The organism is Pseudarthrobacter phenanthrenivorans Sphe3, assembly GCF_000189535.1.
Lineage (GTDB): Bacteria > Actinomycetota > Actinomycetes > Actinomycetales > Micrococcaceae > Arthrobacter > Arthrobacter phenanthrenivorans.
Genome location: NC_015145.1, coordinates 956338 through 1180401, shown reverse-complemented (window position 1 = coordinate 1180401; position 224064 = coordinate 956338). Strand labels below are relative to the sequence as shown.

The 224064-nt window shown below is 65.3% G+C and carries 211 protein-coding genes and 2 pseudogenes (2 of these 213 cut by a window edge); 108 read left to right on the top strand and 105 right to left on the bottom strand.

What is annotated here, in order from left to right:
• Positions 1-1311, bottom strand: partial view of a cell division protein PerM gene (locus ASPHE3_RS05530; RefSeq protein ID WP_013600246.1) — the 5' portion only. Its footprint begins 3 nt before the window's first position; the window shows 1311 of its 1314 coding nt (coding positions 1-1311); it begins with the start codon at positions 1309-1311; the stop codon falls past the left edge of the window.
• A gap of 155 nt (positions 1312-1466) precedes the next feature.
• Between ASPHE3_RS05530 and ASPHE3_RS05525 the strand changes: the two genes are divergently transcribed.
• The gene (locus tag ASPHE3_RS05525; protein ID WP_013600245.1) at positions 1467-1928 is read left to right on the top strand and encodes a DUF4383 domain-containing protein; all 462 of its coding nucleotides are present in this window, start codon (positions 1467-1469) and stop codon (positions 1926-1928) included.
• Between the two features lie 247 nt (positions 1929-2175).
• On the opposite strand, the gene ASPHE3_RS05520 is transcribed toward ASPHE3_RS05525, so the two are convergent.
• Positions 2176-3027, bottom strand: a complete 852-nt coding sequence (locus tag ASPHE3_RS05520) for a DUF2382 domain-containing protein (RefSeq protein ID WP_013600244.1) — start codon at positions 3025-3027, stop codon at positions 2176-2178.
• Positions 3028-3289: 262 nt separating this feature from the next.
• On the opposite strand from ASPHE3_RS05520, the gene ASPHE3_RS05515 reads away from it, so the two are divergent.
• Positions 3290-4447, top strand: a complete 1158-nt coding sequence (locus tag ASPHE3_RS05515) for a glycosyltransferase family 4 protein (protein ID WP_013600243.1) — start codon at positions 3290-3292, stop codon at positions 4445-4447.
• A complete protein-coding gene (locus ASPHE3_RS05510) occupies positions 4444-5823 on the top strand; it encodes a UDP-glucose dehydrogenase family protein (protein ID WP_013600242.1) in 1380 nt (459 codons plus the stop codon). Before ASPHE3_RS05515 ends, ASPHE3_RS05510 begins: the two co-directional genes overlap by 4 nt.
• A gap of 7 nt (positions 5824-5830) precedes the next feature.
• On the opposite strand, the gene ASPHE3_RS05505 is transcribed toward ASPHE3_RS05510, so the two are convergent.
• The gene (locus ASPHE3_RS05505) at positions 5831-6697 is read right to left on the bottom strand and encodes an HAD hydrolase family protein (RefSeq protein WP_013600241.1); all 867 of its coding nucleotides are present in this window, start codon (positions 6695-6697) and stop codon (positions 5831-5833) included.
• A gap of 163 nt (positions 6698-6860) precedes the next feature.
• On the opposite strand from ASPHE3_RS05505, the gene ASPHE3_RS05500 reads away from it, so the two are divergent.
• Together ASPHE3_RS05500 and ASPHE3_RS05495 are read left to right on the top strand one after the other, a co-directional pair.
• Positions 6861-7130 carry a GlsB/YeaQ/YmgE family stress response membrane protein gene (locus tag ASPHE3_RS05500; protein WP_013600240.1) on the top strand — a complete coding sequence of 90 codons (270 nt, stop codon included), beginning with the start codon at positions 6861-6863 and terminating at the stop codon, positions 7128-7130.
• 184 nt (positions 7131-7314) lie between these two features.
• Positions 7315-9492: a putative bifunctional diguanylate cyclase/phosphodiesterase gene (locus ASPHE3_RS05495; protein WP_013600239.1), complete on the top strand. Its 2178-nt coding sequence runs from the start codon at positions 7315-7317 to the stop codon at positions 9490-9492.
• Positions 9493-9512: 20 nt separating this feature from the next.
• Here ASPHE3_RS05495 and ASPHE3_RS05490 read toward each other — a convergent pair whose 3' ends face one another.
• Positions 9513-9905, bottom strand: coding sequence for a hypothetical protein (locus tag ASPHE3_RS05490; RefSeq protein WP_013600238.1), 393 nt, complete (start codon positions 9903-9905; stop codon positions 9513-9515).
• 209 nt (positions 9906-10114) lie between these two features.
• On the opposite strand from ASPHE3_RS05490, the gene ASPHE3_RS05485 reads away from it, so the two are divergent.
• Positions 10115-10666, top strand: a complete 552-nt coding sequence (locus tag ASPHE3_RS05485) for a dihydrofolate reductase family protein (RefSeq protein ID WP_013600237.1) — start codon at positions 10115-10117, stop codon at positions 10664-10666.
• 49 nt (positions 10667-10715) lie between these two features.
• Here the strand turns inward: ASPHE3_RS05485 and mmuM are convergent, their stop codons facing one another.
• Complete coding sequence (gene mmuM / locus ASPHE3_RS05480; protein WP_041652611.1) at positions 10716-11669, bottom strand: homocysteine S-methyltransferase; 954 nt, start codon at positions 11667-11669, stop codon at positions 10716-10718.
• A gap of 55 nt (positions 11670-11724) precedes the next feature.
• Here mmuM and ASPHE3_RS05475 point away from each other — a divergent pair, with 55 nt between their 5' ends.
• From ASPHE3_RS05475 to ASPHE3_RS05465, 3 genes are read left to right on the top strand one after another with little or no spacing between them, the layout of a single operon-like run.
• Positions 11725-12213, top strand: coding sequence for a hypothetical protein (locus ASPHE3_RS05475; RefSeq protein WP_013600235.1), 489 nt, complete (start codon positions 11725-11727; stop codon positions 12211-12213).
• Entirely contained in the window at positions 12210-12965 is a 756-nt protein-coding gene (locus ASPHE3_RS05470; protein ID WP_013600234.1) for a cyclase family protein, read from the top strand. Before ASPHE3_RS05475 ends, ASPHE3_RS05470 begins: the two co-directional genes overlap by 4 nt.
• Positions 12966-13005: 40 nt before the next feature.
• A complete protein-coding gene (locus ASPHE3_RS05465) occupies positions 13006-13773 on the top strand; it encodes an IclR family transcriptional regulator (protein ID WP_013600233.1) in 768 nt (255 codons plus the stop codon).
• Here ASPHE3_RS05465 and ASPHE3_RS05460 read toward each other — a convergent pair.
• The 3 genes from ASPHE3_RS05460 to ASPHE3_RS05450 all read right to left on the bottom strand — a co-directional run bounded on the left by ASPHE3_RS05460 (position 13770) and on the right by ASPHE3_RS05450 (position 17882).
• Positions 13770-14531, bottom strand: coding sequence for an IclR family transcriptional regulator (locus tag ASPHE3_RS05460; RefSeq protein ID WP_041652607.1), 762 nt, complete (start codon positions 14529-14531; stop codon positions 13770-13772). The genes ASPHE3_RS05465 and ASPHE3_RS05460 overlap by 4 nt on opposite strands.
• Positions 14532-14700: 169 nt before the next feature.
• Positions 14701-16155: an amino acid permease gene (locus ASPHE3_RS05455; protein ID WP_013600231.1), complete on the bottom strand. Its 1455-nt coding sequence runs from the start codon at positions 16153-16155 to the stop codon at positions 14701-14703.
• 314 nt (positions 16156-16469) lie between these two features.
• Positions 16470-17882, bottom strand: coding sequence for an aminotransferase-like domain-containing protein (locus ASPHE3_RS05450; RefSeq protein WP_041651990.1), 1413 nt, complete (start codon positions 17880-17882; stop codon positions 16470-16472).
• Between ASPHE3_RS05450 and ASPHE3_RS05445 the strand changes: the two genes are divergently transcribed.
• Positions 17881-18858 (top strand): DMT family transporter, encoded by a 978-nt coding sequence (locus tag ASPHE3_RS05445; RefSeq protein ID WP_049786043.1) that lies wholly within the window; start codon positions 17881-17883, stop codon positions 18856-18858. The two genes, ASPHE3_RS05450 and ASPHE3_RS05445, sit on opposite strands and share 2 nt — an antisense overlap.
• Before the next feature lie 2 nt (positions 18859-18860).
• On the top strand, positions 18861-19478 hold the full coding sequence (locus ASPHE3_RS05440) for an FMN-binding negative transcriptional regulator (RefSeq protein ID WP_013600228.1): 618 nt from the start codon (positions 18861-18863) through the stop codon (positions 19476-19478).
• Between the two features lie 116 nt (positions 19479-19594).
• On the opposite strand, the gene ASPHE3_RS05435 is transcribed toward ASPHE3_RS05440, so the two are convergent.
• Complete coding sequence (locus ASPHE3_RS05435; RefSeq protein WP_013600227.1) at positions 19595-20416, bottom strand: SDR family NAD(P)-dependent oxidoreductase; 822 nt, start codon at positions 20414-20416, stop codon at positions 19595-19597.
• A gap of 144 nt (positions 20417-20560) precedes the next feature.
• Between ASPHE3_RS05435 and ASPHE3_RS05430 the strand changes: the two genes are divergently transcribed.
• Positions 20561-20941, top strand: coding sequence for a TfoX/Sxy family protein (locus tag ASPHE3_RS05430; protein WP_013600226.1), 381 nt, complete (start codon positions 20561-20563; stop codon positions 20939-20941).
• 87 nt (positions 20942-21028) lie between these two features.
• Positions 21029-22612: an alkaline phosphatase D family protein gene (locus ASPHE3_RS05425; RefSeq protein ID WP_013600225.1), complete on the top strand. Its 1584-nt coding sequence runs from the start codon at positions 21029-21031 to the stop codon at positions 22610-22612.
• A gap of 90 nt (positions 22613-22702) precedes the next feature.
• Here the strand turns inward: ASPHE3_RS05425 and ASPHE3_RS05420 are convergent, their stop codons facing one another.
• Positions 22703-24106 (bottom strand): GntP family permease, encoded by a 1404-nt coding sequence (locus ASPHE3_RS05420; RefSeq protein ID WP_013600224.1) that lies wholly within the window; start codon positions 24104-24106, stop codon positions 22703-22705.
• Positions 24107-24149: 43 nt separating this feature from the next.
• Entirely contained in the window at positions 24150-24695 is a 546-nt protein-coding gene (locus tag ASPHE3_RS05415) for a gluconokinase (RefSeq protein ID WP_013600223.1), read from the bottom strand.
• A 188-nt stretch (positions 24696-24883) separates the two neighbouring features.
• Between ASPHE3_RS05415 and ASPHE3_RS05410 the strand changes: the two genes are divergently transcribed.
• Positions 24884-25618, top strand: coding sequence for a FadR/GntR family transcriptional regulator (locus tag ASPHE3_RS05410; protein WP_013600222.1), 735 nt, complete (start codon positions 24884-24886; stop codon positions 25616-25618).
• Positions 25619-25718: 100 nt separating this feature from the next.
• Here ASPHE3_RS05410 and ASPHE3_RS05405 read toward each other — a convergent pair whose 3' ends face one another.
• Together ASPHE3_RS05405 and ASPHE3_RS05400 are read right to left on the bottom strand one after the other, a co-directional pair.
• Complete coding sequence (locus tag ASPHE3_RS05405) at positions 25719-26567, bottom strand: esterase/lipase family protein (protein ID WP_013600221.1); 849 nt, start codon at positions 26565-26567, stop codon at positions 25719-25721.
• A gap of 416 nt (positions 26568-26983) precedes the next feature.
• Positions 26984-27187 carry a cold-shock protein gene (locus ASPHE3_RS05400; RefSeq protein ID WP_009372930.1) on the bottom strand — a complete coding sequence of 68 codons (204 nt, stop codon included), beginning with the start codon at positions 27185-27187 and terminating at the stop codon, positions 26984-26986.
• A 337-nt stretch (positions 27188-27524) separates the two neighbouring features.
• Between ASPHE3_RS05400 and ASPHE3_RS22615 the strand changes: the two genes are divergently transcribed.
• The 3 genes from ASPHE3_RS22615 to ASPHE3_RS05385 all read left to right on the top strand — a co-directional run bounded on the left by ASPHE3_RS22615 (position 27525) and on the right by ASPHE3_RS05385 (position 29884).
• Positions 27525-27794 carry a PIN domain-containing protein gene (locus ASPHE3_RS22615; RefSeq protein WP_013600220.1) on the top strand — a complete coding sequence of 90 codons (270 nt, stop codon included), beginning with the start codon at positions 27525-27527 and terminating at the stop codon, positions 27792-27794.
• A gap of 285 nt (positions 27795-28079) precedes the next feature.
• A complete protein-coding gene (locus ASPHE3_RS05390) occupies positions 28080-29255 on the top strand; it encodes a hypothetical protein (RefSeq protein ID WP_013600219.1) in 1176 nt (391 codons plus the stop codon).
• A gap of 176 nt (positions 29256-29431) precedes the next feature.
• Positions 29432-29884 carry a DUF4383 domain-containing protein gene (locus ASPHE3_RS05385; RefSeq protein WP_013600218.1) on the top strand — a complete coding sequence of 151 codons (453 nt, stop codon included), beginning with the start codon at positions 29432-29434 and terminating at the stop codon, positions 29882-29884.
• Between the two features lie 101 nt (positions 29885-29985).
• Here ASPHE3_RS05385 and ASPHE3_RS05380 read toward each other — a convergent pair whose 3' ends face one another.
• The 4 genes from ASPHE3_RS05380 to ASPHE3_RS05365 all read right to left on the bottom strand — a co-directional run bounded on the left by ASPHE3_RS05380 (position 29986) and on the right by ASPHE3_RS05365 (position 34748).
• On the bottom strand, positions 29986-31812 hold the full coding sequence (locus ASPHE3_RS05380) for a gamma-glutamyltransferase family protein (RefSeq protein WP_013600217.1): 1827 nt from the start codon (positions 31810-31812) through the stop codon (positions 29986-29988).
• A 77-nt stretch (positions 31813-31889) separates the two neighbouring features.
• Complete coding sequence (locus ASPHE3_RS22240; RefSeq protein ID WP_041651989.1) at positions 31890-32561, bottom strand: hypothetical protein; 672 nt, start codon at positions 32559-32561, stop codon at positions 31890-31892.
• Positions 32562-32690: 129 nt separating this feature from the next.
• The gene (locus tag ASPHE3_RS05370) at positions 32691-33374 is read right to left on the bottom strand and encodes a hypothetical protein (RefSeq protein ID WP_013600216.1); all 684 of its coding nucleotides are present in this window, start codon (positions 33372-33374) and stop codon (positions 32691-32693) included.
• Positions 33375-33506: 132 nt separating this feature from the next.
• Positions 33507-34748, bottom strand: a complete 1242-nt coding sequence (locus tag ASPHE3_RS05365) for a S8 family serine peptidase (protein ID WP_013600215.1) — start codon at positions 34746-34748, stop codon at positions 33507-33509.
• A 213-nt stretch (positions 34749-34961) separates the two neighbouring features.
• Between ASPHE3_RS05365 and ASPHE3_RS05360 the strand changes: the two genes are divergently transcribed.
• On the top strand, positions 34962-35687 hold the full coding sequence (locus ASPHE3_RS05360) for a hemerythrin domain-containing protein (RefSeq protein ID WP_013600214.1): 726 nt from the start codon (positions 34962-34964) through the stop codon (positions 35685-35687).
• A 53-nt stretch (positions 35688-35740) separates the two neighbouring features.
• On the opposite strand, the gene ASPHE3_RS05355 is transcribed toward ASPHE3_RS05360, so the two are convergent.
• From ASPHE3_RS05355 to ASPHE3_RS05305, 11 genes are all read right to left on the bottom strand, one after another.
• Positions 35741-36076, bottom strand: a complete 336-nt coding sequence (locus tag ASPHE3_RS05355) for a hypothetical protein (protein WP_148258084.1) — start codon at positions 36074-36076, stop codon at positions 35741-35743.
• A gap of 141 nt (positions 36077-36217) precedes the next feature.
• Positions 36218-37081, bottom strand: coding sequence for a LysM peptidoglycan-binding domain-containing protein (locus ASPHE3_RS05350; RefSeq protein ID WP_013600212.1), 864 nt, complete (start codon positions 37079-37081; stop codon positions 36218-36220).
• A gap of 350 nt (positions 37082-37431) precedes the next feature.
• Complete coding sequence (locus tag ASPHE3_RS05345; protein ID WP_013600211.1) at positions 37432-38127, bottom strand: SDR family NAD(P)-dependent oxidoreductase; 696 nt, start codon at positions 38125-38127, stop codon at positions 37432-37434.
• Positions 38120-39379 (bottom strand): sialidase family protein, encoded by a 1260-nt coding sequence (locus ASPHE3_RS05340; RefSeq protein ID WP_013600210.1) that lies wholly within the window; start codon positions 39377-39379, stop codon positions 38120-38122. Before ASPHE3_RS05340 ends, ASPHE3_RS05345 begins: the two co-directional genes overlap by 8 nt.
• A gap of 5 nt (positions 39380-39384) precedes the next feature.
• Positions 39385-40161 carry an HpcH/HpaI aldolase family protein gene (locus ASPHE3_RS05335; RefSeq protein ID WP_013600209.1) on the bottom strand — a complete coding sequence of 259 codons (777 nt, stop codon included), beginning with the start codon at positions 40159-40161 and terminating at the stop codon, positions 39385-39387.
• Between the two features lie 44 nt (positions 40162-40205).
• Positions 40206-41195 (bottom strand): aldo/keto reductase, encoded by a 990-nt coding sequence (locus ASPHE3_RS05330; RefSeq protein ID WP_013600208.1) that lies wholly within the window; start codon positions 41193-41195, stop codon positions 40206-40208.
• Positions 41196-41247: 52 nt separating this feature from the next.
• Positions 41248-42075 (bottom strand): ATP-binding cassette domain-containing protein, encoded by an 828-nt coding sequence (locus ASPHE3_RS05325; RefSeq protein ID WP_013600207.1) that lies wholly within the window; start codon positions 42073-42075, stop codon positions 41248-41250.
• Positions 42072-42992, bottom strand: a complete 921-nt coding sequence (locus ASPHE3_RS05320; RefSeq protein WP_013600206.1) for an ABC transporter ATP-binding protein — start codon at positions 42990-42992, stop codon at positions 42072-42074. Before ASPHE3_RS05320 ends, ASPHE3_RS05325 begins: the two co-directional genes overlap by 4 nt.
• 1 nt (position 42993) lies before the next feature.
• Positions 42994-43914 (bottom strand): ABC transporter permease, encoded by a 921-nt coding sequence (locus tag ASPHE3_RS05315; protein ID WP_013600205.1) that lies wholly within the window; start codon positions 43912-43914, stop codon positions 42994-42996.
• A complete protein-coding gene (locus ASPHE3_RS05310; protein ID WP_013600204.1) occupies positions 43911-44846 on the bottom strand; it encodes an ABC transporter permease in 936 nt (311 codons plus the stop codon). The genes ASPHE3_RS05315 and ASPHE3_RS05310 overlap by 4 nt, the downstream gene beginning before the upstream one ends.
• Before the next feature lie 3 nt (positions 44847-44849).
• Positions 44850-46424, bottom strand: a complete 1575-nt coding sequence (locus tag ASPHE3_RS05305; protein WP_013600203.1) for an ABC transporter substrate-binding protein — start codon at positions 46422-46424, stop codon at positions 44850-44852.
• A gap of 190 nt (positions 46425-46614) precedes the next feature.
• Between ASPHE3_RS05305 and pdxA the strand changes: the two genes are divergently transcribed.
• From pdxA to ASPHE3_RS05290, 3 genes are all read left to right on the top strand, one after another.
• Positions 46615-49011: a 4-hydroxythreonine-4-phosphate dehydrogenase PdxA gene (gene pdxA / locus ASPHE3_RS05300; protein ID WP_013600202.1), complete on the top strand. Its 2397-nt coding sequence runs from the start codon at positions 46615-46617 to the stop codon at positions 49009-49011.
• 75 nt (positions 49012-49086) lie between these two features.
• On the top strand, positions 49087-49860 hold the full coding sequence (locus ASPHE3_RS05295) for a DeoR/GlpR family DNA-binding transcription regulator (RefSeq protein WP_013600201.1): 774 nt from the start codon (positions 49087-49089) through the stop codon (positions 49858-49860).
• Between the two features lie 90 nt (positions 49861-49950).
• Positions 49951-50730, top strand: coding sequence for an alpha/beta fold hydrolase (locus tag ASPHE3_RS05290; RefSeq protein ID WP_013600200.1), 780 nt, complete (start codon positions 49951-49953; stop codon positions 50728-50730).
• Between the two features lie 19 nt (positions 50731-50749).
• Here the strand turns inward: ASPHE3_RS05290 and ASPHE3_RS05285 are convergent, their stop codons facing one another.
• A complete protein-coding gene (locus ASPHE3_RS05285; RefSeq protein WP_013600199.1) occupies positions 50750-51127 on the bottom strand; it encodes a VOC family protein in 378 nt (125 codons plus the stop codon).
• Between the two features lie 59 nt (positions 51128-51186).
• On the bottom strand, positions 51187-52692 hold the full coding sequence (locus ASPHE3_RS05280) for a hypothetical protein (RefSeq protein ID WP_148258083.1): 1506 nt from the start codon (positions 52690-52692) through the stop codon (positions 51187-51189).
• Positions 52693-52881: 189 nt separating this feature from the next.
• Here ASPHE3_RS05280 and ASPHE3_RS05275 point away from each other — a divergent pair, with 189 nt between their 5' ends.
• Positions 52882-53664 (top strand): GntR family transcriptional regulator, encoded by a 783-nt coding sequence (locus ASPHE3_RS05275; protein ID WP_013600197.1) that lies wholly within the window; start codon positions 52882-52884, stop codon positions 53662-53664.
• 69 nt (positions 53665-53733) lie between these two features.
• On the opposite strand, the gene ASPHE3_RS05270 is transcribed toward ASPHE3_RS05275, so the two are convergent.
• The 6 genes from ASPHE3_RS05270 to ASPHE3_RS05245 form a co-directional block, all read right to left on the bottom strand.
• Entirely contained in the window at positions 53734-54906 is a 1173-nt protein-coding gene (locus ASPHE3_RS05270) for a levoglucosan dehydrogenase (protein WP_013600196.1), read from the bottom strand.
• Between the two features lie 68 nt (positions 54907-54974).
• Complete coding sequence (locus ASPHE3_RS05265; protein WP_013600195.1) at positions 54975-55790, bottom strand: sugar phosphate isomerase/epimerase family protein; 816 nt, start codon at positions 55788-55790, stop codon at positions 54975-54977.
• A 46-nt stretch (positions 55791-55836) separates the two neighbouring features.
• Positions 55837-56820 carry an ABC transporter permease gene (locus ASPHE3_RS05260; protein WP_013600194.1) on the bottom strand — a complete coding sequence of 328 codons (984 nt, stop codon included), beginning with the start codon at positions 56818-56820 and terminating at the stop codon, positions 55837-55839.
• Positions 56821-56823: 3 nt separating this feature from the next.
• Positions 56824-58332, bottom strand: a complete 1509-nt coding sequence (locus ASPHE3_RS05255; protein WP_013600193.1) for a sugar ABC transporter ATP-binding protein — start codon at positions 58330-58332, stop codon at positions 56824-56826.
• Positions 58333-58387: 55 nt separating this feature from the next.
• Positions 58388-59548 (bottom strand): substrate-binding domain-containing protein, encoded by a 1161-nt coding sequence (locus tag ASPHE3_RS05250; RefSeq protein ID WP_041651988.1) that lies wholly within the window; start codon positions 59546-59548, stop codon positions 58388-58390.
• A 50-nt stretch (positions 59549-59598) separates the two neighbouring features.
• Positions 59599-60081, bottom strand: coding sequence for a hypothetical protein (locus ASPHE3_RS05245; protein WP_013600191.1), 483 nt, complete (start codon positions 60079-60081; stop codon positions 59599-59601).
• Positions 60082-60301: 220 nt separating this feature from the next.
• On the opposite strand from ASPHE3_RS05245, the gene ASPHE3_RS05240 reads away from it, so the two are divergent.
• The 9 genes from ASPHE3_RS05240 (at position 60302) to ASPHE3_RS05200 (ending at position 70267) form a co-directional block, all read left to right on the top strand.
• On the top strand, positions 60302-61375 hold the full coding sequence (locus tag ASPHE3_RS05240; protein WP_013600190.1) for a LacI family DNA-binding transcriptional regulator: 1074 nt from the start codon (positions 60302-60304) through the stop codon (positions 61373-61375).
• Between the two features lie 171 nt (positions 61376-61546).
• Positions 61547-62617 (top strand): LacI family DNA-binding transcriptional regulator, encoded by a 1071-nt coding sequence (locus tag ASPHE3_RS05235; protein ID WP_041651986.1) that lies wholly within the window; start codon positions 61547-61549, stop codon positions 62615-62617.
• Positions 62618-62737: 120 nt separating this feature from the next.
• Entirely contained in the window at positions 62738-62923 is a 186-nt protein-coding gene (locus ASPHE3_RS22235; protein WP_013600188.1) for a hypothetical protein, read from the top strand.
• A gap of 206 nt (positions 62924-63129) precedes the next feature.
• Positions 63130-64284: a substrate-binding domain-containing protein gene (locus ASPHE3_RS05225; protein WP_013600187.1), complete on the top strand. Its 1155-nt coding sequence runs from the start codon at positions 63130-63132 to the stop codon at positions 64282-64284.
• Between the two features lie 47 nt (positions 64285-64331).
• The gene (locus ASPHE3_RS05220) at positions 64332-65213 is read left to right on the top strand and encodes an alpha/beta fold hydrolase (protein WP_013600186.1); all 882 of its coding nucleotides are present in this window, start codon (positions 64332-64334) and stop codon (positions 65211-65213) included.
• 161 nt (positions 65214-65374) lie between these two features.
• On the top strand, positions 65375-66535 hold the full coding sequence (locus tag ASPHE3_RS05215) for a substrate-binding domain-containing protein (RefSeq protein ID WP_013600185.1): 1161 nt from the start codon (positions 65375-65377) through the stop codon (positions 66533-66535).
• A gap of 1 nt (position 66536) precedes the next feature.
• On the top strand, positions 66537-68162 hold the full coding sequence (locus ASPHE3_RS05210) for a sugar ABC transporter ATP-binding protein (protein ID WP_049786042.1): 1626 nt from the start codon (positions 66537-66539) through the stop codon (positions 68160-68162).
• On the top strand, positions 68137-69111 hold the full coding sequence (locus tag ASPHE3_RS05205; RefSeq protein WP_013600183.1) for an ABC transporter permease: 975 nt from the start codon (positions 68137-68139) through the stop codon (positions 69109-69111). The genes ASPHE3_RS05210 and ASPHE3_RS05205 overlap by 26 nt, the downstream gene beginning before the upstream one ends.
• Before the next feature lie 25 nt (positions 69112-69136).
• Entirely contained in the window at positions 69137-70267 is a 1131-nt protein-coding gene (locus tag ASPHE3_RS05200) for a glycoside hydrolase 5 family protein (RefSeq protein WP_013600182.1), read from the top strand.
• A gap of 194 nt (positions 70268-70461) precedes the next feature.
• On the opposite strand, the gene ASPHE3_RS22885 is transcribed toward ASPHE3_RS05200, so the two are convergent.
• The 3 genes from ASPHE3_RS22885 to ASPHE3_RS05190 all read right to left on the bottom strand — a co-directional run bounded on the left by ASPHE3_RS22885 (position 70462) and on the right by ASPHE3_RS05190 (position 72243).
• Complete coding sequence (locus ASPHE3_RS22885) at positions 70462-70635, bottom strand: hypothetical protein (RefSeq protein WP_322786507.1); 174 nt, start codon at positions 70633-70635, stop codon at positions 70462-70464.
• Positions 70636-70967: 332 nt separating this feature from the next.
• Positions 70968-71468: an SRPBCC family protein gene (locus ASPHE3_RS05195; protein WP_013600181.1), complete on the bottom strand. Its 501-nt coding sequence runs from the start codon at positions 71466-71468 to the stop codon at positions 70968-70970.
• 37 nt (positions 71469-71505) lie between these two features.
• Positions 71506-72243, bottom strand: coding sequence for a mycothiol-dependent nitroreductase Rv2466c family protein (locus tag ASPHE3_RS05190; RefSeq protein WP_013600180.1), 738 nt, complete (start codon positions 72241-72243; stop codon positions 71506-71508).
• 71 nt (positions 72244-72314) lie between these two features.
• On the opposite strand from ASPHE3_RS05190, the gene ASPHE3_RS05185 reads away from it, so the two are divergent.
• The 4 genes from ASPHE3_RS05185 (at position 72315) to ASPHE3_RS05170 (ending at position 74479) form a co-directional block, all read left to right on the top strand.
• Positions 72315-72863 (top strand): HNH endonuclease, encoded by a 549-nt coding sequence (locus ASPHE3_RS05185; protein ID WP_013600179.1) that lies wholly within the window; start codon positions 72315-72317, stop codon positions 72861-72863.
• 57 nt (positions 72864-72920) lie between these two features.
• Positions 72921-73688, top strand: a complete 768-nt coding sequence (locus tag ASPHE3_RS05180; protein WP_013600178.1) for a hypothetical protein — start codon at positions 72921-72923, stop codon at positions 73686-73688.
• A 34-nt stretch (positions 73689-73722) separates the two neighbouring features.
• Positions 73723-74112, top strand: a complete 390-nt coding sequence (locus ASPHE3_RS05175) for a GntR family transcriptional regulator (RefSeq protein ID WP_013600177.1) — start codon at positions 73723-73725, stop codon at positions 74110-74112.
• A 64-nt stretch (positions 74113-74176) separates the two neighbouring features.
• A complete protein-coding gene (locus ASPHE3_RS05170) occupies positions 74177-74479 on the top strand; it encodes a YciI-like protein (protein ID WP_013600176.1) in 303 nt (100 codons plus the stop codon).
• A gap of 66 nt (positions 74480-74545) precedes the next feature.
• Here the strand turns inward: ASPHE3_RS05170 and ASPHE3_RS05165 are convergent, their stop codons facing one another.
• Complete coding sequence (locus ASPHE3_RS05165) at positions 74546-75934, bottom strand: amidase (protein ID WP_013600175.1); 1389 nt, start codon at positions 75932-75934, stop codon at positions 74546-74548.
• Between the two features lie 190 nt (positions 75935-76124).
• On the opposite strand from ASPHE3_RS05165, the gene ASPHE3_RS05160 reads away from it, so the two are divergent.
• Positions 76125-77342: an MFS transporter gene (locus ASPHE3_RS05160; protein WP_013600174.1), complete on the top strand. Its 1218-nt coding sequence runs from the start codon at positions 76125-76127 to the stop codon at positions 77340-77342.
• Positions 77343-77500: 158 nt separating this feature from the next.
• Here the strand turns inward: ASPHE3_RS05160 and ASPHE3_RS05155 are convergent, their stop codons facing one another.
• Complete coding sequence (locus tag ASPHE3_RS05155) at positions 77501-78286, bottom strand: IclR family transcriptional regulator (RefSeq protein WP_013600173.1); 786 nt, start codon at positions 78284-78286, stop codon at positions 77501-77503.
• 169 nt (positions 78287-78455) lie between these two features.
• Here ASPHE3_RS05155 and ASPHE3_RS05150 point away from each other — a divergent pair, with 169 nt between their 5' ends.
• Together ASPHE3_RS05150 and ASPHE3_RS05145 are read left to right on the top strand one after the other, a co-directional pair.
• A complete protein-coding gene (locus tag ASPHE3_RS05150) occupies positions 78456-79274 on the top strand; it encodes a maleate cis-trans isomerase family protein (RefSeq protein ID WP_013600172.1) in 819 nt (272 codons plus the stop codon).
• A gap of 9 nt (positions 79275-79283) precedes the next feature.
• The gene (locus ASPHE3_RS05145; RefSeq protein ID WP_013600171.1) at positions 79284-80669 is read left to right on the top strand and encodes an SLC13 family permease; all 1386 of its coding nucleotides are present in this window, start codon (positions 79284-79286) and stop codon (positions 80667-80669) included.
• Between the two features lie 97 nt (positions 80670-80766).
• On the opposite strand, the gene ASPHE3_RS05140 is transcribed toward ASPHE3_RS05145, so the two are convergent.
• Complete coding sequence (locus ASPHE3_RS05140; protein ID WP_013600170.1) at positions 80767-81387, bottom strand: flavin reductase family protein; 621 nt, start codon at positions 81385-81387, stop codon at positions 80767-80769.
• 42 nt (positions 81388-81429) lie between these two features.
• Here ASPHE3_RS05140 and ASPHE3_RS05135 point away from each other — a divergent pair, with 42 nt between their 5' ends.
• Complete coding sequence (locus ASPHE3_RS05135; RefSeq protein WP_013600169.1) at positions 81430-82176, top strand: haloacid dehalogenase type II; 747 nt, start codon at positions 81430-81432, stop codon at positions 82174-82176.
• Between the two features lie 13 nt (positions 82177-82189).
• On the opposite strand, the gene ASPHE3_RS05130 is transcribed toward ASPHE3_RS05135, so the two are convergent.
• Complete coding sequence (locus ASPHE3_RS05130; protein ID WP_013600168.1) at positions 82190-83692, bottom strand: AAA-type ATPase lid domain-containing protein; 1503 nt, start codon at positions 83690-83692, stop codon at positions 82190-82192.
• Positions 83693-83853: 161 nt separating this feature from the next.
• On the opposite strand from ASPHE3_RS05130, the gene ASPHE3_RS05125 reads away from it, so the two are divergent.
• The 4 genes from ASPHE3_RS05125 (at position 83854) to ASPHE3_RS05110 (ending at position 87124) form a co-directional block, all read left to right on the top strand.
• Entirely contained in the window at positions 83854-84900 is a 1047-nt protein-coding gene (locus ASPHE3_RS05125) for an amidohydrolase family protein (RefSeq protein WP_013600167.1), read from the top strand.
• Entirely contained in the window at positions 84897-85712 is an 816-nt protein-coding gene (locus tag ASPHE3_RS05120; RefSeq protein ID WP_049786041.1) for an iron-sulfur cluster assembly protein, read from the top strand. Before ASPHE3_RS05125 ends, ASPHE3_RS05120 begins: the two co-directional genes overlap by 4 nt.
• A complete protein-coding gene (locus ASPHE3_RS05115; protein ID WP_013600165.1) occupies positions 85709-86743 on the top strand; it encodes an NAD(P)-dependent alcohol dehydrogenase in 1035 nt (344 codons plus the stop codon). Before ASPHE3_RS05120 ends, ASPHE3_RS05115 begins: the two co-directional genes overlap by 4 nt.
• 63 nt (positions 86744-86806) lie before the next feature.
• Positions 86807-87124, top strand: coding sequence for a putative quinol monooxygenase (locus ASPHE3_RS05110; RefSeq protein ID WP_013600164.1), 318 nt, complete (start codon positions 86807-86809; stop codon positions 87122-87124).
• Positions 87125-87178: 54 nt separating this feature from the next.
• On the opposite strand, the gene ASPHE3_RS05105 is transcribed toward ASPHE3_RS05110, so the two are convergent.
• Together ASPHE3_RS05105 and ASPHE3_RS05100 are read right to left on the bottom strand one after the other, a co-directional pair.
• Complete coding sequence (locus tag ASPHE3_RS05105; protein WP_013600163.1) at positions 87179-87685, bottom strand: SRPBCC family protein; 507 nt, start codon at positions 87683-87685, stop codon at positions 87179-87181.
• Between the two features lie 20 nt (positions 87686-87705).
• Positions 87706-88443, bottom strand: coding sequence for a mycothiol-dependent nitroreductase Rv2466c family protein (locus ASPHE3_RS05100; RefSeq protein WP_013600162.1), 738 nt, complete (start codon positions 88441-88443; stop codon positions 87706-87708).
• Positions 88444-88681: 238 nt separating this feature from the next.
• Here ASPHE3_RS05100 and ASPHE3_RS05095 point away from each other — a divergent pair, with 238 nt between their 5' ends.
• Positions 88682-89257, top strand: a complete 576-nt coding sequence (locus tag ASPHE3_RS05095) for an HNH endonuclease (RefSeq protein WP_013600161.1) — start codon at positions 88682-88684, stop codon at positions 89255-89257.
• A 20-nt stretch (positions 89258-89277) separates the two neighbouring features.
• On the opposite strand, the gene ASPHE3_RS05090 is transcribed toward ASPHE3_RS05095, so the two are convergent.
• Positions 89278-90333, bottom strand: a complete 1056-nt coding sequence (locus tag ASPHE3_RS05090) for a 2,3-butanediol dehydrogenase (RefSeq protein WP_013600160.1) — start codon at positions 90331-90333, stop codon at positions 89278-89280.
• A gap of 12 nt (positions 90334-90345) precedes the next feature.
• Positions 90346-92145, bottom strand: a complete 1800-nt coding sequence (locus tag ASPHE3_RS05085; protein ID WP_013600159.1) for an NAD(P)/FAD-dependent oxidoreductase — start codon at positions 92143-92145, stop codon at positions 90346-90348.
• Between the two features lie 171 nt (positions 92146-92316).
• Here ASPHE3_RS05085 and ASPHE3_RS05080 point away from each other — a divergent pair, with 171 nt between their 5' ends.
• From ASPHE3_RS05080 to ASPHE3_RS22600, 5 genes are all read left to right on the top strand, one after another.
• On the top strand, positions 92317-93606 hold the full coding sequence (locus ASPHE3_RS05080; RefSeq protein ID WP_013600158.1) for a GAF domain-containing protein: 1290 nt from the start codon (positions 92317-92319) through the stop codon (positions 93604-93606).
• A 327-nt stretch (positions 93607-93933) separates the two neighbouring features.
• On the top strand, positions 93934-94668 hold the full coding sequence (locus tag ASPHE3_RS05075) for a DUF4386 domain-containing protein (RefSeq protein ID WP_013600157.1): 735 nt from the start codon (positions 93934-93936) through the stop codon (positions 94666-94668).
• Between the two features lie 46 nt (positions 94669-94714).
• Positions 94715-95482, top strand: coding sequence for a hypothetical protein (locus ASPHE3_RS05070; RefSeq protein ID WP_013600156.1), 768 nt, complete (start codon positions 94715-94717; stop codon positions 95480-95482).
• A 124-nt stretch (positions 95483-95606) separates the two neighbouring features.
• Positions 95607-95849 carry a winged helix-turn-helix domain-containing protein gene (locus ASPHE3_RS22605; protein WP_013600155.1) on the top strand — a complete coding sequence of 81 codons (243 nt, stop codon included), beginning with the start codon at positions 95607-95609 and terminating at the stop codon, positions 95847-95849.
• 25 nt (positions 95850-95874) lie between these two features.
• Positions 95875-96108 carry a hypothetical protein gene (locus ASPHE3_RS22600; protein WP_013600154.1) on the top strand — a complete coding sequence of 78 codons (234 nt, stop codon included), beginning with the start codon at positions 95875-95877 and terminating at the stop codon, positions 96106-96108.
• 41 nt (positions 96109-96149) lie between these two features.
• On the opposite strand, the gene ASPHE3_RS05060 is transcribed toward ASPHE3_RS22600, so the two are convergent.
• From ASPHE3_RS05060 to ASPHE3_RS05040, 5 genes are read right to left on the bottom strand one after another with little or no spacing between them, the layout of a single operon-like run.
• Positions 96150-97622, bottom strand: a complete 1473-nt coding sequence (locus ASPHE3_RS05060) for a mannitol dehydrogenase family protein (protein WP_013600153.1) — start codon at positions 97620-97622, stop codon at positions 96150-96152.
• A gap of 25 nt (positions 97623-97647) precedes the next feature.
• On the bottom strand, positions 97648-98709 hold the full coding sequence (locus tag ASPHE3_RS05055) for an NAD(P)-dependent alcohol dehydrogenase (RefSeq protein WP_013600152.1): 1062 nt from the start codon (positions 98707-98709) through the stop codon (positions 97648-97650).
• A gap of 52 nt (positions 98710-98761) precedes the next feature.
• On the bottom strand, positions 98762-99697 hold the full coding sequence (locus ASPHE3_RS05050) for a carbohydrate ABC transporter permease (protein ID WP_013600151.1): 936 nt from the start codon (positions 99695-99697) through the stop codon (positions 98762-98764).
• On the bottom strand, positions 99694-100662 hold the full coding sequence (locus ASPHE3_RS05045) for a carbohydrate ABC transporter permease (protein WP_013600150.1): 969 nt from the start codon (positions 100660-100662) through the stop codon (positions 99694-99696). The genes ASPHE3_RS05050 and ASPHE3_RS05045 overlap by 4 nt, the downstream gene beginning before the upstream one ends.
• A gap of 20 nt (positions 100663-100682) precedes the next feature.
• The gene (locus ASPHE3_RS05040; RefSeq protein WP_013600149.1) at positions 100683-102035 is read right to left on the bottom strand and encodes an ABC transporter substrate-binding protein; all 1353 of its coding nucleotides are present in this window, start codon (positions 102033-102035) and stop codon (positions 100683-100685) included.
• 147 nt (positions 102036-102182) lie between these two features.
• Here ASPHE3_RS05040 and ASPHE3_RS05035 point away from each other — a divergent pair, with 147 nt between their 5' ends.
• A complete protein-coding gene (locus ASPHE3_RS05035) occupies positions 102183-103136 on the top strand; it encodes a sugar-binding transcriptional regulator (RefSeq protein ID WP_013600148.1) in 954 nt (317 codons plus the stop codon).
• Positions 103133-104533 (top strand): xylulokinase, encoded by a 1401-nt coding sequence (gene xylB, locus ASPHE3_RS05030; RefSeq protein WP_013600147.1) that lies wholly within the window; start codon positions 103133-103135, stop codon positions 104531-104533. Before ASPHE3_RS05035 ends, xylB begins: the two co-directional genes overlap by 4 nt.
• A 92-nt stretch (positions 104534-104625) precedes the next feature.
• On the opposite strand, the gene ASPHE3_RS05025 is transcribed toward xylB, so the two are convergent.
• Both ASPHE3_RS05025 and ASPHE3_RS05020 read right to left on the bottom strand, forming a co-directional pair.
• Positions 104626-105621 (bottom strand): nucleoside hydrolase, encoded by a 996-nt coding sequence (locus ASPHE3_RS05025; protein WP_013600146.1) that lies wholly within the window; start codon positions 105619-105621, stop codon positions 104626-104628.
• Positions 105622-105650: 29 nt separating this feature from the next.
• The gene (locus ASPHE3_RS05020) at positions 105651-107096 is read right to left on the bottom strand and encodes an MFS transporter (protein ID WP_013600145.1); all 1446 of its coding nucleotides are present in this window, start codon (positions 107094-107096) and stop codon (positions 105651-105653) included.
• A 148-nt stretch (positions 107097-107244) separates the two neighbouring features.
• Between ASPHE3_RS05020 and ASPHE3_RS05015 the strand changes: the two genes are divergently transcribed.
• From ASPHE3_RS05015 to ASPHE3_RS21420, 4 genes and pseudogenes are all read left to right on the top strand, one after another.
• Positions 107245-108114 carry a ribokinase gene (locus ASPHE3_RS05015; protein ID WP_013600144.1) on the top strand — a complete coding sequence of 290 codons (870 nt, stop codon included), beginning with the start codon at positions 107245-107247 and terminating at the stop codon, positions 108112-108114.
• 19 nt (positions 108115-108133) lie between these two features.
• Positions 108134-108604 (top strand): GNAT family N-acetyltransferase, encoded by a 471-nt coding sequence (locus ASPHE3_RS05010; RefSeq protein ID WP_013600143.1) that lies wholly within the window; start codon positions 108134-108136, stop codon positions 108602-108604.
• A 240-nt stretch (positions 108605-108844) separates the two neighbouring features.
• Positions 108845-109196: pseudogene (locus ASPHE3_RS22595) on the top strand (DeoR/GlpR family DNA-binding transcription regulator); the annotation flags it as partial.
• Positions 109197-109321: 125 nt separating this feature from the next.
• The gene (locus tag ASPHE3_RS21420; protein WP_013600142.1) at positions 109322-111430 is read left to right on the top strand and encodes a KAP family P-loop NTPase fold protein; all 2109 of its coding nucleotides are present in this window, start codon (positions 109322-109324) and stop codon (positions 111428-111430) included.
• 738 nt (positions 111431-112168) lie between these two features.
• On the opposite strand, the gene ASPHE3_RS21985 is transcribed toward ASPHE3_RS21420, so the two are convergent.
• From ASPHE3_RS21985 to ASPHE3_RS04990, 4 genes are all read right to left on the bottom strand, one after another.
• Positions 112169-114196, bottom strand: coding sequence for a hypothetical protein (locus ASPHE3_RS21985; RefSeq protein WP_013600141.1), 2028 nt, complete (start codon positions 114194-114196; stop codon positions 112169-112171).
• A 172-nt stretch (positions 114197-114368) separates the two neighbouring features.
• Positions 114369-114764: a very short patch repair endonuclease gene (locus ASPHE3_RS21415; RefSeq protein ID WP_322786515.1), complete on the bottom strand. Its 396-nt coding sequence runs from the start codon at positions 114762-114764 to the stop codon at positions 114369-114371.
• Positions 114765-114811: 47 nt separating this feature from the next.
• The gene (locus ASPHE3_RS04995) at positions 114812-116176 is read right to left on the bottom strand and encodes a DNA cytosine methyltransferase (protein ID WP_013600140.1); all 1365 of its coding nucleotides are present in this window, start codon (positions 116174-116176) and stop codon (positions 114812-114814) included.
• Between the two features lie 117 nt (positions 116177-116293).
• The gene (locus ASPHE3_RS04990) at positions 116294-120937 is read right to left on the bottom strand and encodes an ATP-binding protein (protein ID WP_148258080.1); all 4644 of its coding nucleotides are present in this window, start codon (positions 120935-120937) and stop codon (positions 116294-116296) included.
• 1 nt (position 120938) lies between these two features.
• Here ASPHE3_RS04990 and istA point away from each other — a divergent pair, with 1 nt between their 5' ends.
• Both istA and istB read left to right on the top strand, forming a co-directional pair.
• Complete coding sequence (istA, locus tag ASPHE3_RS04985) at positions 120939-122147, top strand: IS21 family transposase (RefSeq protein WP_041652583.1); 1209 nt, start codon at positions 120939-120941, stop codon at positions 122145-122147.
• Positions 122147-122935: an IS21-like element helper ATPase IstB gene (gene istB / locus ASPHE3_RS04980; RefSeq protein ID WP_013600137.1), complete on the top strand. Its 789-nt coding sequence runs from the start codon at positions 122147-122149 to the stop codon at positions 122933-122935. The genes istA and istB overlap by 1 nt, the downstream gene beginning before the upstream one ends.
• Before the next feature lie 23 nt (positions 122936-122958).
• On the opposite strand, the gene ASPHE3_RS04975 is transcribed toward istB, so the two are convergent.
• From ASPHE3_RS04975 to ASPHE3_RS04965, 3 genes are read right to left on the bottom strand one after another with little or no spacing between them, the layout of a single operon-like run.
• On the bottom strand, positions 122959-124008 hold the full coding sequence (locus ASPHE3_RS04975; RefSeq protein ID WP_013600136.1) for a hypothetical protein: 1050 nt from the start codon (positions 124006-124008) through the stop codon (positions 122959-122961).
• Positions 124009-124016: 8 nt separating this feature from the next.
• Positions 124017-125441 carry a hypothetical protein gene (locus tag ASPHE3_RS04970; protein WP_013600135.1) on the bottom strand — a complete coding sequence of 475 codons (1425 nt, stop codon included), beginning with the start codon at positions 125439-125441 and terminating at the stop codon, positions 124017-124019.
• Entirely contained in the window at positions 125441-127861 is a 2421-nt protein-coding gene (locus ASPHE3_RS04965) for a hypothetical protein (RefSeq protein WP_148258078.1), read from the bottom strand. The genes ASPHE3_RS04970 and ASPHE3_RS04965 overlap by 1 nt, the downstream gene beginning before the upstream one ends.
• A gap of 334 nt (positions 127862-128195) precedes the next feature.
• Here ASPHE3_RS04965 and ASPHE3_RS22465 point away from each other — a divergent pair, with 334 nt between their 5' ends.
• Positions 128196-128450, top strand: coding sequence for an ADP-ribosylglycohydrolase family protein (locus ASPHE3_RS22465; RefSeq protein ID WP_041651980.1), 255 nt, complete (start codon positions 128196-128198; stop codon positions 128448-128450).
• A 470-nt stretch (positions 128451-128920) separates the two neighbouring features.
• On the top strand, positions 128921-129868 hold the full coding sequence (locus ASPHE3_RS04950) for a hypothetical protein (protein ID WP_217259046.1): 948 nt from the start codon (positions 128921-128923) through the stop codon (positions 129866-129868).
• 629 nt (positions 129869-130497) lie between these two features.
• On the opposite strand, the gene ASPHE3_RS04945 is transcribed toward ASPHE3_RS04950, so the two are convergent.
• Genes ASPHE3_RS04945 through ASPHE3_RS04935 form a run of 3 tightly spaced genes read right to left on the bottom strand, consistent with a single transcriptional unit; the run spans position 130498 to position 133563 of the window.
• Positions 130498-131277, bottom strand: a complete 780-nt coding sequence (locus ASPHE3_RS04945) for a carbon-nitrogen hydrolase family protein (protein ID WP_013600132.1) — start codon at positions 131275-131277, stop codon at positions 130498-130500.
• 48 nt (positions 131278-131325) lie between these two features.
• The gene (locus ASPHE3_RS04940; protein ID WP_013600131.1) at positions 131326-132675 is read right to left on the bottom strand and encodes an APC family permease; all 1350 of its coding nucleotides are present in this window, start codon (positions 132673-132675) and stop codon (positions 131326-131328) included.
• Positions 132676-132690: 15 nt separating this feature from the next.
• Positions 132691-133563 (bottom strand): carbon-nitrogen hydrolase family protein, encoded by an 873-nt coding sequence (locus ASPHE3_RS04935; RefSeq protein WP_013600130.1) that lies wholly within the window; start codon positions 133561-133563, stop codon positions 132691-132693.
• A 95-nt stretch (positions 133564-133658) separates the two neighbouring features.
• Here ASPHE3_RS04935 and ASPHE3_RS04930 point away from each other — a divergent pair, with 95 nt between their 5' ends.
• The 3 genes from ASPHE3_RS04930 to ASPHE3_RS21410 all read left to right on the top strand — a co-directional run bounded on the left by ASPHE3_RS04930 (position 133659) and on the right by ASPHE3_RS21410 (position 136177).
• Complete coding sequence (locus tag ASPHE3_RS04930; protein WP_013600129.1) at positions 133659-134423, top strand: FadR/GntR family transcriptional regulator; 765 nt, start codon at positions 133659-133661, stop codon at positions 134421-134423.
• Positions 134424-134592: 169 nt separating this feature from the next.
• On the top strand, positions 134593-135138 hold the full coding sequence (locus tag ASPHE3_RS21975; protein WP_148258077.1) for a hypothetical protein: 546 nt from the start codon (positions 134593-134595) through the stop codon (positions 135136-135138).
• 265 nt (positions 135139-135403) lie between these two features.
• On the top strand, positions 135404-136177 hold the full coding sequence (locus ASPHE3_RS21410) for a DUF4839 domain-containing protein (protein ID WP_081459819.1): 774 nt from the start codon (positions 135404-135406) through the stop codon (positions 136175-136177).
• Positions 136178-136382: 205 nt separating this feature from the next.
• On the opposite strand, the gene ASPHE3_RS22460 is transcribed toward ASPHE3_RS21410, so the two are convergent.
• The 3 genes from ASPHE3_RS22460 to hisC form a co-directional block, all read right to left on the bottom strand.
• Entirely contained in the window at positions 136383-136835 is a 453-nt protein-coding gene (locus ASPHE3_RS22460) for an Ltp family lipoprotein (RefSeq protein WP_049786040.1), read from the bottom strand.
• Positions 136836-137444: 609 nt separating this feature from the next.
• Positions 137445-138857 carry an amino acid permease gene (locus tag ASPHE3_RS04920; protein WP_013600127.1) on the bottom strand — a complete coding sequence of 471 codons (1413 nt, stop codon included), beginning with the start codon at positions 138855-138857 and terminating at the stop codon, positions 137445-137447.
• A gap of 42 nt (positions 138858-138899) precedes the next feature.
• A complete protein-coding gene (gene hisC / locus ASPHE3_RS04915) occupies positions 138900-139997 on the bottom strand; it encodes a histidinol-phosphate transaminase (RefSeq protein WP_013600126.1) in 1098 nt (365 codons plus the stop codon).
• A gap of 93 nt (positions 139998-140090) precedes the next feature.
• On the opposite strand from hisC, the gene ASPHE3_RS04910 reads away from it, so the two are divergent.
• From ASPHE3_RS04910 to ASPHE3_RS04895, 4 genes are all read left to right on the top strand, one after another.
• The gene (locus ASPHE3_RS04910) at positions 140091-140594 is read left to right on the top strand and encodes an Lrp/AsnC family transcriptional regulator (protein ID WP_013600125.1); all 504 of its coding nucleotides are present in this window, start codon (positions 140091-140093) and stop codon (positions 140592-140594) included.
• A gap of 127 nt (positions 140595-140721) precedes the next feature.
• Positions 140722-141216 (top strand): hypothetical protein, encoded by a 495-nt coding sequence (locus ASPHE3_RS04905; protein ID WP_013600124.1) that lies wholly within the window; start codon positions 140722-140724, stop codon positions 141214-141216.
• A gap of 326 nt (positions 141217-141542) precedes the next feature.
• Positions 141543-143201: a thiamine pyrophosphate-binding protein gene (locus ASPHE3_RS04900; RefSeq protein WP_013600123.1), complete on the top strand. Its 1659-nt coding sequence runs from the start codon at positions 141543-141545 to the stop codon at positions 143199-143201.
• A gap of 129 nt (positions 143202-143330) precedes the next feature.
• Positions 143331-144260, top strand: coding sequence for an NADP-dependent oxidoreductase (locus tag ASPHE3_RS04895; RefSeq protein ID WP_041651979.1), 930 nt, complete (start codon positions 143331-143333; stop codon positions 144258-144260).
• 99 nt (positions 144261-144359) lie between these two features.
• Here the strand turns inward: ASPHE3_RS04895 and ASPHE3_RS04890 are convergent, their stop codons facing one another.
• On the bottom strand, positions 144360-145529 hold the full coding sequence (locus tag ASPHE3_RS04890; RefSeq protein ID WP_013600121.1) for an MFS transporter: 1170 nt from the start codon (positions 145527-145529) through the stop codon (positions 144360-144362).
• Between the two features lie 156 nt (positions 145530-145685).
• On the opposite strand from ASPHE3_RS04890, the gene ASPHE3_RS04885 reads away from it, so the two are divergent.
• Positions 145686-146345, top strand: coding sequence for a TetR/AcrR family transcriptional regulator (locus ASPHE3_RS04885; RefSeq protein ID WP_013600120.1), 660 nt, complete (start codon positions 145686-145688; stop codon positions 146343-146345).
• A gap of 4 nt (positions 146346-146349) precedes the next feature.
• Here the strand turns inward: ASPHE3_RS04885 and ASPHE3_RS04880 are convergent, their stop codons facing one another.
• The 4 genes from ASPHE3_RS04880 to ASPHE3_RS04865 form a co-directional block, all read right to left on the bottom strand.
• Positions 146350-147012 carry a dihydrofolate reductase family protein gene (locus ASPHE3_RS04880; RefSeq protein WP_013600119.1) on the bottom strand — a complete coding sequence of 221 codons (663 nt, stop codon included), beginning with the start codon at positions 147010-147012 and terminating at the stop codon, positions 146350-146352.
• An 82-nt stretch (positions 147013-147094) separates the two neighbouring features.
• Positions 147095-148609, bottom strand: a complete 1515-nt coding sequence (locus ASPHE3_RS04875; protein WP_013600118.1) for an MFS transporter — start codon at positions 148607-148609, stop codon at positions 147095-147097.
• Positions 148610-148880: 271 nt separating this feature from the next.
• Positions 148881-149651, bottom strand: coding sequence for a type 1 glutamine amidotransferase domain-containing protein (locus ASPHE3_RS04870; RefSeq protein ID WP_013600117.1), 771 nt, complete (start codon positions 149649-149651; stop codon positions 148881-148883).
• A gap of 97 nt (positions 149652-149748) precedes the next feature.
• Entirely contained in the window at positions 149749-150069 is a 321-nt protein-coding gene (locus tag ASPHE3_RS04865) for a GYD domain-containing protein (protein WP_013600116.1), read from the bottom strand.
• 441 nt (positions 150070-150510) lie between these two features.
• Between ASPHE3_RS04865 and ASPHE3_RS04860 the strand changes: the two genes are divergently transcribed.
• The 5 genes from ASPHE3_RS04860 (at position 150511) to ASPHE3_RS04840 (ending at position 154521) form a co-directional block, all read left to right on the top strand.
• Entirely contained in the window at positions 150511-151689 is a 1179-nt protein-coding gene (locus ASPHE3_RS04860) for an ROK family protein (protein WP_013600115.1), read from the top strand.
• Between the two features lie 136 nt (positions 151690-151825).
• Entirely contained in the window at positions 151826-152287 is a 462-nt protein-coding gene (locus ASPHE3_RS04855) for a PTS sugar transporter subunit IIA (RefSeq protein WP_013600114.1), read from the top strand.
• A 40-nt stretch (positions 152288-152327) separates the two neighbouring features.
• Positions 152328-152600 (top strand): PTS sugar transporter subunit IIB, encoded by a 273-nt coding sequence (locus ASPHE3_RS04850; RefSeq protein WP_013600113.1) that lies wholly within the window; start codon positions 152328-152330, stop codon positions 152598-152600.
• Positions 152601-152690: 90 nt separating this feature from the next.
• Positions 152691-154184 carry a PTS ascorbate transporter subunit IIC gene (locus ASPHE3_RS04845; RefSeq protein WP_013600112.1) on the top strand — a complete coding sequence of 498 codons (1494 nt, stop codon included), beginning with the start codon at positions 152691-152693 and terminating at the stop codon, positions 154182-154184.
• Positions 154185-154239: 55 nt separating this feature from the next.
• Entirely contained in the window at positions 154240-154521 is a 282-nt protein-coding gene (locus ASPHE3_RS04840; RefSeq protein ID WP_013600111.1) for an HPr family phosphocarrier protein, read from the top strand.
• A 132-nt stretch (positions 154522-154653) separates the two neighbouring features.
• Here the strand turns inward: ASPHE3_RS04840 and ASPHE3_RS04835 are convergent, their stop codons facing one another.
• Positions 154654-155475, bottom strand: coding sequence for an alpha/beta fold hydrolase (locus tag ASPHE3_RS04835; RefSeq protein WP_013600110.1), 822 nt, complete (start codon positions 155473-155475; stop codon positions 154654-154656).
• A gap of 146 nt (positions 155476-155621) precedes the next feature.
• On the opposite strand from ASPHE3_RS04835, the pseudogene ASPHE3_RS22915 reads away from it, so the two are divergent.
• The 5 genes and pseudogenes from ASPHE3_RS22915 to ASPHE3_RS04810 all read left to right on the top strand — a co-directional run.
• A pseudogene (locus ASPHE3_RS22915) lies at positions 155622-156371 on the top strand (alpha/beta fold hydrolase); the annotation flags it as partial.
• A 27-nt stretch (positions 156372-156398) separates the two neighbouring features.
• On the top strand, positions 156399-156827 hold the full coding sequence (gene arr, locus ASPHE3_RS22910) for an NAD(+)--rifampin ADP-ribosyltransferase (RefSeq protein ID WP_409372052.1): 429 nt from the start codon (positions 156399-156401) through the stop codon (positions 156825-156827).
• A 177-nt stretch (positions 156828-157004) separates the two neighbouring features.
• On the top strand, positions 157005-157685 hold the full coding sequence (locus ASPHE3_RS04820; protein ID WP_013600108.1) for a DUF998 domain-containing protein: 681 nt from the start codon (positions 157005-157007) through the stop codon (positions 157683-157685).
• 27 nt (positions 157686-157712) lie between these two features.
• On the top strand, positions 157713-159317 hold the full coding sequence (locus ASPHE3_RS04815) for a serine hydrolase domain-containing protein (protein ID WP_013600107.1): 1605 nt from the start codon (positions 157713-157715) through the stop codon (positions 159315-159317).
• 4 nt (positions 159318-159321) lie between these two features.
• Positions 159322-159834, top strand: a complete 513-nt coding sequence (locus tag ASPHE3_RS04810; RefSeq protein ID WP_013600106.1) for a methyltransferase family protein — start codon at positions 159322-159324, stop codon at positions 159832-159834.
• Positions 159835-159897: 63 nt separating this feature from the next.
• Here ASPHE3_RS04810 and ASPHE3_RS04805 read toward each other — a convergent pair whose 3' ends face one another.
• Both ASPHE3_RS04805 and ASPHE3_RS04800 read right to left on the bottom strand, forming a co-directional pair.
• Complete coding sequence (locus ASPHE3_RS04805) at positions 159898-160665, bottom strand: DUF2182 domain-containing protein (RefSeq protein ID WP_049786039.1); 768 nt, start codon at positions 160663-160665, stop codon at positions 159898-159900.
• Between the two features lie 47 nt (positions 160666-160712).
• Positions 160713-161330 (bottom strand): DUF1326 domain-containing protein, encoded by a 618-nt coding sequence (locus ASPHE3_RS04800; RefSeq protein ID WP_041651978.1) that lies wholly within the window; start codon positions 161328-161330, stop codon positions 160713-160715.
• A gap of 310 nt (positions 161331-161640) precedes the next feature.
• Here ASPHE3_RS04800 and ASPHE3_RS04795 point away from each other — a divergent pair, with 310 nt between their 5' ends.
• On the top strand, positions 161641-162141 hold the full coding sequence (locus tag ASPHE3_RS04795) for a hypothetical protein (protein WP_013600103.1): 501 nt from the start codon (positions 161641-161643) through the stop codon (positions 162139-162141).
• 25 nt (positions 162142-162166) lie between these two features.
• Here ASPHE3_RS04795 and ASPHE3_RS04790 read toward each other — a convergent pair whose 3' ends face one another.
• The 3 genes from ASPHE3_RS04790 to ASPHE3_RS04785 are packed head-to-tail and all read right to left on the bottom strand — an operon-like array spanning position 162167 to position 164027.
• The gene (locus ASPHE3_RS04790; protein ID WP_013600102.1) at positions 162167-162433 is read right to left on the bottom strand and encodes a hypothetical protein; all 267 of its coding nucleotides are present in this window, start codon (positions 162431-162433) and stop codon (positions 162167-162169) included.
• 54 nt (positions 162434-162487) lie between these two features.
• Entirely contained in the window at positions 162488-162631 is a 144-nt protein-coding gene (locus ASPHE3_RS22225; RefSeq protein WP_013600101.1) for an MFS transporter small subunit, read from the bottom strand.
• A gap of 1 nt (position 162632) precedes the next feature.
• Positions 162633-164027 (bottom strand): OFA family MFS transporter, encoded by a 1395-nt coding sequence (locus tag ASPHE3_RS04785; protein ID WP_013600100.1) that lies wholly within the window; start codon positions 164025-164027, stop codon positions 162633-162635.
• Positions 164028-164408: 381 nt separating this feature from the next.
• On the opposite strand from ASPHE3_RS04785, the gene ASPHE3_RS04780 reads away from it, so the two are divergent.
• A complete protein-coding gene (locus ASPHE3_RS04780) occupies positions 164409-165950 on the top strand; it encodes an alanine/glycine:cation symporter family protein (RefSeq protein ID WP_013600099.1) in 1542 nt (513 codons plus the stop codon).
• Positions 165951-166060: 110 nt separating this feature from the next.
• On the top strand, positions 166061-167065 hold the full coding sequence (locus tag ASPHE3_RS04775) for a bile acid:sodium symporter family protein (RefSeq protein ID WP_013600098.1): 1005 nt from the start codon (positions 166061-166063) through the stop codon (positions 167063-167065).
• Between the two features lie 48 nt (positions 167066-167113).
• On the opposite strand, the gene ASPHE3_RS04770 is transcribed toward ASPHE3_RS04775, so the two are convergent.
• The 3 genes from ASPHE3_RS04770 to ASPHE3_RS04760 form a co-directional block, all read right to left on the bottom strand.
• The gene (locus ASPHE3_RS04770) at positions 167114-167944 is read right to left on the bottom strand and encodes a GmrSD restriction endonuclease domain-containing protein (protein WP_322786506.1); all 831 of its coding nucleotides are present in this window, start codon (positions 167942-167944) and stop codon (positions 167114-167116) included.
• A 966-nt stretch (positions 167945-168910) separates the two neighbouring features.
• A complete protein-coding gene (locus ASPHE3_RS04765) occupies positions 168911-169246 on the bottom strand; it encodes a cupin domain-containing protein (protein WP_013600096.1) in 336 nt (111 codons plus the stop codon).
• A 43-nt stretch (positions 169247-169289) separates the two neighbouring features.
• Positions 169290-170156, bottom strand: coding sequence for a DUF1295 domain-containing protein (locus tag ASPHE3_RS04760; RefSeq protein WP_013600095.1), 867 nt, complete (start codon positions 170154-170156; stop codon positions 169290-169292).
• A gap of 135 nt (positions 170157-170291) precedes the next feature.
• Between ASPHE3_RS04760 and ASPHE3_RS04755 the strand changes: the two genes are divergently transcribed.
• Both ASPHE3_RS04755 and ASPHE3_RS04750 read left to right on the top strand, forming a co-directional pair.
• On the top strand, positions 170292-170753 hold the full coding sequence (locus ASPHE3_RS04755; protein WP_013600094.1) for a MarR family winged helix-turn-helix transcriptional regulator: 462 nt from the start codon (positions 170292-170294) through the stop codon (positions 170751-170753).
• 88 nt (positions 170754-170841) lie between these two features.
• On the top strand, positions 170842-171264 hold the full coding sequence (locus ASPHE3_RS04750) for a DUF2177 family protein (protein ID WP_013600093.1): 423 nt from the start codon (positions 170842-170844) through the stop codon (positions 171262-171264).
• A gap of 57 nt (positions 171265-171321) precedes the next feature.
• Here the strand turns inward: ASPHE3_RS04750 and ASPHE3_RS04745 are convergent, their stop codons facing one another.
• On the bottom strand, positions 171322-171918 hold the full coding sequence (locus ASPHE3_RS04745; RefSeq protein WP_013600092.1) for an SOUL family heme-binding protein: 597 nt from the start codon (positions 171916-171918) through the stop codon (positions 171322-171324).
• A 72-nt stretch (positions 171919-171990) separates the two neighbouring features.
• On the opposite strand from ASPHE3_RS04745, the gene ASPHE3_RS04740 reads away from it, so the two are divergent.
• A complete protein-coding gene (locus ASPHE3_RS04740; RefSeq protein ID WP_013600091.1) occupies positions 171991-173310 on the top strand; it encodes a hemolysin family protein in 1320 nt (439 codons plus the stop codon).
• 5 nt (positions 173311-173315) lie between these two features.
• On the opposite strand, the gene ASPHE3_RS04735 is transcribed toward ASPHE3_RS04740, so the two are convergent.
• The 5 genes from ASPHE3_RS04735 to ASPHE3_RS04720 are packed head-to-tail and all read right to left on the bottom strand — an operon-like array spanning position 173316 to position 178555.
• Entirely contained in the window at positions 173316-174722 is a 1407-nt protein-coding gene (locus tag ASPHE3_RS04735; RefSeq protein WP_041651977.1) for a TrkH family potassium uptake protein, read from the bottom strand.
• A 24-nt stretch (positions 174723-174746) separates the two neighbouring features.
• The gene (locus ASPHE3_RS22590) at positions 174747-175382 is read right to left on the bottom strand and encodes a glycosyltransferase (protein WP_254362985.1); all 636 of its coding nucleotides are present in this window, start codon (positions 175380-175382) and stop codon (positions 174747-174749) included.
• The gene (locus ASPHE3_RS22585) at positions 175379-175942 is read right to left on the bottom strand and encodes a glycosyltransferase (protein ID WP_254362983.1); all 564 of its coding nucleotides are present in this window, start codon (positions 175940-175942) and stop codon (positions 175379-175381) included. The genes ASPHE3_RS22590 and ASPHE3_RS22585 overlap by 4 nt, the downstream gene beginning before the upstream one ends.
• Before the next feature lie 28 nt (positions 175943-175970).
• On the bottom strand, positions 175971-177590 hold the full coding sequence (locus tag ASPHE3_RS04725) for an ABC transporter permease (RefSeq protein ID WP_013600089.1): 1620 nt from the start codon (positions 177588-177590) through the stop codon (positions 175971-175973).
• Positions 177590-178555 (bottom strand): ABC transporter ATP-binding protein, encoded by a 966-nt coding sequence (locus ASPHE3_RS04720; RefSeq protein WP_013600088.1) that lies wholly within the window; start codon positions 178553-178555, stop codon positions 177590-177592. Before ASPHE3_RS04720 ends, ASPHE3_RS04725 begins: the two co-directional genes overlap by 1 nt.
• Before the next feature lie 196 nt (positions 178556-178751).
• Between ASPHE3_RS04720 and ASPHE3_RS04715 the strand changes: the two genes are divergently transcribed.
• Entirely contained in the window at positions 178752-179489 is a 738-nt protein-coding gene (locus tag ASPHE3_RS04715; RefSeq protein ID WP_013600087.1) for a hypothetical protein, read from the top strand.
• Positions 179490-179542: 53 nt separating this feature from the next.
• On the opposite strand, the gene ASPHE3_RS04710 is transcribed toward ASPHE3_RS04715, so the two are convergent.
• Positions 179543-180595 (bottom strand): helix-turn-helix transcriptional regulator, encoded by a 1053-nt coding sequence (locus tag ASPHE3_RS04710; RefSeq protein ID WP_013600086.1) that lies wholly within the window; start codon positions 180593-180595, stop codon positions 179543-179545.
• A 120-nt stretch (positions 180596-180715) separates the two neighbouring features.
• Here ASPHE3_RS04710 and ASPHE3_RS04705 point away from each other — a divergent pair, with 120 nt between their 5' ends.
• The gene (locus tag ASPHE3_RS04705) at positions 180716-181114 is read left to right on the top strand and encodes a DUF1304 family protein (RefSeq protein ID WP_013600085.1); all 399 of its coding nucleotides are present in this window, start codon (positions 180716-180718) and stop codon (positions 181112-181114) included.
• Positions 181115-181245: 131 nt separating this feature from the next.
• Positions 181246-181680 (top strand): ester cyclase, encoded by a 435-nt coding sequence (locus ASPHE3_RS04700; protein ID WP_013600084.1) that lies wholly within the window; start codon positions 181246-181248, stop codon positions 181678-181680.
• Between the two features lie 237 nt (positions 181681-181917).
• Here ASPHE3_RS04700 and ASPHE3_RS22580 read toward each other — a convergent pair whose 3' ends face one another.
• From ASPHE3_RS22580 to ASPHE3_RS04685, 3 genes are all read right to left on the bottom strand, one after another.
• A complete protein-coding gene (locus ASPHE3_RS22580; RefSeq protein ID WP_049786038.1) occupies positions 181918-182286 on the bottom strand; it encodes an HNH endonuclease family protein in 369 nt (122 codons plus the stop codon).
• A 291-nt stretch (positions 182287-182577) separates the two neighbouring features.
• Positions 182578-182958 carry a VOC family protein gene (locus ASPHE3_RS04690; protein WP_013600083.1) on the bottom strand — a complete coding sequence of 127 codons (381 nt, stop codon included), beginning with the start codon at positions 182956-182958 and terminating at the stop codon, positions 182578-182580.
• Between the two features lie 226 nt (positions 182959-183184).
• The gene (locus ASPHE3_RS04685; RefSeq protein WP_013600082.1) at positions 183185-183697 is read right to left on the bottom strand and encodes a mycothiol transferase; all 513 of its coding nucleotides are present in this window, start codon (positions 183695-183697) and stop codon (positions 183185-183187) included.
• A gap of 189 nt (positions 183698-183886) precedes the next feature.
• Here ASPHE3_RS04685 and ASPHE3_RS04680 point away from each other — a divergent pair, with 189 nt between their 5' ends.
• Positions 183887-185056 (top strand): metallophosphoesterase family protein, encoded by a 1170-nt coding sequence (locus ASPHE3_RS04680; protein WP_013600081.1) that lies wholly within the window; start codon positions 183887-183889, stop codon positions 185054-185056.
• 18 nt (positions 185057-185074) lie between these two features.
• On the opposite strand, the gene ASPHE3_RS04675 is transcribed toward ASPHE3_RS04680, so the two are convergent.
• Positions 185075-185419: an iron chaperone gene (locus ASPHE3_RS04675; RefSeq protein ID WP_013600080.1), complete on the bottom strand. Its 345-nt coding sequence runs from the start codon at positions 185417-185419 to the stop codon at positions 185075-185077.
• Positions 185420-185526: 107 nt separating this feature from the next.
• Positions 185527-185850: a hypothetical protein gene (locus ASPHE3_RS04670; RefSeq protein ID WP_013600079.1), complete on the bottom strand. Its 324-nt coding sequence runs from the start codon at positions 185848-185850 to the stop codon at positions 185527-185529.
• A 144-nt stretch (positions 185851-185994) separates the two neighbouring features.
• On the opposite strand from ASPHE3_RS04670, the gene ASPHE3_RS04665 reads away from it, so the two are divergent.
• Entirely contained in the window at positions 185995-186453 is a 459-nt protein-coding gene (locus tag ASPHE3_RS04665; protein WP_013600078.1) for a MarR family winged helix-turn-helix transcriptional regulator, read from the top strand.
• The gene (locus tag ASPHE3_RS04660; protein WP_013600077.1) at positions 186450-187709 is read left to right on the top strand and encodes an MFS transporter; all 1260 of its coding nucleotides are present in this window, start codon (positions 186450-186452) and stop codon (positions 187707-187709) included. The genes ASPHE3_RS04665 and ASPHE3_RS04660 overlap by 4 nt, the downstream gene beginning before the upstream one ends.
• Positions 187710-187745: 36 nt before the next feature.
• Here ASPHE3_RS04660 and ASPHE3_RS04655 read toward each other — a convergent pair whose 3' ends face one another.
• The 3 genes from ASPHE3_RS04655 to ASPHE3_RS04645 all read right to left on the bottom strand — a co-directional run bounded on the left by ASPHE3_RS04655 (position 187746) and on the right by ASPHE3_RS04645 (position 190670).
• A complete protein-coding gene (locus tag ASPHE3_RS04655; protein WP_013600076.1) occupies positions 187746-188678 on the bottom strand; it encodes a 2-hydroxyacid dehydrogenase in 933 nt (310 codons plus the stop codon).
• A complete protein-coding gene (locus ASPHE3_RS04650; RefSeq protein ID WP_013600075.1) occupies positions 188675-189457 on the bottom strand; it encodes a DeoR/GlpR family DNA-binding transcription regulator in 783 nt (260 codons plus the stop codon). The genes ASPHE3_RS04655 and ASPHE3_RS04650 overlap by 4 nt, the downstream gene beginning before the upstream one ends.
• A 70-nt stretch (positions 189458-189527) precedes the next feature.
• Positions 189528-190670: a Gfo/Idh/MocA family protein gene (locus tag ASPHE3_RS04645; protein WP_013600074.1), complete on the bottom strand. Its 1143-nt coding sequence runs from the start codon at positions 190668-190670 to the stop codon at positions 189528-189530.
• Between the two features lie 141 nt (positions 190671-190811).
• On the opposite strand from ASPHE3_RS04645, the gene ASPHE3_RS04640 reads away from it, so the two are divergent.
• The 13 genes from ASPHE3_RS04640 (at position 190812) to ASPHE3_RS04580 (ending at position 204346) form a co-directional block, all read left to right on the top strand.
• The gene (locus ASPHE3_RS04640; RefSeq protein WP_013600073.1) at positions 190812-191711 is read left to right on the top strand and encodes a carbohydrate kinase family protein; all 900 of its coding nucleotides are present in this window, start codon (positions 190812-190814) and stop codon (positions 191709-191711) included.
• A gap of 41 nt (positions 191712-191752) precedes the next feature.
• The gene (locus tag ASPHE3_RS04635) at positions 191753-192637 is read left to right on the top strand and encodes an aldolase (protein ID WP_013600072.1); all 885 of its coding nucleotides are present in this window, start codon (positions 191753-191755) and stop codon (positions 192635-192637) included.
• A gap of 89 nt (positions 192638-192726) precedes the next feature.
• The gene (locus ASPHE3_RS04630) at positions 192727-194013 is read left to right on the top strand and encodes an ABC transporter substrate-binding protein (RefSeq protein ID WP_013600071.1); all 1287 of its coding nucleotides are present in this window, start codon (positions 192727-192729) and stop codon (positions 194011-194013) included.
• Positions 194010-194972, top strand: coding sequence for a carbohydrate ABC transporter permease (locus ASPHE3_RS04625; protein WP_013600070.1), 963 nt, complete (start codon positions 194010-194012; stop codon positions 194970-194972). The genes ASPHE3_RS04630 and ASPHE3_RS04625 overlap by 4 nt, the downstream gene beginning before the upstream one ends.
• A 4-nt stretch (positions 194973-194976) precedes the next feature.
• On the top strand, positions 194977-195792 hold the full coding sequence (locus tag ASPHE3_RS04620) for a carbohydrate ABC transporter permease (RefSeq protein WP_013600069.1): 816 nt from the start codon (positions 194977-194979) through the stop codon (positions 195790-195792).
• Between the two features lie 73 nt (positions 195793-195865).
• Entirely contained in the window at positions 195866-197305 is a 1440-nt protein-coding gene (locus tag ASPHE3_RS04615; RefSeq protein ID WP_013600068.1) for an NAD-dependent succinate-semialdehyde dehydrogenase, read from the top strand.
• Positions 197306-198049: a sulfite exporter TauE/SafE family protein gene (locus ASPHE3_RS04610; RefSeq protein ID WP_013600067.1), complete on the top strand. Its 744-nt coding sequence runs from the start codon at positions 197306-197308 to the stop codon at positions 198047-198049.
• 42 nt (positions 198050-198091) lie between these two features.
• The gene (locus tag ASPHE3_RS04605) at positions 198092-199351 is read left to right on the top strand and encodes an AGE family epimerase/isomerase (RefSeq protein WP_013600066.1); all 1260 of its coding nucleotides are present in this window, start codon (positions 198092-198094) and stop codon (positions 199349-199351) included.
• A gap of 49 nt (positions 199352-199400) precedes the next feature.
• On the top strand, positions 199401-199589 hold the full coding sequence (locus tag ASPHE3_RS04600; RefSeq protein WP_013600065.1) for a hypothetical protein: 189 nt from the start codon (positions 199401-199403) through the stop codon (positions 199587-199589).
• Between the two features lie 202 nt (positions 199590-199791).
• Positions 199792-201057 carry an MFS transporter gene (locus tag ASPHE3_RS04595; RefSeq protein WP_013600064.1) on the top strand — a complete coding sequence of 422 codons (1266 nt, stop codon included), beginning with the start codon at positions 199792-199794 and terminating at the stop codon, positions 201055-201057.
• A 122-nt stretch (positions 201058-201179) separates the two neighbouring features.
• Positions 201180-202253 (top strand): glycerophosphodiester phosphodiesterase family protein, encoded by a 1074-nt coding sequence (locus tag ASPHE3_RS04590; RefSeq protein WP_013600063.1) that lies wholly within the window; start codon positions 201180-201182, stop codon positions 202251-202253.
• A gap of 63 nt (positions 202254-202316) precedes the next feature.
• Positions 202317-203552, top strand: coding sequence for a mechanosensitive ion channel family protein (locus tag ASPHE3_RS04585; RefSeq protein ID WP_254362981.1), 1236 nt, complete (start codon positions 202317-202319; stop codon positions 203550-203552).
• 41 nt (positions 203553-203593) lie between these two features.
• Positions 203594-204346, top strand: coding sequence for an ArsR/SmtB family transcription factor (locus ASPHE3_RS04580; RefSeq protein WP_041651976.1), 753 nt, complete (start codon positions 203594-203596; stop codon positions 204344-204346).
• On the opposite strand, the gene ASPHE3_RS04575 is transcribed toward ASPHE3_RS04580, so the two are convergent.
• The 4 genes from ASPHE3_RS04575 to fdhA form a co-directional block, all read right to left on the bottom strand.
• Positions 204343-204561 carry a hypothetical protein gene (locus tag ASPHE3_RS04575; protein ID WP_013600060.1) on the bottom strand — a complete coding sequence of 73 codons (219 nt, stop codon included), beginning with the start codon at positions 204559-204561 and terminating at the stop codon, positions 204343-204345. The two genes, ASPHE3_RS04580 and ASPHE3_RS04575, sit on opposite strands and share 4 nt — an antisense overlap.
• Before the next feature lie 34 nt (positions 204562-204595).
• Positions 204596-205957 carry an MFS transporter gene (locus ASPHE3_RS04570; protein ID WP_013600059.1) on the bottom strand — a complete coding sequence of 454 codons (1362 nt, stop codon included), beginning with the start codon at positions 205955-205957 and terminating at the stop codon, positions 204596-204598.
• A 59-nt stretch (positions 205958-206016) separates the two neighbouring features.
• On the bottom strand, positions 206017-206361 hold the full coding sequence (locus ASPHE3_RS04565; RefSeq protein ID WP_013600058.1) for a GNAT family N-acetyltransferase: 345 nt from the start codon (positions 206359-206361) through the stop codon (positions 206017-206019).
• Positions 206362-206476: 115 nt separating this feature from the next.
• On the bottom strand, positions 206477-207691 hold the full coding sequence (gene fdhA / locus ASPHE3_RS04560) for a formaldehyde dehydrogenase, glutathione-independent (RefSeq protein ID WP_013600057.1): 1215 nt from the start codon (positions 207689-207691) through the stop codon (positions 206477-206479).
• A gap of 308 nt (positions 207692-207999) precedes the next feature.
• On the opposite strand from fdhA, the gene ASPHE3_RS04555 reads away from it, so the two are divergent.
• The gene (locus ASPHE3_RS04555; RefSeq protein ID WP_013600056.1) at positions 208000-208329 is read left to right on the top strand and encodes a DUF6457 domain-containing protein; all 330 of its coding nucleotides are present in this window, start codon (positions 208000-208002) and stop codon (positions 208327-208329) included.
• A 25-nt stretch (positions 208330-208354) separates the two neighbouring features.
• Here ASPHE3_RS04555 and ASPHE3_RS04550 read toward each other — a convergent pair whose 3' ends face one another.
• Complete coding sequence (locus ASPHE3_RS04550; protein WP_013600055.1) at positions 208355-210682, bottom strand: FdhF/YdeP family oxidoreductase; 2328 nt, start codon at positions 210680-210682, stop codon at positions 208355-208357.
• Between the two features lie 250 nt (positions 210683-210932).
• Between ASPHE3_RS04550 and ASPHE3_RS04545 the strand changes: the two genes are divergently transcribed.
• The 3 genes from ASPHE3_RS04545 to ASPHE3_RS04535 all read left to right on the top strand — a co-directional run bounded on the left by ASPHE3_RS04545 (position 210933) and on the right by ASPHE3_RS04535 (position 217659).
• Positions 210933-212609 carry a RecQ family ATP-dependent DNA helicase gene (locus ASPHE3_RS04545; protein WP_013600054.1) on the top strand — a complete coding sequence of 559 codons (1677 nt, stop codon included), beginning with the start codon at positions 210933-210935 and terminating at the stop codon, positions 212607-212609.
• Positions 212610-212650: 41 nt separating this feature from the next.
• Positions 212651-213850 (top strand): TerC family protein, encoded by a 1200-nt coding sequence (locus tag ASPHE3_RS04540; RefSeq protein ID WP_013600053.1) that lies wholly within the window; start codon positions 212651-212653, stop codon positions 213848-213850.
• A gap of 179 nt (positions 213851-214029) precedes the next feature.
• Positions 214030-217659, top strand: a complete 3630-nt coding sequence (locus tag ASPHE3_RS04535; RefSeq protein ID WP_013600052.1) for a TM0106 family RecB-like putative nuclease — start codon at positions 214030-214032, stop codon at positions 217657-217659.
• Positions 217660-217682: 23 nt separating this feature from the next.
• Here ASPHE3_RS04535 and ASPHE3_RS04530 read toward each other — a convergent pair whose 3' ends face one another.
• The 3 genes from ASPHE3_RS04530 to ASPHE3_RS04520 all read right to left on the bottom strand — a co-directional run bounded on the left by ASPHE3_RS04530 (position 217683) and on the right by ASPHE3_RS04520 (position 220389).
• A complete protein-coding gene (locus ASPHE3_RS04530; protein WP_013600051.1) occupies positions 217683-218003 on the bottom strand; it encodes an acylphosphatase in 321 nt (106 codons plus the stop codon).
• A gap of 111 nt (positions 218004-218114) precedes the next feature.
• Positions 218115-219047: a pullulanase X25 domain-containing protein gene (locus ASPHE3_RS04525; protein ID WP_013600050.1), complete on the bottom strand. Its 933-nt coding sequence runs from the start codon at positions 219045-219047 to the stop codon at positions 218115-218117.
• A gap of 277 nt (positions 219048-219324) precedes the next feature.
• Positions 219325-220389, bottom strand: coding sequence for an adenosine deaminase (locus ASPHE3_RS04520; RefSeq protein WP_013600049.1), 1065 nt, complete (start codon positions 220387-220389; stop codon positions 219325-219327).
• Positions 220390-220437: 48 nt separating this feature from the next.
• On the opposite strand from ASPHE3_RS04520, the gene ASPHE3_RS04515 reads away from it, so the two are divergent.
• Together ASPHE3_RS04515 and ASPHE3_RS04510 are read left to right on the top strand one after the other, a co-directional pair.
• A complete protein-coding gene (locus ASPHE3_RS04515) occupies positions 220438-223056 on the top strand; it encodes an excinuclease ABC subunit UvrA (RefSeq protein ID WP_013600048.1) in 2619 nt (872 codons plus the stop codon).
• 172 nt (positions 223057-223228) lie between these two features.
• Positions 223229-223867, top strand: a complete 639-nt coding sequence (locus ASPHE3_RS04510; RefSeq protein ID WP_041652558.1) for a LysM peptidoglycan-binding domain-containing protein — start codon at positions 223229-223231, stop codon at positions 223865-223867.
• A gap of 159 nt (positions 223868-224026) precedes the next feature.
• On the opposite strand, the gene ASPHE3_RS04505 is transcribed toward ASPHE3_RS04510, so the two are convergent.
• Positions 224027-224064 carry the 3' end of a hypothetical protein gene (locus ASPHE3_RS04505; RefSeq protein ID WP_013600046.1) on the bottom strand. Its footprint extends 553 nt past the window's final position, so the window shows 38 of its 591 coding nt (coding positions 554-591); the start codon falls outside the window, past its right edge; its stop codon occupies positions 224027-224029.

Here is a 224064-nt window from a genome sequence, read left to right as displayed (position 1 = left end):
GGACACCAGCTGGGCTTCCGCTTCCTTTTCCGCGTGTTCGCGTTCCAGCCACGGTCCGGCCGCGTAACCGATCACGACGCCGGCACCCACCTCCGCGGCCAGCCAGACTCCCGTCCAGAACGGGTCAGGCCCAATCTCCGTCAGCCGCCCGATCCCGGCCGAGCCACGGGCCAGCCAGGCCAGCGCATAGGCCAGCAGTCCGGCCGCCAGGCCGGTCAGCGCCCCCAGCACCAGTGTGGAGACGGAGGCTGTGAACCAGCGTGCGCGGATCTTGATCGAGAGCCATTCGTCAAAGTGGTTTTCACCTTCGCGCAGGAACCACCAGCCTGCCAGGACCCCGGCAAGCACGGGGACCACCAGTGCAACGAAGGCGTAATCAAGCGGACCGGAGGGAATGGCGGCCAGCACCGGAATGGAGGGCAGCGGCCCCACGGCGGTGCCGAGCGGCCCCACCTGCGAACCGACGCCCATGGAAAAACCTGCGCCGGAGGTCCACGCCAGGGCGAAGACGGCCAGGTTGGGCAGGAACCCAAGCTGCGCGATGGTGAGGGCCGCGCCTCCCACAGCACCGGCGTCGAGCGCCTCATAGACGGCGACCACCAGGTTCCAGTGGATGAAGAGGTCCACAGCCAGCAGCACCGCCGCCAGGGCCAGTGCCGACACGGCCGCCACGAACCCGGCCTTCGCGGCTGACCCAAGGTAGGAGCCGGCCCAGCGGGAGTGCTGGCTGGTACGGGAAATCCAGTCGACGGCGTCCACGCCGATAAGCCGGCTCCAGGAACCGGCCTCCCGCCGCGCACCCACCACCATGCCCAGAGCGTAGGGAATAAGCGGGATGAACATGGCATGCCAGGGGTTGATGCCCACATCCGGGGTACGGCACACAAACCCCGTGGCCGTTCCGAAGGCGGCGTAGACAACCCAGGAGCCCAGCAGCGCCTGCCACAGCTGGTCCGTATAGGAGGCCCGCGCCAGCCGGCGGCCGGCGCGCCAGGCCAGGAGGAACGGCAGCAGGGTCAGGCCCAGCGGAATGAGGGACAGCGCGCCGGAGCCGCCATGGGCTGCCGCAGTGGACCCTGTGGCGGCCAGTTGCAACGGCACACCGTGCACCAGCAGCCACGCCTGCCCCGCCAGGCGGGCCAGGACGTCGAAGGCACTGTCATGGAAGCCGGCGGTCGCCCACACGGCCACAATCGGGGCGATCACAACCAGTGCCGAAATGATGGCAGCCTGCGCTGTTTCAACGGCGCCCTGCAGCCACAAGGGCATGGGAAGGCCGCGGTCTCCGGTCTGATCAGCACGCAGTTTCATCGTGCACCATGGTGTCACGGCCATCCCCGCGGGCCCGGGACCGACAGGCTTGACTCCCCCATTCAGGGAAAGTTTGCGGGCTTTCCCACCGGCGCTTTTCCGGGGCCTCCGCCGTAAAATTTAACTGTCCACACGGTGTGGATAGGAGGGAAAGAATGACTACTGCATCCCCACATGCCCACGGCGTCCATTTTGGCCGGGCAGATGTCCAGAACGTGGGCATCGGAGTGGGAATTGTTCTAATGCTGGTGGGCCTGCTGGGCTTCATCCCGGGCGTCACCATCGAATACAGCGAACTGAGGTTCTTCGGACCGGATTCGCAAGCCATGCTCTTTGGCGTGTTCCAGGTGTCCATGCTGCTGAACATCGTGCAGGTGGCCATCGGCGCGACCGGATGGGCGATGTCGCGCAGCGAGCATGGGGCGCGTAATTTCCTGCTGGGCGCAGGTGCGCTGTATATCGTCCTCGCCATTTTCGGGCTCAGTGTCGGAGTCGATTCGGCGGCCAACTTCCTGGCCCTGAATATGCTGGACAACTGGACCCATCTTGGCCTGGGCATCGTCATGATCCTGGCCGGCTGGCTGTTCTCGAGGAATATGGCCTCCGACAGGACCTAGCCCGGAATCCGTAAACCGGGAAACAGGAGCCGCGAATGAAAGATGAACACTAAGTTCTGAAGATATTCGTCCTACTGGCTGGTGCAGCCACCGCTTGACCGGAGGCTGCACCAGCACTGTAAGGAAGTTCCGCAAGCACAACGATGCCGGGAGCCCCCACAGGGGACTCCCGGCATCGTTTATCCTGCGGCCGCATGAAGCACCGGTCCGTTCAACAGTGCTTCACGCAGCGCGTCAGCGGGCGGGCCTAGCGGCGCGCGTCGCGGTCCACGCCGTCCGCGTCGATGTGCTCCTTGCGGACTTCCTCGTTGACCGTGACGTCGTCCTGCACCACATCCTTGTCCAGCCGGACCCGTTCCACCGGAACGGCTTCCTTCTCCACCACCGGCCGCTCCTCGTGGAGGGTGACCTCGTGCTCCTCTTCGCTGATGGCCGGACCGGACATTGCGGCACCGCGGTTGGCGTCGGTGATGGGCTCGCGCTCCACCCGGACTTCCTCACGCTGCACGGGAACGGTCGTGGTGACGTTCTCGGTGGTGACGTACTTGCGGAGCCTGGCGCGGCTGGTGGCCTCGCGCTCGGTGCCGACGTGGAGCTGCTCCTCGGACCGCGTCATGGCGTCGTCGGTGTTGGGGCCGGAGGTATCGTGGCCCACGGCGCCGCGGCTGGTGTCGCGGTCGCGGTCAATTCCCGCCGTAGGAGTACCGGCGTTCAGGTCCGCGTCACCCTGGAAGTCCACATCGTTCCGGGTTTCATCGGTGCGGGCGTCAGAGTAGGTCCGGGCGCCGCGGTCGTAGTGCGTGTACAGCCGGTCCTCTTCCTCCGGGGTGAGGTGGCCGTCCACGTCCACCCGCGGGGCGTCCTTGACGTGTTCCTTGGTGTAAGGGACCACCAGGTCATCGCCCTGCGTGTGGGCGCCTTCCACCGGCACAAAAGACTGTGAGGTGCCGAACAGGCCCGTCTTGACGGTGACCCAGGTGGGCTCGCCGGTGTCGTCGTCTGCGTAAAGCTGGCCGATGGAGCCTATCTTCTCGCCGTCGGATCCCACGACGTTGCCGCCCTTGGTGAGCAGGTTTTCAATGTTTTCCCTGTTGAGCATGACGTCTCCTTGGATGTGTCGTTGCGCTGGGCTTAGCCAACTGTGCGTACCGGCCCGGGCGTTCCCCCCAGGCCCCGTCCGTCACCCCGGCTGCTTGAGGCATTGGCGTTGGCTGCCCCCATACCGTAAGCATGCTTAGCATCAAAAGGGAAGTCTACTTAGTAATTTTTTTCCAAAGACGGGGCCTTCTGTTCACCCAGCCTTCTCCTCCGGGTAACGCTTTCTCCCCCGCCATTTCAGGGCGGGCGCCCACCGTGGAGGGGTGAGGATCGCAATTGTTGCTGAATCATTCCTGCCACTGATGAACGGTGTCACGCACTCCATCCTGCGGGTGCTGGACCACCTCCAGGACCGGGGCGACGACGTCCTGGTCATTGCGCCCTCGACGCAGGACGGCGACGGGGGCGCCACCGTCAAGGGCGCCGAAGTGCACCGGTTGCCGGCAGTTCCGCTGGCCGGGTATGCCAACGTGCGGGTGGCGATGGGCGGTGTGTACCGGGTCAAGAGAATCCTTGCCGATTACGCGCCGGATGTAGTCCATCTTGCTTCGCCGTTCGTGCTGGGCTGGCGGGCGGCCCAGGCGGCGCACCAGCTGGGCATCCCCACCGTGGCCATCTACCAGACCGAAGTGCCCGGCTACGCGGCCCGCTACGGTGTCCCGTTCCTGGAAAACTGGGCCTGGAACCGGGTGGAGAACATCCATCTCCTCGCCTCGCGCACCCTTGCGCCCTCCACGTTCGCGCTGAACCAGTTGCGCGGCCGCGGCATTCCCCGGGTGCAGATGTGGCGGCGCGGCGTGGACACGGCCCGCTTTTCGCCGGAGAGGCGCGACGACGGGTGGCGGGCTGCCGTTGCCCCCGGCGGTCGGCGCATCATCGGCTACGTGGGCCGGCTGGCGATGGAGAAGCAGGTGGAGGACCTGGCCGCCCTGGCCGCGGTGCCCAACAGCAGGCTGGTGATCATCGGCGACGGACCGCAGCGGGCAGCCCTGGAGGAGGCCCTGCCGGATGCCGTGTTCACCGGGTTCCTGGGCGGTGAGGAGCTGGCACGCGCGGTGGCGTCCTTCGACCTCTTTGTCCATCCCGGAGAGTTCGAAACCTTCTGCCAGACCATCCAGGAGGCCATGGCCTCGGGGGTCCCGGTGGTGGCAACAGGCCGCGGCGGGCCGCTGGACCTGGTGGAGAACTCCAGGACGGGCTGGCTTTACGAGCCCGGGGACCTGTCCGCCATGCGCGCCCACGTGCTGGACCTCATGGGCGACGACGCCAAGCGCCGGGCGTTTGCCGCCGCGGCCCACGCTTCCGTACAGGACAGGACATGGCCGGCGCTGTGCCGGGAACTTGTGCAGCACTACCACGACGTCATTGCCGGCACGCCGGCGTCCATGGGCTCAAGCAACACCGAAGGAGCAGCACTGTGAGAATCTCCGTAATCGGCTGCGGCTACCTGGGCGCGGTGCACGCGGCCACCCTCGCTTCCATGGGCCACACCGTGGTGGGCATCGACGTCGACCCAGGCAAAGTGGCACAGCTTGCCTGCGGCACGGCCCCGTTCCACGAGCCCGGGCTGGACGAGCTCCTGAGGGACGGGCACAGGACGGGCAGGCTCACGTTCTCCACTGATGCCGCTGAGGCGAAGGGCGCGCAGGTGCACTTCCTCTGTGTGGGCACCCCGCAGGAGAAAACGTCCGACGCCGCCGACCTTACCTTCCTGGTCTCCGCCCTGGAAACCTTGCTGCCGCACCTGGCCGCGGGCGCCGTCGTCGTGGGCAAATCCACTGTCCCCGTGGGCACGGTGCAGATGCTCCACCACCTGCTGGCCGGCAGGCCGGATGTCCTGCTGGGGTGGAATCCGGAGTTCCTCCGGCAGGGGACGGCGGTGAAGGACTCGCTGGTGCCGGACCGCCTGGTGTACGGCGTGGAGGGCGGGCGGCCGGCGGCATTCAACCGGCGCACCGGTGCGCCGCTCGGAGTGACGGCAGCACTGGATGCCGTTTACGAGCCGCTGCTCCGGGGCGGGATCCCCCGCCTGGTCTGCAGCTTCTCCACGGCGGAACTGATCAAGTCGGCGGCCAACGCGTACCTGGCCACCAAAATCAGCTTCATCAACGCCATGGCTGAACTGTGCGACGCCTCGGGCGCGGACGTGTCCGAGCTGGGCGAGGCAATGGGCATGGACCCGCGCATCGGCGGACGGTACCTGCATGCCGGACTGGGCTTCGGCGGCGGCTGCCTGCCCAAGGACATCCGCAGTTTCCGGGCCCAGGCCCGTGACCTGGGCGTTGCGGCGGTGGACGACTGGATGCACCTGGTGGATTCTGTGAACCTGCGCCAACGTGAGCGGACCGTCAGCCTGGCCGCCGAACTCTGCGGCGGCAGCGTTGCGGGCCGCGCGGTCACAGTGCTGGGCGCGTCCTTCAAACCCGACACCGATGACATCCGCGACTCACCCGCCCTGGACGTGGCCGACCGGCTCGCCGCGGCCGGGGCCCACGTCACGGTCACGGATCCCAAAGCAGTCAACAATGCCTGGCGGCGCTACCCCCGCCTGCGCTTCGAGTCCTGCACGGAACGGGCCCTGGAAGGGGCCGAACTGGTCCTGCTGCTCACTGAGTGGGATGAATACCGCCGCCTCTCCCCCGCAACGGCAGGCGATGCAGTACGACGGCGGATGGTGCTGGACGCGCGAAACGTGCTGGACGCGGCGGACTGGCAAAGCCACGGCTGGGTGGTGCGCGGGCTGGGGGTCTGGGGCTCCGACGTGCGGGCGGCCCAGGGCGCCCTCCCCCTGGCCTAGCTGTCTGCTAGCCCAGGAGTCCCAGCTCAGCGAAAGCGCGTGCCACACCATTGCCGGCGGGCCCCGGAGTGGTCCGGTCCGCAACGGCCAGCACGGCGGGATGCCCGCCCTCCACGGCGATCCCCACGCCGGCGTATTCCAGCATTTCGATGTCGTTGGCGCTGTCACCGATGGCCACAATGTCCGCCCGGTCCAGCCCAAGGTGTTCCTGGACCGCCTGGATGCCCACCGCCTTGTGGGTGCCGGCCATGAAGATTTCGCCGGCGCGGTCGCCGAGCGCGGAGAGGGAACTGGGGATCAGCCCGACCTCCGGCCCCAGGCCGTCCACCAGCTTCCCCAGCGGGACCGGCGAATCGAAGCAGGAGATTTTTGCGTAGGACGTGCCGCGGAGGTCGTCGCTGTACTGCATGGGGCCAAGAATGTCCTCGAGCGGATCCACGTCGGTGCTGAGGACGCCGTCGTGCTGCGGGCGCCCTGCGAAGATGGGGCCCAGTACTTCCCTCAGCCGCTGGTCCACCCCGGTCCTGCCGTGGAGCGCCTCCGGGGCTTCCAGGATGTAGGCGGCGCCATGGGCGTCGAGGGTCTCCACGATCCGGGCGGCGAGGTCCTGGCGGAAGCGCGTGTCCTTGAGGACCTTGCCGTTGAGTTCCACCCGGGCGCCGGCACCGGTAATGGTGCCGTCGAAACCGGCGTCCAGGATGTGGCCCGGAACCATGGACAGCGGCCGGCCCGTGCACACAAAAACAAGGTGCCCCAGCCTGCGGGCGGTCCGGACCGCCTCCACGTGGGCCTCCGGGGCAAGCCCGTGGTCAGCGTAGGTGCCGTCGATATCGAGGAAGATGGCACGCGGCCGGACGGTCTGCTGGCTGGACATGCCGGAGCTCCTTGGGTTGTGGCGGAGACCAATCCTATCGAAAGCGGGAAAACTGACAGTCATCCCGTGATATTCAAACTCTTGCAGAGCAGTAAGCACGCTGATTGAATTATGGAACCGGAAATGGGGGCCCGGCACAACTTACTGATTAAGGAGTGACAACATGGGTATTCTCGGATTTCTCATTTTGGGCCTGATCGCCGGAGCCATCGCCAAGGCCATCCTGCCGGGCCGCCAGGGCGGAGGCTGGGTGGTCACCCTGGTCCTCGGCGTTGTCGGCGCCATTTTGGGTGGCTGGATCGGCTCCTTGGTGTTCGGCGGCGGGCTGGCGGAATTCTTTGATATCCGCACCTGGCTGCTGGCAATTCTCGGTTCAGTAATCGTGCTGCTGGTTTACGGCGCGATCACCAACCGCAGCCATCGCCGGGTATAGCGGCACCACAAATCCGCACTAGACCAAAGCGCCGTCCTCCCAGCGGGGGGCGGTGCTTTTGCGTTCCCATGCACACTCCTTCCAGCGCGGCAGCAAAAAGAGTATGGCCCGGGCATTGGAAAGCGGTTCCTGGCCGCCCACATTTCCGCGTTTGCGCTTTATGATGTGCGAGGGGGGTGGTGCAATGACTGATTCCTGGAGCCACAACAAAAGTCCGGCAGCACAAATTTTCGGCACATTACTGGACGCCAGTCCGGATGCCCTCCTGGCCATTGCGGCTGACGGCAGCATTACCGCGGCCAACGCTGCGGCCGCAAACCTGTTCGGCTACAGCACCGGGGACCTGGCCGGGCGGGACCACAGGACGCTCCTTGCCGAGGGCTTCCGGGGCGAGGTGGACCAGCTTGCCGCCCGGCTCCTTGCCCGGCCGCAGGAGCAGCTTCCGCCACGCGAAATCTACGGGCTGCACAGCGACGGCACGGAGTTCCCCGCCGAAGCGGCCGGGTCCCTGATCCGCCCCGGGGCAGAGCCTGGAACGCCAGGGACCCAGCCGGAATACGACGACGGCGTCCCCACCCCGCCGCAGCTGCTCCTCTCGGTCCGGGGTACTGCACACCGCCAGGCCGCCGACGCGGACCTTCGCGAGGCGATGTCGCTGCTCAGTGCCACGCTGGAGTCCACTGCCGACGGCATCCTGGTGATGAGTTCCGAGGGCAGGGTGGCAGGATTCAACGACCAGTTCCTCACAATGTGGAGTATCCCGCCGGAGCTGATGGAAGGCGACAGCGAGGAGCCCATCCTGCGGCTCGTCATCAGCCAGATGGCCGAACCCATCGGCTTCGTGGAGCGCATCAACCAGCTTGAGGAGGACCCCGCAGCAGAAAGCCACGACGTCCTGGACCTCACGGATGGCCGGACCTTCGAACGGTACTCACGGCCCCAGCGGGTGGGCCAGAAAATCGTTGGCAGGGTCTGGAGCTTCCGGGATGTGACGCCCCGGCGGAAAGCACAGGAGCAGGCCCACCAGGCCATGCTCGACCTCGCGGCCCAGGCCGAGAAACTCCGCGCCATGGCGTTCCAGGACCCGCTCACCGGACTGGCCAACAGGGCGGTATTCAACGACGCACTCGCTGCTGCACTGCGTGAACCACGGCTCAAAACCGTGGACGTCCTGCTTTTGGACCTGGACGACTTCAAGGAAGTCAACGACATCCTTGGCCACCAGGCCGGCGACGACATGCTGGTCGAGGTGGCGCGCCGGCTGCGCGGCTGCGCCCCCACTGCCGACGTGGTGGCCCGGCTGGGCGGGGACGAATTCGTGGTGCTCCTGACTGCCTGCCCGGACCCCGGCGCGATCGCCGCGTGCATCGTCCGCTGCCTCCACGTCCCAGTCACCATCCAGGGGACGGTACTCCGTCCCAGCCTGAGCCTGGGGCTCGCGTCACTTGGGCCTGACAACGTGGGCGCCTCGGAGCTCCTGCGCCAAGCGGACATCGCGATGTACGCGGCAAAGGCCGCCGGCAAGAACCGGTTCCTGCCGTTCCATCCGGACATGATGACAGCCCTCGTGCAGCGGACCAACATGGAAAGCGGGCTGCAGCTGGCTGTGGCACGGAACGAGATCACAGTTGATTTCCAGCCCATCGTGTCCCACCGAATGGGACAGGTGGTCACCTTTGAGGCGCTCGCCCGGTGGGACAGGGACGCCGGACGCGTCCCGCCGTCGGTATTCATCCCCCTGGCCGAACGCACGGGGCTGATCAACGAGATCGGCACGGAGGTGATGGCGCTCGGCATGGTGCAGCTGGCGCCCTGGCTGAGCGAGGACCCGTCCCGGTCGCTCGCCGTGAACGTCTCCGGCAGGCAGCTGCAGGACCCGCACTTCGCCGATACCGTGCTGGGGCTGGCGGAGGCCAGCGGCGTGGCCGCGTACCAGCTGGTCCTGGAGGTCACGGAAAGCGTCTTCTTCGACGCCGACTGCGGCCTGATCAGGCAGCTCAGCGCCCTGCGGGACATGGGTGCACGGGTTGCCCTTGACGATTTCGGCACGGGCTATTCCTCGCTGGGAAGGCTGCAGGACCTGCCGGTGGATACGGTGAAGATCGACAAGACTTTCGTGTCCATGGTGCGGACCGGCAACGAGCGGCTGCCCATCCTCAGCTCCATGATCAACATGGCCCACAGCCTTGGCCTGACGGTAACGGCCGAGGGCGTCGAGACCGCCGAGCAGGCAGACTACCTGACGGCGCTGGAATGCGACACGCTGCAGGGCTACCTGTTCTCGCTACCCCAGCCCGGCCGGCGGCTGGACCGCGCGCTGCAGCACGCGGAGATGGCGCTCGATGCGCTGAAAGGGCGGTAGAGCGCCCGACGGCGGTACGGCTAGGCAGCCTGTTTGCGTCCGGGCTGCTTGTGGTTCTTCTTGGGCTGGGGCGCCTGCGGCGCTTGGGCGGCGGGAGGCAGCGCGGCGGAAGGCTCGCTGTAGGCTTCCCCGCCTGCCGGCTCGCTATTGGCCTCGGCAGGCGCTGCTTCGGCGGCACGGTTGCGGCGCCAGCGGCGGACCAGGTCCACGGCGGCCGCGATGCCCGCCAGCGGGGTGAGCACTGCCGCCATGTAGACGAACAGCATCCACGTGAGGGTGGTCAGCGGCGGCTGGTTGTTGTGCAGGAGGGACAGTCCGCCCAGCAGTCCCACGGCCCAGAACAGCAGCACGGCACCGAGGACGGCGCCGGCCGGGAAATACTGGTTGCTCACGATTTTTTTCAGGATTTCCATGCACTTCCTCCTGCCTGGCCGGGGGCGCGGTAACAGCCGCTCACCACAAGTATGGGGCTCCCTTCGGGCGAAACCGCGCAAGACGTTGCGGCGAGTGATGAACATAACTGACGCGGGCGCCGTCGTGCGTTTAACTGCCCACCTTCCGCTCGGCAGGAAGCGGCACTAGCCTGATGCGTGTCCGCTCGAAAGTCCTCCAGGAGGTCCCCATGCGCAAAGTCACTGCAGGCCTGTTCCACTCGGTGGACGGGGTGGTATCCGATCCCTACAAATTCCAGTTCGACAGCTTCGACGACGAACTTGGCGAGGGCCTGACCAGGATGATGGAAACCGTGGACACGGTGGTGCTGGGCCGGGTCAGCTATCAGGAATGGTCTGCTTACTGGCCCAACGCGTCGGTGGATGAGGACTTTGCCGCCTTCATCAACCCGGTGGAGAAGTTCGTGGCGTCCCGGACCCTGGCGGAGCCGCTGGAATGGCAGAACTCGCAGCTGATGGACGCACCCCTGGAGGAGTTCGTGGCCAGACTTAAGGAGCGCGACGGCGGCGAGATCGCGGTGTGCGGCAGCATCTCCGTGACCCGGCAGCTGCTGTTCGCCGGGCTGCTCGATTCGCTGACCCTGATGACCCACCCGGTGATTGCCGGAACCGGCCGCCGGCTCTTCGAGGACGGCGACCCCACCACCCGGCTGGTCCTGCAGGACCAGTCCCGCACCAGCAAAGGAAACGTGATCAGCACCTACGGACGGCTTGAGGGGTAGGCGCACCTTGCACGCCGGAGAGCCCGAGGACTAGGGAGAGCCTGCCGCCTTAGGAAAGAACGTCGACGACGGCGGCGATGTCCCGCGGCGTGGTGCGGCAGCAGCCCCCAATGATCCGGGCGCCCAGGTCCCGCCACGTTACAGCTCCATCCGCGGGGGTGGCAGGAGTCCCGTCCCGGCCGCGTCCCGATGCGGCCGCCTGCCCCCACGTCTTGGTGGCCGGATCGTAAGTTTCGCCGGAGTTCGGGTAGGCCACGAGGGGTTTGTCCGTTTCCCGGTGCAGGGCGGCGAGCGCGGGAGTGACCAGGTGCAGCGGCACGCAGTTCACGCCGATCGCTGCCACCAGGGGTTCCGCGCCGAGGACTGCTGCCACCGTGGTCAGCGGCGTGCCGTCGCTGATGTGCCCGCCGTCCCGCAGTGAGAAGGAGAACCATGATTCGACGTCGAACTCTTTTGTGAGTGCCAGCAGCGCCTGGGCCTCGGGAAAGGATGGCAGCGTTTCGCAGGCGAGGAAATCTGCGCCTGCTTCTACCAGCGCCGTGATGCGGGGACGGTGGAAGTCCTGGAACTCAGTGGTGCTCAGGACGTAGTCCCCGCTGTACTCGGAGCCGTCCGCCAGGTACGCCCCATACGGCCCCACGGACCCTGCCACCAGCAGTGGACCCGCTCCGGGGTTGGCAGCCAGGTGTTCGCGCCGTGCCTCGTCCGCCAGCCGGACAGACAACGCCACCAGTTCCAACGCCTCCTGCTCACTTATCCCCCTCGGCGCGAACCCCTGCGGTGTGGCTTGGTAACTCGCCGTCGTCGCAATCCTGGCACCCGCCCGGAAGTAATCGCGGTGCACTTCCTTGATCAGGTGTGGCTGTTCCAGCAGCACCTTGGCCGACCACAGGGGATCGTCCAGGTTGCAGCCCCGCGCCTCAAGCTCTGTGGCCAGGGCGCCATCAGCGGGAAGGATGCCGACGGATTCCAGCAGGGACGGGAGTGGCGCGGAAGAAGACATGGTAATCACAATACGCATTTTCTTATGCTTGTAATGATTATTTCTTTCTGTCACGATGGCAGGCAACCGCCAGCCGGGCGGGAGGAAAGAGGACAGGTTCTTGGACGTTCAACTGCACCCGGTACGCAAGCTGCGCGTTCACTGGCCCATCAGCGGCAGCACCTTTGCGCAGCTGGCCACGGGAAAAGCAACTGCCTTCCGGGATGACCCGGGCATTGCCCGGCTGCTCCAGGCCCTGGCACAGTTCCGGGAACTGGGCGACTTTGGCAACTACAAGCACGTGTTCGAATCCGGACTCGGCTTTGAAGGCTTCACTACCGCCGAGGGCGCCAACCCCACACTTGGAAGCGTGGGAGAGCAGACCCTCTCGCCGACCTTCGTTTTCACCACCTACTTCGACGCCTCGCTGGAAGACGCCGCCGTGGAGCGCTTCATGCGCCAGATCGTGGAAATCCATCCATGGGAAGTTCCGGTCATTGAAGTGACCGGCCCCATCAGCGTCTCCAGCACGGCACTTGCACCCCAAGGAGTTGCTGCATCATGACGGACACCAATGTCACTACTTCCCTTTGGCAAGCCCTTCAGTCCGTGCTTGCCGGGAGGAAGTTCGTTGACCTGACGCACGCCTTCCACCCGGGCCAGCCGCACTTCGCCGCCTTCCCGGATGAGGAACGCGAAGCACTCTTCGACCTGGAGAAGGGCGACGGGTTCACCGCACACCGGTATTCAATCGTGGGCCAGTGGGGCACCCATGTGGACCCGCCCTCCCACTTCATCCGGAGCGGCAGGACGCTGGACCAACTCCCGGTGGAGGAGATGATCCTTCCCCTCGTGGTCCTGGACATCACCTCCCGGGTGCCCGGCAACCCGGACGCGACCCCTACCCTGCAGGACGTGCACGGCTGGGAAAGCCGGAACGGCACCATCCCGGCCGGCGCCTTCGTGGCCCTGCGCACGGGCTGGAGCAGCCGCTGGCCCGATCCGGATGCCATGGCAAACCGGGACAGCGAGGGCATGAGCCACACGCCCGGCTGGTCCCGGGAAGTGCTCTCTTTCCTGATCGGGCAGCGGGCCGCGGCCGCCGTCGGCCACGAGCAGACGGACACAGATCCCGGTCTCGCCACCTCCCGCCAGGACTTCAGCCTGGAAACCTATGTCCTGGAACAGGACCGCTGGCAGATTGAACTGCTGGCCAACCTGGACGGACTGCCGGAAGCAGGTGCCGCCGTCGTGGCAACCTGGGCCAAGCCGCTGGGCGGCAGCGGTTTCCCGGCGCGGGTTTTTGCCATCTGCTGAACCCGGCTGCCGGGGAAAGCCCTCCACTAGACTCGACTCCATGCCTAAAACCTCCAGCATGGGCCGCGGAATCGCGGCAGTCTTTGCTGTTGGCGCCCGCCACGCGGGGGGTCATCCCGGCGGAACGGTGGCCGATATCGCTGCGGACCTGGGCAAGGACCGCAGCCAGGTGTCACGCAACCTGCGCAGCGGCGAGCAGGAGGGCTTCCTTGCCCGGACCAGCCAGCGCACCTACACGCTGGACTGGTCCATCCTTACGGACGCCCAGCTGCTCACGGAACGCCGTCTACAGTCCGACGGCGGCACCGCCTTGGACGCGCTGGCCCGCGAAACCGATGAGGCCTGTTTCCTCGGGGTCCTCCATGGCGACAGCACGGTCACCATCGGCGAAAGCGTCCCGGCCAGCAGCAACCTGGTGGGCTCCTGGCTGGGCCGGCCCTATCCCGCCTACTGCAGCGACGCCGGGCAGGCAGTGCTGTGGGAGGCGTCGGAGGCAGAGGTCAGGACCGTGTTCGCCGTGGTGGACTTCGTGCGCCACGGACCCAACACACCTGCGGACGTCAACGACTTCCTGGCGCGCCGCGAAGCCGCCCGGGCCCGGGGTTACACCATCGTGGATGAGGAGGCCGAACCCGGCCTCTTCTCGCTGGCCGTCCCCATCCGCGATTTCAAGGGCGATGTGGTGGCCGCGCTGCAGATCGTGGGCATCAAGGACCGGCTGGAACCGCGGCGGGAAGAGTGCGCAGCCGCGCTGGTGGCGCAGGGCAGATGGCTTGAGCAGAGGCTCGGCCACCAGCCGCAGGGTTAAGCCCGGTAAGCTCCGAGCCGTTCCGCGGCCTCTCTAAGCACAGCCGCGAAAGAGCCCGCATCGGGTTGGATCTCAGCCCGGCTTCCCAGCACGCTGAGCGAGGCAAGGATGCCGCCGCCGGCATCGCGCACGGGCACCGCGAGTTCCACCACGTCGTGCTCGAATTCCTCGACGGCGGCGACGTATCCCGTGGCAGTGTCACGGGCCATCAGGTCCCACACTTCTTTGGTGGAGTGGGCAGCACCGGGCCCTCCGATGCCGATGTAGTTCACATCGGCCAGCAGGGTATCGAGGGCGGACCGGTCGTGGTCCCACAGCAGGGCCCGGCCGGCGCCCGTGCACCACACCGGCGTCACCATGCCCGGCTTCACGAAGCTTCCGGCAACGGCGTCGTTGCTGGAGCTTCGGACCAGGATGACCCTGTAGCCGTCCCGGACGGAGAGCCGTGCGCGCAGCCCCAGGGAGGCCACCAGCGCCTCCAGCTCAGTCTTGGCCTCCCGGACCCAGCCGGTATTCAGCGAGGCCGCGAGGCTGAAAAACCGCTGGCCGATCCGGAACGGGCCCCGGTCCACGCGCTCCAGCAGCCCGAGATCGCACAGTTCCTGCGTGAGCCGGGAAACACGGCTTTGGTCCATGTCCAGCTCGGCGGCCAGCTGCGAAACACCCAGCAGCTGGCGGCCCCGCTTCTCCCGGTCGGCCACCAGCCGCACAATGCGCAGCCCCTGCGCCATCGACGACGCCTCACCGGACGAATCCACGCTCATCTGCCCCTCCCGGCCGGAAACCTCGCCCCATTCTTCCACGGCCTCCCGCCCAGCAGAGGTGCGGCAGGAACCGGCGGAAAGAACGACGGCGACCGTCCGGAAAGGCACCCAACGCACCTGCCGGGCTGCCGCCGTCGTCCGCTTCCGTTTACTTGGCGGACAGCTACTTGGCGGCCAGTTCCTTGGCAGGCAGTGCCTTGCGCCCGTGCCGGAAGTGGAACCAGATGTAGCAGGCAGCCACGAAGGGGATGCCGAAGTAGAGCGCGGCGGCCTGGGTGGGGTCCAGGGCGATGCCGATCAGGGAGACCACGCAGAGCGTGAACGCCAGGATGGGCACCAGCGGGAACAGCGGGGCCTTGTAGGCCAGGGTGCTGATGTCCCCGCCGTTGCGGATGAAGGCGCGGCGGTGGAAGAAGTGCGAGGCGGTGATGGACATCCACACCCCCACCACGGCGAAACCGGCGACGGATACCAGGACAAGGTAGACCGTTTCCGGGGCAACCACGCTGCTGATCAGGGACGCGACGCCGCCCGCCATGCTGACGGAGAGAGCAATCAGCGGGATGCCGCGGCGGGTCAGCTTCTTGAAGGCGCGGGGTGCGTGGCCTTCGTCCGCAAGGGAGTAGAGCATGCGGGCGCAGGAGAAGAGGCCGCTGTTGCCGGCGGACAGGAGGGCGGTGATGATGACGAAGTTCATGATGTCGGCGGCGAAAGGCAGGCCGATGGCGGAGAAAACCGTCACGAATGGGCTCTCGTCCAGGCCCACCTCGGTGTACGGGATGGTGGCGGCAATGACGGCGATTGCTCCGACGAAGAAGATGAGCAGCCGGATCACGGTGGTGCGCAGGGCCTTGGGGATGCTGGTGGCGGGGTCCTTGGTTTCGCCCGCTGCCACGCCAATCAGTTCCGAGCCGGAGAAGGCGTAGAAGACGGCGAGGACGGTGACCAGGACGCCGGTGAAGCCGTTGGGAAAAAGGCCCGCCTCGGTGGCGAAGTTCTCGAACAGGAACGGGTGCTCGCCCCCGCCGCTGAGCGGGCGGAAGCCGAAGAGGGCCGCGCCGCCCAGGACGATGAGGCCGATGATTGCGGCCACCTTCACGATGGCGAACCAGAACTCGGACTCGCCGAAGAACTTGGAGGAGACGGCGTTGAAGCCGAAGAGGATGGCAGCGAAGACGAGGCACCAGACCCAGACGTCTACATCCGGGAACCAGCGCTGCATGAGCAAACCGGAGGCTGTGAATTCCGAGCCGATGGCCACGGCCCAGCACAGCCAGTACAGCCAGGCGGTAGCGAAGCCGGTGGCCGGGCCTATGGACCGGGCGGCGTAGATGTGGAACGCGCCGGACACCGGGTAGGCGATGGCCAGCTCACCCAGGCAGGCCATGACCAGATAGACCACGAAGGCGCCTACCAGGTAGGCGATCACGGCGCCGAGCGGGCCGGCCTGGGAGATGGTGTAGCCGGAGCTGAGGAACAGGCCGGAGCCGATGACGCCGCCCATGGCGATCATCACCAGATGGCGCGGGCCCATCGCCCGGCGCAGGCCGGACTCTGCTTGTTGGGCTGCCGCGCCGGTTGGCTGCTCATCCAGCGTGAGCGGTGCTGAGGGTTCCACGGGCGTCTCCAATGTGGGGTCGATCGGTGCGATGGGGGCGCGCGCAGTCCCCCCTGGTTCCCGCTGCCGGGAAGCGAAGAAATGCACGTCGACAGTGCTGAAAGTAGCACGTGAACCGAATTTGCGGTCATCAAAGACATAACTGCATGCTTATATTGCATGCTGTTACGGCTTCAATCGACCCCACTGGTTCGCGGAGGTCAGGACCAGGGCGCCGGATCCAGACGCTCGACCGTAAGGGCAAGGAAGTAGGGGGCATGTTCTCGGGTAGCGGCACAGTCACTGACGTGTGCGCCGAGCTGGCGAACTGACTGCTAGCCCAGGTTCCGTTCCAACATCTCCCCGATAATCCGGGCGCCTTCAGGGAAGGCGCCCGGATTCATCCCTGAGTAGTTGAGCCGGATGAAGGGGCCGGCAGGTTCGGCCGGGAACCACTCGTTGCCACCGGCAATAATCACCCCTGCAGCCTCACAGTCCCTGACCAGCCGCTCCAGGTCGGTTCCATCCGGCAGCCGGACCCACACGTGCAGGCCGCCCTTGGGCACCTGCTCGATGTGCGCCTGGGGAGCGTGTGCACGCAAGCTGGTGACCAGCAGGTCGCGGCGGGATTCGAGCTGGTGGCGGAGGCTGCGGAGGTGGGTTTGCCACCCCGGCTGCGTGACGACGTCGAGCGCGGCGGCCTGCAGCAGCCCGCTGACGTACATCGACTCGGCGGCGCGGTCCGCAAGGATGCGCTCCCTCGCGGGACCGCGGGCAATGACGGCAGCCACCCGGATGGACGTTGAGACACTCTTGGTCAGCGAGCGCAGGTAGACGACGTGCCCGGAATCGTCGCGTGATGCAACCGGCACCGGGTTGGATGTGATGCCAAAGTCGTGCGCCCAATCGTCCTCCACCAGGAAGGCGCCCTGGGCACGCACCACGTCCAGCACCTGGTCCCGCCGTCCGGCCGACCACTGCGCACCGGTGGGGTTTGCGTAATTGGGCTGGGCATAGAACACCCTGGCCCCGGACTCCTCAAAGGCGCGGGTCAGGACAGCCGGGTCCGGACCGTCGGGACCAACGGGGACGGGGACCACGCGGACCCCCGCCTGCGCCGCGGCCAGGATGGCTCCCCAGTACGTGGGCGATTCCAGCAGCAGCGGCTGGCCCCTGCCCACCAGTGCGCTGAAGATTGAGCTCAGTCCACTTTGGCTTCCGGGAAGGACGACGACGTCGCTCGGGTTGGGCGGCGCGGTTCCGGCCGGCGTGGAGGCAGCAAGTTCATGGGCGAACCATGACTGCAGTTCCGGCAGTCCGGCCGCAGGCGGACGGGACAGCGCCGCGTCGCCCCTGGCGGCCCGGGTGAGCGCCGCGCGGACCAGCCGCTCGGGCAGGAGTTCGCGTGCCGGATAGCCGGAGTGGAAGGAAATGGCATCCAGGGGCACATCGCGCATGGTGGATGATGCCGGAGGCAGCGCTGCCAGCGGCGACTTCAGGGCCGCTGTCTGCCAGCCGTAGTCGGAAGGCTTGGCGGTCCTGGCGGCCCGGATGAACGTTCCCACGCCGGGCCGGCTCTCGATCAGCCCTTCTGCTGTGAGCGTCTGGAGGGCTTTCTGCACGGTCACGGGGCTGGCCTGGTAGTCGGCCACGAGCGAACGGGTGGACGGCAGCTTGGCTCCAGGCGCGGCCGCGGCCATCCACGTTTTCAAGTGCGCCACGATCCGGGAGCTGCTATCGTTGTTCATGAAAGACAATAGTAGCGCTACTGTCCCGGCGCGCACAGTGATACTGCCGCAGGCCTCCGGAATCTGGCTCGGGCTGGTGGGAGTCGCAGCATTCTCCTTCACGGTTCCCTTTACGAAAGTCGCCTTGGCCGGCCTGTCGCCGCTCTTCATCGGATCCGGTCGCGCGGTGGTTGCCGCTGCGCTGGCCGGTGCTGCATTGGCGCTGACCCGGCAGCGGCTCCCCCGCGGATTGCAGTGGGGACGCCTCGCCGTAGCCGCCGCCGGCGTCGTCATTGGCTTTCCGCTGCTGACCTCCTTTGCCCTGACCGCGACCCCCGCCAGCCACGGTGCGGTAGTGATCGCCCTCCTTCCTGCTGCTACTGCAGCCGCAGCCGTCCTCCGCGGGAGAGAGCGTCCGCCCCGCGCCTTCTGGCTGGTCACGGCATTGGGGGCCCTTGCCGCACTCGCCTTCGCCGGGGTGCACTCCGGCGGATTCGGGCAGCTTCACTGGGCGGACCTGCTGTTCCTCGGCTCCGTGGCCGCGGCCGCCGTCGGCTACGCAGAGGGCGGCCTGCTGGCCCGGGAGCTGGGCGCCTGGCAGACCGTTTCCTGGGCGCTGGTGCTCGCGTCGCCGCTGATGGTGTTCCTGGCGGCGCTCTCCGTGGTTCAGGAACCGCCCTCCGCAGGGCTGGCGCAGTGGCTGGCATTCGCTTACCTGGGCGTGGTGAGCATGTTCCTGGGGTTCTTTGCCTGGTACCGGGGACTGGCCATCGGCCCCATCGCACAGGTCAGCCAGATCCAGCTCATCCAGCCGGTGCTCACCATCGGGTGGGCGGCCCTCCTGCTGGGCGAGGCGGTGACCCTGCCCACCGTTCTCGGCGGCCTGGCCGTCATCCTGTGCGCCGGGGCAGCCGTCCGGGTCCGGCTCAGGCCTGCAACCGTGGGGCCGGCGGCCACAGTTCTCCCCATCCAGGACCTTGAGCCGGTAAAGGACTAGTCATGTACATTCCAGCCCATTTTTCCGCCACCCCCGAGACGGTCCAGCAGCTCCTAGCCCGCCCCGGGGCCGCGAACCTGGTCACGATGACCGCAGTCGGCCTGCTGGCTACCCTGGTGCCGTTTGCCTACAATCCCGACATCGGTGATCACGGCGCGCTGCAGGGGCACCTCGCGCGGAACAACAGCCAATGGTCTGAGCCCGCCATCGGGGAGGCGCTGGCCATCATCCAGTCGGCGGACGCCTATGTGTCGCCGTCCTGGTACGCCTCGAAGGCCGAGCATGGCCGGGTTGTCCCCACCTGGAACTACACCACCGTCCACGTCTACGGGCGGCTGGTGGTGCATGACCATCCGGAATGGTTGTCGAGTCAGGTGCGGCGGCTGACCGGACTGCACGAGGCGGACTTCAGCCACCCCTGGAGCGTGGACGACGCGCCGGAACGCTTTATTGCCGGCCAGTTACGGGCCATTGTGGGCATCGAACTGGTGATCACCAGGATCGAGGCCAAGGCCAAGCTGAGCCAGAACCGCCCGGCTGCCGACATCGATGGCGTGGTGGCCGGGCTGTCCGGTGCCGGACACGCGGCGGCCGCGGCGGATGTAGAGCGCGCCCGCTGACGCGAATGCGTGACTTTTGGACTTCCCGAGAAGCCCAGGCCCCGACAATCCGCGGGCTCCGCCTGCGGCAGGCCCCAAAAGTCACGCATTTCGGTCCCATCGGACCGGCAGTGGACCTAGGCGCCCTTGACCAGTTCCTCGCTGGCTTCCCACAGGCCCTGCGCCAGCCCGGCGTCGTAGGCCTGGGGGTTGGCCTTGGCCAGGGCGCGCTTGTAGTAGTACGCGCCGGAGATCCAGTCCTTGCCGGCCGTGCCGTTGATGAGCCAGAGCATGGTGTCGGCGCCCTGGTCGGGGGTGAGCATGAAGCGGTTCAGCAGGGTCTTGTAGGCGTGCCGCCACGGCGTTGTGGACTCTGCCGCGAAGTTGGTGCGGACCACGCCGGGGTGGAAGGCCGCCGTCGTAATTCCCTCCCCGCCATAGCGGCGGTGCAGTTCGGAGGTGAAGAGGATGTTGGCGAGCTTGCCGGTGCCGTAGGCGCGGTTGGTGGAGTAGCGGTGTTCAGCCGTGAGGTCGAACAGGTCCAGTTTGCCGAAGCTGTTGGCGCCGCTGGAGGTGTTGATGACCTTGGCGTTGCTCGCGGTGAGGGTGTCCATGAGCAGCGTGGTTAGCAGGAAGGGCGCCAGGTGGTTGATCTGGAAAGTGGCCTCGTTGCCGTCCACGGTGAGGGTGCGCTTGCCCATGATGCCGCCGGCGTTGTTGGCCAGGACGTCGATCCGGGGGTAGTCGGACTTCAGTTGGGCTGCGAGGGTGCGGACCTGGTCCAATTCCGCAAAATCGCTGACGAAGTAGTCTGTGTCCAGTTCTTTGGCAATGGCACGGGTCTTCTCCGCAGACCGCCCGATGATGACCACCTGCTCCCCCGCGCGGGCCAGCGTCCGCGCTGCTGCTGCGCCGATCCCGTCGCTGGCGCCGGTGATCACAATGGTGCGAGGAGTCAAGGGGTGTCCTTTGATCGGGGGAAAGTCCGGCGCCCGGCTTGGGCGCGCTGCCTAACGGCACAACGACGGCGGGCACCAGGGTGTTCCCCGGCGCGCGTGGGAGGCATATCCTGCAGACAGTCGCGCGATCGAAGGGGAGCGACCATGGACATGCCCAAAGCCTCCGAAGGGGACAAGGAACGGTTCCGGTCCCTCGTTCCGGACGGACCGGAGGTGGTGGTCAAGCCCATGTTCGGCAACCTTGGCGCGTTCGTGAACGGCAACATGTTTGCTGGGCTCTTCGGCCCAACGATCGGCGTCAAGCTCTCGCCCGAGGATCGGGCGGAACTTGAGGGCGCTGAACGGACTCTTCCCTTCGGGCCCGCGGAACGATCCATGGGCGGCTACACCGGGCTGCCCGAGATGTGGAACGAGGAGGGCGACGGTGACGACGCCCGTGCCAAGGCCTGGATCCGCAAGGCCTTCGAGTACGTGGCGGGGCTGCCGCCGAAGGAGCCAAAACGCGCGCGTAATGCGAAGCCGTAGCCCGGCACAACAGCTCTTGTCACACAGTTAACCACCCATTCATATCCTCCTCAGCCCGTGTCCAACCTCGCTCCATATGTTGGAGCCATGGACAACATCTCACGCAGATCCCTGATTTCCGCCGGCCTCGGGGCCGGCCTTGTGGCCGCCCTGCCCAGTGCCGCCGCTGCCGCTTCAACCGCTGACGACGCCGGCCTCCGCACCGATCCCTTCATGCTCGGCATCGCGTCGGGCGAACCGTGGCCGGATGGCTTCGTGATCTGGACGCGCCTCGCGCTGGACCCCCTGGCCGGGGACGGCCTGGGCGGCATGCCGTCCCGCAACGTCGCCGTTGCCTGGGAAGTGGCCGAAGACCCGAACATGCGCTCTGTAGTAGCCCGCGGCGTCGAAACCGCCCGGATCGAAACCGCGCACTCCGTACACGTGGAACTCAAGGGCCTGAAGCCGGGCCGGGAGTACTTTTACCGGTTCCGCAGCGGCCGCCACATCAGCAAGGTGGGCCGCACGCTCACCGCGCCCGCCCCGCACGAGACGCCCGCCGCGCTGGCGATGGCCTTCGCCAGCTGCTCACAGTACGAGCACGGCTACTTCACCGCCTACACCCGCCTGGCCGAGGACCACCCGGACCTGGTGCTGCACCTGGGCGACTACCTTTACGAATACAAGAAGGACAGCTACGTGATCGGCGGCGGGAACCCGCGCGACCACCAGGGCCCGGAGACCGTCACGCTGGAGGGCTACCGGCAGCGGCACGCACAGTACAAGTCCGACGCCGACCTGCAGGCAGCGCACGCGATCGCACCTTGGCTGGTGGTCTGGGACGACCACGAGGTGGACAACAACTGGGCCGACGAGATCCCGGAAAACCGGGACGCCAACCAGCGCAACGACACCACCGAGCGGTTCCGGCAGCGCCGCGCCGCTGCGTTCCAGGCGTACTACGAGAACATGCCGCTGCGCCGGTCCTCGGTGCCGGCCGGGTTCGACATGAAGATCTACCGCACCATCCAGTGGGGCCAGTTGGCCAACTTCCATATGATGGACACCCGGCAGTACCGCGACGACCAGCTCGCCGGGGACGGCTGGAAGAAGAACGTGGCCGAGCGCCTCGCCGAAAACCGGACCATCACCGGCGCCGAGCAGGAGAAGTGGCTGCTGGACGGCTTCCGGAACTCCACGCAGCGCTGGGACATCCTGGGCCAGCAGGTGTTCTTCGCCGAGCGGGACCGCGCCCAGGCACTGGAGGTGGACGACGTCTCCATGGACGGCTGGGACGGGTACGCCTCCTCCCGCCGCCGGATCACCCAGGGCTGGCTGGACGCGAACGTGCGCAACGCCGTCGTCCTGACCGGAGATGTGCACCGCAACTGGGCGAACGACCTCAAGGTGGACTACAAGGATCCCGCCTCGCCTGTGGTGGGTTCGGAGCTGGTGTGCACGTCCATCACCTCCACCGGCAACGGCACGGGCTCCACCACCGACCCCGTCATGGCCTGGAACCCGCACCTGAAGTTCTACAACGACAACCGCGGCTACGTGAACACCAAAATCACCAGGGACGCGATGACGGCGGACTTCCGGACGCTGGACTACGTCACGACGCCGGGCTCCCCCGTGAGCACGAAGGCATCCTTCAGGATCCAGGACGGCGTTCCGGGCCTCCAGGCCTAAACCCGGACAAAGCAAGTAGCGCCAAGTGTCGTTTTGGGGTTCCAAAACGACACTTGGCGCTACTTAGTTGGGAGGGGGAAGAGAGGAAAGCTAACCCGCGAGGCCTGCCAGCAGGAAGATCACGGCGGCAATGGCGAAGCCCATCACGCCGATGAGGGTTTCCATCACGGTCCAGGTCTTCAGGGTGGTCTTGACGTCCATCCCGAAGAACCGGCCCACCAGCCAGAAGCCGGAGTCGTTGACGTGGGAGACCACTACGGAACCGGCGGCCACGGCGATCACCATGGCGGCCACCTGCATGCCGTTCAGTCCGGCCGCAGCCACACCCGGCGCGATCAGGCCGGCCGTGGTGGTCAGTGCCACGGTGGCGGAGCCCTGGGCGATGCGCAGGATGGAGGAGATCAGGAAGCCGGCAAGGATCAGCGGAATGCCCACGTTGCCCAGGACGTCAGCCAGGGCCTGGCCGATGCCGGAGGTCCGCAGGACGCCGCCGAACATGCCGCCGGCACCGGTGATCAGGATGACGGAGCAGACCGGGCCGAGGGAGGACTCGAGCAGCTTCTCCAGGGCACCGGCGTCCTTGCCGCGCTTGGCGCCCAGGACGAACAGGGCAACGAGCACGGCGATCAGCAGGGCAACCGGGGTTTCACCGAGGGTGCGCAGGACCTGGTACCACTGCTCGTCCTTGACGCCTTCGGGCAGCACGCCGGAGGACGCCAGCGTGTTCAGGCCGGTGTTCATGAAGATCAGGACCAGCGGCAGGAGCAGCAGTCCCACGATGGTGCGGAAGCGCGGCGGGTGGGATTCGGCCTCGGCGGTGGCGTGGCCCAGGAGTTCGGGCACGGGCAGGACCAGCTTCTTGCCGGTGTAGAGGCCATAGAGGTAGGCGGTGACGTACCAGGTGGGGATGGCCACGATCAGGCCGGCGATGGTCACCAGTCCCACGTTGGCGTCGAAGAACGCGGAGGCGGAGACCGGGCCCGGGTGCGGCGGCAGGAAGATGTGCATCACGGAGAACGCGCCGGCGGCCGGCAGGCCGTAGCGGAGCACTCCCCCGCCCAGGCGGTGGGCGACGGCGAAGACCACGGGCAGCATGACCACCAGGCCGGCGTCGAAGAAGATGGGGAAGCCGAAGATCAGCGAGGCGAGGCCCAGTGCGAACGGGGCTCGCTTTTCACCGAAGAGGTTGATGAGGTAGTCGGCCAGCACCTTGGCGCCGCCGCTGGTTTCCACGATGCGGCCCAGCATGGCGCCGAGGCCCACCAGGAGGGCCACCGTTCCGAGCGTGGTACCGAAGCCGTTGATCAGCACCGGGACCACCTGGTTGGCGGGGATGCCGGTGGCGAAGGCCGTGGCGAGGCTGATCAGGATCAGCGCGATCAGGGCGTGCATGCGCAGCTTGATGATCAGGAACAGCAGGCCGAGGATTGCTGCCGCGGCGATCAGCAGCAGCGGGCCTGCGCCCAGTGTTTGGGTCCATCCTTCGATGGTCATGGTTCTCCTTTGAAACAGGATTTGTTGGGGATTGTGGTGGTGGTCAGGGCGCGGAGGGCGCCTGGCCGGAAGGAAGACTAAGGGCGTGCACGACGGCGGCGACCAGTTGTTCGGGTGACTGCGAGATGTCCAGGCGGAGGCTGCCGGCGTCGAGCTCTTCCTGCGTCAGCGCCTCGAGGGTGGCCAGCTGGCTGGGCAGCAGGGTGGGCGGCATGAAGTGGCCTTCGCGCCCCTGCATGCGCTGGCTGATCAGGTCCGCGCCGCCGTCGAGGTGGAGGAAGAGGACGCGACCCTCGGCTTCGGACAGCAGCTGGCGGTAGCTTTTCTTGAGGGCGGAGCACGTGAGGACAGTGCTCTTCCCGGCCCGGGCCTGCGCCGTCATCCAGTCGCGGATTTCCCGGAGCCAGGGCCAGCGGTCCTCGTCCTGCAGCGGAATGCCCTGGGTCATCTTGGCGATGTTGGCGTCCGGGTGGAACTCGTCCGCTTCAGCGCACACCCAGCCCAGCCGGCCGGACAGGGCCGCCGCCACGGTGGATTTGCCGGACCCGGCTACGCCCATCACCACAAGATGCGTGGGGGGATACTGCATGTCATACCTCCGGAGAAGACGTCTTTGGCTTTCGAAGAAGCTCGCTGCGTGCCCGTGGAGAAGTGGGCTACGCCATAAGGTATCACCTTTTGTCGCGATTGATAACACCTTTCAGTGTCACAGGTCATACCTTTGTAGTTATTTTGGGTATTCTGGAAGGGCGCTGCGGCGCGAGAGAGGCGGACAGAATGTCGACGGCGACAGTTGATGGTGCGGATGAAGCGCACGACGGCGGGGCCTCCCCCGCGATGCATGAGCGCGTCCTGGAGGCGGTCGGCGTCGCCATTGCCTCCGGCGAACTGCCTCCCGGCAGCCGGCTGACCCTTGAGGGGATCCAGCAGGACTACGGCATTTCCCGGACCGTGGCCAGGGACACCATGAAGGTCCTCGAATCCATGAACCTGGTGTACTCGCGGCGACGCGTGGGCATTGTGGTGCAGGAACGCCGCCTCTGGAATGTCTTCGACCCCAAGCTGGTGCGCTGGCGGCTGGCCTCGGACCGGCGCGAGATCCAGTACAGCAGCCTTACGGAGCTGCGCATCGCCGTCGAACCCATTGCCGCTGCCGGTGCCGCCCGGCGGGCAAGTGCCGCCGAACGCTCGCAGCTTGTCGCGCTGGCGGCCGACCTGCGCCGGCTGGGTGAGGCCGGTGATCTGCAGGGCTTCCTGGCGGCGGACATCGCCTTTCACCAGTTGCTGCTGCGCAGCTGCGGAAATGAAATGTTCCAGGCGCTCGAAGGCATGGTGGCGGAGGTCCTGACCAGCCGCACGCGGCAGGGGCTGATGCCGTTCAAGCCAAGGAGCGAGGCCCTGCAGGCGCACGAGGATGTGGCGGCAGCCGTTGCCAGCGGTGATACGGCCGTGGCCGAGCAGGCGATGCACCACATCCTGGACGAGGTTCGGAACGCGATGGGGCTGCACTGACAGTCTGCGTTCACTCGCTGTCAGTGCGGTACGAACCTGTGCGGACAGAAAAGGGCCGCCCCGGTTTCCCGGAGCGGCCCGTTATGGGAGCAGTTGGCTGCTAGATGCAGCGGGGCTGGTAGGCAGGATCAGCCGGACCGGACGTCCGGCTTAGGGCATGCGCCACGATCTGGTGGACCACGGGATCATTGGGAGTCTGGTCGTGCTCGAAGACATCCGCGGGGCACTTGTCCTGGATGGTGATGTTGGTGACCTGCTTGGCCGGGCCTGCAAGGAACTGGCTGTTATAAGGGATCACCACTTCGTCGTGGACCGTGGAAATCACAGTGTAGGACGGTCCGGCAACAGTGTCCCCGATCGAGTTCAGTTCCTGCATGAAGGCTGATCCTGCCTGTTGGTCGGCGCAGGCGGCGCAGCCCGCGGCGGTGAAGTCAGGATCCTCCAGCGCCTCCGGCGGGGGAACGATCAGGCCTTCGGTGCCGTGGTTGGAGGGAGCGATGCCAATGAGCTGGTTGACGTTCTTGGCCCCGCCGAGGAAGCCCATATAGTAGCGGGGCATCATGCCGCCCTGGCTGTGGCCCACCAGGTTGACCTTCTTCGCGCCCGTGGCGGAACGGACGGCATCGACGAACGGGGCGAGTTCGGCTGCCGATTCGGCCACCGGGCCTGTGGCGTAGACCCCGTTCGTTTCACCGTAGTTGAGGGCGAAAACGCAGTATCCCTGGCTCTTGAGGTAGGGCGAGAGTGTGGACCAGTTCTTCACCATGCTCTCGAACGTTCCGGGGACCAGGATAACCGGATATGAGTGCTCGGCGGTGGGCTTGCAGGACCAGTCATTGGCGCCGGGCGGGGAGATTTCGACGACGTTGGCCTGGGCGGGTGCCGCGGTCAGGGACCCGGCAAGGAGGGCGGTTGCGGCCAGGGAAACGGCCTTGGTCAGCAGTGACATAGAAACCTCTTCGTTTGCGAGTCAGCGGTGGTCCGGTGGCGCCGGCATTGCGGGCCGGTCAACCGTGGGGTCCTAACCGCCGGGTCCTTCACATGCTAGGCCGGACCGGCGGGCCTGCGGGGCGGAACTGCACGAACGTGCGGGCAAAAAAGAGGCCAGCGAACGGTGGCTCCGGTGCGAGTGCAGCAGCGCCGATCCGGCGTTGTTACTGGTGAGTAGCGTTCTGGTGGCCGGAGACCCTCTGAAGTGCCGTTCACAGCCTGTGCACATCCGTTCACAAGAACCAGGGATCCCGGATCCGGACGGCGAAGTCTGTTTACTGGCACGCGCAGGTTAAGAAAAAGCAGGGCCGGTCAGGTGAACTGACCGGCCCTGCTCAAAATTCGAAACCCATAGGCCTCGGATTCCCTAATGAATTAGAGAGCCTGGATGTTGGTGGCCTGGGGACCCTTGGGGCCCTGCTCGGTGTCGAAGGAAACCTTCTGGTTCTCTTCGAGGGAGCGGAAGCCGTTGGAGTTGATCGCAGAGTAGTGTGCGAAAACGTCCTGTGAAGAGTCATCGGGGGAAATGAAGCCGAAGCCCTTTTCAGCGTTAAACCATTTGACGGTACCAGTAGCCATTATTTTTGTCCTTCGTGAAGGTGGAGGGAAAATCCCGACTTTCGGGCCCTCCGGCGTGAGATGTTCAAACCGCTACTTCAGAAGAACGCGGACTTTCGACCGCGCGTACTGCCTGAACTACCAACTGCATAAACACAACAACAGGATCAACACTACAGGAGATTCCGGGCACCAATTACCAAGGGCCGTTGCGGCAGCCCCAAGGCGGTTATAAAGCTGCCTGCCTTCATGTGGACACCTCCGCTGCCCTTAAGCTGGTGATCGCCGAAGACGAATCAGCGCAGACCGCGGACTACCTGACAACGGCGGCCTCGCAGGGGGTGCACTCGCCGCCTCCATGCTCCTCTACACTGAGCTTCATTGCGCGGGGCGGCGCAGTGGAATACCGGGCGAACTCATCAACACAGCACTCAGTGGAATCAACCTTGTGGACGTTTCACGTCCCGACCTCATGTACGCGGCAGCACTGCCCGGCAAGCTGCGGAGTGCCGACGCCATCCACTTGGCCACCGCAATCCGGCTGCAGGCGGATGTCCTGGTTGCCTACGATGCGGAACTGCTCGCAGCAGCGGTGGAGGCCGGCCTCGCCGTCCAATCACCTGCGTAAGGCACTTGCGCTTCATCCGAATGGTATTCCTGGCGGCGCCGCCGCATATTGCCGGAGGCAGGGCCATGGATTTCTACGCCATCAACAACCTGCGTGAAAAACAACGCGGGGTGATCCCTGCTCCGCGCGCAGGACTGGCCGGACCACCCATGAAGAGGCTAAGCCCGAGAGGCCCGGGACTTGCGGCCGGACCGGGTGGCCGGTGAAGATGACGTAGCGCACATTGGCGCGACCGGCTCGGGGTGGGGGTCCCCTGGGCTGGACCAGCGCCCCAGAAAGCCTTCGTTGCTCCATTTTCCTTCCGCCAACTCGGCGGCGCACCGGCCGTCCCCCCGCGATGTCACCAGGCTGGATGAAGTGCTCGACGACGACATCTGGGCCTTCAGCAATTGCCGTGTGGACGCGCCTGGGTATCCCGTGGCGGAGGTCGACTGGTTCTTCTACAACATCCGGCACGGGACGCTGATGATCAGCGAGTGGAAGGGCTTTTCCCACCGGGTGGCCGTGGCCACCGATACCGGAACACGGTGGCAGCTCGAAGGCGGGCTGTTGGTGCCAAACCCCATCGAGCAGGTCTCGCGGCAGCTCGATGCCGTGCGGGCGGTGCTGCGGACTGCGATCCTCCCGAAGCACTTCCCTGAGTTCGACCCCTTGGCGGTGCGGCTCATGCAGAGCGTCTACTCCCCGCAGGTGGACGGCGGCACGGTCATAGAGCGGATCCGGTGGGGCAAGGTTTATGGCAACCTGGCGGACCTGGCCTCCGTCATTTCACACGCCAGCAGCCCGGTCCCCCTCCTCCTGGCGCATGACGAAGCCCGGTTTGGACTCGCAAAGGCGCTGTGCGCACTGTTCCGCACCAGCATGCCTGCTGACGTGAAAGCGAAGCTGCGCGTTTCGAAGCCTCACCCCGGCGCCGCCGTCGTACTCCGGATCAGCGAAATCCACCGCCACATGGCGGCACTTCATGCCGAACTCGCCGAGCTGACAGCGGCTGCCGCGCTCGCCAGTGCAGGGCAGCCGGAACCGGTGCCGCAGTCCCTGCCCCAGCCCCAGCCCGCCAAGCAGCCCGCGCCGTCGGTAAAGACACCCAAGCCTGCCAAGGCAACTGCCGCAAAGCCCGCAGCCGCGAAACCCGCCAAACCGGCGTTGACGGACCAGCAGCGGATGCAGGCGCACCTGGCGCGCAGCTTCAAAGGCGTCAACGGGAGCGTCGACGCCGCCGCCAAAGCACTCGAACAGGCGTGGGCCGCAGTGCTCATCGACCCCCTGCTCCACGGGAAGACGGGAATCAGCGTCGGCTTGTTCGGCTCCGTGGGGACACCGCTGGTAAAGGACAAGCACGGTTCCCTGTCCAAGGTGCTCGGCATGCAGTTGCGGAAATGGTGTGTCCTGCAAGCTGAGGAGGCGGGCATGAAGCCGCGGGATGTCGCCGGCCAGCCGTCCAACATCCGCGTGCGCTGACAGGGCCCCTGCGCCGCTGATGCCCCCGTTCAACCCTTTCTTCCGGTTTGTTGGGGCCGAAATGTTTTACAGATAAACCCATCCGAAATGCGATAGCAGCCGAATAGCCGGCATAACCCTTTGAATTAGCCGGACAACGGGAAATCCATAAATTCCTATCGCATAAGGAGATCATCATGGCAACACACACCAGTGCCGGAATGGCCACCCGCACCAACATCCAGAAGGCATCGCTTGCAGTGGGCGCAGTGTTCTTGCTGGTCGGGATCCTGGGGTTCATTCCGGGTATCACCGGCAACTATGACCAGCTGCACTTCGCCGGCGCGCATTCCGAGGCACTGCTCTTGGGCCTCTTCCAGGTCTCGGCACTGCACAACGTGGTCCACCTGCTCTTCGGCGTTGCCGGGGTCGCACTGGCCCGATCGGCCGCCGGCGCCCGCTCTTTCCTCCTCTACGGGGGCGTCATTTACCTGGTCCTCTTCATTTACGGCCTGGTCATCCCCCAGGATTCGGCCGGCAACTTTGTTCCCCTGAACGGCTACGACAACATCCTGCACCTGCTGCTCGGCGTCGGAATGGTTGCCCTGGCCATCATCCTCACCAAGGGCAACACCAAGTCGCGCGCGTAGCGAACCGGTCCGGGCAGCCACGCTGACGGGCACGGAACAAGCAACGGCCCCGGGTGCAGCTGAAGCTGCGTCCGGGGCCGCTCTTGTCTCCGGAAGGTCCCCTACCGTCCCGCCGCGTAGCCCTGCGCGCCCCGCGGGTTGGCGGCCGCCCCCAGCACCCCGGTGGCCGGATCGCGCACCACTGCCGAGAGCCGCCCCAGTGTCCAGTCCCCGGCCCGGCTGACCACGTGGCCGCGCTCCTCCAGTTCGCCAATAACGTCCGCCCCCAGGCGGTCCTCCACCACGGCGCCGCCTGGCGTCCACGTGCGCGGCCAGAAGGAACCCGGGATGGAGGTGGTGTGGAACGCGGGCGCGTCGATGGCCTGCTGGGGCTCATAGCCGCCCACGATGGTGCGGAGCAGGTACAGCAGCTGCCACTGGTCCTGCTGGTCCCCTCCCGGGGATCCGACGGCGGCCACCGCCTTCCCGTCTTTCAGCACCAGGGTGGGGGTCAGGGTGGTGCGCGGCCGTTTGCCGGGAGCCAGCGTGGAGGGGGCACCCTCTTCCAGCCACGTCATCTGCAGCCTCGAGCCCAGGCAGAAGCCCAGCTCCGGGATGGTTGGAGAGGACTGCAGCCATCCCCCGGACGGGGTCGCGGACACCATGTTTCCCCACTGGTCCACCACGTCGATATGGCAGGTGTCGCCGCGGGTCTCCCCCGTGGGCCTGACCGTCGGCTCACCCACGCCGGCAAAGGCGGCACCGTTTCCAGCGGCCGACGGCGGGAGGTACTCCGTGCGCAGCGGCGGAACGAAGGGTTTGTGGCCGGGCACCGCGCCGGGACGGAACTCGTGCGAGGCCCGCTCCCCGATCAGCTGCCGGCGCTGCGCCGCGTACCCCGGGCTTAGCAGGTACTCCAGGGGCACCGCGGCGTCCCCGTAGTACGCCTCGCGGTCCGCGATGGCCAGCTTCTGCGCCTCCAGGATGGTGTGCGCGCCCAGGGCGGTGGAGGGGTCCAGGTGCTCCTCGTCGAAGCCGGCCAGGATGGCGAGCGTCTGCAGCAGCGCCGGCCCCTGCCCCCACGGCCCGGTTTTGGCGATAGTGTAGCCGCGGAACTCAAAGGTCGCGGCGGGTTCGTAGCCGGCGGAAAATCCGGCGAAGTCGGCTTCGGCGATGACGCCTGCGTGGTCGGTGCCTGAGGAGTGGCGGTGCGGGACCGCGAGGAAGGCCACCGCGGCCTTGGCCACGAAGCCCTCGCCCCACTCACGCCGCGCAGCGTCGATCCGTGCCTCCCTCGAAGCTGCCGCCGACCCGCCCGCCAGACTTCCGGCGCCGACCAGCCGCTCCAGGACGTCCGCGTAGGCGGTATTCCTGACGATGTCTCCGCCGGCAGGAACTTTCCCGTCCGGCATCCAAAGTGCAGCCGACGTTGGCCAATGCTTTGTGAAGAGCCCTGCCACCGAGGCGATGGTGCTGCCCACGCGCGCCAGGACGGGGTGCCCATGGCGGGCGTAGCCGATGGCGAAGGACAGCACGTCTGCCAGCTCCCACGTCCCGTAGTCCCGCAGGAGGAGCAGCCAGGCGTCGACGGCGGCCGGCACGGCGGCGGCGAGCGCACCGGCACCCGGCACGAGCTCCAGCCCTTCAGCCAGGTAATGTTCCCGCGTGGCCGCGGCGGGGGCCGGCCCCTGCCCCATCAGCACCACGGGCTCGGAGGGATTGGCTGCCGTGACAAACACGCCTGTCATGTCCCCGCCCGGCCCGTTCAGGTGCGGCTCCACCACGTGCAGCACGAATGCGCCGGCCACTGCGGCGTCGAAGGCGTTCCCGCCCCGCTCCAGCACCGCCTGGGCGGAGGCGGTGGCCAGCCAGTGCGTGGAAGCGGTCATGCCGAACGTGCCCTGCAGGGTGGGGCGGGTGGTGAAGCTGTCTGCCGGAGTGAAGGCCATGGACAGCAATCCTAGGGCCAGGCACCCGGGGACGGGACGGGGACACGGCAGGGCTGCCGTGCTAAGGAGGCGGTCTGCTACTTGAGGCTGAGCACCTCGTCGAGTGGCCGGCCGTTGACGAACACCCGGGCGCTGGTGGCTCCGGACGCGGTCATGGCGGTGTACTCCAGTTGGGCCTTCGCCCGAGGGATGTCACACACACCGCCCAGCATGAACTGCCCGTGGAGATGGATGGTGATGGTGCTGCCGTTCAGCTCGCCACCCATATAGGTGAGGTTGGACTGGTACAGAACATTCACCAGGCCTGACAGGCCCACGTCGCGGCTCTTGTTCGCGAGCAGTGTCTCGATGCTGGGACGGACCTGGTCCGTGAACTTCACGGGTGCCGTGGTGGTGGCCACCAGGCTGTCGCCGCACCCGATCAGCGGCCCGGAGACGCCGCCGTCGTCGATGGCCACGTAGTAGATGGTCAGCGGGGCTTCCTGCTCAGGGAGTCCGGGAGCCGGCGGCGCCGCCGTGGGTTCCGCGGGGGCGGACGACGGCGGCGGGGTCGCCGCGGGGGACGACGTGGCCGCCGGGCTGGTGGGGCTCGCAGTCGCCGTCGCCGTCGGTGTCGCCGTCGCGGTCGGTGAGCTGGTGGTGGGTGACGGGCTGGGGGCGGGGCTGGGCGGGCCGAAGCACGCCGAGAGCGTTAATAGGGCGCAGAGCCCCAGAATGCCGCCGGATGCCGAGAACCTGGGCGTGGTCATGATGCCCCCTTTGGTGCGATAGGCCCCAACTGCGGGTAACCCGCTTTCACGGTAAGCCCGCTGCCCGCACCGCAAACAGAGGCTTAAGTCCGGCATCCGGCGGGTATTCCCGCGGCGGCGCAGTTCCGGCTATCCCGGGAAACCGAAGCAGGGGAAGAACTCCTCCACCCCCGGCCGGGCAACTTCAATGCAGCGGGACTTCGTCCGGGTGAGCAGAGCTTCGCTGCTGTCGGTTCCGGATATTGCCAGGCCGTCCACTGCCACCGAGACGTTGGCCGTGGACGCACGGCTGAGGTTGTTGTCTGTGGCGTTGACGTTGCCTTCGCCCGGATAGTGAACGTGGTTGTGGACCGTGCTGTGCTCCATCGGACCCGTCCCGGTCCACGTCGCCGCGAGGCTGATGGTCACAGGGTTGCCGCTGCCGTCCGTCCCCGGCATTTCGGTGGTGATGGACGCCGTGGTCAGCCGCGGGTCGGCCAGCAGGGGTGCCAGGTTCTGGCCGTCTGCCTGGAACAGCACCACACCAGGGACGGCCGCCGCGCCGACGCCGGCCGGCTGGGCACAGATGTCCGTGATGCTCACGGATACCGCCGTGAGGCCCTGTTTGTTCACCGGTCCGGGCTGGGCCGCGTACATGGCCGCCATGGATGAGACGAACACGTCCGTCCGTTCGCAACCGGCAATGTTCACCACATGCGCGAACCCATGGGTGTTGGAGATGGTGTGGTAGATGTTGGGCGGAGCGGCTCCCGCCGGTGTTGCGGTCAGCCCCACAAAGGCCGCCGTGCACAACCCAATGAGCAAGCGTTTCATCACGACTCCTTTGTCCGCTTGTCCATTAATTACATCGCTGGGCGTCCGTCCACGCCATGGGGCTTTGGGCCCGGGGAAAGGGCCCCGGGGGCGTTCTTTCCCGCCCCGTACACCGCTGCCGGCCCGCGGTTTTTACCGGACGGCCCGGTCCGCGTTGACGCGGCCGTGCGCCCAATAGGTGCCTGTTCCCTCGATCCTGTCCGCGGTCGATTCGACCTTCCCGCGGATGACTGACGGCGCGGCGTTGGGGTTGATGCTCCAGGCAAGAGCGGCAGTGGCAGCAACGATCGGAGCAGACATTGAGGTGCCGTTGCCTACGTCGTAGCCCATGGACCGGTTGTTCTGTGTCCCCAGGACGAAGGTGTGGTTGGGGAACGTCGAGTAAACGTTGACGCCGGGGGCCGCGATGTCCACCCAGCTGGCGCCGTAGGTTGAGAAGTATGCCTTGGCATCCCGGTTGTCCGTGGCCGCCACGGCAATGACGTTCGGATAGGCACCGGGGTAGATCTTCGTCTGGTTATTGCCGTTGCCTGCTGCGGCAACAAGGACGGCGCCCTTGTTCCATGCATTGTTAACGGCGGCTTCCAGGGTGCGCGAGGGCCGCACGGCAAGGCTCGTATTGATGACCTTCGCTCCGCTGTTCGTGGCCCAGTTGATGCCGTTGGCCAGGGCGGACGTGGACCCGCCGCCGCTGTCGTTGAGGACTTTCCCGTCCAGGATGCTGCATTCGGGGCACACGCCGGCCACGCCGATGGTGTTGCCTTCGGTGGCTGCAACGATGCCCGCCACGTGGGTGCCGTGGCCGTAATTGTCGTCACCGGTTTCCCCCGTGGTGAAGTTGGCCCGGGCAACGACCTGTGGAGTGATATCCGGGTTGTCGTTGGCCACACCGGAATCAAGCACGGCCACTTTGGTGCCCTTCCCCTTGGTCAGGACCCAGGCCTCCACGGCGTCCACGTCGGCGTCAGCCTTGCCGCCGGCCACGGTGAGTGTGCCCGCCGTGCTGGTGAAGGCCTGGCCGTTGTTCTGCAGGGCGTACTGGCGCTCAAAGTACTGGTCGGCTGCGGCTGGAGTGACTATTTCGTCCGGCTCGGCGTATTCGACTACAGGGTTCCGGCTGAGGGCGTCGACCAGCTGGAGTTCCTTTCCGGCGGGCACTTTGATGAGGTGGGCGCCGGTGCTTCCCACGGCCTCGCCCTTGGAGAGGCCGTGCTGGTTCAGTACTTCGGCGGCACCTCGGTCGTGGCGGAATTTCACCAGGATCTGTCCCGGGACGTGGGTGGAGGGCGCTGCTGCGGCCCCCGGCGCTGCGAGGGTAATTCCACCAATGCCCAGGACAGCAGCTGTGAGACCAGCGATCAGTGACTTTTTCATTTGCCCATGATGCGGCCAAATCCATCGCGGGGACAGGGCCTTTTGGTCAGTGAAGCGGAAGGAGGGAAATCACGACGGCGGGGCGCCGCCGTCGTGCCTTCTCTCGCCACTGCCACGGGCTTTGCCCGGCCATTGTGGCAGCGTGTGGGCCGGGGATACGATGCAGGCGGGGAGAGGGCTGGTCTCGCATGAGAACCGAGAGGGGCCATCCCAATGACCGATTTCTTCACCATGCAGCCCGGTGAAACCGCAGCGCCGCTCCCGCCGGGCCCCGTCCTGTGCACCGGCACTGCAGCCATGCGCCGCATCCACCGCTTCTTCCTCTGGGCCTACGACGAGGCGCCTGGACTGGTCAGGTCAGTCCAGCCCGGCGACACCAAACGTGCTGCGTACGTGGGCGAAGTACTCGGCAATTTCGACAAAGTGCTCCATGTGCATCACGAAGGCGAGGATCTGCTGATGTACCCGCAACTGGAGCAGCGTGCGCCGGCGTGCGCTCTGCATGTTGCCCAGATGCTGGAACAGCACCGGCAGGTCACCCAGCGGCTGGAGAGCATTGAACCTGTCCGCCTCCGCTGGATGGAGACGGCTGACGCCGAGGCCGGCAATGAACTTGCCGAACGCTACGCGGACCTGTCCGGCGTCCTCAACGTGCACCTGCGTCGCGAGGTCACTGAAGTGATGCCCGTCGTGGACAGGGTGATGGACCAGAAGGAAATGGAAGGGGTGGGCCAGCACGGCATTGAGCAGTTCGACAAGAAGTTCATGGTCGCGTACCTGGGCATGGTGCTGGCCACGAATCCGCCCCAGGACCGGAAGGAACTGTTCAAGGAGATCCCCCTCCCGGTCCGGCTCGCGTACCGGCTGGTGGGGCGCGGGATGTACCGGCGGCAGTACGCCACGCTCTTCCCGGGACGCCCGGTTCCCGAGACGCTCTAGGATTTCACGCGTCCCGCAAAGTATCACCGCAGTTAACCCAGGGGCGGGGCACCTCAACCGGCGGGGCGTCCTGCGGAACCTCCCGCACGCCCTTTTCTGCGGAGCATGAAGCGCGCCGTGAGCGCTGCGATGAGGCCGGCGAGAGTCACCAGCAGCAGCACCTCGTCGAAGGACAGCCCATCGATGTTCGGCTGCAGTTCCTCCTCCGTGGCCCAGCCGAACCAGACTTCGCTGACCAGGATCCCGGCAAGGAAGTAGCCCAGCGCCGAGTACAGCCAGAGCCAGCGCGTCACCTGCCTACCCACGATCAGCTGGGCCAGCAGGCCGAACACCAGCGACATCACGGCCAACAATCCCAGACCGGCGATGCCCAGATCCCACTCAGACACGGCGGGCCACCTCCCTGCTCCGTTCAGCCCTGCCACCAGCATCTCCGCTCGGCGCCGACGGATGTAGAGGCGAAGGTCACCGGGGCCCGTCTCTCATGTCGCCCACACGATTTGGCCAGGCCGTAACTCGATCAATGCGGTCTAAAGGCCTGGCCGATTGATGGGCTTGTCCAGCGCGAGGCTTATGGTCTGTCCGGGTGCTAGTTCGACGGTGGGCAGGTCAACAAACTCGTACCAGGTTCCGCCTGTGCCGGTGGTCGGCCGGTTCGCTGCCCGCAAATCAGTGATGCTGAATCGGAACGAGACCTGGCGCTCCGTGTCACCGGGGGCAGTGGTGTAGGTAAGCGGGATCCCATCAGCATCGGCAGTGAACGTGCCCTGCGCGCCCTCGATCTTTAGTTCGCCGGGGATCAACCGCAATTTACGTCCCGCCGGAATCGGCTCGTTAGCCGCGAGTGACGGGTTGTACAGCAGGATCTGTTCGGTTGTGGAGCGAAATTGGTATCCCAGGCTCTCGAACGAGTCACCCTCCACGGTGGTGTAGTAAACAGGTTGACCGAACGAGTTTGTGACTGTTTCTCCCTTACCCGACCGGCTGTCCACCGGGTTTTTCTGGAGCTGGATAACGTGCCCGGCTTGAATGAAGTAGGTGCCACCTACTTCATAGGTGAACGGGACCTTGTTAGCTGCTGCCAACTGCTCCGGGGTCAGGTTGAACCGGTAGGTAATGCCACTCAAAGTGTCACCGGCTTCAATCCTGTAACTGGTGGGGATCCCGTTCGCGTCAACTGTGGCAGCGCCCCGTGCCCCTGTCAGGGGTTCAGCGGGGATCAGCCGGAGTTTTGTACCTGGGCTCACAGGTGAACCGGGCTGGAGCCCGTTGAATTCTGCGACCTTTGCCTCTGAGAGGTTGTAACCGGCAGCCACGCCAGCAAGGGTGTCGCCGGAGGCTGTGGTGTAGAAGTCCACATTGCCAAACGAGTCGGTCACCTCTTCCCCGCGCATGGAGGAATCTCCGTCGCTAACCGTTGTCGCTTCCGGAGCCGCGGTGGCCGAGGGCGCCGGCGCTGGAGACTCAGTTAGCGTGCATCCGGCCAGTCCCAGCGCAGCCAGAGCCATCGACGCAGCCGCCCAACGGGCCAGCCCCACAGGCTTTCGTGCAGCTGCAGCACCTTCATTCTTCACAATGCATCCCCCAAGAAGCCGGGTGAACCCCGGTGCAAAGTCCGTCAGACCACCCCTGAGCATAGTTGATGAAGTTCTGCGGCATGACCTGCGAACCCCGCGTTATGTGAGAGAGGATCGCCCGAAAAGCCGCGCTAAGTGAGAGAGCGTCCCAGGGGTTTGGGTTGGGGTTAGAGGGAGGCGCCGCCGCAGATCACGTAGTTTTGGCCCGTGATCGACTTGCCGTGCGGGCCCAGGAGGAACGCGGCCAGGGCGGCCACGTCCTGGGGGTCCACCAGCGCACCCAGCGCCGGGAGCTTTACCGGGGTGGCGGCGCGGCCGGGGTCGTTCAGCATCGGGGTGTCGGTGGGGCCCGGGGACAGTACGTTCACCGTGATCCCCCGCGGCGCGAGCTCCTGGGCCCACGTCCGGCCCAGCCCCATCAACGCAGCCTTGGTCGCGGCGTAGTGGCTCTTGCCCGGCATGCCCGTGGAGGTGCGGCTGCCCAGCAAAACGATCCGGCCGCCGTCGGGCATGGTTGGGACCAGCGCGTTGGCCAGCACCGACGCGGCCACCACGTGGACCGTAAACATGCCCGCGAGCGCGGACGGATCAAGGGAGCCGAGGTGCGCCGTCCGCTGGAACCCTGCGGCGTGCACCAGGGCGTCGGCCGGCGCCAGCCCGGAGACGGCAGCCGCCAGGGATTCCGGCTCCGACAGGTCAGCCTGCAGCCACTCAAACTTCCCGGCCAGGGATGACTCGCTGCGGCTCAGCCCCGTCACGGCCCACCCGTCGGCGAGCAGATGCTGGGCTATCGCCTTGCCGATTCCAGAGCTCGTACCGGTAACAACCGCGTGCTTCTGTGCACCGGCAGCCAGGTCAGTCATTGATGGAGCCGTCCTCCAGGCCGCCCGGCGTCTGCGTGCCCTCATACGCCCATTGCGGGTCCACGCGCACGAACTTGATGGCCTGCCGGAAGTACGTATAGGCGATGTTCAGGGAACCGTCCGGGCCCTGGTGGATGGACGGGTAGGAGTATTCGCGGTTCAACCCGTCGCGGGAGTTGTTGGACAGGCAGTACCCGTCCCCCACATCCAGGTTTCGCCGGATCGGCCACGTGCGGCCCGAGTCCTCGGAAATGGCCAGGGTCATCGGCGAGCGCGGCGTGCCCCAGAACGCCTTCCGGGAACCGTCGTCGGCAACGGCAGCAGCATCCGGCTCGGCCAGCTGGCCCTGTTCCTCGGCCAGTCCGTCGTCGTCGATCTCGTCGTACAGGGACAGGCGCCGTTCGGTGTTCTCCTGCGCCCGGCTGTGGTTGTACACCAGGGCCAGGCGGCCGTCGGCGAGCGCGGTGAACTGGATGGAGGAGTTGTTGTTGGGCAACTCCGTGGGGACGGGCTCGCTCCAGGTGGAGCCGTCGTCCGTGGAGCGGGATTCGTAGATGGCGTCGGCCCAGCGGCTGCGGAACAGGGCCAGCAGCGAGCCGTCGGCAACGGGCTGGATGTTCATGTGGACGCAGCCCAGGCTGCCGGGCAGGACGTGCTCGGTCCAGGTGGCCCCGGCGTCGTCGGAGATCATCACGGCGCTGTCATCGCTGTTGCCCACCCACTTCTCCCCCGGCGTGGTGATGCAGCGGAAGATCGGGACGATCAGGCGGCCGGAGGGCAGGACGACGGGCAACTGGCGGACGAACACGCCGCCGGTTTCGTTGGCGGGGAAGAGCGTCTCCACCTCGCCCCAGGTGCGTCCGCTGTCCGTGGAAATACGACGGCGGACCTCGGCGGTGTCCTGGTTGCCCGCCTTCTGCGCGGTGTAGAGCAGCCAGAGCGCACCGTCGGTGTTGGTGAACAAGATGGGGTTCTGCTCGGACCGGGTGGAATCGTCGGAGAGCTGCTGCGGCTCGGACCACTGGCTGCTGCCCGGTTCCAGGGCGGAGAACCAGATGGAGATGTCCGGCACGCCTTCCTGTGTGCCGCCAAACCATACGCAGCCGAGGCGGCCGTCCGGCAGGGTGAGCAGGTTGGCCGCGTGGCTTTGAACGGTGGGGGCCGGCAGGTAGGCGAAGTCGGCGCCGTCGGCCCGCTTCACGGCCCCGTCCGGGGTGATGGTGCTGTACGCGTCGGTGGTGGTGTCCTGCATAGGAATTAGTCCTTCTTGGTGGCGGCGTCGAGGTGGGACTTGGCGATCTGTTCCAGGTGCGTCAGGTCGGAGGCGATGGTGGCAAAGGTGTAGCCCTGGGCGAGCCGCTGCGCTGCAACGGAACCGGCGGGCGTGTGGATGCCGGCGGCGATCCCGGCGGAGGCGGCGGCCTCGGCGATGGTCTCCAGCGCGGCGTTGAATTCGGCGTCAACGGCGGGGTCCCCGGGGAACGCCCCGCCCACGGCGATCGCCAGGTCAGAGGGACCGACGTAGATGCCGTCCAGGCCCGGGGTGGCGCAGATTTCCTTGACGTTGGCCAGGCCTTCGGGCGTCTCGATCATGGCGAAGACCAGGGTGGTGGCGTTCGCGTCGGCGGGCTTCGGCCCGATCCGGAGGGCCGAGCGCATGGGCCCGTAGGAGCGGCCGCCCAGCGGCGGGTACTTGGCGGCAGCCACGGCGGCTGCGGCATCATCCGCGTTGTTGATCAGCGGAACGATGACCCCCACGGCGCCCGCGTCAAGTGCCTTGCCGATCGCGGTGAAGTCGTTGGCCTCCACCCGGACCATGCCGACGGCGGCGTGCCCGGCGTCGATGGCCATCAGTCCGTTAAGCACGCCCGAGTAGCCCAGCAGTCCGTGCTGCGCGTCCAGGGCCACGTAGTCGTAGCCGAGCCGGCCGATGCGTTCGGTGGCCACGGGTGCGTCCAGCACTGCCCAGTAGCCCACCGCCTGCTCACGGGCGCGGATCTTGCGGGCGAATTCGGTGGCCAGTTCGGAGGTCATCAGAGTCCTTCAGTCAGATTAGGTTCAGGAGGATAAGGAGAAAGTCAGCGGTTGTAGGCGGGCATCGGGCCGCGCAGCGACGTGCCCACGGCGTCGCAGGCGTCCACGACGTAGGCCGGCAGCGGTCCGTTGGCCACGGCGGCGATGTTGGCGCGGAGTTGCTCCACCTTGGACCCGCCCAGGAGCATGGACCCCACCCCGTCACGGTAGGCGAGCCAGCGCAGCGACAGCTCGGCCAGGGAAACCCCGGCGTCCGAGGCGATCCGGGAGAGCTCGCCGATTGCGTCGAACAGCTGCTTGTCCCAGTACCGCTGCGTGTACATGGCGGCGAGCTTGGAATCGCCGTAGCGGCCCTCGGTAGGCTTGGCGTCAAAGCTGTGTTTGCCGGTCAGCAGGCCGCCGCCCAGCGGGTTGTAGACCATGGTGTGCACGTTGTGGGTGGACGCGAATTCGAGGTATTCCTCCTCGAGCCGGCGGGCCACCAGGTTGTAGAGCTGCTGCGCGACGACGGGCCGCGGCGCCCCCACTTCACGCGCCGTGTGGATCACGTCGGCGATCTGCCAGGCGGCGAAGTTGGACACACCCAGCGCCCTGATCTTCCCCTCCGCAACGAGTTCGGCCACCGTGGAAAGCGTGTCAGCCAATGGTGTGGCCCGGTCCGGCTGGTGCAGGTAGAACAGGTCGATGCTGTCCACTCCCAGCCGGCGCAGGCTCCCCTCAACACTGGCGCGCAGCGCCGCCGGCGAAAGCGGCGGGTTGGAGCCTGCATCCGCGTGAGGCATGCCGGCCTTGGAAGCCAGGATGACGCCGTCGCGTTTTCCCTTCAAAAGCCGGGCCAGCATCTCCTCGGTGACCCCGCCCACGTAGGCATTGGCGGTGTCGATGGTGGTGACGCCGGCGGCGAGTGCCTCCTCCACCATCCGGCCTGCGATGGCCTCGTCAGCAGTGTCGCCGAAGGTCATGGTTCCCAGGACCAGCCGGGAGATGGGAAGTTTCAGGCCGTCTACCTGGGTGCCGTCAGGCTGCGTGCTCATGCGTTGATTCCTCGTGGTTGCGTTCGTTGGAGAGTCAGGAGTTGGGCTGGTTCTACTGGTTCGCCAGGGCCAGGGAGCGGACAATGTGCCGCGGCTTCAGGCCCGTCATGGTGGAAGGGTCCAGCGCCGCGCGGCGGAGCTTGCGGGTGTAGTCCTCCTTCGGGCTGGTCAGGACGGAGGCGGTGGAGCCGAGTTCAACCAGCTTGCCCTTCTGCATCACCATGACGGTATCGCTGATCTCCTGCACCACGCCGAGGTTGTGGGAGATGAACACATAGGTGATGCCGGTTTCCTCCTGGATGGACTTCAGGAGCCGCAGCACCTGGGCCTGCACGGACACGTCCAGGGCGCTGGTGGCCTCGTCGCAGACCAGCAGTTCGGGTTTGGAGGCGAGCGCGCGGGCAATGCCGATGCGCTGGCGCTGGCCGCCGGAGAACTCGCCGGGGTGCTTGTCCAGGGACCGCACCGGCAGGCCCACCTGGTCGATCAGCTTCGCGGCGGCCTTGTGCCGTTCGGCCTTGGAACGGACACCCTGCAGCTTCAGCGGCTCGGCCACGATCTCCTGCGCGGTCATGTGCGGGTCCAGCGAGCCGTACGGGTCCTGGAACACCATCTGGAACTTGGAGCGCAGCGGCCGCAGCTTGGCCTCGCTCATGGCGGCGATGTCCGTGCCGTCCAGGGTGATGCTGCCGCTGGTGGGGGTCACCAGCCGCATGAGGGCCTTGGCCACGGTGGACTTGCCGCAGCCGGATTCACCCACGACGGCGATCGTCTTGCCTTTGTCCACGGAGAAGGAGACATCGTCCACGGCCCGGAAGGTGCCGCCGGGCACGTGGTAGTCCACCACCAGGTTGTCGACGGCGAGGAACGGCTTCGTCATGGCTTTGCTCCGGTCTTGGTCAGGGCGGGGTCAGGGGTGGTGGCGGACGAGCCGCCGGAAGCGGCGTGCGCACCGCGGGAAGCGGGGGCAGCAGGCGATTCGTCCCACGGCCCCAGCACCGGCACTGCGGCCAGCAGGGTGCGGGTGTACTCGGTGGCGGGGTGGTCAACGATCTGCTGGACCTCCCCGGACTCCACAAACGAGCCGTCCTTCATCACGTGGATGCGGTCCGAGATCAGCCGGGCCACACCGAGGTCGTGGGTGATCATCAGGATGCCGATGCCGCGCTGTTCCTGCAGTTCCAGCAGCAGGTCCAGGATGCCGCCCTGCACGGTGACGTCCAGAGCCGACGTCGGCTCGTCCGCCACCAGCAGCTGCGGCTCGGAAGCCAGCGCGATGGCGATCAGCACACGCTGCAGCATTCCGCCCGAGAGCTGGTGCGGGTACTTCTTCAGCTGCTTCTCCGGCGTCGGAATGTGCACCTGCTCCAGCAGCCGGACGGCCCGGGCCTGCAGCGCGCCCTTGTCCTTGGCGGAGGCGGCGCCGGCGATCCGGATCGCCTCGAACAGCTGGCTGCCGATCGAATGGACCGGGCTCAGCGCCGTCATGGGGTCCTGCGGGATCAGGGCGAGGGTCTTGCCGCGCACCTTGTCGATGGCCTTGGGGTCGGCGGAGATGTCGACGCCGTCAATCAGCACGGTGCCGGACAGGACCGCCAGGTCCTCGGGCAGCAGGCGGAGGATGCCCATCGCCGTCGTCGATTTTCCTGACCCGGACTCGCCGATGATGGTGACCGTCTCGCCGCGGTGGATGCTGAAGCTGACGGAGTCCACGGCGCGGATGATGCCGGCGTCGGTGATCAGCTCCACCTGGAAGTCGCGGACCTCCAGCAGCGGCTGTTCTTTGAAAGCAGTCATGTCAGGCACCCTTCTTCTTGCGGCGGGGACGGTCGCGCAGGCCGTCGCCCAGCAGGTTGACGCCCACCACCATGAGCACGATCACCAGGCCGGGCAGGGTGACCATCCACCAGGAAGTGGTGATGTAGTCCTGGCCGTCGGAGATGATCCGGCCCCAGGTGGCGAAGGGCCGCTGCGGGCCGGCACCCAGGAAGGACAGCGCGGACTCGAGCAGCACGGCCTGGGCCAGCAGGAGCAGCACCACCAGGGTTGCCTGCTTGATGACGTTGGGGATGATGTGCTGGATCAGGATCTGGATCTTGTGCAGTCCCAGGATCCGGGCGGCGGAAACGTAAGGCTTTTCGCGTTCCACCAGCACCATGGAGCGGGTGAGGCGGGCAACTTCAGGCCATTGGGCGATGGCGATCACGAAGGTGATCACCGGGATGGAGGGGCCGAACAGGGCCACCACCAGCAGCAGCATCATCAGCAGCGGCAGGGACATCTGGGCTTCGAGGAGGCGGGAGACGATGGTGTCCACCCAGCCGCCGTAGTAGCCGGCGGCCGCGCCGAGGATCACGCCGATGGCGCCGGAGACCAGGACGGCCAGCAGGCCGATGGTCAGCGAGACCTGGCCGCCATGCAGCACACGGGAGAGCAGGTCGCGGCCCAGCTGGTCTGTGCCGAACAGGTGCCCGTCCGTCAGCGGCGGCAGGCGCCGGGCGGAGAGGTCCTGGAAGTTGGCGTCCGGCAGCGGCAGCACCTGGGCCAGGATGATCGGGATGATCACCAGCAGGGTGCAGACTGTGCCGATGATGAGCTTCCACTGGGCGGATTTACGACGACGGGTGGCGCCTGCCCTGGCGATGTCCGCCTTGGTGACGGCGGAGGGGCTGGGCTGCCGGCTGGGCGCGCCGGCAGGTGTTGCTGTGTCGAGGCTCATGCTGTTGCCGCCTTTCCAAGACGAACACGGGGATCAAGGAGCGGGTAGGCGAGGTCGATCAGCAGCTGCACGGCCACGGCCAGGAGCGCGGTGACCAGGACGGTCGCCTGGATGAGGGGGTAGTCGCGGGTTTCGAGGGCCCGGACAATGAGGGAGCCCACGCCGGGCCAGGCGAACACCACTTCCACCACCACCACGCCGTTGAGCATCGCGGCGAACCGGGTGCCCAGGGCGGTGAAGACGGGGATGGCAGAGTTGCCCATGGCGTAGCGCCAGGTCAGCACCGAGTTCTTGACGCCGCGGGAGCGGGCCACGGTGAGGTACGGGGCGGCGAGGTTGTTGGTCATTTCGCGGCGGACCATGCGGGAGATCAGAGCGATCTGCAGGATGGCGATGGTGACGGTGGGGAGGACCAGTCCGCCCCAGGTGGCGAAGCCGGAGGCCGGGAACAGCGGGATCAGCACGGCGAAGCCGGTGAGCAGCATGATGCCGGTCCAGAAGTCGGGCATGGACTGCCCGGCGATGGTGAGCACGTTGACGCCGAACTCCTTGCCGGTGTCCGGGCGGCGGGACATCCAGACACCCAGGGGGATGGCGACGACGGCGGTCAGCAGGATTGCCGACGTGGCCAGGGTCAGGGTGTACGGCATCCGTTCGAAGACCACCTGCATGGCGGGGGCCTGGAAGGAGTAGGACTGGCCCAGGTTGCCGGTGAACAGCTGCTGGAGGAAGATCCAGTACTGCTCCAGCACGGGCCGGTCCAGGCCGAACTGCTCCCGGACCGCGGCGAGCTGTTCGGTGGTAGCCAGCGGTCCGGCGTAGGAGACCGCGGGGTCGCCCGGGGCCATGCGGATCAGGATGAACACGGTGGAAACCGTGAGGAACACGGTGAGCAGGCCCTGTCCCAGGCGCTTGAGGATGTAGTTCGTCATGGCTTAGGCCTCCAGCCGGACATCAACGAGGGGGTAGGAGTTGGTGGGTGCCAGGTTGATGTTGGACACCCGCTCCCGGTGGGCGAGGACGGACTTGGGGACGAACGCCCAGGCGCAGGGCCAGGTGTCCCACACCGCCTGCTGGGCTTCGTTAAGCAGTTCGGTCCTGCGGGCCGGGTCCGCTTCGGCGGAGGCGGCCTGGATCTTTGCGGTGACCTCGGGGATCACGTAGCCCTGGTAGGTGTCGCGGGTGGCTTCCTTTTCGGGGGTGCCGGCGTACATGCCCTGCAGCATGGTGATGGCCAGGCCGGTGGGGCTGGGGTAGCCGTTGCCGAGCAGGTCCCAGTCGCCCTGTTTGCCCTGGCGCCAGGCCAGGATGTTGCCGCCGGGTTCGAACTGCTGCAGTTCGGCCTTGACGCCGATCTTGCCGAACATCTCCACCAGGGCCTCCATCACGGAGGTGTCGGAAGCGAACTCGCCGGTTTCCCAGATGATCTTCAGGGTGAGGTCCTTGACGCCGAGCTCGGCGAGGGTGGCCTTGGCCTTTTCGGGATCGTAGACGTACTCGCCGGTCTTGTAGTAGCCGGTCAGGCTGGACGGGGTGACACCCTCGGCCTGGGTGACAGAGTCCACCAGTACGTCGCGGACGAGGGACTCGCCGTCGATCGCCATGCTCAGTGCCTGGCGGACGCGGGGATCGGCCAGCGGGTGGCCGGCGGGCTTGCGGAAGTTGAAGAAGATCTGGTTCAGGCGGAGGCTTGAGGCTTCCTGCAGCTTGACGCCGGGAAGTCCGGCCAGCTGTTCGCGGGAGTCGGGGGTGATGGAGTCGATGACGTCCACCTCGCCGCTGCGGAGGGCGATCACCCGGCTGGATTCCTCGGGGAGGAACCGGACTTCCACGTTGTCCACCTGCGGGGCGGGGCCCCAGTAGTTTTCGTTGCGGGCCAGGCTGTAGGTGCCGGCGCCGCGGTTGAACTTGGTGACCACGTAGGGGCCGGTGCCCAGGCCTTCCTGCAGTTCCTCCGGCTTGTTCTGGGCGGCGGGGGTAATCAGGATCATGCTCATGAGCGAGTCCAGGATGGGGATGGGCTTCTTGGACACCATCTTGAAGGTGCGGTCATCCACCGGCACCACTTCGGGGAATTCGGGGAAGAAGCCGGCCACGAAGGAGCCCTGCACCTGCTGGTACATCTTCAGTGCGGTGGCAACGTCCTCCACCTTGACGGGGCTGCCGTCCGAGTAGCGGATGCCTTCGCGGAACCGGACGGTCCATTCGGTGGGGCCGGTCATTTCGAAGCGTTCGGCCAGGACCAGCACGGGCTTGGTTTCGGGGCCGATGGCGGTGAGGCCTTGGCGGACGGCGCGCTGCACGGTGACGGCGGCGTCGAACTGGTTGAGCTTGTTGTCCAGGCTGACCAGTGAGCGGTTGAGCGCGAGGGTCAGGGTGCTGGGTCCGGGAAGGCCGGTGGGGCCGGCGCAGCCTGCGAGGCTGCCGGTGCCCAGCAGAAACCCTGCGGCCGCGCCGAACTGCAGCAGGCGGCGGCGGGAAATCTCACTTCCTTGAGGAAGAACGGTCATCGTTGACCTCTCGGTAGATCGGGGGACGGCGGCCGGCGGGAGTGGCTGCGCCGAATGTTGTGTCCATCACTTTGCCACTCCTGCGCAAATTGCGCAACCCCTCTAGCGTGATTCGCGCAACCGTGTCATGATGATGAGGAGCTTCCCGCTACGTGGCGGGATCGAGCCCACTACGGACGAGAGGAGCAACGTGGCTTCCGTATTTGTGCAGGCCGACGATTTCTCCGGCGCCGCCGAGGTTGGCTACTGCTTTGTGCAGCACAACCTGACCACCCAGGTCTTGCTGGGTGCGGCTGCAGGAGTGGGTAACGCTTTGGCAACGCACGACGGCGGCACCTCCTTTCCGGGCGCCGCCACCAACGTGGTGGTTGCCGATACGCACTCCCGCGGGCTTGCCGAGGCGGCCGCCGGGGCGCTCGTAAAGGAGGCCTTTTCAGGTCGCGAGGCCTCGGCTGCGCAGGTGTTGTTCAAGAAGATGGACTCCCTGTGGCGCGGCAACATTCGTGCCGAGATTGCCGCGCTGAGGGGCCTTGGTTTCCATGCCGTTGTAGCAGGGGCACTCCCCCAGCTGCAGCGTTCCGTCGTGGATGGGCGGCCGCTGGTGGCCGGCACTCCCCTGGCGGAAAAGGATCTGTGGCAGGCGGAGCTTTCGGCCCCGCCGGCGGACATTCCGTCGCTGCTGTGCCCCGAGGATCCGGCCTCGGTACGGACACTGGGCCTGACCGCGGTGCGGTCCGGTTCGCTGCCTAAGAAGCTGTCCGCGCTGCTGGATCCCGACCAGCCGCAGCTGGTGGTGGCCGACGGCGAAACCGTGCAGGACCTGGCGCACGTGGTGGACGCCCTGCTGGAGTTGGAGTTCCGGGAGGCTGGCGGCCGCCGCATCGTCCTGGTGGGAACGGGCGGGGCGGCTGGCGTCCTCGCACAGCGGCTCGCTGCACAGTCTGCGCGGAATGCGCAAACTGTGACAACGGCGGACGCAACCACCGCCGTACCGCAGGAAGCGGCCCGGCCGGTGCTCGCCGTCGTCGGCTCCGCCTCCAAAACTGCCCAGGCGCAGCTGGCCCGGCTGGAAGCCAGGGGCTTCATGGTGGTCCGGCTGCACCCGCTCTACGCAGGCGCTGCCGGCGCGTACGCCACCCAGCTCGAGGAGACCGGGCAGGCCCTCAGGGCGGGCAAGAACATTGCCGTCACCCTGGCAGCAGCAAAGGTGGACCCGGCGAAAGCCCAAGCCATCGTGCAGGCCCTGTCGAAGTTCGCGGCCGAGGCCGCGAAGGCAACACCCACTGACCTGATCCTTACCGGCGGTGAGACGGCCCGGGAAGTCCTGGACGCCGTCGGCCGCCATAGCCTGGTGCCACTCGCGGCGGTACAGCACGGGGCCGTGCTGAGCCGTGCCGATGACGGGACGCTGGTGGGCACCAAGCCCGGCAGCTTCGGCGATGACCTGGCCCTCCTGCAGCTTTACGACGAAATCCGGGAGCGCCGCGGACAGTCCGCGCAGCCTCCCACCACCAACCTTCCCCCGCTGGACGAACCTTCTGGAGCAGACATGACAACCGACGCAGTGACCGAGACCGAGCAGGCCGCCCTCCCGTACGTGGCCGTGACCATGGGCGACGGGGCCGGGGTGGGGCCGGAGGTGGTGGTGGCCGCCGTACTGGATCCGCAGAGCAACGCCGAGTGCCGGCCCGTGGTGATCGGCGACGCGCTGCGCCTGCGCCAGGCCGCGGACGTCCTGGGCATCGAGGCGGACATCCAGAGCATCCGGGACGTGGAGGACGCGCTGTTCACGCCGGGCCGGGTGAACGTGATCGACCTGAATCTGCTGCCGGAGGACCTGCCGTGGGGGCAGCTCTCCCCCGTGGCCGGGCACGCCGCGTACGAATACATCCGGGTGGCCAGCGAGCTGGCGATGGCCGGGAAGGTGCAGGCCATCTGCACCGCGCCGCTGAACAAGGAGGCGCTGCACGCGGCCGGGCACATTTACCCCGGGCACACCGAACTGCTGGCGCACCTGACGGGCACAGAGGAAGTGTCCATGATGCTTTCCACGCCCAAAATCCGGGTGATCCACGTGACCACGCACATCGGGCTGGTGGACGCCATCCGCAAGATCAACCCGGACCTGGTGGAGCGCACCATCCGCCGCGGCCACGAGGCGCTGGTCCGCGCGGGCATCCCCAACCCGAAGATCGGTGTGTGCGCCATCAACCCGCACGCCGGCGAGAACGGCCTGTTCGGCCAGGGCGAGGAAGCGGAGAAGATCGAGCCGGGCGTGAAGGCCGCACAGGCGGACGGGATCAACGTGGTGGGCCCGCTTCCGGCGGACACGCTGTTCTTCCTGGCTGGCCGGGGCGATTACGACCTAGTGGTGGCCATGTACCACGACCAGGGCCACGGGCCGGTGAAGGTGCTGGGCATCGAGGCCGGCGTGAACATCACGGTGGGCCTGCCGGTGATCCGCACGTCCGTGGACCACGGCACCGCGTTCGACATCGCCGGCAAGGCAATCGCCGATTCCCGGTCCATGGTGGAGGCGCTGCACCAGGCGGCGGAGATGGCCACCCGGCCAGCCGTGGCCGTGTAACTCCCCGATTCATTGGGGGCCGGAACTAGCATGGGTAGCACTGCCACCGCCATGCCCACGGGAAGGAGACCGGGAATGCTCAGCGCAAACGCGCGGCGCGAGGAGATCTACCACCTTGCCGTGACCACCGGCCTGGCCTCCGTGGAGGAGCTTTCGGCCCGGTTCGAGGTGACCGCGTCCACCATCCGCCGCGACCTGGCGCTGCTGAATTCGCAGGGCCGGCTGGCTCGCACCTATGGCGGGGCGATGGCGCTGGGCGCGCACCCGGAGGCGTCGCTGCGGCAGCGCACCGGCGAGGCGTTCGAGCAGAAGCACGCCATCGCCCGCTGGGCAGTCTCGGTGATCCAGCCCGGCGAGTCCATCCTGCTTGACGCCGGCTCCACCGCGGGTGCTCTTGCCCACGAGCTGCGCGGGTTTGATCGGTTGTCCGTGACGACGCCGGGCATCAACACCCTGCAGGAGCTGGCGGATAGCGAGGGCATCGAGGTGGACTGTCTGGGCGGCCGGTTGCGGAGCGTTTCGCAGAGTTTTGTGGGCCCCCTGGCCGAGGCCGCGTTGGAGCGGATGAGCTTTGACCGGGTGTTCCTGGGTGCCGACGCCGTCACCGCCGAGGATGGCATCTGCGAGGCGGACCACGCCCAGACCCGGCTCAAGGAGCTGATGGCGCGGCGCGGGCGGGAAGTGTACGTGCTGGCGGATTCCTCCAAGCTCGGCCTGCGGCCGTTCCACGCGTGGGCCCGGCTGGCTTTGCCGTGGACCCTGGTGACGGACGACGGCGCCGACCCCACCCAGGTGCAGAAGTTCCGGGACGCCGGGGTTGCTGTTGAGGTGGCTGCGGTAGCCGCTTAGTTTTCGGAAAGCGCGCAATCGAAAAGTAGTAGCCCGATCCGCAGTTTTCGAGCCCATTGCGGATGTCGGTTTCGGGCGTAATGTGTCTGCATGGAACCGATTCGGGCTGTCCTGTTACCGGGCGCGGTGCTCCCGGCGGAGCTGGCGTACGGGTCCCTGATCCGGTCCCTCGGGCCGGAGGTGCAGGCCGTCGCCAAGGAACTGGAGCTGTACAAGGACGACGAACCACCGGCTGGCTGGACCCTGGACACGGAGGTGGCCGGAGTGCTGCGGGAAGCCGATGCCCGGGGCTGGCAGACGTTCCACCTCCTGGGCTATTCGGGTGGCGGCGCGGCGGCCCTGGCACTCGCCGCCACGCATCCCGACCGGCTGGAGAGCCTGGCCCTGCTGGAGCCCGCGTGGGCAGGAAACTGGGACTGGAGTCCCGCCTACGCTCAACACCGGAGAAAGTATCAGGAGCTGGAGTCGCTCCCGCCGGATGAGTTCATGGCCGCCTTCATGCGGCTCCAGGTGAGGCCCGACGTCGTCCTGCCGCCGCCGGAGCCTGGTCCCCCGCCGCCGTGGATGGCCAAGCGGCCGGCCGGCATCAGGGCGTTCCTGAACACCTTCAAGGAGTACGACCTGGACCGGTCCAAACTCGCCGCGTTCAGCAGGCCGGTGTTCTTTGCCCTGGGCGGGCTCAGTCATCCGGATGAGTATGGCGAGGTTGCCGCCAGGCTGGCGAGGGTCTTCTTCCCGGACTTCCACCTGGAGGTCTTCCCCAAGCGCCACCACTTTGACCCGCCGCACCGGATCGAGCCTGAGCGGCTGGCCGAATCCCTCCGCCGGCACTGGGCCCTGCAGGCAACTCCTGCGGGCTCCGCCACATGAGATGTGGCCCCGCCCCCGGTCAGGGGTCGAGCCGCCTGCGCAGGAGGCAGAACTCGTTGCCCTCAGGGTCTGCCAGGACGTGCCACTGCTCGTCGCCTGTCTGCCCGACGTCGGCCGGGCGGGCGCCGAGGGCCAACAGGCGTTCCAGTTCGGCATCCTGATCCCGGTCCACGGGGTTGACGTCGATGTGCAGGGGAAGCCGCCCGGTCCGCGGATTGCTGCTCGGGCTCAGGATGATGGTCGGCTGCAGGCCGCCGAACCCGGCGTCCGGAGGGCCGATCTCGATGGCACCGTCCTCCCGGTCAAGCTCCACATAGCCGAGGACGCCGCACCAGAACCCAGCCAGGAGTTCCGGATCGGCACAGTTGAGGACCAGTTCGCTGATACGGGAGACCATGGACCCAAGTGTACGGAGGACCTGGCCGAGGAGTCAGTGCCTGGCACTGCCCACACGGGTCAGTAGAAGTCGGCTGCTGTTTTAGGGCGTCTCCGGGCTTTGCCCAGCGGTTGGGTCCCGGGATAGGGAAGGCTAAGGACCTGGCAGAAGAAGGCGGCGCCCAGGTCGGCATTGCGAAACTGGCTAACCACGGCTTTGTGGGTATCAGTTCCAATCCGGGGACGCCGATTCACGGCGTCGACGGCGGCCTTCAGATAGTTCCTTGCCCTCATGCACCTGTCCGCCCCATGGGTCTCCCGAAGCGCAGTCAGGGCCTCAAGGCTGCCGTAATTGGCGTTCGCCGCCCGGACCCGTTCGGTGACGGAGTTGATGTACCCCGCGACCCGGGCGTTTTCGCCCCCTGTGCCGAGCTTTGGCGGGGCGGACGCCAGGGGGCTGTCGGGAAGCCGAAGGATGAGCAGTCCGGCGCCCTCGCGAAACCGATCGACGTGTGTCCGGTCAGCGTAGGCCCGCAGGTTCCGGCCATCGGCCAGGCCGAAGTTGCTCTGTGCCAGCCAGCGGGCATGGTAGGCCGGCTTGGCCGTCCCCCAGTGCCTTGTACTGGAAGCAGGGATAGTCTCGGCGGGGCCTCCCGGAGACGTCAGGATCCACCGGTCGAATGTCCTCGCGGCGAATCGGGCCTCCTTCGGGAGCGTGTCCGTGCTCCCGAGGAGTTCTGCCCCGATGGCCACCGCGCCGAAGATCTCGACGTGGTCACTGGGCGGGATCGCGTCCAGGATCTGCCGAGCAGCCTCGCCGCTGACCGGCAGGGAGAGCCGCCCTTCCAGATATTCAGCCCATGCCCACATGGTGCGTGGGTCGCTTTCAAAAAGCTCCCCTGGCTCCTGCACGTTGTTGTCCGTGTTTGAGGAGGTGCGGGTGTCCTCGCGCGCCTGTGCCACCCGGGCCTCATACAGCCTCATCAGGTCGGAATGGAAGCGGGCGAGGACCGCGAGGCGCACCGGGGATACGCCGTCCTCCGGGCCACTCACTGCATGCTCGTCCGAAGACTCCGGCTTGGCCGACTGGTGATCTTCCGGCACACGGACGGCCTCAGCGGGCGGTTCCGGCCCGGAATCACGAGGGCCGGCCCACTCGTAGTTCATGCCGATCGACCGTCCGCGCGCGAAGTGGGCGTTGGCGATTTCGCTGAGTTCGCGGCTGCTCTTTTCCGGGTGCATCAACCGGATCCACTCGTAGTCCCAGTCCTGCATGTCCCGCGTGCGGCGGACCCGTTTGGTTGCGCGCATCTGGCCCTCGAGATCCTCACTGACGGGGGCAGGGCGGGGCGGGGCCGTGACTGGTTTAGGCTTCGGCGGAGTGGACGGCTTTTGCGGGCGTGCCACGGCAGGAGGGGTCTTGGCGGAGCGGACGATTCCCACGGTCAGCCCCACCACGCCGAGAACGATCAGAATAACCCACCAGTAGTGGATGAGGACCCCGATGGCGGCGAGGGCGAGGAACAAGCCGAAAGGGCCGAGCCCACCGGCACCAGAGCTACGTGAGCGACGACGTTTAGTTGCCATGCTGCAGGATCCCACCTGCCACAGACAATCCGTAAGGGCCGGAGTGCCCGTCGAGGCACGTGCAGGGTGTTCCCCGAGCAAGGCAGGACCGGCGCCCTGCTTGTCCAACAAACGCATCAGACGTGGATTAGGCTGGAATCCCCGGACCGACCACCAGATGCCGGACCCAACACGCAAGCGAGGCATAACGTGCACCAGGACGCCGCCCGGTTCCTGTCCCAGCCGGTGGCCGCCCAGCCCGGCGCTCCCCTGCGCGTCGCGGTGTACTCGCGGATCGCCGAAGCCATCCGCAACGGCCTCCTCACCCCCGGCTCCATGATCCCCACCGAAACCGAACTCGGCACGGACATGAAAGTCAGCCGCACCGTCGTCCGCGAAGCCCTCATGCTGCTCGAGGAGGATGGCCTCATCAGGGCGCGGCGCGGCGTCGGACGCTTCGTCTCGGACACACTCCCCCGCATCGGCATCGAACGCATCCAACCCTTCGAGGACGTCCTCGGCAGCCCCGGCCAGCAGGCCGAGGTCAAGCGCACCCAGGTGGTCCGGCAGGCGGCCTCAGAATTCGTCGCCCCCGGCATCGGCGTCGGGCCCGGCACCGACTGCTGGCTTTGGGAATCGGTCCTGATCCGCGACGGCGAGGCCATCGCCCACCTGCAGGAAAACGTCACCGCCCAGCCGGTCAGCTTCGGCAAGGGCGCCGCCGCGCCGCTTGAAATAGAGGACGACGGCGGCACCACCTTGCTGGCCGCGCTCAACAAACAGCTGGGCAGGTTGGCGGGGCCGGGCGAGTGCCAGATCAGCCTCAGCCAGGTGGGACCCAGCCGGGCGAAGCTGCTGGACCTGCGCCCCTCGGACCCGGTGCTGGTCCTGACGCAATACGTGCGGAACGGCAACCAGCCCTTCTACCTGGCCAAATGCCTGGTCTCGGCCCGCGCCGGCCACCTCTCGGTGATGCAGCAGTTCCAGTCCTGACTGGCACATCCTGCAGGGCTGGAAACAACCAAAAGGGAGGGACGGCTCTTCACCGTCCCTCCCCTCAGATCACGCGCTGATCTGCGGAACGTCAACCCAGGATTCTTTGGCCGCCGATTCGACAATCGCATCGTCGATCAGGGCGACCTGGTAGCCGTCCGCGAAGCTGGGGCTTACGCTGCCTCCTTCTGCGATGGCCTTGAAGAAGTCATGCGCTTCGATGATCTTCGTTTCGCCGTAACCGATGCCGAGCGCCGGGATGGGCCAGAGTCCTTCTCCGTAGGGGTGCGCCGGCCCGGTGTAGACGGTGCGGAACCCGCGGCGGTCGGCCTGGTCGGAGGCGAAGGCCACCTGCAGTTCGTCGCGCCGTTCGTAGTTGAAGACGATGCTGCCTTCGGTTCCGTGGATTTCGAAAGTGATGTAGTTGTTCCTGCCGTGGGCGTTGCGGGTCGCTTCCACGGATCCTACGGCGCCGTTGGCGAAGCGGATCATGGTCATGACCTCGTCATCGACGTCGACCGGGCCCTTGGGGCCCTCCCCGCCCCGTACGGTGCCGAGTGCGTCAGCTCCGCCGGACTGCAGCGGCCGCTCCGGAATCCAGGTGGACAGGACGGCATTGACGGCACTGAACTCGCCCACGAGGTAGCGGGCCATATCGATGACGTGTGTGGCGATGTCGCCAAGGGCGCCGGAACCTGCGATGGACTTCTGGAACCGCCAGGACAGCGGGGAGTTGGGGTCCGCGCTCCAGTCCTGGAGGTAGGTGCCTCGGAAGCTGAGGATGCGGCCGATGGCGCCTTCCTCGATGTACTTCTTGGCCAGCGCGACGGCGGGAGTCCGGCGGTAGTTGAAGGCAACCATGTGGACGATGTTCTTGTCCTTGACTGCGTCGTACATGGCTTTTGATTCCTCGCCCGTGCGGGCAAGGGGCTTCTCGCAGATGATGTGCTTGCCTGCCTCGGCCGCGGCGATCGCGATTTCGGCATGGAGGTGGTTCGGCGTGGCAATGTCTACGACGTGGATGTCCGGATCGTCGATGATGCTGCGCCAGTCCGAGGTGGAGTTCTCGAAGCCGAAGCGGCGGGCCGCTTCTGCAGCCAGTTCCGGGTTGGCCTCAGCGATGACCTTGCGGACCGGCAGAGCCGGGGCGGGCCAGAAGAACATGGGCATGGCGGCATAAGCCAGGGAGTGGGCCTTGCCCATGAAGCCGCCTCCGATGAGGCCGACGTTGAGGTTCTGCATGTGAATCAGGTTCCTTTCGGAAAAAGGCGGGACATGCCTGCATTGGCCGTCCCTGGTGGTTTGGATGGTCAGAGGAGTTTCTCGAGGTACTTCTTGCTGATCTCGGCCGCTTCCCGGGGATCCCCGTCGTAGCCGTCCAGTTCGACCATGAGCCAGCTGTCGTAGCCGCTCTCCCGGATGGCCGCGAGGATGTCCGGGAAGTCGAGTTCCCCCTGCCCCAGGGGCAGGAAGGAAAATGGGTCTTTCCGGAGGTCCTTGAGGTGGACGTGCCGGATCCTGTCGGGGTACTTCCGGATGACGGCGGCGGGATCTGCTCCGCCGGCTGCAAGATGGGCGGTGTCGGGGCAGAACCCGATCCGCGTGAGCGGCATGAGCTTGTCCAGCTCGTCCGGGCTCTCCACGATGGTGGTCAGGTGTGGATGGTAGCTCGCCGACAGCCCGAAGCTTTCGGCGATGTCCGTGACGCTGTCCAGGGCGCTGCCGAGGCGGCGGTAGTCCTCTTCAGTGGTTCCGGCCGCGCGCCGTGCTCCCCCGCCAACCACGAGCCGTTCAGCTCCGAAGTTCGCGGCCAGCTCGGCTGCCCGGTGGATCCGGTGCAGCTCGTCGGGAAGGATATCTGCGTAGATGAAGTTCGCCCCCGTGTAGACGCTTGTCAGGGAGACTCCGGAGCTGCTCAGGATTTCTTTGAGCTCCTCTGGCTTCTCCGCGTATTCCGCGAGGTTGCCGTCGAACATCTCAACACCCTCGTAGCCGACGGAGGCGATGTCCTGGACGGCGTCCTTCATGGATCCGTGGGTGAGGTAAAAGAGGTCCTTGACGCTCGTCACGCCTTGGGCGTGGCCCACCACGCCGCCCCAGGTGATGGAACAGTAACCGAGTTTCATTGCTTCTGCCTTTCAGGAGCCGAAGAAGGGTTGAAGATCATGTGTGCTATTTCTTCCGGGCCATGGCGACGGCCAGGATGATGATGGCGCCGCGGACAACCTGCTGCTGGCTGCTGTCGAGTCCGGCGAGGATCAGCCCGTTGTTGATCAGGCCGATCAGCAGGGCGCCGAAGAGGGTGCCGATGATGGAGCCGAATCCGCCGAAGAGACTGGTTCCACCCAGGATGACGGCGGCGATTGCGGAGAGTTCGTCTCCCGATCCCCACTGGAACCGTCCGGACTGGAGGCGGCCGGCGTAGAGCATGCCGGCGACGCTTGCCGCCATGGCCGAGATCAGGAGGACCTGGAATTTGATGCGCTTGGTGTTGATGCCGGTGAAGTCCGCGGCGTTGCGGTTGCCTCCCGTGGCCAGGACCTGGCGGCCGAACCGGGTGCGGTTCAGTACGACGGCGCCGATGGCAACAAAGATTGCACTCCAGACCACCAGCCCTGGAACGGGGCCGAAGTTGCCGGATCCGAACAGCATGTTGAAGGTGTCGTTCAGGATCGGCTGGGGCGCCGAGGCGGTGATCCATTGGGCGACGCCCACTGCTATCCCCAGCATGCCGAGCGTCACCAGGAAGGACGGGATGCCGAGGAGGCTGACAAGCGCGCCATTGATTGATCCGACCACCAGTCCGACGGCGAGGCCCGCCAGGATCCCGGGGACCAGGCCAAACTGGGACAGCGCCATCGCGGTGCAGACGCTGGAGAGACCGGCCACGGATCCGACGCTCAGGTCGATCTCCGCACATGCGATCACATAGGTCATGCCGACGGCGATGACGGTGATGGTGGCCGTCTGCCGGAAGATGTTCAGCAGGTTGTTGGGCGACAGGAAGCCCTGGTCGCGCAGCAGGATGGCGAAGAAGATGAAGACGACGACGAAGCCGATGTAGATGACGTAGCGCCGCCAGTCGAGTTCTTTCAGGACGGTGCCGAAATTGCGGGCCGCGGTGTCCCGGGGCGCGATGGTGTTTGCCTTGCTCACTGTTCAGACTCCCTGGACTGCAAGTTGGAGATATTCCTCGTCAGCGATCTCGCTGCGGGGAATGTCGCGGATGATGGAGCCGTCCTTGAGGACGAGGACGCGGTCGCTGACCGCGAGTAGTTCGGGATACTCGGAGGAGATGACGATGACGGCCTTGCCTGCACTGGCCAGCTCCCGGATCATGTCCAGGATTTCGCTTTTGGTGCCGATGTCCACGCCGGCCGTGGGCTCATCCAGGATCAGGATGTCCGGATCGGTGCCCAGCCATTTGGCGATAACCACCTTCTGCTGGTTGCCGCCCGAGAGGAGCCGCACCGGGCGGTTGGGGTGGGCCACCTTGACTGCGAAACGCTTGATAAGGGAGGAGGACAATTCCTTGCCTTTGCCGCCGTCCAGGAGTGGTCCCCGCTGGATCTGTCCGAGCAGCGGCAGGAGCAGGTTGTCTTGGACGGAGTGCTCCAGGACGAGGCCTTGGGCCCTGCGGTCCTCCGGGATGAGGGCGACGCCGGCGTTGATGGCCTGCTGTGGCGAGGCAAGGTTGACCTTCTTGCCCCGCAGGAGGACGTCACCGCTGTCCACTTTGTCTATGCCGAAGAGGGCTCGGGCCAGCTCGGTGCGTCCGCTTCCCATCAGCCCTGCCAGGCCGAGGATTTCGCCGGGCCGGAGCGTGAAGGAAACGTCCCGCACCCGGTTCCCGGCGTTAAGCCCGCGGACTTCCAGCAGCGGCGCGCCGTCGTGGGCCACGTGGTCCCGCTCCCGGTAGGAGAGCTGGCCTTCGATCTTCTTGCCCACGATGCCTTCGACGATCTGCTCGGGAGTTACGTCCGTCAGAGGCGCGGTGAGGAGGTGGCGGCCATCGCGAAGGATGGTGATCCGGTCCGCCAGCCGGTACACCTCGTCCATGCGGTGCGAGATGTAGATGATCGAAATGCCGCGCTGCTTGAGGCGGTCGATCAGTTCGAAGAGCGCCTCGGACTCGTGCCGGGCCAGGCTGGCAGTGGGTTCGTCCATGATCAGGACCTGGGCGTTCTGTGCCAGGGCCTTGGCGATCTCGGTCAGCTGCCAGTAGGCAGTTCCGAGCCGGGAGACCTCCGCGCGGGGGTCGACGTCGACCTCCATCTCGGAGAAGACCTCCCTGGCCCGTTTCACCGCGGTGCGGTCGTCGATGAGCCCGCCCCTGCCGAGCGGTTCGGCAGCGAGGAAGATGTTCTGTGCAACGGTCAGGCTCGGTACCAGGCTGAATTCCTGGAAGACCATCCCGATCCCGGCGGCCTTTGCGTCCTGGATCGAGTTGATGGCGGCTGGCTTCCCGCCTATGAGGATCTCTCCAGCGTCTGCTTGGTACACACCCTGGAGGATCTTCATGAGCGTGGACTTCCCGGCGCCATTGCCGCCGGCGAGTGCGTGGACCTCGCCCTTCCGGACGTCGAAGCTGACGTCCTTCAGCACGGAAACGCCGTTGAAGCCCTTGGAGATCGAGCGCATTTCGACGACATTGTCTGCGGTGTTCATGGTTGCCCTTTCGGAGTGGCGCGGGGGTTGGGACCCCCGCGCCGTCGGGTCTTGGCTACTGCTTGTAGGAGTCCTGGATGTCCTTCGGGGCATCCTCGTGGTAGACCTGCTTCCAGGCTTCCAGGACGTTGGAGTGGTCCACCGGGAGGGCGCTCAGCGCCACGTAGGCGGGTGCTTCCTTGCCGATGAGCGCGCCGGCAGCCAGCCGTGCCTCTGTCACACCCTGGTCGAACGGAACCTGTGCTCCGAGGCCGACGATGAGTTCGTCCTTGGCCAGGGCGATGGCGACATTCTTGCCGAGGTCCTCCGTGGCGATCTTCAGGTCCGGGCGGCCGGCGGCGCGGGCGGCAGCCATGACACCCTCTGCGGGGACATCCCACACGGCCCAGATTCCGGCCAGGTCAGGGTACTTGCTAAGCATTGCGTTGGCGGCAGCCTGGGCGTCTCCAGCGAAGTCCGGCCCGGCAATACCCTTTTCCTCGACGATCTGGATGTCCGGGTATTCCTTGGTGATGGTTTCCTTGAAGCCGTCATAGCGCTGCTTGGTGACGAAGAAGTCAGCCTGGTGGAAGACGAGGCCGATCTTGCCCTTGCCCCCAAGCGCTTTTGCCATCTGGTGCGCAGAGACGACGCCGTTGCCGTAGTTGTCAGCGGAAACAACAGAGACGTAGTCCTTGCCGGCGGTCAGTCCTTGGGGAATGTTGTCCATGAAGACGAGCTTCGTGCCCGCTTCGGCGGCCTTCTTGTACGCGGAGGCGGTGGCCACGGGGTCCGTGGGGATGGAAACGATGATGTCCGGATCCTGCGTCATGACAGTCTCGATGTCCGAGACCTGCTTGTCCGGCTTGAAGTTCGCGTCGGTGGTGGCGATGACCTTGACCCCGAGCTTTTCGAATTCGCTCTTGAGCCCGTTCACCTGGGCGTTGGCCCAGTCGTTGCCGCCATAGTGCATCACGATTGCGGCTTTGGCGTTGAGACCCTTGACCTTCTCGATCTCCTCGGGAGTCAGATCCGCGACGGACGCCGGCGAGGGCGTCTCGCCGTTGGGGCCCTTGCTCAGGACCTGCCCCTTGATCTTGTCGAGGGCCTGCTGGGCCTTCTCGGACACACCGGCGTCGGGGGCGTTTGATGTTGCCGTTGTTGAACTGCTGCAGGATGCAAGGGAAAGTGACAGGGCTGCGGCCAGGGCCACGATGGGAAGCCTGCGGATCATCATTGTTCTCCAGTGCTTTTGGGTGGATGGATGGGGTGGATGCCTGTGGTGGATCAGGCGAGCGCTATTGCCAGGGCGGGGGGAACCGGCGAGAGGACGAGTCCCCCGGCTGCCGAGGCTGTGCGTAGGGCTGCGGCTTTGTCTGAAGCTCTCAGGAGCGCCTCCGCATGCCCTCTATCGACGAAAAGGCCCAGCGAACAGGGCCCTAGATGGGCCTGGACCCACCGCACGGCTTCGCCTGCGGCTTTGGCCATTTCCCCGCCCGACTGGGCCACCGGGCCGTCAATGGTGGATACGTACTCGGGTGCGCCGGAGTTGTCCAAAGAAACAACCAGGCTTGCCCAAAGGGAGTTGCCATCGAAGATTCCGATGACGGCCGAGGAACCGGCGGAGACGAAGGCGCTGACAGCGGCTGCGAGATCCGTTGGCGCCGTATCCTTCAGGAGCTCTTCCAAATGTGCCCACTGCGCCCGGTCGACATCTCGAAGCCCGGTGCTGGGATCGAGCGCGAGTGCGTAGACGATGCTGTCAGCCATCCCGCTCCTTTCTCCATGAAAGCGCTAGCTCCGTAAGCGTTGACGAGACAATCGTAAACGTTTACGGACACCATCGTAAACGTTTACGGGCGAGGGTGTCAAGCATCACAGAACGAGAGTTTTTGGGCCCGCTATGACAGCGGACAGACGTAAGATTGGAAGCGCACGGAACCCACTGGTTCGGTCCGGGAGGTGCAAGACAGGAGAGAACGTGGCAGGCATGGCGGTTCCCCCTGAGGCGAACGAGAAGCTACCCGATGCTCCGCTGCGCCGGAAGCCCACTATTAACGATGTGGCCCAGGTAGCCGGGGTCTCCTTTGGAACAGTCTCTCGGGTACTCAATGACGCACCGGACGTGAGCGCGGCAACGCGCCAGCGGGTTCTGCAGGTCATCAAGGACATCGGATACCGCCGGAACAGGGCAGCCACCGCGCTGGTCACCAGCCGGTCGACTTCCATCGGCATCCTCTCCGACGGCTCCCCGCGGTTCGGCCCTATGGGGACACTCATGGCCCTTGAGAACGTCGCCCGCAAGAAGGGCTACGCCACAACCGTCATCAGTGTCGAGAAACCCGACGAAGAGTCCGTGCAGGCAGCCCTGGACACCCTGGACGATACCGGCGTGGGGGGAATTATTGTCATTGCCCCTCTGGTGGAGATGGCAGCGGCCGTCTGGAATGCGTCATTCCGTGTGCCGGTGGAGATGATCGCGGCCGGAGCATCATCGACTCCGAACGTCTTCACATATTCCGAAAACCAGGAACTCGGGTCACGGCTGGCCACCCAGCACCTTATCGATCTGGGCCACACGGATATCGCCCACCTCGCCGGCTCCATGGACTGGTTCGACGGACGGGTGCGCAAGCGCGGCTGGGAGGCCACGCTCCGCGATGCCGGGCTCAAGCCCGGGCTGTGCCTGGAAGGTGACTGGAGCCCCCGGTGGGCCTATGAGACCGGCCTCCGGCTCGTCCGGGAAAACAGGGTCCCCCAGGCCATCTTTGCCGCCAGCGACCACACTGCCCTGGGGGTCATACGCGCCTTCGCCGAAAACGGCGTCCGCGTCCCGGACGATGTCAGCATCGTAGGCTTTGACGATATTGAAGGATCGGATTACTTCCTCCCGCCGCTGACCACCGTGCGGCAGGACTTCAACGCCCTGGCGCTTATGAGCATGGAAGTGCTACTTGGGGCGATGGAAGGACGGGACGTGGACCGCACGCCCATCCCACCGACCCTTGTTGTGCGTAACAGCGCCACCCGCGCCGGGCAACGAGGCGACGCCGCGGCCCCATAGCCCACTCACCGCAGGAGGCTGGTGCTGCCGCGGAGGTGGGTGCCGCCGTCGCCGCTGCCGGTCACGGCGGTTCCTATGCCACATAGTCGCAGCTTGCAGTTCGTGAGTCTGTAGGCTTGGCTACGCAGCCAGCCTTCCCACGTGGATCGATAGGCAGAGAGGAGGGGGTTCGTGGCAGGAGTAGTGAGGCAACAAGACGCCGAGGCAATACCGCCCAAGTCACCTTCGCCCCGCAAGCCGAAAATCACCGATGTTGCAAAGATCGCAGGCGTCTCCTACGGGACCGTATCGCGGGTCCTTAACAATGCCCCGGACGTCAATGCTGCAACCCGTGAAAGGGTGCTGCAGGTCATCAAGGACATCGGGTATCGCCGCAACCGTGCAGCCACCACCCTGGTGACCAGCCGATCGACGTCCATTGGCATTCTCACCGACGGCTCGCCGCGCTTCGGACCGGTAGGGACGCTGATGGCCCTCGAGAACACCGCCCGGAAGAAGGGTTACTCCACTACGGTCGTGACAGTCGAGGAGCCCTACGAGGACTCGGTGCAGAAAGCGTTGGACACGTTGGACGACATCGGCGTGGACGGAATCATCGTCATCGCACCAATCGTGTCAATGGCATCGGCAGTCTGGAGCGCCTCGGTCCGGGTTCCAGTTGAAATGATCGCTGCGGGGGCCTCAGCCACACCAAACGTCTTCACGTACTCCGAAAACCAGGAGTTGGGGGCACGCTTGGCGACCGAGCATCTCATCGAGCTCGGTCACACCGACATTGCCCATCTGGCAGGCTCCTCGGATTGGTTCGATGGCCGCGTCCGCAAGCGGGGCTGGGAGGCTGCCCTCCGGGATGCGGGCCTGCCCCCGGGACTGTGCCTTGAAGGCGACTGGAGTCCGAAATGGGCCTACGAGACGGGCCTGCGCCTGGTTGAGGAGGGCAACGTTCCCCAGGCTATTGTCGCCGCCAGCGATCACACCGCCTTGGGGGCAATCCGGGCCTTTGCCGAAAAAGGTGTGCGCGTCCCGGAGGATGTCAGCATCGTAGGATTCGACGACATTGAGGGATCGGACTACTTCCTGCCTCCCCTGACGACCGTCCGTCAGGATTTCAGCACTCTCGCTGACGCCAGCATCGAAGTTCTCCTGGGCGCAATCGACGGCCGCGCGGTCGATCGCGCCCCAAGCCCGCCTACGCTGGTGGTCCGCATGAGCTCCGCCCCTGCCGGCAGCCTGCGCAATTAGCTTCGAAATTTCTTGAGACTTCTTCCCTTGTGACCCTTGACACGTTCTTCGTAAACGTTCACGATAGGTAGACCGTAAACGATCACGGTAAAACCCTCGATGAAGAGGAAGGAGCGTAAAGTGGCTGAAAACACCCTGCAGGCCCTCGCGCTCCCCTCCGACGTCGAACGCCGCAACCTGGGCGCAGGGCATTGGGCGCACGTCGAAGAACTACTCACGGAGAAGAACTGCACGGGCAACGACGTCTCACCCGGCATTCGGGTCTTCAGCCCCAACCGTCCACAGCGGTCATCGGCGTCCTCTTGACTGCCTTCAACAAGGCTGCCGCCATTCACGCAGCATCGGCCGCGGGACGGCTCGTCCTGTCGCCACTGCCCCAAGCTCTGGCGACCGGCCTCGCCTGAGCCGTCGCTCCTTACTTACCCAATAGCAGCACCAACCACACACCGTGAACTGTCATGCCCAAAAGGCACCTGCGGGGTCACCGTCCATCAACTGAAGGGAAAACGAGAATGAGAAAGTCAGTAACCGCCGGGGCCCTTGCCTTGGCCACGATGGCTTCGCTGCTGTCAGGGTGTGCCTCCGAGACCGGGAGTGCGTCTGATGGCGCCGAAAATCCGCTGGCCCAAGTAAAAGCAGCAGACCTGGTGCCCGAGAACATAGTCGGCCTCGGTCCTAACGGCGTGAAGTCCGGGACCCTTGAGGACATCAAGCTCACCGACGACGAAGTCAACCAGGCCAAGCAGAAGAAGTTCAGGGTCGGCATCGTCATGCAGACCATGAACATCGAGTGGTCCACCGAGCAGGTCCGGGGGATCACCGAGCAACTGAAGAAATACGACGCCGAGGTCGTAGGGGTTGCCGATCCCAACTTCGACGTCCAAAAGCAAGTGTCCAGCATCGAGAACATGATCCAGCTGAAGCCGGACGCGATCATCAGCATCCCAGTTGACGACACAGCGACGGCAGAGGCGTACCGCAAGATCGGTGCTGCCGGCATCAAGCTCATCATGATGGATAACGTGCCCTCGGGGCTGGAGTACCCCAAGGACTACCAGGGCATGGTCTCTTCGGACAACCAGGGCAACGGCGCGGTTTGCGCGGAGGCGCTGGCCAAGTACATACCCGAGGGCGGTACGGTCGGCGTCCTCGACTTCGGTGTGGATTTCTTCGTGACGAAGGAACGCATGAAGGGCTTCGTCGACTGGATGAAGCAGAACCGCCCCGACATCAAGATCAAGGTTGCCGAGTTCCTCGATCCGGCTAATTCCGGCAAGGACGCCGGTAACTTCCTTACCGCCAACCCGGATGTCCAGGGAATGTTCACTGAGTGGGAAGTCCCGGCCGTCGGCATCGACCAGGCACTGCGCGCCCAGGGCAAGACGATGCCGATCACCGCGGTCAACATCGCATCTGATGTGGCTGCTGACCTTGCCAGCGGCGGGAACATCAAAGCTCTCAGCGCCCAGGTCCCCTATGACCAGGGGCTCGCCGAGGCCGACATGGCCGTAAAGGTCCTCCTGGGAGGCACCGCTCCCAACTGGCTTGCCTTCCCGGCTGTGCCGGTTCTGCAGAACAACGTCCTCGATGCCTGGAAGCAGGTCTACCACCAGGATCCCCCCAGTCAGCTCACCGAGATTTGCACGTCAACCGAGGGCTGCTCTTAATCCCACCACCCATTAGAAGTACCCGAAAGAATATGGAGCTATAGATCATGGAAATCATTCAGGACCACAACGGAGTGCCGGCCAAGCACGGACGCGCTTTTGTCAATGGAGTCAGGCTTCACTACTCCATCGCTGGCGAAGGTGAACCCCTGTTCCTGCTGCACGGCGTGCCGAAGACCTCCTACCACTGGCGCCGCGTCATCCCGCTGCTGACCCCGTACTTCACCGTAATCGCACCGGACCTCCGCGGCCTGGGCGACTCGGAACACCCACAGGGCGGCTTCGATATGAAGAACATGGCCGAGGACATCGCCCAGCTGGCCACGCACCTGGGCTACGAGACCTTCTACCTGGTCGGAGAAGACTGGGGAGCCTCCACGGCCTACCAGGTCGCCGCGCAGTACCCCGAGCGGGTGAAGAAACTTGTCTACCAGGAGATGATCCTTCCCGGTTTCGGACTCGAGGATTACTCCTTCCTGACAAAGGAAAATGTCAGCACCTACGTGTGGCTCTGGCACATCAACTTTTACAGTGTGCCGGACTTCCCTGAGTTGTTGATCACCGGCAAGGAGCGGGAGTACTTCAACTACTTCATCAAGCACGAGACGCACAACCCACAGGCGATCACCCCTGACGCCCTGGATGAGTACGTCCGCTGCTACTCCTCTCCCGGGGGCCTGCGGAGCATGTTCGCCATTTACCGGGCGACACTCGAGGACGCCGAGCAGAACCGTGAGGCGGCAAAGACAAAACTAACCATGCCGGTCCTGGCTGTGGGAAGCGAGTACTTCATTGGGGCCGACAACGAGCGGCAGATGCGCGAAGTCGCTGAGGATGTGCGGGGCGTCATCCTGCCTTGGGGCCATCAATTGGCAGAAGAGGATCCAGAGGCACTCGCAGAGGCATACCTCCAGTTCTTCAAGGAATAGCAGAACCTGCGCGGGACGGCCGTCCGGCTGTCCCGCGCGCACCCCAAGATCAAAAACCGGGACGCCCTGCGGCCGGCAGCCTCGTTCCTTAAGCCGCATTTCATTCATCCCAGGTTGAAGTCCGCCCGCAGGCTCCCCTGGCCATCAGAAGGACAACTGTCATGACACGCAGAAAGACGCTTTCCGCCGCGGCCGGGCTGCTCACCGCCATCGCCATCACGCTGTGCGGATGTTCCAGCGACGCCGGCGGCAGCGGAACATCCCCGGACGCCACCGCCGTCGACGCGGCATCGATCTCCCCCGCCGGAATCGTCGGCAAGGGCAAGAACGGGGAGGAACCCGCTCTGGCGGACACCCTCAAGCTCAGCGACGAAGACAAAAAGAAGGTATCGGAGGGAAACTTCTCCGTCGGCATCTCCATGAACACCATGGACATCGATTGGTCCCGGTTGACCATCGATGGCATTCAAAAGACGCTTGGCGAACTCGGCGTCGAGGTCGTCGGGGTCACGGATGCAAAGTTCAAGGTCCAGCAGCAGATTGCAGACCTGGAGAACCTGATCACCAAGAAACCGGACCTGATCATCAGTATCCCCACCGATGATGTGGCCACGGCCCAGACCTACAAGAAGGTCGCGGCCGCCGGCATCAAACTCGTTTTCATCCACATGCCTGCTTCCGGGCTCTCCTACCCCACCGATTACCAGGCAGTGATCGCTCCGGACAACCAAGGCAACGGCCAGATTGCCGCCGCCGGCCTGTCGGAATTCATACCCGAGAACGGTACAGCCGGAATCGTGGATTTTGCAGTCGATTTCTACACCACGAACCAGCGCACGCAGCGGGTTAAGGAATGGTTCCAGGAGAACCGCCCGGACGTGAAAATCAAGGAAGTCGGTTTCACAGACACCAACGCCGTCGGGCCGGCTGCCGCCAACTTCATGACGGCAAACCCTGACGTCAACGGGTTGTTTGTCATCTGGGATTCGCCGGCTATGCAGTCCGTCGCCTCCCTCCGTAATGCCGGCGTCAACGTCCCGATCACAACGATTGACCTCGGCACGGAAGTCGCAGTCGAAATGGCCAGCGGCGGCTATATCAAAGCCATTGGTGCCCAAGAGCCTTACAACCAAGGAGTCGCGGAGGCCAGGGCAGCAGCGCTCGCCCTGATCGGCAAAGAGGTTCCTGCGTGGGTCGCTCTTCCCGCCGTCGCAGTGACCCCGGGAAACCTCCTGCAGAGGTATGAGGAGATCTTCCATTCCAAGCCACCCCAGGAAGTGCTCGACGCGTGCGAGACTTCGGGACTCTGCGGAGACAAGTGACATGGCCAGTATCAGCAAGCAAACAGCAATTGATCACCCAGAGGTGACCACCGCGGCGGATGCCGCGGAAGCCAGCGGCGCCGGGCAGGGCAACAGCAGGGCGCTGCTCAACGCCCGTGGCGTCAGCAAGGCCTTCAGCGGGGTGTATGCCCTGAAAGACGTCGATTTCGATTTGCGCCCCGGCGAAGTCCACGCACTATTGGGCCCCAATGGTGCAGGAAAGTCCACGTTGATAAAGATCCTCGACGGCGTCCAGCCACAGGACGAGGGAATTGTCGAGGTCGACGGCCGCGAACGGATCCAGTCAGACATCGCGACTGTGTTCCAAGAGCTCAGCCTGGTCCCGTCCCTCTCGGTGGCCCAGAACATCTTCCTCGGCAATGAGCTGCACAACGCCTTTGGGATGGTGCAAAAGAAGAAGATGAACGCCGTAGCCAAAGAGCTCATCGACTCCCTGGGGCTGCACCTGCCGCCTGGGGAATTGGTCGAGAACCTCTCGGTTGCCTCCCGCCAGCTTGTCGAGATCGCCAAGGCCGTCCACCGGGATGCACGGGTCCTGGTGCTGGACGAGCCGACGTCGACACTGACCAAAGCTGACCAGCTGCTGCTGTTCAACAGCATCCGCGACATCCAGAAGTCAGGCGTAGGCATCATCTACGTCACCCACCGGCTCACCGAGGTCTTCGAGCTGGCCGACCGGGTGACGATCATCCGAGACGGCAGGAAGGTCCTGACCGCTGACGTGGCCGACCTGGAGATGAGTTCACTGGTCCGTGAAATCACGGGCGCTGAACCCCAGGAAGCCGGCCCGCCAAAGGAAGCGTTCGACCGGTTCGCCCGCCCCGAGCTGCTGGCCAACTCCTCCGGCGGTCCGAAACTCCAGATAACCGACCTCGCAGGGGACCGCTTCTCGGACATCAGCTTTACCGCCGAGGCTGGACGGATTGTCGGCATCGCCGGCCTTATCGGTACCGGCCGCACCGAGCTCCTGGAAACGATCGGCGGCATGCGCCGCAGCACCGCCGGGGAGATCAGACTCAATGGTCGGACAGTCCGTTTCAAACACCCCTGGGAGGCCCTCAGCGCAGGAGTCGCTCTCGTGCCCGAGGACCGGCACCGCTCTGGCCTCGTGATGCAGCACTCCATCCAGCGAAACCTCGCCCTGGCCCACCACAAGTCACTGCGCAAAGGCGGCCTCGTCGACAACCGGGCCGCCCGGACACTGATCAAGGGCCTCGTAGAGACGCTGCAGGTCAAGACGAACTCGATCGACAGCCCTGTCCAGACATTGTCCGGCGGCAACCAGCAGAAAGTCGTCTTCGCCAAATGGCTGCAGCCCGGCATGCACCTCCTGCTTCTCGACGAACCGACCCAAGGCGTGGATGTCCGCGCCCGCCAAGAAATCTACCGGGTCATCCACCGGTTCGCCGAAGAAGGAGCAGCCATCATCGTCGCTTCGTCCGACTTCGTCGAACTCCAGGAACTGTGCGACGAAATCTACTTCATGACGTCCACGTCCATGAGCGGGCCCGAGACTGTCACGCCGGACATGACAGACCAGTACATTTATTCAAGACTCAATGAAAGGGTTCGTGAGAGCCATGAGCGCGATCACCAACAGCATTAGCCTGAGCCGCCCGCACTGGGGCCGCCGTTCCCCCCTGGACTTCATCCGTGAATACTTCGTGTACATCGCGCTCGTGGGACTCGTGCTGTTTTTCTCCATTGCCTCCCCTGTCTTCTTCAGCGTGCAAAACTTCGCCAACGTGGGCCGGCAGACGGCGATCGTGTCCATCATCGCCGTCGGAGTCACGCTCGTCATTGTCAACGCCCAGATCGACCTGTCCGTCGGCAGCGTGTTCGCGCTCTCCGGAATGGCCTCCGCCCTGGCGCTCCAGCACGTCTCGAACTTCTGGGTGCTCGGTGCACTGGCAGCCATCTCCGTCGGTGTCGTCTTCGGGTTCGTCAATGGATTCCTGACCGTGAAACTAGGCATCCCAAGCTTCCTGGTCACCCTGGGCATGCTTGGAGTCGCCCGTGGTATCGCTTTGCTCATCACGGACACCCGCCCGGTGATTATCGCCAACCGGCCCTACTTCAGCATCTTCGGCGACAGCAGCATCCTCGGCGTTCCCATCGCCGTGGTCTGGACCATCGTGATCGTTGCGCTCGGCTTCCTACTCCTGCACAAGAGCGTCTTCGGGCTTCGGGTCTTCGCCACCGGCGGCAATCCCCAGGCGGCACGCTTCACCGGCGTCAAAACCCACCGCACCGTGATTCTGTCGTTCGTCATCACCGGCGCCCTCGTCGGTGTGGCCTCGCTCCTGTTCACAGGCATTGCCCACGCCGCCCGCCCGGACGTCGGTGTCGGCCTGGAACTGGACGTCATCGCCGCGGTCATCCTTGGTGGAGTAAGCCTCTTCGGCGGCAGGGGAACTGTCATCGGGGCCCTTGCCGGGTCCCTGATTATCGGCATGATGAACAATGGCCTGGTCCTCATGGGCGTTGATTCCTCGGTGCAGCAAATTATCAAGGGCGCCATCATCATTGCCGCAGTGTCCCTCAGTAAGAAATAACGTAACTCGCAAAGGAGCGATTGAAATGTCAGCAACTGAAACACCGAACAATGGTTTCTTCCGGGTGGCCAACAGCGACGGAGCATGGAGCTTCGTGGACCCCGAAGGCAAGCCCTTCCTCTCCCTTGCCCTCAACCACATCGACGACACCGACCTGCGCTACCCGCACAACGTGGAAATCTTCGAGCGGAAGTATGGCTCCCGTCAGTCCTGGACAAAGGGCGTAGTCCGGGACCTCCAAGACCTCAACTTCAACACGATCGGCTGGACGTCCCAGTACATCAGCGGAGGGTGGGGAGAGGCACTGGACTGGTTCGGGGACCCCGTTGACCTTGGCCATTCCCTGCCTTGGCCGGATCAGCACCTGCTGGACGCCGGTATGCCCTACGTGGTGCAAATCCGTGTGCAGGAAATCGAGGACTGGAACGGCCACCCCGCCTTCCGGGACGTTTTCGGGGAGGACTTCCAGAAGTACGCAGACTGGATCGCCCGCCGGATGGTCTCCGACCACAAGAACAGCCAAAACCTCATTGGCTACTTTTTGGTAGACATTCCTGCCTGGCTGCCCCACGCGGCCGGCAGGTTCTGGCCGGGTTTCGACGGGCTCAGCCAGGAAGAACACGACAAAAAGCTTTTCGAGGTGGCGACTCAGTACTACAAGACCATCACTGAGGCCATCCGCCGGTACGACCCCAACCACCTGATCCTCGGCGACCGCTACAACGGCAACAAGGGCATCCCGGAAGCAGCCCTGCGCGCGATGGTCCCGTTCGTGGACGTCCTCTCCGTCCAGTACTTCACCGGGAAGTCCGACGAGGAATACAAGACGATGATCGACGACTTGCGCCGCTGGCACGACCTGACCGGCAAGCCCGTCGTCATCGCCGACATTGGCAACTGGGTACCCACGGACATGAACCCCCACCGGACCAGTGATATGAGCACGCACTCCGAGCGCGGCGCCGATTACGCCAATGGCCTGGCGAAGGTGATGGCCGAGCCCTGGATCATCGGCTGGCACTGGTGCGGCTATATCGAAAACCTCGGCCGGGGCTGGGGCATCAAGGACCCGCAGGACGAGTTCTACACGGACATGACCGACCAGATCCGCGAAGCCAACGCCAAAGCGCAGGCGGCCGCAGAGCAACGCAAATGACCGTGTACCTGTCCTGACTCGACCTTCCGGGGTCGAGTCAGGACAGGTACCGGCAGGTCCAAGATCGACCAACTGCCTATCACCGCCACGGGGCTGCGCTGCCGAAGAGGGCGGCGCGGGCGCCGGGCAATCGCCCACTACTGCGGAAGGGCCGTCAGGCCACGGAGCCGGCTAAGGCCACAGGGCCCAGCCGCTCAAGGGAACGCAACCAGGATGTGGGCTCCATCAGTGCGCCGGTCTTCGACCATGCCGGGCGGCTTGCGTGCGCCGTGGGCCTGGGATTCCCCACGCAGCGGATCGGGCCCGCCGATGTTGGATATGGCCAGGAACGCCGGGCTGCCGTGGGATGTGATCATCGGCTCGGACATGACACGCAGCTACAAGCCGTTGCCCCAGGCGTACCTCCGGACGGCTGAGTTCCTGGACCTCAACCCCGGTGAGGTGATGCTGGCGGCGGCCCACAACAACGACCTGTACGCTGCCCGGACGGCAGGGCTGGCTACGGCGTTCATTGCCCGCCCCACTGAACATGGGCCAGACCAGACGGCGGACCTGGCCCCGGAAGGCGACTGGGACCTCGTGGCGTCAAGCATCACTGGACTGGCCGACCAGCTCGGGCCTGAAGAGCTTCGTCCCCGACAAAAAGGCACAGCTGCGGCAGCGGACAAGCGTCGGGTGCCTCGGTGCGGCAGGTCCATTCCTAGAAGCGGACCTCCTGGTCTGCAGCGAAGGACTCGGCGATCTGCTTGATCGCGGCGAGCGTTACCGGGATGCCGTCCAGCGCCTGCTGGGTGCGTTCGGCGATCTGCTCGGAGGCCTTGTCACCGAACTTCTCCTCGAACATCGCGATCCCGTCCGGAAGGAATTCCCACGACTCGGTGAGGATAGTTCCGGAATCAGCCGGAGCCATGGTGAAACCCCAGCGGACGAACTTGCCGCCCACCACCCAGGCGAACTCACGGCCGCGCTCGGCGGCAACCACCAGGGACCGGGTCTCCCAGGTCCGGTGGGGCAGCTCGTTACGCCCGGTGAACCAGGCGCCGGGCTGGCCGGCGCTGTCCTCGTCGTCCCACCAGCACGAGGTGCAGACCGGGCTCCACTCCCCCGTTCGGGTGATGTCCGAGACCAAATCATAGACCGTCTCGGCCGGTGCATGGACCGTAACGGACTCCTGGTACTGGCGGGTGCTGCTCTGGTTCATGGGTTCATCCTTACTGACAGTCACTTCTTGCTGAGGGTCACTTCTTCTGCCGCCGGCTGCCGCCGTGCCAGTCCTCCTGCGTGCCAACTGCTCCGGCGGTGACTCCAAAGGCGGGTAGCTGCGGCTGCTCACGCAGGCTGCGCTTGAGCTCGGCGAAGCCAGGGAAGCGTGCCAGCCCCACCACGTGGTCCCACAGCTCGGCGGCCGACTCTTCGTCCGGCAGCCGGCTGATCACCGGCCCGAAAAAGGACACCCCGGTTGGCGGCTCAAAATGGATGATGGGCGTGCCCACATCCTTACCCGTTAGCGCCAGCGCCTCATCCGTCTGCTGCCGGATCTCCTGGTCCCAGGACTCGTCGTCCAGTGCTTCCGCCAGCGACAGTGGCAAGCCGGCCTCGGCGAGGATCGGCTCCACGAACTCCCGCGTCCCGCGCCGCTCACGCACCGCCTGCTCGGTGGGCAGGTTGTCCGTATCCGGGGCGGCTTCGAAGATGTGTGTCCCGAATGCCTCATACAGCTTCGCGATCGATTCGCGGCCATGCTCTGCACGGGCCCTGGCCGCCACGCGCAGGAGCCTGAGTCCTGCCGTATGTCCGGCCTCGTACGCTGGCGGAAACTGCGCGTCGTAGTCCACAGCCGCGTTGATCTGGCGCAGCGAAATGAACCGCCAGTCCACAGTGTACCGGCGCTGCGCCTGCACCTGCCGCACCCATTTGCTGGTCATCCAGGCGAAAGGGCAGACCGGGTCGAAATAGAAGTTGATGTCGGCATTCACCCGTCCACCCTTGCACCTGTTCGTGACCTGCGTCTAATCAACAAGCCCGGCCGGGAAAGGTGGTGGGCAGGGTGACCAGTTGGGGCCTCTGGATCGCTGTCGCGGTGATGACCGCGCTCAGCTCCAAGCCGGCACCGGCTGTCGGAACGGGCCCGTCATCCGCCGCAGGGGTCCTGAGCGGCATGGTGGAAAACGTTGTCGCCGCGGTTGCGCTCCCGGGCGTGGCCGCCATCGTTCTGGGTATTGCGGCCGCCGTCGTCACCGGCCGCGACGTCCGACGCCGGGATCCGGTGCGCCGCTTCACGCGCCAGCAGCGCCGTGAAGGGATGGCCAGGGCCGCCGGCCTGTGCGAGCTGGAAGCCGGGTTCGGGCGCCGCTGCGGACGCCCGGCCGAGCACGGGGACCACTTCTATCCATGGTCCAAGGGCGGTTCCACCAGCCTGCAGAACTTCGTTGCGGCCTGCGCCAGGTGCAACCGCGCCAAGCGTGCCAACATCCCGTCACCGGGCCAGCAGCAACGGATGGAACGACGACGGCGGGAGTACCTGCCGCTGTCGTCCTCCGTCAGCGTGGGCGAGCGGCACCCGCTCCCCGGACGCGCGGCCGTGCACAGCCCCTAGCCGCCAGTTTGAAACAATAAACAAGGCAGCATCCAGCAACCGAAGGGGCACCCCACGATGACCGGCAACCAGACGCTTGGCAGCCGGCACCGCGCCCGTCGGCTGTTCCTGGGCCTTATCCTCTTCGGAGCGCTCGCGTCCGTGCTGGTGCTCCTTGGGCCTGGCTTACTGAGTGGACTGCGCACTGCGGACGGCTCGCTGGTGCTGCGGCCCGAATGCGTCGTCGAAACCCCGGACGGGGAGGTGGGACTCGACCGTGATGCAGCGAAACGGGCCACTACAGCGGTGGCGCTGCTCGCCCGTGGAATGGCAGCCCCGGACACCACCGGCATTGACCAGGCGGTGTTGCAGCGGCTGGTTGACGGGCCATCCGGAGACGCCGGCCCTGTCCTGTCCTGCCGGGGCTCGGCAGCCCGTGACCTGCAGGAACAGCAGGCTGGAGCCAGCGGCCTGACACCGCGCGCAGAGCGGTTGCGCACGGCGATGGCCGAGGTATTCGGCGGGCAGAGCCTGGGCGGATTCGCCCCGGGTGGTGTGGATCAGGGGCACGGAGCCGACTCGACGCACTACGACGGCCGGGCCATCGACATCTTCTTCCGCCCCGTGACCGAGGAGAACCGGCGTCAGGGATGGATACTCGCGCACTGGCTCGTCGCTCACGCCGGGGACTTAAACGTCCAGTACGTCATCTTCGACGACCGGTTCTGGAGCGCACGCAGTTCGCGGGGCCAATGGGGGGATTACGACGCACCCGAACCCGGCAACGAGATCCTTCGTCACCTCGACCACGTCCACGTGGACGTGCTGGGCGGAAGTCCTAGTTAAGAACCCTGGCGACGGCGGTTCCCTGCGCGTCGCGGTGTACTCGCGGATCGCCGAAACCATCCGCAACGGCCTCCTCACCCCCGGCTCCATGATTCCCACCGAAACCGAGCTCGGCACGGACATGAAAGTCAGCCGCACCGTCGTCCGCGAAGCCCTCATGCTGCTGGAAGAGGACGGCCTCATCAGGGCGTGGCGCGGCGTCGGACGCTTCGTCTCGGACACACTCCCCCGCATCGGCATCGAACGCATCCAACCCTTCGAGGACGTCCTCGGCAGCCCCGGCCAGCAGGCCGAGGTCAAACGCTGCCAGCCGACGATCAGCTGTGCCACCGGGCCGAACGCCAGCGACATGGCCGCCAGCAGTGTCAATCCGGCCATTCCCAAATCCCAGCTGGCCGCGGTGGGCGTGGGCGCCGGTTTCTGACTGAGTCCGGCTGGGTAGGCTACTTCCACAACGAGAGAAACGCCTGAATGAAACGGAGACGCCCATGCACGCCGTGCTCGAGTACACGTACGAGGACAACTACCTCGAAACCCGCGAAAAATACCGCGCAGACCATCTTCGGGCGGGATGGGAAGCAGTGGAACGGGGCGAGCTCCTGCTGGGTGGAGCCGTTGGTGAAGGACCCTTGACCGGGTTGCTCATCTTCACCGGCGACAATGCACTGGAGGCCGCACGAGCCTTTGCGGCCGCCGATCCCTACGTTGCTGCTGGCGTCGTAACATCGTGGACCGCCCGCCCTTGGACCACGGTGCTGGGAAAAGAAGCGGCAACGCCAGTTCGCCCCTAGAGAGCCATAGACCCCGGGCGCCTGGACCGCTGGAAACCGAGCCAAACGGATAAGCCAGCTTGAGCTTCACCCGATGAAGCCCTCCAGCCATTCGGCAAAGTCCAGCGCCAGCGCATCCGAACCAGGGGCCGCAATGACCTGGACGGACAGCGGGAGGCCCTCGGATGAGAGCGCGACGGGCAACGAGACAACAGGGGCGCCAACCATGGTCACAGCCCTGCATTGGCCCATGATGTCCCAGCCATGAATTGACTCCCCGTCGATGTCCAGTTTTCCGGACACGTCGCACGCCGGACCGCCGGCCACGGGCAGCAGGACGATGTCTGCGCTGTCAAAGATCGCCAGGTCCCGTCGTCTTGCCTGTTCGGATTCGGCAACAGCCGTTTCGAGTTGCCCTGCGGGAGTCTGCATTGAGCGCTGGATGACCTCAAGGTTCGCGGGAAGAACCAGGTGCTCACGGCCTGCGACAGCGGCAGCGTGATCAATCATTGGATCGAGAGGGCGGAGCCGGTTGTACGCTGCCAGCGATCCCGCAAACAGATCCGGCACTTGCGTCAGCGTCCGGACCTCCGGGGCGACCTCTTTCGCCAGGGAGGCGATCATCGCTGACACTTCACGCCGTACCGGCCCCAATGCGGAACCGTCGCTCCAAGCCACCGCAACGTTGCCGGGGACCGCCCCGCCAGGCGAGGTCCGCACGCCGGAACGCGTGTCCGCAAGCACTCCAAGCGCCGTCCGCAGGTCCCGCACTGACCGTGCGAGCGGCCCCATGACTTGCGTGGAGGCTTGAAGGCGGGCGGCGGGCGGGGACGGGTTGCCGCTTCCGTACCAGCCGCCAGCTCCTGGGACTATGCCAAGGTCCGGAACTGTACGCGGGGTGGGCCGCAGGGCAGTGATACCCACGCATTGGGACGGCCACCGCAGGGATCCGCCATAGTCGGTGCCCAACCCAAGTGCCGATATGCCGGCAGCGACAGCTGCCGCCTCTCCCCCGCTCGAACCACCCGCCGTGGCACCGGGAAACCGGGAATTGAGCGTCCTGCCCGCGACGGCGCTCTCGGTGATGGCACCGAACGCAAACTCGGGGCAGTTGGTCTTCCCAATCACTACGGCGCCCGCCTCCTGGAGGCGCCGCACCGCAGTGGCAGTGAAGGTGGAAATGTTTCCGGCGTACGCGGCGCTGCCGCCGGTGAGCCACAGCCCTGCCACAGCGATGACATCTTTGACACTCAGCGGAACACCGGCCAGCGGTCCTGGATCCTTCCCGCGGGAGCGACGGCGGTCCACCTCCTTCGCGGTGATGGCAGCGCCATCCCAGTCTTCCTCGATGAACGCACATAGACCGGGGGCTGCATCGGCCCGTGACCGCGACTCTGCCAGGACGCTCTCCGCGGAGGCCTGACCGGTGCGAACTGCGTAGGCAAGCGCTGTGGCGTCATGAAGCGCAGTTTCCATGAACCGAATGTATCAGCGCGGTTTCGCCGCGGAGACTGCCGCCCTCCCGCTCGTTCGCTTCGCGAACTTTTGTGCGTGAGATGAACTAAGGGTATTCTCATCGACAGATCGTATGCGGCGCATCACATCCGATGATGGGGTTCTCAGCCCGGGCGTGCGTCCATCTCCTTCCCTGATCAATGAGGATTACATGAAAACTTCCCCCTCCACGCGCGCCTCACGGTGGCCGGTCTGGCTGTGCTGGCTGGCGATGGTTTTGGACGGCTTTGACCTGGTGGTGCTCGGCACCGTCATTCCCACCCTTATCAAGACCGGCGAACTTGGCTTCGACGCAGTCGGCGCTACATTCGTGGCGACCATTTCCCTCGTCGGTGTCGGCGCCGGCGCATTGTTCATCGCTCCGCTGTCAGACCGCCTGGGGCGCCGCAAATTGATGGTTGCCTGCGTACTCTGGTTCTCGATTTTCACCCTCGCGGTGGCGTGGGCACCCAACGTGGCCGTGTTCGGCGCTTTCCGCTTCCTGGCCGGGGTGGGACTGGGCGCCTGCCTACCGGTCGCCCTCGCCTACATGAACGACTACGCGCCGGCGGGATCCGCGGGCAAATCCACCACCCGCACCATGACCGGCTACCACGTCGGGGCTGTAGCAACGGCCTTCCTGGCCTTGCTGATCATCCCGGACTGGCGCACCATGTTCGTCGTCGGCGGCCTTGCAGGCATCGCACTCCTGCCGTTCCTGTGGTTCAAACTGCCTGAGACATTGCCGGGCACAGGAACCACTGAAAAAGAAGAGCAAACCGGGTTCCGGGACCTGGCAAAGAAGCCCTACCCGCTGGTTGCCGTGGCGATCGCCGCCGCGTCATTCATGGGGCTCCTGTTGGTCTACGGGCTGAACACCTGGCTTCCGCAGCTCATGGCGTCCGCCGGATACCCCGTCAGCGCCGGACTGTCCCTGCTCCTGGTGCTGAACCTCGGCGCCGTCGCCGGCCTCATCATCGCCGGCATTCTGGCCGACAGGCACGGCACCAAACCCATCGTGCTGCTCTGGTTCGGCTTGTCCGCGGTCTGCCTTGCCCTGCTGAGCATCAAGGTTGACAACGCCATCCTGCTCAACGCCCTGGTCTTCGTCACCGGCGTGTTTGTTTTCAGCTCCCAGGTGCTCGTTTACGCCTGGGTGAGCCAACTGTTCCCGGCCCGCCTGCGTGCAACGGCCCTCGGGTTCGCCGCCGGGGTGGGCCGCGTGGGCGCCATCGCCGGGCCTGCCGTGACGGGTGGCCTGGTGGCCGCCGGCATCGCCTATCCGTGGGGGTTCTACGTTTTCGCAGCAGCCGGCGCCCTCGCCGTGGTCGCCCTGGTGGCGGTACCTCATGGCATCGCAAGCACCACTCCCGTCCAGGAACGCGTTTAGCTAACCCAAATTGCCCGGCCCGTCCTATGGGCGGGCCGGGCATCCGGCTTCTCCGTTGGGTGACGCAATGATGAACGATGGCGCCACGCCCAGGAGTTGAGGAGCTTGCTCAGGCGGCTGAACCTGTTGAGGCGAGCGCCGCCGTCGTGCCTTTGAATTCACACCCTGGCCTGGCCGGGGTCATACCCCAGTGCGCGGCTGGCTTCCAGTCCCGCGCGGGCCACCACCGGGCCCAGCCGCTCGACGTCGGCGGGCCCGATCCGCTGCGTGGGGAATCCCAGCCCCACGGCGCATGCAAGCCGCCCGGCATGGTCGAACACCGGCGCACTGATGGAGCCCACATCCTGGTTGCGTTCCCCGAAAGCCGCGAAATACCCCTGCTCGCGGGCAACAGCAGCCTGCTCCCGCAGCGTCTCCAGGGAGACCGGAGTATCGGGCGTAAAGCCCTCAAGCCCATGCTCGTCCAAGGCATCCCATGCCCCGGGGTCGAAGGCCAGGAAAATCTTGCCAGGGGCGCCAGCATGCAGCGGCATGACCATGCCCACCATGAATGGCCGCATCACCACGTGCCGCGTCTCGGCCACCGCAACGATGGTCCGGAACGCCCCATCGCGGACATACAGGCAGGCAGTTTCACCGGTCTCATCCCGCAGCTGCTGCAGGACCGGTTTCACCAGCCGCACCACGTCCAGCCCGAACGTTCCCGGAGTAGCCCAGCGGACCAGCCCGATCCCGATCCGGTACCGGTCGCCGTCGCGGTCCAAGAAGCCCTCACGGAGCATGTTCTGGACCAGCCGCTGGCAGGTGCTGGACGGCAGCCCCGTCTTGCGGATGATCTGCTGCAGCGTCGGTTCGGGCTCCTCCACTGAGAAACAGTCCAGGATTTCCGCCACCTTGTGCAGGACCAACAGGGGGGAAGCGCCAGCTCCCGGTTCCTTCACCACTGCCTTAAAACTCCTTCAATCTTCTTTGCCATCAGCCTCCAGCTTAGTGAGCCCGACGCCGCCCGAAGATGTGATCCACTTGACATCCTCTTTGCCTAACCCACATCATGGGATTAGAACCCATTGTATGGGTTTTCAAAATCCCCCAACACAACGACGTGGAGAATCCATGAGCACCCCCGCAATCACGTGTGAAACCGCCCCCGAACCCAAGCGCCCCGGGATGAGCCGCGTGGGACTGATCGTCCCCAGCTCCAACACCACCATGGAGACCGAACTGCCGGAACTGTTCCGGCGCCAGGCCGAGGCAACCGGCCACAAGTACACCTTCCACTCCGCCCGCGCCGGCATGAAGAAGGTCACCCGGGAAGAACTGCTGGCCATGGTGGGCAAGGCGGCAGACTGCGCTGAAGCGGTCTCCGACGCCGACGTGGACGTCATCGCCTACGCCTGCCTCGTTGCCGTTATGGCCCAGGGCCCTGGAGCGCACGAGGGTTCCGAGAAGGTCATCGCCGATGCCGCCGCCGGCAACGGACATCCCGCCCCGGTCACCAGCAGCGCCGGCGCCCTGGTCCGCACCCTGCACGAAATCGGCGCAGGCAAGGTCGCCATGATCACCCCCTACATGAAGCCACTGACCAAGATGGTGGTGGACTACATCGAGGGGTCGGGCATCACGGTGCTGGACGCCATCAGCCTCGAAGTTGCGGACAACCTCGAAGTCGGCTGCCTGGACCCGCAGAACCTGCCCGCGCTGGCCCGCAGCCTAAAGCGCGAAGGCGCAGACGCCGTCGTCCTCTCCGCCTGTGTCCAAATGCCGTCACTCGCCGCGGTCCAGGCTGTGGAGGACGAGCTGGGACTCCCGGTCATCACGGCGGCCACGGCCACCACCTACGAGGTCCTCAAGGCCCTGGGCCACCAGCCCGCCATCACCGGAGCGGGCAGCCTGCTGTCCGGCGCCGGCGTCCTCGCCCCGGCGAAGGCGTAGGCGGGCACCATGTCACTGTCACTCATCGCGTTCCTGGTGCTGGTGGTGGCCTTCGCCATAGGTTCCTTCACCAAGATCAACGCCGGACTGCTGGCCACGGTCGCCGCCTTCGGCGTGGGCACCCTCCTGGCCGGGATGTCCGTCAAGGACGTCATCGGACAGTTCCCCGCCGGGCTTTTCTTCATCCTGGTGGGCGCTACCCTCCTGTTCGCCATTGTTAGGATCAACGGCACCATCGACCTGCTGGCCTATTGGGCTGAACGGCTCGCCGGCGACCGGAAAATCCTGGTCCCCATCCTGATGTTCCTGCTGACCGCGGCCCTGGCTTCCGCCGGCGCCTTCACCCCCGCCGCCATCGCCATCGTCGCCCCGGTGGGCCTGGCGCTGGGCATGCGGTTCGGCATCAGCACCCTAGCCATGGGCCTGGTCATCGTCCAGGGCGCGAACGCCGGCGCGTTCTCGCCCGTCAACCCGTTCGGCGTCCTGGGCAACAAGATGTTGGAGGGCGCCGGCGCCGCAGACGGATCATTCAAGCTCTACGCCTACTGCTTCATCTTCAACGCCATCCTGGCCGTGATCGCCTACGTCCTGGTGCAGGCCATCATGAAGCGCCGGGCGGCCAAGGCGGGCGCACGTCACGCGGACGGCGGTGAGAGTGCCATAAAGAACGACGGCGGCGCTGACGCACCCTCGGGCGACGGTGTTTCAGGTTCCGGCGGTGCCGGAACGGCCGTACTCACCGCACCGGCACAGACTTCCGTGGCCGCCGGGACCAGGACCCGCCCGGAGAAGGTCGCCGCAACCCCCATGCGTATCCTCACACTGGTGGGTATCGCCTCCTTGCTGGTGCTCACCACCGTCCTGGGACTTGATGTGGGAGTGGCCTCGCTGGTCATCGCGGCGGTACTGATCGTGCTCAACCCCAACGTGCAGAAGCCGGCGGTGGAGAGCATGCCGTGGTCGGCCATTATCCTGGTTACCGGCATCGTCACCTACGTGGGGATGCTGGAAGAAATGGGTGCACTGAAGGAACTCCAGGAAGGCATCGCCGGCCTGGGCAACAGCTCCCTCGCGGCGCTGATCGCCAGCTACGTGGTGGCCATCGTGTCAGCCTTCGCTTCCACCACTGGAACCCTGGGTGTCATCAGCCCGGTGATTGAGCCCATTGCCATGGACCCGCTGCTCACCCCCATAGGAGTGGTCACGGCCATCGCAATCAGCTCCTCCGTGGTTGATGTCAGCCCCATGTCCACCAGCGGGGCCCTGCTGATGGCGAGCGCCCAGCCCAAGGACGAGCGGATGTTCTTCCGTGCGCTGCTGCTGTGGGCCATCGCGATGATCGGCGTGGTGCCGCTCCTCGTGTGGTTCGTGTTCGTCCACCTCGGTCTTGGCTAAAGAGCCCCGGGCTGAAAGGGAAAGGGACGTCCTCGCCAGGGCGTCCCTTTTCCATTCCCCGGCAACTCCCATTCCCGGCAGCGCGCGACGGCTGGCCCTAGTCCTTGGGCCGGAAGTGGCCCGGCCAGTCCTTCAGACGGATCCGGGTGAGGTCCTGGATTTCGCCGAGCGTGCCCCATTCATCGAGCCCCAGCCGGGCCAGTGGCTCCAGCAGGTCGATCCGCGGGTGGCTGCCATCGAGTACGGCTTCGCTCACGGCGGCATGGGTCACTTCGCCGAAAACCAGGGTGGAGTCCCCTATCGGCAGCACGGAGTGGAGGCGGCATTCGAGCACCGCCGGTGATTCCTTGACGCGGGGCGCGGCCACGGTGAGGCTCGACTCCCGGGTCAGGCCGGCGGCGTCGAACTCACTGACCTGCGGCGGGAAGTTGGTGCCGGTGGCGTTGACCTCTTCCAGGAGTGCGGCCGGGGCCAGGTTGACCACAAACTCTCCGGACGCGGTGATGTTGCGGAGCGAATCCTTCTCCCCCACCGAGGTGAACTGCACGATGGGCGGATTGGTTGACGCTACGGTGAAGAACGAGTGCGGGGCCACATTGTCAATGCCCTCCGGGGAAACGCTCGAAACCCAGGCGATGGGCCGGGGCACCACCACGGCGGTGAGCAGCCGGTAGAAATCACGGGCGGACGTCGCTGAGGGACTGAAATCAGTTCGCATGCTGCCAGACTAACCATGAGGCAGCCAGGAAGGAGAAAGCACATGGGGTTCGAGCCCTACCGTTCGCCATCCACCGGGCGCCCCGTGCGCGCCGTCCTCTTCGACACCTTCGGGACTGTGGTGGACTGGCGCACCGGCGTGGCAAGGGAGGTGGCGGCTTTCGCCGCGGCACACGGGGCTGCCCTTGACGCGCACGCCTTCGCCGGCCACTGGCGGGCCCTCTACCAGCCGGCCATGGACGCCATCCGCTCCGGGCAGCGCACCTTCACGAAGCTGGACACGCTCCACCGCGAAAACCTGGACCGGGCGCTGCGCCAGTACGGCATCGATCCGGACCGGCTGCCCGGCGAGAGCCTGGAGGAGCTGAATAAATCCTGGCACCGGCTGCCGCCGTGGCCGGACAGCGTGGAGGGCCTGGCAGGCATCCGCCGCCACTACATCGTGGGCCCGCTGTCCAACGGCAACACTTCACTGTTGCTGGACATGGCCAGGAACGCCGGCCTGCCGTGGGATGTGATCATCGGTTCGGACATAACGCGCGCCTACAAGCCGCTGCCCCAGGCTTACCTCCGGACGGTTGAATTTCTGGATCTCAATCCCGGTGAGGTGATGCTGGCGGCGGCCCACAACAACGACCTGCAGGCCGCCCGGGGGTCCGGGCTGGCCACGGCGTTCATTGCCCGCCCCACTGAATATGGGCCAGGCCAGACGGCGGACCTGGCCCCGGAAGGCGACTGGGACCTCGTGGCGTCAAACATCACTGGACTGGCGGACCGGCTCGGGGCCTGACCCCGAACCAGGCTCACTTCGGCGCGGTAATTCCCAGGCGGGCCATCCGGCGGTAAATGGTGGCCCTGCTCAGTCCCAGTTCATGGGCGGCCGCGGCCACCGTGATGCCGGGCCGGGAAAGAGACCGGATGATCTCGTCCCTCTCCACGGCCTCGATCCGGGTGAGGTGCGGTCCGGTGCGTCCCACGAGCTGGGAGGGCAGATGCCGCACATCGATGGTTTCCGTGCGCATGGCCGCGTCCTGGACCATGGTGAAAAGTTCGTCCACGTTGCCTGGCCACCCATAGCCGGTCAGCGCGTGTTCGGCAGCAGCCGTGAAATCCACGTCACGCATGCGCGTTTGGCGTGCGGCGTACCGTGCCAGGGGCATCACGTCAGCGGGCCGTTCACGCAGGGCAGGCACCGGCACCACGGTTTCCACCATGGCGGCCAGTGGCTGCGGGACGGCGGCCAGGTCCTCAGCGGTCATGGCCCAGGTGATTCCGGGTGGGCTGCCGGCCGGTGCAGGGAGCGATTGCACCGCGGCAGCAGCCCGGGTGCTCAACTCCTGCGCTGCCCAGGCGGGCAGGAGGTCAACGTTTTCCACGATCACGGCGGTATCGGCCTTGGACAGCTCGGGAGTCCAGAGCGACAACCATGCCTCCACGTCTTCAGGCTCCGGAGCTGCTGCGCACAGGATGCGGCTTCCGGGGCGCGCCTGGCGGATGGCCTGCCCCACCAGTGTGACGCGCCCGGAGCCCGGTTCTCCGACGGCGGCCACCACCCTGTTTGCCCCCAGGGCTGAGGCCGCACGGCCCAGTGCCTCCGTCCAGTCCGGGGACATGGCGCGCAGAGCTCCCGCACCCGGCTCAAGCCGGCCCCGCTGCACCCGGAATACACCGCCCTTGGGGCCCGCTTTCGGCCTCTGGCCACCCGACTTGGCGAGCATGAGGGCAGCGGTGTTGCTCGCCGCCGACTGCGCCAGGGCCAGGAGCAACTCGGGCGAAGACTTGGACCAGGTGGTGATGTTCACGCTGCCCTCAAGGCGTCCGCTGAGGGGATCTATCACGGGCACGGCAGCGCAGGTGTACGTCCGGAGGCTTGCGCTGTAGTGTTCCTCGGCACGGACCAGGCTCGGTGTCCGGTCCGCCAGCGCCATCCCCAGCCCGCTGGTTCCCGCTTCCCGCTCGGAAAAGGCAAAACCGGGAGCCAGATGGACCTTGTCGAGTGCCCGCAGCAGTGAGGTGTCGCCACTGAAGCGGTTGAGAACCAGCCCGTTGGCGTCGGTGAGCATCAGGCTCAGCGGCTCGTTGGCCAGCGTTTGGTGCAGGCTGGTGAGCACTTCCTGGCCGCACTGGTAGAACAGCGAGTCACCGGCCACGGACCCGGCCCAGACGGGGTCGATGGCCTCGGCCGAGACGCCGTATCCTTCACTGCGCTGCCATGAGGCAAGAAGGCGTCTTGAGACAGTGGTCATCATGCCTTCCGGCCCGCCGGCCTGCGGCCGCGGGACGGGAACGTTCTGGTCCGGCACCATCGCCGCCCTCCTTGTCCTGGTCATTCGAGATTACGGCGTGGTGGTTCAAAAGGCGATGCGACCCTGTCTCAAAATGAGACACCGGTCACAGGTTGACAGGTGCCTTTTGGCCGTAGCGTCGTCCCTGTCGCGACTATGGCAGTCGCGGGGAGGAGAACGATATGTACAGCAAAGACGGCGAGAACTACTTCATCGTCGACGCGCACGTCGCATTGTGGGACGCCCGCCCGGAGAACCAGCGGAATGTCCAGGCCAAGCAGTTCATCGACTGCTTCTACGACTACCACCGCAACCTCGGACCGGAGGAGGAACACTGGTCCTACGAGGAATTCCTTTACCAGGGCGGCGAACGCCTCATGAAGGATCTATTCCAGGACGGCTACGTGGACCACGCGATCTTCCAGCCGGCCTATCTCGGCGCGTTCTACAAGAACGGCTTCGCGCAGGTGGAGGAGGCGTACAACCTGGCCGCGGCAAATCCGGGCAAGCTCACCTACAACCACTGTTATGACCCCCGCGAGGGCGAGGCCGGCCTTGACCGGCTCCGCGCCGACCACGAGAAGATGAAGTTCAAGGGGGTGAAGCTCTACACCGCCGAATGGCGCGGCGAATCCCGCGGGTACAAGCTCTCCGATCCCTGGTCCTACCGGTATTTCGAAGAGTGCCGCAAGCTCGGCATCAAGAACATCCACATCCACAAGGGCCCTACCGTCCGCCCACTGGACCGGGACGCTTTCGACGTCGCCGACGTCGACCACGCCGCCTCAGACTTCACCGACCTGAACTTTGTGGTGGAGCACGTCGGCCTGCCCCGGCTGGAAGACTTTTGCTGGATCGCCACCCAGGAACCCAACGTCCACGGCGGCCTCGCCGTCGCGATCCCCTTCATGCACACCCGGCCACGCTACTTCGCCCAGATCATGGGCGAGCTCATCTACTGGATCGGCGAGGATCGCATCCAGTTCTCCAGCGACTACGCCATCTGGTCACCCCGCTGGCTGATCGAGCGGTTCGTTGACTTCCAGATCCCGGAAGACATGACCGAATACGCCCCGCTCACCGTGAACCAGAAGAAAAAGATCCTGGGACTGAACGCGGCGAAAATGTACGACATCCCGGTGCCCGCAGAGCTCCAGCTCCCCAACTCGGACGAGACAAAGACAGGACCGAGGCAGCCCGAACGTGCGGACCTGGCAGGCGCGGCATGACGGCGGCATTGACGGAGCGCACCGTCCGGGACGTGGCGGTGACCGCCGACGACGTCCGCCAGGCGCTGGGGGCCGTGCTGGATCCGGAGCTGGACGAGCCCATCACGGATCTGGGCTTCGTCCGTTCCCTCGAGATCACCGGTTCCCTGCCCGGCGCCGTGGTGACCGTGCACCTGCGGCTGCCCACGTCATTCTGCTCGCCGAACTTCGCCTACCTGATGGCGTCCGACAGCAAGGACGCGATCTCGGCGCTGCCCGGGGTGGCGGCGGTGGTGGTTGAGCTCGATGACCACCACGACTCCGCCCTGATCAACGCCGGTCTTGCGGCCGACGCCGGATACCAGGGCACCTTCGGCCACGAGGCCGAGCACAGCCTGGAGGAGCTGCGGTGGACGTTCCGCCGCAAAGCGCACACCGCCGCGATGGAGCGCTGCCTCACCGAGCTGCTGCGGGCCGATCCCACGCTGGCAGAAGAAAGCGTCGGGACGGTGCGGCTGGGTGACCTGCCGGCCGGCCGGACCAAGGACGCTTTAGTACGACGGCGGACGGCGCTTGGGCTGCCGACGGAAGCTGCCGCCGTCGTCCTCGTAGACCATAACGGCATTCCCTACCCTCCCGACAACGTGCCGATGGCGTTGCGCCGGGCCCGTTCGACCCGCATTTCCATTGACGGCAATGCCCACTTCTGCCGCGGCCTGCTGCGGACACGCTACGCCGGCTCCGGCGCCGACCAGACAGATCGGCCCGAGGGAGCCGAGCCGGCCGACCATCACCACCCGCTTCCGTTCACAGTCAAGGAGATCCACCCATGAACACCATGCGAGCCATCCAGGTGGTTGGCTACCACGAAGGCCTGAAAATGACCGAGGCGCCCATTCCGGAAGTGGCCGGGGCCTGGGACGTCGTGGTCCGGATCGGCGGAGCCGGTGTGTGCCGGACGGACCTGCACATCCTCGAGGGCCAGTGGGCCGAAAAGTCCCAGGTGCAGCTGCCCTACACCATCGGCCACGAGAACGCGGGGTGGGTGCACGCCGTCGGCAGCGCAGTCGCCAACGTCAAGGAAGGCGACAAGGTGATCCTGCACCCGCTCATCACCTGCGGCCTGTGCCGCGCCTGCCGCTCAGGCGACGACGTGCACTGCGAGAACAGCAGGTTCCCCGGCATCGACACCCACGGCGGGTACGCCGAGTACCTCCTCACCTCCGCCCGGTCCGTGGTGAAGATCGACGATTCACTGGAACCGGCGGACGTGGCGGCCCTGGCGGACGCCGGCCTAACGGCCTACCACGCCGCGGCGAAAGCGGCCAAGCGGCTGACGCCGCGGGACAACTGCGTGGTGATCGGCGCCGGCGGGCTGGGCCACATCGGGATCCAGGTGCTGAAGGCCCTCACGCCGAGCCGGATCATTGTGGTGGACCGCAACCCGGCCGCCCTTGAACTGGCGAAGTCGATCGGAGCCGATGAAGGGGTCCTCGCGGACGGCACGCAGGTGGAACAGGTGCGCGCCCTCACCGGCGGCAACGGCGCCGAGGTGCTGATCGACTTCGTGGGTGAAGGCGGCGCGACGTCCGAGGGCATTGCAATGCTGCGGGAGGCCGGCGACTACTTCGTGGTGGGCTACGGCGAGGACATCAGCGTGCCGACCATCGACATCATCTCCTCCGAAATCAACATCATCGGCAACCTCGTGGGTTCCTACAACGACTTGCAGGACCTCATGTCGCTCGCTGCCCGCGGGGCTGTCACGCTGCACACCCAGAAGTACAAGCTGGATGATTTCCAGCAGGCCATCAGCGACCTGGACGCCGGCAAGGTCCGTGGCCGCGCCATCCTGGTGCCCTGATACCCGCTCCCTGATACCCGTTTCGCCCCAGCCAGCACGAAGCTTCTATATAGAGGACAACCGATGATCTTCATTACCGCAAAATTCTCGGTGAAGCCGGAGCACGCCGACGCGTGGCCGGAGATTTCCCGGGACTTTACTGAGAACACGAACGCCGAGGAGGGCTGCCTGTTCTTCGAGTGGGCCCGCTCCCTGGCCGACCCCAACATCTACGTCCTGATCGAGGCGTTCCGTGATGACGAGGCTGGCAGTGAGCACGTGCAGTCGGAGCATTTCAAGAGGGCGACGGCGAAACTGCCGGCATACCTGGCCCGGACTCCGGACATCGTCAACGTCAAGGTAGACGGGTGGTCAAAGCTCGGGGAGCTCGCGGTGGAGTAGCCCCACGCCCCGTCGGCAGCGCAGGCTGCCGGCGGGGCACCCCGCACGGCCAGTTCAGTCCTGGGACCCGGCCTCCTGGCGTGCAGCGGTGGACTCGGCGATCTGCTTGATTGCGGCGAGCGTTACCGGGATGCCGTGAAGCGCCTGCTGGGTGCGGTCAGCGATCTGCTCGGGCGCCTTGTCACCGAACTTCTCCTCGAACATGGCTATCCCGTCCGGAAGGAATTCCCAAGACTCGGTCAGGGTGGTCCCGGCATCCGCCGGAGCCATGGTGAAGCCCCAGCGGACGAACTTGCCGCCCACCACCCAGGCGAACTCGCGGCCGCGCTCGGCGGCCACCACCTGCGAGCGCGTCTCCCAGGTCCGGTGGGGCAGTTCGTTGCGCCCCGTGAACCAGGCACCGATGTGGCCCGCGCTGTTCTCGTCGTCCCACCAGCATGCTTTACAGATCGGGCTCCACTCGCCCGTCCGGGTGATGTCCGAGACCAAGTCGTAGACCCTCTCAGCCGATGCCTGGACCGTAACGGACTCCTGGTACTGGCGGGGGCTGCTCTGGTTCATGGGTTCATCCTTTCTGAGAGTCACGTCTTCTGCCGCCGGCTGCCGCCGTGCCAGTCTTCCTGCGTGCCGACTGTACCGGCGGTGACTCCGAAGGCGGGCAGCTGCGGCTGCTCACGCAGGCTTCGCTTAAGCTCCGCGAAGCCGGGAAACCGTGCCAGGCCCACCACGTGGTCCCACAGCTCGGCGGCGGACTCTTCGTCCGGCAGCCGGCTGATCACCGGCCCGAAGAAGGCCACCCCGGCGGGCGGCTCAAAATGGATGATGGGCGTGCCCACATCCTTGCCCGTCAGACCCAGCGCCTCATCGGTCTCCTGCCGGATCTCCCGGTCCCAGGACTCGTCGTCCAGGGCGTCCGCCAGCGCCAGGGGCAAGCCGGCTTCGGCGAGGATCGGCTCCACGAACTCGTGCGTCCCGCGCCGCTCACGCACCGCGCGCTCGCTAGGCAGGTTGACCGTGCCCGGGGCGGTTTCGAAGATGTGCGTCCCTAATGCCTCATACAGCCGCGCAATCGACTCGCGGCCATGCTCCCCACGGGCCTTGGCCGCCACGCGCAGAAGCCGGAGGCCGGCCGTGTGTCCGGCCTCGTACTCAGGCGGGAAATGGGCGTCGTAATCGACCGCCGCGTTGATCTGGCGCAGCGAAATGAACCGCCAGTCCACGGTGTACCCGCGCTGCGCCTGCACCATGCGCACCCACTTGCTGGTCATCCAGGCGAAAGGGCAGACCGGGTCGAAATAGAAGTTGATCTCGGCATTCACCCGTCCACCCTCGCACCTGTTTGTGACCAGCGTCTATTCGGCACGGAAGGTGGACAAGCAGCGTGACCGGCCGGGGGCTCGATGCTGCTCCACGTGGAACTGCATTGCGCTCCTCGTGAGAGCCGGAAGCTCGGCAAAAACTGAGCCAAACCTGGGACACCGGCTGGCGTCCGGCCTATAGGATTCCCTAGTCATCCGGAACCACGCGCTTCCGGCGAACTGAAAATTGGGGGAATCAATGCCGGAACTCGGCCGTATCTACTGGACCCGGCAGGGGCTTCGCCTGGCGTACTCGGCGGTGACGATCTGGATCGCTGTCGCGATGATGACCGCGCTCGGCTCGAAGCCGGCACCGGCTGCCGGAGCGGGGCCGTCAGCCGCCGCAGCGGTCCTGAGCGGCATGGTGGAGAACGTCGTCGCCGCGGTTGCGCTCCCGGGCGTGGCCGCCGTCGTGCTTGGGATTACTGCCGCCGTCATCACCGGCCGGGACGTCCGCCGCCGGGATCCGGTGCGCCGCTTCACGCGCCAGCAGCGCCGCGAAGGGATGACCAGGGCAGGCGGCCTGTGCGAGCTGGAAGCCGGCTTCGGGCGCCGCTGCGGACGCCCGGCCGAGCACGGGGACCACTTCTATCCGTGGTCCAAGGGCGGTTCCACCAGCCTGCAGAACTTCGTTGCGGCCTGCGCCAGGTGCAACCGCGCCAAGCGTGCGAATATCCCGTCACCGGGCCAGCAGCAACGGATGGAACGACGACGGCGGGAGTACCTGCCGCCGTCGTCCTCCGTCAGCGTGGGCGAACGGCACCCGCTCCCCTGACGCGCGGCTGCCCACAGCCCCTACGGGTGCACCAGCACCTTTACCGCGGTGTCCTTGTGGTTGATCAGGGTGTCGAAGCCCTGCTCCACCAGGTCCTCCAGCGCGATCCGGCCGGTGATGAACGGCTTGAGGTCCACCTTGCCCTCCTGCACCATCTTGATCACGGCGGGGTGGTCCCGGACGTAGGCGATGGTGCCGCGCAGGTCGATCTCCTTGAGGACCAGCTTCTGCATGTCCACGGTGGCGGGCGCGCCCCAGATGGACACGTTGACCACCACGGCGCCGGGCCGGACGGCGTCGAGCATGGTGTCCAGCACCGCGTTCACGCCGGCGCATTCGAACGCGACGTCGGCCCCCGTCCCGCCGGTGAGCTCGCGCACCCGCGCCGGGACGTCCTCTTTGCTCGGATCCAGGACATGGTCCGCCACGCCGCTGGACGTGGCTTTCTCCTTGCGCGCCTGGGTGAGTTCGCTGATGATCGTGGTCACCCCCATGCCCTTCAGGACCGCCGCGGTGAGCAGCCCGATCGGCCCGGAACCGCCCACCAGTGCGGTGTCGCCGGCCTTCACGCCACTGCGCGCCACCGCGTGGTGAGCCACGGACAGCGGCTCGATCAGGGCAGCCTCATCCAGCGGAATGTCCCCGATGGGGTGCACCCACCGCTGGTCCACCACGATCTTCTCGCTCAGCCCTCCCCCGCCGCCCGACAGCCCGATGAAGCCCATCTGCCGGCACAGGTGGTAGTTGCCTGCGTTGCAGGAATCGCATTCGTCGCAGACAAAATAGGGCTCGACGACGACGTTGTCCCCCTTCGCGAGGCCCGTCACCCCTTCGCCGACCTCAGAGACAGTCCCGGAGAATTCGTGTCCCAGCGTCACCGGAGCTTCCTCGTGGGACAGCGGGTGGGGGTGGCCTGGCGCCGGGACGAAGATGGGGCCCTCCAGGTACTCGTGCAGGTCGGTGCCGCAGATGCCGCACCACGCGACGTCGATCTTGACGGTCTCAGCGAGGAGGTCCGGCTCCGGGATGTCCTCGATACGGATGTCCTTGCGGGCGTGGAATCGTGCTGCCTTCATGATGCGCTCTCCTTAGCGGGTGTGGTGGCTGGGCTGCAGTTCGTACACCGGCGTCTCGAGTCCTTCCATCCGGGCTTTGAGCTGCAGGGCGAGGTAGGAGGAGTAGTGCCGGCTCTGGTGCAGGTTGCCGCCGTGGATCCAGAGGTTGGGGACGTTGGTTGGTTTCCACATATTGCGCAGCTCTCCCTCCCACGGACCAGGGTCTTTTGGCGTGTCTGAGCCGTATCCCCAGCATTTTCCTACTTTGTCCGCGATTTCGGGAGAGACCAGGTCCGCCAGCCAGCCGTTCATGGACCCGTACCCGGTGGCGTAGACAATCAGGTCGGCCTCCAACTCGGTGCCGTCGTCCATCACCACGGCGTTGCCGGTGATCTTGGAAACCTGCCCTGACTTGAGCTTCACCCGGCCGTCGATGATCAGCTGGGAGGCGCCGACGTCGATGTAGTAGCCGGAGCCGCGCCGCAGGTACTTCAGGAAGAGGCCTGAGCCGTCCACGCCGAAGTCCAGCTCGAACCCTGCGGCCTCCAGCTGCGAGTAGAAGTCCGCATCCCGCTTCGCCATCTCCTGGTAGACGGGCACCTGAGCCTCGGGCAGGATCCGGTACGGCAGGGACGCGAACAGCAGGTCTGCCTTTTCCGTGGTGACACCGTTGGCGAGCGCCTTCTCCGAGTACAGGTCACCCAGGGCCAGGTCCATCAGCGACTCGCTGCGGGCAATGTGGGTGGAGGAGCGCTGCACCATGGTGACGTCGGCGCCGTGCTCCCACAGGTCCGCGCAGATGTCGTGCGCGGAATTGTTGGAGCCGATCACCACAGCCTTCTTCCCGGTCCAGTCCCCTCCGCCGGGGTGCTGGGAGGAGTGCCGCTGCTCCCCCAGGAAGCTCTCGGCACCGTCGAACGCGGGGATGTTCGGGTAGCCGGAGACGCCCAGGGCGAAGATCAGCTGCTTGGGCCGCAACCTCACCGGTTCGCCGTTGCGAAGGACGCTGACCGCCCATTCCTGCGTGCCGTCGTCGTACTCTGCGCCCACGCATTCGGTGCCGGACCAGTAGTTCAGCTCCATGATGCGGGTGTAGTGCTCCAGCCAGTCGCCGATCTTGTCCTTGGCGGCGAAGACGGGCCAGTCCTCCGGGAATTTCAGGTAGGGCAGGTGGTCGTACCAGACGGGGTCGTGCAGGTGCAGGGACTTGTAACGGTTGCGCCAGGAGTCGCCCGGGTTCTGGTTTTTCTCGATCACGAGGGTGGGCACGCCCAACCGCTTGAGCCGCGCCGCGAGGCCGATGCCGCCCTGCCCGCCGCCGATGATCACGCAGTAGGGCTGGTCCTCGTAGCCGAGCCGGGCTTCCTGCTCTTCCTTGAGTTCCTTCCAGGAGCGGCGGCCGCGGACGATTTCGTGTGCCACGCCCTGCTCGCGGCGCGGGCCCTTTTTCTCCTCGAAGCCCTTCAGCTCCTGCATGGTGGTGAGCAGGGTCCAGCATTTGCCGTTCCGCAGCCGGAGGTGGCCGTAGCCGCGGGCGGTGCCGGTCTCGAACGTGATCCAGGCTTCCACGGTCCCGTCGGCGGCGGTACTGCCGGTGGCGTCCTCGGCGAGTGCCCAGTCGGCGGGCTGGACGTGGTCCAGCGTGGCCTGGAGCATGCGGCGGATGTCCGCCTTGCCTTCCAGGGTTTTCAGGTTCCAGGTGAACGCCACGAAGTCGCGCCAGTAGCTGTCGTCCTCGAACAGGTCCAGCGCGGCGTCCACGTCGCGCCGCTGCAGCGCCTGGTCCAGGCTGGCCAGCCAGGCCTGTGCTGCGGCGGTGGGTGTTTCGGTCATCTCCACTCCTTTGTGTGCGGTCCCTCAGGTGGTCCGGGCGGCCCCCTCCCGCCGGTGTCCCTGCGGTATGCTGGGGCGGGCGTGAGCTGCATCACTATTGGAACGCGGCGGGGGTAACAAGCGCGTTACACGGGCGCTGCCGGCAAGGACGCCGGCAGTGAGGAGGAGACGGTGGACTACGGCCTGAGGTTCTCGGACCCGGCGAAGTACGCGCGCGCCCTGCGCCGGGCGCACGAGCTGGTCATCGCCGGTGTCCCGCGCCCGGAGATCCCTACCCCGCTGGCGGAATCGTGGCGCCGGTCCATGGCGCTGGGCATCAGCCCGGACCAGCACAGCCCGCGGCACGTGCACGATCCGTCCGAGGTGGTTCAGCTGCGGCGCGAGCACCGGCTGCAGCAGGTGATGCCGGCACTGCAGGACCTGCTGGCCGACGATTCCAGTTCCGGCCGGCACCTGCTGGTGCTCACGGACGCCGGTGGTGAGATCCTGTGGCGGGTGGGCAGCCGGGAGGCGCTGCGGCGGGCGGACCGGCTGGAGTTCTCTGAAGGGGCGGACTGGTCCGAGGCGGGGATCGGCACCAACGCCATCAGCGAGGCGCTGGTCACCGGCGGGCCGGTGCAGCTGTTCTCCGCCGAGCACCTGGTCCGCACCCACCACGACTGGGCATGCACGGCGGCGCCCATCACGGACCCTTTGACGGGTGCGTTGCTGGGCGTGCTGGACGTCTCGGGCCCGCTGGACACCATCAGCGCGGACACGCTGCGGATGGTGCGGTGCGCGGTCCGGGTGGCGGAGTCGCTGCTGGGAACGTCCGACGGCGGCGCCTCCTTGAGTGCGTCTTCTTCCGTTGCTGCCTCCCGGCAGGGTGCGCGGCGGGCTGCCGCTGCTGCTGTTTCGTCGCTGGAGCTGCTCGGCGACCGGCCTGCCGCGGTGTTTGCCGACGGCAGCCGGGTACCTCTGACGCTGCGCCGGGCGGAGATCCTGGCGCTGCTCGATTCCCGGTCGCAGGGATGGAGCGCCGACGAATTGGCGTACGAGCTGCACGGGGATGCGGGCACGCCGCAGGCCATCCGGACGGAGATGTTCCGGGTCCGGTCCCTGCTTGGTGATGCTGTGGAGTCGAACCCGTACCGGCTTGCCGCAGGCTTGGCCGGGTGTTCCGATTCGGGGCGGGTACTGCGGCTGCTGCGGGAGGGCCACGTGGCTGAGGCGCTGGAGGCGTATCCGGCTCCCCTGCTCAGCCGGTCCGGTGTCCTCGCGGTGCAGCTGCTGCGGGACCAGCTGGACCTGGCCGTTGGTTCGGCGGTGCGGGCCAGCGGGGATGCCGGACTGCTTATGCGATGGCTGTCCACGGACATGGGGACCGCGGACGCGGAGGGTGTGAAAGCGCTGGGACAGCTGATGGGACGTGATGATCCAAGGTATTCGGCGTTCCGCGCTTCCTCTGCGTTCTGTGGCTGAGCGTGGCAGAGCGCCTTAATGAGCCTTCAGCAGCCCTGTGATTGCGTTCGTCGAAACCAGACGTCCCGCGGGGCACCGGACCGGAAGCCGGACCGTTGGCAGCCGCCATTGTTTGGCCCCTTGGGCAAACGGTACGATGCTGCCGGGGAGAGGTCCTGGTCTGGGATGACGTGCGTTAGGTGCCCTTCCGATGATCCACTTCTTCACCTTCCGGCCCGGCGAAACGGCGTGCGCGCTGCACGCAACGCTCTTCCCCGGACGCGACATTCCCGGGACGCTGTAGTCCGGGCTGGCTGAATCCGTTGGCTGCTCCAAGAAACGGTCACCATGGCAATCATCTCCAGTGACAACACCACGCCGCGGGTGACCGGTGTGCTGTTCGTGGTGAGCGCGCTGGCGTTCGCCGCGGCCGCCACCGTCCTGTCAGCAACGTTCGACTGGCCGGAAATCCTGCGGGAACCTGCCAGTGTTGTGTTGCCCGCGTTTGACGCGGGCGGAGCGGGGCTGGTGTGGACCTGGTTCGCCGCCGCGTGGACCTACGGACTCCTGGCCATACCGGTCCTGCTGCTGCCCCCTGCGCTGGGCCTCCGCGACCATCCGGCGTTGCGGGTGGCCACCTGGGTTGGCGCCGCCTCCGTTCTCCTGTCGGTGATCGGCTTCCTGCGCTGGGTGTTCGTCGTCCCGCCGCTGGCCGCCTCCTACCTAGCTGGCGATGCCACCACGCGCGCCGCCGTGGAAGCAGCCTGGCTGGCACAGCACCAGTTCGGCGGAGCGCTGCTGGGCGAACATCTGGGCCAGCTGCTGGTGATCGGCTGGTCGGTCACCCTCAGCGTGGTCATTCTGCGAACTCGGGTGCTCCCGCGCTGGCTTGGCGCTGCCGGGCTTCTGGTCAGCCTCCTCTACCTGCTGAACCAGGGCGAGATCCTTGCCACCGCCGTTCCCGGGTTCCCGGTATGGGACCTTGCGGGCCTGCTCGGCAGTACCGGATGGGGATTGTGGGTGGCGGCGCTGGGCGTCTGCATTCTGGTTCGCTCCAGGCAGGGTGCAAGCCGCCGGGTTTGAAACAATAGCCAAGAGACCACCCAGCAAACCGAAGGGGCACCCCACGATGACCGGCAACCCGACGCCTGGCAGCCGGCTCCGCACCCGTCGCTTGCTCTTGGGTGTCGTCCTGCTCGGAGCGCTCGCCTCCGTGCTGGCACTCCTCGGCCCCGGCTTACTGAGTGGATTGCCCACTGCGGACGGCTCGCTGGTGCTGCGCCCTGAGTGCGTCGTCGAAACCCCGGCGGGAGAAGTGGGACTCGATCGTGATGCCGCAAAACGGGCCACCACAGCCGTGGCGCTGCTCGCCCGTGGAATGGCAGCCCCGGACACCACCGGCATTGACCCGGCGGTGATGCAGCGGCTGGCGGACGGGCCACCCGAAGACGCCGGCCCTGTCCTGGCCTGCCGCGGCTCGGCAGCCAGTGACCTGCAGGAACAGCAGGCTGGAGCCAGCGGCCTGACACCCCGCGCCGAGCAGCTGCGCGCGGCGATGGCCGAGGTGTTCGGCGGGCAAAGCCTGGGCGGGTTCGCCCCGGGCGGCGTGGATCAGGGGCACGGAGCCGACTCGACGCACTACGACGGCCGGGCCATCGACATCTTCTTCCGTCCGGTGACCGAGGAGAACCGGCGTCAGGGCTGGATACTCGCGCACTGGCTCGTCGCTCACGCAGCGGACCTGGACATTCAATATGTCATCTTCGATGACCGTTTCTGGAGCGCACGCAGCTCCCGCGGGCAATGGCGGGACTACGACGCACCTGACCCCGGCAACGAGATCCTTCGTCACCTCGACCACGTCCACGTGGACGTGCTAGGCGGAAGCCCCGGGTAAGGAAGCTGCCGACGGCGGTTCCCGACGCCGGGCAGGCGAGCCGGCTTCCGCTTGTCCAACAAACGCGTCGGACGTTGCAATAGGCTGGAAATCCCCGGACCACCACCACAAAACGAGGCATAACGTGCACCAGGACGCCGCCCGGTTCCTGTCCCAGCCGGTGGCCGCCCAGCCCGGCGCTCCCCTGCGCGTCGCGGTGTACTCGCGGATCGCCGAAGCCATCCGCAACGGCCTCCTCACCCCCGGCTCCATGATCCCCACCGAAACCGAACTCGGCACGAACATGAAAGTCAGCCGCACCGTGGTCCGCGAAGCCCTCATGCTGCTCGAGGAGGACGGCCTCATCAGGGCGCGGCGCGCCGATTGAAATAGAGGACGACGGCGGTACCACCTTGCTTGCCGGGCTCAACAAACAGCTGGGCAGGCTGGCCGGGCCAGGCGAGTGCCAGATCAGCCTCAGCCAGGTGGGACCCAGCCGGGCGAAGCTGCTGGACCTGCACCCCTCGGACCCCGTGCTGGTCCTGACGCAATACGTGCGGAACGGCAACCAGCCCTTCTACCTGGCCAAGTGCCTGGTCTCGGCCCGCGCCGGATACCTCTCGGCGATGCAGCAGTTCCAGTCCTGACCGCCTCGAAAGTCGATCCAGGCCGGGGTCCGCCCGTGGTGTCAGGCCTGGAGGCTCCGGAGCGTCTCCCTGGCACCGTGCCGGTTCAACGTGGCCAGGGCTTCGGAGTAGGCGGCAACAAACCTCTCGTCATCCACCAGGTCGCCGAAGACGTCGCTGTTGGAAATGAACGACAGCGGCTGCTGGCGCTGGCGTGCGGCGGCGGCCATCACGGTGTCCTTGAGCCGGTCAACCACGTCGATCGGGTTGCCCTGCTCGTCGGTCCCTTCGGCATAGCGGGCCCAACTCGCCACGATGGCGGCAGACCGCTTGATCTCCCCACCGTTCTCGAGGTTGATGCGCACCACGGGCAGGAGCCACTTCGGGATCCGGTCGGAGCTCTCGGCGCAGAGGCGGGCCAAGGTGTCCCGTACCTGTTCGTTGGAAAAGCGTTCGATGAGGGTGCGCTTATAGCTGTCAAGGTCGATGCCCGGCACGGGGTGCAGCGTCGGTGTTGCTTCCTTGTCCATGTAGTCCAGGAGGAACTGCGCGAACAACGGGTCCTGCGCTACTTCATGCGCGTAACGGTAACCGGCAAGGTAGCCGAAGTAGCACATGCCCTGGTGGCTTGCGTTGAGGAGCCGCAGTTTCATCAACTCATACGGCTCCACGTCGTCCACGACCTGGACGCCGGCCTTTTCGAAGGGCGGCCGTCCCAGGCTGAAGTGGTCTTCGAGTACCCACTGCTCGAAGGGCTCGCAGACCACGGGCCATCCGTCCTGCACACCATATTCCGCGGCGATGGCCTTCCTGTCTTCGTCGGTGGTGACGGGGGTGATGCGGTCCACCATGCTGTTGGGGAACGGAACGTTTTCCGCGACCCAGGCGCCGAGGGCGGGGTCCTTGAGTGCGGCGAAGGCACTGAACATTTTCCGTGCGACGTCGCCGTTGCCCTGGATGTTGTCGCAGGACATGATGGTGAAGGGCTCCAGTCCCCGGTCACGACGGCGGCGCAGGGCTTCGGTGATGAGTCCGAAAGTGGTGCGCGGTGCTGCCCCGGCTTCGAGGTCGTGGACCACGTCCGGGTTGTCGGCGTCGAAGTCGCCGGTGACGTGGTGGAAGTTGTACCCGCCTTCGGTCACGGTCAGCGATACGATCCGGACGGCGTCGGACGCCATTTTTTCGATCACGGCCTCGGGGCTGTCAGGGGCGAAGAGGTACTCGATGATTGACCCGATGACGCGGCCTTCCCGGGTGCCGTTCGGGTTCTTCACCACGAGAGTGTAGAGGCAGTCCTGCCGGTCCATGACCTCCTTCATGCGGGCGTCACTGGGCAGGACGCCCACTCCGCAGATGGCCCAGTCGTGGGCCAGGCCGGCGTTCATCAGCTGGTCCAGGTACATGGCCTGGTGGGCCCGGTGGAAGCCTCCGACGCCGAAATGGACGATTCCCGCGGTCAGGGCAGACCGGTCATAGGCCGGTTTGCCGAGGTTTGCCGGGAGTGCTGCCAGTGTTGACGCTGTAAGTAACTGCATGTGATTTTCCTTTCCGGTCCGGCTGTCAGCGGCCCGGGTAGACGATGGCTTTGAGTTGGCGGGGTTGCTTGCCGGACTTGAGCGCTTCCTCTGATTCGGCGAGCGCGAACCTGCCGGTGACAAGGACGTCCAGGTCCACCTTTCCGTCGGCGATCAGCTGGACCGCGAGCGGCCAGGTATTCGTGTAGCGGAAGACGCCGGAGAGCCAGATCTCCCGGTTCTGGATGTAGGAGACCGGGAGCTCGACGTCATCCGCGCCAAGCCCCACCAGGATCACGCGGCCGGCCGGGGCAACGGCCTTGATCCCGGAACGGACCGCCTGCGGTGCGCCGGACGCGTCAATGAACGCGTCGACGTCGAGCCCTTCCACAGTGTCTGTCCGGGCGTTGAGTGCGTGCGTTGCGCCGTGTTCCAGTGCGAAGGCGAGCCGGTCTTCGGCGATGTCGCTGATGTAGATTTCGGTGGCACCAAACGCGCGGGCGGCCTGGGCGGCGATGATGCCGATGGGCCCGGCACCGGCAATCAGCACCCGGCTGCCGGGCTTGATCCCGGCACGTTCACAGGCCCAGAGACCTACGGAGAGCGGCTCGATGAGGGCTGCCGCCTCGTCGCTGACACTGTCCGGAATGTCGTAGGCGAAGTCGCTCTGGATGGTCACGTACTCGGCGAACGCGCCGTCCACCGGCGGGGTGGCGTAAAACTCGATGTCCGGGCAGAGGTTATAGCGGCCTGCCTTGCACTGCTTGCACTTGCGGCAGGGGCGCTGGGGTTCGACGGCGACCCGCTGGCCAATGCGGGCAGGGTCAACTGCACTGCCGACTGCGGCGATCCGCCCCGAAAGCTCGTGGCCGAGGATTAGCGGGTGGTCCACCACATACGGGCCGATCCGGCCGTGTTCGTAGTAGTGCACGTCGCTGCCGCAGACGCCGACGGCCGCCACCTGCATCAGGACCTGGTCGGCGTCGAGCCCGGGGAGGGGCAGGGTCTCCATGGTCATCTCGCCCTGGCTTTTGAGGACGTTGGCGCGCATGGTGGCGGGCAGCGTCTGATCGGTGGCGGGCACGGTCTGGGCGGTTGGTGTTGTCATTGACGTGATCCTTGAAAGAGTTTGGTGGGGCGGCGGGCTATTTCATGGCCTGTTATTTCACGGCGCCCAGGGAGAGCCCCTGGACGAGTTTGTCCTGGGCGGCGAACCCTGCGAACAGCACCGGCAGGGAGATGACGACGGCGGCCGCACAGACCTGGGCGAGGAAGAGGCCCTGGCCGGAAACGAAGCCGGTGAGGAACACGGGCGCTGTGCCTGCCACCACGCCGGTGAGGACCCGGGCCAGGAGCAGTTCGTTCCAGCTGAAGATGAAGCAGATCAGGGCGGTGGCTGCGATGCCGGGCATGGCCACGGGGGCGATGATTTTGCGGAGGATGAGCAGGAGGTTGGCGCCGTCGATCTGTGCTGCCTCCAGCATTTCTTCAGGCACCTCGGCCAGGAAGGACCGCATCATCCAGACGGCGATGGGCAGGTTCATGGAGGTGTACATCAGGATCAGGAACCAGATGTTGTCCAGGGCCCCCACGGTCCGCGCGAAAAGGTAGAGCGGCAGGATGGCCGCGACCACGGGCATCATCTTGGTCGAAAGGAAGAAGAACATCACGTCCGTCCACTTCTTCACCGGCCGGATGGACAGCGCGTACGCTGCCGGGAAGGCCAGCAGCAGCACCAGGACCGTGGACAGGATCGAGGCGGTGGCGGAGTTGATCAGCGACGGCCACGGGCTGACGCCGGACGTTTCGCCGAAAAATTCCCGGTACGCATCCAGGGTGAGGTTCACGGCGATGGACGGCGGGTTCGTCGCGGCGTCGGTCTCGGAGTGGAACGAGGTGAGGATCATCCACAGGACCGGGACTGCGAAGAGCAGCGCCAGCAGCCATGCGGCAATGCCGGCGGCGGTGTTGTTGCGGGTGGGGTCCATGCGTGCCTTGCCGCGACGACGTAGGGTGCGGCCGGTGTTCAGCGCGGTAGGCGATTTGGAACGGGCAGGGCCCGAACTCTGCGGTGCGGCGGGGGTGAGGGTGCTCATCGTGCTGCCTCCTTCTTGAAGAGTGAAAAGACGGTGCGGAGTGCGAAGGTGGCCACGATGATGGTGCCGATGACCACCACGACCCCGGCGGCGGATGCCAGGCCGTATTCGTTGGCGAAGTAGAACGTCTGGTAGATGGCGTAGGGCAGGTTGGCGGTGCCCAGTCCGCCGGCGGTGAGGGTGAAGACGGCGTCGAAGTTCTGCACGATGTAGATGGCGCCGAGCAGCCCGCCCAGTTCCAGGTATTGGCGCAGGTGCGGCAGTGTCAGGTGGCGGAAGATCCCCCATGGGGTGGCGCCGTCCATCTGCGCGGCTTCCACGGTGTCCATGGGACGGGACTGCAGGCCCGCCAGCAGGATGAGCATCATGAACGGCGTCCACTGCCACACCAGGGAGAGGATCACGGCCATCATCGGTGCCTGGGAGAGCAGGTCCAGCTGCGGCGCCGTGGCGCTGCCGAACAGGGACCAGACCCAGGTCAGGACGCCGTTGATCAGCCCGTAGGTGGGGTTGAGCAGGGCATGCTTCCAGATCAGGGCCGCTGCCACGGGCACCACCAGGAACGGTGCGATCAGCAGGGTCCGGGCCAGGCCGCGGCCGATGAACTTCTTATCCAGCAGCAGGGCCAGTCCCAGGCCGATCAGCAGGCCGATCAGCACGACGGAGACGGTGAGGAGGATGGTGGTGAAGATGGCCTGGCGCAGATCCGGATCAGTCAGCACAGTGGCGTAGTTTTCCAGGCCTGCGAAGGCTGTCTTGTCCGGGCTGAGGCTGTTCCAGTTCATGAATGAGATGACCAGCGTTGCCACGAACGGAAGCTGGGTGACCAGGATAAGGAAGATCAGGGCGGGCAGCAGTGGTGCACGCCGTGCCCACGCCAAGGCGCGTTCGCGCGACTTCGCGTCTCGTGAAGGGGTGGCTGCATTGCGTCCCGGGCGGGAGATGCGCGCCGTTGCGGTAGTCATGATGTTCTCCTGCGGTTCGGTTAGGGCTGCTTGTACTTGTCGCCGACTTTTTGGGCGGCTTGCTGGCCTTTGGCCAGCGCGTCGGCCACGGAGCCTTGGCCGGCGATGGCTGAGCTGACGCCCTGGGAGACGCTGGTGCCAAGGGCGGCAAATTCGGGGATGCCGACAAACTGGATGCCGACGGCGGGACGTTCCTGCGCGCCGGGGTTCTTGGGATCGGCGTTCTCGATGGCGAAGCGTTCGGCTTCGAAGAACGGGGCAGCCTTCTGGAACTCGGCGTTCTCATAGGTGGAGATGCGTTTGCCGGACGGGACCTTTGCCCAACCGAGCTCAGAGGCGACGAGTTCCTCGTAGTCCTTGGAGCTGGCCCAGGCGATGAATTTACCGGCGGCGTCCTGCTTTTTGGACGCGGCCTGCATGGCCCAGGACCAGGTCCACAGCCAGCCGGAAGAGGCTGTTTCCTTCACCGGTGCCTGGGCGTAGCCGATCTTGCCCTTCACCGGGGAATCCTCGGCTTCCAGGGCTCCTGCGGCCGAGGTGGCGTCGTACCACATGGCCACGTTGCCCTGGCCCATGTTGTTCAGGCACTCGGTGAACCCGGCCTGCGCGGCCCCGGCTTCACCGTGCTCGCGGACCAGCTTGGTGTAGAACTCCACTGCCGCGGTGAATTCCGGGGAGTTGATTTGTGCGTTCCAGTCCTTGTCGAACCAGGTTCCGCCGAACGTGTTCACCACGGTGGTCAGCGGTGCGAAGACCTGCCCCCAGCCCGGCTGGCCGCGCAGGCAGATGCCTTTCATGCCCGGTTCCGCGCCGTCCACCTTCGCCGCTATGTCCGCGACCTCATCCCAGGTGGGTTTCGCCGGCATGGCCAGGCCCTTGGCCTCCAGGATGTCCTTTCGGTACATCAGGAAGGAGGACTCCCCGTAGAACGGTTCGCCATACAGCTTGCCGTCCTCGCCGGTGAGGGAGGCCGTATAGGCCGGCAGGATGTCGTCCTGGTCAAACCCGGGATCCGCAGCAACGCCATCCAGCGGCGCCAACCAGCCGTTGGCCGCGAAGAAAGGAATTTCGTAGTTCGACAGGGACGCGACGTCGTACTGGCCGGCCTGGCTGGAGAATTCCTGGCTGATCTTAGCCCGGACGTCGTTCTCCGGCAGGATCGTGTAGTTGACCCTAATCCCGGTTTCCTTGGTGAAGCTCTCCGCGGTCAGCCGCTGCAGGTCCTCCATCTGGGGGTTGTTCACCATCAGGACACTGATGCTGTCCGGGTCTCCGGCGGAATTGCCACCTCCGGCACCTGCACAGGCTGAGGCGGTGAGTGCGATGCAAAGGGCACCGGCAACCATCGAGGCCGCGCGCATCTTGGGACGCATAAGAACTCCTTTGTACTCAAAAGTCGGGATGAAGCTTGTGCTCATATGAGCATTCAAATTCGCTCATCTGGCATGTGACTCTAGTCATATATACTCGTTTGAGCAAGAGGGCGGACTCAAATGATCAGATGGAGAAGGGGTGAGCACGTGTCCGAGCATTCCCATGAAGAACTTCTGGCCCGCGTCAGCAGCGACTACTACCTGGAGAACCGCTCCAAGGTGGAAATCGCGGTCAGCCATGACATTTCGCGATTCCAGGTGGCGCGGCTGCTCACCGAGGCACGTGAGCGCGGAATCGTGGAAATAAAGGTCCATTACCCGGCCCACATCTCCGCCGCGGAGATCCGGCAACTGGAGTCCTGGCTGGGGATTCGTGAAGTCATCGTGGCAGACTCCACCTCCGGCGACGAGGGCCAGGCCCGCGGCATCCTGGCGAAGGCTGCGGCCGCCGAGATCTCACGGCAGGCGCCCGCCGGCGGAACACTGGGAATTTCGTGGTCCCGCATCCTCGACGTGGCCTCGATGCTGGTCCGAGACCTTCCCCGGTGCGACATCGTCCAGCTCGCCGGGGCGCTCCCCACAGAAGGGGAAAGCAATCCCCTTGAGCTTATCCAGCGGCTGGGGCACCTGAGCGGCGGGCTCACGTGGCCCCTGTGGTCGCCGCTGGTGGTGGAAGATCCGACGACGGCGGCCGGCTTGCGGCGCCAGCCAGAGATTGCGGGGGCCTTGGCGAAGGCAGATTCACTCGACCTGGCTATAGTCGCGATCGGCGCCTGGAAGAGCGGCGGCTCCACCGTCTGGGAACGGGCGGAAGCCGAGGTGCGGGAGGCAGCGGTGGAAGCCGGCGCCGTTGCGGAATGTTCGGGGCGGCTGCTCAATGCAGCAGGTGCTGCGGTCGAATCGGGGCTGGACGAACAAATCATCGCCGTCACCGTCAAGCAGTTGCAGCGGACCGAAAAGGTCATTGCCGTGTCGCACGGACGGGCACGGGCAGATGCGGTGCGGGCGGTTGCCAAAGCCGGTTTCGTGACCACGCTGATCGTCGATATCCCGCTGGCGCGGGCCCTTGCCGACCTGATGGATCAGGAGAACAGTCAATGAGCATTGTGGTCGGGGTGGACTCCTCCACACAGTCCTGCAAGGTCCTCGCGGTGGACGCGCACAGCGGCGATGTAGTTGCTTCAGGCGCGTCGGCCCACCCCGACCGCACCGCCGTCGACCCCCGCATCTGGACGTCCGCGCTGCGCGAGGCCTGGCAGGCCGCCGGTGCCGACCGCCTGGGCGGTTCCGTTGCCGGGGTGGGCATCGGTGCCCAGCAGCACGGGATGGTGGCGCTCGACAACACGGACACCCCAGTCCACGATGCGCTGCTGTGGAACGACACCCGCAGCGCAGCGGACGCGGCAAGGCTCCGGGACGAGCTGGGCCAGGAGACGTGGGTTGACGCCGTCAACCTGGTCCCGGTGGCGTCTTTCACCATCTCCAAACTGGCCTGGCTCGCGCAGAACGAGCCTGAGCTGGCGGACCGCGTTGATCAGGTTGTCCTCCCCCACGACTGGCTGAACGGAGCCCTGGGCGGCGAGTTCACCACCGACCGCAGCGATGCATCCGGCACCGGCTATTTCTCGCCGGTCACGGACAGCTACCGGACGGACCTGCTTGAGCGGTTCTTCGGCCGCGTTCCGCGCCTTCCGCGGATTGTTGCATCGCATGAGCGGGCGGGAACGGTACAGAGCGGATGGGGCATTGATGGTGCTGTCCTCGCCGCCGGTGCCGGGGACAACGCGGCGGCAGCTCTGGGGCTGGGCCTTCGTCCTGGCGAGGTGGTGGTTTCCATCGGCACGTCCGGAACCGTCTTCACCACCACGCCCTCACCCATGCCGGACCACACCGGTGCAATCGCAGGGTTCGCGGATGCCGCCGGCGGCCACCTGCCCCTGCTTGCCATGCTCAATTCCGCCCGCGTCATGGCGGCAACCGCGTCCATGCTCGGCGTCGGCCTGGCCCAACTGGATGCGCTGGCGCTGGACGCGGCAAGCGACGCCGGCGGGCTCACGTTCCTTCCGTATCTCGACGGCGAGCGAAGCCCCAACCTTCCGCATGCAAGCGGGAGCCTGGCCGGCCTGACCAGAGGCAACATGACCCCGGAGAACCTTGCCCGCGCCTCGGTGCTGGGCGTGCTCAATTCACTGGCCGACGCCATCGACCTGATGAAGCAGTCCGGCGGCACCCCGGACAAAGTCCTCCTCATTGGCGGAGGCTCCAAGTCGAACTCCCTCCGCCAGGCGGCGGCGAGCATTTTCAACCTGCCCGTTGAGGTCCCGGCCAGCAGGGAGTATGTGGCACTTGGCGCAGCGAAGCAGGCTGCGTGGGCAGCCACGGGAGAACTGCCGGACTGGAAGCGCAGCATCGAAGCCGCCTATGAGCCCGAGGGCGACTGGGGCGCCGGCGTCCGCGAACGCTACGCCGCGGCGCGCAGGAACGTCTACGGCGTGTGAGCGGCTGGTCCCAGAGTTCTTGGGCAGATAATCGGGTTTAAATCGTTTCCAAGTCGTATCTGCCCAAAAACTCCCAAGCAGTGGGCGGGGCGTCAGGCGACCGACCTCGCTGAGGCAAGTGCCGCCGTCGTGCCTTCAAAGCATCCCAGCAGCGTCTCCACCAGGCGCGGGGCGAAATCCTCCTCCAATGACAGCACCACACGGCACCGCGCCCCCTTCACTGCCGGGTACCCCGCGTACAGCCCGCGCATGTCGCACACGGTCTGCCCGCGGCCGGGCCCATCGGAGGTGTCGACGGCGGCACGCACCACAGGTGCCAGGGCAGGCCTAACAGCGCCGACAGCGAGCGCCGCCGCAAGAGGATCGTGCATCGCGGAGCAGGGCCGTCCGTAGATGCCCTCGTAGAACCGGAAGTAGTAGCCCAGCATCTCCCCCAGCGCCCGCGGCACGGCCCCCGGAGAAGAAAGCAAAGTCTGCCGGTGGGACTCCTCCAAAACGGAAGCCATGGTCACGTCCAGCGGCACCAGGGTCACGTCCCAGTCGGCGGCCAGCACCAGGGCGGCGGCCTCGGGGTCGTGCCAGATGTTCGCCTCGGCCACGGGCGTGATGTTCCCCGGCGCCAGCGCGGCCCCGCCCATCACGGTCACCGACTCCACCAGGGACGGCAGCGCAGGCTCCAGCCGCAGCGCCTCGGCAATGTTCGTCAGCGGCCCGATCGCCACCACCCGCAAGGAGCCAGGGTACAAACGGGCCAGCCGCACCAGCATCTCCGCCGCGGACTCCCCCACAACAGAAGCAGCAGAAGGCGCCAGCGAAACCTCGCCAATACCGTTCTCCCCGTGCACCCACGGCGACCCGCCGCCAAACGATCCAACAAGGGGATCGTGGGCACCAACGGCCACCGGCACAGAAGCTGCACCGGCCAAGGACAGCAGATCCAGGGTATTCCGGGCGCCGACGGCGGCACTCACGTTCCCGCTCACCGTCCCAATCCCCACTACTGAAGCAAGTGGCGAGGCGAGCAGGTATGCCAGGGCGAGGGCGTCGTCGATCCCGGTGTCGCAGTCCAGGTAAACAGGGGCAGTCACAATAGGTTCCTTCGCAACAGATAGAGGGGTTAGACCGTCTCGCCCTTGGGGGCGGCGACGAAGAGGCTCACGATGAACGCGGCGGCGGTGATGCCCACCGAGATCCAGAGGGCGGTGGCGTACCCGGTGGCGGTGGCCTGCGCGGCGAACGGCGCCACCAGCACGACGCCGAGGCTCGCCCCGATCCCGAACGAGGCACCGTTGATGCCGGGCAGCGCCGCCGGCGCCTCCTTGGGCGACAGAAGCACCGAGAGTCCGTTGATGGCGGTGAGGAAGAAGCCGTTGTAGAAGATCCCCAGGCAGGCAATGGCAATAAACACCGCGACAGGGCTGGAGGAAAAGGCAGCGGCTACCACGGCAGAGACCAGGCTCAGCGAAGTCCCCAGCCGCAACGTACGCACCCACCCGCGCCGGTCCGCCAGCCACCCCGCCAAAGGTGCGGCGAAGACGCCGATCAGCGCGGCGGGGGTGAGGAACAGCAACGCCGAGATGGAGGCGGAAAGCCCGAAGCCGCCGTCGGAATCCTGGCTCAGCAGCACCACGGTGAAGTTGATGACCGCGAAGATGCCGGCGAGGGTGAGGACGGTGGTGGCGATGACCGGCCACACCTGGCGGGAGCGCAGGTGGTGCACGGCGATGAGCGGGTGGCTGCGGCGCTTTTCGATGAACCAAAAGCCCGCAAAGGACAAAACGGTGCCGGCCAGCAGGGCCAGGGCGGTGGGCGACGTCCAGCCGGCGGCGGAACCGTCGGACACGAAGTAGGTCAGGAACACCAGGAACAGCGAGAGGGAGCCGGCGCCCCACCAGTCCATGGCGCCGCGCACCCCCACAGGACGCCCGGCGGGTACCAGGCGGAAAATGCAGAAAGCGGCGACGGCGGTGAGTACGAGCACGACGACGAAGATGGACCGGAAGCCGAGGGTCTCGGCCATGAGCCCGCCCAGGTAGCCGTCCACTCCCCCGATCCCGCCGTTGATGGCGGCGATGATGCCCACGGAGGTGCCGAAGACCTTGGCCTGCAGGTTTTCACTGAGCACGATGTAGGCGAGCGCGAACACGGCGCTGGAGACGCCCTGCAGGAACCGGCCGGTGACAAGCAGCGGCAGGGTGGGCGCGGCGATGCAGAGGATGGTGCCGGCGCCCATGATGCCCAGGACCAGCAGCAGCGCGGCGCGGCGGCCGATGAAGTCGCTCCAGCGGCCGATCACGGGCCCGGCGATGGCGCCGGCCAGGAAGAACATGGACTGGACGGGGGCGGCGCTGTCCGCGCTTTCGCCGAAGCTGGCGGCGATCTGCGGCAGCGCGGGGGTGACCATGCTGGCGTTCAGCTGGAAGGACAGCACGCCCAGCAGCAGGGTGGAGATCAGCAGGGCGGCGCGGCGGCCGGAGAGCCTTGTCGCGTCGTCAACGGGAAGTACGACGGTGGCGCCTCCTTCCGTAGGAGGCGCGGCTGCGGCGGGGGTCGGGGTGTTCACATCAAACTCCTTTGTTCGAGCAGAAGGGATCGTCTTTCGTGGCGATTGAGTTGTTATACAACCATGTATGACTCACAAGTACAACCATGCGCTACACTTTTTCGAAAGCCCGGCCGCTTCCGGCCCTCCCCCTTGAGAGAGTTTTCCCATGAACACAACACGTCCTGCCGTCACCGTGGTCGGCAGCATCAACCTGGACCTGATCGCCACCGCCGAGCGGCTTCCGACGGCGGGTGAAACCATCGGCGGCGCCGTCCTGTCCGAGCAACCCGGCGGCAAGGGCGCCAACCAGGCCGCGGCCGCGGCACGGCTGGGTGGCAGCGCCCGGATGGTCGGCGCCGTGGGTCACGATGCGTCCGGGCAGCGGATGCTGGACGCCCTGGATGCTGCCGGCGTTGACACCTTCGACGTGGCCGTCCTGCCCCAGCCGACCGGGACCGCCCTGATTGTGGTGGACCGCGACGGCGAGAACCAGATTGTGGTGTGCCCGGGCGCCAACGCGCATCTGTCCCTGGACGGGGTGGAGTTCGGCCCGGAAGAAACGGTCCTGTGCCAGCTGGAGGTCGGCCTGGAGGTGGTGCTGGAGGCGGCCCGGAAGGCGCAGGGTTTCTTTGTGCTGAACGCGGCGCCGGCCATGGACCTGCCGGCAGAGCTGCTGGAGCGGTGCGACCTGGTGATCGTCAACGAGAGCGAGTACGCCCTGATCCCTACCCTCGCGGAGGCGAAGCTGGTGGCAGTGACGTACGGCAAGGACGGCTCGGCGATGTTCGAGCACGGGCGAAAGGTGGCCGAGGCGCCCTCTGCTGCTGTTTCCGTGGCGAACACCGTGGGCGCGGGCGACGCGTTCTGCGCCGCCCTGGTCCTGGCGCTGGGGAGCGGGCTGGACTACTCCCGGGCTCTGGCTGTGGCCAATGCTGTGGGTGCGGATGCCGTGGGTGATCCGTCGTCCCAGCCGGATTTGGCACAGCTGGGCCACTACGTAGAGCGGACGGCTGCCGCTTCGGGCGCTTCCTCGTGAGTGTTGTCTTTCGACGGCGGTGCCGGCGGACTTCCCGGAGGTCCGCCGCATCACCCGCGACGCCTACCTGCGGGCGGGGCACTTCGCCGCGGACCACCCCTACATGAGCGTGCTGGAGGACGTGGAGCACCGCGCCGAGCATGCGCAGGTGTGGGTAGCGGAGGCCGCCGGGAAGGTGGTGGCGGCGGTGACCCTGACGTTCGCCGGCCAGCCGTACAGCGAGATCGCGCAGGACGGTGAGCTGGAGTTCCGGATGCTGGCCGTGCATCCGGCGCATCAGGGCGGAGGCGTGGGCCGTGCGGTGGTCGGTGAGATTGTGGAGCACGCCCGGCGGCTGCGCGGTATCGGGGCGATCAGCATTACCAGCGCCAGGTTCATGGAACGTGCTCACAAGCTTTATGAGTCACTCGGCTTCCGGCGCGCGCCGGAGCGGGACTGGTACGTGCCGGGCCAGGACGTGCTGCTGTGGGTGTTTGCGCTGGAGGTCTAAGGCCCGGTGGTTGAGCCGGTCGAAGCCCAAATTCCCACCCCAAAGCGCGCTTTTTTGAGCGATGAGGATCCTGCCTTGGGTCGGCATCCTTCTCGCTGCCTTGGTCTTCTTCGGAGTCATCTGGGTCATCGGCCATACAGTCATCTGGGCTGTGGAACTCGTAAGCCTGCCGACGGACCCGAACAAGGCGCTTGCCACATGGAACCGCAATGTCCGGGCCGCACCCAAACCAGCTGCTCGGACTGTCTGGGCGGGCGACTGCGGAGCGTGTCGCAGAGGTTCCTTGGACCGCTGGCTGAGGCGGCGCTGGAGCGGATGAGCTTTGACCGGTTTCTGGGCGCAGATGCAGTCACCGCCGAGACGGCATTTGCGAAGCCGACCACGCCAAGATGCACCCCAAAGAGCCGGCCAGGCGCGGCCGGGAAGTATACGTGCTGGCAGATTCGTCCAAGCTGGGCCTCCGCCCCTTTCACGGGTGGGCGCGGCTCGCGCTCCCGTGGACCCTGGTGAGGACGACGGCGCCGACCCCGAGCAGGTGCAGAAGTTTAGGGATGTCCGGGTTCAGGTTGAGGTGGCCGCCGTCGGCAGCTGAGGCACCCACCGGTGGTCGATCCTTCCAAAAGCAGGCAAGAGGGAATGTCCTCATAGACGCCTCGAGAATGTGGGTCCACGCCATCACGAAAGTTTGGTAACCACAAGCCAAGCTATTCTTTCCTTGTGATTGCCCCTTACAGTGACGCCCCAGGTTCATCCCGAACAGACGACCGGCTTAATCGCGGAAGCTTCGTTCAAGCCGTAATTGATTTGCTGGCAGCAGTCAGTGATGGCAACGACAGCACTATCGTCAGTCTGGAGGGGCCATGGGGGTCTGGAAAGACCCAGATTCTGAATGAAATTCAGCCGGCGCTGCGGAAGCAGTCCATCCGAGTCGTGAACTTCACTCCTTGGGCCGCGGAAGACGCAGCGGGCCTGCAGGCAGAGTTTCATGCCGCATTACGTGGGGCATTCGCAGGACTCTCGAAGTTCTCCCCTACGAAGGTAAAGTCAACGGGAAACAAACTAGCCATCAAAAGCATTCCACTTCTTGGCGTAATCCCTATTGTTGGTGAATCACTGCGGGACACCGCCGAGGGCTTGCTTGAAGATGAATCTTGGGAAAGCACCTTTCAGCAATACGCAGCGGAAATTAAAAAAGCCGGCGTAAAAATAGTAGTCATTGTAGACGATCTTGACCGACTGTCACCTAACGAGCTGTTACATGTGCTGAAAACTATCAGGCTTCTGGGACGGCTGCCTCGAGTAAACTACCTGCTCGCCTTTGATCCATCAGCTCTGCAAAAAACTCTTTCAGTGGTACTAGGAGGCGATACCAACGACGCTTCCTCCTTCTTAGAAAAAATAGTGCAATACCCTCTGGCGGTGCCGCCTGCACAAGAGATTCATTTGAGAAGCATCTTGAGGGAAGGTCTCGTTGGCCTCCTTAATTCAACACAAGCCGATGTCATATGGCAATCTGAATCGCGTTTTTGGCAGTTTTACGAAAGCTTTATGCGAACCAGAGTGCAAACGGTTCGAAGTGTTAAGCGATACTCCGCGCAGGCTCAGGTTTACATGAAGCTGCTTCATCAGGAGGTGGACTCGTCAGATTTCCTCGCTCTCACATTCATTCGGCTTGAACATCATCGCGTCTATCAGGAGCTACGTTTTTGGAAAAACGACTTGTTGCACCACGCAAGGCATACAAAGCGTCAGCAGCCACTCGACTGGGATGGACGTCTAGAGGACCTGGGATATACGAGTAAAGAGGAGCGGAGCTTCATAGTAAATATGCTCTCCTCAATATTCCCTACGATTGCATCCTCTACGATGTCAGCCAACCCAAACCCGGCAAAGGCGTCAAACCCGGACTATTTTGACAGGTACTTTGTCTTCTCCGTCCCCGCGACCGATGTACCCGATGCATCGGTCGAAAAAGATCTCAACAGAGTTACGGTAAGTAAATATCCCGAGAACGAGATATTCCCGGTGACTTTTGATAATCCGCTTGATAACTTAGCGCAATTGGCAATTAGAAAAGCGATTCCGCGGTCCGAGGCCAGGGAATCCATTCACGAGCACGAGCGTATCGTCAAGTATGTGCTTATTTCCATGGGTCGATCATCACCGCGTACTGACGGGGAAGGGCAGTATAGCCCTCGGCTTTTCGCGCAGACTGAATGGCTAAAGTCTTCTCTAAAACGGCAGACCAAAGCGATATCTATCGAGGATTGGAAATCCTTGATCGACCAGTCCGACGTGGTCGCGGTCGCAAGGGTCATTAGAGATATTGTTGATGAATTTCAAGGTGACAGCATCCCTGATGATCTACGGGTACCTGTTCCTTCACATATCGATGCCCTGCGAGTAGCAACAATGGAAGTCCTTCTCGCCAAATTGCGGAATCTCATCTCGTCTTCGTCCTACGACGGCTTGTCACGACAGTTCTTCGAACTCTTCGGATCGCTTAGTTGGCTGCGCGATGAAGGAACCAACGCAGAAATAGACCCCAATATTCTCGCCTCCGGAAACAGCTTGCCTCACATCGCGGGTTGGTTCGTTCAGCCTGGACGTTCAGAAGGGAACCTATTCCTATTTGATGAGGCCGGAAGTGATCTCAGTAGCCTGAACTTGGACGGGTTAGTCACGCTGGTCGGCATTGAAGTCGTCAAGCAAGCCGACATCGATTTAGAGCCGGGACCGTCTGCTTCTGAGCAGACCCGCGCACGTGAACGGCAGGCGGTTCAGTCCCTGAAAAAATGGCGAGAGTCATTGCACGACCAACCGTGATGCTTGACCATCGCGATCCTACTCAGCGGGGCTTGGCCACGAACTTCGACGGGCCCGGCCACTGCCACGGGAAGAAGATCGCTATTGCTGAGCGCAAACGGGCCTTCCACGGAGATGAGCGCCGGGGAACTTGAGGCGGTGGAAGCGGGGACGATTGATCGGCCGCGAGGATTCGCGCTATTTGTCCTTTTCGCTGCATCCGCTTCCGGGGAGCAACTTTGCAGAACGCCGAGCCTGTCGCTCCCGGAGTCCGGCTGGCCGTGACCTATGGCGGGGCGATAGCCATGGGAGCGCCCTGCGAGACCGATATATTCTCGAAGATTCGAGGTAGGACTTAGTTGTGGCTGTAGCTACCGGACTTTGGGCAACCGAAAATTACCTGAGGGGCGTAGCAGTCGGCCAATTCTTCCTTCAATCGAGCGCACAACCTCGAGTGGTGTTCCATCGATCAAAGGTACTATGTACAGCTGCTGCCATTCCCTAAAACGTGTCGTTGTTTCATGGCCTCGCATTCGGCCCGCGAGGCCGGATAACGATTCCCTGCGGACCGAACCCACGTAGCAAACGCGACCAGTTATATCTGTGGCAATGTATACAGCTGTGGACACCCCTGACCATCTGACCTTTGAGAGCACTAGTTCCAAAGGAACGCCCTTGGGAACAAAAGGTCCAGCCCATTCTTCGCTCTCTCGCCAACACTCGTAGTAGATCTCCGCGGAAAGTTTCACTTCGATAAGGTTATCGATCGAGCAGATCCAGGGCGTCCAAGTCTGCCTGGGCAGCCTCCCGAGCTGCTGTTTCTGCAAGCTCTGAAAGAATCTCGTTCCACCTATGAAGTTTGAAGGTGATCCGCTGCATTTCGCTGACTTCCTCAGCCAGCGCGGCGCCTCTTTCGCTGATCAGGGAGACCTGCGATTCTGAAGTCTCGTCCCTAATCGCTTCAATCGCTTCGATTCGATCGCTGAGCTGCTGAATCTGAGACTTGAGATCACCGACTGAAATCAGCAAGCGGCGCGAGGGCGTGACCGGAACAATATCAACAGGAGCCATCCCGGCCGTCTGACGGATGGATGCAGCCGTTGCCAGATTGCCATCTTGAAAGACTGCATCTGTAGGCTCCTGATCAAGAGGCAGCTCCTGCGGCAAACGCCCTGCACGACCATCAAAAATAATCTGCGCGAGCTGTTTCAGCCCCCTCTTTTTCGACGCCAAACTATCCATAACTACGTTTGGCTCGCTGATGTAACCTTGGTCTGCCGAATCCTTCTTGGTGGCCCTCTCTAGTAGCCGTCGATTCGGCATACCGACCATATGGTATAGACCGAGACCGGCTAAAACGGCGCAATGGGGATGAGGACTGACATTCGACAAGTCTTCCTCAACCTCAGCCAGGGCTGCGTCCAAAAGATCGGGCACGCTATTACGAATAAGGCTGATGTCATTAAAAATTTTGCCCCGGATTGCTCGCTCGACAGCACTCCTTCGGCTTTCATAGGTCTTGTCTTCTTTGACTGTCCCGACGGCTAGTTCACCTAGTCGGAGCGCTAAATCAGCCGCAATCATTGTCCTGTCGGATGGGGAAGGAGTTTGCCCGGTAAGTTCTCGGATAGCACCATTGATGATTCTGGATCGCTTGTGCACCGACCCGCCTCGCCCACGAAGAGCCTCGAGGCTGAGCACAAAAACCTCATCGGCCAATAGAGCGTCGCGCCCATCCTTAAGCACCTGCTGTATGGGATGGACAACATTCGATGTACCTGTGAAAACAGCTGAAATCTCCTCCGGCACAAACCCGTCTACCTCCGGCAAGGAGCCGTTAGCATCCAGCGCTTGCACTGCCGCAGTCGCCTTGATCGCATATTGCGTTCCTAGAGCAAATGGTTTAGGCGGTTCGATATGAATGTGCCCAACGAGAGTACGGCGAATTTGATCAAAGCGAGGTTCAACTGTTGACGAAGTACCAACGGATGAAAACCCGACGATAATTTGGGCGCGAATCATTACCGAGGCCCGAAGCTTGCGTCGGTTATCCTCTGAGAGATGTTCTCCAATGCGATCTTCACGGTTGTGAGGGTTGACCTTCAATTTGACGAGGTCACGTCGTAGAGCGAGCGAATCTACATCGTTCGTGAACTTCCACAACGCCTCGCTGGCAGTAATCCCAAGGGCCCTATGAGCACCGACTGTTCTGCCAAAGCCGTCAGTGGAATCCAGAACACCCACGGTGTTCTTATCATCGGAAATAATTCGGGCCACTGATAGGAGACCTGGAGTCTCGATGCCACGATCGGCAATCGTGGCCGCGTGCTCATTGACTTCGTAGATGAGGTCGGCTTCATTATCCAAACGGGATCCGAGATCGGCTCCGGAGGCTGTCTCAAAAGTCAAGACCGGCTTAGCGTCTGGAAGAGATGAGAACCGGCTTTGCAAACTCAGGGTCCTCACTCTGGAGTCTTCGAAGCGGATGTTTTCTGGAGAAGGCACAATTCGCCAGGTCACCACATCCAGCTCAATGTAGCTCACTGACACCGCCCCTCTCCGTGCATACCGCACCCTGCGCACAGCGTCCCTGATTTGTGAAACATCAGCGGCTGCTGAAACCAGCGTCTCAGCATCAAAACGGTCGAACGAGAAGGCTTCCATGACTGCCTGAACTGCCGCCAATTTGGCCTTGGGCGTGGGAATCTTTAGGGAATCACTATAAAAAGCATGCGGAGTGCGATGAACTTCTCCAACTTCCGTCAAATCGTCAATCGTTCTCTCCATAGCGCGCCCCCGATACCTCAATGCTTAGTAGCCAAACATCCTAAAAGCTACGTCTCCTAGGAAAGTACTTATATGGTACAGCCAGTGAGGAAAGAGTCACGCCCGGCACCGATCGTGCATGCAGGCTTCGAAAAAGAAACCCTAGGTTCAGTCAAGCCGACACCTGTATTTCTCAGCCCAAGTAATTACGTGCCCGCTCGAAAATTGCAGGGTCCCCAGCCACTTCACATTCCCAAATGTCTAGATAACTCCATCCCTGCTCCGTGAGCTCACGACGCTGGCGCATGTCTCGTTCCTGGTTACGCCGCCGCTTTTCTGCCCAAAAAGTCGTGTTGGACTTGGGCAGACGGACGCCCACCGGACAATTGTGCCCATGCCAAAAGCACCCGTTTACGAAGATGACCTTCTTCCGACTAGCAAACACCAAGTCCGGCCGGCCCGGCAGCTTCTTGTCGTGGAGTCGGTAACGATAACCATCCGCGTGCAACGCCCGCCTAAGTAGCAGCTCCGGTTTAGTATTCTTTGATCGGATCCTCGCCATATGCGCACTGCGCTGCGCGGGCGTCATGAAATCCGCCATCAAATCATCTTACCGTTTGGTGACTAACCCAGATATCAGGCGGACAACAGCTCGTTCAGCTTGCGACCAACAGCAAGGGCAAGCCAGGGTGAGACCGCATTTCCTACTTGAGAGTACTGAGGAACCTCCACTCGCCGCCTGTCAGAGCCAGTGGTCTCCTTGCCAAGAAACTCAAAGTCGTCGGGAAATCCTTGAAAGCGTGCCATTTCTCGAACGGTGAAGACCCTGGGTTCTAATGGATGGACATAGTCGTCCGGGAGAGTTACAACGGTGCGAGCCGGCTCGCCCCACGCGAGGACCTTCTGGGAGTGCTTTCTCGTAGCCAAGCCGTGGGCCAGGTCGACGAGGTCGTCGAGTGACTCCGCCAACCGCACGCCATCCGGTGATACCGCTGGCAGGGGCGCGTGCACCAAGCGATGCTTAAGCAGCAATTTTGCTTCACTTTCCGGGAGTCGGGCTGCATGACTTAGCATCCGCTGGTCAAGCCGGCTCTTTGAAAGGTACTGGTAGAGGCGGAACCTTTGCGTGGTCCGGTGATTATGCTTACGCCGTGTGTGGTTCCTCATGCCTTCGCGCACGTCATGGCGCCCCAACTTGAATGTGGTAGAAAGGGCCCTCACGTAGTCATGCGAGGTTGACGGCTTGTAACTCCGGGACATAAGGTCGCCAACGGCATGGCCCACCGATCCCATTTCGGACATGAGCCTGGAGGGCCGAGGTGCTAGTGCTGGAATGTCCGGGCCCACCTGCTCGATAAATCCCGAACGCCAAGTTTCGTTAGTCGCTGTTACTCCGCGTTGGGCAGCGACGTCTCGCCGAAGCGCGATAATCAGCAAACGAGGCCGGTGTTGCGGCGCGCCATAATGAACAGCGTTAACGTGAACACCCTGCACTATGTATCCATCGCCTGTCTCAGCAAGAGCTTGCTGCAGCTGATGGAAGGAAGACGTATCTCCGGCAGCAAAGCTTCTATCCATTCCAACTACGTTTTCGATAACCACCGCCCGCGGCCTGGTGGCACCGACAAACTCAAGGTACTGCCATGGAAGCTCATTGCGTATGTCGGCAGGATTGCGTCTGCCGGCCAGAGAGAAACCTTGGCAGGGTGGACCGCCAACGACCAGGTCTAGGCCGTTAGCTCTGAGGTCCTCCATGGCGACGGTGTTCGCGAGTAGAACGCTAAGCTCCCTTACCAGAAGGCGGGAGGCGATCTGGTTATCTTCGCTGGAGGCGACGTATCGCTCCCATTGCCTGATATCAGAAGCGTCCCCGAGGAGGTTGTGATGGAAAGTGCGGGCAGCCATATCCGATTTCTCGACGGCTAGCACTAGCTGGCCGCCAGCACGCTCGATGCCCAGGGAGAGGCCCCCGCAGCCGGAAAACAGGTCAACGTATTTCATAAGGCTCCTATTCTCTCCCACCTAACCAGGTACCTCTGACATCCCGTCATCACTCCTACAGTTGCGCCGCCGCTCGGTGATGCGGCAAGGGAGCTGGACCTACTTGGCTCTACCTAGCTACTTGGCCGCATGAGGATCACCCACGTCACTTATGAGCTTGAAGAATGGCGTTTCTTCAATAAATCTCCCCGAGAAGTTCAAGGAACTGTAAAGTGCGTGATGCACTCTTTGGCTTGAGATCTTGGCCGCAATATCGGCCGTGACGTTGGGCAGACCTAGCTGCTGAAGCTCCTTCAACGTCACCGACGGGACCTTGTGGAGGAACCACGTCAAAAGTGGTTGGCCGTAATTACGTCCGTCCTTCCTGAAATGGTCTAGGTATTGCGAGGCAAGAATAACGCCAAAACCAAATTCTCGGCCCTGCAACATCACATTCATTAGTACTGGGAAGTTGTACTTCATGATGTTGACGGCTTCATCCACAAGCAAGAATGAATTGAGCCTCCTGAGCTGGGGAGAACTTCCAACGAAAGGCCATTTAGTGGAGTTGAGCATGTAGTCGTAGTACAAGTTTAGGAATAGAACCACGAGTGCGTTCTTACCGTTGTCGTCAGTACCGAAATCGTTCAGAGCTACGATGACGACTTTGTCGTCCATCATCTCTTCGAAAGAGATCATTTCGTTGGCATCATCACTGAAAATTTCGCCAAGGATAAATGGCTTGAGGATGGAAGTCACAGCATCAGGTTTTTGGCCTTCGCTATAAGATGCCAGCACTTCGGCTAGCGTCGGAGGACCACCCTGCTTCTCCTTATAGAGGTTGACGATAGATGTGACCAGCCGATCTGTCTGGACGGGACCAATATTGCCGTAGATCTTATCCAGCACGTCAGCAAATTGTTGCGCCCGCTGGTAGGCAGCGAGAGGAGAGTAACCCTCGCGAAGCGCGAAAATGTTTATCGGGATACGATAAGGCTTCAGGACTTTTCCACCGACAGCATTCAGGAAATCGGGCGTCTGGAAATCCCGTTTGTAATCAAAAACGAGCATCGATAGTGGCGTCTCCTGATGTATCCGGCTTCCCTCCCTGAGCTGATATACGAGGGCCTTCAGTAGCTGCGTTTTCCCGGTGCCAAGGTCGCCAACAACGCCAATATTCAACTGGTTTAGTTCAGTATTGCTTGGCCAGTACTCCGCCGTGGCGGCTCCAAGCGTCCCCAACACACGACCAACGCCGAAACGAACACCATCACCCCGGATACCACCAATGTAAGGTATGTCATCAACGGCGTTGCTCCGTTGTTTTTCTTCGGAGCTCTTCGACGGGCTGGACACCAGAGGGTCTGGCTCGGAAGCAAATTGATCCACGTCCTTATCTGGCGCGTACGTATTGACGCGGTTGTCCTCCTCGTGGCTATGATCAGGCTCAGCCACCACTTTTGCAGTTTCTGGCAAGTCCCCCTGCACTCGCGCGTCGGTAGGGCGTGGTTCCTTGAGGGAATCTGCGGAGAGCGGCTCAATGGGACTGCCCAGGGACCAGCCAACGAGACTATTCCACTCCCGCACCAAATCGCTTTGCGAGTCGGTGACTGCTTCGAAGGCGTGCCCTGCATTTGCAGCAAGAAGACCGAACCCGGCTCCGGGCAGCGCACCGTCCGATTCCATCGAATGCACCACCCGGAAGTTTTCGCCGTCCGAGGTAGTCGCTTCGTGTTTGAAATAGCAAACCAAAGGCTGACCGGTTCGAACTTGGACGTTCCCGTTAACTAAGTTATCCAGACGTCTGGCCAAAGCCTCAGGCTCGGCGCTGCCACCTGGGCGCAGGCGAATGGCCGCCTCAATTAGTGCGGCGAGCCCATTCGACCATAATGCTTTGTCAGCCGAATTACTGGTGGCGACGCTGCGTGAGCTCGCACTAACGCCAAGCAGCAATTCTTGGGTTGCTCGCAACTGGTCTAATGGCTCGTTCATAGCCGCGTCGCTTGGCCCAGGCAGGTTGCCGTTGGTGTCCTCTGAACCCAAGCCATAGAACTTGATCTCTATGGGCGACAATGTAACGCCTTCATCGTTCAGGCGAACAATCAAGAGGTCCGCACGGCGCATGTGCGTGGAATGACTTGTTCCCCGCGCCAAGGCCCTCAGAAAGTTATCACAAGCGTCGATAGGCAATACGTAAGTGTTATCAGCCTCGTCGGTGAGATTATTCATGAGCGCGAATGCCAGGTAGAAACCAAGTGCACCGGAGGCGTGCGTTCCGCCCATCGCCAACAGTGAGGACAGTCCGACTCCACGAGCCCCAAGCTGGCCAAGCAGATCGTCTAGCGCCCCCTCTGAAACGCTGCCACCCTGTGCCTTCGCAAGCAGCTTCTTGATCTGGGAGCGAAAAGCACCTGGCACCCGGGCCACGGACACGAAGGGGCGCCGCTCCAGAAGCGGGACCTCCGACGACGCGTCCAGGAAGGGAGGCCGCCACTCCCACAACATTTGGCTGCCACCACTCGAGTGCTGGACTATCTCCGCCATAGCGCTAGGATTCATTAGCGCTTCGCCCGACACGGTCCAATCCGCCGAATCGTTTACCAGGTTCGCTTTGAACAGCTTCGAGATAATCTGTGGGCTGCTCGCGGTGCCTTCCAATAACCGGAGGGCTCGCGAAAAGGGCTCCCACCCGGTTTCCGGACGAAAAGTAGGATGCGAGCTTGATGTGGACTTCGAGGAGCCGTTGCCTGTGACGGCTTCGAAGCGACGCAGAGGCGCGTCACCCAAGACGCCAAGGTTCCGCCCTTGGCCTGACTGAACTTCAAGGTGCACTCCAGCATCTTGGAGGATTCGGATATTGCACCGCTTCATGTTCGCGCTGTCGGGGGAATACCGTGACCAAGTAAGCGGAATGCCCTCTGACGAGCGCACCAGCCGCGCCATCTTCTCTCGAGGTGGCTCACCGGAACGGCGATTAGAGTCCCAAATACGGGCACCTCCGATCAGCGGCACGTCAGGCCTCCCGGTCCACGCCTCGATTTCCTTTAGTACAGCATCATCAACTTCATGAAGGCGGATTGACTCTGTGGACGCAGACAAGTCGAGTGTCAACGTCGAGACATGAGGATTCATTTGCCGGTAGCTGCGTAGAGCAGCCGCAACGGCCGTTGCATTTAGCCCGCTTGCCGCACTGCCGGGAGCCGGCCGATCGCCAACACTGTCCGGCGCCTTTAACGGCTCCGCTCCCTCGATCGAGGCACGAACCAGCATCGACCATCCTAGGAACAGCTGGTCATCCCCGGTCTCCATCGGCACCGCAAGCATCCGGCCACTAGACATTTCCTTTGGACCTAGAAGAGGGAAATTCCATCCTTCGACGGTTCCCGCCAGATGTTCTGCCCAAGAGGAGTTCCACAAGACGGATTCGACGCCCGACAGCCAGGCCAGCCTAACGGGGTGCAAGGGACTAATAAGAACAGCTGAACACTTCGCGGCCGGTTCGGTCTCCCAAACACTGATGGAAAAAGGATAGGCCGCCCAGAAGACGCCAGCCGGATCTCCAATCCATCGCGCCTTTTCAACGAGGTCCGCGTAAGCCGTAAGGTACCGCTTCAATTCCTGATCACGGCTTTCCCAAAGATGCCGCCAGGAGGTCTTAGAGGGCCATTCAACGTACTGGGCCCCGTCGGCGTCGAGGGTCTGCATAGCGCCCAAGAGGTCCAGCTCCTTCAACGCGGCACGGAATTCCTGCGCTTCCGCGGAGAAGAGCACTTGATCAGGTACCTGGAAGTCAGCAATGTTGGCCCAGATTGCGGCCATGTCATTGTTTATCAACAATCCACTTTCAGCGTTCAGGTCTTGAAGCGGGAACGCCCTGTCCGCTGGCATTACGACGTGCCCCATGCAAGTCGTCCACTCGTTGCCCGAAAGCTCTTCGGTGAGAAGCGACTCGTAGATGCCTCGAAGAGACTGGACGACAGCTAGGGCTGGCCGATCCTTCGATACCTTGTTCCTACCCACGGCGGCAACGACCGGCGATTGAGGTGCTTCCCGACTCTCCGCCGCTCGGACCTCGAACGTGACTCCGCCTACGACAATGTTTGCCAAACTCACAGGACTGGCATCTACAGCGAAGATGCCAGTCCTCCCGTTGAGTGGCAGCATCTCTGACCCCTCATATAGAGGCGCGTCATCAAAAGCACCACATACGATGTAGCGATACTGGGATGCTCTTCCATCCAGCGTGGCTCCGAAGGTCCCACCTTCCGGGGCGGAGCCAACGTACTTTGGCTTTCCTGCCGCGCCCTTCGCCTTCAGGGTCAGGTATAGCAGTCCAACAGAATCCGTAGGTGCCAGAATCAAGTCGAATGAAAGCGAAGTGTTCAATCGGCCGGAAAGAACGTCCCCAGAAGGTACATTGAGCTCAACATGTACAGGCCGGGACGCACTTTTGTTAGCTTCTCGTCGAATCTGGCCGATTGCCCAAAGGGCACCATAGTCATCCAGTTCCAGGTTGCCACGCCAATACGTCTTTGCTGCTTTAATCGTGAAAGTTAGACCCGTTGACTCAAGCTCAGCACGGGACGTACTGCCCGTAACTGGAATGCGAACGCGGATCTCTTCGGACAAGGTGGCGTTGAACTTCTCGTCGGGTACGGCGATAGCAACCGCAACCGCGCCGGAATCACTTGGCCCCGTAGTTGTCGGTGACGGTCGAAAACTGAGCCATAGTGACGGTTGAAAACTGAGCCACCCGTTCCAAACGATTGGGTGGGTGATCACAGTGGAGGATTGGGCGCTTATTCGGCGGTTGCATCTTGCCGAGGGTGAGTCGATGAGGTCGATAGCGGCGCGGCTGGGTATTTCCCGGAACACCGTTGCGAAAGCGGTCAGCGCCGACGGTCCGCCGACTTATGTGCGTGCGCCGCAGGACTCCGGGATCAAGACGGTGGAACCGGCCATCCGTGCGCTGCTGAGGGAGAATCCGCGGATTCCAGCGACGGTGCTGGCGGAGCGTGTGGGCTGGTCCGGGTCTCCGGCGTGGTTCCGGGAGAACGTGGCCAGGATTCGGCCGGAGTTTGCTCCAGCGGATCCCGCGGACCGGATCAGTTACGAACCGGGCGATCAGGCGCAGTGCGATTTGTGGTTCCCGGAGGTGCGGATACCGGTCGGGTCCGAGAAGCCAAGGGTTCTGCCGGTGCTGGTTATGGTGTCCTCGCACTCACGGTTCATCATGGCCCGGATGATCCCGTCGCGGATGACCGGGGATTTGCTGGCCGGGATGTGGGAGCTGATCGGATCCCTGGGCGCGGTGCCTCGGCGGCTGATCTGGGACAACGAAACCGGCATCGGGCGGCGGAACAGTTACGCCGCCGGCGTTGCGGCGTTCGCCGGGGTCCTCGCGACCAGGATCGTGCAGGTCAAACCCTACGATCCGGAGAGCAAGGGCGTGGTGGAGCGGGCCAACCAGTTCCTGGAAACCTCGTTCCTGCCCGGCCGGACCTTCGCCTCACCGGAGGATTTCAACGCCCAGCTCAGCCAGTGGCTGCCCAAGGCGAACAACCGGATGGTCCGACGGACCGGTGCCCGGCCTGCGGAGCTGATCCGACAGGACAAAGCGGCGATGCTGGGGCTGCCGCCGGTTCCGCCCGTGACCGGATTCGCCACCAGGGTCAGGCTGCCGCGGGACTACTACGTCCGGATGGGATCCAACGACTACTCCGTGCACCCGCAGGCGATCGGCAGGTTCGTCGACGTCACGGCGGACCTGGAAACGGTCACCATCAGCCTGGACGGCCGCTGCGTCGGATGCCATCCCCGGTCCTGGGGCGCCGGCCTGACGGTCACTGATTCGGACCACGTCGAGGCTGCCCGGACGATGCGTAAAGCCTTCCAAAACCCTGCACCTCCAACGGATACGGCGGGGCTGCGGGACCTGGCTGACTACGACCGGGCGTTCGGTGTCGTGCTCGATGATGGGCAGGTCGCGTGATGGCTGAAGCGAAGGAAATTGCTGGGCAGATCGAGTACTACTCCCGGGCGATGAAGGCGCCACGGATCCGGGAAGCGGCAGCCAGGCTCGCGGATCAGGCCCGCGAGGCCGGCTGGACCCATGAGGAATACCTCGCCGCGGTCCTGTCCCGGGAAGTCGCCGCCAGAGAAGCCTCCGGAGCCGAGATGCGTGCCCGGGCTGCCGGGTTCCCTGCCCGCAAATCCCTCGAGGACTTCAGCTTCGACCATCAGCCCGGCCTCAAACGCGACACCATCGCGCACCTGGCCACCGGTGCGTTCCTCACCGAAGCCTCCAACATCGTCCTGCTCGGCCCGCCCGGAACCGGGAAAACCCATCTCGCGACCGGGCTGGGGCTGCGGGCCACCCAGCTGGGACACCGGGTCCTGTTCGCGACTGCCATCGACTGGGTCGCCCGACTTCAGGCTGCGCATCAGAGTGCGCGGCTGCCGCAGGAACTGGTCAGGCTGCGCCGCTACGGGCTGATCATCGTCGATGAAGTCGGCTACATTCCATTCGAACAGGATGCCGCGAACCTGTTCTTCCAGCTCGTCTCCTCACGCTACGAGCACGCCTCGCTGATCCTGACCTCGAACCTGCCATTCGCCCGCTGGGGAGACGTGTTCGGCGACCAGGTTGTCGCCTCCGCCATGATCGACCGCATCGTCCACCACGCCGAAGTCGTCACCCTCAAAGGCTCCAGCTACCGACTCAAACATGCACAGACGGAATCGCTGCCCTCGACAAGACCGGAAAATACGGCAGAATAACCAACGTCAACGTGGCTCACTTTTCAACCCACGAAATGGCTCAGTTTTCGACCGTCGCTGACAGTAGTTGTAAGAGGTCTACCGGCGGAGTCAGTGATATGAAGGCGCGCCTTTGTAAGATCCTCCCCCAGAGGCTCAACGAAGTCACGATCCGACAGGGAGCTCAACGCCTCAGTGACATCACACCCGTCCGGTGAATAGCGAGCTAGCGCAACTGCCTGGTTGTCATCGGCGGCAATTTGGTTATCGATCCCCGACCAGTCGACTTCTTCTAGCGGATGAGGACCCAGCTCTTCACCGCCCATATGGCCCAAAGTCTTTGCAGTCGTCGTTATTGTTGCCTCATCGGCCCAGTACGACTGGAGCGCCTCCACAAACTTTTTCGCTGAATACCTGGTTGGACCGGAGCCGAGGGGACGAGGCAGACGAAAAGCGGCATAGGTATACCGCTCAAAAACTTCGTCAATCGACAACTCTGGTGTTTCAATTTTTGCGGCGCGGATCTTCTCCACAAGCCGCGTAAGTCCAATCCCGACATGCCTAAACCAGTATGTGTTCCAGCTCTCCGTGCCTTGACGTAACTCCTTGTGGACGCCGGTTAAAAGCCCGAAACATTCTGCAAGTCTGGCACCCGCAAGCTCCGAGCCCCAGTCGCTCGTCTTGTCAATTTGAGTTAATTCGGCAACCTCCGCGATGGCGGCTTGGGCGACAGCCTGTAATGATACTTCTTGGGCAGCGCCCTCAGGAAAATTCTGACCCAGTACTTCTCGAAATGCCTGCACGAAAGAAGCTAGATCGGGGTGTTTACCTACAACCACCGCGAGTCGGTCGTCTTGGCGATATTTGATGGCGTTTTGAGGGGACACGCGTATGCAGAGCGCATCTTCGTCGCTCTCATCGCCTGCCGACACCAGTATAGCGAAGGGAGGGTGAGCGGGTCGCAACTCATTTGCTCGTCGGACAACGGCAGCCGCAGTCACCTCATCTATGCCCTCGGGAAGATATGCCGCTGTCAGCGTGTCTAATGAAGACAAGCAACGGCCCAGTACAGAACCAAACAATTCCAACTCCACAATGTCTCCTAGAAAGCACTCTCGATGATGACGCCGCGATCAGCATCGGCGCTGCCACGCGCCAGACCCGCCTTTTCGAGCAGCTGAATCAGGTCACCGGCCTCTGGTCTTAGCCCTAGCTCTTCGAGGCTCAGCATCAGTGTGGCTACGTCAGAGGTTCTTCCCGGTCCTTCACAGGCAAGACTGGCGACAACAGCCATCCACTCCGTCCCAGGCTGAACTGTCAGAAAACGCCCGTTCGAACGCAAAAGCCCGTAATAGTCCGCGAAGGGCCCACTGGCGTCCCGCGTAAGCAACGCGTATCTGACAGCTTCCCAGGTATTTGCCGCGGAGCGTTCGGCGCTACCCAAGGCCAACGTCAAGAGTCCCTTGAGCTCCTCATCTGCAGACATCGCAGCTAAAGCTGTTGAGAAATCCACCTGCGCCACGGAATTTGAGGCCAACCACTCTTCGAAAATCTTCCGAATTTTGGAGCCACGATGCACACGCCAGGAGAGCAGCGGAGCCACGTCCCTCACTGCGACCGACGAACGACTTGACTTCCATGGAAGGATCTCCGGCACCCGAGCCCTGACATCACTCCATTCACCGCGCTTTCCGCTGAGGACCCACCGAGCCAGAGTTTCATACCAGGCAGCTTCCCAAAGGAAGCCTTGTCCAAGTGCGAGGCGGAGGACGGTGGTAGCCCAATCAACCCAAACTCGGGCAGGAAGAGCCTTTACCCATTCATCTCCGGTCAACTTCTGCCATGCTTTGGCAAACCAAGAAAACGGTGTGCCCTCGTACAACCCTTCCTGACTTCCGGGCGCTGCCCCGGCCCACCTCAGGTCGGCTTCCTCAATTCGTTCGGGGTATCCTCCGCCAAGCAGTGCTGCTTTCGTTGCCTTGTCAATAGCAGACAGCAGCGGATCTATCTCGCAGCGTTTGTTCGCCGCGCTTAGCCAGAGGCCAGCAGCTGTAGTCCCTGAACCGTCCTGTAGGCCCAGCCGAAACAGCCCCTCAAGGATTCCGCCCAGATCGGGGGGGTTTTTAGTACGCTGGAATCCGCGCATATCCTGAAGCAAGGCAAATGCGGGAGTGATAGGGCTCGCTGCTTGGCTTTTGCTCTTTTCTGCCTGCACTCCCGCAACGCTATTTAAGACTGCACGGGCCACGTCGATCTCGTGTTTTGCGTTCGTTGCAAGTCCATAAGCGACAAGTTGGTGGCCGAAGTCCCCAAGGTCTTCACCTTCCGGCGCAGTTGACTTCACCTTGAGCGTCGACGTCCCGGACGTCTCCGAACGGAACATATACCCGACGGGGACGCCGTTTTCGCTTATTTCTTTTGTGCCATGGTCATACACCCGCCAGGCCAGAGAGGAGATGAAAGCCTCGGGTACAGACACATACTGGGGGCGATTCAAGGGAAGAATCATGCTGATAGCCGCAACCATTAGTACCCTCCAGAAACGGTCATACTGAAGTCTGAGGCGCCGACTACAACTCGGTAGTTAGCCTGATTGAGTTGGGTGGGAATTAAGCGGGCGGCTCGAAACCTCTCCAATCGAGGGGAAGTCACATCAGTCATTTCGGTTACTCCTGCATGCTCCTGCCCGCATGCCAGTGCTTCCCTAACCAGAGGAAAATCCAAGGGCATCCGTGAAATTTCCTTTCCTTGTTCGCTCAGTACAAGGAACAGGGACTCGGAATCTCTCAACGTCTTCATCTCGACATCACCGGTCTTGAGTGCAAGCTTGGGTTCGGATTGCACTCCAACGATCGGGTCAGTTCGGCTTGCCAAAATAGGGATAAGGGAGGCAGATTCGATATCCCCTGGTCGGCGTTTCGGACGAAGCAACGTGCGCAGGCCAAAGCCGAGCTCATCCGGAAGGTTCGGACTCAAATACCACGCTTGCGTCCACGCTGCCACCTGAGGCCTGAATGCCGGGATCCCGTTAGCAAGGGCGTACAGGCGGCCAAGGTACCCCCCATACCAAGAAATGAAGGCGTACCGGTCCTTGTCTCCTATTTTGGGACTATGCATTGCGTCAACAAACGCGCGATCCAGCATTTTATCAAATTCGGTCAAGATGTCGGAGAAGCTGTCCTCGGCATCGAGATCAGCCTCGAGGCTTTCCAGGGGAGAGCCACTTGTGACCGGCCCGGCAAAAGAGTCCGCCAGAGGTGTTGCCCACCCAGACTCCCAGCTCCGGTCGAAGCGCCCTGGAATTGCATCCCGCATCGGGTCCACAAAATGCGTCAGCTTAGTGATGGGATTGCCGAGCGGGTCGAAACTCCCCGCTCCAGGGCTTCGGCCGCCGAAGATGGCTTGGGAAAAACGCAACGCCGCCAGCGCTTGGAAGTCTTTAAACCGAGTGACGGAGTCGAGATCGGATGGTTGGAGGCGTTGGACAAGAGCGCGAAGCTCGTCACGCGCGACTCTGTCCGGTGCGTCACCTAAGATGCAGCGCGTAACGGTTCCCCATATTTCTCGGAAGGTCATACGTTGCCCGGACGTTAGCTCCGCCCCACGCACCACGGACATGATTCCGGCGCGGACGCGGCTAGAACAAAGTGACTCAATGTTGGCCCGTATTGGATCGATCAATTCGTCTGATCCATTGCGCAGGCAGCTCGAAAGGAGGTTTGTCACCTGACTGAACAAAGAGCCTGCAGGCGTAGCAAGATTCAGGGTGGCACGCTTAGCAAAGTCACCAATGACATAAGCTTCGGCCTCGAAAACGGTCCTGCCATATTCGTCCAGCCTGATATCTACCTGAGGACGACGTTCCAAAAGCGAGCAAACATCGACGAACACGACGAATACACTGGCCACGATGTCGGGCCCGTCGAACAGGTGACCGGCCCGCAAATACGGTTCATCACAGTCAGTTTGCACGTGCCAATTTGATTGGTCGAATGCGTCTCCGGCCAACCAACGGACAAGGGCCTGACCCGCGGTGTAATCGAAGGTTGAGGTACTCGAAATTGGGGCTGATTCATCGATGAGGATGCCCCTGTTTACGCACGCGACAAGATGCTTTGCACTACGCACACAAGAATCGATCTCTTTGGTCAGCGGATTCCTTCGATGCTCGGAGCTACCAATAGTTGCGTCGTTAATTAGCAGAAGCTCCCTACTCCCAGCTCTATAACGATAACTCCGATGCGCGAGGCCGTCCTGAGGGGGTTCAATCGGTTCAAGCCCAGCGACGATCTCGGAGGTGGCGTAGGATTTGCCAGCCCCCGGTCCTCCTACTAGGAAAAGGAACCTTGGAATCGAGTCACTGGCCAAGCCTTTCTTGAACCAAGTGCAGGCTTCCTCTACACCGGCAGGCCGAGGCGCAGTTGGTAGATTGCTCCGCATCTGGCTGGCCGGCTTCGCTGCCACGTCACTGCCGCCGGTCGTTCTGTCCCAAAGCTCACCCAGCGTGTCCCAGTATGCGTCCATAGGCTCCCCCTCATCGCGTGGCTCAAAGTTATCACCTGCTCCTTCGCCCGAATCTCGGAGATCGAAGGGGGTCGCTGGAGCGTCGTGTAACGGCGATCCTTCGTAAGAGTTAGAAACAACTCGGGGAGGAAATTCTCCCAATCGCTGGAGAACGCGGTCCCGCAGGGCAACTTGAAAGTGGGGACGTGGTTTATACCCAAAGATGTACCTTTTACCCAGCCCGTCAAGAACCGCACTTAAGTTGCAAAATTTGAACTCGATTGCGGCATGCGATCGCTTTACGAATTTTTGCAGTTCCAAGTTATTTTGTCGCTTGTTGTAGTTTTCGCCTAAAACTTCGAGCTTCAGCATTTTTAGGTAACTATCGATAAGCGCGTCGAGCTCGTCATCGGACCATTGGGACGCGCGTACTGGGTTGGGCATTGGATCAGGATACGGTCCGATACCAAGCGTCCGGTACGCGACACCCGCCTTCGCTTTTGGAGTCGCCACAGAGCCGGGCACATCACCCCAAACTCAGGAGCGGCGTCTGCCGGCGCCGCGACCGGAGGGTGCCGAAGTCACCATAAAGAGCGGCGGCCCGTTCGGGTTCGCCGGCGGAGTGGACCGATGACACATCCTGGCCATCCCGATCGCTCAGGCACTGCTGAAATCCGCAACCGGCGGCAGCTCTTCCCCCTGCAGCCCTCACCATGGTGGTCCCGTGATGGTTCGTCTGGACGAACGAGGCGAAGGACATCGGGGCGCAGACTAACTCATGCCCGGACCGGCCGCAGCCGGCAACGGGTCGCTGATGCGCACTGCTCCACTTTCGTTGGCCTATCTGGACCGGGATCCTGCCGAGTTGATGGCTGCTGCTCGGTTGGTGAGCGCCCAAAAAGGCAGGGGCCGCGAGCTGAAGCTCGACCTGTCGCGTACGGAGGCGCGGAAACCGGCGCTAACAGCCGTAGTGTCGATGCTCACCCGCAAATCTGTCACCGAACATCACGCAGCCAGCCAGGGCGAATTTTGAATCGCCAACACGACACGGCGGTGGTCGATACGGTCTTGCATCCTAATGTCCGTAATGGTGTAGCTACCATCGCTAGTAAAGACTTATATTTCCAGAGGGGACTAAGCGTGACCGGTGATAATCAGGACCTCGTGCCAGTGTGGGCGCTCTCTACGGAGCCGGTCAGCGTGACAAATGTGCTGGGCGAGGGAGAGATGACTTCGCCTCGACTCGCAGAACTAAGGACCGTCCTCGCAGCACTTGCTGATTCGCCCGTTGCCACACTTGAGGCACATCACATAACCACCCCACGTGATCGAAAGGGCGCTATTCCGCTGGGATCGGCCAGTCCCCTGGCACAACAGCTAGCTCAACTCGTCTCTCAGACCGCAAATACTGCCCCCTCAAAGCTGAACATCGGGGCCAGCGGTGAGGTTCTTTACCGAATGGTAGTGCCGGCAAAGGTTGCCGCTCAGGTAGGAAGCGGACTCGTGCAGCCCATGACCTCGAAGGCGGTGGCGGGAGGCATCCATAGCGCTCTTCGCAGCTCAAGTGGCATTGCAGCACAGGCCACTTTTGTTCCGGTTGCCGGTCAGGCAGCAGTCGCGGGGGCAGCCACGGGATCGGCCGCTACCGCTGGAGTCGCAGTAGCTAGTGCGGGAGCGCTGACAGTTGCTGCGCCACTCGTACTGATGGCGGTTGCCGTGGGCGTGAGCGCCCACGCCGAACATCAGCGACAGCAAGCGATGGAGCGGATTACTGACCTGCTGGAGCAGCTACACGACGATAAACTCGAGCAGGAACGCAGCGAGCTTGGCGCTTGCCGTGACGCCATCGATAAGGCGACCTCCGTCCTTCTCGATCGGGGTCGGGTGGGCCTTTCCCTGGGCCTAGATTCCTCGTCATACGCAATTAGCGTGGTCATTCACGCAACAGAGCGCCGACTCAGCAAATGGCAGAATGCCCTGAAATCGCTGCCGGAGGGGCCGGTCGAGCTAGATCAGCTGACGAAGTCATTTCCGGGCGTTAACGAGGAAGGCGGAATGTTTCGGGCCCATCTTGAGATCGCCCGGCTTGCTATTGCACTTAAACGTCGTGTGCTGGTCCTCCAGGCCGTCGAGCACGCTCAACAGGACACGGAGAACCCTTTCAAGAGCTTCATCGGTGCACTACGTGATGACGAGCACCGTATCAATGAGTTGGAAGCTGGTATCAACGAGGTTCTTTCCCGGCTGTCGAATATAGAACTGAGGCGGGGAGGAGGTTTCCTAAATCTCATGGTCACTCAGGGGGAAGTGGACAACCTGTTAAAGGCGGCATACCGCCTGCGTGGTTTTGGAGCTGGCCTTAACGGGGGCAACGGACAAGCTGACGTTGCAATAGAAATTGAACGGAACAGGGACGGATCGATCGTGGTGTTTCCGGCGGTCGCCGCGTAAGCCTGAGGTGAAAGCTTGCAAGCAGGCGGCGCCGGTGTACGTGAAGTTGGGCAGGAACCTGTGTGGGTACATAAGGCACAGAACCTTCGTGAGGAGTGACTCCTTGAAGCCCCCTTTACCGAAGGACGTGGTGTCATTATTCAGAACAATGAGGCGATCCTTCAGGTCGAACGGCGATGAGCCACGAAGCAAGTACTCCATTGCCTTGCGCAGCTGCGCCGCACCGGCATCGGCCCTCATTTGATTCCATGCTTAGTTGAAGACAGACATGTTCTTTGGGTTCGCGCCGATGTTTGAGTTAGCGAAGTCCTTGGATTCCCGTGATCAGCTTCTGCGAAACCATTTTTGCTGAACATTGCTGGTATTTAGCCCACTAAGGCCGACGCTAGCTACAGCTCAGGCTCGTGTCTGAGAAACTCCGCCTCGAGTTCATTGGCAGTGCGAGCTTACTGGGATCGACGTCCCCTAGCTTCGGGAACCTTTTCTTGATCTCTTCAAGGGTCGGCAGTTGAACTTTCTGCCGGGCGGGCTCGCCGACATATTCGGCCGAGTCAGCGCCCTCCCCTACGACAGGACTGCTGGTCTCGGTAAGCAAGAGGTGAGGTACCGCGATCTCTTGGCCAACCCGCTTACAGCCGCCGTTGCCGGAACATGGGAAACGACTCCCGCACCCGGCCCACGGTCTCGAGCGAAACCTCCACCGTCCGGACACCACTAGCCAGCCCAAGGTCAGCCTCGACCACCCCCATCGGGTCCACCAGCACGCTCCGCCCCACGGACACCGGCGGTGCCTGGCACACCCCCGCCACATACACGCTGTTCTCGATCGCCCGGGCCGCATTCAGCGCGAGCCACTGCTCCGTCTTGTGCTCGCCCGGCACCCAGGACGAGCAGACCAGCAGGACCTGCGCACCGGCGTCGGCCAGTGATCTGGCCAGCTCCGGGAACCGCAGGTCATAGCAGGTCATCAGCCCGAACCGCGCTCCCCCGTGCTCGAACACCACCGGCTCCAGGGACTCCCCCGGCTTGATGAACTCGGACTCCCCGAACCCCTGCGCGTCGAAAAGGTGGATCTTCCGGTAGGAAGCCAGCCGGCCGCCGTCGGGCCCGAACGCCACCAGCGTGTTGAACGCCCGGCCCGGCTCGTCCGAGGTTTCCACCACGCCCGCCACCAGCGCGATCTGGTGGCGGCGGGCAATGGCGGCAAGCTCACGGCAGACCGGCCCGTCCAGCGGCTCGGCCACCTCCGGGAACGTGGCGTCCACCTTCTTCTTCTCGTAGGTGGCGTACTCCGGGAAGGCGACCAGCGCGGCGCCGTCGGACGCTGCCTCGGCGGTGAACCGGTCGATCGCGGCGAGGTTGGCCCGGATGTCGGCACCCGACTCCAGCTGACCCAGCGCAATCCTCACGGCTCTTCCTTCCCTCGGCCCAAGCGGCCGGACAATAGACTGATCAACCTAGGCGGCCGCTTCGACCGTCGCTTTCTCGGTGGCCGTCATCTCTGGCGGCGAGGCCTTGAAGCCCCGCGTGATTAGGGCCAGGACCACGGTGCCCAGCACCAGCCAGGACACCCCCAGCCTAATGGCGTTGCTGTCCAGCTGGGAGAGCAGGTAGGCGCAGACGGCGGCGCCGATCACCGGGACCACCACGTAGGACACCGGGTTCAGCTGCTGCCCCGCCCGGCGCTGGCGCACATAGTGGAACACCACCGAGGCGTTCACCAGCGTGAAGGCGGTGAAGGCACCGAAGTTGATGAACGACGTCGAGGTGGCCACGTCCAGGAAGATCGCGATCAGGCCCACGATGCCGGTGATCACCAGGTTCGCCACCGGGGTGTGGAACTTCTCGCTCAGCTTGCCGAAGAAGGCCTTGGGCAGGACGGAGTCCCGGCCCATCGCGTACAGCAGGCGCGAGGCGCTGGCCTGAGCGGCGAGGCCGGAGGCGAACTGCGCCACCACCAGGCCGGCCAGGAACACGGCGCCGAACAGCTGCCCGCCAATCTGCAGGGCGATGGAGCTGGCCGCGGAGGCGGAGTCCTCGAACACGCCGCCCGGGTGGACCAGCTGGGTCACGTAGGACACTGCGACGAAGATGCCGCCGCCGATCAGGGCCACGAGCATGATGGCGCGCGGCACGGTGCGGCGCGGGTTGATGGTTTCCTCGGTGAGGGTGGTGACGGCGTCGAAGCCCAGGAACGAGTAGGCGGCGATGGCGGCACCGGCGGAGATGGTGGCAAAGCTGGCGGTGTCGTTGAAGAACGGCTGCCCGTTGGCCAGTCCCCCGGCGCCGTTGGCGGACACCACGTTGCCGATGGCCAGCGCCACGAAGAACACCAGGACCAGCAGCTGGAACGCCATCAGCACGTAGTTGGCCTTGTCCGCCACCTTGATGCCCAGGATGTTCAGCAGCGTGGTGATGACGATGAAGCCCACGATCCAGACGCCGATGGGGATGCCGGGGAACTGGGCGCTCAGGTAGGAGCCGCCGATGAGCCAGATGACCATGGGCAGGAAGAGGTAGTCGAGCAGGACGGCCCAGCCCACCAGGAACCCGACGCGGGAATCGATGGAGCGGCGGACGTAGGTGTAGGCGGAGCCGGCCACGGGGTGGGCGATGGCCATCCGGCCGTAGCTGTGCGCGGTGAACAGCATGGCCACGAGCGCCACGAGGTAGGCGGCGGGCGCGGCGCCGCCGGTGGTTTCGGCGATGATGCCGAAGATCCCCAGGACGATGATGGGGGTCAGGTATGCCAGCCCGAACAGGACCAGCGAGGGCAGCTTCAGCGTGCGGGTGAGGGTGGTTGTCACGGTGTTTCCTTAGGGCTAGTAGGACGGCGGTGTCCAGGTGGCCGGGTTGATGCGGCCTTGGTAGACGGAAAGTTCGACGGCGGGCTCCCCCTCGCGGAACTGCGACCAGGGGCGGTTGAGGTTCTCCGTGCCGTGCGTGCGGACGCGGTCGACGGCGGCAAGGTCCAGTTCCGCGGTGAGCAGCTGCGGCTGATCGTCGGGTGCTTCGGCGAGGGTGTTGCCCTCCGGGTCCACAATGATGCTCTTGCCCTGGCCGGTGGGACCGGCGCAGTTGACGCTGACCATGAACACCTGGTTCACGATGGCGTTGGCCTTGGCCAGGATGAGTTCCTGTTTACGGTCCGGGGTGGTGGTTTTGACGACGTTGAGGATCACCTCGGCGCCCATCCAGGCGAGCTGGCGGGACACCTCCGGGTACCAGGCGTCGTAGCAGATGTTCAGGCCCACCCTGCCGATGCCGGGCAGGTCCACGGTGGTGAACCGGTCGCCGGGGTCGTAGGGCTCGAACGGGCGCCAGGGGAAGATCTTCCGGTAGTACCCGGCGAGCTCCCCTTCCGGGGACAGGACCAGCTGGGTGTTGAACAGCTGGCCTTCCGGGCCGCGTTCGCAGACGCTGCCGGGGACCAGCCAGATGTTGAGGTCTTTGGCGAGCTGCTTCAGCTCTTTGACCCGTGGCCCGTCCAGCGGCTCGGCACTTGCCTGGAGCATTTCTGTGCGCTGCAGGTCCGGATCTTCGTCGCCGAAGAGGTGGAGCTCGGGGAAGACCACCAGCTTGCTGTGCGGCTGGGCCTGGAGGGCTGCTTTGACCTCGTCCGCGAACATCGAGACGGGTTCGCCGATGAGCCGCGGCCGGGCCTGGGCGGCGACGAGGGGAAGGATTCGTTGCATGGGTAATCTCCGCGATTGGGTGTGATCCGGGTTATATTAGATCAGAATGATCCAATAAAGGAAAGGGGGCGCTTTTGGACCGTAAAGTAGCGGTTATGACCCATCAGCTGGAGGACACCGTCGAGCCCCCGCGTCTCGGCGCCGGCAGGATCACCGGTTTGGAGCGGCGCAGCGCCATGGACGCTGTGCGGATGCGGATCGGCATGGCGATTTCGCTGGGGCTTTTGAAGCCGGGCGAGCGGCTGCCGGACCAGGAGGACGTGGCCTTGGGTCTCTCGGTCAGCCCGATCACGGCGCGGCGCGCGTTGGCCAGCCTGGCGGAGCAGGGTGTGGTGGTCCGCCGGCGCGGCCGTGCGGGCGGAACGTTTGTTGCGGATTCGCCGCCTACTGATGTTTTGGCCGAGCTTTCGGCGTCACCGGCGGAGTCCCAGGCTGTGAACCGGCTGGTGGACCGGCGGCTGCTGTTCGAATGCGCCGTGACGCACTACGCGGCCGTGAATGCTACGGCTGAGCAGCTGGATGAGCTGGAGCGGCTGACTCGTGAGATGGCCGGGGCGAGCGACTGGTCCTACTACCACCGGATGGACGAGCAGTTCCATCAACTGGTCGGCACGGCATCATGCCTGGATTCCGCCGTCGAGCTTTATCACGAGACCCTCGCCGAGCTCTACGACTACTTCATCCCCTACCCCATCGAGAAGCTGCACAAGTCCAACCAGGACCACGTTGCTCTTGTGGCAGCCCTCCGCGCCGGTCAAGTTGAGGAAGCCGTGGAGGTTGCCCGGAAGCACGTGGACATCCTGCACAGGACGATGTTCATGGGGCTTGCGCGGGGCGAAGGTTTAAGCCGCCATGACTGAGCGAACAACCACTGCGTGAGGTTGACGGTTGCCGCCGTGAAGCCTTCACAACAGATGGATTTTGGTCATCTGCTACCCAGAGAGTCACGTGATGGTGTGTGGAACATGCATAAGCATGTATGATCGCGTGGGCTCGCATGGCAGTCCGCGATTTAGAGCAGCTGGGGGAATGAATTTGAAAAAGCGTGTTGGCTACTTCGTTGTCACTGTCGCACTCCTGTCAGTCGTGGGGTGTTCCGCTGCCACCTCCACTGCCACGCCGACAGCAACTGTTACAGTCACCCAGACCGTCACGGCGTCACCAGCTCCAGTTTCCCCGCCTGCCGCACCATCAAGCCCCGGCACACCTGTTCAAGTGAAAGACACCGGGGCAACTGCTACTTTCTTCCAGTACAAGCAGATTAGCGATGAATACAACAAAGACCTTGGCGCGCTTGAGGTAGAGGTCTGTCTTGGTGCTGACCCAAAGGACGGCAAATCCGTGCCTTCCGTCTCTTCTCAAAGGTGGAGTCTTCGCGACGCGAACAACGGCATGCATGATCGGCCAAGCGGATATACCGGCAACCCCGTTACTCCAATGTATCCGGAGGGCGGCGCCCTTAACTGGGGGGAATGCGCTCGCGGATGGATAATTATGCCCATCGTCGATGGAACTCCTATCACTGAAGCCCGCTACATAACTTCCGAAGGAAAAGTGTTTTCCTGGACGGTATAACTTCCACATGGGTCAGCTAGCGTGCTGACTTACCCGTTGATGAATTCCCAAGAACTGGCATCGCTGTAGCCAGTTTCTGGATTCGGTTCTAGGCAACGTTGATGAGCCGCGAGTAACGCCGCATGCAAGATCGACATGGTCGATAAATGCATCCTATAGATGACGGTAATGCACATTATTCTCGACGCGCTCAGGTAAACAGCGGCTCAATTAAGAGACGCAATCAGGTAAACGGCGGTTCAACTAAGAATGGGGCGATAACATTATGACTGAAGACGACGCAGAGTATGAGTTCAGGTCCATGCAGACACTGCGTGGCACAGAAGCTAGGACGATAGCAAGACTGAAGAGGGAAGGCTGGGAGTTCGTTTCACAAAGCCAAGAACAGCTACTGCGGACGAAAATGAATTTCCGACGGCTGAAGCCCAGGCAGCAGCCTTGGCGTTCTTGGGGAGTTGGAGCCGCTGCCGTGGCAGTAATCGGCGTCATCGCAGTCGGCGTCATCTCGGAGGGAGGAGGCTCCGCCGAACGCGCCACGTCCCCCTCCGAGCCCGCGATAGTCACAAGCGAAGAGCCGACCGATGCGCCATCAGTGGAGCCTAGCGCGGCATCTGAAGATTCCCCCCCTTCGCCAATTCACTCCGAACCTGGCGAGCGGTTGACTGTGGAAAACAGTGCAGACTTGGCAGCGCTTTTATCTGGGACGGCCACAGGCGGAGAAATTGTAGAAAACTTTGCTGCAAAGTACAAGGGTAGGATCATTGAATTCGATGGAAGTATTGGCGCCATGAACAATCACGCCAATTACAAGACACGATACGACATCCTAATCTCTGCTGGTGATTATAGCGAGACAAAGGCGCAAGGCCCGAACTTTCAATTTCGCGATGTTGGAATAAGCGATCTAAATCTTACCGGGTCACCCATTCCGGATTATATCGGAAAGCGAGACAATCTTCACGTCGTGGCTCGTGTGGGGGAATTCGAAAGTTTTCAGGAACTCTTCCTCCTTGATCCCATTTCAACTTCAGTACGCTGAGCACGGGCTATTCCTATTTTGCACGGACGGAATTCAGCTACCGCGGGTGAGGATACAGACTTCCTCGCCCACGGTGATCGCCGGATATCCCTTCTTAAACTCACCGTACCGTACTCCCTTTGGAGTCCTTCGACTAGTCCTCGCCAAGGAGCTGCCCACTAAAATTAGAGGTCCTTCGTGTCCGCATGTAGGTTGGCAGCGGTTACTAGAGCCCCACCTGGTCGGCGGCGTACTGCGCCTGCTCCTGCGTGAACTGGTTACCGTAGGGGCTCGTTAGCTGGTCAATCAAGCCCTGCCGGGAGAAGCCCATCCCTGAGTCCATATACCCCTTCGCTGCCTTAACGGCCTGCTCGTTCCAGTCCGCACCGGAGTTGGCAACAGCGTAGTCGGCCTGCTCCTGCGTGAATTGGTTGCCGGAGCTGGCTGTGAGCTGCGCAGTGAGCGAAGCCTGCGAGAAGCCTAAGCCTGTAGTCAGATAGCCCTTCGCCGCTTTCAGAGCCTGCTCATTCCAGTCGGCTCCGGAGTTATCGACGGCCCACTGGGCGTCCTCCTGCGAGAATTGGTTACCATAGCTCGATGTCAGCTGCGCGATCAGCGAAGCCTGCGAGAAGCCTATCCCTGTGGCCAGATAGCCTTTGGCCGCTGCCAGAGCCTGCAATTGCGCGGCAGTCCCGCTCGGCCCGGTTGGTGCTGGCGGAGCTGGGGCGGGCGGAGCTGGTGCGGGCGGCGCTGCAGCCGGTTCACTAGCGGGCGCAGGAGTTGGTGCCGCCGTGGACGTAGGTGCAGGATCAATGGAGGAACCTGATTGTTGCCGGTTGCCGCCAGTGCAGGATCCAACAATAAGGAAAAACCCAACGATTGCCGCCGGAATGATGAATCGCTTCTTCTTCCAGAGCGGCCTTTTCTGTCTTTCGCTTGCGGCTGGGTTACCGGGTGCGGGTTGAGGTGTACTACCGGTGCTCATCGTGCTCCCCTTTCACACGAATTGTGACTACGTTGTCACTCTCAGCGATTTCGCCTCGATAGTTGAGTTTAGATCGGAAGTGTCACTATTTGGAGGGGTTCTTGTGAATGAAGGGCAACCCCTTTGCGGACGCTTCGTACGCACCGACAATCCCACTCATCGTTCCCAGCGAAGGTGCCAGCAGCGACCAGCATCGTCGCACCGGAGCCCCTGCCTGGCATTGAACGCGATGGGCGCGCCCGGCCAAAGCCGGACGCGCCCTCCGTGTGTCAACTGAACCAAGGCGGGGTGCAGGCGTTTGCTTCAGTCGATGAGCACCGGCTCCGTGTCATCTTCCGAAGATTCGACACTCGGCCGAGCGTCCCGCTTCCGGTGGTTCACCCAGCACGCCACCGCCAGCAGCGCCACGAGCCCGAAGGTGCTCAGGAGCTGGGGACGCGAGTCCTCGCCGATGAAGCCCACTGTGAAGATCGCGGCGAGGATCAGCAGACCAAGGCCGGTGAGCCACGGGAAGCCCGGCATCCGCAGGGGAAGTTCCGTCCCGTCGCGGTCGGCGCGGAGGCGCAGCGCGAGCTGGGCGAGCAGCGCTGACGTCCACACCAGCAGGCACGTGGAACCAACGATGTTCAGCAGGACGCCAAGGACCATCTCGGGGAACATCAGCTCCAGCACCACTGTGACAACGCCGAAGGCAACGCTGGCCAGGACCGCGACCACCGGAACCCGGGCCTTCGACACGGAAGCGAGCCAACGCGGTGCTTCGCCCCGCTCGGCCAGCGAGTACGCCATCCGGGATGCGCCGTAGAGGTTGGCGTTGAGCGCGGAGAGCAGTGCTGCGACGGCTACCAGGGTGATGGCGGTGGCTGCACCGGGCATGCCGGCTGCATCCAGCACGGCGGCGAATGGGCTCTTCAGCCCCTCCGAACCCACGGGAACAACCGCAGCGATGATGAAGATCGCGCCGATGTAGAACACCAGGATGCGCCACAGCACGGTCCGGACGGCCTTCTTCACGCTGCGGGCAGGTTCTGCCGTCTCGGCTGCAGCCACGGACACGATCTCGGTGCCGCCGAACGCGAACGCCACCACAAACAGCGCCGTCGCGATCCCGCCGAAGCCGTTGACCGCGAAGCCCTCGCCCATAAAGTTGGACAGGCCCGGCGACTGCACGCCCGGTACCAAGCCGAAGAGCAGTGCGAAGCCAACCAGCAGGAACGCGACGATGGCCGCCACCTTCAGCAGTGCAAACCAGAACTCGAACTCGCCGAAATTCTTCACGCTGGTCAGGTTCACGGCGGTGAGCACCACGATGAACACGAAAGCCATCAGCCATACCGGCAGGGCCGGGAAGATGGTGGCCAGCAGGCCTGCCGCACCCAGCGCCTCGGCCGCGATGACCACCACGAGCTGGAGCCACCAGAGCCAGCCAACCGTGGCACCGGCCACCGGCCCATAAGCCTTGGCGGTGTAGACGGAGAACGCACCGCTGTCCGGGTTGGCGGCGGCCATCTCGCCAAGGGCCCACATCACCAGGATGATCAGGGTGCCGGCCACCAGGTAGGAGATCAGCACGGCCGGGCCGGCGGCCTGTATGCCCGCGCCGGAGCCGATGAACAGGCCGGCGCCGATCGCGCTGCCCAGGCCCATCATCGTGAGCTGGCGGGGTTTCAGGGCCGCGCCGAGGGCGCGGGCAGACGTCTTTGTCTGTTGTTCCATGGGGAGTCCTCTTAGTTGTTGGTAACTGTTGGGGAGAAAAGTTCAGGCCGTGTGGGCTGCGAGGAGCCGGAGCACGCGGTCGTTGGAGGCGGGGTCGGCCACGGTGATCCGCACGCCGTCCCCCGGGTACGCACGGACCATGATGCCCGCGCCGTTGAAGGCGTCCACCAGCGCCGCCAGGAGCGCAGCATCCGCGCGGATCCACAGGAAGTTGCCCTGGCTTGGCTGCAGCTTCCAGCCCTGGGCTTCCAGCTCCGCGGCCATCCGCGCCCGCTCCTGCTTCACCAAAGAGACCCGACCTGCCATCTCCTCCCCCGCATCCAGCGAGGCGATGGCGGCCTTCTGTGCCAGCGCGCTCACGGCGAAGGGCAGCGCGGTGCGGCGCAAACCTTCGGCGATTGCCGCCGTCGTAATTGCGTAGCCGATGCGCAGGCCGGCGAGCCCGTAGGCCTTGGAGAAGGTGCGCAGGATGCAGACGTTCGGGTACCGGCGGTAGAGCGCCAGGGAGTCGGGGCCGCTGCCGGCGTCGGCGTACTCCACGTAGGCCTCGTCGATCACCACCAGGACGTCGGAGCGGACGGACTGCAGGAAAGCCTCGAGGCGGCGGTGGCTGATCGGCACGCCGGTGGGGTTGTTGGGCGTGCAGAGCAGGATCACCTTGGTGCGGCCGGTGACGGCGGCGGCCATGGCGTCCAGGTCGTGGCCCTCGGCGTCGTCCAGCGGGACCCGGACCGGCCGGGCGCCCGCCAGCTCCACCAGGATGGGATAGGCCTCGAAGGAGCGCCACGCGAAGACCACCTCATCCCCGGCGTCGCACAGTCCGGTGATGATCTGCTGCAGGACGCCCACGCTGCCGGGCCCCACCGCAACTTCCTCCGCGGTGACGCCCATGTGCAGGGCGATCCGTTCGCGGAGTTCGACGGCGGCCATGTCCGGGTAGCGGTTCATCCTGCCGGCCGCCTCGGCGACCGCAGCGGTGGCTGCCGGCAGGGGCTCGTAGTGGCTTTCATTGCTGGCGAGGGCGGCGATGTCCGCACCGAGGCTGCGGCGCCCCGGGACGTAGGCCGGAAGGCCGGTGACGGCGCTGCGAAGGGTGGGCAGCGCGGCCCGCGGTTCGGCCAGGAGTTGTTCAGGGGTCATAGGGACCGATCATGGAAGTGATCCGGACCACAATGCAAGATACCCTTTAGCCATTGGGACTTCTGCTCAACTACTAGTACCTTTGGTGAAAATATGACCATCGCGAACTCTCGCACCCTCGATTCCTTGGACGGCAGGATCATTCTTGCCCTGGACAAGGACCCCGAAGCCAGCGCCCTGGCACTCTCCCGGACACTCGGCGTCGCCCGCAACACGGTTCACGCCCGGTTGGCGCGGCTGGAGCGCAGCGGCGCGCTCCGCTCCTTCAGCCGCAGACTGGACCCCGCCGCGCTGGGCTACGAACTGATGGCCTTCCTCTCGCTGGAAATCAGCCAGACGCGGTTCGGCTCGGTGGAAAGCGGGCTCGCCGCGATCCCGGAGGTCATCGAGGTGCACGCCACCACCGGCGACGCGGACCTCATGGCGAAGGTGGTGGCCCGCGGCACCGCCGACCTCTACCGCATCACCAACCAGATCCTGGAGATCGACGGGATCCAGCGGACCAGCACCGCCATCTCGGTCATGGAACTCATGCCGCCCCGGTACGACGGCCTCATCAGCCGGCTCTCCGAGCAGGAGTCCCGCCGGGCGGAGTAATCTACGGCGACGTCCTCATCTACGCGCAGGACCAGACCAGTCGCTCCCCATTGCGCGAGGCAGGCGTTCGCGTTCTTGCGATCTACGGCTTAAGCCTGCTTGCGCTCGCGGACGTGGATCCCGGCATATGATTCTCGATGCATCATTCACTTTTTTCTATTTGGGGGAATCCTTGAAGAAGTCCATTGCATCTCTTGCTCTCGTTGCCGTTCTTGCCTTGACTGCATGCGGTGGAGCAGGAAGCACTACAAGCGGTGCTGCCGACACTCAGACGACGCAGGAGGCTCCGAAGATTCCTGATCTGACGGGCGCATGGAAGCAGAGCAACCCGAACAGCGAGACGTCATACCAGCAGGCCACTATCACGGCCGACAAGATGACCATCGAGTGGGTTTCCGACGGTGGCAATACGACCTCGATCTACTGGGTCGGAACGTTCGCCGCCCCCACAAGCGCCAGCGAACCCTACACTTGGACGTCGCAGCGGGATGTCGAGGCCACTCAGTCAGCCCTCCTCGCTTCCAGTGACGCCACCAAGGAATTCAAGTATGAAGGTGGCAGCATCAGCTACAAGGTCAGTGCACTTGGAACTACCACGACGGTAAACCTCAAAAAGAACTGATACCCACAGCAGGTGGCCGTGACTGTCTACGTCCGGTAGGACAGCATGAAATTGCTCGGCTTCGCTGACTCCAAAGGTATGGCTGCTGCTCGTTAGATCAGCAGCCATACCTTTGTGGCGCCTCCGGATGGTCCGTCAGTGATTCGGCGTTCACTGCCGACGGGTGAGGCGGGTCCCCAGAAGCACCACAGCTAAAGGATTGATCGTCACTTCACGTTGTTGGCTTAGGTGGGCGTTTTGTCACTTCCCCACGATTCTGCTGCCAAAAGTCCCAACCGTAAACTCACCTCTTGCTGTTTCTGAGGTCTGCGTCACATGATCGCTGCATGACCTCACTTACCGTCTCCGGCCGCGTGGCACAGGTTCTCAGCAGCTACGTCAGCGACGTCTTCGGCGTCATGGGCAACGGCAACGCCTACTTCCTGGACGCCGCGGAGAAACAGGGCCTGCGCTTCACGCCCGTCCGGCACGAGGGCGCCGCCATCGCCGCGGCCGACGCCTACTACCGGGCCTCGGGACGCCTCGCCGCGGGCACCACCACCTACGGCCCCGGCTACACCAACGCGCTCACCGCGCTGGCCGAAGCGGTCCAGGCGCAGATCCCGGTGGTGCTGGTCACCGGCGACGCCCCCACCAGCGGCGCCCGGCCCTGGGACGTGGACCAGGCGGCCATCGCCGCGGGCCTCGGCGCGGCCACCTTCGCCGTCACCCGCAACGCCGCGGGCGCCATCACCCGGCAGGCGGTGGAGTACGCACTCACCCGGCGCACCGCCGTCGTACTTGCCATCCCCTACGACCTCGCTGCGCTCGAGGCAACGGACGAGGACCTTCCCGCGCCAACCGCACCTCAGGTGATGCACGACGGCGGCACGGACCTTGGGCAGGTGGCCCGTCTGCTCGCCGCGGCACGGCGGCCGCTGATCCTCGCCGGCCGCGGTGCGCACCTTGCCGGCGCCGGCCCGGAGCTCCGCGAACTCGCCGACCGGCTCGGCGCACTGACCGCCGGAACCGCCCTGGCGCTCAACCTCCTCAATGGCGAGGGGTACCTGGGCGTGGCCGGCGGTTTCGGCACCGATACAGCCGCCGGGCTCATGGGCGAGGCGGACGTGGTCCTGGTGGCCGGGGCGAGCCTGAGCCCGTTCACCATGCGGTTTGGGCACCTGCTCGGCCCGGACAGCATCCTGATCCAGATCGACACCGCGGTGGAGCCGACGAACCCGCGGGTGGATGTGTTCGTCCGGGCGGACGCGAAGGCTGCTGCTTCGCGGCTTCTGTCCTTGGTTGATGGTGTGGCTGCTGCCGGGGCTTGGCGTGCGGAAGCCTCCAAGCGTCTTGCTGCGGGACCGGGCCACGCTACTGGATCTGTTGAAAGAGAGGACGGGCGGCTTGACCCGCGCGCACTGGCCTCCGCTCTGGATGCCGTGCTGCCGGAGCGCCGCACGGTTGTCCAGGACGGCGGGCACTTCATCGGGTGGGCGCCCATGTACTGGAACATCCCGCGGCCGCAGGACCTGGTGATGGTCGGAACCGCGTACCAGACGATCGGGCTGGGGCTTGCTAGCGCCGTCGGGGCTGCCCGCGCGGTTGAAGACGGCCGCACCCTGGTGCTGGCCTCCGGCGACGGCGGCTTCCTGATGGGCTTGGCTGACCTCGAATCGCTGATCGGCGCAGCCCGCAGCGCGATCGTGGTGATCTATAACGACGCCGCCTACGGGGCCGAGATCCACCAGTACGGCTCGCAGGGCCTGACCGAAAAGCCGATGCTGATCCCGGAGGTGGACTTCAGTGGTGTCGCCCGGGCTCTGGGTGCGGAGTCGGCGGTGATCCGGTCCCTCGATGACCTGTCCGCGCTGCAAGGCTGGATCGATGCCGGCGCTAACGGGACCTTCGTGGCCGACTGCCGCATCACGTCCAGCGTCCGGGCGCCATGGCTGACCGAATGGATGAACGCCTCCCAGGCAGCGAAGGCGGCGGTGGCTGGGTAGCTTCCCAAGCCCCACAACATCGCCCCCTTTTCATGCGTGCATTCGCTCCCGGCCTGACCTTGCCGTGCGATCCACCACTTTGCGCCGGGATCCGGAATAGCGAAGCATGCCTGTGCAATTGTGAAAGGCATGAAGGCAATCACTTACAGCTCATACGGAAACCCTGACGTCCTCGAGTTCGGCGAGCAGCCAATGCCGAAAGTCGGGCCGGGAATGGTCCTGGTCAAGGTCAAGGCAGCCGCAGTGAACCCGGTGGACTGGAAAATCATGGCGGGGTACCTGGATCCCATCATGGATCTGCAGTTTCCCGCCATCCCCGGCTGGGATGTGGCAGGGGTAGTCGAGTCGGTGGGTATCGATGCCCGGCAGTTCCAGCCAGGCGACGAGGTCATCGCCTACGGCCGCAAGGACTACGTCCACGGTGGCAGCTTTGCCGAATACATCGCCCTGCCGGAACGGGTCCTTGCCCGGAAGCCTGCCTCGCTCGGGTGGAACGAGTCGGCGGGCCTGCCGCTGGCCGGCCTGACCGCCTACCAGGTTCTCAACCGGCTGGGCCTGAAATCCGGCGAAACCGTCCTGATCCACGGAGGTTCCGGAGGCGTCGGGTCCCTTGGCATCCAGATCGCTGTGGCGCTCGGAGCCAGTGTCATTGCCACTGCCTCTGAGAAGAACCACGAGTTCCTCCGCTCCCTCGGAGCCGAACCGGTTGCCTACGGGGACGGGCTCGCAGGACGTGTACGCGGGCTACGTCCTGACGGCGTTGACGTGGTTGCCGATTTCGTCGGCGGAAACCTGGGGGCGACGCTGGCCGTGCTGGCCGAAGGGGGCCGGCACGCCTCGATCGCCGACAGTGAAGTGGAAGAGCACGGCGGCGACTGGATGTGGGTCAAGCCTGTGGGGACCGACCTGGAGGAACTCGCCGACCTGGTGGACAGCCGAAAAATGCGGGTGGAAGTCGCCGAGGTCTTCCCGCTGGAAAAGGCCGCTGATGCCTTCCGGTCCAACATGGAAGGGCACACCCGCGGCAAGATCGTGGTTGCCGTAGACCAGGGTTCGTGATCCTGGCATCTGAGGAAGGCTCCGTCCCTTGGGACGGAGCCCTTCGTCGTGCAGAGCCGCGCTCGCCCCAAGCGGCAGGGCATCGAGGCCACTGACTAATCAGGGTCTGGGACCACCGACGGCGGCCCGGTGCGGGGACGGACGCAACACCAGCGCCATCCCGCTGAGCAGTGACGCCGCGGCGGCGAAGACCAATAGCGGTCCCAGACCCACCCCGGCGATCACCGCGCCGGCCAGGGCCGGGGCCGCGACAGAGCTGAGTGCCCCCACGATTAGGACTGCCGTGAACGCCTCGCCTGCGCGCTCGGGCACCAGTTCGGCGGTCCAAATCGCGAGCACCGCAGATCCTGCCATGTATCCCGCTCCGAAAATGCACGTCGAAATCGCCGTCGCGGTCAGGGAATCGCTTGCCACCCCGAGCAGCGCCAGTGCTGCACCGACCGCTCCAAGGGACAGCCCGGCCACCCTCGAACTGCCCATCCGAGCCGCGAAGGCTCCGGTCGCCACGCCTACCACGCCGCAGAGGCCAATGCCCGCGTAGAGCGCCGGGACGGCTCCCGCTGGGAGGGCACCGCTGCCGAGGACGTCGGCGGCGTAGGTGAAGTAGATGACGACGGCGGCAAAGTAGGCCACCGCGTAGGCGCACGGGCCGCGCAGCGCTGCAAACAGTGCGGAGGCATCGTGACGGTCGATCGCAACTGGGTCAGGCCTGGTTTTCGGTACGAAGCGAAGGTTCACAAGTGCGGCGGCTGCCGCGGCCAAGGCGATGCCGACCCAGACCAGTCGCCAGGAACCCAGTATTGCCAGGACAGCCAGCCCGCCCAGCAGCACCAGTCCGCCGCTGGTGCCGGTGGTGATGATGGCCAACGCCCTGGGCTGCTGACGCAAGGGCACCGCACGGGTCACGATGTCCGAGTAGGGCGCCCAGACCCAGCCGCCGGCGCTGCCAGCCAGGATCACACCGGCGGCGAGCAGTCCCGGAGACTGCGCGAATGCGACAACCACCGCGCCCAGAACACCGCTGGCTCCTCCCACGGTCGTCGGAGCACGCGAACCGTGCCGGGCAGCGAGGGGCCCTGCCAGCAGCAATCCAGCCAAGTAGCCCGCGAACGTTGCGCTGGCGATGATGCCGAGCACCAGCTCGGACAGACCCAGGTCCTCCCGTATGTTCGGCAGCGTCAGACCATAGGCGTAGCGGGCCATGCCAAAGGCGACTCCCACCACCGCTGCTCCGGCCAGGCCGATTCGACCGCCCGCTGAAAGCTTCACAGAACTCCTCCTCGATCTGGCGCAGCAACCTCGCGCACCTGTTCGCCGACCAGCACCAGCCCGTAGGTCTCATCGCAGCTCTGACTGAGAGGCCGTAACGGTCGCTATGCTACATCAAAACGCGCGTTCTGTATTTGGGTTACATATACTGATGTGGTGACCACCGGCCAACGAGTTCCTGCGCGCACCCGGCTGCTCGAGGCGGCCGATCAGGTGCTGTTTGAACGCGGTATCCGGGACACTCCCGTCGATGATCTGCTGCGCCAGGCGGAGGTTTCCGCGGCCACCTTGTACACGCACTTCGGCAGCAAGGACGCCTTGGTTGCCGAAGTGTTGCGGGTCCGGTTGTCGGACTGGCAGAGGGTCTGGGACCAGCACATCGTTGCGGCCGACAATGACGTCGACCGGTTGCTCGCGGTCTTCGACGCCCTGGCTTCCTACCGGGAAACCCACGGTCACCCGTCACGGTGGTGTGCCTTCCTGGCCGCCGCCACCGAGCTCCCCCAGGCCGCGAACGAAATCAGCGACGTCCTGGCTGGTGACACCGCCCTGCTCTCCGAGCGCCTTCTGCATCTGTCCCGCCCGCTTGCCGGGGAGGGAGCCCAGGACCTGGCCAATGAAGTGCTTGTGGCCTACAGCGGGGCCCTCGCCGGATTCCTCCGCGGTTCACCTCAGTCCCCCGATCGCCGTGGGCCGGCGCCTGGCCCATGCAGCAGTTCAGGCCCACAGCCGCGACTGACACATTCATCTGCCGGCCCTCGGTGCGCGCCGTCCTGGAAGAACGCGGCGTGCAGCTGCCAAAGGCTTATGAGGTGAAGGGCTAGTTTCTTTCCGCCCTGCGGGTGAAGACCAGATGGACCACACCTTGCGGCGAAGAGGTCGCCTCAATGTCGAAGCGTTCCTCGAGTCCTTCGAGGCCGTCCCACAGCCGTTCGCCCCGGCCCAGGACAATCGGCACGAGGACGATGTGCATGTAGTCGATCAGGTCTGCCTCGAGGAACTGGCGCACCGTGCTGGCGCCGCCGCCGATCCTGACGTCCTGGCCGGGAGCCAGAGCGCGGGCCTGTTCCAGCGCGGAGACGGGGTCCGCGTCAACGAAATGGAAGGTTGTTCCGCCTTCCATTTCGAGGACAGGCCGGGGATGGTGCGTCAGGACGACTACCGGCGTATGGAACACCGGGTTGTCGCCCCACCACCCCTTCCAGTCCTCGTTCTCCCACGGTCCGCGTTGGGGGCCGAACTTGTTGCGTCCCATGATTTCGACGCCCACCCCGGTTCCCCACTGGCTGGCGAACGCCTCGTCGACGCCTAAGGATCCTTCCGTCTCCCCGTGCAGGCCCATAGCGCGGAACGTCCGTGTTTCGAAGGCCCACTCCATCAGCCGCGTGCCTGCGTGGCCGAACGGAGCGTCCAGCTGCTGGCCCTCGCCCGTGCCGAAGCCGTCGAGGGAGACCGAGAAGTTATGCACGCGGACAAGGGACATGTCATCTCTCCTGAAGTGTCGTAGGCAGCCACTGTATGGCGCCAAATCCGCACAGCCAAGGGCCGCCGTCGAACGCCCTTTCCTACATCACCGTCGGCTTGCCCGGCCCGCCCTTGTGAGACGCCCGAGCGATCTCGAAGCTCTCCTCGAACGGCAGCGTGTCCACGTCCAGCAGCGGGTTGTGGTCCTGCGTCTCCACCAGCTTCCGGGCCGCTTCCTCGGACTCCACATTCGGCATGGACCCGGGGAGGTGCCGCCCGGCCGACTCCGGCAGGAAGTAAATAGCTACCGCGGCAACCACGGCCACGGCCACGAGGTAGTACGCAATCGCCATGTCGTCGCCGGTGAGCCCGATCAGGGCGGCGATGATGAACGGGGCGGTTCCACCGAAGATGGCCACCGCAAGGTTGTAGGCGATGCCCATGGCCGAATAGCGGTGCTCGGTGGGGAACAGCGCGGGCAGTGCCGAGGCGAGGTTCGGCACGGAGAACGCCACGGGGAAGGCGATCAGGGCCAGGCCCAGCAAAGTCATGGGGAGGCTGCCCGCCGCTATCGCCAGGAAGGCGGGAATCGCGAAGACCACAGTGCTGAGGGCCCCGATCCACAGCACGCGGCGGCGGCCTATCCGGTCCGAAAGCAGCCCCGTGAACGGGATGCACAGCGCCATCGCCACCAGCACCGGGATGGTCAGCAGCGTCCCTTCCACCTCGCTGTACCCCTTGTTGGTGGTGAGGTAGGTGGGCATGTAGGACGTGAGGGCATAGGCCACGGTGTTGGCAGCTGCCGCCAGGATCATGGCCAGCAGGATCGGCCGCCAGTGCGCCTTCAGGATGCCAATCGGGCCGACGGGGCGGAGCTCCTCCCCCGTCTCCGGATGCGTGGCTGCCACGGCTTCCGCTTCCATGGTGGCCTTGAACGCGGCCGACTCCTCGATCTTCATCCGGAAGTACACGGCCACTGCGCCCAGCGGCCCAGCCACCAGGAACGGGATGCGCCAGCCCCACGCCTCCATCTGCTCCTGGCCCAGCGTCAGCTGCAGGATGGACACCACCAGCCCGCCCGCGGCGAAGCCGAGGTAGCTGCCCATGTCCAGGAAGCTGACGTAGAAGCCCCGGCGGCGGTCCGGCGAATGCTCGCAGACGAACGTGGTGGCGCCCGAGTATTCGCCGCCGGTTGAGAAGCCCTGCGCCAGCTTGAGGAACACCAGCAGCACCGCCGCCCAGATGCCCAGCACCGAGTAGCCCGGAAGCAGGCCGACGGCGAACGTCGCCACAGCCATCAGCATCAGCGTCATGGCCAGCACCTTCTGGCGGCCGATCCTGTCGCCCAGCCAGCCGAAGAAGATCCCGCCCAGCGGCCGGGCGATGAACGTGGCGCCGAAGGTCCCCAGCAGGAACAGGTTCTGCACGGCCCGGTCAGCCTCGGGCAGGAACACCGGCCCCATGGTGGTGATGAGGTAGCCGAACACGCCGACGTCGTACCACTCCATCGTGTTGCCCACGATGGTTCCGCCGAGCGCCTTCCGCAGCGTGCGGCGGTTCACGACATTGACGTCTGATACCTGCAGCCGCCGCTTCTGCCCGCTGCGCTGTGTCATAGCCCGCTCAATGTCATGGCCCGCTCACCGCCGCCTGCTCATCAGGCCGGGCACACGTCGTCGTCCTTCTTACCCCCTTGGGCGGCGGCAGCCCAGCGTCTCCGCCCATCTTGCCACTGCCGGACCAGGGCAACAACGGTTGCGGTTTTGGAAGATGTACGACGGCGGCAGGTCACGGTGACGCGTGAAAGCCCCGGCACGGGGACTGGTTGAACAGAAGGAGCCTGTGCTCTTCATCAAGGCGAGCGCCGGTTTTGGGTGCCTGTGGGGATTACTGCTCCCCTTCCGCGGCGGCAGCAGCCTTGATGGCGTCCTTCTCGGCGCGCAGAGCCTCGGCGTCGTGCTGTTCCTCGGCCTTCTCCTGGTGGATGACCGCCGCGAAGAGCTTCTCCATCTCCTTGGCCACGCCGGCGGCTGACGCCGGGTTCTGGCCGGTCACCAGCCGGTCGTCAACAACAACCTTCTCCTCAAAGACATCGGCGGAGACGTGGGTGGCGCCCTGTTCCTCAAGCCGGTCGGCCAGGAAGAAAGGGATGACCTTGTCCTTGCCTGCGGCCACCTCCTCGTCATTGGTGAAGGCGGCCACCTTGCGGCCCTCCACGAGGCGAAGCCCGTTCTCCAGTTCCACATTCAGCAGGCCGGCGGGTCCATGGCAGACAGCGCCCACCAGGCCGCCGTTGTTGTAGACGCTGGCCACCAGGTTCTGCAGGCCTTCGCTGTCCGGGAAGTCCCACATGGTGCCGTGGCCGCCCACGAGGTAGACGGCGTCGTACTGCTCCGGATCCACGACGTCGACGCGGGCCGTGTTGTAGAGGCCGGCGCGCGTGGTCTCATCCTCCGTGAAGGCGACCTGGATGGGATCTTTCGTGTCCACCTCGTCGCGCGGAGGCTGGCCACCCTGGATCGAGGCAAAGTCGACGAAATGCCCTGAATCCTTGAACACCTTCCAGGGATGCGCAGCCTCGGCCACGTTGTAGCCGGTCTTCTCTCCCGTATCGCCGATCTCGGAAACGCTGGTCAGTACCATGAGGATTTTCTTCATGAGATGCTCCTTTCGTCCGCCTCCACCCTACGCCCAGGCCAGCGGGCCGCCATCGTGGATTTACGACGGCGGCCACTGGCCTTGGTGCCCAGCTCCCCTACTGTCCCGGGGCGCGGTAGGACGGCGTCTTCCTGGCGGCCTCGTCGAGGGCCTCGACCGTCAGGAGCGGCTTCAGCCGGACGTTGACGCTCCCCGTCGAATTGATCAACAGCGACAGTGCTGCCGCACTTGCATCATCCGGCGCCTCAAAAACGCCAAGGACGTCGTAGTAGCCAAATGCGTAGTAGAAACTCTCCAGCGTTCCTCCGACGGACTTGAGGGCCTCCGTCAGGGCGTCACGGCGCCTGGTGCCGCCCTCCTCCATGAGCCCCTTGATTCCCTGGCCCACGTAGGTTGCTTCAAACAGATACTTCGGCATGGTCTTTCCCTTCCTGGATTTCCAAAACAGCCGGATCAATAGGCTTCACGGAATCGGGATGCGTCCACACAGAATCCTCCTCACCTGGTTCCATCACGGTGCAGGAGCGGCCCGGATCCGGCCCCTCATTTTCGTGGAAACGGGGTCCTTGACCCCGTTAACGCAGAAAATATTCCTCCGCTTGCAGGCAGTCAATAGGACCGGGAAAGGCCGCCGGTTCCGGGGCCGTGCTCCGTCAGCGGTCCGGCGATGAACGTGGCGCCGAAGGTCCCCAGCAGGAACTCAGAACCGGAGCTGGAAGGTTGGCCCTGCCGCCACTGTTTGAGCTCAAGTAGCCGGGGTAAAGACCGGGTAGGCTTTCGAATATCAGTATGCATAATTCGGCCACGTAAGGATCGCCGGTAGGATCCCTGGACGGCGACCGAATCACGAGAGGTTGAAATGGCGCAATCACTATCGACAGGATCAGGCGTTGTCCTGGATCTCATCAGGTCCGGGGAGGCCACCACCAGGACCGACCTCCTGGAGCGGCTGGGATGGTCACGCATCACCCTCGCGCGGCGGCTCGAAGAGCTACTGAATGCCTCCATCATCATGAGCGTCGGCCAACTCGATTCACGCGGGGGACGCCCGCCTGAAAAGTTTGCCGTAAAGCCGGATTCGGGCGTGCTGCTGGCCATGGACATCGGCGGTTCACACAGCCAGGTGGCCATCACGGACCTGGTGTCCACCATCCTCGCTGTGGATGAGGCGGACATCGGGCCAAGCCAAGGCCCGGCTGAAATTTTTGAGTGGGCCGGCCAGGTCTTTGACCATATGCTGCAACGCCTCGGAAAGACCAGGGCTGACGTCCTGGGGATTGGCGTCGGAGTCCCCGGTCCCGTCGACGTTGCAACCGGCCGCCTGGCATCGCCGCAGGTCGATGGGCAGTGGGACGGCGTCACTGTCCGCGACTACTTCGCCAGCAGGTACGGCCATGCCGTCCTTGCCGTAGACCGGGACGTGAATGTCATGACGATGGCCGAAGCAAGGCGCGGCGGTGTGGGATACCGGGACATTGTGGGCGTGAAAGCGGGCATCGGGATCGGGCTGGGATTCGTCCTTGACGGCGCTGTGTACCGCGGAGCACGCGGAGGCGCGGGAGACCTGAGCCGCCCCCGCATCGGCGGCGGCCGCCTCCAACGGCTCGAAACCATAGCCAGCGGAGCCGTGGTGCGCGCCGAACTTGTGGCCCGCGGCTACAAAGTCAGGACGGGAGCGGACATTGTTGAGCTTGCCAACAACGGGGACCACCGAACACTGACCCTCCTTGAAGAAACGGGGACCACCCTTGGCCAGACGCTGGCCGACATCGTCGGACTGATCAACCCCGAGGCGGTAATCATCGGCGGAAGCCTTGCCGCGGCAGGCGAACCCTTCATCCGGCCCATCCGCGAGGCGATTTACGCCGGGGCGCGCGACTTCGCAACCCGGGACCTCGTCGTCGAGCGGTCCGGCCTCGGAGCCGTGGCTGGCCTGACCGGAGCGTCCCTGCTTGCCCAGGACGCACTCTTCGCCCCCGACAGGATCAGCCGGTTGACCCACAGCGGAGCGAACTCACTCGCCCTGGCCAACGTCTGAGCGGCCCTGGCGAACGTCTGAGCAAAACCCAAACGGGTAACACTTTGGTCTACTTGTAGACTTAAGCCACCGATCCTTGTTACGGTGATCTAACTCACATCGTCGTGATGTGATCCGTCAACTGAAGGATCCCCACGTGGCTATCAACCTCGCTGAAGAACTCTCATCCATTACCACCAACGTGGCCGCCTCCGACTGGAGGGAAGCTATCCGCCGCGCCGGTGAAGGACTCGTGGCAGGCGGAGTCACCACCGAGGATTACACCGAACAGATGATTGCGGCTGTCGAGGAGCACGGCCCCTACATCGTCATCGCCCCGGGCGTCGCACTCGCCCACGCCCGTCCCTCCGAATCCGTCAAAAAGGGAGGGCTCAGCTGGGTCGGCCTGGCCTCCCCTGTCGAGTTCGGGCACAAATCCAACGACCCCGTTTCCCTGGTCATAGGCCTCGCAGCACTTGACCACACTGCCCACATCGAAGTCCTGAGGGCAGTGGCCGGGATCCTTTCCGATCCGGCCACCCGCAGGGGCCTTGACGCCGCGGAGAGCGCGGAAGAAGTCCGCTCCCTCCTGCAGTGCACAGCCTCGCCGAGTAAGTAGTAACGCCAAACATCACCTCCGAATTGAAAGGCAACGAACCATGAAGATCGTCGCTGTATGTGGAATGGGCATTGGGACATCAGTGCTCCTGAAAATGAACGCCGAAAAGGTCCTTCAGGATCTTGGCATCGACGCCGATATTGAGGCCGCTGACATTGGGGTGGCCCGCGGTGCGGCGCAGACGGCAGAAATAGTCCTCACGTCCGAGGAGCTTGCACCGGAAATTGGCGATGTCCCCGCAGAGGTCATTGTCATCGAGAACTTCTTCGATCTCGATGAAATCCACAAGAAACTGTCCGCCGCTGTTCGATAGCCGCCGGCTGGTTCCTTCACCTGCACCATCACTAAACCAATAGACCAATAGACCAACCATCATTTTCAGCATTAAGGGAGTGCCTACGGCATGGACTGGCTCGTAGTAGTACTGAATTTCATAGGGCAGCAGATTCTAAACGTGCCCGCGTACCTGATCGGCATCATTACCGCAGCAGGCCTAATCGCATTGCGGCGCAACTCCGGCCAGGTCATCGGAGGCGCTCTCAAGGCAACCTTGGGCTTCTTCATCCTCGGCGTGGGTGCCACCGTGGTGACCGGATCACTTGACCCCCTTGGTCAACTCATCCTCACAGTTACCGGCGCCCAAGGCGTCATTCCCACCAACGAGGTCATCACCGCAATGGCCCAGGAACAGTTCGGCGCCCAAAGCGCTTACGTCCTGACCTTCGGCTTCCTGTTCATGCTGCTACTGGCCCGCTTCACGCCGTTGAAGTATGTCTTCCTGACCGGACACCACATGGTGTTCATGGCTACGATGCTCACCGTCATCCTGTCCGTCGGCCTGGGGCAGGGCCTTGACTGGCTGGTCGTGCTGCTCGGGGCTGTCCTGCTGGGCGTGATCATGGTGGTCATGCCGGCATTCCTCCACCCCTGGACGAAGAAGATCACCGGCAACGACACCATCGCCATCGGCCACTTCGGTTCTCTGGGCTACATCGCTGCCGGTGCCGTCGGGCAGGCCGCGGGCAAGCGCAGCAAGTCAGCCGAAGAAATCCAGTTCCCGCAGGGGCTGAAGTTCCTCCGGGACTCCATGGTGGCCACCTCACTGTCCATGGTCCTGATCTACATGGTCTTCACCATCTGGGGACTCATCGCCCTTCCAGCCGATGAAGCGTTGGCAATCTTCGACGTCCCGGACGCAGGAGCCTTCATCATGGCAGGTTTTGAACAGGCGCTGCTGTTCGGCGTCGGCGTTGCCGTCATTCTCTATGGCGTACGCACCGTCCTGGGCGAACTCGTCCCGGCCTTCCAGGGCATCGCCGCCAAGGTGGTTCCCGGGGCCAAGGCAGCCCTCGATATCCCCATCGTTTTCCCCTTCGGTGCAAACGCCGTGCTCATCGGCTTCCTGAGCTCCTTCACCGGAGGCCTGGTGGCCCTCGGCGTCCTTGCCCTCTGGCTGAACCCCGCCTTCGGACTGGCCCTCATCCTCCCGGGAATGGTCCCTCACTTCTTCACCGGCGGCGGCGCCGGCGTGTATGGCAACGCAACCGGCGGACGCCGGGGAGCCATGCTCGGAGGCTTCGTCAACGGCATCATCATCACCATCCTGCCCGCCGTCCTGCTGCTGGTCCTGGGCCAGTTCGGGCTCGCCAACAGCACCTTCGGTGACGCCGACTTCGGTTGGTTCGGAACCCTCATCGGCGTCAGCCTCAGCGGCGGCCCTGCCATCGGCACCGTCCTGACCGTCCTCATCGCCACCGCCCTTGTCACAGCCGCGATCATCTTCCAGCGGCGGGTGGTCGATGCCGGGTGGGTCCCGGGTGCCAAGCGCGACGCCTGGCTCGCCGAAGCCCGGGAAAGCGAGAAGACCCAGGCCAAGCAGGACACTCCCGCTGCCTAGCCGGACCCGCCGGACTTCCTGGAACAACAGCAGAGCACCCACCCGAAGGAACACCATGCCTGAACGTACAGCAACGATTGCCAGCCGCGTTGGCCTCCACGCCCGCCCCGCCTCAGTCTTCGCCGAGGAGGCCGGAAAACTGGACCTGGAGGTCACCATCGCTTCCGCAGGGGCAAGCCCCGATGAAGCCCTCGATGCGGCCAGCATCCTGTCCCTCATGAGCCTGGGCGCCTCACACGGTGACGTCGTAATCCTTCGCGCCGAGGGTCCCGGAGCGGATGAAGCCCTCGACCACCTCGTCGGAATCCTGGAAACGGACCACGACGCGAAGGCCTAAGCCCAGTACCAATCTGAACCTTCGGGGGCGGCGTGCACACGGTGCACGCCGCCCCCGACGCCGTCCAAATTCGCGCGCTGACTCCACCAGCCGACAGCCTCAGAGGTAGGCATTCCTCCCCTCACCGCCAGCTCACCGGGCCTCTGCCCAGAACTTCAGGATGTGCCGGGTGACGTCGCCGGGGGCCACAAAAAGCGGCGCGACGTGCCCTGCGCCCGCCACGAGTTCGAAGCGCCCGTCTGGGATGCTGTGGGCAGCCCGTTCGGCCTCGGGCAGATCAAGCAGGGCGTCGTTGCGGCCGGCCAGCACCAGGGTGGGCACCCGCAACCGGGCCAAGGCCGGCCGGAGGTCAGGGCGGTGCAGCATGACAGACTGCATAGCCCAGTATTTGCCCCTCTTGTCTCCCCGGCAGAACGATTCCGAAATGGCGGCCGCGGTCTCCGGTTGCTGCTTCGCTGCACCCCGCCCGGCGAGGGCATCGACCACTATCGGGCTCAGCGGCTTGGGGTCCAAAAGGCGGAAGAGGTAGACCAGCAGCGCCGACCGCCGGCGCTCGGTCCTGGACAAAGGGTACGGCGGCGTCCCGATGGTGGTCAGTGTCCTGCACCGCGCCGGGAAGCTGTCAGCGAAGACGATTCCCACATGCCCGCCCCAGGCGTTGCCCACCCAGTCCACCGGCGTCGAAATGCCCAGGGCATCCAGGACGTGGACAGCCGCCCGGGCGCAATCCGCGAGGGAATAGAGCCTTCGCGGCCCCGGGCTCCCGCCATGGCCGGGGCCGTCGACAATGATGAGTTCATGCTCCCCGGACAGTTCCCCGACGACGGCGGCGAAGGTCGCCGAGTCCACGAACAGGCTGTGCCAGAGCAGCGCCGGAGCTCCTGAACCGGTGCGGCCGACCTGCAGCGGTCCCAGGTCCGTCTCGATCATGGTTGAAGAAATGTCCAGCAACATGTCCGGCCTCCGGGAGATGTCCGTTTCGCGCTCCGGCGCTTAGGGAAAGCAGTCTCCTCCCGGGCCCCGCCGCCGTCAATGGAGAGGCACCCAATTCATGCGCCGCCGTCGTACTCCTCTTCAGGCGCCCGGCGTACCCTGAAGCCATGGAATCCGAGGTCCGGAACCTGACCCTGCGCACCGGCATCACGGTGCCATGCCTGATCCAGGGGGACGCGGCCGCGAAACCGCTGCTCCTGCTGCACGCCTGGGGCGAATCCCGGCGCTGCTTCGACCGCCTGCTGCCCGGGCTGGCCGGCTTCCGTATCTATGCACCCGACCTCCGTGGCCAGGGCGAGGCGGACAAACCGGAGAACGGCTACTCCCTGCCCGAGCAGGCCGAGGACGCGGCAGCCATCCTGGACGCCGCTGGCGTGGAGACGGCGTTCGTCCTCGGGTCCTCCAGCGGCGGGTACGTGGCCCAGCAGCTCGCGGCAGCGCAGCCCGGGCGGGTGACCGCGCTGGTCCTGGTGGGGTCGCCGCTGAGCCTGCAGGGCCGGCCGGCCTTCGCTGACGAGGTGGACCGGCTGGCCGACCCCGTCGATGAGGACTGGGTGCGGGCGTCGCTCGCCTGGTTCACGCTCCACCAGCCTGTCCCGGACTGGTACCTCGAGGACCGGGTGCGCGACGGCGTCCGGATGCCCGCCCACGCGTGGAAGAAGATCCTGGCCGGACTGACCGCCGCCACCCCGCCCACCGAAGCCGGCGCCATCCGGACGCCCACGCTGATCCTCTACGGCGGCCGGGATGACCTGCTGCCGTTGCAGGACCAGGAAGTCCTGGCGTCGCGGATTCCGGGTGCCGTGCTGAAGGTCTATCCCGACGCCGGGCATCTGGTCCTCTGGGAGTGCCCGGACCGGGTGGCGGCGGACGCGGCGGCCTTCCTGCACGCGCTGGAGAGGACCGCGGCCGGCCCCAACGATTCCGGACCCTTCTATCACGGCACCAAGGCGGACCTGCGGCCCGGGGACCTGCTGGTTCCCGGCTACGCCTCCAACTACGGCGGACGGAAGGCGGCCAACCATATCTACTTCACCGCCACCCTGGACGCCGCCACCTGGGGCGCCGAACTCAGTGAGGGTGACGGCCCGGGCAGGATCTACAGGGTGGAACCCGCGGGCCCCTTTGAGGACGATCCCAACCTGACGGACAAGAAATTCCCCGGCAACCCCACCCGGTCCTACCGCACCCGCGAAGCCCTCCGCGTGTTGGGCGAGGTTCCGGACTGGCAGCCGCACTCCCCCGAGGCGCTGCAGCACATGCGCAGCCACCTGGAGGAACTGAAGCGGCAGGGCATCGAGGCCATCGACTAACCGGGCGTCCATCTGCTGGTTCCCGGGCCTGCGCCGCATTGCGGCAGGGCAAGGCCGTTCGGCCCTACCCACATCCGGCAAGCCGGCACATGCTGAAAAGGGTAGGCATCAGGACCCAACGCCCGCGGGTCCTGCACCGAACGCCTGTTAGGCCGCGGGCTCTGAGGAACGCTGCAAATGCCGATCGCAAAAGGGCGGCACCCCCAACGCGCGCAGGCCACGCAAGCCGGGAGACCGCGGAGCGACACCATTCGGAAGGCCCTCCTGGCTGCCGGACCGCTGTCTTCGCTGCTCTACGTGGTTGCCACGGACGGGCTGGCGGCATCCCAATGGGAGGGGTACCGCCGCACCGGGCAGATGGTGAGCGAACTGTTCGCCGTCGGTTCCCCCGGCCGGGACGTCCTGGTCGCGTTCACTTGGCTTTACACCGCCATGTTCACCGCTTTTGGTGTGGGCGTGTGGATCTCCGTGCGCGGGAACCGCGCCCTGCGCATCGCCGGTGGCCTGCTCATCGCGTACGGGCTGTGGAACATAATGGGCGCCTTGTACCCGCTGACGCTGGGAGACGATGCGTCCATCCCGATGCATATCTTCGCCACCAACGTCCAGCTCGCACTGATGGTGGCCGCGATGTGCTTCGTGGCGGCGGGATTCCACGGGCGGATGCGGTGGTACTCGATCCTCTCGCTCGCCGCCTCTGCGCTCATGGGCGTGGTGGCGTTCATGGCAGCCCCCGGGCCGAACCTCGTGCTGGGCATCGGCGAGCGAATCAGCATCGGGGCGTTCCTGCTGTGGGTGGCAGTCCTGGCGGCAGCGCTGTGGAGGAGTCCGCAGGACGGGCCAGCCCGGGAACGGTGAGGATCTCTTGCCGAAGCAGGTGCAGCCATGCGGACAACGTCCTGGTCATCGCGGTTCCTGCTGGCGTGTTTCCTGCTGGCGTGTTTCCTGATGGCGCTCGCCGGTGCCACCACCACCTCAGGCAGCGCCCGCGCAGCAGGCGCCCCCAACGCACCCACGGAAACCGCCCCTCCGGAACATGCCTACGCAGCGGTGGACTCGTTCCTGCTGGACCAGCTCGAAACGCTCGGCATTCCCGGTGCCGCCATCGCCGTCGTGCGTGACGGCCGGCAGGTGCACTCCGCCGCCTTCGGCACCGCGGACCCCGCCGGGCGGCCGATGACGCCGCAGACGCCGGTGCTGCTCGCCTCCACCAGCAAGTCCCTGACCGCCATCGCGGTGATGCAGCAGGTGGAGGCCGGGCGGCTGCAGCTGGATGAGCCGGTGCGGACCTACCTGCCCTGGTTCACGCTGGACGATCCCCGGTCAGCGGCCATCACCGTCCGCCACCTGCTCCACCAGACCAGCGGCATGTCCTCCCGGGACACTGCCTTCGAAGCGTCCCTGGACCAGGAACCGGACGCCCTCGAAGAATCCGTCCGCGCGCTGGCCGGCTCCCCGCTCGCCGGCGAACCGGGGCGGCGCTTCCACTACGCCAGCGCCAATTACAACGTCCTGGGCGTCCTGGTGCAGACCGTCGCCAACCAACCCTTCGGCGAGTACCTCGAACAGCACGTCTTCGGGCCGCTGGGCATGGTGCACAGCCATCCGACGGCGGCGGCCGCCCGGGCGGACAACGCGGCCGAGGGGTATTCGCGGTGGTTCAGCGCGTTCTGGCTCCAGACCGACGTCCCCACGCCCGCCGCCGGGATGCCCTCCAGCACCCTGTACGCCTCGGCAGAGGACCTGGGCCGCCAGCTGGCGGCACTGCTCGACGGCGGCCGGTACGGCGAGGCGCGCATCCTTCAGCCTGGAAGCGTCGCGGCGATGTTCCAGCCCCGCATCTCCGTGGACGAGACGAAAGGCTACGCCATGGGCTGGTTCACCCGGCCGCTCGTTGAATCCGTTGACCACGCCGCCTTGGGGCCCGCCGCCGGGGACCTGCCGCGGCTGCTGGAGCACCAGGGGGAATGGGGCAACAGCCATACCTACCTGGCCATGGTCCCGGAGTCCGGCCTCGGCGTCGCCCTGGTCATCAACGGCAACGACACCGCCGCCCCCTCCCGGCTCAAGGCGATCGACACCAACATCCTGCGGATCCTGCACGGGCGCTCGCCTGTTCCCGCCTTCGTCCAGGAGGACTGGCTGCAGCGCTCCAGCTGGGCGGCAGCGCTGGGCCTTTTGCTGGCGGAGCTGCTGAGCCTGCGGCTCTCCCTCGCGGTACTTTTCCGACGGCGGTCCGGCCGGCTCGGGCGCGTGGCTCCCCTGCCGTTAGCCGCCGTCGCGCTTGTCCTTGACGCGTTCGCCCTCTGGCTGTGCCTCATCCATGCGCCGGCCCGGTTCGATACCGACCTGCTGGTCATCATCCGCCAGTTCCCGGACGTGGGCGTCCCGCTGGTGCCTGTGCTCGGGCTGGCTGTTCTCTGGTCCCTTCCGCGGACGGTTTGGCTGGTTATTACAGCACTTCGCTGCAGCTCACAGGGCGTACGCTGAAACCATGGCAGCCCGCGTCAGCTCCCTGCGCACCCTCGCCGGAGGGGTGAAGGCGGTGTATGAAAACCTTCCGCTGCCGCCTGCAGTGGTAGCCGCCATGGCCGCTGATCTGGTCCTTGCCCGGCTCCGTCCCATGCCACTTCCGGGGCCCCGTGCGGTGCATCGGATGGCGGGGGCGGGACTCCTGGTTGCCGGCGTCGGCCTCAACGCCTGGGCCCTGGCCGAACGCCGGCGGCACTCGGCGGGTCCCTTCGAGCTGGAACGGCCGGAGGAGCTGGTGGCCACCGGGCCCTATGCCCTTACCCGCCACCCGATGTACGTGGGCTGGTGGATGCTCCAGCTCGGGGCGGGAACCCTTGCCGGTTCCTCATGGGCCCTCACCCTGCTGCCGGCCGAACTGCTCGTGGAGCACCGGTTTGTCCTGGAGGAAGAGGCTGCGCTCGCCGGGCTGTTTCCGCAGTCCTACCCGGAGTACGCATCGAAGGTGCCGCGGTACCTCGGGCTTCCCCGGAGGTAGGTGACCTCACCCGCAATCGCAACAGCCGCCGTCGTAATTGTTCGACGGCGGCCCCTGCCTTTCCTACATTTCCATCCCATTTGTCGCCGCAGGAGCAAGTGCAACGCCGAGAGCAATCAGGGCCAGCGCCACCGCGATGGAGCGGTTGGCGAGCCGCTTCCACGGCAGCATCTTCTCCCCGGCAATAAAGGCCCCGATCAGGGCCATCCACCCGACGCTCATCACGCCAAGTGCGAACAGCGCCGTCATCAACGCCCAGCAGCACGCCACACACCAGGCTCCGTGCTCCACCCCCATCCGGAGGGCGCCGGAATAGCCCGGGCGCATCCGGTGCAGGATGAAGTCCATGGGTGACCGGCATTTCATCAGGCTCACGTTCTTGGCCGGGGTGAGCTGATACAGCGCCGCCAGCAGGATGACCCCCGCCGCAACATAGCGGCCGCCCTGGCCAGGGGCGAGCACCCCCGGCGCCAGCGCGGCGGCCCACATGTACAGCGCATATGCCACCAGCCCGAACGCGGTCCATGAGGCCAGGTAACCGCCCACGAAGACGGCCGTAGACCCTGCCGGTGCATGCCGTCCGGATTGCCGCCGGTGCCGTTGAATCCGGTGGTACGCCACCACCATGGGTGCCACCGACGGGAACATCATGGCCGCGAGCATCACCACCCACGTCAGCGTAAAAAGGCCCAGCGGCCCCGGCGCCGTCCACGTGCCCATATCCATCCCGGCCACCTGAGTGGATGTAAACACCCAACTGGCGCCGGCGAGCAGGAGCAGGACGGCCACGAGCGCGGCCTCCCGCGGGTCAACGCGGGAGGCCTTCCCCATGGTGTGGCCGCTGCCAGACCGTTCCTTGCGTTCCACCGGCCGGCCGTTCAGATGCGGCCCTTGGGGGCGCCCTCTGCCATCTCACTGGCGAACATGAAGTCGGACGTTTCGCCGTAGACCCCGTCGTACTCCTGCTCAAACAGTTGCACGCGCCCGGGCCCCTTTCCGATCCGGAATTCGGGGGCGAAGCCGTACATCGCATTCTTCACCGTGGTCACGCCGCCGTCAGGTCCGGGCAACGGCTCGAAGGTGATGTGAGCTTTGTCCGAGACCGAGCCCGAAGGCCGGTCACCGTCCGTGAAGGTGACAGCGGCGCGATCCAGGCCCACCCACTCGCCGTACAGCCCGGCAAGGTCCCCGAACGGGCCGCCTGCCTGGCCGCGAAGAATGGTTTCCAGGGCGCTCACCTGTGCTGCGGATGCGGATTGGTCGACGACGGCACCCACCATCCAGCCGCCCGCTGACAGATTCCTGGGGAACCAGCCTACGAATGCGAAGTTGACGCCGGACAGGTCGGTGTCATCGAGGTTCCCCTTTTCGATGTGGAACACATTCAGGTTGCGGCACTCACCGTTGGGCCCGGTGGGCATGCCGTCCACGGGGCACGGGCAAATCAGCTGGCAGGTGCAGTTGCCAAGGTATGTTCCGGTCATTTCCCAAGACACAGAATCCTCCTCACCAGGCGCCACGGCCGGTCGGAAGTGGCCCAGTCGGGCGCCTCATTCCGTGATTAGCGGGGTCTAACGCCCCGTTAATTCCGACGCTATTCCTCCGGTTTCGGGCAGTCAATATCCTCGGTGTACCTAATGTCACCCCACTTCGGAGTCCCCCACGGACGGGGCAGACGAGGTCCAACGCGCGGGAATGCATGCGTACGTTGCGCGGCGAAACAGGAGGGCCACTTCAGGAAACAGCTCCCCTCAGGGACTGGGTTGAGCGTTAGGAAACAGTGGCCAAGTGGCGCATAGTTGAAAGATGACCGGTCCCTACACCCGGGGCGACTCCTTCAGCAGCGAGGCCTCCCGGAAAAACATCAAACGGGCGCTCGCCGATTACGGGGCCACGGACGTCCTGTTCACGCAGCGGGGCCACCGGCACGCCGTCGCCTTCAGGAGCGGCGGGAGGCAGTTCCGCATTGTCATGTCGATGCTGCAGTCTGACGGGCCCCTGGCCATCCAGGGCGACAAAGCCGAAAGTGCGCGCCAGGAAGCGAACGCAAAAGTCCTCGAACGTGCCAACCGCAAGTCCTGGCACGCCCTTGCCCTGGCCATCGAGGCCAAGCTCGGGGCGGCGGCAGCAGGCATCGCCACCCTTGAGTCGGAATTCCTGGCCCATGTGGTTCTGCCCGGGAACCGTACTGTACTTGACGAACTCGAACCCGTCATTGACGCCGCCTACCGGTCCGGCCAGCGGCCGTCATTCGGCGATCCGGCCGCGTCTTCAAGCCCCGCCGAAACCACCGCCGCCGCCGACTGACCAGCCGCCGCCAGTGAGTGGCCCGCTACTCCCCCATGCCGGGATGCACCGGAACAAAGTCAACCTTGTTGCCTGAGTTGGTGCGGACCGCCGGGGTCCTGCTGTAGCCGCGGGCGTCGAGGTTGTTCTTCGTCCGGAACTCCGCAACGGCGGCATCATAGGCGTTGTTGAGGGTCAGGCCGGAAAACTCCCCGGTGCTGCCGTCAGCGAAAGCGATCCTGATGCGGATGCTGGCCGGGTAGTGCCGGTCCATCCGGATGAAGCCGTCGGCGTCCTGCTGGAGAGTAATCAAGGGAGTCTGCTTTCGTTGTGGGAACCGCCTCCATCATCGCCCTCCCGCCCGTCATTATCCGAACAGCGCCGCCACCCGGGTCAGGGTCTGGAAGACGCCGTAGCCCAGCGGCACGCCCACCAGGGCCCAGGCGAGGGCGAGCCTGCCGGGTGATGCCTTCGTCGGCGGCTGCGCGCCGGTGCTGTTTACTGTGCTCATCTCAGGCCTCCAAAGCAGGTTCGGGCGACCGTCCGCGGTCCGGACGGGGTTCATGGAATCGTGCATCCACCGGCTTGACCAGCAGGTTGGCCAGGAAGCCGACCACCAGCAGCGCCACCATGGTCAGCAGCGCCGGCTGGTAGGACGCGGCATCCAGCTGGCCTGGCTTGCCCTGGGCATCCAGGAAGGCGTTGACGATCAGGGGCCCGGCCACGCCGGCGGCCGACCACGCCGTCAGCAGCCGGCCGTGGATGGCGCCCACCTGGTAGGTCCCGAACAGGTCCCGCAGGTAGGCGGGAACGGTGGCGAACCCGCCGCCGTAGAAGGAGATGATGACGAAGGCGAGCGCCACGTACAGGATGGTGGTGGCGGAACCTGCCAGTGCAAGCACCGTGTACAGGACGGCGCCGACGCCGAGGTACACCATGTAGATGCGTTTCCGGCCAGTGATATCGGAGGTGGCGGACCAGGCGAAGCGGCCCGCCATATTGCCGATGGACAGCAGCCCCACGAAGCCTGCGGCGACGGCGGCACTTACCAGGGACACGCCGTCGGACTGGCGGAAGAAGTCCTGGATCATGGGCGCGGCCTGCTCCAGGATCCCGATGCCGGCAGTGACGTTGCAGAACAGCGCGATCCATACCAGCCAGAACTGCCGGGTCTTGACAGCGTTCTTCGCGGAGACATTCTCGGTAGTGACCAGCTTGGCGGCCTTGACCGTGGCGGGGTCGAACCCTGCCGGCCGCCAGCCGTCGGCCGGGACCCTGATGGTGAAGGCGCCGAAGAGCATGTAGGCGAGGTAGACGACGGCGAGCGTCAGGAAGAGCCTGCCCACCGCATCGCCGCTGGCCACCCAGCCCTGGGCGCCGGAGTTGGGATCGTACGCCTTGAGCAGGGCGGTGGAGACCGGGCTGGCGATCAGCGCACCGCCGCCGAAGCCCATGATGGCCATGCCGGTGGCGAGTCCGGGCCGGTCCGGAAACCACTTGATCAGGGTGGACACCGGTGAGATGTAGCCGATGCCCAGGCCGATGCCGCCCACCACGCCGTAGCCGAGGTAGACGAGCCACAGCTGCTGCGTGAAGATGCCCAGTGATCCGATCAGGAAGCCGCCGGCCCAGAACACGGCCGAGGTGAACATCGCCTTCCGCGGGCCGTTGCGGTCCACCCACGTACCCATGACGGCGGCGGAGAGTCCGAGCATCACGATGGCGATGGAGAAGATCAGGCCGATCTCGGTGAGGCTGGCCCCGAAATGCTCCACCAGTGCGGTCTTGTAGACGCTCGTGGCGTAGGCCTGGCCGATGCAGAGATGGACGGCGAGCGCCGCGGGGGGCACCAGCCAGCGGTTGAATCCGGGTGGGGCAACGGTTCGTTCACGGTCCAGCCAGCCCATCGTGCTCCCTTGCTCGTAAAGACATCGGTTCAGTGGCAGCCGCGGCGCACCCCCTTCCAGAGGCGAAAGTCCCCCGAATGCCGCCGAGGCCTCCGGCAATCATGGAGCAGATAGTCAGCAAACGTAGCTTTAATGCGCCGGGCGGTAGGGAATGGGCGGCGAGCGGTTGCGGGCGGCCTGGCTTCCATAGGAGTACCAGAAGCGGTCATAAATTCGGCGATGTGACATTCCCGACAGAATGGACGGAGCCTAAATGGACGAATACCAGTCGTTTGTGCAACACTTCACAGGTTTTGGTGTGGCGCGCGCCACTCCGTTCACCCAACAGCGCGCACCCCGAACCGCATCACCCACGCTCTTCCATGGAGGGAACCCACACACATGAGCGATGCCCTATCAGCAATCAATGACGTGATCTGGAGCGACTGGCTCGTCTACCTCTGCCTCGCCACCGGCGTCTACTTCTCCATCCGTTCGCGCTTCCTGCAGGTGCGGCATGTCAAGGGAATGATCGAGCAGCTGTTCCGGGGCGAGAAGTCCGCCTCCGGAGTCTCCTCGTTCCAGGCCCTGGCTATGTCCCTGTCCGGCCGCGTCGGCACCGGCAACGTCGCCGGCGTCGCAACCGCCATTGCCTTCGGCGGGCCGGGCGCCCTGTTCTGGATGTGGACGGTCGCCTTCCTGGGCGCCTCTACATCCTTCGTTGAATCGACCCTCGGCCAGATGTACAAGACCCGCGACCCGCTGACCGGCGAATACCGCGGCGGTCCGGCCTACTACTTCTCCCGTGCGTTCGCCCACACCAAGGGTGCCGGCTTCTTCAAGGTCTACGGCTACGTCTTCGCGGCCGTGACCGTCCTTGCCTGCGGTGTTCTGATGCCGGGTGTCCAGACCAACTCCATGGCCACCGCGATCAGCGGCGCCTGGACCGTCCCGTCCTGGGCCGTGGCCGTCGGCTCCGTCATCCTCCTGGCACTCGTCGTCATGGGCGGCGTGAAGCGCATCGCCAGCGTTGCTGCATTCGTGGTGCCGTTCATGGCCGCCGGATACATCCTCCTCGCCCTGATCGTCGTCGTCATCAATGCCGCCCAGCTGCCGGAGATCCTCTCGCTGGTGTTCCGCAGCGCCTTCGGCATGGACTCGGCCCTCGGCGCCATCATCGGCCTGGCCGTGATGTGGGGCGTCAAGCGCGGCGTCTACTCGAACGAGGCCGGCCAGGGCACGGGCCCGCACGCCGCCGCTGCCGCCGAGGTCTCGCACCCGGCAAAGCAGGGCCTGGTCCAAGCCTTCGCCGTCTATATCGACACGCTCTTTGTCTGCTCGGCCACCGGCTTCCTGATCCTCTCCACCGGTGCCTACCGCGTCTTCTCGGGCGGCAGCGAAGACGGTGAAGTCCTCGCCGAGGGCGGGCTGCTCTCGGCGAGCGCCGTCGTCGGGCCGCAGTACGTCCAGGCCGGATTCGACTCCGTCTTCCCCGGCGTGGGCGCCGCGTTCATCGCCATCACACTGGTCTTCTTCTGCCTGACCACCGTCATCGCCTACTACTACATGGCCGAGACCAACCTGCGCTTCCTCCTGGGTACCTCGTCGGCCAAGATGATTCCCGGCCTCCGGACCAGCCTGGGCCGCGCGACCACCATCGCCCTGCAGGTGGCCATCCTCGTCGCAGCGGCCTACGGCTGCGTGAACACGGCCGCCGACGCATGGGTGATGGGCGATATCGGCGTCGGGCTTATGGCCTGGCTGAACATCGTGGGCATCCTGGTCCTGCAGAAGCCAGCGTTCAAGGCGCTGAAGGACTTTGAGCGCCAGCAGAAGCTCGGCCTCGACCCGGTCTTCGACCCCCGGCCCCTGGGCATCACTGGTGCCAGCTTCTGGGAGTCCTACAAGCCGGCCGAGCGCGAAAAGGAATCCTCCCGCGTCTAGTAAGCCCGTCACCGTGCGCCGCGTCGTCTACGCGGCGCACGGTGGTGCGTGGGCGTCATCAAGGTCCCCTGATTCAGAAACACATACTCCGCTGTGATAATCCGGTAGGTATGTCTTCCTTACCCAATCCTTCGCCGACGGCATCAGCCGCCGAAGAACGCAGCGCCCGCGTGGCCGTTACCCTCTTTCCCCTCCTGATCCTGGCCGGCGGCGCCGTGGCGCTCGCCGCTCCCACCGCCTTCACCGGACTGGGCGCCTGGATCAACCCCCTGCTGGGAATCATCATGTTCGGCATGGGCCTGACGCTCACGCCCCCTGACTTCGCCGTCATTGCCAAGCGCCCGGTCCCTGTGGTGATCGGCGTGGTGGCGCAGTACGCCATCATGCCGTTCCTGGGCTGGCTGGTCGCCGCGGCCCTGGGGCTGCCGCCCGCACTGGCTGCCGGCGTGATCCTGGTGGGCTGCTGCCCGGGCGGAACCGCCTCCAACGTGGTGTCCTACCTGGCCAAGGGAGACGTCGCCCTGTCCGTAGCGATGACCACGGTGTCAACGCTGATCGCCCCGCTCCTGACCCCGGTCCTGGCGCTGTGGCTGGCGGGGCAGTACATGCCGGTGGACGCCGGTTCCATGGCATGGTCCATCGTCCAGATCGTGCTGTTCCCGGTGCTGCTGGGCCTCGTGGTCCGGCTCTTCCTGCCCCGTCTCGTGGACAAGGCGCTGCCCGCCCTCCCCTGGATTTCGGTGCTGGCCATCACCGCTGTGGTGATTGCTGTTGTTGCCGGCAGCGCCAAGGCCATCTTCGCCGCCGGGCTGCTGGTGCTCGCGGCCGTCATCCTGCACAACGGCCTGGGCTACGCCCTTGGCTATGCCGCCGCACGCCTGTTCCGCCTGCCGATTCCCTCCCGGCGGACCACTGCCATCGAGGTTGGCATGCAGAACTCAGGCCTGGCCGCCGGCCTGGCACGCCAGTACCTGACGCCCGAGGCAGCCCTGCCTGGCGCGATCTTCTCGGTCTGGCACAACGTTTCGGGCGCTGTCCTCGCAGCCTACTGGCGCCGGCGCAGCACGAATGCCCCGCGCAGCGGAGAACCGGTTCCGGCGGCCGCTGCGGAGTAAGCACGGCTCACCTGCCGGCAACCACACCGTGGGGTGTTGAGATCCCCGCTACCCCTCGCAGGCCACCCCGTCCGAGTCGCCGTCCAGCCCTGCCCGGTAGCCTTCCGACCCTGCATACAGGGGTGCTGCCCCGGCAGCGATGACCTCACTGCAGTTGGCGTAGTAGACGGCGGCGGTCGCGGCGGGCTCGACGGCGGCCGGCGCCAGCTGCCCCGGGCAGCCGGCCAGGATGCCGGCAATCGCGTCGTGCTCGGCCTGCGTCACCCACAGGCTGTACCGCGCTTTCACGGAAACCTGGCGGGCCACGTACTCGCACCGGAAGCCCTTGCTGGGCGGCAGCCAGGTGGCGGCGTCGCCGTCGCCCTTTTGCTGGTTGGTGGGCCCGTCCGTGGCCTGCAGGTTCAGCGGGTCGTTGGCGAACGCGGTTCGCTGCTCGGTGGTCAGCTGCTGGGCGCCCTTCTGCCAGGCATCGCTGAGCGCCACCACATGGTCGATCTGCACCGCGCTGCTGGTGGCGGTGCCGCGGACGAAGCTGATGCTGGTGCCCGTGTAGGGATCAGCGAGCATGCCGGACTGCACCTTGCAGGGAACGCTGTTCGTGTAGGTGATGTCCGTCAGGTCCCGCCGGAGGATGTCGTTGCGGGTGTCGCAGCCGTTCCCGTCCACGTCCGCCCAGGTGGGGCCGAACAGCGACCGCTCGTATCCCGTCTTCGGCGCGCGGCCCTTAATGGGAAGGGTGGCCAGCAGGTCATCGGCCTCAGCGGCAGCTGCGGTCCCGTCCGCGGTTGGGCTGTCCAGCGCCTGGGCCGGACTGCCCGCCGTGAAGAGGGCCAGGAACGCGGCCAGGACGACGGCGGCCGCAGTGCGTTTTGCAGGCATCGTTGCGGACCTGGACGTCAGGCTGGACATGGTGTTCCCCATCTGTGTGCACGAAGGATTCCGGAGGCGGACGTGCCCTGACGGGCGTGCGCCACGGACGAGCCTAGTGCCCGGGGCCCGCCCGAGCTGCCCGATTTGGGGGAACTGGGGAAACCCTTAAGGACTCCTGCGCCAATCCTGCACGCCGCCGTCGTCTTCCCCCGCTGACCGCCGGAGGCGAGGGGACTGCAAAGTGGAGATTCGGGAAGCATTTATGCTTGCGCACGGTGTGGCGGGGGAGCAAGATTACGTTGCTGGCGGAGGTAAGTTCCTATCCGAGCAGCGGCGTGGGGCCTTCGCAGCAGAGGAGGTCTCTTTTTATGGGCAGCAAGTGCTTCGCCTGCCAGCCCTGGTTACTGAACCGGTTAGGGCTCTGCCCCCGGCGCTAATCGTTGCCTGCAGACTGCGCTATCGAATTGTCTGCTTGCCGCGACACCTAGCGGCTGTTCGTCTCGCCGCCGCATTTTTCAAGGACACATTTACCTGTAAGAGAGGAAAAGCTAATGGCCACGATAAGGACAGCAGCCCTGACTGCTGTCGTTGTACTTGCGGGGATCTTCGGCTCCGCTGCGCAAGCATCTGCTACTATCCATCCGCTCGTGGAATCCGCTGATTGCGCGAACGCCCAAGCGGATGCCCACCATCCCCTTGGCGACGTTGCCGACCCCATTGGCGCCACACCAGGCGTTGGTAGCCACTCGGATAACAGTACGCTCCGAGCCATCATCGTCGTTTCGGATGGCTTCACTGACCTCAGCAGCCCCGCCTTGTTTGGACACAAGCTGGATGGTAGCTGCGGCAGAGTGGGCCGATAGCCGCTAGATAAACCGCCACCCGACCAAGGGTAAATCTGGCTGGCCAGACTCCACGTAGGCGGGCCAGCCAGACGTAAAGCCATACTTTTCTGTTGCCAGCAGTTCCACCCGGCTACCTGTCCTTCTTCACCACGGTAAACAGCACCGCCGAGTCTTCTTCAGCCTCCAGGCTGTGCAGCCCGTCCGGGACGATCAGCAGGTCCCCCGCCTTGCCCTGCCAGGCCTCCCCGCCGGACTTCAGCCAAACAGAACCCCTGATCACGTAAACAGTCGCCTCGCCTGGGTTCAGGTGTTCGCTGAGCTGGGTACCGGCGCGGAAAGCCATCACGGTCTGGCGCAGGCTCTTCTCATGGCCACCGAACGCCGTGTCGGCAGCCCGCCCGCTGGAAGCGGCAACGGCTGCCGCGAGCTGCTGGCGGGCCAGGGCATCAATCGATATCTTCTGCATGCGGACACCGTACCCCTAACCCGGCCAATGATCCCCTGCCCTGCTACAACTTCGGGATCAGTACCGGGGTGTTCTTCTTGTAGGCCTCGTAGTCGGGCTGGCCGCCCCATTTCTTGTCCGCCTTGGCTTCCAGCAGCGGCACGCCGCTTCCCTTGACCAGCAGCAGCGCCACGAACACCGGGGACAGCAGGGCAACCCACTGCCAGCCCTCCAGCACCGGCACGGCGATCAGGAGCACACCAATCCAGAGCACGATCTCGCCAAAGTAGTTGGGGTGGCGGGACTTGGCCCACAGGCCGGTGGAGATGAACCTGCCCTGGTTGGCCGGGTCGGCCTTGAAGCGGCCCTTCTGGTTGTCCGCCACAGCCTCGATGCCAAAGCCGGCGGCCCACACCAGGAAGCCGGCCAGCGCCCACCAGTCCAGCGCCACCCGGGTGGCGGAGGTGATGGCGATCCAGGCCGCAGCCGCGGTCAGGACCACCCAGAGCCCCTGCACGGTCCAGGTGTTGAGGAACCGGATGAAGGAGGGCTTGATCTCGTCGAAGCGGTCGTCCTTGCCGTGCTTGCTGACACGCCGGAACAGGAAGCTCCCCAGCCGCAGCGCCCAGGCCACCACCATCGCCGCCAGGAGCAGGCCGCGGGCATCCACGCCCGGCGTCAGCAGGACCAGGAGAACCGTGATGGAGATGTACGTCAAGGCACCGGTCAGGTCGTAATACTTCTCAGTCTGCGCTTTGAAGGCCGGGACGAAAGCCACCCACTGGATGAGGAAAGCCACGGCCACCCCCAAGGCAAACAAGGGAAAGCCACCCACAGTGGCGCCGCCCTGGCTGCCGGCCACGCCTACCAGCGCCCCCACCAGCACCGCCACCACGAAGATAATGACCGACTTGCGGCTCTTTTCGTCCATTCCACGTTCCTTTCCCCGCCGCCCGCGCTCTGCTGCACGGCGGCCCTCATTACTGCTAGCCGTTCACGTATTCAATCTAATTTGATGACTAGACTACATTAATTACTATAGAAGCTAGCGAAACGAGGAGGAAGCATGGGAGCGCCCCAGTACCACCCTGCCGCGGCCGTGCTGCAGAAGCTCTTCACCCTCGCCAACGAGACCGAACGCGAAGTGGCCCGCAAGCTCGAGCTGAACCTAACCGACTACCGCGCCCTCTCAACCCTGGTTCAGTCGCGCCCGGTGACAGTCGGCGCCCTCGCCGGCGAACTGGGCGCCACAGCCGCCACCACCACGGCCATCGTGACCCGCCTGGAATCCCGCGGGTATGCCGAACGGCTGCGCAGCGCCGCGGACCGCCGCCTGGTCCACGTCACGGCAACCCCCGCCGCGGCCCGGGACATCATGGTCCTGATGCGGCCGCTCATGGACGCAACCAACCAGCACATCGAAGCTTTGCCGCCGGCCCGGCAGGCCGCCGTCGTGGATTTCCTGGACGCGGCCCTCACCCTCATGCAGGACCACCTGCACACCCTGTCTGCGAAGGAAACCCCGTGAGAGTCCGCTTCCCCGCCGCGATTCGCCCTGGCCATCCCGGACCCCGCCCCACCATCCACAACCCTTACACCGAGCAAAGGATCCAGGCATGAACACCCGCACCAGGAAATGGCTGCTTGCCTACGCCGCCACCGCCGTGATTTTCGCCGTCCTGGACCTGGCCTGGATCAGCGTCGTGGCGAGCAACCTGTACCAAAGCCAGATCGGCCACCTGATCGCCCCCAGTCCCAACGCCGCGGGCGCGGCCGCGTTCTACCTGATCTTTGTTGCCGGCATGGTCCACTACGGCGTGAGGCCCAACGATACCAAAGCCACGATGCGGCAACGGGTGACGGGTGCGGCGCTGTTCGGGTTCTTCACCTACGCCACCTGGGCCCTCACAGGGTACGCCGTGCTCAGGGACTTCACCCTGCTGGTGGCCGTGACGGACATCCTCTGGGGCGCCGCTGCCTGCAGCCTGGTCACCTGGCTCACGGCAACCCTGCTGCGGCGTCGGGTCCTGGCGAAGTAGCCCCCGCATCAGGCGTTCGACGGCGGCAAACACCCGCCGCCGCCGTCGTCCCTTCCGTCAGGGTCCAGTAACGCCATCGGGTTCTCTGACGTCCTGGTGCACCTCGTTGCGGCGCAGGAACCAGGGCTTGAAGGGCGGGTCGAAGTCCGCATAGCGGGGCGCTCCAACCGGCGTCAGCCCTGCCAGCCTGATCGCCGCCTGCAGCCCTTCGTTGTGCCGCGCGAATGACGCCTCGGAGCCGCTGCCCTTGAACCGCGCCACGGCCGTCAACGAGCCGGGCACGGTGCGGATCCTGACGTCGGGATTCAGCGGGACGGGCGCCGTCTCCGCCGTGATGCCCACGGGGAGCACAAACGCCACGGCAAAGTCGGCGGCCTGGCCGCCCCCGGACAGCGGCCCGCTCCTCAGCACCGGGGCCGTCATCGCCAGCTTCTGCGAGGGCACGGGCCCCTGGATGACGGGAGCTGTCATCGCCAGCTTCTGCTCAGCCCTGTTGTAGCCGCTGATGTAGTTGAACAGGTGCCGGAAGGCGGCGTTTCCGGCACGGTCGAAGGTGGCGTTGACATGGATTTCGGCCAGGACGTGCGCGGGATAGCGGCGCAGTTCGAAGTGCGGGTAGCTCTTGACAGGCTCGTACGGCAGTTGTTCGGTCATGGTTCCTCAGACCCTACGCCGCACCGCCCGGGAACATAACCCCCGGCCAGCCCGGTTCTGTAGTGTCGGATCATGGACGCGGACACACTGCTGAACTTCCTGTTGGTCCTCTTCTTCGTGCTGCTGGGCGGGGTGTTTGCCGGCACGGAAATGGCGCTGGTCTCACTCCGCGAAAGCCAGGTGCGCCGGATGGAGAAGTCCGGGAAGCGGGGTGCCCGGATCGCGGCGCTGGCCGGGAATCCCAACCGCTTCCTTTCCACAGTGCAGATCGGGGTGACCCTGTCGGGGTTCTTCTCGGCGGCCTATGGCGCCTCCACCATCGCGCCCGACGTCGAACCCCTCCTGGCGGGGATAGGCTTTGGAACCGCGGCGGAACCGGTCTCCTTTATCGGGATGACGCTGCTGGTGGCATACCTCTCCCTGGTGCTCGGCGAGCTGGTGCCCAAGCGGCTGGCCATGCAGAGCGCCGTCGGCTTCACCAAGGTCCTGGCCCCTCCCCTGGGCGTCCTCTCCGAGATCATGCGGCCCGCCGTGTGGCTGCTGTCCGTGTCCACGGATGCGGTGGTGCGGCTCTTCGGCGGCGATCCGAAGGCCAAGCAGGAGAGCATCAGTTCGGAGGAACTGTGGGACATGGTGGCGGAGAGCGACATGCTCGAAGAGCACAGCCGCAGCATCCTCTCCGACGTCTTCGGCGCGGGCGACCGCTCCCTGCAGGAGGTGATGCGGCCGCGCACCGAGGTGACGTTCGTGGACGGCAACCTGAGCATCGCCGCCGTGCGCGGCATGGTGCAGGATGGCCCTTTCTCGCGGTATCCGGTCATCGACAGGAGCCCCGACGACGTCCTGGGGTTCATCCACATCCGCGACCTGATGCCTCGGGAAGGGAAGTACGACGACGGTCCGGTGCGGGACATCGTCCGCGAGATCCTGCCGCTGCCCGGCACCAACAAGGTGTTGCCGTCGCTGGCCCGGATGCGCAGGCTGGGCCACCATATCGCGCTGGTGGTGGACGAATACGGCGGCACCGACGGCATCGTCACCCTGGAGGACCTCGTGGAGGAACTGGTGGGCGAGATCTACGACGAGTACGACACCGGCACCGACCCGGAGGACCGCGTCACCCGGGCGGGCGGAACGCTGGACGTGGACGGCGCGCTGATCCTGCAGGAGTTCGAGACCGCCTCCGGCATTGAACTGCCGGAGGGCCACTACGAAACCGTGGCCGGGTTCGTCATTGACCGGCTGGGCCGGCTCCCCCGCATCGGCGACAGCGTGGAGATCGCCGGCCATGTGCTGACCGTGACGGCGATGGACCGGCTGCGCATCGCCCGGATCCGGGTCACTCCCGCCGGCGGACATGCAGGCGGGCATGCCGGCGGGCCCCGGGGGTAGCTGCCTCAGCCGATGATTGGCCGTTCATCCGGGAAGCGGTAAAGCTGGTCCCTCTGCTGGAGTGCCAGGGCCGCGGCAAAACTGATCGGCCCCACGCGGCCGGCGAGCATCAGGGCCGTCAGGACGTACTTTCCGGCCGGCGGCAGCTCCTCGCTGAGCCCCACGCTCAGACCGCAGGTGGCAAACCCGGAAATCACTTCGAAGAGGATACGGTCCATCGGCTCATCCGTGATGGCCATGAGGATCCCCGTGCCCACCAGGACCAGGGTTGCGCCCAGGAACGTGACGCTAATGGCCACCCGCAGCGAGCCCTCCGGTATGGTCCGGCCGAACGCGGTCACATGCCTGTTGCCCCGTGCTTCGGCAATGATGGCCAGGAACAGGATGGCCAGGGTGGTCACTTTGATGCCCCCGCCCGTTGAGACAGAGCCGCCGCCGGCAAACATCAGCGCATCAGTGGCAAGGAGGGTGACGCTGTTGGACGCACTGGTGTCCACGAGGTTGAACCCGCCGGAGCGCATCATGACGGAGGCGAAGAGCGAGTTCAGTACCTTCCCGCCCGGATCCATGCCGGCGATTGTGTCCTGGTTGGACCACTCCATGGCACCCCACAGCACTGATCCGGCAGCGAAGAGCAGGAGCGAAACCGAGAGGGTCAGCCGGGTGTGGAGGTTCCACTTCCGGAAGTCCCGTTTCGCGGCCCTCACCACGATGTAGACGGGGAAGCCCAGGCTGCCCACGAAGACGCCCACCATGATGGGGATCAGGATCCACAGATCGGTGCTGAAACCGGCCAGGCCGTCAGGGTGGGACACGAACCCGGCGTTGTTGAACGCGGAGACGGCGTAGAAGATCCCGTGCCACAGCCCCCGCGCCCAGGACCCGTCCACCACGATGAACCGCGGGACAAGGAAGAGCACCAGCACCAGCTCCAGCGTCAGGGACGTCATGATGACCGTCCTCAGCAGGCTGCCCACTTCCCCGAGCCGGACGCTGTCCACGCCCAGGCTCTGCTGCGCCAGCAGCTTGTTGCGCACGCCGAGCTGCCGGGTCACGGCTTTGGCCAGCAGGGCCGCCAGGGTCACGATCCCCAGTCCGCCCACCTGGATGGCCGCCAGGATCACTGCCTGGCCGAAGTAGGACCAGTGCTCCGCAGTGTTGACCGTGACCAGGCCGGTCACGGTGACGGCGGACACCGCCACGAACATCGCGTCATGCAGCGCCGTGGGCTGGTTGTCAGCCGAGGCCACGGGAAGCGTCAGCAGCAGGGTAAAGAACAGCGCCACCAAGGTGTAGGTGGCGAGGGCAAGCCGGGCGGGCCTGTACCGGGCCACCCGGTCCACAAAGTCTGCCAGCGCGGCTGCGGGGCCGCGGCGGTCCCGTGCCTCCGGAACCATCGATTTGTTTGTCATTGCTCTCCCACAGGGGTGCGGCGCCTATGACGCAGCGAAGGTTTCCAGGACATCAAGCGCGACGGCGGTCCCGTCCTCCTTCCGGATGCGTTCCCCCACCTCCGCTGCCTGCTCCCGGCAGTTCCGCGCCCCAGCCAGGGCATCGGTAAGCCGCTCCGCAGTGACCTTCAGGTACGGGATGGGTTCAGGAGCGATCCCACGCTGGTGCAGGCGGTGCCCCCAGAACGGCTGGTCGGCGATGAACGGCACCACTACTGACGGGATGCCCGCACGTGCCACGGCGTGAACCGTGCCGGCCCCACCGTGGTGGACCGCGGCGGCGGCATGCGGAAGGACCAGCTGGTGGTTCACCGATTCCCGCACCAGGACGTCATCGCCCCGGACCTCCGGGGGAATATCGATGCCGCCCCAGCCACTGGCCACCAGTGTCCTCAGGCCGTTCCGCCGGGCCGCCGCCATGATGGCTTCGCCCCGTGCCCGTGGATCCCCGGCCTTCATGGAGCCAAACCCTGCGTAGACAAAGCCGCCGTCCGCCACAAACTCCGCCAACTCCTTGTCCCAGTCCCGCTCCTTGGTTTTTTCGCTCCAATGACCCGTGAGGTGGACGGTGGCGGGCCAGTCTGCGGGCCTTGGGAGCAGTTCGGGACTGACCGGGATCATCGTGGCCCGCCGGACCGGCACCAGCCTGGGTGCGGGCGGAAGGCCTTCCAGCGCCCGGCCAGCTCCTGCCTGAACATCAGCGTGGCCACCTTCGCCAGACTGTAGCTTGCCCTGTTAAGCGGCCCCAGGTTGGCTCTCGTGATGAACGGTGCCGGGAACTCGCGCGTGGCGGTCAGTGAGGGAATGGTCTCCACCAGCACTGACGGCACCCCCAGCCTCTCTGCAGCGCCGGGGGCACTGAGGATCTTCGGGTGGTAGGCCACAACATCCGGATTGAAGGCGATGATGTGTTCGACGGCTGCCGCCAGGAGCCGGCCCACCGACGGCCGGATGACGTTGTGGAACGCCTTGGCCGCGGCCACCGGTGAAACGCCCTGGTCACTGACCAGTTGGGCGAAGTCCATCCGCAGGCTGACCGTGTCCAAGGCTGTAGTGTCAGCGCCGGAGTTGTCCGGAATGGCGGTGCGGACAACGTGTCCCCTGGCGGCCGTGGCCCGGGCCAGGGCGAAAAAGGGTTCCACGTCGCCGCGCGTCCCCGCTGTCAGCAGCATGATCCTCATGGGTTGTCCCAGTCCATCGTGTTCCGCATCATGAAGTAAGGTCCCGCCGGCGGAGAAGGTAGCCTGCCAGCACGGCGCCGGCGGCGGCTACGGCAATCAAGCCCACCGCCCCTTCCTGGTTGAAGGGTTCCACCGGCATGGCAGAGGAATGCCGGAATGGACTGGCATCCTGCAGCCATGCGGGCAGGCCGAACAGCTCACCGAATTCGCCCAGCACAAGACCCAGGGCGAGTATCCCCCATGCCAGCGCGATGCTGAGCCGCGGGGCCAGCGCGAAGGCAACGGCGGCCGCAGCCAGGAACACCAGGGCAGCGGGTACGTGCGCCAGCGCCGCAGGAACCAGCAGCCAGGCCGGGCCGTTGGCGGTGCCGGACATGCCCAGGCCGACGGCGGCCGCGGCACCTGCCGAGGCCGCCACCAAGGCAGTGGAAACCGCGGCCGCAAGGAGGTTCGCGCCAAGCCAGCGGGCACGGGAGGCAGGAGCGGAAAGCAGCAGTTCGGCCCGGCCCTCCGTCTCCTCCGCCCTCATGCGGAGCACTGCCTGGATGCCTGCGGCGGCAGCAAAGACGCCCGTGATGCCCAGCAGGGCCGTCACGAAGATGTCCACCAGCCCGGTTTGGCCGCCTGGCACGAGCCGCGCTATGAGGTCGCGGATCGGTCCCATGCCGGACGCGCTCTCAGAGACCACTGGCCCCAGGGCGCCCGCCACGGCCCCCATGGTGGCGGCCCCCACACACCATCCCATTACCGGGCCGCGCTGCAGCCGCCAGGCCAGGCCCAGGAAAGACGCGCCTCCCGCTCCGGCCCGTTCCCTGCCGTTGCGCTGGTGCAGAAGGCTGGCACCCACGTCCCGCCGCCGTCGGACCAGCACGGCCAGTGCTGCCAGGACGGTCGCGGCAGCGAGTGGGACCAGTAGCGCGGCCAGGTCCGGACTTGTGAACGGACGGACCCGCTGCCCCCAGCCGATGGGCGACAGCAGCGAGGGCCAGGCGCTGGCCACATGCAGCAGGTCTGCGGACGGAGTTCCCAGGGCATCCCCCACGCCGCGGACCAGGTACGCCGCGCCCACCAGGCCCGCGGCCGCCCCGTTCGCGCCCCTGCCCGTGGGCAGGGCCTGCGCGGCCAGGGCGGCAAGGCCTGCGAAGAACACTCCTATGGTTCCGACGGCGGCCCCGGCCGCCAAGGCGCCTCCTGCAGGCAGGCCGGCAGCGATGTATCCGGCGGCAACGAAGACGGCGAGCAGCAGGTTCGCCGCCGTGCCCAGCACCAGCGTCGCCACCAGGGAGGCGGCCCGCGGAAGCGGGACCGCGCCAAGGAGTTCAGCCCGCCCGTGCTCTTCGTCAGAACGCGTATGCCGCACCACCAGGAACGTGCTCATCAGGCCGGCCAAGACCGCGGTGAAGGCATAGCCCTGGAAGAACACCACGGCGCCCACGCCGGTGCCGTCCGGCAGCCCACGGAGGAAAAGGAACGCCGGGTTGGACGCCGCCAGCGTGAGGATGGCCGCCTGCGATGCGTCGTCACCGAACTGGGTGGCCACTGCGGTGGACGTGGCGAAGCCCAGCAGTGTGATGCCCAGGATCCACACGGGCAGCGCCACCCGGTCCCGGCGCGCCTGGAACAGGACCAGGCGCAGCACACCGGACATCACCTGGCCCCGCTGTCGGTACGTTCGCTGCTGCCGGTGTCCCCGGCAGTGTTCCTGCCGTCGCTGTTGTTGGCGTCGCTGTAGTGGCGCAGGAACAGGGATTCCAGTGACGGCGGCGCCACCGACAGGCTGGTGATCCCCGGATCCGCGATGCCGGACAGGACCGCGGCAAGATCCCCGGGGTCGGCCTCGAATTCCACTGCTCCGCCTGCGACGGTGACGTTGTGTGCACCGGGCAGCGCAGCCAGCCTCGCCGGATCAGAGAGCCCGGTGACCCGGAAGTGCGTGCGCTGCAGGTGCCGGAGTTCCCCCAGGGTGCCCGCTTCCACTGCCGTTCCCGAACGGATGATGGTCACCCGGTCACACAGCTGTTCCACTTCGCTGAGGATATGGCTGGACAGCAGGACCGTGGCGCCTTCCCTGCTGACGCGTTTGATCTGGCGGCGGAACACAGCGTCCATCACGGGATCCAGGCCGGCGCTCGGCTCATCCAGCAGGTAAAGGCGGGCCGGGCGGGCGAATGCCGCTATCAGCGCCACCTTCTGCCGGTTCCCCTTGGAGTACGCGCGGGCCTTCTTCCGCGGGTCGAACTCGAACTCCTCGATGAGCTCACCGCGAAGTCTTTCGTCCGCACCGCCGCGCAGTCCCGTGAGAAGGTCTATGGCTTCGCCGCCGGAGAGGTTCGGCCAGAGGCTCACATCACCCGGTACGTAGGCGATATCCCGGTGGACAGCCACGGGATCCGCCCAGGGGTCCTTCCCGAAAACCCGGGCGGTTCCCGCCGTGGGACGAATGAGTGCCAGGAGGATCCTTAGGGTGGTGGACTTGCCTGCTCCATTGGGCCCCAGGAATCCGTGCACCTCCCCGGGCGCCACTGCAAGATTGAGGCCGTCAAGAGCCCGTGTCCTGCCAAATTCCTTCACCAGGCCGTCGGCTTCGATAACATGTTCTGCCGCTGCGTCCATAAGCCGCTGCTCCTCGGGTCATCGCATGAACGCCCACGGCAGCGCCGGGACATTCCGCAGGCAATGCCTACGGGCCGACCAGGCTTCCCGGCTCTCCGCTCCACAGCATACAAGCGCCCGATCCCACCCGGAAGGGCACAAACCATCCCACGCCGGCGTAGACTGACGCCACCCACTCGAGGCGGAGGCACAAGCCATGAAGAGCATCAGGGCGCAGGCCTCCGAGGCTGAACAGAATGCCCGGCTGGGCCCCGGCGAGGACGAGCGGTTTTCCGGGTACGGGGTGATGGGACTGCCCTTCAGTTCCGGCCACGTCCTGGCCATGCGGCGCTTCCCTGTCACCAGTGTTGGTCCCGGCTACCGGTCGGTGTGGCTGCGGCGGCCCTCCGGATCCTGGACCATCTACGCCGACGCCCCCGCCCAGGTTTCCTGCGCCCGGTACTTCGGGGCGGGACTGGAGGCGGCGGTGCAGTGTCCCATCGACATCGCGTGGACAGGCGATGCCGCCTTCACTGTGAGGATCGGCGGGGACGTGGACCTGACGTGGGAGGTGGAGCTGGAATCCACACCCGTCACCCGGGCCATGACCGCCGCCCTGAGCTCGCTGCCGGATGGCGTCCTGGAGAACCCATCCGTCCTGAAGGTCATGGGTACGGCCTCCGGCCCCGTGCTGCGGGCGGGACGGCTGGGCCTGACGGGGAACGTGCCCAACAGGCAGGCTTTCCGCGCCAAACCCCGCCGCATGTGGTTCATCGCGTCCAGCAGCGCCCGCCTTGCCGGGCAGGACCTCGGCACCCCTCAGCCGTTGCACGACCAGGCGAGGCTGGGCGATTTCTGGATTCCCCAGCGCGGCATCTTCCTGATCGGCGCCTCATCCTTCGACCGCTACGATCCCGCGCGCCACCTTCCGGCCACCGTTCCGGGGACTGTCTAGTTCGCGCTGCTTAGGCAGCCAAACCGTCCAGGACGGATCTGATGGCCACGGACCTAGGCGACCAGCGTGGCGACCAGCTCGCCGCGGCTGCCGACGCCCACCTTCTCGAAGAGCGATTTGAGGTGGTCGTGGACCGTGTGCGGTGAGATGAAAAGGTGCCGGGCGATGTCCGCCGTCGAACGTCCGGACAGCACGTCCAGGCACACCTCCCGCTCCCGCGCGGTGACCCCGTAAGCCGTGAGCAGCAGGCCGGCAAGATCGTGCGTGGTGGCCGGTTCCACGGTGACCACCATCTGCTCCGGATCATCCCCGCTGATGAGGCGGCTGGCCTGCAGCAGCACCCAGTTGTTCCCGGCGTCGCGCATCCTGGCCCTCGCCGTCCCGGAGGCGGCCCTGTGTGCCTGCGCCACCACTGAGTACAGCGCCATGCTGAAGCGGCCCGGCGCCGTGTCCTCCACCTCCGCCAGCCACGATGCTGCAGCCGGCGTCGCGGCCCGGAGTTCGCCGGCCGGACCGGCGATGACAATCACGGGGCCCACACCCATAGGTCCGGGGCTGGCGGGCCGGGCCCGGACGGCGATCCTGGTGGCTGCTGCGAGGGTGGCGGTGACGGCGTCCAGGAATTCGACTTCGCGGTCGGTGAAGTCGTGGCCCCCGTCCCGGAAGATGCTGCCCACGCCCCAGCACGCATCGTCCACCCGGAAGGCCGCGCGCAGCTCGTGCTCCAGGCCCTGGGGCTTGAGCAGGTCGTTGACCCGGACGCTCCGGACCACGTCCCGGTGAGGGGCGTCGGACATCCGGGCGATGGGCCGGGGGCGCCGCAACAGCTCGGCGAAGTTGTTCGGTTCATGGCCCGTGTACTCGGCCTCGGCGAACCGTGCGGAATATTCCTCGTACTCCCTCACCCCCACCGGCCAGGGCTTCCAGTTGGTAATGGAGGTCATCACCAGCGACTCGGGGTCGACGGCGGCCCAGCACCCCTGCTCGAACGGCACCGTGCGCTGCACTACGGCGAGCGCCGAGGCGTAGAGCCCTGCCGGGTCTGTTCCGCCGGTGGCCAGGGCGGCGATGTCCCGCCGGGCACGCTCAGCGCGCTCCTCCCACATAGCTCCAGTATCCGCCCCGCCGGCGGCACCGCAATCCCCCAAAGTGGGGATTCCCCAAGCACCCCGGACCCCCGGCGCCGGGGATGGGGGCGGCGCGCACCGCCGTCGTACTCTTCCTCCATGAACGCCGTATCCCAGATCTTCGCGGTACTCGCCGCCGTCATCTACATCGCGGTGTTCCCGCTGGAAAGCTTCCTCATGCACCGGCCATGGGCGCAGAAGTTCCTGAGCACCCCGCCCCGGAATGTTCCGGCCGTGATGATGTGGGCCATCCCCACGGGGTTTCGCAACCTGGTGATCGGCTTGGGAGTCCTCTCCGGGGTGCTGGCCGTGAACCTGGGCCAAGTGGTGGTGGGCTATACCCTGGTGATCTACTGCTGCCTGAACATGGTGCTGACCGCCCCGGCCATGTTTCTGGCGGACATGCAGGGCCACTACCCGCGGAAGGGCGACAGCATCCCGGGAACCGTGGGAGCCACTGTCCCGGCCCTGATCGCGCTGATCGCACTGCCGTTTTGAAGCAGGGTAGTAGCGTCCGTTGACAACAATTTGCGGCGGACGTGCAATTAAAGAGGTGCCGGCAGCAGCCGGAACCAGTCCACGAGGCGGCCTCCGCTTCCGTGAGACCGCCCAGAAATTGGAGGTCCACAATGGGACAGGCACGCGATGTCATGGACCGTCTCACCACGGCCATGGACAACAAAGACAAAGAGACGCTGGCCAGGTGCTACGCCGCCAACGCAGTTGCCTACACCCCCGACGAGGGGGAACTTCGCGGGCGCGACGCGATCACCAACTATCTTTTCCGCTTCTGGGAATCGATGCCCGACGTCCGGTACGAGCCTGCGGACAGCCATGAGGCGGGAGATGTGGCCATCGACGAGGGCTTCGTTGTTGGCACTAACACCGGGCCGCTCCACATGCCCTCCGGTGAAACGATGCCGGCCACAGGCAAGCAGATCAGGGTCCGCAGCTGCGACATCGCCAAGGTCGAAGGCGGCGAGATCGTCTCCCACCACTTCTACTTCGACCAGCTGGAGTTCCTAGGGCAGCTGGGGCTGATGCGCGAGCTGTCCTCGCACTGATCAGTCCCAATAGAGCACTTCGCGCATTAAACCAACGGAGGGGGCGCCCAGACGCCCCCTCCGCGCTTGTTGGCCCTGTTTACGGATCCACGAAGATCCAGAGGCCACTGTCCCGGTCACTGGCCAGGACGTAGGTCATGCCGTCCTCGCCAACAAACGTTTTGGATCAAAAACTGAAAGCCGCGGATGCCTCCGCCCAGGAAGGACTCCGCGGCTTCCACAGCCCTGGCTTTGTGGCTAACGCTCGCAGGCCACGCCCTCAGAGTCGCCTGGCGTGCCACGTACTCGCACCGGAACCCCTTGTTCGGTGGCAACCAGGTGGCGGCATCGCCGTCGCCCTTTCTGGTTGGTGGGGCCGTCCGTGGCCTGCAGGTTCAGCGGGTCGTTGGCGAAGGCGGTCCTCCGCTCCGTCGTCAGCTTTTGCGCGTCCTTCTGCCAGGCATCGCTCAGCGCCACAACGTGATTGATCTGGACCTTGCTGCTGGTTCCGCTCACCCGCACGAAGCTGATGGTGGTGCCCGTGTAGGGATCAGCGAGCATGCCGGACTGCACCTTCCAGGGAACGCTGTTCGTGTACGTGATTCCCGTCAGGTGGCGCTTGAGCATGTCATTGCGGGTGTCGCAGCCGTTGCCGTCCCGCCAGAGGCGGTTGGCTCCAGGTCCGCGGTGAATGCCTGCGGCAATGCCAGCAATCCGGCGACAAAGACTGCACCAGCCACAGCGAGGGCAGCGGGCCCCGGTTTCCTGGGCGGCTCGGCCCCTGACCGGGGACCGGTGCATGTCCCGGCTCCGCCAGTGCCTGGTGGTTGGACACTACTTCCCCCAATAAAGAAAGGCCCGGCAGCCGCCGGGCCTTTTGCTTAGCCATAGTTGTTTGGAATTACTCCCCCCCAGTGGCTATGCGCGCTGGGAAAGGTTGAGGATGTTCCCTTCGGTGTCCAGGAACCACGCACCCTTTCCCCAACTGTCTGTGGCAATACCGTTTTCCGTTTTCAGGCCGGGGAAGTCGTATTCCTCGAACTGGACCCCGCGGGAACGCAGTTCCTCCATCTCGCGTTCGATATTGTCCACTTCCCAGCCCATTTGCGTGTTCTTTGCTGTGCCGGCATTGTCCGTGCGGTACAGCAGGAAGCCGGTCCCCTTGCCGCAGCGGTACATCAGATTGTCATTGTCGATGCTTTCCGACGGTTCCAGGCCCAGCTTGTCCCGGTAGAACTCCTTCGCCCTTTCAATATCCTTCGCGGGAAGGACGGCCATGATTGCCGAATCTTTGAGCATGATGATGTTCCTTTTGATGCAGTGGTTATCCCATTACTGGCGGCGCTCTCCCCCGGTTGCCTTCCGGGAACCAAGTCTCCCGGTGAGCGCGGCCGTCCGCTCCGCCACTAGCCGGACCGGCCGCCTGGGATCCTGCCCGCTGCCCGCCAGCAATCACCAGCGCAAGAAATCCCCGAAGCTTATGGGGACATTATGGAACCGAATTGCCGCCACGGGTATAGGCAATCTATTCGCCCTGGGCGGCCCTCAATCCCTTCGCATACGCGGCCTGTCCCACGTGCTGCAGGCAGTCGGCGATGGTGCTGACAAGCCGCACGCCGAGGGTGACGGGCGGGTCCCAGCGGGTGTCCACGATGCGGTCAAGGTCCGCGTCGCGGATGGTCTTTACGAACTGCACGGTCTGCTGGTGGACGGCGTCGTAGTACTGCAGCAGCAGTTCCCGCGGCGCCGTCACCGCGTCCACCTGCTTGCTCGAATGGCCGTAACCGGTGTCGTCCCGGGACAGCGGCAGGCCGAAGCGGGCCACGAAGTCCTGCGACGTCCACACCTGTTCCAGGCCTGCCGCGTCCGCCACCTGCACATCCTCCACCCGTGCCAGGTGCCAGATGAGCCAGGCGATCGAATTGCCGGTGCCGCCGGGACGGCGGACCAAGGCTCCGCCGTCGAGCCCCTCCAGCGTGGTTTCCACTGTTTCCCGGATCCTGCCGAAAGAGTCCAGCAGCAGTTCGTTGGCTTTCATGGTGCCCCCTTGTGGGTTTTTGCGGTCCGGCTTCCGGGGCTGTTGCGGCAACCGGTGGCGCCCATTCTAATTCGGGCCTGCGGGCATTCTCCTGTTTACCAGGGGTTTCGAACCCGGTTGCCCGGGCCCCCTACCCTCACAGGGACAGCGGCCGGAAGCGCGGCCGCGCACCCATGCAGAGAGGCAGCGATGACCATCAGTATCCACCAGCCCAGCTTCAGCAGGCGGGCCGCGCTGGCGGCCGCCGGAACCCTGGGGGCGCTGGGAGCAGCAGTGGCAGCGGGGACCGGTGCCACCGCCGCACCCGGGACCAAAGCGCCCAAGCCCACCCTCGCTTTCAGGCCGGACGGCCGGTTCAAGGTGGTGCAGTTCAACGACACCCAGGACGATGAGCAGACGGACCGCCGCACCATTGAACTGATGGACCGCACCCTTGACGCGGAAAAGCCGGACTTCGTGGTGATCAACGGTGACGTCATCAACGGCGGCTGCGACACCGAACTGCAGGTCAGGCAGGCCCTGAACCACGTGGTCCAGCCGATGGAAAGCCGCCAAATCCTCTGGGCCATCACCTTCGGCAACCACGATGAGGACTCCGCGGCCCGCACCGGCATGACGGAAGCCAGGATGCTGCAATTCCTCCAGGGCTACGCCTGCAACGTCAACGGTGATTCCACTGAAGGGGTCACCGGCACCTCCAACTCGCTGCTGCTGGTGCAGTCCTCCAAGTCCAAGGACCCAGCCTTCGGCCTGTGGCTCATCGACACCGGCCGCTACGCTCCGGATGCCATCGACGGGCAGGACTTCGAGGGGTACCCGGACTGGGACTGGGTACGCATGGACCAGGTCACCTGGTACCGCAACCTCTCCATGGCCACCGAGCAGAAATACGGGCGGAAGATCCCCTCCCTCGTGTGGGGACACATCGCCCTGCACGAGCACCGCAACATGTGGTTTGCCAGCCTCGACTCACGGACTGACGCGGATCACCAGCGCGCCGTGGCCAAGCACAGGATCGTGGGCGAGCGGAACGAGGACGAGTGCCCGGGCCCGTTCAACTCCGGCCTGTTCAACGCGTTCCTGGAGCGCGGGGACGTCCGCGGCTATTTCGTGGGGCACGACCACGTCAACACCTACGTGGGCAACTACTATGGCGTCGAGCTGGGCTACGGCCCGGGGACGGGCTTCGGCGCGTACGGGCTTCCGGGGGCCGAGCGGAACCGCCTGCGCGGCGCGCGCGTCTTCGAACTCGACGAGAACCACGAAGGCATCTACAAGCAGACCAGGCTGGTGTTCGCCAAGGACTTCGGGATTGACCTGGCCGCGAACGACCAGCCGATTACTCCGCTGCCCCTGTAACCGGCGCAGTCCTGACCGCTACTTCCGGATTTCCGCCATGCGCAGCCGGACCATCTCGGCCACCACCTCGTCGGGAATGGGATGGCCCGGCGTGAACCGGACGGTGCCCTTGGACAGGGAATAGCCTTCGAGCCTTGGGGCGACGGCGTCCACCACCTCTGGCGAGAACGGAAAAATGGACAGGTGCTTGGCCGCGGCCGCCACCCCGATCAGGGGTTTGCCGTCCAGCCTCAGGGCCGGGATCCCGTAACTCATCCCTTCCTCGGCGTCCGGGGCGATGCCCCGCGCAATGCTGATGACGCGCTGCAGGGAGCTTCGGTCCGGCTCCGACATGGCGGCGAGGGAATCGTCAACGGCACCCATGCGCCCAGTGTAGACCCCGGGAAGGCACGACGACGGCGGGCGGCTGGCGTCGCCGTCGACCCTTCCGGAAGGGCGGACGGCGTTGGGTCAGGACTCGGCGGCGCGCGTCACTTGGCGGCCCGGATCGCCTTCCGGACCGCGGCGCCGGCCGCGGAAATCAGCGGCACCAGGCACACCAGGGTCACCACTGTATTGGGCCGGAAGGCCACCTGCCCGCCCACTTTGCGGTAGACGCCGAGCGGTACCACCATGCCGCCTCCCCCGCCGCCGGAGGCACCGTCCTGCCCGGCCTCGCTGCCGCCGCCTAAGCCGAAGGACACCAAGGCCACGGGAATGAGCTCTTCGCCTCCCAGCTGGACCGGGGAACCATAGGCCCTGGAGACGCCGATGTTCTTGAATGTCTCAACCAGGGACGCAAAAGTATCAGCCATGGGTCCACGATAGGAGCGGCCGGCGCCAGGCGACAGCCCCAGCGAAGAGGTTTAGGGCCCTTGCCGCCCTTACGCCTTCAGGAGCATACTTATTAGCAAGACTAATTAGCACTGCTAAGCATTTTTGGGAGGCGCAACAACAGCGTGACCACAACCAACAGCGAAAACACCCTTGCGGAGCCAGCCGATGCGGACAGCCTGGCCATCGACCTCCGCACCGCCGTGATGCGCACCTCGCGCCGGCTCCGCGTGGAGGCCACCGGCGAGATCATCACCCCCGGCCAGTACACCGTCCTGGCCCTCCTGAACGGCAACGGCCCCAGCACCCTCCGCGCCCTCGCTGACAGCGAGCACGTGCAGGCCCCCTCCATGACCCGGATCGTCAATGCCCTCGCCGACCAGGGCTTCGTTTCCAGGGCGGCGAACCCCGACGACGGCCGCCAGGTCCGCGTGGAGATTACCGACGCCGGCCGGGCCGTCCTGGCCGAAGCGCGGAACCAGCGCACGGCGTGGCTGGCGCAGCGGGTGGCCGGACTAAGCGAGGAGGACCGGCAGATCCTGAGCCGGGCCGCGCACATCATGCAGGAGATGAGCGGCAAATGAGCGCCATGTTCCGGGCCCTGGAAAACCGCAACTACCGGATCTGGGCCAGCGGCGCCCTGGTGTCCAACATCGGTACCTGGATGCAGCGGGTGGCGCAGGACTGGCTGGTCCTGACCGTCCTTACCAACTACTCGGGGGCGGCGGTGGGCATCACCACCGGGCTGCAGTTCCTTCCCATGCTGCTCCTGGGACCGTATGGCGGGGTGCTCGCGGACCGGTACCGGAAACGCGTGATCCTGCTGTGGACGCAGGTGGCCATGGGCCTGACCGGCCTTGCCCTGGGACTCCTGGTGGTGACCGGCACCGCCCAGCTCTGGCACGCCTACGCTGCGGCCCTCTGCCTGGGCATCGCGAGCGCCATCGACGCCCCCTCCCGCCAGGCCTTCGTCTCGGAGCTGGTGGGGCAGGAGAACATCTCCAACGCGGTGGCCCTCAACTCGGCCTCCTTTAACACCGCCCGGCTGACGGGCCCCGCCATCGCCGGCGTGCTGATCGCCTGGGTGGGCACGGGCCCGGTCTTCCTGCTGAACGCCGCCAGCTTCGCCGCGGTGATCATCTCGCTGTTCCAGATCCGCACCTCCGAACTCGCCCCGGCGGCAGCGGCCAGCAGGGGTAAGCACCAGGTGGCTGAAGGCGTGCGGTACGTGCGCAACAGGCCGGACCTGATGCTGATCATGGTCCTGGTGGGGATCCTGGGCGCGTTCGGCATGAACTTCCCCATAGTCAACGCGCTGATGGCCACCACGGAGTTCGGGGTGGGCCCCGGTGAATTCGGGCTCCTCGGCTCCATCATGGCGGTAGGCACCCTGGCAGGCGCACTGCTCGCCGCGCGCCGGGCCGGTCCGCGGCTGCGGTTCCTGCTCGGCGGGGCACTGGGACTCGGTGCCTTTACGCTCCTTGGCGCCGTATCGCCGTCGTTCTGGCTGTACGCGGCCGTCCTGATCCCGGTGGGCCTGGCATCCATCACCTTCCTGAACAGCTGCAACACCAGCATCCAGCTATCCGTGGAACCCCAGTTCCGCGGACGCGTCCTGGCCCTCTACCTGGCCGTCCTCCAAGGCGGAACGGCTGTGGGGGCGCCGCTCATGGGGTGGATCGGGTCCGAGTTCGGGGCGCGCTGGTCCGTGGCTGCCGGCGGCGCAGTAGTCCTGCTGGCCGCCCTGGCCGCGGTCATCGTGGTCAGCAGGCGGAACAGCCTCCGCTTCCGGGACCACCTCCGGATGGTCTTCCGGCGCCGGCGCGAACCGGCAATCTAGCAGCGGGCGCCCGGTAACTTTCCCAAGCAGCGGAACCTAACCCCGGGACGGGCCGCCCAGCACAACGTTCACCGGCTCCTTGCCTTCCAGCATCAGCCCGATCTGCTTCCGGATCAGCCGGACCATCCGCGGGAACATGGCCGAACTGGCCCCGCCCACGTGCGGAGTGATGAGCACGCCGGGGGTGGTCCACAGCGGATGGTCCGCCGGCAGCGGTTCCGGATCGGTGACGTCCAGGGCGGCACGCAAACGGCCCGACGACGCCTCCGCCAGCAGCGCGTCCGTGTCCGCCACGGGGCCGCGGGCAACGTTCACCAGCAGCGCCCCGTCCGGCATCGCGGCCAGGAACTTCGCGTCCACCAGCTGCCGGGTCTGTTCGCTGAGCGGCACGCTGACCACCACGATGTCATGCAGCGGCAGCTGCTCATACAGTGCGTCGATCCCGTAAATCCTGCCGCCGGCGTCCTCGCGTTCACGGCTGGCCATCCGGGTCACCTGCGTCTCGAACGGAAGCAGCCGGGCTTCGATGGCCTTGCCCACTCCGCCGTAGCCCACCAGCAGCACGCGCCGGTCAGCCAGGCTGGGCCGCTGGCTGTTGTCCCATATGCCGCTGGCCTGGTTGCGGGCGAAGTCGGCCATGCCGCGCTGGCTGGCGATCATCATGCCCAGGGCGAGCTCCGCCGTCGACGTCTCATGGACCCCCGCCGCATTGGCGAAAACGCAGCCTGCGGGCAGCACGTCCTCGACGCCGTCGTACCCGATGGACTGGCTCTGGATGAGGCCGATGTCCACGGACTCCAGCGCCGCCAGCACCTCAGGCCCCTGCATGTACGGCGGCACCACCATGTCCAGGCGGTCAGCGGGAGCCGGTCCGGAAAAGTCCCAGACGAAAAACTCGACGCCGGCAGCCGGCTCCAGCGCGTCCACCAGCTTCTGGTCGGGCAACGACACCCGCAGCGGGGCGCTCACGCGGCCACCACGAGCTTCACGTCGGCGGCGCGCAGGGCGGTCTCGATTTCCCGGGGCGGGGGCGCGTCCGTCACCAGGACGTCCACAGCGTCAAAGGCCGCCAGCCGGGCCAGCGCATACCGCAGCATCTTCTGGTGGGTTGCCACCACCACCACCTGTTCCGCAGAGTTCATGAGGGCGATCTTAGTGGCACGCTCCACGTCCCGCTCAATGTAATACGCCTCGTCGTGGATGCCGCTCACGCCGATGAACGCCGTCTTGGCCCGCAGGCCGGCGGCGGCGGTCACCGTCATGGGGCCGTTGAACGCCTGGCTGTCCAGCAGCAGCTCACCGCCCAGGCAGATGGTGCGGGCAGCCGTGAGCTGCAGGCAGCGCTGGATGGCCGGAGCCGAATGCGTAATGATGGTGCCCGTAAAGGTGGAGGGCAGCTCCTGGGCGATCTGGTACGTGGTGGTCCCGGCGTCCAGGATGATGGCGTCCCGCTCCCCGATCATTGACACGCAGGCGCGCGCCACCCGCAGCTTGCCGTCCGCGTCCTCCCGGACACGGGCCGCGAAGTCCGCATTCTGCCCGTGCCCCTGGATGGCGCTCACCCCGCCGTGGACCACCCGGACCAGTCCCAGCTTGGACAGCACCCGGGTGTCCCGGCGCACCGTCATGTCCGAGACGGCGAAGGTTTCCGCCAGGTCGGTGGTGGAAATGAACCCGCGCCGGCCCAGCTCGTCCAGTATGGTGCGCTGGCGCGGCGTCAGCGGCGCCTCTTCCCGTGCGGTGCTCATATCCCCTACTTTCTGCCCCACCCGCCGTATACGAGCCCGACGCAATGTTGCTATTCCAACACCAACTTACCTAGTGACGTACCCCGGCACCGGCATTCGTAAGCTCCACGGGGCGTCCTTCAACAATGGAACGCTCGGCCGCGAGGCCCATCCTGACCGACTGCAGTCCGTCCGCAACGGTCACCTCCACCGGCCCTTCGCCCAGGATGGCCTTCCGGTACCCCAGGTGCTCGTAGTAGGTGGAGCCGTGGTGGGCGCCGGCGGCAAGCACTGCCTCGTCCACCGGAACTTCATGCTTCTCCGGCCCCAGCGGCGAGCGCGGGCTGAACTCCACCGTGGCCTCGGCTTCGTCACCGGGAATCCAGTGGTTGGCAGCAACCGGAATAAGGGTCTCGATCTTGGCGGCGTCACCAACGATGGAGATCCGCTCCTGGAACTTGGACCCTTCGGCGAACATGGACAGCTCCAGCATGGCCCGGCGGCCGCCCTTGAAGTCCACGATCACATAGGCGTTGTCGATCATGTCCGAGACCCGGCCGTCGTACACCTCATCCATGTGGTTAACGTCGTGGCCGCCGCTGGCGTACACCCGGACCGGCTCGTCCTGCAGGATCAGCCGCATCAGGTCGAAGAAGTGGCAGCACTTTTCAACCAGGGTGCCACCGGTGCGCTCCGCGAAGCGGTTCCAGGCATCCACTTTGTGCAGGAACGGGAAGCGGTGCTCCACGATGGACAGCATGTAGATGTTGCCCAGCTTGCCGTTGTGCGCGGCCTGGATGACCTCCTGCACCGGGGGCATGTAGCGGTACTCCATGGCCACCCAGACCGGCGCCGGGTAATCGGCAGCCAAGGCTTCGAGCTCGTCCGCCTGCTCGGCGGTGGTGCACACAGGCTTCTCCACCAGCACGGGGAGGTTGGTCCCGCTGGCGAAGATGTCCTTCAGGATGCCCAGATGCGTGTCGTTGGGGCTGGCAATCACCAGCGCATCCACCAGGCCGGCGGCCAGCAGCTCCTGGTGGGAGGAAAAGGTCTGCACCTCGTAGCCGATCTCCTCCACCGTTTCCGCCAAGGACGACGGCGTGGGATCGGACACTGCGGTGATCCGGCTTCCGGGGATCAGGGCGAGGTTGCGGACGTGTTCGCGGGCCATGTGGCCGGCCCCGATGAGGCCGTAACGAATCGTCCGGACCGGTTCCGCAGAAGGCAATGACATGAGCTGCTCCGTTTCTCTACGTTGAGTGGTGGGGGGACTGTGGCGTTGCATCCCAAACAGAACTATACAGAAAGTGTTGTTATTCCAACATAGCGTGTGTATATTTCTTCAGTACCAGCCGCTACTACAACGAGGTGGAACGTGCACCAACCGTCATCTGGAACCCTGCTCTTCGTAGGCTGCGCCACCCTTGACGCCATCGCCCTGGTCCAGGACTACCCCGCCGCGGACAGCCGCACCGTCGCCTCGGACTTCGCGACGGCGGGCGGCGGCCCTGCAGCTACGGCGGCCGTGGCAGCAGCGCGGGCAGGAGCCAGCACCGCCTTCGCAGGTGTCCTTGGCACCGACGAGGAAGGCGACCGCATCATCAGCGGCCTGCAGGCCGAGGGCGTGGATACGTCCGCGGTGGTCCGGGACGCCGGCGTCAAAACCGGCGCCAGCGTGATCGTGGTCAGCAAGGCATCGGAAAGCCGGGCCATTGTCACCCGCCCTGTCCCGCCGGTCAGCTTTCCCGCCGGCAGCCGCTTCCATGAACTGCTGGCGGCCGCATCCTGGGTCCATGTGGACCATCTGGGCTGGAACGCCGTTGCGTCCCTCCCGGACTTCAACCCGTCCACGCTGAACATCAGCGTGGACGCCGGCAACCCCATCCCCGCCTTCAACCCCCGGGGAATCGCCCTCTACGTGCCCACCATCGAACGGCTCCGCGCCGAGTACGGCGCGGACCTCTCCCCCGCGGCGCTGCTGCAGAAAGCAGTCGACGACGGCGCCTCCGCCGTCGTCGCCACCGCCGGCTCCGACGGTGCCTGGGTCAAGGACGGCGCTGCCGATGCCGTGCACGTCCCGGCAACACCCGCCACCATCGTCTCCACCCTCGGCGCCGGCGACGTGTACCACGGCGCCATCCTCGCCGCCGTCGCAGCCGGCCTCCCCCTCGTGGAAGCCGCCGCCTTCGCCGGCCGTACCGCCTCCGCCTCCTGCGAAGGCCTGGACGGCCGCTCCGCCATCCCGCACCAGGCCATCACGCCTGCCCTTACCTAACGAACCTGCACACCAAACCGCCCAGCTGAAAGAAGCAGCCCATGAGCCCCACAGACCTCTCCGCCCTCCAGCGTCCGTCCGGTGCGTTCGCGATGCTCGCCGTGGACCAGCGCGAAGCCATGCGCAACATGTTCGCCGAGCACACGGACCAGCCCGTCACCGACGATGACCTCCGCAACTTCAAGCTGGAGGCCGCCCGGATCCTCACCCCGTACGCCTCCGGCATCCTCATCGACCGCCAGTTCGCCCTGGACCAGGCCATCGAGGCCGGCGTGGTGGACCCCGGCTGCGGGCTGATCGCCTCCGCGGACCACTTCGAGCCCGCCCACGGCGAGCTGGTGGGTGAGGTGACCATCGACCGCCTGGTGGACCCCCACAAATACAAGGCACTGGGCGTGAAGGCCCTGAAGCTCCTGGTCCTGTACCGCCCGGACGAGCCAGCCGAAGGCCGGGTGGAGATGGTCCGCGAATTCGTGGACAGCTGCCGGTCCGCCGGGCTGATCAGCATCATCGAACCCGTCTCCCGCAAGCCCCTGGCCGGCGGCGACTTTGACTGGAACGCCGGCATCCTGGCAGCCGCCAAGGAGCTCGGCAGCCTGGGCGCAGACCTCTACAAGGCCGAGGTCCCGTTCAAGGGCCAGGCCCCCGAAGCCGAGGTCCGCGCCGCCTGCGCCGAACTGACCAGCGCCATTGACGGGCCCTGGGTGGTCCTCTCCTCCGGCGTCCCCGAGGACGTCTTCCCCGACGCCGTGCGGTGGGCCTGCCTGGAAGGCGCCAGCGGCTTCCTCTCCGGCCGCGCCGTCTGGGCCTCCTGCATCGGTGCGCCCGACGTCGTCGAATCCCTTTCCACTGATGCCGTCCGGCGGCTGCAGCGCCTCTGCGCCGTTGTGGACGACGTCGTCTCCGCCCAACGGACCAACGCGTAACACTCCCGGGAGCCACAGCCGCTGGGCCGTGGCATCCCCTTTCCGCAGTCAGTAACAAGGCACAGCAAACACTCAACGAGGAGATTATTGTGAGTCAGATTTCACGCAGGCAGGCCATCGCAATCCTGGGGGCCCTGGGCTTCGGAGCCACCGCGGCAGCATGTGCCGGGCCAGGCGGTTCCACCGCTCCCGGCGGCGCCACGGGCCCTGCCGCACCGTCCACCGGAGCCGTCACCGGCAAGGTGTCCTTTGCCCACTGGCGCGGCGAGGACAAGGCGGTGTTCGACGAACTGATCAAGCGCTTCGCCGCGATGCACGACGGCGTGGAGGTTGCCCAGGACATTTCCACCTCCAACGACTACAACGCGCAGGCCCTGCAGAAACTGCGCGGCGGGTCCATCGGTGACGCGTTTGCCACCTTCCGCGGCGCCCAGTTCAAGAACTTCACCGACGCCGGCATCTACACCGAACTCAAGGACAGCAAGGCTGTAGGCAACTACCAGGACGGCCTGCTCTCGGCCGGCAAGTCCGGGGAGAGCCAGCTGGGCCTGCCGTACCAGGTGGTGTTCCCCATGCCCATGGCCAACGTGGACCTCTTCGACAAGGCCGGCGCCGAGCTTGCACCCAAGGACTGGGACTCCTTCCTGGCCATGTGCGAAAAGCTCGCCTCCTCGGGAGTCATCCCCCTCTCCTGGCCCGGCGGCGACGTTGGCAACGGCGGGCAGCTGTTCAACTGCATGATCGCCAACAACGCGCCCGTGGACGACATGTGCGCCCAGATTGAACAGGGCAAGCTGAAGGTCACCGACGACTGGTTCATCAAGATGCTCAACCAGTACAAGGACATGGTCCCGTACCTGCAGCCCAACGCCACCGGCACGGCCGTGGAACCTGCGCAGAACCTGTTCTCGCAGGGCCAGGCCGCCATGCTGGCCACCGGCTCGTACCACATCGCCGCAGTGCGGGGCCTGGGCGCCCAGTTCCCCATCGAGCTGGTGTTCCCCAACACCTCGGACGGCAACGGAAAGTACGAGGGCGTCTACAACGCCACGTTCATCCTGGGCGTGAACTCCGCCAGCAAGAACCAGGCCGCGGCAGCCGCGTGGATCGACTTCCTGTCCGAGCCGGAGAACGCCGCCTACTACGCCAACCAGACAGCGCAGCACGTTGCCGTGAAGGACGTGGACTACACCAACCCGGACCTCAAGCGGTTGAGCCCGTGGCTGGATAAGAAGACGGCCCTGGCGGCACGGTTCCAGTTCATGAACCTGGACGTCCGCAACGCCGTGGAAGCCAGCGCCACCGCCGTCATCTCCGGCACCAGCCCGGAGCAGGCAGCAGAGGCCGCCCAGAAGATTGTTGACGAACGGCTATGAGCATCCATCCGGGGACGGCGCCCACGCGGAAGGCGCCGGACAGCCAGACGGAAACTGACTCCGCGAAAAAGCGCCGCCGCTCGCCCACCCGGGTGAATCCGGCACTGTACCTCTTCCCGCTCCCCGCAGTTGCCGTCATCGCCTTCTTCCTGGTGATGCCCACCCTGCAGGCGTTCCAGTACGCCGTGACGGACTGGAACGGGTTCTCGGCGGCGTTCAACTACGTTGGCCTGGACAACTTCATCCGGGCCTTCACCAGCGACTCGCTCTTCACCAACGCCCTGACCAACAACCTGAAGTTCGTGCTGCTGGTGGTGATCGCGCAGACGCTGTTCTCGCTGATCCTGGCGCTGCTGCTGACCAAGAACTCCCGGGGCAGTGTCCTGCTCCGGGCCCTGTTCTTCTTCCCCACCATCCTGTCCTCGGTGTCCGTGGCCTTCATCTGGAAGTTCATCTACGATCCCAACTTCGGACTGGCGAACACCGTCCTGGACACCGTCGGCCTGGATGCCCTCCAGGGCTCGTATCTCGGAAACAACGCCCAGGCACTGTACTGGGTGGCCGTGACGCAGGTGTGGTTCCACGCCGGACAGATGATGGTGGTGTACATCGCCGGCCTGCAGGCCATCCCCAGGGAACTGTACGAGGCAGCGGAGATGGACGGCGCCAACAGGTGGCAGCAGTTCAAGTCCATCACCTGGCCGTTCGTCGCGCCGGCAACGTCCATAGTGGTGGCCTACACCACGGTGCAGTCGTTCAAGGCCTTCGACCTGATCCTGGGCATCGCCGGCAACCCGCCCAAGCAGTCCCTGGACATCCTCTCCACCCGCATCTACAGCACCTTTGCCAACTCGGAGTTCGGCTACGCCGCCGCCCAGTCGATCATCTTCATGGCGATGATCGCCCTGGTCACCTGGCTGCAGCGCCGGCTGCTCCGCCTCACCCCGAAGGGGGAATGACAGCATGCTCGCGTCAATAACCCGCCGCGGAATCCTCGCGATCTACGCGGTCATCATCATCGTTCCGCTGACCGTGGTGGGGTTCGGCAGCTTCAAGTCCACGCAGGAACTGTTCGCCGGCCCGTTCAGCCTGCCGCAGTCCCTCTCCCCCGCCAACTACGCCGAGGTAATCGGCGGCCAGGACCTTGGCTCGTCCTTCATGAACAGCGTGATTGTCACCGCCATCTCGGTGCCGCTCACCCTGTTCCTGGCCAGCCTTGCCGGCTACGCCGTGTCCCGGCTCCGTGGATTCATGTCCTGGGCCATCTTCGGCTTCCTGGTGCTGGGTATGGCCATCCCGGCGCAGGCCAACATGGTGCCGCTGTATGTCCTCTTCGGACGGCTGGGGCTGCTGGACAGCCTGGCCGGCCTGGTGGTGGCGAACCTCGTGTCCACGCTGCCCATCGCCGTCTTCATCCTGGGCGGGTTCATGCGGACCCTGCCCAAGGAACTCTACGAGGCATCCTCGATTGACGGGACGGGGCCCTGGCGGACCTACGTTTCCATCGCCCTGCCGCTGTCCGCGCCGTCCATCGCCGCGGCCGCCATCTTCCTCTTCGTCATCCACTGGAACGAACTGCTGTACCCGCTGCTGTTCATCCAGTCTCCCGGCAACCGCACCCTGCCGCTGGCACTGCTCAGCTTCCAGGGCGAGTTCCAAACCGACTACCCGCTGCTCTTCGCCGGCGTCATCATGGCCTCCCTGCCCGTGGTGGTTGCCTACGTCTTCCTGCAGCGCTACTTCGTGGCCGGCATCACCGCAGGCGCCAGCAAGGGATGAGGATGATCACGACGGCGGCCCTCCCCCGCCCGGCCGTGCCCACCCCCTCCCAGCCCAACGAAAGGCACCCTTCATGAACCTCAAATCAGCCCGGCACCTTGTCAACGGCACCTGGCACGCCGCCGGAACCGCCAAGGACGTGACTGATCCCGGCAACGGCAGCACCGTGGGTGAGGTGGCCTGGGGCACCGGCGACGATGCCACCAAGGCCGCCGACGCCGCGGCACAGGCCTTCGGTTCCTGGTCGCGCAGCACGGTCCGCAACCGGGCCGATTTGCTCCGCAACGCCGCCGACCTCCTGGCAGAACGCCGCGAGGAGCTCGCCCACACCCTGGCGCTCGAGGCAGGCAAACGGCTTCCCGAAGCACAGGGGGAAGTGGATTTCTCGGCCGAGTACTTCCGCTGGTTCGCGGAGGAAGCGCGCCGCGCCACGGGCACCGTCAGCCCGCCCGAACTCCACGGCCGCCGCCACATCAGCACGCGCAAGCCCATCGGCGTGGCCCTCAGCCTCACGCCCTGGAACTTCCCGGTTTCCATCCAGGCCCGGAAGCTCGCCGCGATGCTGGCCGCCGGCTGCACCGTGGTGGGCCGGGTGTCTGAGAAGGCCCCGCTTGCTGCCACCGGACTGTTCGAGGTCCTGCACGATGCCGGCTTCCCCGCCGGCGTGGTGAACCTGGTCCACGGCCCCTCCCGGGAAATCACCGCAGCCCTGATGTCCCACCCGGCGGTCAGGGCCGTCAGCTTCACCGGCTCCACGGGCGTTGGCCGGCAGATCATGGCCTCCGCTTCCGAACGCGTCGTGCGGCCGCTGCTGGAACTGGGCGGCAACGCGCCCTTCATCGTCTTCGAGGACGCGGACCTGGATGCCGCCGTGGAGGGCGCCGTCCTCGGCCGGCTCCGCAACACCGGACAGTCCTGCGTGGCGGCCAACCGCTTCCTGGTCCAGGACAGCATCGCGGAGGAGTTCGCCACCAGGCTGGGCGCGCGCTTCGACGCGCTGAGCATCGGCCACGGCGTTCCCGACGGCGGCGCACCGGTTCCGGACCTCGGTCCCGTCATCGACGCGGAACGGGTGTCAGCGGTTCAGGCCCTGATCGACGACGCGCTTGACCGGGGCGCCCGCCGCGTCACACAGCGCACCGACGTCCCCGGCCAGGGCTCCTTCCTGGCACCCACCCTGCTGGCGGACGTCCCCGATGACGCACCCCTGGTGACGGAGGAAGTGTTCGGCCCGGCAGCCGGCGTCGTCACGTTCTCCTCTGAGGAGGAAGCCATCCGGAAGGCCAACGCCACGGAGATGGGCCTTGCCGCCTACGTCTGGAGCGGCAGCCCGAAGCGCGGCTGGGACATTCCGGAACAGCTCGAAGCCGGCATCGTGGGCGTGAACGATCCCCTGCCGTCCGTAGCCTTTGCACCCATGGGCGGCGCCAAGCAGTCCGGCCTGGGCCGGGAAGGTTCAAGCCTTGGCCTCGAGGAATTCGAGGAGGTCCAGTACGTGGCCTGGAGGCCCTAGGTGCTGACCACCGGGCTGGTGCTGGGCGCCGTAGTGATGGGGGCGGGGATGCAGCGGATCACCGGGATGGGTTTCGCCCTGGTGGCCGCCCCCTTCCTGGTCCTGCTCCTGGGCCCGGTGGAAGGCGTGGTGCTGGTGAACGTGTGCGGCGCCGTGACGGCGGGGGCCATCATCTTCCGGGTGGTCCGGGACATCGACTGGAAGCGGTACCTGCTGCTCTCGGCGTCGGCCCTGCTTGGCATCATCCCCGCAGCGTTCCTGATCCGCCTCATCCCGGCGGCGGTCCTGGAGATCTCCATCGGAGTGATCCTCGCCGCCGGACTGACCGTCCTGCTGGTCCTCAAGTCCGCCACCCTCCCAGCCCGCCGGCGCTATCTCTTCACGGCCGGCGGCCTGAGCGGGTTCATGAACACGGCGGCCGGAGTGGGCGGCCCGGCGGTCAGCATGTACTCCATCGCCACCCGGTGGCAGCACAAGTCCTTCGCGGCCACCATGCAGCCCTACTTTTTCACCATCGGCGCACTCTCGCTCATCTCCAAGGGCATTACGGCACCCGAGACGTTCCCTGTGATGCCGTGGGGCATGTGGGCGGCCGTCGCCGTGGCCTGCCTGGCCGGGCTGGTGCTGGGAGACGTCGCATCGAAGTTCGTCCCCGCCCGCGCCGCCCAGATCCTGCTGATTATCCTGGCCTACCTGGGAGCGGCCGCCACTATCATCCGCGGCGTCCTCAGCGCTGTCGGCTGACCCACAATTTCACCTGCACCTGCATCAGAAAGAGGAATTACCATGACGTGGCTGAACAGTGCCGCACATGCCCGTTGGCTCGAGGCGGAAACCGACCGGCTGATCAACTTCTCCGCGGCAGCCAAGGTCCCTACCGGATTCGGCTGGCTCGACAACTACGGCAAGGTTTTCGCCGACAAGCCCACCCATCTCTGGATCACCGCCCGGATGGTCCACAGTTTTTCCGTTGCGGCTTTGATGGGACGGCCGGGTGCCGCGCTCCTGGTGGACCACGGCATCGGGGCACTCAACGGGGCCCTCCACGATGATGAGTTCGGCGGCTGGTACGCGGAGGTGGACGAGAACGGCCCTGTGAACGACACCAAGTCCGGCTACCAGCACTCGTTCGTCCTCCTCGCCGCCGCCAGTGCGGTAGCCGCGGGGCGTCCCGGAGCGCGCGAACTGCTGGACGAGGCGCTGCGGATCGCCGACACGAAGTTCTGGGACCACGAGGCCAACATGTGCTTCGACTCGTGGAACCGGGAGTTCACGGAAACCGAGGCATACCGCGGCGGCAACGCCAGCATGCACTCGGTGGAGGCCTACCTCATCGTCGCCGACGTGACCGGGGAGAACCGCTGGCTGGAACGTGCCCTGCACATCGCCGAGGTGCTGATCCACAACTTCGCCCGCAACAACAACTACCGCGTCTTCGAGCACTTCGACCCGGAGTGGAACCCGATGCCGGAGTACAACACCGATGACCGGGCCAGCCAGTTCCGCGCCTACGGCGGAACTCCCGGACACTGGGTTGAGTGGGCCCGCCTGCTCCTCCACCTCCGCGCCGGGCTTGAGGCCCGCGGCCTGGACGTCCCGGGCTGGCTGCTGGACGACGCGCGCGGGCTGTTCGACGCGGCCATCCGCGACGCCTGGGAGCCCGATGGCCACCCAGGCTTTGTCTACACCGTCGACTGGGACGGCAAACCGGTTGTCACCACCCGCATCCGCTGGGTGCCTGCGGAGGCCATCGGAGGTGCTGCCGCCCTCTACATCGCCACCGGCGAGCAGAAGTACGCCGACTGGTATGAGCGGATCTGGGACCACGCCCGCGACTGGTTCATCGACTACGAGCACGGCTCCTGGAAGCAGGAACTGGACGAGAACGGCAATGTCAGCTCCACCGTATGGTCCGGCAAGGCTGACATTTACCACCTGTGGCACTGCCTGGTGGTCCCGCGGCTTCCGCTGGCGCCCGGGCTGGCTCCGGCAGTCGCGGCAGGCCTGCTGGACGCACGGATCAGCGGAAGCCGGCCAGGCCAGTAAAACAACTTCACCAGGCAACCCGCCTAAACCCCTTCATGAAAGGACAGCCATGTCAGCCATTACTTCCGAAAAACCAGTCCTCAAGATCACCGCTGGGGACGCCAACCCGTTGAACCTGCGCCTCGACGCCGGCGCACCGGTGGCCGTGCGGATCGACGTGCAGGGCACCTGCACCTGCCAGGGCGGCCCGTCCGTCCGGCCGGGGTCCTACACCGACACAGACTTCGGTTCCCGGTAGCCCGCGGGCAGCGGGCCGTCCCCGCCGGCTCCGGACCGGGTCCGGCGGCTGGCGGCTGGCGGCTGGCGGAGTGGGCCCGGACACGGTTCGACTCGCCGGAGAAGGCATGGAGCAGGGGGCGTGATCCTGTAAATTTAATGGAGGAATTTGTCCGGCCAGCAACGCCGCGTTCCACACCTTCCCTTGAATGGATCCCGCCCCCATGTCTTCCGCGATTTCCGCGCCGGCGCCTGCCCGTTTTCCCTACGCCGCAATGGTGGTCCTGGCCACCATTGCCTTTACCGCCATCACCACCGAGCTCCTGCCGTCCGGGCTGCTGCCGCAAATCAGCAGCGGCCTGGACGTGTCCGAACCGGTGGCCGGCTACCTGGCGGCAGCTTATGCCGCCGTCATTGTGGTCACGGTGGTCCCGGCGGCCCGGCTGCTGGGCAGGATCCCGCGGCACGCTCTGCTGGTGGGGCTCGTCCTGACTTTCGCCGCCAGCAACGCCATGGTGGGACTCGCCCCGGACTTCACGGCCGCGATGATCGCCCGCCTGGTGGGCGGCCTTGCCCACGGCCTGCTGTGGACCACCATGGCGCCGTTCGTCGCCAGGGTGGTTCCGGCGGACAAGGTGGGCAAGGCCCTGGCCATCGTCTTCAGCGGCAACAGCCTGGGCCTGGCCATCGGCGCCCCCGTTGGCACGGCGCTGGGTGGTTTCCTCGGCTGGCGGGCCGCGTTCCTGGTGCTGGCAGGGTTCGGCCTGGTCCTGACGGTCCTTGCCTTCTTCCTGCTGCCGCGGGTCCAGCGCATTTCCGACGCCGTCCGCCCGTCGCTGCGCAAGGCCATCGCCCAGCCGGGGGTGAAGCCGGTGGCTGTCGCCTGGCCGCTGCTGGTCCTGGCCCACTTCGCACTGTTCACCTACATCGCCCCGTTCATCCGCGACGCCGGCTTCCCGGAATACGCCATCAGCCTGTCGCTGACTGTCCTGGGCGGCTCCGGCCTGCTGGGCATCTGGATCGCGGGCCTCACCGTGGACTCCCGGCCGCGGCGTTCGCTCCTTGTAACGACGACGGCGATCGCGCTGTCCATGTTCTTCCTACCCCTTGCGGCGGGCAACTTCGTGGTGGCGCTGGTCCTCATGGCCGTTTGGGGTGCAGGGCTGGGCGCCATCGGCATCTACAACCAGTCCGCCATCCTGCGGGCAGGCGGTGAGTACCAGGAAGCCGCGAACGGACTCACGGTGCTTACCATCCAGCTGGGCATCACCGTGGGCGCCCTCTACGGTTCGGCCGCGCTGGTACTGGGCGGCCCCATGCTGGTTCCGGTGGCCGCGGCGCTGCCGGTGGTGGCCGCCTGGATCATCACCCTTACCGGGAAGCGGCACGCGTACCCGCCGGGTCCGCGGGAGCGGGTGTGGCTGGAGCCGCGTCCGGTGGGGCGGCAGGCGGAGCTGCCCGTGCCGGAAAAGGTGGAGGACCCTGCCTAGGGCCAAGCTTTCCCTGTTAACCTTCCCTCCAACTTCCTGCACCCGGCAGGCAACCTGTTCCGCCTAGCGTTGACGGGTCACCGGCGGTACAGCCGGCCCCGTCATCCAGGAGGAACCATCACATGCGCACAGTCCTGACGTCCGCGGCAGCCGCCGCCCTTCTCGCCGTGGTCGCTTCGGCGGGCCCCGCCGTCGCGAGCACTGAAAACGAATCCGCCACGCCGTCGTCGAACGCTGCCGGTGCCGCCACCTCCGCCCTGAAGGTCAACGAGCGCAACGGCTCGTTCGACCTGCAGAGCCACCGCGGCGGCCGCGGCGAGTGGACCGAGGAGTCGCTGGCCGCGTTTGCGAACTCCCTGGCCCTCGGCGTGACCACCCTGGAACTGGACACCCACCTGACCGAGGACGGCAAGGTGATCGTCTGGCATGACGACATTATCCAGGCCGCCAAGTGCGTGGACACCGCACCCGCCAAGGCCGGCGACCCCGAATTCCCGTACGTGGGCGATCGGGTGGCAGAGCTGTCCCTTGCCCAGGTCAAGACCCTGGACTGCGGCTACACCCAGCTTGCCGGCTACCCGGAGCAGGACGTCATCGAGGGCAACCGGATCGCCGAGCTCAAGGATGTGTACCAGCTGGTCCGCGACACCGGCGCCGCGAAGGTGGGCTTCAACGTGGAGACCAAGGTGGAAAGCAGCCAGATCGGCGGCGCCGGGATGGAATCCCTCACCCGCGCCGTGGTGGCCGAGATCCAGGCCTCCGGCATGGCCGACCGCTCCACCCTGCAGTCCTTCGACTGGTCCTCCCTGAACCTCACCAAACAACTCGCCCCGGAGCTGCCGCTCGTGGCGCTTTCCAGCGGCGACGCCTGGATGGGCGTGGGCCAGCCCGGCGCCAGCCGCAACCTGGGCGGCATCGACATCGACGACTATGACGGCTCCCTGCCCAAGGCCGCAGCCGCACAGGGGTACGACGTCGTCTCCCCCACGTTCCGCTCCGTCAGCCCGCAGATGATCGCCGAAGCCCACGAACTCGGACTGCCCGTCATACCGTGGACCGTGAACACCACCGCGGACATGGAGCGTTTGATGGACCTGGGCGTGGACGGCATCATCACCGACTACCCCACCCGCCTGCGCACCGTCATGGAGGAACGCGGCCTGAAGCTGCCCAAGGCCTACTCGCTGCAGGGCTAATTTCCGGATAGTGCCCGACGGCGGATTTCTGCCCCGGGGGCGAACATTGGTAGAGGTTAAAGGATGCAAGACCTACTCAATCCCGCCATGCCCTTCATTGCCGTCACCCTGGCAGTGGCCGCAGGCCTGGTCCTGTCCTGGCTGCTGCGCAAGCTCGTCCTGCGCCTCAACCGCAAGCGCCCGGAGCTGCAGGCCACGTCCCGAATCGCCCGCCAGCCGCTGCGCCTGGCGCTGTGCCTGATCGGCGTCCGGGCCGCGCTGGGACTCACGGCCGCTGGCGAAAACTGGCACGGCGGCGTCGACCATCTGCTGCTGATTGCCCTCATTGGTTCCCTGGCCTGGCTGGCCGTGGCGGTGCTGCTGATCATCGAAGCTGTGGTGCTGGGCCGGTACAGCGTGGACGTCGCGGACAACCGACGTGCCCGGCGGCTGCGCACCCAGATGATCCTGGCCCGGCGGATCGGTGTTGCGCTGGTGGTGGTGCTCGCCGCCGGCTCGGTGATGCTGACCTTCCCGGCCATCCAGGCCCTCGGCGCCGGGCTGCTGGCCTCCGCCGGCGTGATCTCAATCGTGGCCGGACTCGCCGCCCAGACATCCCTGGTGAACGTCTTCGCGGGGATGCAACTGGCGTTCACAGACGCTATCCGTGTTGATGACGTGGTGGTGGTCCAGAAGGAATGGGGCCGGATCGAGGAAATCACGCTCACCTACGTGGTGGTACACATTTGGGACGACCGCCGCCTCATCCTCCCGTCCACCTACTTCACCACCACGCCGTTCGAGAACTGGACCCGCCGCCAGTCCGAGGTGATGGGCACCGTGGAGTTCGACCTCGACTGGCGCGCGCCCGTGGAGGACATGCGCGCCGAGCTGCGCACCGTCCTGGCCGGGACGGAGCTGTGGGACCAGCGCGTGGGCATCCTGCAGATCACGGACGCCACCGGCGGATTTGTCCGGGTCCGGATCCTGGTGAGCGCCGCGGACAGCGCCGCCCTGTTCGACCTGCGCTGCCTCATCCGCGAGGCCATGGTCACCTTCCTGCAACAGGGCCATCCGCAGGCCCTTCCGCAGCAGCGCTGGACCGAGGCAGCGTCCGACGGCGCCACCTCCTCGCGCCGCCAGCAGCCGCTGCGCGGGCTGGGTTCGCCCGCTGCCGCCGGTGCCCGCACGCCTGCCGACCCGCATGAATCCCAGTTGTTCACCGGCTCCATCGAAGCAGTCCAGCGGTCCCGCGCCTTCACCGGACCCGGCGAGGAGGTATTCCAGGACCGGGACCAGACGCTGGCGTCCCGTAACTAGACCCTTGATAGGTGACCATATGGTCACCTATTATTTGTTCCATGGACGCAGTGTTCAGGGCACTCGCCGACCCCACCCGCAGGGACCTGCTCGACGAGCTGTTCCGCCAGGACGGACAGACGCTCCGCGCCCTCGAAAGCCGGTTCGAGATGAGCCGGTTCGGGATCGCGAAACATCTCCGGATCCTGGAGGAAGCCGGACTGGTGGTGGCCCGCCGTCGGGGGCGTGAAAAGCTGCATTTCCTGAACCCGGTGCCCATCCGGCTCGTCCACGACCGCTGGGTGAGCAAATATGCAGAACCATGGGCCGCTGGCCTCAGCGACCTCAAATCCAGATTGGAAAGTCCCATGGAGAAAATCTTCGAAATCTACATCAAGACCACGCCGGAACGGCTCTGGGAAGCCATCACGGACAGTGAGATCCGCAGCAAGTACCAGTTCGGGAACACCATCGAGTCGGACTGGACGCCGGGCGGACGCTTCGTGATGAACAACGCCAAGGCTGACGGACCGCTTGGTGAGGGCGAGAACCTGGAAGTGGACCCGCCGCGCCGGCTCGTCCAGACCATGCGCGCACTGTGGGGCGAGGACGTCAAGGCCGAGGGAACCTCGAAGGTGACCTGGGAGATCGAGCCCGTGGGTGATTCCTGCCTCCTGACCGTCACCCACAGCGACCTCCGGGAAGGAGCCAACGAGCAGCTCTACGGCGGTTGGCCCATGATCCTCTCCGGCCTGAAGACCTGGCTGGAGACCGGTGAGAAGCTCACCACGCCGGGCTCGCTGATGTACGGCTAGAGCGGACGGGGCGGCCGGCGCGTGCCGTCCCACCTGCGTCCGCGAAGCTTGCTGGTGGCCATCAGCGATCCGCCGATAAACAGCACGCCCAGGACCACGGTGGCAACGCCCACGTAGAACCACGCACCCCGGCCAAAAATCATCAGCGCGGCACCCAGGATGCACAGGCCTTTGGCGGTGATGTCCAGATACAGCTGCGCCTTTGGAGAAGCCATATCTCCACGATAACTCCGTGCCGGGGTAACTGGCTCAGGTGCTCCGCTGCCTCCAGAACAGGCTTACCCCGAGCGTCACCACGCACAGGACCAGCATCGCCAGCACCATCCGCGCCCAGCTTTCCTGGTCCACGCCGCCGCTGGCGAACACGCCGATCATCACGGTGGCCGTGATGGCTCCAACGTACCGGCAGGTCTGGTAGATGCCGGCCGCGACGCCGCGTTCCTGCGGCCGGACGGAGACGAACATACCCTGGTTCGTGGCGATCCCCACGGTCCCGTAAGGCACGCCCATGAGTGCCGTCAGCACCACCACCAGCGGAATCACCAGCGTGCCGGTCAGGAGCCACATCAGGGCGGCCGCCACAGTAAGGAGAACGACGCCGGCCAGCAGCACCCGCCGCACGCCGAAGGCGCCCATCGCCCGGACGGCCCAGGGCGTGGCGAGGACGGACAGGCCCGCCAGCGGCAGCATCAGCAGTCCCACGATGCCCGGATCGTAGCCGCCCGCCTCCTGCAGCAGCTGGGGAAGGCCGAAAAAGACGAAGTAGTAGACGCTGCTGAACACAGCGAAGGCCAGGTAAATGAGCATCAGGGGTTTGTTGCGTCCCAGCAGCCTCAGGTCCAGGAACGGGCGGTTGAAGCGCAACTCGCGCCATGCGAACGCGGCCGCAATGGCAGTTCCGGCAGCCAGCATCCACCAGCGGTAGCCGGGGGCAACGTTAAGCGCTGCCATCATCACCAGCAGCAGCGCGGCCACGAAGCCCAGGATGCCGGGGATGTCCGAGTCCCTGAGCAGCTCCGCCACGCTGCCGCGCTCCCGGGCCCGGTCCGCCGGTGCAGCCTGCCGCACAATCAGCAGCGCGGCCAGCGTCAGCGGAACGTTGACCAGGAACAGCGCTTCCCAGCCCACGAGGCTCACCAGCAGGCCGCCCACCACGGGTCCAACGGCCGCGGCGGAGGTGTTGGCCATCTGGATCCTGCCGAGTGGACGGGCGGGATCCAGATTGGCCCGGTGGGCGATGGCACCCACCATCACCACGGCGCTGGGGTAGGCGGTGGCGGTGCCCAGCGCCATCACCGCGCGGGCCACGCACAGCAGGGCGAAGTTCGGCGCCAGCGGTGCCAGGGCGCAGGTAACCGCCACCAGCGCCATCCCGAGCATGAACATCCGCCGGGGCCCGAACCGGTCCGCCAGCCTCCCCATCACAGGCTGGCCGGCAGCCGAGGCAAGGTAGAACGAGGTCACCACCCAGGTGACGGCAGCGACGTCGAGCCCAAAGTCCGCGCGCAGCACCACCAGTGCCACGGCAATCATGGAGGAGTTCAGGGGGTTCAGCGCCGTGCCCAGGCTGAGGCCGGCAATGGCCAGGGCAGTCCGGGATTTGTTGCTCACGGAAACAGTCTGGTGCACGGTGCGGGGCCGGCACCGGGCGACACGCGAAGTACTGCCCGCTACGCCTTGGCGAGCGCAGTATCCAGAAACTCCAGGTGCACTGGCTTCACAGCCACCGTGGTGCCGGAGAATTCAGGGTGCTTGGCGAGGAACTTCTTGATGAACGGGCACACGGGAACAATACCCAGCCCGGAACTGACCGTGGCCTCCAGCGCCGCCGTGGCAAGCTGGGCCGCCAGGCCCTGCCCGCCGTATTCCTCGTTGATCACCGTATGGTAGAAAATCCGCTGCGGGGACCCGCCGCCGTCGTACTCCTTGTACGCTGCCTTGCCAATGACATTGCCGGCGTGGAGCATTTCGAAACGCTCGCGGCCGGGGTTGTGGCGGACGGTGAAGTCACTCAAGGGGATCTCCTTCGATGCGGTGTGTCCTTCAGCCTAACCTCACCTGACGGTCACGTATTTCCGCATCATCCCCTCGGGGACCACCGTCCGCCGCACATCCTCCGTACGATGTCCCCTAGCTCAGGTAGCCGTTCGGGTTGAGGACGTACTTTGTTGCCGCGCCGGCGTCGAACTCGGCGTAGCCCTGCGGCGCTTCCTCAAGCGTGATCGCCTTCGCGTTCACGTTCTTGGCGATGCTCACCCTGTCGTTGAGGATGGCCATCATCAGCTGCCGGTTGTACTTCATCACCGGGCACTGGCCGGTGGTGAAGCTCAGCGACTTCGCCCAGCCGGTGCCAAGGCTGAGGCTCAGAGACCCCTTCTTGGCGGCCTCGTCGATGCCGCCCGGATCGCCCGTCACGTACAGGCCCGGGATGCCGAGGGCACCGCCTGCAGCGGTGATGTCCATCAGGGAATTCAGCACGGTGGCCGGGGCTTCGTGTGAGGCGTCCTTGCCGTGCCCCCGGGCCTCGAACCCTACGGCGTCCACACCGCAGTCCACCTCAGGCACACCCAGGATCTGCTCAATCTGGTCCTTCGGATCGCCCTTGGTGAGGTCTACTGTTTCGCAGCCGAAGCCGCGCGCCCGCGCCAGCCGTTCCTCGTTCAGGTCTCCGACAATCACGACGGCGGCACCCAGCAGGTGCGCGCTCGTCGCCGCTGCGAGGCCCACGGGACCCGCTCCCGCCACGTACACGGTGGAGCCGACGCCAACGCCTGCGCTGACCGCACCGTGGAAACCTGTGGGGAAGATGTCCGAGAGCATGGCCAGGTCCATGATTTTCTCCATGGCCCTGTCCTTGTCCGGGAACTTCAGCAGGTTCCAGTCGGCGTAGGGCACCAGCACGTAGTTGGCCTGGCCGCCCACCCAGCCGCCCATGTCCACGTAGCCGTAGGCGCTGCCCGGGCGGTCCGGATTCACGTTCAGGCAGATGCCGGTCTTGCGCTCCTTGCAGTTCCGGCAGCGGCCGCACGCGATATTGAACGGCACGGAACAGAGGTCGCCGACTTTGATGAATTCGACGTCGCGGCCCACCTCCACCACTTCGCCGGTAATTTCGTGGCCGAGCACCAGGTTGGGCGGTGCCGTGGTCCGCCCGCGCACCATGTGCTGGTCAGACCCGCAGATGTTGGTGGCCACTGTCTTGAGGATGACGCCGTGATTAACCGGACGCCCCACATTCGCCGGGTTAACGCCCGGCCCGTCCTTGAGCTCAAAGCTGGGATAGTCGATGTCGATTACTTCAACCTTGCCTGGTTCTTTGTAGGCAACGGCTTTGTTCCCTGTCATCTGTTTCTCCTGTCAGGCACACCCGGTGGGGCTGCCGTGATGCTCGGATAGTGATGTTTCCCCGGCGGAAGCGCCCAGCCTGGTCAGGGGCCTTCTTTGCCCGGCGGCCAGGTACAGATAGGTAACTCCCAGGTAGGGTGCGCCCAGTCTAAGCAGGGACCGGCCCCAGCACCAGAGCCGTTGGGGCCGGGCAACTCCCCCTTTTCCGAATAGGGGATTTGCGGATTCGGTGACTTCCGCAGCGAAGCCTTGTAATGTCGGCAACGGGCAAGTGCAGGCTTAAGACGACATGGAGCAAGGAGCGGTCAATGGCTGTCAGCAACGAGGAAGCGCAGGTTCTGGACCAGTGGAGCAACAGGCTGGCCCAGGCACTTCAGATCCTGGACCTGGAGGTGGACCAGGAACTGATGCTTGAACTGGCCAGGCGGTCAGCCGATTCGGTGATCCACGCGGCGGCTCCGGTGACCACGTTCCTTGTGGGCTACGCGGCAGGACTGGAGGCGGGAACCGGCAGTGCGGGCAACCGTGAGAATGCGGCCGCGGCGGTGTCCAAGGCCGCGGCCACGGCCTTCCAGCTGTGCGACGACGGGCACGACGGCGGTCCCGCCAGCAAGGGCTGGGCGGACACCGCCCAGTAGTGGTTCCGGCAGTCCGAACCTCCGGCTATCCCGAGGCGGTTGGCTCCTCCTCGAGCACGGCGACAGGTTCGAGCTTCACGATCACGGCCTTGGACGCCGGCGTCTGGCTGCCTTCGGCCACGCTCTCCAGCGGCACCAGGACGTTGGCTTCGGGGTAGTAGGCTGCCGCGCATCCGCGGGCAGAGGGGTAGGACACCAGCCGGTAGTTCCGTAGAACCCGTTCCGCGTTGTCCTCATACACCCCGCGGATGTCCACGTGCTGGCCGTCTTCAAGCCCCAGTTCCACGAGGTCCGCGGGGTTCACGAACACCACCTCGCGGCCCTTCTTGATGCCGCGGTACCGGTCGTTGTGCCCGTAGATGGTGGTGTTGAACTGGTCGTGCGAGCGCATGCTCTGCAGGATCAGGGTCCCTGGCGGCCGCTGCACGTGCTCAAGCTCGTTCACGGTGAGCATGGCCTTGCCAGTGGGAGTGTGGAACGTGCGGGAGTCGCGGGGCCCGTTGGGCAGGACGAAGCCGCCCTCCTGCCGGATCTTGCGGTTGTAGTCCTCGCAGCCCACCACTACGTGGGAGATGTGGTCGCGGATAAGGTCGTAGTTCTTTTCGAACCCCAACCAGTCCGCCGCGACCCGGTCCCCCAGCACGCGTTGCGCCAGCCGGCAGACGATGGCCACTTCCGAGAGCAGCCCCGGCGCGACGGGCTCAACCGTGCCGTGGGACGCGTGCACGGCGCACACTGTGTCCTCCACGGATACGAACTGCGGGCCGGACTCCTGCCGGTCGATCTCGGTCCGGCCCAAGGTGGGCAGGATCAGTGCTTCGGCGCCGGTCACGCCGTGGGAGTGGTTGAGCTTCGTGGAGATCTGGACGGACAGCTCGGTGCCTTCCATCGCCGCCTCGGCAGCCCGGGTGTCGGACATGGCGCCCACGAAGTTGCCGCCCATGGCGATGAAAACCTTGATCCCGCCGTCGAGCATCTGCCGGATGGTCTCCACCGCGTCCGCGCCATGGGTCCGGGGCGGCTCAAAGCTGAATTCCTTGCCCAGGGCGTCCAGGAACGCGGGCGGCATCTGTTCCCAGATTCCCATGGTGCGGTCGCCCTGGACGTTGCTGTGGCCGCGAATGGGTGAGGCGCCGGCGCCGGGCTTGCCGATGTTGCCGCGCAGCAGCAGGAGGTTGATGATCTCCTTGATGGTGGCCACGGCCTTCTTGTGCTGCGTAATGCCCATGGCCCAGGTAATGATCACTTTGTCTGCCGCCATGTAGCGGTCCGCGAGCTCGTCAATCTCCTCGGTCCGCAGCCCCGTGGCCTCAAGCACGGCGTCCTCGTCCAGTTCCGCGAGGTGCGCCCGCAGCTCCTCGAGCCCGTCGCAGTGCTCCTCAAGGAACTGGTGGTCCAGCACTGTTCCGGGGTTCGCCGCCTCGGCATCCAGGACGCGTCTGGACACGGCCTGCAGCAGGGCCATGTCCCCGCCGAGCCGGATCTGCAGGTACTGGTCCGCCAGGTCGGTGCCGCGCCCGATGATGCCCTTCACCTTTTGCGGGTTCTTGTAGCGCATCAGGCCGGCCTCGGGCAGCGGGTTCACCGCAACGATCTTTGCCCCTGCCTCCTTGGCTTCCTCCAGCGCGGTGAGCATCCGCGGATGGTTGGTGCCGGGGTTCTGTCCCATGATGATGATCAGTTCCGCCTTGGCGAAGTCGTCGTAGGAGACGGTCGCCTTGCCCACGCCGATGGTCTGCCCCATGGCCCAGCCGGAGGACTCGTGGCACATGTTGGAGCAGTCCGGGAGGTTGTTGGTTCCATAGCCGCGGATAAACAGCTGGTACAGGAATGCCGCCTCGTTGGAGGTGCGTCCGCTGGTGTAGAAGGCAGCCTGGTCCGGGCTGGGCAGGGAGGTCAGCTTGTCCGCGATGATGCTGAACGCTTCATCCCAGCTGACCGGCCGGTAATGGTCTTCCCCGGCCGGCTTGTACACCGGCTCCGTCAGGCGGCCCTGCATGCCCAGCCAGTACTCGGACCGTTCCCGCAGCTCGCTGACCGGGTGTTCGGCCCAGAACTCCCGCCCGATGACCACAGGGGTTGCCTCCCAGGTCACGGCCTTGGCGCCGTTCTCACAGAACTCGAACGTCTTGCGGTGCCCCGGGTCCGGCCAGGCGCAGCTCATGCAGTCGAACCCGTCCTTCTGGTTCAGCGCCAGCAGCGTCTTCCGGGACCGTTCCAGGCCCATGTGCTTCAGGGCGGGCTGCATGGAGTGGTACACGCCGGGAACACCGGCGGCCCACGTCTTCGGATGTCCGCTGACTTCGATGTCAGACTCGTCGGCTTCTTCGACTTCGGGATTCTTGCGCGTCACGGCTGGTCTCCTCGGGTTCCTCCGGGCCGATCGCAGCCGGCACTCCGGCCGATCGGTACTTTCCACACTTGTTGAGGGACACCGGGAAGTCAAGGAGGGCCCCTCCCCGCCCGGCCCCGGGGACCGCTCTCAAACACGCACGGCAGGCCCTGCACCGGCGGGCAGGACGACGGCGGGTCCCGGCCCGCGATAGGCTGGTTCCCTCGGCTGAAGCAAGCGGCCGCAGGAACCACCGTGCGGAGCCGCCTCCATGTCCGACGATCTTGCCCTTGCAGCCCTGGCCGCATCCTCGTTCTCCCTGCCCACCCTCCGGGCCGGCCAGCTGGCCGGCATGGCCGCCCTCGTGGAAGGCCGCGACGTGCTGGCCGTGATGCCCACCGGCTACGGAAAGTCTGCCATCTACCAGGTGGCCGCCCTGCACCTTCACAACAGGACGGGACGGCCCGCCGTCGTCGTGTCCCCGCTCATTGCCCTCCAGGAGGACCAACTGGACGGGCTGGCCGGGGACCTGGGCGCCGGATCCGCCGTCGCCATCAATTCCTCCCACAGCGATTCCGAGGTGGAAGCGGCGTGGGAGGCGGCCGAGAGCGGCAAGGCAACGTTCGTTTTCCTGGCCCCGGAGCAGTTGGCCAAGCAGAAGACCGTGGACCGCCTGGCGGCCCTGGACATTTCCCTGTTCGTGGTGGACGAGGCGCACTGCGTCTCCTCCTGGGGCCACGATTTCCGCCCCGACTACCTGGGCCTGGGCAACGTCCGTGAGCGGCTGGGCAATCCCCCGGTCGCCGCCCTCACCGCCACTGCTTCACCTCCGGTCCGGGACGAGATTGTTGAACGGCTGGCCATGAAGGACCCGCTGGTCCTGGTCCGCGGCTTCGACCGGCCCAACATCACGCTGGACGTGGTCCGCCACCACGAGGACAAGGGCAAGCGCACGGCTGTGGTGGAGCAGGTGGCAGCGATGGCCCGCGACGGGCAGGGCCTGCTGTATGCGGCCACCCGGAAGGACACGGAGAAGTACGCTGCCAAGCTGGTGAAGCATGGGTTGCGCGCGGAGGCCTACCACGCGGGGCGTTCCGCCTCGGACCGTGAGCGCATCCACGAGCAGTTCCTCGCGGACAAGCTGGACGCCGTCGTCGCCACCACCGCCTTCGGGATGGGGATTGACAAGCCGAACGTCCGCTTCGTGGTCCACGCGGACATTCCCGAGTCGCTGGACGCGTACTACCAGGAGATCGGCCGGGCGGGGCGCGACGGCGAACCGGCAGTTGCCGTGCTGCATTACCGGTCCGAGGACCTGGGGCTGCGGAAGTTCTTCGCCTCGCACACCCCCGATCCTGATTCCCTGCTGGCCGTATTGAAGGTGCTGAAGGCCGCGGGAGCGCCGGCGCCGAAATCGTCCCTGGCGGAGCTCACCGGTTTTCCCGCCCGGCGCATCACGTCGCTGGTGAACCAGCTGGAGGAGACCGGCGCCGTCACCTCCGGCAGGCGCGGTGTCCGCCTGGTTTCGAAGGCGAAGCTGTCCGCGCTGGTGGAGGACGCCGTCGAACTCGCCGAGGCACGGCAGCGCGTGGACCAGTCCAGGCTCACCATGATGCGCGCCTACGCGGAGACGGACAGCTGCCGGCGGCAGTTCCTGCTGGGCTACTTCGGGGAGGATCTGCCTGAGCCGTGCGGGAACTGCGATGCGTGTGCCGACGCCGCCGCGAAGCAGCCCGCCCCGCATGCGGCCGACGACGGCGGCACGGCCTCCGGCGGCCCGGCGGATGATCCGTTCCCGCTCCAGTCAGCCGTGGTCCACAAAGAGTGGGGTCCCGGCCTGGTGATGCGGCACGAGGACGACGTCATTACCGTGCTGTTCGAACAGGAAGGGTACAAGACGCTTTCGCGGACCGCCGTGGTGGAGCATGAACTCCTGAAGCCGGCGTAGGTGGGTAGGCTTTAAGGAGACTCCGACGAAAGGCCTGCCGCATGGAAGTACCTGCTTATGTCTGGACCCTGACCATTATCGGCATCGTCGGCCTGCTGGCCTTCGATTTCTTCTTCCACGTGCGCAAGGCCCACACGCCCTCGCTCAAGGAGGCGGCGCTGTGGTCCGCCATCTATGTGGGCATCGCGGTGGCCTTCGGCCTGGGCGTGCTGGTGTTCGGCGGAACCACCATGGGTACCGAATACTTTGCCGGCTACATCACGGAGAAGGCGCTGTCCGTGGACAACCTCTTCGTCTTCCTGATCATCATGGCCAGCTTCCGGGTGCCGCGCGCTGACCAGCAGAAAGTGCTGCTGTTCGGCATCGTCTTCTCGCTGATCGCCCGGACAGGGTTCATCCTCCTGGGCGCGGCCCTGATCAACAGCTTCGCGTGGGTGTTCTACATTTTCGGGCTGATCCTGCTCATCACGGCGGGCAACCTGCTTAAGCCTGACAGCCACGACGACGACTCCGAGGGCCTGGTGGTCCGGCTCGCCAAGAAGTTCCTCCCGGCGTCCGAACACTATGACGGCGACAAGCTCTTCACCGTGGAAAACGGCAAGCGGGTCCTGACCCCGATGCTCCTGGTGATGGTGGCGATCGGCGGCACGGACATTCTGTTCGCGCTGGACTCCATTCCGGCGATCTTCGGCCTCACCCAGAACGTGTTCATCGTGTTCACCGCTACCGCGTTCTCCCTGATGGGCCTGCGGCAGCTGTACTTCCTCATTGACGGCCTGCTGGACCGCCTGATTTTCCTCTCCTACGGCCTGGCCGTGATCCTGGGCTTCATCGGCGTGAAGCTGATCCTGCACGCCTTGCACGAGAACACCCTGCCGTTCATCAACGACGGTCAGCATGTCAGCGTGGTGGAGGTCAGCACCGGGGTGTCCCTGAGCGTGATCCTGGGTGTCCTGGTGGTCACGGTCCTGGCATCCATCTTCAGCCCCAAGGGCAAGGCCAAGAACGCCGTCTCCGGGGCGCGGCGCCATGCTGTTGAATACCTGGACCTCAACTACGAGACGGACATGAACGAGCGGGACAAGATCTTCGCCGCGATGTGCCGTGAGGAAGACCAGATCCGCAAGCTCCCGGAGAAGTACAAGAAGCTGATCCGGAACGAGACCGAGTTCATGGACCTGCTGCGTTCCGCCCACTCCGAGCACGACAAAGCCCAGGTGCGGGCCGCCGCGGAGAACTGACCCCGCCCACCCAACTAGGTAGCGCTAAGTGTCGTTTTGGTGGCTCAAAACGACACTTGGCGCTACCTACTTCCGGGGCCCGGCTGTTTGTCGGTGCCTCTTGCTAGCTTTGGTTCAGGGCCAGGGGAATCCTCCTCCGGCCCGGCGATTGACGGCCCGGCTGTCGATGGGGAGGCCCCGTGTTCTTGCTCGAAGCCGCTGTGGCTGGTGCGCCGCCGGACCTGGTATTTTCCGCCAGCGATTTGGTGGCCGCCAGCGAATGTGAGTACCGCACGCTCCGGATCCTGGACGAGAAGCTGGGCCGGTCCCCCAAGGCGGAGTTCCCCGCAGACGAGATGCAGGTCCGTGCCGGCGAACTGGGCGATCACCACGAACAGACTGTCCTGGCAAGCCTGATCCGCAAGTATGGGGAGTGGGACGCCGGCCGGGGCGGCGGTGTCTATTCACTGGAACGCGGCCAGAACCTCCGCGGCGATCTGCAGGCCAAGCATGCGGAGACCGAGCTTGCCCTGCGGTCCGGCGCGGACGTGGTGTTTCAGGCAACCTTCTTTGACGGGGAGTTCCTGGGCTACGCGGACTTCCTGGTCAACGAGGCCGCGGGCACCGGAGAACCTGGCCGGTACGAGGTCTGGGACACGAAGCTTGCCCGGCACGCGAAAGTCGGCGCCCTCCTGCAGCTTGCGGCTTACGGGGACCAGTTGCTGGGCATGGGGCTCGAGCCATCGCCGGTGGTCACCCTGGTGCTTGGCACCCGGGTGGGCGAGGACTGGCTCCGCAGCAGCCACTCCCTGCCGGACCTGTTGCCGGTGTTCCGCGAACGACGCCGGCGCTTCCGCCAGCTGACAGCGCAGCACCGGGAAACGGACGGCGCGGTCCAGTGGCAGCAGCCCGGAACCGTCCACTGCGGGCGGTGCGATTACTGTGCGGAGCAGGTGCAGCTGCACCGCGACCTGCTGATGGTTGCAGGGATGTCGGTGGTGCAGCGGAAGAAGCTGCAGGCTGCGGGCATCACCACCATCGAAGAGCTTGCGGCCATGCCCGCGGAGGATGCCAGGAATTCCGTCGTCCGGCTGCGGGCCCAGGCCCGGATGCAGCTGGGGCTGGAAGCCCCGTCGGGCTCCCGGACGTTTACCAAGGACGGCAAGCCGCACACTGTCTCGTTCACAGTCCTGCCCGGGAACACCATCGGGCTGCTCCCGCCACCCAGCCCCGGCGACATCTTCTTCGATTTCGAAGGCGATCCCCTCTGGCAGGATCCTGCCACCGGAGCCTGGGGCATCGAGTACCTGTTCGGGGTGGTGGAGGCCCCTGTTCCCGGTGCTGCCGGGGAACCAGTGTTCCGCCCGTTCTGGGCGCACTCCCGGACTCAGGAGCGTCGGGCCTTCCTGGACTTCCTGGAGTATGTCGAGGAACGACGCTCCCGCTTCCCTGACATGCACGTCTACCACTACGCCGCCTACGAAAAGACTGCCCTTCGCAACCTCTCCCTGGCGCACCAGGCCGGGGAGGAAACAGTGGACAGCTGGCTCCGCCAAGGGCTGCTGGTGGATCTGTACGCCACGGTCCGGCATTCGCTGCGGATCTCGGAGGCGTCCTACTCCATCAAGAAACTCGAGCCGCTCTACATGGGCAACAACCTGCGCTCCGGTGATGTGAAAGACGCCGGCGCTTCGGTAGTGGCCTATGCCGCCTACTGCGCCGCCCGGGATGCAGGCAACGCCGCGGAAGCGGACAGGATTTTGGCCTCCATTTCGGACTACAACCAGTACGACTGCCTGTCCACGCTCCGGCTCCGGGACTGGCTCCTGGCGGTGGCACCGCAGGCCGGAGTGACAGCGACTCCGGCTGCACCGTCCGCCCTGCCTGCTGCGGAACCGTCCCCTGCAGCGCTGCCTTCCGAAAGCCCGTCAGCCACGGAGGAGACTCCCGCGGAAACCAGGCTGCGTGAGTACCTGGCGGGCATCCCGGACAGCCGGCCGTGGACCAATGATGAACGGGCCATCGCCATGGTGGCCGCCGCCACCGGGTACCACCGCCGCGAACGCAAGCAGTTCTGGTGGCAGCACTTCGACCGGGTTGAGGCGCCGATCGAAAACTGGGCGGACCAGCGGAACGTGTTCGTGGTCTCCTCGGCAGAGGTCACCTCCGATTGGGCCCTCGCCAAGCCCAGGGAACGCATGCGCACCCGCGTCCTGCGGCTTCGGGGCACCATGGCCGAGGGCTCGGATTTCCGTCCGGACTCCAGCTGGTGCCGGCTCTACGACGCGCCGCCCCCGGACGGCATGGCAGCCGCGGATGCTGCCCCCGGTGCCAGGGCCTACTCTTTCGGCACAAGAATCAGCGAACTGGCACCCGCGCCGGACAACCCGGAGCACACCATCATCACTATTGCCGAACGGGAATCCGGAAAGGTCGCCGCGTACCCCCACCTGCCCGTCGCCCTCACCGAAGACCAGCCGCTGGCCACTGCCAGCATCGAAGCTGCCCTTGCTGACATTGCCCAGGTGGTTGGCTCCACCCTCCCGTCGCTGCCGGCCCACCCGGGCCTGGACATCCTGCGCAAGCAGCCGCCGCGGTTCAGGACACTGGCCGGTCCTGTGGACGTGCGCCAGGCCGACGAGGGCTCCGTTGACTACGCATCTGCCATCACGGCATCCCTGCGGGACCTCGACCACTCGTACCTTGCGGTGCAAGGCCCGCCCGGGACGGGGAAGACCCATGTCGGCGCGCATGTCATTGGTCGGCTGGTCGCCGAAGGCTGGAAGATCGGCGTGGTGGGCCAGTCACACAATGTGGTGGAAAACCTGCTCTGCTGTGCCATTGCGGCCGGCGGCGTCCCGCCCACTGTTGTCGCCAAAAAGCTGAATGCACCGCATGAAGTGCCTTGGGCGCTCCAGGCCGAGGGCGACGTCGCCCAGCTGCTCGCGTCGCCCGGCGGCTGCCTGGTGGGTGGAACCGCATGGACCATGACGGGCAAGGAGGTCCCCGCCGGATCGCTTGACCTCCTGGTGATCGACGAGGCCGGGCAGTTCTCCCTGGCCAACACCCTGGCGGTGTCGCGTGCCGCGAAGCGCCTGCTCCTGCTGGGTGATCCGCAGCAGCTCCCCCAAGTAACCCAGGGCGCCCATCCGGAGCCGGTTGATGATTCGGCCCTCGGCTGGCTTGCCGCCGGGCACGCCACGCTGCCGGCAAGCCTTGGCTACTTCCTGGCGGACAGCTGGCGGATGCACCCGGACCTGTGCCGTGCCGTGTCCCGGCTCAGCTACGAGGGAAAGCTGCAGTCCGCGCCGGCGGCGTCGCTGCGCAAGCTGGAAGGGCTGCCGCCCGGCGTCGAGACTGTGCTGGTTGAGCACACCGGCAATGCCACCGCGTCGGCGGAAGAGGCCGCGGAGGTGGTCCGCCAGGTACGGCGGCACCTTGGCCTTAAGTGGACGCCCGGGGCGGAAAGCGAAGTCCGGCCGCTGGACCAGGAGGACGTCCTGGTGGTGGCTGCCTACAACGCCCAGGTCCACCTGGTCCGGAAAGCCCTGGAAGAGGCCGGGCTGGCGAAGGTCAGGGTGGGAACCGTGGACAAGTTCCAGGGCCAGGAGGCGCCCGTGGTGATTGTGTCCATGGCGTGCTCCGCTGTGGCCGAGGCGCCGCGGGGCGCCGAGTTCCTGCTGAACCGGAACCGGATCAACGTTGCGGTATCGCGGGGCCAGTGGCGGGCAGTAATCATCCGCTCCCCCGAACTGACCAGTTACATGCCACACAAGCCGGCGGCGCTGGAGGAACTGGGGGCCTTCCTGGGGCTCAGCCCGCGGGAGTAAGCCCTGGCAAAAGGGGACGGGAGTCAGCGCGCCCGGAAGCCCTGGAAGCTGCCCTCGGCCGCGGACAGGGAGTCTTCCACCCGCTCCACCCTTCCGGGCGTTTGGCCGGAATTCAGCCACTCCCGGAGTTCGTGGATTTTCCAGGCGGGTCCCTCGGCAACCAGTGCCACTGAGCCGTCGTCGAGATTCTCCACGGTGCCCGCAAGGCCGAGCTCCTCCGCCTTGCCGATGGTCCAGTAGCGGAAGCCGACCCCCTGCACCAGGCCGTAAACCCGCGCATTCAGCCGGACGGACCCGGCATCGGAGGACTCCGGCTCGGATGCCGAACCTGCGTGCCTCGCCATGGTGCCTCCCCGAAAGTCCGCGCCGCCCCTCCCAACTAGGTAGCAGTAAGTGTCGTTTTGAGCCGCCAAAACGACACTTAGCGCTACCTAGTTGGGAGGGGAGGCAACCCGTTAGTTGATGGTGATGTCGCGGGTGGTGTGGTTGTAACGGATGGTGACGGTCCCGCCGGCATGGTGCAGTTCGTGGTTGGGGCCATCGAACGTGCCGAACGCACCGTAGTTCTCATCCCAGGAGCGGTTCAGGGCGATCTTGAAGGTGTAGTAACCCGCAGGAAGCTCCGCGCTCTTCTTCCAGAGCTGGTCCAGGAAATCGAACTCCATCTGGGCTTCGTCGTACTGCGGCGCCCAGTTTTCCGGGGCGCCCAGGATGGTGTTGAAGTCACCGGCCAGAGCCACGGCCTCGGGCTGCGGGTGCGTCTCCACGTCCGCGTCCTCCAGCGGCTCGGCGGCAACTGCAGCTGCAGCGGGCTCCTCGCTCTTGGCCGGGGCCGTCTTGCCCTTGCGCACGGCCTTCACAACAGGTTCGACGGCGTCCTCGAGCACCTTGGCTGCCTTGCCCACGGCGGCAGCGGCCTTCTTTGCGGGGGCCTTCTTGGCGGGCTTCTTGGGCTCGGCCTTGCCGGCCACCGGGGCTGCAGTTTCGGGGGCGGCCACGGTCTTGCGGACGAAGCCCTCGGGAGCGGTGGGAACCTGGACGTCGGCCGGGACCGGAGTGCCGGCGTCGAGCGCGGTGGCAAAGGACACGGCATCCGGGAAGGCCACGGTGGCACGCATACCTTCGTCAGTGATGGTCCAGCCGGAGCGGCCCTTGACCAGCCAGCCGGCCTTGACCAGCTTTGCGGTAGCTGAGGTGAGCGTCTTGTGCCCGCGGGGAATTCCACCGCTGAGCAGTTCGGCTTCGTGCTCGTTGAACGGCACGCGTGCCGTAGCCTCCGCAAGTACCTGGCCGGCGTTCAGTGCATCGCCGGACCACACACCTTCGGTCAGGACATCCAGCACGGTCTTGAGGCGAAGGAAGGTGTTTTCTGCGGTGGACTTGGCCATGATTCCCCTTTATAAAAGCGATCGGTCTTAGGCATCTTGCCAATTGCCTGTTAAATCGCGCGACTTGAAATGGTTAACACTGCGTGTCGTGACCGACTATTAAGCGGACGTCCCAACAACTGAGGCTGAGGTCTCGGGAAAATGGGCTGACTGCACAACCCTGAGCGCTGACATGGGTGCCACACTGCACTTCCCAGACACGCCTGCGGCACCTAGTTTAGCGGCATGTTGGAGCGGTTGTTGCCTGGGACACGTCAGGCAACCCACTGGTGACGAATCACGTACGCGCGCCCTCTCCGCCGTTCAGTTCGTCCAGCAGTTCGGCCTTGCGCTCCTCCGAGGCGAAGGACGAATGGATGGAGTTGGCGGCCAGCCGGGCCTTGTCGAAGTCGGAGAGCTCGAACACGGCTTGCAGCTGGACGAAATTGTCGTCCACGTACCCGCCAAAATATGCCGGGTCATCCGAGTTCACGGACACGTTCAAACCTGCAGCCAGCATGGCCGGCAACGGGTGGTCTGCCAGGGTGTCCACGGCCCGCAGCCTGACGTTGGAGAGCGGACACACCGTCAGCGGGATGCGCGCATCCACCAGGCGCTCCACCAGGTCAGGATCATCCATGCAGCGGATACCGTGGTCAATGCGCTCCACGCCCAGGATGTCCAGGGCTTCAATGATGTACGACGGCGGTCCCTCCTCGCCTGCGTGGGCGGTGAGCCGCAGGCCTGCTTCGCGGGCCTTGGCATAGAGCCGCTCAAACTTGGACGGCGGGTTGCCCACCTCGGCCGAGTCCAGTCCGATGGCGCCGATGGGGGCATTCATGGCCAGCAGGCCGTCCAGCACTTCCAAGGCAGACTCCTCGGAAAGATCGCGGAGGAACGCGGCGATCAGCAGGGTGGAGATCCCGTACTCTTCCTGCGCTGTGGCCAGGACTGATGCGACGCCGTTGACGCACGTTTCGAGGGCGATTCCGCGGGAGAGGTGGGCCTGCGGATCCATCATGATTTCGGCGTGCCGGACCCCGGCAACGGCGGCCCGCTCCAGGTAGGCCCGGGTCATGTCGGCAAAGTCCTCTTCCGTCTGCAGCACAGCCATGTTGGCGTAGTAGAGGTCCAGGAAGGACTGCAGGTCGGTGAACTCGTATTTTTCGCGCAGCTCGTCCAGGCCCGAGTACGGCAGGGAGATGCCGTTCCGCTCCGCCAGTGCGAAGATCAGCTCGGGCTGGAGGGTTCCCTCGATGTGCAAGTGCAGCTCAGCCAGCGGCAGGAGCCTGCCCGGCACCTCCTGCCCCGCCGAATCGGCTTCGGTGTCAGGCACGGCAGTATCGCCCGCAAAGTTATCCATCGGGTCAGGATAATGCCCAATGCCGGAATCACCACTAGAGTCGAGCCAATGCAGAACGCCAAGCACACTGATGACCTGCAGTACCCGGCCCCGGCCCCGGCGGCAGATGGTTTTGTCCGGGTCCGGGGTGCCCGCGAAAACAACCTCCGGAACGTGGATGTGGACGTCCCGCGGGACGCGATCGTGGCGTTTACCGGCGTTTCGGGATCCGGCAAGTCATCGCTGGCGTTCGGGACCATCTACGCCGAGGCGCAGCGGCGGTACTTCGAGTCGGTGGCGCCATATGCCCGCCGCCTGATCCAGCAGGGGCACAATCCCAAGGTGGAGCTGATCAGCGGGCTGCCGCCCGCCGTCGCGCTTCAACAGCGCCGCGGCGCACCCAGCAGCAGGTCCACCGTGGGGACCGTCACCACGCTTTCCAACTCCCTGCGCATGCTTTTCTCCCGGGCAGGCACGTACCCGGCGGGCAGCACCCAGCTGGACTCGGACGCCTTCTCCCCCAACACAACCGCCGGCGCCTGCCGCGAATGCCACGGCCTGGGCGTGGCGCACACGGTCACCGAATCCTCCCTGGTTCCGGACCCGTCCCTGACCATCCGCGAGGGTGCCATCGCCGCCTGGCCCGGCGCCTGGCAGGGGAAAAACCTGCGGGACATCCTCACCCACCTGGGTTACGACGTCGATACGCCGTGGCGCAAGCTGCCCAAGGAACACCGGGACTGGATTCTCTTCACGGAGGAGCAGCCCGTAGTGGAGGTGACCCCGCAGCGTGACCGCGTGGCCAAACCGTACAAGGGGCGGTTCTGGAGCGCCCGGAGCTACGTGCTCCATACCCTGGCAGATTCGCAGAGCGCCTCCATGCGCGAACGCGTGCTGGCCTACATGGAATCCGGTCCCTGCCCCCGCTGCGCAGGCACCGGGCTGACGCCGGAAGCCCTGGCCGTGACGTTCGCGGGCCGGACTATTGCCGAGCTCAACCGGCTTCCCATGGCAGAACTCGCCGAGGCTGTCCGTCCCACCGCGGCATTGAACGACGCCGGCACGGCCTCCCGCACGCAGCTCTCCGGAGAATCCAATGAGGTGGCCGTGGCCATCACCCGCGACCTGCTCCAGCGGATCACCGTCCTGCTGGACCTCGGACTCGGCTACCTGGCGCTGGGCCGTGCCACACCCACCCTCTCGCCCGGCGAAATGCAGCGGCTCCGGATTGCCACGCAGCTGCGCTCCGGCCTGTTCGGCGTGATCTACGTGCTGGACGAGCCCTCCGCCGGACTCCATCCTGCCGACGCCGAGCCCCTCCTGGAAGTCCTGGAGCAGCTGAAGGCATCCGGCAACTCGGTATTCGTGGTGGAGCACAACATGGACGTTGTCCGCCGGGCGGACTGGCTGGTGGACGTCGGTCCCCGTGCCGGCGAAGGCGGCGGGGAGGTGCTGTACAGCGGGCCGGTGGAGGGCCTCGCTGGAATTGAGGCGTCCGTCACCAGGCCTTTCCTGTTCGACGGCGGCACCCACCTGGCCGGGCCCGGCCCGGCTGAAGTGCCCGCTGCAGGCGGCGGCGACGGTGCCGGCTCGAACGCCAGGCAGCTCAGGGAACCCGCCGAATGGCTGGAATTGAAGGACATCACCCGGCACAACCTCCGCGGAATTAATGCCCGTTTTCCCTTGGGCGTCCTGACCGCCGTGACAGGGGTTTCAGGTTCCGGGAAGTCCACGCTTGTGGGCAAAGTACTCGGCGAAGTGGTCGGCGCCGGCCTGAAAGCACCGCTGGAGCAGGACGAGGAGGCCGGACCGCTGACACTCGGATCCGTGGACGGAACCCACCGGATCCACCGCCTGGTGACCGTGGACCAAAAACCCATCGGTCGGACCCCGCGCTCCAATCTGGCCACCTACACAGGTCTATTCGACGCTGTCCGGAAGGAATACGCCGCCACCGAACAGGCCAGGGCACGCGGCTTCGGAGCCGGAAGATTCTCTTTCAATGTGGCGGGCGGGCGCTGCGAAACCTGCCAGGGCGAGGGGTTTGTCGCCGTCGAACTGCTCTTCCTGCCCGGCAGCTACGGTCCGTGCCCGGAATGCTCCGGATCGCGCTACAACCCGCAGACGCTCGAGGTGGAGTACCACGGAAAGAACATCGCGGAGGTCCTGGCTTTGACCGTTGACGCCGCCGCTGGTTTCCTGGCCGGCATCCCCGCTGCGGCGAGGAGCCTCAAGAGCCTGCAGGATGTTGGCCTGGGCTACCTGCGGCTGGGACAGCCCGCCACCGAACTTTCCGGCGGCGAAGCGCAGCGCATCAAGCTGGCCACCGAGCTCCAGCGGACACAGCGCGGCCACACGCTCTACCTGCTGGATGAACCCACCACCGGCCTGCACCCCGCCGATGTCCAGCTGCTCATGGTACAGCTCCAAGGGCTGGTGGACGCCGGAAATTCGGTTGTGGTTGTTGAGCATGACATGGCTGTGGTGGCCGGCGCCGATTGGGTGATGGACCTCGGGCCCTCGGGCGGCGACAAAGGCGGGCAGATCATTGCGAGCGGGCCGCCCGCAGCAGTCGCCGCAACCCCGGCGAGCCGGACAGCTCCCTACCTGTCAGCTGCATTGGGACAGGTAACCACCAGCGAACGCCCAGATAAATCTCGATTTGATAACGCCATCGTGATGTCCTAGCGTGAAACCCATGCCCGCTGCCTGGCGGGCCAATGAATGCCCGGTGCTGCCTCCACCAGAACTGCCCAGCAGGCAGCTACCGAAAGTGACCTCTATTCGTCAGGGGCGGGCAGTGGCGCGATGATCTCCGGGGACGGAACCAGCGCAGGTGGCCTTCAGGAGCATCACCATCATGAACAACACCAAATTCCGTACTGCCGCACGCCGCGGAGCTACCGTTGCCGTCATCTCCGCGGCAGGACTGGCGCTCTCCGCCACGGCGGCCAACGCAACCACCAGCACTTCCACCTGGGATGCCCTGGCGCAATGCGAGAGCGGCGGCAACTGGGCAATCAACACGGGCAACGGATACTCCGGCGGCCTGCAGTTCAGCCCCAGCACGTGGGCCGCCTACGGTGGCACAGGCTCGGCCGCGGACGCCAGCCGTGAGCAGCAGATCGCCGTTGCCGAGCAGGTCCAGGCCGCGCAGGGCTGGGGCGCTTGGCCGTCCTGCTCCGCGCAGCTTGGTCTGAGCGGCGGCGCCACCGGGACCGTGCAGACGGCGCCCGTCCAGGCCGCACCGGTCCAGGCCGCCCAGGTTCAGGCCGCACCCGTCCAGAGCGCGCCCGTCCAGGCTCCGGCGGCAAAGCACGTCACCTCCGTAGCACTCAGCGGTGAGACCTACACCCTGCAGGCCGGCGACACCCTGAGCATCGTTGCCGAGAAGCTGGGCATCCAGGGCGGCTGGCAGCACCTTGCCGACGCGAACGCGGACACCATCACCGACCCCAACCTTGTGTTCGAGGGCCAGGTTCTCCAGCTTCCTGCCTGACAGGCGGGACGCGGCTGCCCGCAGGGCACCAAAGACAGGTCGGCGATAGACAAATTCCGTTGACCAACAACGACGCCGGCACACCCCACAAGGGATGTGCCGGCGTCGTTCCTTTAAGCGGTGCTGTCTGCCGGGACCGGGCCCTGCCGGGCCGGATGGCTAGCTGGAGGCGGGCAATTCCCGCACAATCCGTACCC

Excerpts from the sequence above, each read along its gene's own strand:
- ASPHE3_RS05150 (WP_013600172.1), top strand. The coding sequence starts at position 78,456 with ATGAGCACCCCCGCAATCACGTGTGAAACCGCCCCCGAACCCAAGCGC.
- ASPHE3_RS22465 (WP_041651980.1), top strand. The coding sequence starts at position 128,196 with ATGCCCGGACCGGCCGCAGCCGGCAACGGGTCGCTGATGCGCACTGCT.
- ASPHE3_RS04810 (WP_013600106.1), top strand. The coding sequence starts at position 159,322 with ATGGCAGCCCGCGTCAGCTCCCTGCGCACCCTCGCCGGAGGGGTGAAG.
- ASPHE3_RS04660 (WP_013600077.1), top strand. The coding sequence starts at position 186,450 with ATGAGCGCCATGTTCCGGGCCCTGGAAAACCGCAACTACCGGATCTGG.
- ASPHE3_RS04880 (WP_013600119.1), bottom strand. The coding sequence starts at position 147,012 with ATGTCCCTTGTCCGCGTGCATAACTTCTCGGTCTCCCTCGACGGCTTC.
- ASPHE3_RS04745 (WP_013600092.1), bottom strand. The coding sequence starts at position 171,918 with ATGACCGAACAACTGCCGTACGAGCCTGTCAAGAGCTACCCGCACTTC.
- ASPHE3_RS05200 (WP_013600182.1), top strand. The coding sequence starts at position 69,137 with ATGTCAGCAACTGAAACACCGAACAATGGTTTCTTCCGGGTGGCCAAC.
- ASPHE3_RS04520 (WP_013600049.1), bottom strand. The coding sequence starts at position 220,389 with ATGGATAACTTTGCGGGCGATACTGCCGTGCCTGACACCGAAGCCGAT.
- ASPHE3_RS22885 (WP_322786507.1), bottom strand. The coding sequence starts at position 70,635 with ATGTCCGAGCCGATGATCACATCCCACGGCAGCCCGGCGTTCCTGGCC.
- ASPHE3_RS04510 (WP_041652558.1), top strand. The coding sequence starts at position 223,229 with ATGAACAACACCAAATTCCGTACTGCCGCACGCCGCGGAGCTACCGTT.
- ASPHE3_RS05520 (WP_013600244.1), bottom strand. The coding sequence starts at position 3,027 with ATGCTCAACAGGGAAAACATTGAAAACCTGCTCACCAAGGGCGGCAAC.
- ASPHE3_RS05310 (WP_013600204.1), bottom strand. The coding sequence starts at position 44,846 with ATGACGAACTACATCCTCAAGCGCCTGGGACAGGGCCTGCTCACCGTG.
- ASPHE3_RS05470 (WP_013600234.1), top strand. The coding sequence starts at position 12,210 with ATGACGGACACCAATGTCACTACTTCCCTTTGGCAAGCCCTTCAGTCC.
- ASPHE3_RS05330 (WP_013600208.1), bottom strand. The coding sequence starts at position 41,195 with ATGAGCACGCAGCCTGACGGCACCCAGGTAGACGGCCTGAAACTTCCC.
- ASPHE3_RS21415 (WP_322786515.1), bottom strand. The coding sequence starts at position 114,764 with ATGACGCCCGCGCAGCGCAGTGCGCATATGGCGAGGATCCGATCAAAG.
- ASPHE3_RS04770 (WP_322786506.1), bottom strand. The coding sequence starts at position 167,944 with ATGCCTGCAAAACGCACTGCGGCCGCCGTCGTCCTGGCCGCGTTCCTG.
- ASPHE3_RS05320 (WP_013600206.1), bottom strand. The coding sequence starts at position 42,992 with ATGACTGCTTTCAAAGAACAGCCGCTGCTGGAGGTCCGCGACTTCCAG.
- ASPHE3_RS04530 (WP_013600051.1), bottom strand. The coding sequence starts at position 218,003 with ATGGCGAGGCACGCAGGTTCGGCATCCGAGCCGGAGTCCTCCGATGCC.
- fdhA (WP_013600057.1), bottom strand. The coding sequence starts at position 207,691 with ATGACAGGGAACAAAGCCGTTGCCTACAAAGAACCAGGCAAGGTTGAA.
- ASPHE3_RS04935 (WP_013600130.1), bottom strand. The coding sequence starts at position 133,563 with ATGCAACGAATCCTTCCCCTCGTCGCCGCCCAGGCCCGGCCGCGGCTC.
- ASPHE3_RS04970 (WP_013600135.1), bottom strand. The coding sequence starts at position 125,441 with ATGGTTGCGGCTATCAGCATGATTCTTCCCTTGAATCGCCCCCAGTAT.
- ASPHE3_RS22585 (WP_254362983.1), bottom strand. The coding sequence starts at position 175,942 with ATGAGGATCATGCTGCTGACAGCGGGGACGCGCGGCGACGTGGAACCC.
- ASPHE3_RS04840 (WP_013600111.1), top strand. The coding sequence starts at position 154,240 with ATGCCTGAACGTACAGCAACGATTGCCAGCCGCGTTGGCCTCCACGCC.
- ASPHE3_RS04895 (WP_041651979.1), top strand. The coding sequence starts at position 143,331 with ATGAAGGCAATCACTTACAGCTCATACGGAAACCCTGACGTCCTCGAG.
- ASPHE3_RS04765 (WP_013600096.1), bottom strand. The coding sequence starts at position 169,246 with ATGCAGAAGATATCGATTGATGCCCTGGCCCGCCAGCAGCTCGCGGCA.
- ASPHE3_RS04775 (WP_013600098.1), top strand. The coding sequence starts at position 166,061 with ATGTCTTCCTTACCCAATCCTTCGCCGACGGCATCAGCCGCCGAAGAA.
- ASPHE3_RS05110 (WP_013600164.1), top strand. The coding sequence starts at position 86,807 with ATGATCTTCATTACCGCAAAATTCTCGGTGAAGCCGGAGCACGCCGAC.
- ASPHE3_RS05485 (WP_013600237.1), top strand. The coding sequence starts at position 10,115 with ATGCGCAAAGTCACTGCAGGCCTGTTCCACTCGGTGGACGGGGTGGTA.
- ASPHE3_RS22590 (WP_254362985.1), bottom strand. The coding sequence starts at position 175,382 with ATGATCCCGGTCAGTCCCGAACTGCTCCCAAGGCCCGCAGACTGGCCC.
- ASPHE3_RS05240 (WP_013600190.1), top strand. The coding sequence starts at position 60,302 with ATGGCGGTTCCCCCTGAGGCGAACGAGAAGCTACCCGATGCTCCGCTG.
- ASPHE3_RS04995 (WP_013600140.1), bottom strand. The coding sequence starts at position 116,176 with ATGAAATACGTTGACCTGTTTTCCGGCTGCGGGGGCCTCTCCCTGGGC.
- ASPHE3_RS04625 (WP_013600070.1), top strand. The coding sequence starts at position 194,010 with ATGAGCATCCATCCGGGGACGGCGCCCACGCGGAAGGCGCCGGACAGC.
- ASPHE3_RS04820 (WP_013600108.1), top strand. The coding sequence starts at position 157,005 with ATGCCGATCGCAAAAGGGCGGCACCCCCAACGCGCGCAGGCCACGCAA.
- ASPHE3_RS22225 (WP_013600101.1), bottom strand. The coding sequence starts at position 162,631 with ATGAGCACAGTAAACAGCACCGGCGCGCAGCCGCCGACGAAGGCATCA.
- ASPHE3_RS04635 (WP_013600072.1), top strand. The coding sequence starts at position 191,753 with ATGAGCCCCACAGACCTCTCCGCCCTCCAGCGTCCGTCCGGTGCGTTC.
- ASPHE3_RS05325 (WP_013600207.1), bottom strand. The coding sequence starts at position 42,075 with ATGACGAAGCCGTTCCTCGCCGTCGACAACCTGGTGGTGGACTACCAC.
- ASPHE3_RS05315 (WP_013600205.1), bottom strand. The coding sequence starts at position 43,914 with ATGAGCCTCGACACAGCAACACCTGCCGGCGCGCCCAGCCGGCAGCCC.
- ASPHE3_RS04795 (WP_013600103.1), top strand. The coding sequence starts at position 161,641 with ATGACCGGTCCCTACACCCGGGGCGACTCCTTCAGCAGCGAGGCCTCC.
- ASPHE3_RS05210 (WP_049786042.1), top strand. The coding sequence starts at position 66,537 with ATGGCCAGTATCAGCAAGCAAACAGCAATTGATCACCCAGAGGTGACC.
- ASPHE3_RS21410 (WP_081459819.1), top strand. The coding sequence starts at position 135,404 with ATGACTGAAGACGACGCAGAGTATGAGTTCAGGTCCATGCAGACACTG.
- ASPHE3_RS04965 (WP_148258078.1), bottom strand. The coding sequence starts at position 127,861 with ATGCCCAACCCAGTACGCGCGTCCCAATGGTCCGATGACGAGCTCGAC.
- ASPHE3_RS04910 (WP_013600125.1), top strand. The coding sequence starts at position 140,091 with ATGACCATCGCGAACTCTCGCACCCTCGATTCCTTGGACGGCAGGATC.
- ASPHE3_RS04705 (WP_013600085.1), top strand. The coding sequence starts at position 180,716 with ATGAACGCCGTATCCCAGATCTTCGCGGTACTCGCCGCCGTCATCTAC.
- mmuM (WP_041652611.1), bottom strand. The coding sequence starts at position 11,669 with ATGTCTTCTTCCGCGCCACTCCCGTCCCTGCTGGAATCCGTCGGCATC.
- ASPHE3_RS04850 (WP_013600113.1), top strand. The coding sequence starts at position 152,328 with ATGAAGATCGTCGCTGTATGTGGAATGGGCATTGGGACATCAGTGCTC.
- ASPHE3_RS04620 (WP_013600069.1), top strand. The coding sequence starts at position 194,977 with ATGCTCGCGTCAATAACCCGCCGCGGAATCCTCGCGATCTACGCGGTC.
- ASPHE3_RS05220 (WP_013600186.1), top strand. The coding sequence starts at position 64,332 with ATGGAAATCATTCAGGACCACAACGGAGTGCCGGCCAAGCACGGACGC.
- ASPHE3_RS04545 (WP_013600054.1), top strand. The coding sequence starts at position 210,933 with ATGTCCGACGATCTTGCCCTTGCAGCCCTGGCCGCATCCTCGTTCTCC.
- ASPHE3_RS05040 (WP_013600149.1), bottom strand. The coding sequence starts at position 102,035 with ATGCGTCCCAAGATGCGCGCGGCCTCGATGGTTGCCGGTGCCCTTTGC.
- ASPHE3_RS04835 (WP_013600110.1), bottom strand. The coding sequence starts at position 155,475 with ATGTTGCTGGACATTTCTTCAACCATGATCGAGACGGACCTGGGACCG.
- ASPHE3_RS05345 (WP_013600211.1), bottom strand. The coding sequence starts at position 38,127 with ATGACTGACCTGGCTGCCGGTGCACAGAAGCACGCGGTTGTTACCGGT.
- ASPHE3_RS04750 (WP_013600093.1), top strand. The coding sequence starts at position 170,842 with ATGAACACCCGCACCAGGAAATGGCTGCTTGCCTACGCCGCCACCGCC.
- ASPHE3_RS05120 (WP_049786041.1), top strand. The coding sequence starts at position 84,897 with ATGACGGCGGCATTGACGGAGCGCACCGTCCGGGACGTGGCGGTGACC.
- ASPHE3_RS05475 (WP_013600235.1), top strand. The coding sequence starts at position 11,725 with ATGGCAGGCAACCGCCAGCCGGGCGGGAGGAAAGAGGACAGGTTCTTG.
- ASPHE3_RS04860 (WP_013600115.1), top strand. The coding sequence starts at position 150,511 with ATGGCGCAATCACTATCGACAGGATCAGGCGTTGTCCTGGATCTCATC.
- ASPHE3_RS22240 (WP_041651989.1), bottom strand. The coding sequence starts at position 32,561 with ATGACCACGCCCAGGTTCTCGGCATCCGGCGGCATTCTGGGGCTCTGC.
- ASPHE3_RS05205 (WP_013600183.1), top strand. The coding sequence starts at position 68,137 with ATGAGCGCGATCACCAACAGCATTAGCCTGAGCCGCCCGCACTGGGGC.
- ASPHE3_RS04515 (WP_013600048.1), top strand. The coding sequence starts at position 220,438 with ATGCAGAACGCCAAGCACACTGATGACCTGCAGTACCCGGCCCCGGCC.
- ASPHE3_RS04670 (WP_013600079.1), bottom strand. The coding sequence starts at position 185,850 with ATGGCTGATACTTTTGCGTCCCTGGTTGAGACATTCAAGAACATCGGC.
- ASPHE3_RS04680 (WP_013600081.1), top strand. The coding sequence starts at position 183,887 with ATGACCATCAGTATCCACCAGCCCAGCTTCAGCAGGCGGGCCGCGCTG.
- ASPHE3_RS05115 (WP_013600165.1), top strand. The coding sequence starts at position 85,709 with ATGAACACCATGCGAGCCATCCAGGTGGTTGGCTACCACGAAGGCCTG.
- ASPHE3_RS04690 (WP_013600083.1), bottom strand. The coding sequence starts at position 182,958 with ATGCTCAAAGATTCGGCAATCATGGCCGTCCTTCCCGCGAAGGATATT.
- ASPHE3_RS05070 (WP_013600156.1), top strand. The coding sequence starts at position 94,715 with ATGACCGGCAACCCGACGCCTGGCAGCCGGCTCCGCACCCGTCGCTTG.
- ASPHE3_RS04900 (WP_013600123.1), top strand. The coding sequence starts at position 141,543 with ATGACCTCACTTACCGTCTCCGGCCGCGTGGCACAGGTTCTCAGCAGC.
- ASPHE3_RS04605 (WP_013600066.1), top strand. The coding sequence starts at position 198,092 with ATGACGTGGCTGAACAGTGCCGCACATGCCCGTTGGCTCGAGGCGGAA.
- ASPHE3_RS05280 (WP_148258083.1), bottom strand. The coding sequence starts at position 52,692 with ATGGCAACTAAACGTCGTCGCTCACGTAGCTCTGGTGCCGGTGGGCTC.
- ASPHE3_RS04930 (WP_013600129.1), top strand. The coding sequence starts at position 133,659 with ATGACCCATCAGCTGGAGGACACCGTCGAGCCCCCGCGTCTCGGCGCC.
- ASPHE3_RS05505 (WP_013600241.1), bottom strand. The coding sequence starts at position 6,697 with ATGTCCAGCCAGCAGACCGTCCGGCCGCGTGCCATCTTCCTCGATATC.
- ASPHE3_RS05075 (WP_013600157.1), top strand. The coding sequence starts at position 93,934 with ATGGCAATCATCTCCAGTGACAACACCACGCCGCGGGTGACCGGTGTG.
- ASPHE3_RS05305 (WP_013600203.1), bottom strand. The coding sequence starts at position 46,424 with ATGACCGTTCTTCCTCAAGGAAGTGAGATTTCCCGCCGCCGCCTGCTG.
- ASPHE3_RS04815 (WP_013600107.1), top strand. The coding sequence starts at position 157,713 with ATGCGGACAACGTCCTGGTCATCGCGGTTCCTGCTGGCGTGTTTCCTG.
- hisC (WP_013600126.1), bottom strand. The coding sequence starts at position 139,997 with ATGACCCCTGAACAACTCCTGGCCGAACCGCGGGCCGCGCTGCCCACC.
- ASPHE3_RS05105 (WP_013600163.1), bottom strand. The coding sequence starts at position 87,685 with ATGAACCAGAGCAGCCCCCGCCAGTACCAGGAGTCCGTTACGGTCCAG.
- ASPHE3_RS04720 (WP_013600088.1), bottom strand. The coding sequence starts at position 178,555 with ATGGACGCAGCGGCAGAACATGTTATCGAAGCCGACGGCCTGGTGAAG.
- ASPHE3_RS04540 (WP_013600053.1), top strand. The coding sequence starts at position 212,651 with ATGGAAGTACCTGCTTATGTCTGGACCCTGACCATTATCGGCATCGTC.
- ASPHE3_RS05140 (WP_013600170.1), bottom strand. The coding sequence starts at position 81,387 with ATGCGAACTGATTTCAGTCCCTCAGCGACGTCCGCCCGTGATTTCTAC.
- ASPHE3_RS05430 (WP_013600226.1), top strand. The coding sequence starts at position 20,561 with ATGGACATGCCCAAAGCCTCCGAAGGGGACAAGGAACGGTTCCGGTCC.
- ASPHE3_RS04870 (WP_013600117.1), bottom strand. The coding sequence starts at position 149,651 with ATGAAGAAAATCCTCATGGTACTGACCAGCGTTTCCGAGATCGGCGAT.
- ASPHE3_RS05090 (WP_013600160.1), bottom strand. The coding sequence starts at position 90,333 with ATGAAGGCAGCACGATTCCACGCCCGCAAGGACATCCGTATCGAGGAC.
- ASPHE3_RS05250 (WP_041651988.1), bottom strand. The coding sequence starts at position 59,548 with ATGATGATCCGCAGGCTTCCCATCGTGGCCCTGGCCGCAGCCCTGTCA.
- ASPHE3_RS05385 (WP_013600218.1), top strand. The coding sequence starts at position 29,432 with ATGGCAACACACACCAGTGCCGGAATGGCCACCCGCACCAACATCCAG.
- ASPHE3_RS05160 (WP_013600174.1), top strand. The coding sequence starts at position 76,125 with ATGAAAACTTCCCCCTCCACGCGCGCCTCACGGTGGCCGGTCTGGCTG.
- ASPHE3_RS05170 (WP_013600176.1), top strand. The coding sequence starts at position 74,177 with ATGCACGCCGTGCTCGAGTACACGTACGAGGACAACTACCTCGAAACC.
- ASPHE3_RS04805 (WP_049786039.1), bottom strand. The coding sequence starts at position 160,665 with ATGGGGAAGGCCTCCCGCGTTGACCCGCGGGAGGCCGCGCTCGTGGCC.
- ASPHE3_RS04595 (WP_013600064.1), top strand. The coding sequence starts at position 199,792 with ATGTCTTCCGCGATTTCCGCGCCGGCGCCTGCCCGTTTTCCCTACGCC.
- ASPHE3_RS05215 (WP_013600185.1), top strand. The coding sequence starts at position 65,375 with ATGACACGCAGAAAGACGCTTTCCGCCGCGGCCGGGCTGCTCACCGCC.
- ASPHE3_RS05500 (WP_013600240.1), top strand. The coding sequence starts at position 6,861 with ATGGGTATTCTCGGATTTCTCATTTTGGGCCTGATCGCCGGAGCCATC.
- ASPHE3_RS05465 (WP_013600233.1), top strand. The coding sequence starts at position 13,006 with ATGCCTAAAACCTCCAGCATGGGCCGCGGAATCGCGGCAGTCTTTGCT.
- ASPHE3_RS04580 (WP_041651976.1), top strand. The coding sequence starts at position 203,594 with ATGGACGCAGTGTTCAGGGCACTCGCCGACCCCACCCGCAGGGACCTG.
- ASPHE3_RS04875 (WP_013600118.1), bottom strand. The coding sequence starts at position 148,609 with ATGACACAGCGCAGCGGGCAGAAGCGGCGGCTGCAGGTATCAGACGTC.
- ASPHE3_RS04650 (WP_013600075.1), bottom strand. The coding sequence starts at position 189,457 with ATGAGCACCGCACGGGAAGAGGCGCCGCTGACGCCGCGCCAGCGCACC.
- ASPHE3_RS05285 (WP_013600199.1), bottom strand. The coding sequence starts at position 51,127 with ATGGTCTCCCGTATCAGCGAACTGGTCCTCAACTGTGCCGATCCGGAA.
- ASPHE3_RS22615 (WP_013600220.1), top strand. The coding sequence starts at position 27,525 with ATGCTCCTCTACACTGAGCTTCATTGCGCGGGGCGGCGCAGTGGAATA.
- ASPHE3_RS05335 (WP_013600209.1), bottom strand. The coding sequence starts at position 40,161 with ATGACCTCCGAACTGGCCACCGAATTCGCCCGCAAGATCCGCGCCCGT.
- ASPHE3_RS04755 (WP_013600094.1), top strand. The coding sequence starts at position 170,292 with ATGGGAGCGCCCCAGTACCACCCTGCCGCGGCCGTGCTGCAGAAGCTC.
- ASPHE3_RS05360 (WP_013600214.1), top strand. The coding sequence starts at position 34,962 with ATGACCGATTTCTTCACCATGCAGCCCGGTGAAACCGCAGCGCCGCTC.
- ASPHE3_RS05180 (WP_013600178.1), top strand. The coding sequence starts at position 72,921 with ATGACCGGCAACCAGACGCTTGGCAGCCGGCACCGCGCCCGTCGGCTG.
- ASPHE3_RS04715 (WP_013600087.1), top strand. The coding sequence starts at position 178,752 with ATGAAGAGCATCAGGGCGCAGGCCTCCGAGGCTGAACAGAATGCCCGG.
- ASPHE3_RS05410 (WP_013600222.1), top strand. The coding sequence starts at position 24,884 with ATGTCGACGGCGACAGTTGATGGTGCGGATGAAGCGCACGACGGCGGG.
- ASPHE3_RS04685 (WP_013600082.1), bottom strand. The coding sequence starts at position 183,697 with ATGAAAGCCAACGAACTGCTGCTGGACTCTTTCGGCAGGATCCGGGAA.
- ASPHE3_RS04725 (WP_013600089.1), bottom strand. The coding sequence starts at position 177,590 with ATGTCCGGTGTGCTGCGCCTGGTCCTGTTCCAGGCGCGCCGGGACCGG.
- ASPHE3_RS04590 (WP_013600063.1), top strand. The coding sequence starts at position 201,180 with ATGCGCACAGTCCTGACGTCCGCGGCAGCCGCCGCCCTTCTCGCCGTG.
- ASPHE3_RS05165 (WP_013600175.1), bottom strand. The coding sequence starts at position 75,934 with ATGGAAACTGCGCTTCATGACGCCACAGCGCTTGCCTACGCAGTTCGC.
- ASPHE3_RS04865 (WP_013600116.1), bottom strand. The coding sequence starts at position 150,069 with ATGCCGAAGTATCTGTTTGAAGCAACCTACGTGGGCCAGGGAATCAAG.
- ASPHE3_RS04710 (WP_013600086.1), bottom strand. The coding sequence starts at position 180,595 with ATGTGGGAGGAGCGCGCTGAGCGTGCCCGGCGGGACATCGCCGCCCTG.
- ASPHE3_RS04675 (WP_013600080.1), bottom strand. The coding sequence starts at position 185,419 with ATGGGTGCCGTTGACGATTCCCTCGCCGCCATGTCGGAGCCGGACCGA.
- ASPHE3_RS04575 (WP_013600060.1), bottom strand. The coding sequence starts at position 204,561 with ATGGCTTCTCCAAAGGCGCAGCTGTATCTGGACATCACCGCCAAAGGC.
- ASPHE3_RS05225 (WP_013600187.1), top strand. The coding sequence starts at position 63,130 with ATGAGAAAGTCAGTAACCGCCGGGGCCCTTGCCTTGGCCACGATGGCT.
- xylB (WP_013600147.1), top strand. The coding sequence starts at position 103,133 with ATGAGCATTGTGGTCGGGGTGGACTCCTCCACACAGTCCTGCAAGGTC.
- ASPHE3_RS05405 (WP_013600221.1), bottom strand. The coding sequence starts at position 26,567 with ATGTCACTGCTGACCAAGGCCGTTTCCCTGGCCGCAACCGCCCTCCTT.
- ASPHE3_RS04740 (WP_013600091.1), top strand. The coding sequence starts at position 171,991 with ATGGACGCGGACACACTGCTGAACTTCCTGTTGGTCCTCTTCTTCGTG.
- ASPHE3_RS04780 (WP_013600099.1), top strand. The coding sequence starts at position 164,409 with ATGAGCGATGCCCTATCAGCAATCAATGACGTGATCTGGAGCGACTGG.
- ASPHE3_RS05350 (WP_013600212.1), bottom strand. The coding sequence starts at position 37,081 with ATGCGCGGGGAAGAGGTGACCGACTCGTTTGGCAATGTGGACTTCTAC.
- ASPHE3_RS05365 (WP_013600215.1), bottom strand. The coding sequence starts at position 34,748 with ATGAAAAAGTCACTGATCGCTGGTCTCACAGCTGCTGTCCTGGGCATT.
- ASPHE3_RS05195 (WP_013600181.1), bottom strand. The coding sequence starts at position 71,468 with ATGAACCAGAGCAGCACCCGCCAGTACCAGGAGTCCGTTACGGTCCAT.
- ASPHE3_RS05440 (WP_013600228.1), top strand. The coding sequence starts at position 18,861 with ATGTACATTCCAGCCCATTTTTCCGCCACCCCCGAGACGGTCCAGCAG.
- ASPHE3_RS04555 (WP_013600056.1), top strand. The coding sequence starts at position 208,000 with ATGGCTGTCAGCAACGAGGAAGCGCAGGTTCTGGACCAGTGGAGCAAC.
- ASPHE3_RS05125 (WP_013600167.1), top strand. The coding sequence starts at position 83,854 with ATGTACAGCAAAGACGGCGAGAACTACTTCATCGTCGACGCGCACGTC.
- ASPHE3_RS04735 (WP_041651977.1), bottom strand. The coding sequence starts at position 174,722 with ATGACAAACAAATCGATGGTTCCGGAGGCACGGGACCGCCGCGGCCCC.
- ASPHE3_RS05050 (WP_013600151.1), bottom strand. The coding sequence starts at position 99,697 with ATGAGCACCCTCACCCCCGCCGCACCGCAGAGTTCGGGCCCTGCCCGT.
- ASPHE3_RS04905 (WP_013600124.1), top strand. The coding sequence starts at position 140,722 with ATGATTCTCGATGCATCATTCACTTTTTTCTATTTGGGGGAATCCTTG.
- ASPHE3_RS05445 (WP_049786043.1), top strand. The coding sequence starts at position 17,881 with ATGAAAGACAATAGTAGCGCTACTGTCCCGGCGCGCACAGTGATACTG.
- ASPHE3_RS04920 (WP_013600127.1), bottom strand. The coding sequence starts at position 138,857 with ATGGAACAACAGACAAAGACGTCTGCCCGCGCCCTCGGCGCGGCCCTG.
- ASPHE3_RS04785 (WP_013600100.1), bottom strand. The coding sequence starts at position 164,027 with ATGGGCTGGCTGGACCGTGAACGAACCGTTGCCCCACCCGGATTCAAC.
- ASPHE3_RS05495 (WP_013600239.1), top strand. The coding sequence starts at position 7,315 with ATGACTGATTCCTGGAGCCACAACAAAAGTCCGGCAGCACAAATTTTC.
- ASPHE3_RS04600 (WP_013600065.1), top strand. The coding sequence starts at position 199,401 with ATGTCAGCCATTACTTCCGAAAAACCAGTCCTCAAGATCACCGCTGGG.
- ASPHE3_RS21975 (WP_148258077.1), top strand. The coding sequence starts at position 134,593 with ATGAATTTGAAAAAGCGTGTTGGCTACTTCGTTGTCACTGTCGCACTC.
- ASPHE3_RS05295 (WP_013600201.1), top strand. The coding sequence starts at position 49,087 with ATGCTCAGCGCAAACGCGCGGCGCGAGGAGATCTACCACCTTGCCGTG.
- ASPHE3_RS05400 (WP_009372930.1), bottom strand. The coding sequence starts at position 27,187 with ATGGCTACTGGTACCGTCAAATGGTTTAACGCTGAAAAGGGCTTCGGC.
- ASPHE3_RS05135 (WP_013600169.1), top strand. The coding sequence starts at position 81,430 with ATGGGGTTCGAGCCCTACCGTTCGCCATCCACCGGGCGCCCCGTGCGC.
- ASPHE3_RS05425 (WP_013600225.1), top strand. The coding sequence starts at position 21,029 with ATGGACAACATCTCACGCAGATCCCTGATTTCCGCCGGCCTCGGGGCC.
- ASPHE3_RS05085 (WP_013600159.1), bottom strand. The coding sequence starts at position 92,145 with ATGACCGAAACACCCACCGCCGCAGCACAGGCCTGGCTGGCCAGCCTG.
- ASPHE3_RS05450 (WP_041651990.1), bottom strand. The coding sequence starts at position 17,882 with ATGAACAACGATAGCAGCTCCCGGATCGTGGCGCACTTGAAAACGTGG.
- ASPHE3_RS05255 (WP_013600193.1), bottom strand. The coding sequence starts at position 58,332 with ATGAACACCGCAGACAATGTCGTCGAAATGCGCTCGATCTCCAAGGGC.
- ASPHE3_RS05130 (WP_013600168.1), bottom strand. The coding sequence starts at position 83,692 with ATGGTGCCGGACCAGAACGTTCCCGTCCCGCGGCCGCAGGCCGGCGGG.
- ASPHE3_RS05340 (WP_013600210.1), bottom strand. The coding sequence starts at position 39,379 with ATGCAGGACACCACCACCGACGCGTACAGCACCATCACCCCGGACGGG.
- ASPHE3_RS05055 (WP_013600152.1), bottom strand. The coding sequence starts at position 98,709 with ATGACAACACCAACCGCCCAGACCGTGCCCGCCACCGATCAGACGCTG.
- ASPHE3_RS04645 (WP_013600074.1), bottom strand. The coding sequence starts at position 190,670 with ATGTCATTGCCTTCTGCGGAACCGGTCCGGACGATTCGTTACGGCCTC.
- ASPHE3_RS05265 (WP_013600195.1), bottom strand. The coding sequence starts at position 55,790 with ATGAAACTCGGTTACTGTTCCATCACCTGGGGCGGCGTGGTGGGCCAC.
- ASPHE3_RS05060 (WP_013600153.1), bottom strand. The coding sequence starts at position 97,622 with ATGCAGTTACTTACAGCGTCAACACTGGCAGCACTCCCGGCAAACCTC.
- ASPHE3_RS05045 (WP_013600150.1), bottom strand. The coding sequence starts at position 100,662 with ATGACTACCGCAACGGCGCGCATCTCCCGCCCGGGACGCAATGCAGCC.
- ASPHE3_RS05015 (WP_013600144.1), top strand. The coding sequence starts at position 107,245 with ATGAACACAACACGTCCTGCCGTCACCGTGGTCGGCAGCATCAACCTG.
- ASPHE3_RS05380 (WP_013600217.1), bottom strand. The coding sequence starts at position 31,812 with ATGGCCTTCACTCCGGCAGACAGCTTCACCACCCGCCCCACCCTGCAG.
- ASPHE3_RS04525 (WP_013600050.1), bottom strand. The coding sequence starts at position 219,047 with ATGGCCAAGTCCACCGCAGAAAACACCTTCCTTCGCCTCAAGACCGTG.
- ASPHE3_RS05370 (WP_013600216.1), bottom strand. The coding sequence starts at position 33,374 with ATGAAACGCTTGCTCATTGGGTTGTGCACGGCGGCCTTTGTGGGGCTG.
- ASPHE3_RS22580 (WP_049786038.1), bottom strand. The coding sequence starts at position 182,286 with ATGCTCAAGCGCCACCTGACGGGAATCACGTACACGAACAGCGTTCCC.
- ASPHE3_RS05095 (WP_013600161.1), top strand. The coding sequence starts at position 88,682 with ATGCCGGAACTCGGCCGTATCTACTGGACCCGGCAGGGGCTTCGCCTG.
- ASPHE3_RS04700 (WP_013600084.1), top strand. The coding sequence starts at position 181,246 with ATGGGACAGGCACGCGATGTCATGGACCGTCTCACCACGGCCATGGAC.
- ASPHE3_RS05490 (WP_013600238.1), bottom strand. The coding sequence starts at position 9,905 with ATGGAAATCCTGAAAAAAATCGTGAGCAACCAGTATTTCCCGGCCGGC.
- ASPHE3_RS05270 (WP_013600196.1), bottom strand. The coding sequence starts at position 54,906 with ATGCAGAACCTCAACGTCGGCCTCATCGGAGGCGGCTTCATGGGCAAG.
- ASPHE3_RS21985 (WP_013600141.1), bottom strand. The coding sequence starts at position 114,196 with ATGGAGAGAACGATTGACGATTTGACGGAAGTTGGAGAAGTTCATCGC.
- ASPHE3_RS05525 (WP_013600245.1), top strand. The coding sequence starts at position 1,467 with ATGACTACTGCATCCCCACATGCCCACGGCGTCCATTTTGGCCGGGCA.
- ASPHE3_RS05415 (WP_013600223.1), bottom strand. The coding sequence starts at position 24,695 with ATGCAGTATCCCCCCACGCATCTTGTGGTGATGGGCGTAGCCGGGTCC.
- ASPHE3_RS04585 (WP_254362981.1), top strand. The coding sequence starts at position 202,317 with ATGCAAGACCTACTCAATCCCGCCATGCCCTTCATTGCCGTCACCCTG.
- ASPHE3_RS04760 (WP_013600095.1), bottom strand. The coding sequence starts at position 170,156 with ATGGACGAAAAGAGCCGCAAGTCGGTCATTATCTTCGTGGTGGCGGTG.
- ASPHE3_RS04845 (WP_013600112.1), top strand. The coding sequence starts at position 152,691 with ATGGACTGGCTCGTAGTAGTACTGAATTTCATAGGGCAGCAGATTCTA.
- ASPHE3_RS05245 (WP_013600191.1), bottom strand. The coding sequence starts at position 60,081 with ATGGCTGACAGCATCGTCTACGCACTCGCGCTCGATCCCAGCACCGGG.
- ASPHE3_RS05145 (WP_013600171.1), top strand. The coding sequence starts at position 79,284 with ATGTCACTGTCACTCATCGCGTTCCTGGTGCTGGTGGTGGCCTTCGCC.
- ASPHE3_RS04615 (WP_013600068.1), top strand. The coding sequence starts at position 195,866 with ATGAACCTCAAATCAGCCCGGCACCTTGTCAACGGCACCTGGCACGCC.
- ASPHE3_RS05420 (WP_013600224.1), bottom strand. The coding sequence starts at position 24,106 with ATGACCATCGAAGGATGGACCCAAACACTGGGCGCAGGCCCGCTGCTG.
- istB (WP_013600137.1), top strand. The coding sequence starts at position 122,147 with ATGGCTGAAGCGAAGGAAATTGCTGGGCAGATCGAGTACTACTCCCGG.
- ASPHE3_RS05290 (WP_013600200.1), top strand. The coding sequence starts at position 49,951 with ATGGAACCGATTCGGGCTGTCCTGTTACCGGGCGCGGTGCTCCCGGCG.